Consider the following 199,735-nt stretch of genomic DNA (forward strand, 5'->3'; position numbering starts at 1 on the left):
GATGGACTAAACATAGTCTGTTGGCGCTTAGCGCAATCTCAATCACTTGTGCTCCATTAAGTTTTGCGGCAGAGGATGATGAGCCTCTTGATGGTGACGAAGTTCAGGAAGAGCCGGCAAAACCGAAAGGGCCACCTAAGCCTTACGTTGTGCCTAATGCGGAGCAAACACGTTTTTCTGTGATTGCGGATCAAGCCGATCCACGGGAAGTGCTGGAGCTTAAGGCCAATAACGAATCTGTATTGGCGCTATACCGTCCAGAGCATTCGCCTAAAGCGCGTGGTGCTTTGGTGATTTTACATGAGGAAGAAGGGCATCCTGATTGGCCTATGGTGGTGAATCCGGTGAGGACTCAAATGCCTGATTTTGGTTGGGCGACGCTTTCTGTTGCGATCCCCGGCCCAGGCTCTATTGATCTGCCTGAGCGAACCATGCCCGCGGTAGAGGTTTTAACCCGTCTGCATGAAAATGATGAAGAAGAGGCTGCCGCTGAAGAAGGTGTCGAGGGGGACGGTATTGAGGGAGAGGAAGGCGATCTTGCAGAAGAGGCTGCCCAAGAATCTATTGCCCAAGATGAAGAAGGTGATGAGCTTGGCGATGAAGATGAGGACGACAGTAATTCTAAAGCTGAATGGCCTCCTGTTAAGCCAACCTTTGTAGAAACGGAAGACTTTGGCCCTTTATCTGATCGCATTGATGCACGCATTGATGCTGCGGTTGCCCATCTTTTAGCGCAAGGGTATGAGCAAATTATTTTTGTAGGTCATGGCGTGGGCGCTGTGTGGCTGATGGATTATTTAAAAGATCATCCAGCGCCACCAGAACAAGCGGTTGTGATGATACAAACACGGTTGCCTAACCATGATATTGGGGTGGACCTAATGGGGTTGATTCTTGAGCAGCAGCGACCTATTTTAGATCTGTACTATGATGATAATCGCTTTGATAAGGCCTTTGCCGTAGAGCGGTCAAATGCTGCCCGTCGTTCAGGTAACCCGCATTATCGACAAACCCGCTTGGGTGGATTAGGGATGCAAACAGGGCAGTCAGAGGCGAAAGGCCGTCGAATTGTTCAGTCTTTGCGGGGGTGGCTTGATTACCTTTATCAGTTTGAAGGTGGCCAGAAAGACCCTGCCGATTCTTATATTAAAGGCCCGATTAGATCTCTGTATGAAGAGCGTATGGAGCGTTCTCGGTACTAGTTCTGCGGCCCTAGCTTAAACGGGCTATCTAGATAGCCCTTGCCTGCTTTTCTTGATGAGTTGGTAGGCGGCTTGTATCTCCTGCGAGCGTTCTTTTGCTTCAGCATACGTGCTTGGGCTAGGATTTTGACCTGCGAGTTTATCGGGGTGAACCTTCGATATTTTTTGTCGGTACGCTTTTTTTAGTGTGCGAGCATCACAATTTGGGGACACTCCCAGTTGTTGATAGGCCGCACTCAATGCTAGCCATTGGCTAGGCGCTGTTTCCGTGTGTGCTTTTTTCTGCTTTGAGTGGTTTTGACTTTTATTGTTCTGCCACGCGTTATGGTATTGCTGATGTGTGGTTTTAAAGAGATCAGGGCTAACACCGGCATAAAAGGCACTCATCCCTAGGGCTTCTATAACATTGTCGCTAGGGTTACCTTCAGCGTAAATTAGCTGGAACTGATAGTGCAACCATTCCATTTTTTTACCGCTGCGCTGCCTAAACCGTTGCTTAAAGGCTTTGATTAGTTGCTGTGGTGGCTCTTTTTGTTCTTTTCCGATATTAAATGCTTGGATCGCCACAAGGCGCTCATCTGTCGTTAAAGCCATAGACGACATAATATACTCAACGGTATGAATCTCCTGATCAGAAACCTGCCCGTCGGCTTTAGCTAAATAACCGAGCATTTGATACGTTAACTGAAAGAAGAGCTGTTCATCTTTTTTACTATGCTTCTTCGCGTACCTCTTTGCATGTTCCTCTGTGTATTGTTTATTGGGTTCGGCTGAGCCTTCTTCTGGAATATTGCGCTTGCGAAGCCATTGATCAAGCTGTTTATCGAGTAAGTAGCCCAATAAAAAGCCGATCAACATCCCTCGCCAACCCCAGCTGACAAGTCCGGTGAGCAATCCTGTTATTTTGAATGAGATCAGAAAGGGACTCTTCATGATGGGTTATGTTTTCTGCTGTTCGTTAATAATATAACGCTCAAGCTGAGCAAGGCGTTCAGGCGTACCCACATCTAGCCAATAGCCGGAGAAATACTCACCGGTAACGCGACCCTGATCCGCTGCTGATTTTAGCAACGGCCCAAGGGCTAATGGCGGTGGTTGATCGCTGCTAAGTGGAATAAGGCTTGGATGAATAAGGCTAATACCGCTAAAAGTAAGAGAGGTGCTTTTTTGTTTCTTCGTCCTGTCCGTTGATTTACCGCTTGAAACCTGTTGGTCAGAACCAAGTATAAAATCACCGCTAGGGTTGTGGTTCGGGTTATCAACAAGGACTAAGTGCGCCAGTACGGCTTTGTTTAGTACGGCTTTGTTTAGTGATGGCAGGGTTAGGTTGAAGTCACACCAAATATCACCATTGACCAACAGAATCGGCTCATCGGAATTAAGGTTTCCTTCCTCAAGGGCTTTTTGAATGCCGCCAGCGGTTTCCAAGGGACTGGTTTCTTTTGATAAGCGTATCGGGATCAGCCAATTTCGGGCGGCAATAAACGCTTCTATTTGATCCGCAAGATAGCTGACATTGATCAGAATACTGGTAGCTCCCGCCAGAATTAAACGCTCAATTTGATACTCAAGTAGAGGCTTGCCTGCCACTTTTAATAAAGGCTTAGGCGTATGATCTGTGAGCGGACGCATCCGCTTGCCCAGGCCCGCCGCTAAGATCATCGCTTGCATTTAGATGCTTTCCTTAGCGGACTGTTTTTTATTAAGGGCAGGTACCACACGATCCAGTAGCCATTGATGGAAAGGGCTAAGATTTTGATATTTCTCTGTGGCTTCCAGTAGATGCTGTAATGTGCGCGGAATGTCATCGAGGTAGTTGGCTTTGCCGTCCCGTAGCCACAAACGGGCGAAAATACCGATCGCTTTAAGATGGCGCTGGGCTCCCATAAGATCAAATTCTTGATGAAATTTCTCTCTTGGATAATTCTCCGGCAAAACCCCAGCTAATCGAGCCTCGGCTTGATAGTCGTCACACCAATGGGATACGGCCTCAGGGGGCCAGTGGATATAGCAATCCTTCAGTAGAGAGACAAGATCGTAGGTAATCGGGCCTTGAACCGCATCTTGGAAGTCGATAATGCCAATATCATCATCTTCCGTCAGCATTAGATTACGGGAGTGATAGTCTCTGTGTACCGGTACTTGTTGCTGTTGCAGGGCGCTATGGGATAGACACTCAAAAGTGCGATCTAAAAGGCTGATGTCTTGATCGTTTAGTTCTAATTCTAGCCATTGGCAGCAAAACCAGTCTCGAAACAACGCCATTTCTCGCAATAATAATTCACGATTATAGGGCGGGAGTTCTAATCCTGTTCCTGTTGTTCGTTGGATTTTTATTAAGCTTTTTTGTGCTTTACGATAGAGACGACCCGCATTGGCTAAATCATTATGGCCAGTAGTTGACGGTGACAATAGAGTGGATAGCAGTTGATCGTCGCCAAAGTCTTGCAGTAATAAAAAGCCCTGATCAAGATCTTGAGCGATCACTTCTGGAACATGAACACCTTGCTGGAACCAATGGCGTGCAATGCGGACAAAAGGAGCGCAGTCTTCTTCAGGCGGTGGCGCATCCATAACAATATAAGATGTATCACGCCATAGAAGACGGTAGTAGCGGCGGAAACTGGCATCACCGGCAACCATTTTTAGCTCTGGTTGTAAGATGTTGGTTGCTTGCGTCAGCCATTGGCAAAGCTGTGTGTATCGTGAATTCATGATCTCTCCTTGCGATAACTGCATTATGGCAAAAGCCGATGACGCTGCCCACTGTTGCGGTTTTTAAGTCTTGCGTTTACTCGTGGCTTTAAGCTCTGGCTGGCCTTGCTTAATCGCCGTTTTAGCACCGCTTTAGAGTCTCGATTTTGTCAGGCTGTGTTTTTGTAGGCTGTTATAATTTAAAATCGCTATAATAATGTTTTTTTAGTGTTTTATCGTGGTTAACCTGAATTAAGGATCTTGCTTGAAATTGCCTTCTTTCCTCTTAGATCTTGTGACTAAGCGACCTGTGCTAGCAGGGACGATTAGGGCAATTGGTGTGACCAGTTTCTGTGTGACAGCGGTGATCCCTATGGACGCTGTTGCAGTAGATGTTGCATCAAATAAAATTGCACCGAATCAAGCAAAATCTTACTCATTAGATTGGGTGCCTTATTCTGATTTGACCGTCAAAGAGAAAGAACAGGTTCCGAGTTTTTGTGCAGGTATGTATCGTCCTCAATCGAATATCACCTCAAAAGATGGCTCGACACAGGTAACAGCAGATACGGCGGATTATCTTGAAGACGGTAGTATTAGCCTTACAGGTAACGTACAGATTATTAGTAAGGATATGACGCTACAGGCTGAAGAAGCCTTTGTCTCTGCTGATCGGAGTGAAGTTAAGGCCTATCGCTACGTCACAATTCGACAAAATGGTGTGGTGGTACATGGCGACGAAGGGACGTTTAATCTTAAAAGTGATCAGTTTAATATTACAAACCCTGTTTATGCGATGCCTTTTGATGGTACGCGGGGCGCGGCCACCCATATTGAGCAAGGCGATTCAGGGGATATTGTTATTGCAGGGGGAAGCTACACGTCTTGCGCCCCTGGCGATAATAGCTGGCAGTTAGTCGGGAGTAATATCGATCTAGATCAAGACAGCGGTTTTGGAACGGCCATACATGCTCGGCTGGAGCTTGCTGATATCCCTGTTTTTTATTGGCCTTACTTAAAGTTTCCTATTGATGACCGTCGACATACAGGGTTGCTTACGCCATCGATATCCGTAGGGGGGGGCGGTATTGAAGAATATGAACAACCTCTCTATTTGAATATCGCCCCGAATGCTGATGCAACGTTAAGCCCGCACTGGTATAAAAGCCGAGGTGTGTTATTAAATTCAGAATTCCGGTGGCTTGTCGCAGAAAATCATTATGTCGAAGTTGCCAGTTCATATTTTGACAATGATCCCGAATTTGATGATGACCGACAGTTATCCCAACTCGTCATGAAAGGCCAGATGACGGGCCAATGGCGATATAATGTGGATTACTCCGAAGCCTCAGATGATTATTTCCTGACGGATTTTGAAACCGGTTTTACCGCTGCTAATATTAGCGAGCTATTACAGACCGCAGAAATTGAAGGGCGCTATGATCATTGGCAACTGATCGGTCGTTTGCAGGGGTATCAACAGCTTGATCCTGACCTTGCTGATGCTGACAAGGTGTATTATAAGCTACCGGAGTTACAGGCCAATGGCCGTTGGCTGGTGGGCGGTTTGGCCTATGGGGTGAAGACTCAATTGGTTGAGTTCCGTCGAGAGATCACCACACCAATAGCCGGAAGTGTTTATGATGGTACGATTGATTGGGGTAATACAGTGGAAGCCCAGCGCTATCATTTAGAGCCTTATGTCGAGTATCGAGAAGACACACTTTGGGGCTACTGGCAGCTTAAGGGGCGCTTACAGCATACAGGCTATAAGCTGGACGGACAGCCTGACGGCGTTGATGAACAACCTCAGCGACTTACGCCTGTTGTTTCTGCGGACGGTGGTTTGTATTTTGATCGGGATACTCGCTTCTTTGACCAGCCTTATACCCAAACCTTAGAGCCCCGCTTGTTTTTTGCGGCTTCTCCAACGGAGGAGCAAGTGGATAACCCGATTTTTGATACCGATGAATACGCTTTTGATGTGAACCAACTTTACCGGGATACGCGTTTTTCCGGGGTTGACCGTGCGGGGGATCTGATTAAAACAACGTTGGGTGTCACCAGTCGCTTTATTCAGAATTCATCGGGCCGAGAACAGCTAGTGTTAAATGCAGGGCAATCGTTTTACGCAAAGGATCGTACTGTTTCTACCAGTTCTGATGCGAATGAAGCCCTAAGTTATGACCAAACCCGTGATGCTTCTCCCTTAGTGGTAGAGGCGATTTGGCAACCGACTGAACGAATAACGGCCCGTGTAAGTCGTCAGTGGGATTACAATAATGATCGTATTGAACGTGAAGAAGAGCAGCTTACGGTAGGGTTTGCTAATGGTGCCAGCGCTATGCTGCGCCATTACCGCTCGTTATCGAATTGTACGTTATTAAATAACTGTACAACGGATGATGAGGTTTCCTCCGATGTGGCTGATTTAGGTTTGTTCTATCCGATTAATGATCAATGGCGTACATTTTATGCGCACAAGCAAGACTTAAAAAATGATACTCAGCTTGAGAGAATAGCCGGTGTTGAATATGAAAGTTGCTGTTGGCTGGTTCGTTTTGCCCGCCATCAATGGCAAACCAGCAGTACAACAGCCACTTCCGATGACTCCATTGGCGTACAACTTGTTCTCAAAGGTTTTGGTGGTATTGGACAGAAAGGCTCATTTGCTCGGACGGAAGATTATATTCCGAGCTATACACCCATTTCAAAGTAAGTAAATCAGATGATTAAAAAGTCAATAAACTGGATTTTTATATCCTGTACTGTTTTTAGTGCGCTTTCTTTTAGCGCTCTTTCCGCCCAAGCGGCTCGACAGCCTCTGGATCACGTCGTGGCGGTGGTTAATGAAGAGGCGTTAATGGAATCTGAACTGGATTCTAAACTGGGTTCGGTTTACCAGAATTTGCGTCAACGTAATATCACCCCTCCTACCCGTGAAGTACTGCGTAAGCAGGTTCTTGACCGTTTAATATTGGATACCATCCAGATGCAAAAAGCGGAAGAGTCGGGTATGCGGGTCTCTGATACAGAGTTGAATAAAGCGCTTAGCAATGTTGCCCAGCAGAATAAAATGACTGTTCAGCAGTTTCAGCAGGTGTTAGAACGTCAAGGTATTCCTTTTTCCAGTGTGCGAGATCAGATCAGTCGCGAACTGCTCATAAGCCAATTGCGTCAACGGCGAGTCGGCGAGCGTATTCGTATTTCTGAGCAAGAAGTGGACAGCTTCCTCGCCCAAGAAAAAACGGAATTAAGTAGTACGGATTATAAATTGCAGCAAATTACCGTTGCGATTCCTGAGAAAGCAACACCAGAGCAAGTAGCGTTAGCGGATAAAAGCGCGCAGGACATTTACCAACAGCTGATACAAGGTGAGGATTTTAGCCAGCTGGCCATTCGTTTGTCTGATGATGAATATGCGCTGCAAGGTGGTGAAACCGATTGGCGACGGGGGAGTGAATTGCCGATTCTTTTTGCTGATCAATTACCGGCTATGGATATTAATGAAATCTCGTTACCCTTAAGAAGCCCGTCAGGTTTTCATATTATTCGCTTATTAGAAAAACGGGGTGGGCCAAGTAAGCTGGTCACTGAGACGCTAGCCCGTCATATCCTGATTGCACCAACGGCTTTGCGTACCGAAGCCCAGGCGCGAACACTGGTTAACAAACTGCGTCAGCGAATTCAAAAAGGTGAAGATTTTGCCGAGCTGGCGCTCACCTATTCTGATGATAAAGCATCGGCCAGTGATGGTGGCAATCTAGGTTGGGCTAAGCCTGGTAAATACGTACCTCAGTTTGAGGCCGCGATCAAAAATACTCGAGTTGATAGTATGAGCCCTGCGTTTCGTTCGCAATTTGGCTGGCATATTCTGCGAGTAGAAGGCCGAAGAAGCCAAGATATTGGCGATCAGGTTTTAAAAGAGCAAGCCCGCCAGCAGCTGTTTAAGCGTAAGTTCGATACAGAGCTAGACAACTGGCTGCGAGAGCAGAAAGCCGCTGCTTATATCGAAATTCGCTAAATCGAGCTTTATTCAGAAAGAGGTTCTAGGTTTGAGTCAATCGCTGGTTATTACCGCAGGTGAACCATCGGGCATTGGCCCCGATGTTGTTTTAAAAGTTGCAGCGGACTGGGGCCATGCTAAAGAATATTTAGCTTGGAGTCAGGTTGATTGTCGTGAGCTTCGCTTAGTGGTTATTGCGGATCCTGACTTACTGCAACGGCGTGCGGAACAACTTGGCCTAAATGTAACGTTAACACAGGTTCTGCCTAATGAACCTTTACCTGTTATGCAGGCGGGTCAGCTAGCAGTTATTCCCGTGGCTTTAGAAGAGGCTGAAATAGCCGGACAGTTAAATGCAGCTAATGCGGCCTATGTATTAAAGACTTTAGAGATTGCCACGGACGGTTGTTTGGCTGGCCAATGGCAAGGTATGGTGACAGCTCCGGTTCATAAAGGCGTTATCAACGAGGCAGGGGTTCCTTTCACCGGCCATACTGAATTTTTGCAAGCCCGAACACAGACTGAACAAGTGGTTATGATGTTGGCGACAGAAGGGCTGAGAGTTGCCTTGGTGACAACCCATCTGCCATTAAAAGAAGTGGCTGATGCGATTACCCCTGAACGTATTACCCGAGTCAGTCGAGTCTTATACCGTGCATTAGAGCGTGATTTTGGTTTACGTCAGCCTAAAATCTTAGTCTGTGGATTAAACCCTCATGCCGGTGAAGATGGGCATTTAGGCCGGGAAGAGCTTGATGTAATCATCCCAACGTTAAAGGCTTTAGCTCAAGAGGGAATCCCATTAATAGGCCCCTTACCGGCTGATACACTATTTGCGCAGCACCATTTAAAAAATGCCGATGCAGTATTAGCGATGTATCACGACCAAGGTTTACCGGTTTTAAAACATGCTGGTTTTGGTCGTGCGGCGAATATTACGCTGGGAATGCCGATTGTGCGTACTTCGGTGGATCATGGCACCGCTTTAGATCTGGCTGGCACAGGCAACGCCCATGAAGGTAGCCTATGGACGGCATTAGGTTATGCTGCCTTAATGGCAGATGCTAGAACTCGATAACACCTGAAGAACTGAGAGGAATTAATGGCTAAGAAGCCTCAGCAACACCGCGCCCGTAAGCGCTTCGGACAAAACTTTCTTCAGGATGAAGGTATTATTCGACGTATTGTGCGCAGTATCGCCCCACAAAAAGGCCAACATTTGGTTGAAATTGGCCCTGGTATGGGGGCGCTGACCGAGATTATTTTAGAATCGGCAGAACGTCTTGATGTCATCGAATTAGATCGTGATTTAATTCCGGGACTTAAGGTGAAGTTTTTTAACGCCCCCGGCTTTAATATCCATCAAGCGGATGCGTTGAAGTTTGATTTTGCGGAACTGATTGATGATGGTCAGCCTCTACGGGTTGCCGGTAATCTACCTTACAATATTTCGACTCCCCTGATTTTTCACCTGTTAGAACAGCGGCAAAATATTCAGGATATGCATTTTATGCTGCAAAAAGAGGTCGTTGAACGTTTGGCTGCTGCTCCTGCGACGAACGACTGGGGACGTTTAGGTATCATGGCGCAATATTTGTGCGATGTTGAAGCGCTGTTTATTGTGCCGCCAGAAGCCTTTGACCCCATGCCTAAGGTTGATTCTGCCATCGTGCGTTTGACGCCCCATAAGGTGCTACCTTGTCCGGCAAAATCAGCGGAATGTTTGGATCAATTGGTCAGAACCGCCTTCGGTCAGCGCCGCAAGACCCTGCGTAACAATTTAAAAGGCTTACTTGATGTCACTGAGATCGAGTCTTTAGATATTGACCCAGGTCGTCGGCCTGAAACTTTGACGCTGCAAGAAGTTGTCGCGTTAAGTGATTGTTTGGCGGATAGGTTGGGCAAACATGACGAATAGCCATAATGATCAACCGGCGGTTGCAGATGCCTTAATGTTGAGTGTTGAGCCTAAGTTTATTAAGCAGGCCCGCGCTGAAGAGCGTGATCAGTTTGTCTTTAGCTATAAAGTCACCATCACCAATAATAACCGTACCAGTGTTAAGTTATTAAATCGTGTTTGGGTTATTACGGACGGCAATGGCAAAGTGAATGAAGTTAAAGGCAAGGGTGTTGTGGGCCAGCAACCGATTATTGGTCCTGGAGAGGAGTACAGTTATACCTCTGGAGCTATTTTTCCGACACCGCTTGGCTTTATGCAGGGTTATTTTGAAATGCAGGATATAGAATTTGACTGCCCGTTGCAGTTGGATATTCCAGCTTTTCGCTTAGCTAAAGCGGATGTCCTTCATTGATAGTTTGCATTACTTTTCGATGCTAATGGTCTGTTAATATTCTGTATTAAATAGGACTGATTTTTCATTGTGTTTTGTTATTGGATGAGCGAACCACTATGACGACTTACGCTGTTGGCGATTTACAGGGCTGCTTTAGCGAGCTAGAGCAACTTCTGGATAAGTTAAATTTTGATCCCGAGACCGATCAGCTTTGGTTAGCGGGGGATCTGGTTAATCGTGGGCCGGAGTCGCTTCAAGTCCTGAGATTTGCTTCGGGCTTAGGGGATCGTGTGCGTTGCGTGCTGGGTAATCATGATCTGCATTTGTTAGCGGTTGCTTACTCTGGGGCACGCCTTAAGCGCTCCGATACCTTGCAGGCAATTCTAGATGCACCGGACTGTGATGACTTGCTCGACTGGCTTCGCCATCAACCGCTCTGTCATTTTGACGCAAAGCTAGGCTATGTTATGACCCATGCGGGAATTCCGCCAATATGGGATCTTGAGCAGACACTGGCTTACGCCAAAGAGGTTGAACATGCTCTGCGCGGTAATAAGTGTAAGCGTTACTTCGAGCATATGTATGGCAACAAGCCTGCTAAATGGTCGGATGATCTTAAGGGTTTCGATCGCTTGAGAGTAATAACTAACTATTTTACTCGAATGCGTTTTTGTACGCCTAAAGGGAAGCTCGACTTTGATAGTAAAGAGGGCTTGGATCAGTGCCCTGAAGGATATGCCCCTTGGTTTAGTTATCCTCGACAAGTTAAAGCTCAAATTATTTTTGGCCATTGGGCGGCACTAGAAGGGCGGATTGATATAGCTAATAGAAATATTCAAGGGATACATGCCTTGGATACTGGCTGTGTTTGGGGAGCGACACTAACGGCGCTTAACCTAAATACCGGTGAGAAAACCAGTGTTGCAAGTTTGCAAAAAGCTAAATATTAGTGATACCTTAATTTAAAGGTTGATCGCAAAGCTATGCTGGTTTGAGCTTGAGTTACCCCTCATCCAGCGATTTAATAAAGGTATTTTTTTATGCAATTTAAGTTTATGAATCCAGATGAATTAAAAACCAAGTTTGAAGCGGGTGAGCAAGCGGTGGTGGTTGATATTCGTGATACGGGCAGTTTTTCTGCCGGCGCTATAAAGGGTTCTCAGCCGCTCACCAATGACAATGTACAGACCTTTGTAGAGCAAACAGATAAGCAGCTACCGGTTGTTGTTTGCTGCTACCACGGTAACAGCAGTCAATCAGCGGCACAGTTTCTAGTTGAACAGGGTTTTAGTGATGTTTATAGCTTGCAAGGGGGGTATGAACTTTGGAAAACCGTTTGTCCTGAGCACTGTCAGTAAGATTTTATCTTTTATGTGAGCGGCTAAAGATAAAACCAAAAAAGGAGCTAATCAGCTCCTTTTTTAGTTTTATCTTGTTTATTTTTTCTGCAGTTTGCCTGTTACCAAGTAACGTCTACCAAGCAATAACAACGTCGCCTTGCTGTATACCGAGTTTATCCGGCTCTGTGGCAATTGCCCCCCGAGAGAAAAATGGTTGAACACGTTTTAGTGTGATTACCATTTTTACATTTTCTAGTTCGGTATAAGGGTTTTGATTAGCGTCATAGAAGGTGCTTGAACGGTAGAGGTTCAATGTATCCCCAGGACGTAAGCCTGCATCTGCGCCTGCATCAATGTAGATATTGTTGCCATCGGTACGAGTAACCCGCGCCATAAAGGGTTGGCAGCCTAACGTGCTGTGTAGGTCATCGACAATGTTATCAAAGACTTTGTTTACCTGCTGGCCGTAGTCACTTCTCCAAAAAGCCGCCGAGCCAAAGCCCGTCTTTTCTTCCAATGGAACCGTCCAGTTGCCTAAGGTTTCATAACGTTGGCTATAAACAAGCGCACCACTAAAACCGTCGTGTACATAAATATCAATTTGGAATCGGCGTTCGAAACGGCTATCACCGTATTCCATTTTGTCTTTTACTTGCCCGAAATAAGATTTTGTTCTGACCAAGTCAGGGCGAGTCATTGAGATATCACGAATAACACCACTGATAACATACTGCACCCCCAGTTGATTGGATGCAGTAATAGCAGTTGTTAAAGAACCTTCCTCGGTCACTGATGTTGGAATAGTTTGAGGCGAGGTATAAACCTGAAAACCAGACGCATCTAGTACTTTAACTTTTTGAGCACTACCAAGGCGACGGGATAAATCCGCAGGTAAGGTTTGGCCTATGTTATAAAGACCACCAAAAGCTGCTGCCTGAGGGTCTTCTAAGTAGAAGGACGTCATGGCGGCGCTGCGCAAATAACCGTTGCTGGTGTTGCTGCGACACGACTTATCTTCAATCAATACATCAGCCTGAATAGTCAGAAAGAGTAAGTTACCCTTTACCTCTTCTTTCAGAATATTGATATCTTGAACGGTACCGTTAGAGCTGACTCTAAGATTGTCCGCGCTAATCGCACCGTCTGTCATCTGCTGAAAGCTACTAACGTCAGCGCCCGCTTGCAGACTTAGCTGCTGCACAGCATCTCTAATAGCCGCTCTGCGCGCACTAACGAGGTCTTGATGGACGACGTTGGCTTGGCCGGTTGCTTCAAGCCATTTGGCCTCTGCCTGTGTGGAATCCAGACCAATCAACAGGCAAAGAATCCACAACACCTTGTGACGGAATATGGTGTTTAACAACCGACCACTCCTTTTTATTTATAAACAACAGCGTTATCTGTAGAGAAAATCAAAACTGCCAAATGGCCGTTTTGCTCATTAGTTCAGATAATACTGGCTTGGCTGGCTTTTAACCAGTGGACGCGCGATTGCACGGGTTTCTGGAGACTCGCCATGTACCGTTGGAGCGGTACAGCTTGGAGACTGGAAGCCACCTGTTGAACCTAGGCAATCATAGAACGTCGGTTCAAGTACAAGTTCCATCGTGGTCTCGTAATTGTTATGAGCCAACTCGTAAGTTGAGATAACTTTAGCGCCACGAATAACCGTATCAACGTAAGTGCGGAAGCGGTCATCGCGTAGTACCAGCGCTTCTACAGTCGATCCACCGCTAACACGAGTACCATAAACACGTTCAGCAATAGCACGGTAAGCATCTAGTTTAGAGGCACGCATTGCCATCAGTTGGTTTTGACCTTTAGACATCCGAGGATTTTCTAAGTAAGCGCCGTAACCCGTAACCCGAACAATAATCGGATCAACTTTAGGGCTATAGGTATGCTCAACCTGCTGATAAACCACGTAATCACTATTACTTTGGGTATTCATTGTTTGCTGATTGGCTGGTACGCAGCCTGACGTTATTACTGCGCCTGCAATTGCCAAAGAAGCCAGTTTAAGTTTCATCATCATCACTCCTGGTGTCCGTCACATTAGGGTCGAAATATTGTGAACTAAGGTCGAAAATACGGTTAGTTAAAGTCGAAAGTAGGGTTAGTAAATTCGCTGTTGTCGGTCATTCTGTTATGGGTAATGCTGTTCTTGGTCGTCATATAGATGATAGTCATACCTTGGATGGTTATATCGTTGATACTCGTATCGCTGATAATACCGTCGTGGGAAAATCACATCAGGCTGCATCTTGCAACAAGGCTCCATGATGATCTTTGGCGTCAAAACACGATGACTTTCTGTACGAACAACCACTTTGCGAGGTTGCGGCTTAGCAGGTGGAATTCTAACGTAGCGACCCTGGGCCTGATTATTAGAATATGAATAACCATGATAGGGCGTTGCACAGGCCGTTAAGAGCGAGAGTGCAGCGCAGATCGTTATGTACTTTACAGTTTTAAGCATCGGTTTTCCCTGACATTCTGATAGCGAATTTAACCAACCATAAATTCAAGTAGTCGAGTCAAAAATTATACCGAGTATTATCGGCATCGCTTCCATAAAGTTTAGTGCTGACTGAGACTAAGGCCCAGAACACTAAAATTCTATTCATCTAGTATTGAGAGGTTTGCAAAAAATGAGCCAGTTCCCATCAAAAGCAGTTACAGATACTAACTTGTTGGGTGAAGTCTACCTTGTGGGCGGGCCTGTAAGAGATCAACTGCTTGATTTAAAAGCTCATGACAGAGATTGGCTTGTCGTAGGGGCGACACCTGAGCGGATGAAAGCGGCAGGGTTTGTTCAAGTCGGCAAAGACTTTCCTGTATTTCTTCATCCCATTTCTAAAGAAGAGTACGCCTTAGCGCGTACCGAGCGAAAATCTGGCAAGGGTTATCAGGGCTTTGTGTGTCATACCTCGCCGGATGTTTCTCTTGAGGAAGATTTAATGCGGCGTGATTTTACTATCAATGCCATGGCGTTGGATCAAGAGGGCGTGTTACATGACCCTTATAATGGATTAAAGGATCTTGAGGCCCGTGTTTTACGTCATGTTTCGCCTGCTTTTGCCGAAGATCCTTTAAGAGTGTTGCGCGGCGCTCGTTTTTTAGCTCGTTTGCATTATTTAGGCTTTAGTTTTGCGGATGAAACCCTGTCGCTAATGCGTCATTTGGTTGAAACCGGTGAACTTGAGCACCTTTCAGCGGAGCGGGTGTGGTCTGAAACAGAGCGCGCTATTGGGGAGAAAAGTCCTGAGCAGTATTTTTTAACCCTAAAGCGGGTTCAGGGTCTGGCTTACTGGTTTGCTGAGTTTGCTGGAGTTACAGAAGTGTCACTATTTGAATTACCGTGTTTTTTAAAGGAATCTTCTTTAGCAACCAGCCTCCACCGTTGGGCGTGGATGTTACACCATTTAAACACCTGTGATATTGAATCTCTTTGTTCGCGATTAAAAGCCCCTAGGCGTTATTTGGATTTAGCCCGCCTTGTACAAACATTTTGGTCGTTACTCAACATGCCCCCAGCGAAGGATTCAGCGCTTTGCTTAAGGCTGTTAGAGCGAGCCGGTGCTTTTAAGCAAGGAGGGTTATTCGAGGACTGGCTGATGCTCTGGTCGCCAAAGCATCAAGAGATAAAAGCGTGGTGGCAAGACCTGGCTAAGGCGTTAGGCGATGTAACCGCCGCAAGCTTTGTTGCACAAGGGTTGAAAGGGCCTGCGATTGGCGCTGGGATTAAAGTGCAGCGCCTTGGGATTATCGAAGAAGCCCTTCATGGTCTAGGTAGAGATTGAGGTTCGTTCAAGCAACGCTAGATTGCGCTTGGTAACTCCGTTAGCCACAGTTTTTGCTCAGGAAAGGGAAAACTGTCCCAAAGCTCTTGAGTGGTTTTATGCTGTCCCGGAGGAACCAGTGCGGGCTCCATAAGAGATAGAGGGTAGAGCATGTAACCGTGCTCAAAGAGGTCTTTTCGAGGTAGGGTTAGACCAAAATGCACACCGTGTAGTTGGTCGACTAAAACGATGTCGATATCTAGCGTGCGCCCGCTAAACTTGGGCGCATTATGCTCACGGCCAAAGTCATATTCTATTTGACGTAGCTGCTTGCTTAGTTCAGGAAGGGGGCGCTCTGTCTCTAAAATGGCGATCAGGTTAATAAAGTGATCCCCGATAAAACCAACTGGCTCACTTTCGACAACAGGGGATAGCTGTAGGGTGCCAAACTGCTGATTTAAAACCTGAATACCTGCTTGAATATTGTGCTTTGCATCGATATTGCTACCAAGGCTTAAATAGACACGGCTCATTGTTGTGGTCCTTGGCTTAACGTGCCGCGCTGAATCTGAACCGCAACATTACGAGCATTTGGTACTGCGCCAGGCTTGCTTACTTTGACCTGAACCCAGCAGACGTGAAACTGATGACGAATCAGCTCGCTAACGGCCTCAGCAAGGCTTTCGATCAACTTAAAAGATGACCCCTTGACCAGTTCCGTAATCGCTTGGCTGATGGCAAAATAATCCAGTGTCAGCTCAAGATTATCACCGGCGGCAGCGGGTTGGATATTGGTTGCCATCTCAATATCAAATTCCAGCGGCTGCAGAATCTCGCGCTCCCAATCATAAACGCCAATGAGAGCGTCCACTTTTAAGCCTTCAATAAAAACCCGGTCCAAACCATCACCTATTTGCTCAGTTGAAAAGTCTATCTGTTGTGTTAAACGTCTATTTTGTTTTGTGCGTGACCGGGATTAGCGACGGTAACTCTGTTAATGGCCAGCGTGGCTGAACCTTTATCTGGTTATCATTGCTTTGCCCAGCCATTAAACGTTGGCAACCGGCGTAAGCGATCATGGCACCGTTGTCTGTACAGAATTCATTGCGGGGATAGTAAACCTGACCGCCCATACCTTTAAGTGTTTTTTCTAACTGGGCGCGAAGATCTTCGTTAGCGCTCACGCCGCCTGCAATGACTAGTTTTTTACGACCAGTTTGCTGTAGGGCACGCTTACATTTAATGAGTAAGGTATCCACGACGGCATCTTGGAAGGCAAGGGCAATGTCGGCACGAGCCTGATCCGTTAACGTATCATTATTGGCTTCTTTAAAGGCTGCAACGGTATTTAGCGTGAATGTTTTAAGGCCGCTGAAGCTGAAGTCTAATCCTGGTCGATTGGTCATCGGGCGTGGGAAGCGGTAAACACCAGGAGTACCTTGTAACGCTGCCCGTGCGATATGGGGGCCACCGGGATAAGGTAAATCCATCATTTTAGCCGCTTTATCAAAGGCTTCACCGGCAGCATCATCAATGCTTTCACCGAGTAGCTCATATTGGCCAATGCCTTGCACATCAATAAGTTGCGTATGACCACCGGAAACGAGAAGCGCGACAAAAGGAAACTCTGGCGGGGTTTCTTCCAGCATGGGTGCCAAGAGATGGCCTTCCATATGATGCACACCCAAGCATGGCTTACCCCATGCTAGCGCTAGCGCTTGTGCTGTAGACGCACCTACCATTAATGCACCGATTAGGCCTGGGCCTGCGGTGTAGCAGATCGCATCAATGTCATCGGCTTGGCAGTTGGCTTCAGCCATAACCTGTTGAGTCAAAGGGAGTAATTTGCGCACATGGTCGCGGGAGGCGAGTTCAGGGACAACGCCGCCATAGGGAATGTGCATATCAATCTGGCTATAAAGTGCATGGGCTAATAGCCCTTGCTCTGAGTCATAAATAGCCAGGCCGGTTTCATCGCAGGATGTTTCTATTCCGAGTACACGCATGAGGTTCACTAACTGCTTGAAAGAATAGGTGCAATTCTACCTTTCTAAGTGGGAAATGACACGAAAAGCCGCAGATCTAATATAAAAAAGCAGAACGAAAGTGAGTAAAGCTATTTGCATGGGGTAGCCAAAGCCTATAGAATCATGCGTCCCCTAAGGCATGTCGCTGATTTTGGCGACATCTCTATTTAATTTCAATCCTATTACTTTTAAGGTGGTGAGTCTTTAATGCCTGCTGTTAAAGTTAAAGACAATGAACCGTTTGACGTTGCACTGCGTCGTTTCAAACGTTCTTGTGAGAAAGCTGGAATCCTAGCCGAAGTTCGTCGTCGTGAATTTTACGAAAAGCCAACTTGGGTTCGTAAGCGTAAAGCAGCTGCTGCTGTTAAACGTCACGCTAAAAAGGTACAGCGCGAACAGAAACGTTTCGAGCGCCTGTACTAAGCAACGTCAGTTGTAGGCTTCGGCTTACACGGTTGTCTTTTTAGGGGTAAAAACGGCTGCCTTAACCGGCGGCCGTTTTTCATTTGTAGTTGTAGTTTGTAGTCGTTTTTTTGATAAATCTTCATTTATAGGTTTTTTAGGCACCCTAATAGCTGTTGTCTTATGGCTAGGTGCTTACTTGTTGGTGTTTGTATAGGTGTAATACCCTCTTATGGCTGGTCGGATTCCTCAGTACTTTATTGATGACCTTGTCGCTCGTGCCGACATTGTTGATGTTGTAGGAAGTGCGGTTAAGCTAAAAAAAAGTGGCCGTAACTGGCAGGGTTTATGCCCGTTTCATAGTGAAAAATCCCCCTCTTTTACCGTAAGCCAAGACAAACAGTTCTATCACTGTTTTGGTTGTGGTGCCCATGGCAACGCTATTGGTTTCTTGATGGAACATGACGGTCTTGGTTATGTCGAAGCCATTGAGGATCTTGCCAAACAGCTCGGAATGGATGTGCCTAGGGATGAAAATCCTCTTGAGGCTCAGAAGCGTCAAGTGGCTAAAAAGTCTGCAGAAACCCTTGAACTGGCCGCTCAGTTTTATCGTAATTCTCTACAGGTGGCAGAAGGTGCTCAGCGAGCGCAGGCTTATTTACAACATCGAGGCTTACAGCCTGAAACGATTGATCGTTTTGGTATTGGCTTTGCCCCAGAAGGTTGGGAATTGCTTAAAAAGTACCTATCTGGCCAAAATATCAGCGAAAAAGAGCAAATCACTTTTGGATTACTTGTCCAAAAAGAGGAAACAGGACGTACTTACGATCGCTTTCGTAATCGTATTATGTTTCCAATTAGAGATTGGCGAGGCAAGGTCATTGCTTTTGGTGGGCGGGTATTGGGTGATGAAAAACCTAAATATTTAAACTCACCTGAAACGCCTGTCTTTCAGAAAGGGCGTGAGTTATACGGCCTTTATGAGGCTAAAACAGCCCCTGGACAGCTTGAACGCTTGCTGGTGGTTGAAGGTTATATGGATGTGGTGGCCTTAGCTGAAGCCGGTATTCACTATGCTGTTGCTACGCTGGGTACTTCGGCTACAACCGAACATATGGATCGGTTGTTTAAAGTTGTGCCAGAAGTGGTGTTTTGCTTTGATGGTGATAAAGCGGGGAAGCGAGCCGCAGAAAGAGCATTAGAGAATGTTCTGCCGCATATGATTGATGGTCGTCAGGCGCGCTTTATGTTTCTGCCGGATGGTCAAGATCCTGATTCCTTAGTGCGAGCCAACGGTAAGAGCTTATTTGAGCAACGTATTGTACGGGCAGAATCGCTATCTGAGCGTTTATTTGGCTTTCTTCAAGAGGGACTCAATCCTCAGGAGCCAGAAGGTAAGGCGCTACTGACGCAGAAAGCTGGGCCTTTCTTTCAGAAAATTCCAGCGGGCATCTTACGCACGCTTTTGGTTAAAAAGCTGGCAGAAATTGTCGGTGTTGACACTGCTCAGTTGCAAACACAGCTAGATCGTCAATCGTTACCGGTTAAAAAAGAAGCGATACAGAGTAAGCCTGCTGATATTATTCCTGAATATGCTGTAGAAAGTATATCTCATGCCGATAATGCCCCTGAAGTTCAGTTATCAACGAGCTATGCTTATAAATTGCTACTATGGTTGGTACGTTGCCCTCGGATTATTCAAAAGTTGACCGAGGAAGAGTTGCAGCAATTAAAAGAGATTATCGACGAAAATAAAGGGTTTTTCTGGGGAAAAGTCTTTAAGGAAGTCATGGAATACTTGAAATGTATGCCTACTGCCACCACTTTATCACTTCAGGCGCATTGGTACGGCACAGAAATTGGCCGATTACTTGATCAGATAGCATTAGAAGACGTGCTCGCCGAAGAATTTATTATTTCAGAATTTAAAGAATGGCTCCGGTCACTGGAGCTTAAGCGACAACAGTATCAGCGCAATCAACGTATTGACGAACTGATGAATAAGAGTCGCTCAGGTCAACGCTTGACCAAAAATGAGAATGAAGAGCTGGTGATGTTGCTTAACGTGTTGGCTAATAAGAAAAGTCGACCGGAAGGTGATACTGCTGAAGTTAAGTAATAATTTAGAGCTAGGTGGAAGTCAAGAATAATTTATGCTATATTTGAACGCTTAGCATTTTTTTCCACCTCGTTCTTTGCACTACATTTGAGATAGGGTATCTATGGCTGGAAATGAGCAGCAACAGTCGCGCTTGAAGGAATTGATCGCCCGCGGAAAGGAACAGGGCTACCTCACTTACGCAGAAGTAAATGACCACCTCCCGGAAGATATTTCAGACCCAGATCAGGTTGAAGATATCATTCGCATGATCAACGATATGGGTATCAGTGTTTCCGAGGAAGCACCTGATGCAGAAACCCTATTGATGACTGATGGTGATTCTTCAACGGATGATGTTGGGGCAGAAGAAGCTGTAGCAGCCCTCGCTGCGGTTGAGTCCGATGTAGGTCGTACAACCGATCCTGTGCGCATGTATATGCGAGAAATGGGCACCGTAGAGCTATTGACCCGTGAAGGCGAGATAGTGATCGCCAAGCGTATCGAAGAAGGCCTGCGCGAGGTGATGCACTCTGTCTCCTATTTGCCGGGTACTATTCAGCGAATTCTGGATATTTATGACCAGACTCAAACTGAAGAAGGTCGCCTAAGTGATCTACTGATTGGTTATATCGATCCAGATGATGGCGAAGTACCTGCAGGCCCTGTCGCTAGTGCGAAAACAGATGATGACCTGGATGACGAGGAAGAAACGGAAAGTGGCCCTGATCCTGAAGAAGCCCGCATTCGTTTTACTCGTCTAAAAGAGCTTAATGATGCGGTATTAGCTGCAGGTGAGAAAAAAGGTATTGGTAGTGCTGAGTACCAAGCGGCTCAAGTCGCTTTGGCTGATTACTTTGCACCCATCAAACTAACACCGAAGAATTTTGATGCTATGGTTGCGCGCGTGCGTAACAGTATGGATGAAATTCGTCGGCAAGAGCGCCGTGTCATGCAGCTTTGTGTGCGTAAAGCTAAAATGACCCGTAAAGAGTTTATTGCTACTTTCCCTGGTAATGAAACCAACCCTAAATGGCTGGATAGCATTCTGGCAGATAAGCCTAAGAATGCCGCTGTATTAGAAGGTTTGCGCATCGAAATTTTGCGATGCCAGCGTAAAATCTCTACCGTAGAGCAGGATGTGCACCTTAATCTTATTGAGATTAAAGAGATCAACCGTCGCATGTCGATTGGTGAAGCTAAAGCCCGTCGTGCCAAGAAAGAAATGGTGGAAGCTAACCTGCGTCTGGTTATCTCTATCGCGAAGAAGTACACCAACCGTGGCCTGCAGTTCTTGGATCTTATCCAAGAAGGTAATATCGGTTTGATGAAAGCGGTTGATAAGTTTGAATACCGTCGCGGTTATAAATTTTCGACTTATGCGACTTGGTGGATTCGTCAGGCGATTACTCGATCTATTGCTGACCAAGCCCGTACGATTCGTATTCCGGTACACATGATTGAAACGATCAATAAGTTGAACCGTGTTTCTCGTCAGATGCTTCAGGAGATGGGCCGTGAGCCAACTCCAGAAGAGCTTGGCGAGCGTATGGAAATGCCAGAAGATAAAGTGCGTAAAGTACTTAAGATCGCTAAAGAGCCGATCTCTATGGAAACGCCTATTGGTGATGATGAAGATTCTCATCTGGGTGATTTTATTGAAGATGTTGGCACAGATTCACCGATTGATACCGCAACGGGTGAAGGCCTGATTGAAGCGACTCGCTCTGTTCTGGGTGGGTTAACAGGACGTGAAGCCAAAGTGCTTCGTATGCGTTTTGGTATTGATATGAATACCGACCATACCCTAGAGGAAGTGGGCAAGCAGTTTGATGTAACCCGTGAACGTATTCGTCAGATTGAGGCGAAAGCGTTACGTAAGTTGCGTCACCCTACTCGTTCAGAGCATCTACGTAGCTTTATTGACGAGTAATTTTTTTATGCTCAGCGGTAAAGTTGCCTATACTTAACGGTAATATTATTTGTATATCTGTATTTAGCGTTATTAAACACTTAGTATTTTTAAGGTTATAAGCCTTAAAAGATTAAAGCCTCGCTTCTAGCGAGGCTTTTTTTTGCTAGAAGTATCTGCCATAAATAAGTATCGAAATACTTTTAATATCAGGTAGTTATGAAGCGTGATTCAATATGCTTCTTTTGGGAGCAGCTTATCTATTCTTATTTGTTATAAATCTGCATGAAACGAACGTAAAAATTAGCCATAATAACGAATCAATTATTTAATTGATCGTTTCTGATTATTTAAAATATAGGCTTGTTATGGAAAATCCTTCTGCCAACGATGCATCGCGGCATAACCGCTTAATGCAGGAATATCGCCAGAAAGAGCGTTCGGCAGAATCTGCTGAAGATCTTGATGATGCTGAAGACCAAACAATATCTACACCTGATAATCAAGACGTTGCTCAAGAATTCCAGAGAGAAGATGATTCTTCTGGATCGGAAATAACCATGGCGGCAGATGGTAGCGTAGAGAATAGTGATATAGATACGGCTTCTACTCTTGTACCCAGGACTGCTCAGCCTGTTTATGATCAAGATCTTAGTGCAGCCTTAGAGGCTTTTTCTGCAGAAGCTACAGAGAAAATTGATACCCCAAAACCCGTAGAGTCATTGGTAGAGCAGTCCGTAGATTCACTGCACAGAGCTCCTGTTTCTAGTCTCCATCAAAAGCCTAAAACGTTTTCTTTTGGTTTATATTTTCCTCAAACGTTTGTTGGAGCCGAACCAGAATGGATGGAAGGCCAATCCAGAGCCTTACAGTTGAAGGGTGTCTTTGATACTTTGGGTTTAAGCTTTCCTCCTGAGCCATCGGGCCAGCAGTTTGCTGCAAGAGTTTGATTTTTATCACTTATTTTTGATTTTTCTGTCGATTTTACGATTTATTTTTTCCTAGAAAATCCTTATCTTCTTATTTTTTATCGAAATACCTCTTGACCCTGCCTCTTGTCTGACTTAAGTTTCAAACATACGTTTGAATTAAGTTTTGAAGAAACTTTGACTGTTGCTCGACATGACGGGTACAGCAAAACAAAACAAGAACAGCTAAGTCGAGGTCGATATGCCAACATATAAAGCCCCCCTACGTGATATCCGTTTTGTGATGGACGAGATGCTGGACTTTCCAGCCCATTATGCCCAACTGCCTAATGGGGATGATGCATCACCAGAAATTGTGAATGCTATTCTGGAAGAGGGTGCTAAGTTCTCTGAAGAAGTGCTGACGCCTTTAAATCAAACCGGTGATAGCGAAGGCTGCCAGTTTAATAATGGTGACGTGACAACGCCTACCGGCTTTAAGGAAGCTTATCAGCAGTTTGTGGAAGGTGGTTGGCCGTCTATGACTCAGGATACCCGCTATGGTGGACAGGGTTTGCCTCAGTCCTTAGGGATGGTACTGAATGAGATGGTTTGTTCATCTAACTTGTCATGGGGTATGTACCCAGGTCTTTCCCATGGTGCGATGGATGCTTTACTACACCACGGTACAGAAGAGCAGAAAGAAACTTTCTTGACGAAAATGATCGACGGCAGTTGGACTGGCACCATGTGTTTGACCGAGCCTCATTGTGGTACAGATCTTGGCTTAATTCGTACTAAGGCTGAACCTCTTGGGGATGATAGTTATGCGGTTAGTGGCACCAAGATCTTTATCTCTGCGGGCGAACACGATATGTCCGAGAATATTGTTCATCTTGTTTTGGCTAAGCTGCCGGGTGCCCCTGAAGGCTCTAAAGGCATCTCACTGTTTATCGTGCCGAAATTTACCCCAGACGCTAACGGTGAAGCCGGTGAGCGTAATGGTGTTCAGTGTGGTTCTATCGAGCACAAAATGGGTATCCATGGTAATAGCACCTGCGTGATGAACTTTGATAATGCCAAGGGTTACCTAATAGGTGAGCCGAATAAAGGCTTGTCTTATATGTTCGTGATGATGAATGCGGCCCGTATTGGTGTTGGTATTCAAGGCTTAGGGCTTACGGAAGTCTCTTTTCAGAATGCACTGACTTATGCCCGTGATCGTTTACAGATGCGCTCTCTGAGTGGGCCTAAAGCACCAGAGAAAGCCGCTGACCCAATTATTGTTCACCCAGATGTGCGTCGTATGCTGTTGACGCAAAAAGCCTTTGCAGAGGGTGGTCGGGCACTGGTTTATTATACCGCGCAGTTAATTGATCAAGTTTCTGCCGGTGGTGATGCCGGTAAAGAAGCCGATGAGCTGTTAGGCTTATTGACTCCTATTGTAAAAGCCTTCTTAACCGAAGCAGGCTTTGAAGCGACCAACGAAGGTATTCAGATCTTTGGTGGTCACGGTTTTATCCATGAGTGGGGTATGGAGCAGTTTGTTCGTGATGCGCGTATCACTCGTCTGTATGAAGGTACAACCGGTATTCAGGCGCTTGATCTACTGGGTCGTAAGATTCTGATGAATCAAGGTGAAACACTACGTACCTTTACCAAGCAGATTCATAAGTTCTGCCAGGGTGAAGAAGGTAATGCTGAGATGGCTAAATTTGTCACACCTTTGTTGGCGCTGAACAAAGAGTGGGGTGACGTTACCATGCAGATCGGTATGAAAGCGATGCAGGATCGTGATGAAGTAGGTGCAGCCTCTGTTGATTATCTAATGTACTCTGGTTACGTTACGCTGGCTTATTTCTGGGCTCAAGCGGCAAAAGTGGCGCAGCAGGCACTGGCGAACGGCACCACAGAAACGGATTTCTATAAAGCGAAACTGGCAACGGCACAGTTCTACTTCAGCAAGCTGTTACCGCGGACCAAGTCTTTGGTTGCTTCAATCAATGAAGGCGGTGAGTCGCTTATGGAGATGAGCGCGGATCAATTTGGTTCTGGCTTTGAAATCTAAACTGTAAAGAAAGACGGATCGCCTAAAGAAAGAAAATTTACTGCTTTAAAAATTCAGGCGGGCCAGGGAAGGCTCGCTTTTTTAGCTTTATTCTCAGCAATATTTTAGACTTAAGCATGAGCTGTTTCAGCTTGACATTTTTGCAGTAAACGCGCCTTTTATACTAAACCCTGCTGTCGCTCAAGCCCCCATAAAACCTGAACTCACAAGTCACGCATTAAACTAGCGGCCTAGGGTTTCATTCAGTAATATGACTGAAAAATAGAATCCAGTCGAAATTTTATATACTGATTCACCAACTTTTTAGTGCTTTTTATAGCGCTAAAAAGTAAGCATCTATCAATAGGAAGTACGCACCATGGCAAAGTATAAAGCTCCTTTACGCGATATGCGTTTTGTTTTAAATGAAGTGTTTGAGGCTGAAAAGCTTTGGGCCTCTATGCCAGCAACACAGGAAGTGACCCCTGATTTGGTTGATGCGATCTTGGAAGAAGGTGCCAAGGTTAATGAAAACGAACTATTTCCTTTAAACCGCACTGGTGATGAAGAAGGTTGTACGTTTAACGATGGAACCGTTACCACGCCAAAAGGCTTTAAAGAAGCCTATAAGCTGATGTCTGAAAGTGGCTGGTTGGGTCTTGGCGGTAATATTGACTTTGGCGGCCAAGGCATGCCGAAGATGCTAACGGTATTATTTGAAGAGATGCTTTACTCTTCCAACGCGTCTTTTGCGTTGTACCCTGCGCTTAACTCTGGCGCGACGCTGTGTTTGGATAATCACGCCAGCGACGCGATGAAAGAGCAGCTTCTGCCAGCGATGTATGAAGGTCGTTGGTTGGGTACTATGTGTTTGACTGAGCCGCACTCCGGTACTGATCTGGGTTTGATCCGCACGAAGGCAGAACCGAATGCCGATGGTTCTTTTAATATTACTGGCACTAAGATCTTTATTACCGGTGGTGAGCATGATCTATCGGAAAATATTATTCATCTTGTGCTGGCTAAGCTGCCGGATGCGCCTGCTGGTTCCCGTGGCATCTCGCTATTTATGGTGCCTAAATTCCTGATCAATGATGATGGTTCTTTGGGTGAGCGTAACCCAGCATTCTGTGGCTCTATTGAGCACAAAATGGGGATTAAAGGATCTGCAACCTGCGTCATGAACTTTGATGGCGCTCAGGGTTGGATGATCGGTGAGCCGAATAAAGGCTTGGCTTGCATGTTTACCATGATGAACTACGAGCGTCTATCGATTGGTATTCAAGGTTTAGGTCTTGGTGAAGTAGCTTATCAGAGTGCAATGGATTTTGCTCAAGAGCGTACTCAATCCCGTGCTCCAGGCGGTGCTAAGTACCCTGAAAAATCAGCGGATAACATTTTGGTGCACCCAGATGTACGCCGGATGGCATTGAATGTACGTGCCTTTAATGAAGCGGGTCGTGCTTTTGCTTCTTATGTGGGTATGCAGTTGGATATGTCTAAATTCCATGAGGATGCAGACGTTCGTCAAAAAGCAGCGGCCTTAGTTGCTCTGATGACGCCGGTGGCTAAGTCTTATCTAACAGACCGTGGTTTGGATTGTACTATTTCCGCGCAGCAGATTTATGGTGGCCAAGGCTATATCCGTGAATGGGGTGCAGAGCAATATGTGCGTGATGCCCGTATCGCGCAGATTTATGAAGGCACCAATGGTATTCAGGCGCTTGACCTGATGGGTCGCAAAGTGGTGTCCAACAAAGGTGAATATGTAAAAATATTCGAACAAGATATTCGCAGCTTTATTGCCGCGAATGCTGATAATACTTTTGTACAGCCATACCTAGAGAAGCTATCGGCGGCGGTTGATACTCTGGTTCAAGTTACCGAGGGCGTTATCGAGAAAGCTCAGGCTAACCCAGAAGAGATTGGAGCGGCTTCTCAAGACTATTTGGATCTGTTTGGTCTAGTGACTTACTCTTACATGTGGGCGCGTATGGTTGCTGTTGCTGCACCAAAAGCAGGGAGTGATACCAGCGGCTTCTATGGGGCTAAAGTTAAAGTGGCAAGCTTCTTCTTTGCTCGAGTGCTACCGAAGGCGGCATCACTGGCTGCACAGGTTAATGCTGGTGCAGAGACGTTGATGGATCTTGATGAAGAGCTGTTCTACGGTGAGTAATCACCTGAAATAAAGCGTAGACATTGATGGTCTAAATCAATCATAGAACCGGCTAAGGTGAAAATCTTAGTCGGTTTTTTATGTCTTATGGGATAGCTGTGTGATCGTTTTGTTGTAGCTGTACGGTATATAAAGAATATAAAGGATATTTAATAGAGATATAGGAATACAGAAAGGTATAGAATGAAAAGTAATAAAGGATCTTAGAGAGAGTTAAAGCATAGAAAGTATTGGTACGTAGAAGGGGGCTTAGAATAAAAAGCTGCAATATAACAAATGGTGCGGAAGGAGAGACTCGAACTCTCACACCTTACGGCACCAGAACCTAAATCTGGCGTGTCTACCAATTTCACCACTCCCGCATTTGTATATTGCTATACACTATATGCCGTATTGCTAATCCGAAGGGTGACCTCGTTATGATTAGCGGCAATTGTGTGGCTTTAATAATATTCAATGATAAAAAAATAATTGAATAGTCAAAGCGCTGTACTGCGCCATCTTCAAACAAGTCTAGCTTGTTAGGGAGAAGATGGTGCGGAAGGAGAGACTCGAACTCTCACACCTTACGGCACCAGAACCTAAATCTGGCGTGTCTACCAATTTCACCACTCCCGCAGTACGAGGCGTATTATAGTTAAGCCAAAGAATACGTCAACCCCTGATTGCAAAATAAATAAAATTATTTGTTATCAACAAGATAGCGCAAGGCGGGTTCGGGAATGCTCTTGGCGGCTTCAGCCCAGCTATGGTCTTGGATGTAGGGAATTTCTGCCAATAAAGGGGCCGTGATTAATTGGGCTAATGTTGCTAGATTTTCTTTATAGTGGCTCATCTCTGGGTCAATCTGATTCGCAACCCAGCCCGCAATAGTTAGGCCGTCGGCCTTAATGGCCTCAACGGTTAGCAAGGCATGGTTGATACATCCAAGCTTTATACCAACCACAAGAATGACAGGTTGCTTTAGATTCTTAGCTAGGTCGGCTAAGGTTTCTCGACGGTTAAGTGGCACACGCCAGCCGCCAGCACCTTCGATCAATAGAAGGTCTGCTCTGGCCATCATAATACCTCGAGCAAATCCCGCAGACCGAGCAACACTTAACGATGAGCCACTTTCTTGGGCGGCAATATGGGGAGCTATAGCAGGTTCAAGAGCGATAGGGTTTACCATCTCATACTCTTCATATTCTGTCATCGCGGCCATTAAATGTGTGGCATCGCTGTTTCTTAAGCCCTGCTCTGTTCGCTCACATCCTGCGGCAACGGGTTTATGGGCTAAGGTTTTATAACCAAGCAGGCCTGCAGCATAAAGTAGGGCGCAGCTAACAAACGTTTTTCCCGCATCGGTGTCGGTACCGGTAACAAAATAGGTTTTCATGATAAAAGGCCCATATTATTTGGTTTGCTAATCGTTAATATCAAGACTTGGTAGCTTACAGGAAGACCCTGTTCTGATCTAAAAGACTCATAAGCTTTTTTAAAATGAATAATGCTTTGCCTGCCTGTTAGTCCTAGCTCACCCTCCTGATAATGCGCTCCAATGCCTTTGATCGAATCGATAACCTGTCTTAGGTCTGGGTAATATACCTGCTCACAATAATGCTCTGCCTGCTCTACTTTAAAGCCTGTTTGGCGAGCGGATTCAAGTAAGGCTTCTTGGCAGGTGAAGTCGTTAATATGTTTTTTATCATCTGCCTGAGCCCAGCTGTGCTCAAGTTCTGCTAATGTTCCGGGCAAGAGGGTGGCGATATAAGCCTTGCCGCCAGCTTTAAGGGCGTTAAATAGTGATTGAAATAGGGCATGGTGATTGTGGCACCACTGTATTGCTAAGCTGGAGAAAATCAGATCTAAGCCTTTGATCGTATCGGGAAGCTGCTCTGCATCGGCACAGAGCCAGTGGATATTGTCGTTATCCGCCTGTTGATCGGCAAAAGCCAACATGCCCTCCGAGAGGTCTAAGCCTATTGCTGATTGGGCATGACAATGATCCCGTAAGCGGCGCGTCCAATAACCTGTCCCACAGCCAATATCAAGAATATGGTTGGCAGAGGTTGGGCAGAGGTTTAAAAGTTTCTGTGCGATACGCTTTTGGGCTTTGGCCTGTTGATCATAATGAGGGGCGGCCTTGCTAAACGCATTAGCGACCTTCTGCTTATTTCTGTCTTTAGCTTCTATATTGGTCTTTATTTTATCTATGTTGGCTTTTATTTCACCTTGGGCACTTGTTTCTAGCGTTAGCATATTTTCGATATGGCAAAGCCGTTGAAGAATCTTATCCGCTAGATACTTTGGCTGGCTCAGCATAGGAAGGTGGCCTGCGTTCGATAGTACTTCGCTGGGGGCTGCTAAGTGTTGGCTAATATCAACGGGCACTAAAGGGTCGTGTTCAGCAAATAGCCAGAGTGTTGGGCATTGCAGTTGGCAGTAAGCACGCTGGTCTAATGTGCTTAAGGCGGTTAAGCCGTTAGCGAGGGCTTGTACGTCCGAGAGGGCTAGCACGTTAGCCGATCGCTCGCTTGGGTTGGCTCTATTGCGCATAAGATGATTGAGCAGCCTTCTTGTTTCGCGAATATCAGGCTCCCCTTGCATCTGCAATCCTTGAAAACGCTTAAGTGTTTTCTCTGGCTCTTGGCTAAAAGCAGTTTGAAAATGGCTCAACACATCCACAGGCATCCCGTAGCGCCAATCAGTGCGCTGTTGAAAGCTGGGGTTGCTGGCTAATAATGTTAGGCTGCTAGGGGCTTGTATCGTGCTTTTTATTATTGTGGTGCTTTCTATTACTGTGGCGCTTTTTGGTAGATTTTGCAGATAATAGGTTATCTCTAACATTAAATTGCCGCCGAGTGACCAGCCTAACCAGTGGGCATCAAGGGGAAGGTCTAAATCCGCAATCAATTTAGGAATAAACGAGGTTTCTTGGGGGTCGTAGCAAGTAAGTGTCGGCGTGATAATCAGGCGTTCAGGTTGTCTCTGTTTTATGGCAGCAATTAACGGCTGCCAAATCGCCGGTGTTGCTCCCCAGCCGTGCAGAAGTACAAGTGGCTTTATGTTTATTGTTGATTTCATCGGGTCATCTTCGGCAGGCCGCGCTGCTTTATAATATGGGCTAGGGCTGACAGCAGTTGTTCAATCTGTTCCAAGCTATGACTGGCACTTAGGGTAATGCGTAAGCGGGCGCTACCCTTAGGAACTGTGGGTGGGCGAATGGCAATGACGAGAATACCGACCTGTTCAAGCTGTTGACTCCATTCCATCGCTTCTGCGTCGTCGCCAATCATAATCGGCTGAATAGGTGTGAGAGAGTCCATTAAGGTTAATCCTAGTTGATTCGCCCCGGTTCTAAAGCTGTGTATCAGTTGATTCAGATGGATACGCCGCTCCGGTTCTTGCTGTATTAACATTAAACTGGTGCGTGTTGCTGCAGCGACGGCAGGCGGTATCGCCGTGGTGTAAATATAGGGGCGGGCAAATTGAATTAATGTTTCTATCAAGGCTTGGCTACCGGCCACAAAAGCACCGCTAGTACCAACGGCCTTACCTAAAGTTCCCATTAAAATAGGCACCTGATTTTGAGTAAAACCTGCACCTATGCCTTGCCCGTGCTCACCCAGGCATCCAAACCCGTGAGCATCGTCCACCATCAACCAAGCATGATGTCGTTGACTCGTATCGACAAGGGCTTGTAGTGGTGCGCAATCACCATCCATGCTAAATACACCATCCGTGACGATCAGTTTGCGCTGACTCTCTGGACTGGCTTTCTCTAAAAGATGGTTAAGGTGTACGTTGTCATTATGCCGATAACGCTTAAATCCTGCGCCAGAATGCAAGCCGCCATCTAATAACGAGGCGTGATTTAACCGATCCTGAAAGACCGTATCCCCTTTGCCCACTAATGCCTGAATTGTGCCGAGGTTGGCCATGTAGCCCGTGGAAAAAAGTAGCGCTCGATCTCGTCCAGTAAAAGCCGCTAAAGCCTCTTCTAACTGTTGATGCTCTGTGCTGTGACCATTAACCAAATGTGAAGCGCCGCTACCGACACCATAGGTTTTGGCTGCTTGGCAAAAGGTTTCGATGACTCTAGGGTCATTGGCAAGACCTAAATAGTCGTTACTACAAAAGGCAAGAACCTGACGGCCATTGATCTGTGTCTCTGGCTGCTGAGGGCCCTCTAACGTACGGCGGCACCGGTAGAGGTGCGCCTTATGGCGCGCCTCCAAACCAGGTTCTAATAGCGGGGATAAAAGATCGACAGTGCTTTCTAGTGATTGTTTGATCCGGTCTTTCATACAGGCTTTCATTCCAGTGCTGTTGGACTTAAACCACAAGGCCGCAGGGTTTGCGTTCGCGCTCGGCGCCGTCGCTAAGAGATGACGCTTGGCTTGCATCATAAAATAACTTGCTGTTCTTTTGTTCGGTGATAGCTTCTTGCAGGGCAGCCTGATGGGTAGCGTCATCAACGGGAACATCACGGCGTTCAGGGTGAATACCTAGGCGCTGAAACAGTTGACGATCTTTATCTGCCTGAGGGTTTGCTGTCGTCAATAAACGCTCGCCATAAAAAATAGAGTTGGCACCGGCAAAGAACGTCATAGCTTGCATCTCATCACTCATTTCTTCACGGCCTGCGGATAGCCGAACGTGGGATTCAGGCATAAGAATACGGGCGACAGCGATGGTGCGAATAAAGTCGATAGGGTCTAAATCTTCAACCTGATCTAAAGGAGTACCTTCAACTTTAACCAGCATATTGATCGGTACGCTTTCAGGATGAGGCGCTAAATTGGAAAGCTGAATCAGCATTTTAGCGCGATCGGTTTCTTCTTCGCCCATACCTAAGATGCCGCCTGAGCAGATTTTCATACCGGCTTCACGCACATGGGATAAGGTGTCTAGGCGGTCTTGATAGCTACGGGTGGTGATGATTTGGTCATAGTATTCCGGTGAGGTATCCAGGTTGTGGTTGTAGTAATCAAGACCGGCCTGAGACAGTTCTTTTGCTTGATCGACATCCAGCATACCCAATGTCATACAGGTTTCTAAGCCTAGGGATTTAACGCCTTTGACTATCTCTAGCACAACAGGGAAATCTTTTTTGCTGGGGGACTTCCACGCCGCACCCATGCAGAAACGACTAGCTCCGGTTTCTAGTGCGGCCTTCGCTTGCTGTAACACCTTTTGTACTTCCATTAACTGCTCTTTGGCAAGCCCTGTATTATAGTGGCCAGATTGAGGGCAGTATTTACAATCTTCAGGGCAGGCACCGGTTTTAATGGATAGCAAAGTACTGACTTGAACGGCGTTCGGGTCAAAGTGCTCACGATGAATACTGTGGGCTTTAAACAGTAGATCGTTTAAAGGCAGAGCAAATAGCGCTTCAACTTCTTTTAAAGACCAGTCATGGCGGGGCGCGGTTAGTGCAGTCATGGAAATTCCTGTGCTAAATTCAAAACGTGATGAGACTGTGATCATAACGGTGAGGGTTATTCTGTCAACTTTGTTTTTGTTTTTTGGTTTACATGGAGGTGGTTATGGTTGCTAAAGGTTTTGTCTTAACGCTAGTCGAGGCACTTTTTCCTCGGCGCTGTTTTTTGTGTCAGGGGCGGGCGGCCGAAGGTCTTATTTGCCGCGGTTGCCGGGGGGATTTAGTTCTTAATAAAAATCCTTGTATTATTTGTGCTGAGCCGATGACAGCAGGTTCTGCCAGTAGTCATCACACGGCGCTAATCTGTAGCGCTTGCCAAAAAAATCCGCCTGCGTTTGATCATGTCTTTGCGCCTTTTCTTTATACCTACCCGTTAAAAGAGATTATTCATCGTTTTAAAGAGCAGCATCACCTTTTGCGGAGTCGAATGCTGTCCGATCTAGTGTTGAGGGAGGCTTTCAATGCATTCGACACGCCTAAATTTAAGCCTGATTTGATTGTGCCTGTACCAACCCATTGGCGCACTCGCTTGCAGCGAGGGTTTAATCCTGCTGCGGTATTGGCTGATGCTATCGGCAGAGGTATCAATGTACCTGTCGCCATGACAATGTTGCATAAGCAAACGTTTACACCATCGCAACATCTGCTGAACCGTCGTCAACGTCTTAAGAATTTAGAGCAGAGTTTTCAGGTGCGTACTCCGAAAGATATCAAGGGTAAGCATATTCTTTTGATAGATGATGTCGTCACAACGGGTAGTACTGTAGGTGTTATTGCTGCGCTATTAAGGGATAATGGCGCAGAATCAGTGCAGGTTTGGGCACTGGCTCGAACACCGCCAAAATGGCAGCAGTAATACAGAGCAGGCTTGGGTATTGGCCTCCGACATCGACACCGCCAAAATGGCAGCGGTCATATAAACTTGGGTTTTCACTGCTTTCACTGTCTATCTCTATAAGGTTATTAAGATGATACGCTCCCTTTCTTCAGCCGTCGATCCGGCCGGTAATGCCGGTATTGATTCTGGTGTTGACGCTACACCTTATTATCAGTTAAACCCTGATCGAGTGATGGATGCGGTTGAGTCCTTAGGTTTTTATTGTGATGGTCGAGTCATGGCGTTGAACAGTTACGAAAACCGTGTCTTTCAAGTGGGCCTTGATGATGCTCAGCCACTTATTGCCAAATTTTATCGGCCGAGCCGCTGGAGTGATGCGCAGATTCTAGAGGAGCATCAGTTTACTCTGGAGCTTGCTGATAGAGGGGTTAACGCTATCGCCCCGATTCAGCATAATGGTGAGAGTTTATTTCGATTTTCAGACTTTAGGTTTTCACTCTTTCCTCGTAAAGGTGGTCACGCCCCTGAGCTGGATAATGAAGACCATCTGTTTGAGTTAGGCCGTTTTTTAGGCAAGATGCACAGTATTGGTGAGATAAAGCCCTTTCAATATAGACCGGAACTTAATGTTACGGACTATGCTCGGGTCGGCCAGCAGCATGTGTTAAATAGCGGTCTATTGGGGGGCTATCGTCAGCGCTATGAGCGATTGACCGAGGAGCTACTGAAGATATGCGAACAGCGCTTAAAGCAGGTATCTGCGCCTTTAATTCGCGTACAGGGTGATTGTCATGGCGGTAATATGCTGTGGCGTGATGATGAGCTTATGCTGCTTGATTTTGATGATTGCCGTATGGCTCCTGCCATGCAGGATATCTGGATGCTGTTGTCAGGGGATAAGCTTCAGCAGCAACAGTGGCTTTCAGAGGTGCTTGAAGGTTACGAAGAGTACCGAACCTTTCCACGGCAGGAGTTAGTTTTAATCGAACCGTTGCGAACCCTTCGCATGATCTATTACAGCGGTTGGCTAGCCCAGCGTCGAAAAGATCCTGCCTTTATTATGGCATTTCCGCATTTTGGTGGTGAGCATTGGTGGTTAGAGCACGTTAATGCTTTAACGCAACAAAAGATATTATTGAGTCAGCCGCCATTAGCTCTAAACCCTTATGCTTGATGTTTAGCAATTGATAGACAAGACTGCCACGATGGTAAAACTAGTTCGTCATTGATTTAAAGTAAGAGGCAGGGATGGTTAGAAATTTTGATAGTACTGATACGATGAACAACATAGACAATATTGATAATACGAATGCAATAATGGATAGAGATACAATGACATCTAAGGCGGTGGGTTCAGTGGGGCATATTCGTAGTGTATTGATACATTGGCGGCCCTTAGGCGTCATTTGCAGTGCGTTACTGCTTGCGGCCTGTGCGAGTACAGAAAGCTATTCTTCTCGTCAGGAAAGTTTAACACCACCTAAAAGCTTAGTGCCCCAGCCACCTCCGGGTGGTTTTAATTCGTTGTTCAAGTCTGAACCTGATCCTGTTAGCCAAACGGCCTCTGCACCGAGTCAGGCTGCACCCTCTAATCCAAAGCCGTATCAACCTGTTCCTCAGGCTATGCCCCAGGCCGTGGCTCAACCTATTGCTCAGCCTGAACCTGAACCGATAGTGGCTCAGCCACTGCCTCAGACAACACCTGAGGCGGTTTATCAGGCGCCAACACTGACACCAGCTCAACCTCAACCGATATCTGAACCTGTTTTAACGCCTCCGGTTGTTGCCCACTCAGAGAGCCAGGAGACATCAGAGCCATCTTCATGGATCTCCCGTTACCCTGCTTTGGCAAAAGAGTACGAGGGCTATAAAGAAACCATGGCGAAGCTTGAAAAAGAGTATCGTCAATATGAGCAGAAGGTTCAGGAATTACAGCAGAAAGCGAGCCGTTACTGGGGGGATGATAATGTCGTCGAGTCAAACTCTGATACTTATGTTAAATACGGAACAGGCTACACCAGTCGTGGTGAAGTTGATTTTGCCAAGGGTAATATTATTGTTGAGACGGTGGATGAGCGTAATCATAAAGAGCGTCTTCAGGAAGCTATCGTTACAACGCTGTTAACACCGGATAATGCCCGAGATATAAGTTTGTTCTCTGATCAAGGGGTTACTTATACCGGCCCCTCGGTATTGGAAGGACAGGTTAAAGATAACGAAGGTATTATTGTTCAGTGGGAATGGCGAGCGAACCGCTATGCGGATTGGCTAGTGGAAAATAAGCTACAGAAAATCAACTCAGGTAATAAAGTGATCTACCGCGTTGAGATTCCAATGGAGGCTAACCATGAGCAAGTCCGAGGGCAAAAATATGAGTCAATTGTTCGTCAAGCAGCTCTACGCTACGAGGTTCCAGAGTCACTGATTTATAGCATTATGGAAACTGAAAGCCATTTTAACCCTTATGCCACCAGTCATATTCCTGCTTATGGCTTGATGCAGGTTGTTCCAAGTACGGCGGGCCGAGATGTATTTGAGCGTATTAAAAAGCGTAGTGACCAGCCTGACCGAAACTATCTTTTCAATCCAACAAATAATATTGATACGGGAACTGCCTATTTAGGTATTCTGGATGATATTTATCTAAAAGGTGTGACGCATCCGTTGGCCCGTGAATACTGTGTTATCTCAGCGTATAACGGTGGAGCGGGTAATGTGCTAAGAACATTTTCTACGGATCGTAAAAAAGCCGTTCAAATTATTAATAGCTTATCGCCACAGCAGGTTTACGTGAAACTGAATCGCAGCCACCCAAGTGCCGAATCTCGTAAATATATTGAGAAAGTTGTTAAAGCAAAACAGAAATATGATGGTATTGCTGTTGCTCAAAATCCTTAAGCATTCTCGAATATATAAAAAAGGGTTAAAGAGTATATAAAAAAGCTCCGTACTAGCATGTAGACATGGCGAGTACGGAGCTTTTTTTTTGAATCTTGATTTGAATCTTTGTTTTTACACCGGTAATCAACGAAGAGTTATTCGCTTGTCGTTGGCTCATGGCTGCGGCGTTGGATATTAATCTGCTCTGCTTGGTTGATAACCAGAGCGATATTGGCCGACTTATTTAGTTTTAAGCGATAGTCTACGCCAGTTTGAAGCGTGGCTTTATTACAGCTAGAACCTGAACAGGCTTCATTTATGCCTTGATCTCCAGCAGCGTTGATCGCTATTGCATCCATAACACCATCATAGATATGGCCATTGGGTTCAACACATAGTGCGCGGGTTACATTGACGGAAAGCTTGCCGTTGTTGAGCGTTGCGTCTGCAGACATTAAGCAACGTTCAGGCAAGGTGGCGCCAGTTTCAGAGCCGGTCGATTTTAGCAATAGGTGTGAAATTTCTTCGCCTTGGGTAATACTTTTATCAATCAGAACCTGTACTTTTAGAACGGTATCCGTGGGTAGTTTATAACCCTCTGCTGAATTAGTTTCCGCAAAAGCGGGCAGGCAGGCACCTAGCAGGGCAACAGATGTCAGTAATCGTTTCATAGCTCACCGTCTCTTTAGTACAGGTCTCGTACTGACTTATGCAGTACAGAAATAGCCAAACACCGAAGCAGGGCATGATTTCGCTCTACGCTTACAGGTCTGGCGAATTAGGATATTAACTATCGTTAGATATAGTGCCATTAGCTTTGGAATGTCTCAAAACATGGCCACTGGAACGTCTTAAAACATAACCGTAGGGCTGTGCATAATCCCGTAAACAGCGCGCGCAGTATAACAGATCTATTTAATTTATCTGTTCGCCTTATGAGTAAAAAAGTTTCAACCCAAACAACATTGAGGCATGACGAAAGTGAATAATAGATTTTGCGCGCAAAGATTATGCTTGACTAGGATGGTCAGGTAAAATGGACAAATTGTCGCACCCAGCTAGCCATGAAAATACGTTAGTATTGTCACTTTTTTACTGAGACGGCCTGTAATCCCTGATACCGTGCCCGTCCTTATTCGTATCAAGATACGAAGCCAGGCCTTGATGTGCGCTCTAACTAGTAAAGCTCTTCTATCTATGGTTTACCTATGGTCTGTGGATATTTCTATACGAGTTAGAATGCTTATCTCGGATTCTATATTAGAAAACCAACATAAAATTTGATTTTGATTAATCCTAAGGCATTTCGATGACAGAAAAATTGACCGGTCTTTATGAAACAATTCTAACGGAATTGGGTGAGAACCCTCAGCGGGAAGGATTGATGGATACGCCTAAGCGCGCGGCTAAAGCGATGCAGTATTTAACAAAAGGGTATCATGAGACATTAGAAACAGTGACCAATGGCGCTGTATTTGGCTCTGAAACCGATGAAATGGTCATCATTAAAGACATCGAACTATATTCTCTTTGTGAACACCATATCTTGCCTTTTATTGGTAAGTGTCATATTGCCTATTTACCGTCGGGTAAGGTCTTAGGTTTGTCGAAGTTTGCTCGTATTGTTGATATGTATGCTCGACGTTTGCAGATTCAAGAAAACTTGACCAAGCAAATTGCCGATGCGGTGATGGAAGTGACTCAAGCCCGTGGTGTTGCGGTAACGATTGAAGCTCGTCATATGTGTATGATGATGCGAGGGGTTGAAAAGCAAAACTCAGTGATGAAATCTTCTGTGATGCTAGGTGCTTTCCGTGAATCCCAGGCCACACGCATGGAATACTTGCAGCTGATCTCCAATTAAAATAGTTGCCGTGATTAAAGTAGTTGCCGTGATTAAAATAGTTACCTTGTTTCAATTCTTGTCTCAATAAGGATGTGGTATGCCATTACATGCGGTTAGTAATGCTCATAGAGGTCACAATTTAGCGACGATCCAAATCAAAAATTTGCGTCTGCGTACTTATATTGGCATCAATGATGATGAAATTCTGAATAAGCAGGATGTGATCATCAATATCACCATTCAATATGCGGCTGACCGGGCGGTAAGTTTTAATCATATTGATGAAGCTTTGAACTATCGCACCATTACTAAAGCGGTTATTAACCACGTTGAAGGCAATCGCTTTACGCTACTTGAGCGTCTGACTCGAGAAATTTTAGATATCATTATGTCCCTCGAACAGGTTCAGGTCGCTCAGGTCGAAGTGGACAAGCCTCATGCACTACGCTTTTCTGATTCGGTATCCATTACTTTATCGGATTACCGAGATACCTTGGTGTGAATAAATACATTGAAGCCAATAGCCTCGATGAGATGAATACTTCATCTGGGTTGGCTTTTCTGCTGTTCTCAACGCCTAATTGCGGTGTTTGTGACGCTTTAAAGCTTAAGTTACCACGTTGGTCTAAAGCACAAGGTTATAATGCGCGGTTCTTATGGCTGGATCTATCGCGTTTCCCTGAAGCTTGTAGTCTTTTTCAAGTGCTGTCAGTACCTACATTAATCGTTAAGCTTGATAGGCAAGAATTGTCACGTCAGGTAAGACATATAAACCTTCATTTATTACAGGAGCAGGTCTCTCGGTCAATCGCTATTTGGTCTCAAGCCGATTGATCGACAGGTTTGTTCCCTTTCAAGATTATTTTATTTCTTATTTTTATCCTGAATAAAAGGTGGTTTAAGCGATGCAAGGTCAGATTATCTCTTTTGATACCTCTACTCAGCAGGGTATTATTCTGTCTGAGTCCGGTGAGAGCTTCAGTTTTGACTTGGCAGGCTGGCGTGGTCGAGGACTGCCAGATAGTGATGTTTTAGTAAGCTTTGAAGCAGAAAATGGCATTGCTCGACAGGTTTTTAATTTACCAATGGGGCAGTTAAAGGCTCAAGGCACCAAAAAAGTCGGTAGTGATAGTATCTCTCAGCCTTGGTATAAAAAGCTGGGACGGTTCTAAAAGATATCGATAAAAGTGGGCATTGGATTAATACCCTATAGAATAGCCTGAAATAAGCACGGAAAGAGGTTGTAAAAAAACATGCTGAAGAAAATTGCTCCCCTAGGGTTAATGTTTGCAGCGCTGAATGCTCAAGCGGATTTTGTCGGTATCTATGCGGGTGCAAGCCTATGGCAGCCGGATATTAGCGGTAGCTTTGAGTCGGATAGTTCCAGTGCCAGTTCAATTGATGTTGAAGATGATCTAGGTTATAGCGATAGCTCTACGGGTAGTTACTACCTTGCTATTGAGCATCCACTGCCATTGCTGCCTAACTTACGCGTTGAGCGTACCAATCTATCAGAGAGTAGCAATAGCACTCTGAGCCGCTCTATTGAATTTGAAGGCCAAACATATAATGCCAGCTCCAAAATCAACAGTCGTCTTAACCTAAGCCATACCGATTGGACGGGTTATTATGAGATTCTTGATGGTTTAGGCTGGTTAACTGCTGATATTGGTCTGACGATTCGTCAATTTGATGGTGAGATTCAGATTAAAGACGAGAGTGGCAGTGCGGATGAGTCATTGTCGTTAGATGTGCCTGTGCCTCTGCTATACGGTAAGGGTGAATTTGAGATTCCAGTGGTGTCCTTCCCGTTAGCCGTTGGTGGTATCATCAATTACTTGAGTGTAGGCGGCGCAACTATTGCCGATCGCCGTTTCTATGTGGCTGCCGCTGCACCTTTGCCGATAGAGTTAGGCGGTGAGGTTGGTTATCGTAGCTTTAGCATGGATTTTGATGATGTTGATAATTTGAATGCAGATATAACGGCTAGCGGCTGGTACGCTAGTGCAACACTGCACTTCTAGCTCTTCAAATCTAATATTCAGAAACGGGCTTTATTTTGATTAAGCCCGTTTTTTGGCTCTGTCGTCATTAATTCTGTGCAGGCGTTGGCCGACGGCCTACTTCGACCTCAAGTTGAAGTATTTTTCCTGCTCGAAATACCGATAATTTAATCTTTTCACCTGGCTCTGTTTCGGTGATCTGGTTCATGGTATCCCGGCCACTCACAACCAGTTCCCCGTCAACCTTGGTAATGATATCTCCTGGCTGCATTCCGGCTTGATGTGCAGGGCCATTTCGTAAAAGGCCAGCAATTAGAATACCCTGATCACTGTTGTAACCAAAAGAAAGGGCTAATGCTTGCGTTAATTCTTGAACTTCTACGCCCAGCCAACCCCGTACTACACTGCCTTCCCGAATAATATCAATCATAATTTGACGGCTTAGATTGGAAGGAATAGCAAAACCGATGCCTTGAGAGCCGCCGGACTTACTAAATATCGCCGTATTGATGCCTAAGAATTCACCCCGTGGGTTGACCAGTGCGCCACCGGAGTTACCTGGATTAATTGCGGCATCTGTTTGAATAAAATCTTCAAAAGTATTAATACCCAGCTGGTCTCGGCCTGTTGCACTAACGATCCCCATCGTCACTGTTTGACCTACGCCAAATGGATTGCCAATGGCTAATACGACATCACCAACTTCAATATCATCCGATGGTGCTATTGTGATGACGGGTAGATCTGGCAGCTTAATTTTTAGAACCGCAAGATCCGTTTCGGGGTCAGTACCAACAACCTGAGCAATGGTTTCTCGACCATCCTTTAAGGCAACTTTAATTTCGTCCGCCCCAGCTATGACATGGTTGTTGGTTAAGATATAACCGTCAGCACTAACAAGAACCCCAGAGCCTAAGCTGGATTGTAATCTTTGCTGGCGCGGTTTGCCGTTGAAGTCAAAAAACTGCCTAAAAGCAGGGTCTTGTAACAGGGGGTGGTCACTTTGTTCGATGATTTTGCTGGTGTAAATATTAACAACGGCGGGCGCTGCTTGTTTAACTGCGCCAGAATAGCTGTAGGGCGCCTGTTGCTGAGATGTGTTTTTAGGTTTATGGGCGGCTTCAATAAAAACAGGCTGAGTTTTTTGATTGCTGGTAAAAAGGGCTGTTGATTGCTGGTTGATCAACAATCCAATGATGACACCAATCATTACGGGCAATGAGAAGTAGCGAAATAGCTTTTTCATGCAAAAAATCTCAGTCCAAGTAAATACAGCATTATTAGGTTCAGTTCAGATTGCGGTTAAGCACAAAATGGCAACTAACTAGAATAAGCAGTGTGTCGCCACTAGCCGTGACTACTATATGGTGTCTTATTGTATTAATTCAATCAAATAGAGCTGTGAAGCACTGGTTTTAAGGGATATTTTAGCGTATTTAAACGATGTATCGTGTGATTTATTGCTATTTTAGTACAGGAGAAAATATGAGTTTAACGTTGCCTGAGTTAGTCGCTGGGTTGGATCGGTTGCTTGAGCCAAAGGCATTTAAAGACTATTGCCCTAATGGTTTGCAGGTTGAAGGTAAGTCGACAGTAAAACGTATCGCTACCGCTGTTACGGCTAGTCAAAATATTGTTGATCAAGCGATAGCCAAAGATGTTGATGTTCTTTTGGTTCATCATGGCTACTTTTGGAAAAATGAGCCGACTGAAATAACGGGCATGAAATATCGGCGACTGGCTGCGTTGATTAAAAATGATATTAGTTTAATCGCCTATCATCTGCCGTTAGATGCCCATTCAAAGCTTGGCAATAATGTTGAATTGGCTAAAAAATTGGATTGGAGTATTAGTCATGGTTTGGATGAAGGAGATCCTAGAAGTATTGGTTTGGTTGGTGGGCCTAAAACGGATCGTACTGTAAAAGATGTCGTGAGCCGTATTAAGGAAGTGCTGCAGCGCGAGCCTTTGGTGATTGGCGATTTATCAAGCCCTGTTACAAAAATTGCTTGGTGTACAGGCGCGGCTCAAGGTTTTATTGAACAAGCTGCAACCGCAGGCTGTGACTTATATGTCAGTGGTGAAATTTCAGAAAATACAGTCCATGCCGCCCGTGAATTAGGTATTACCTATATTGCTGCCGGGCATCATGCAACAGAGCGTTATGGCGTGTTGGCACTGGGGGAATGGTTGCAAAGTGAATATGGGCTGGAACATATAGCCCTAGATGAAAATAACCCGGTTTAAACCGGGTTATTTAAGCTCTCTTTTTAAAAGTTTTCTATTACAGGTCTATCCACTAAAGGCCTTTAGGTGGTTCTGGTACTTTTTCGCGCTCCAACCCAAAGTCTTCCGATAATGTCCCTGAGCTTTCTGGGGCATAATCCATCGGGGCTTGGTAAGACTCATTACTGGCAGCGTCTTCCACTTGATCTTTACGGTTTTTACGGCTGTTTTTACTGATACGTTTGTATAGCACCGCATCATCACAAAAACTCTCTGCACCACTTTGTAGATGGCTGACAAGGTTCTGGTAGTGCTTTTCCATACCGCCTAAAAGCTCATCGGTACGGGCAAAATGTTCGCTAACATTTTCGTTAAGACGAGCCAGTTCCATCTCTTTCTGATTCATACGCTGTTTTAGATCTGAGCCTCCACCTGTATTCGTGTTGAACAGATGGTAAATCAGCGCACCAACACCACAGCCCACAACGAAGGTCAGGATAATAAGGGTCCAGTCGATATTGGCTTCCATAAAATGACTCCTTAAATATTTGAATGGCACAGTGGCTTATTACGGTGCCGTAACGTGCTGATTATTATACAGGGTAATCGGTGACGATGACCAACCGGTTGTGTAAGACATCACTTAGTTTTATTAGAATTGCGAGCGCCTCGTTCTTTTATGACGGGTTATCGTCTGGTTTAACGGCTTATTAAAGCGCTTTTTATTCAAAATTTAATTAAGTCTAAGGTCGATATTTGGGGGTTTGTCTTCAAAACGGTATAATACCGCCCACATTTTTTCAGGTAAACCGCGTCACTTTGTCCACAACTGGGCTCGGTGATCTCTTTCTGTAAAACTCTCGGAATCAGGCTTATGACACCCTTAGAGCGCTATAAACAAGATCTTGAACGTGATGATTTTAGCTATGATCCGGCACAAGAGATGGCGGTAAAGCATCTACAGCGCCTTTATGATGATCTCGTTAGATATCAGCCGCCTAAGAAATCTTTTATCAAAAGTCTGCTAGGTAAACCCGATGTTAAAGAACCTGCCCACGGTTTGTATTTTTGGGGTGGTGTGGGTCGCGGTAAAACCTATTTAGTCGATACGTTCTACGATAGCTTGCCGTTCGATGACAAGATGCGGGTTCACTTTCATCGGTTTATGCAGCGTGTGCACGATGATCTGCGTAAGTTTGACGGTGAAAAAAATCCACTAACGCTAGTTGCTGAGCAATTAGGTAAAGAGATCCGAGTACTTTGCTTAGATGAGTTTTTTGTCAAAGATATTACCGATGCAATGATTCTTGCTGGTCTTTTAGGTGAGCTATTTAAGAATGGCGTGGCCCTTGTAACGACCTCTAATATCGTGCCGGATGGGTTGTATGAAAACGGGTTACAACGCGCTCGCTTTATCCCCGCCATTGAGCTTTTGAAGAAATATACTGAAGTGGTCAATGTTGATAGCGGTGTTGATTATCGGTTGCGAGCACTTGAGCAAGCGGAAATCTTTCATTATCCCCTTGATGCATCTGCCAATGAAAGTCTGATGAAAAGCTTTAAAAGCATTGCCTTGGCTGAGGGGCGTGAGGCGCAATCAATAGAGATTAATCACCGGCAAATGAAATCCTTGCGACTGCATGACGGTGTGGTGTGGTTTGATTTTGAGGAGTTGTGCGACGGCCCACGCAGCCAGAATGACTATATTGAGCTTGCCAAACAGTACCATACTGTTTTGTTAAGCGAAGTCCCTCAAATGAAGCGTGATACCGATGATCAGGCGCGACGTTTTATCAACTTGGTCGATGAGTTTTATGACCGTAACGTGAAGCTTATTATTTCAGCGGAAGCCGCGATCTCTGATCTATATTTAGGCGGTAATCTAAGCTTTGAATTTGACCGCACGGTTTCTCGATTACTTGAAATGCAATCCCATGAATATCTTGCCCGAGAGCATCTTCTATAAGGTCTCTGTCAATGCCTCCATCTTTTTTATCGAGCTGTCGTTGCTACGGGTTCGATAAAAATAAGGTTTACAAGGCATTTTATGTAAACAGGGCTTAACTTTGCGGTGCTAAGTCGCTATACTTCGCGCTCCTTTTTTAAGGTACTGAACGTTGCAATGGAACTGCAACCAATAAAAATAGGCAACTGGTCCATCGGGAAGGGAATGACTCTCTGATCGTAAGACCGATATAGGCTATTAAGAATCATGAAAACTTTTAGTGCAAAACCAGAGACAGTCAAGCGCGACTGGTTCGTAGTCGACGCAAATGGTCTGACACTGGGTCGTTTAGCTACTGAGCTGGCTCGTCGCCTGCGCGGTAAACATAAACCTGAGTATACGCCTCACGTTGACACCGGTGACTACATCGTTGTTGTTAATGCTGAAAAAATTCAGGTTACAGGCAATAAAGGCAAAGGCAAGATGTACTACCGTCACACCGGTTACATCGGCGGTATTAAGTCTATGTCTTTCAATCAGATGATTGATCATGCTCCTGAGCGTGTTCTTCAACTGGCCGTTAAAGGCATGCTTCCAAAAGGTCCTCTGGGCCGTGCAATGCAGGCGAAGCTGAAAGTGTATGCGGGCGAAAATCACCCACATGCTGCACAACAGCCGCAAGAACTGAAACTTTAATAGGAAGATAAACATGTCTGCAACTCAGTATTACGGTACCGGTCGTCGTAAAACCTCTACAGCTCGCGTATTTCTACGCGCAGGCTCTGGCAATATCGTTGTAAACGGTAAGCCTCTTGAAGAATACTTCGGTCGTATGACTGCACGTATCATTGTTCGTCAACCTCTTGAGTTGACCGAAAACAATGAAAAGTTCGATTTAAACATCACTGTTAAAGGCGGTGGTGACTTCGGTCAAGCTGGCGCGATTCGTCACGGTGTAACTCGTGCTCTTATGGAGTATGATGAGACTCTACGTCAGATCCTGCGTGCGGCAGGTTACGTGACTCGTGATGCGCGTAAAGTTGAGCGTAAGAAAGTGGGTCTACGTAAAGCACGTAAACGTCCACAGTTCTCCAAGCGTTAATTCGCTTACAGACCTTATTGGTTTGTATACAAAAAACGCTCAGGCCAATTGTGTGTCTGGGCGTTTTTTTTGGTTAAGATGGCGATAAATATACTTATTATTGATTTGGCTCAATGCACTGTCGATGCCTTTGTTCTCCTAGGCCGAAAACTCTAGGTATGCAACTAAGGCATTATTTTTACAGGGGTATATTCTCTTGTGTTGCGGTGCTGATTTTTTTACTATTTGTGCCATTTATTTTCCGTGAAAAATGGCAACGGGTTAAGTTGCTTAATTAAAGTTGCATAACCCCTTGAAATTTAACGGGTTGGTTGATGGGAGAGACCTTACGATGAGTAATGACGGCGTAAACAAAGGGCGTCGCCGTTTCCTTCTTGGCGCGACATCTGCATTAGGTGCAGTGGGCGTTGTGGGGGTAGCGGTACCCTTTGTAGCATCCTGGAATCCTAGTGCGAAAGCACGGGCGGCGGGTGCTCCGGTTAGAGCTGATATATCTAAGCTGCAACCGGGTCAGCAAATGACCATTGAATGGCGTGGTAAACCTGTATGGGTTATCTACCGTACGCCTGAGATGATCGCGAATCTGGATAAGCTGAATGATCAGGTCGCAGACCCTCAATCAGCAGTTCCTCAGCAGCCAGGGTACATTAGTGGTGTTCTACGCTCCATTAAGCCGGAGTATGCGGTGATGATCGGGATCTGCACTCACTTAGGTTGTTCTCCTACCTATCGTCCAGAAATAGCACCTGCTGATCTGGGTGATGACTGGTTGGGTGGCTTCTTCTGTCCGTGTCACGGTTCTCGTTTTGACCTTTCCGGTCGTGTTTACAAGGGTGTTCCTGCTCCTGTAAACCTGGAAATTCCTCCCTATAAATACGAGGCTGATGGCACTATTGTCATCGGTGTAGATCAGGAGAATGCATAATGGCTGGTAACCGTAACAAGGGTAATCCAGGCCTAATGGGTTGGATTGATGATCGTTTCCCGGCTACGGCGATGTGGGAAGATCACCTGAGCAAATACTATGCTCCTAAAAACTTTAACTTTTGGTACTTCTTTGGTTCTCTTGCCCTTTTAGTACTGGTTAACCAGATTCTAACTGGTATCTGGCTAACGATGAGCTTTAACCCAAGTGCTGAAGGTGCTTTTGCTTCCGTTGAGTACATCATGCGTGATGTCGAATTCGGCTGGCTATTGCGTTATATGCACTCTACGGGTGCTTCTGCATTCTTTATCGTCGTATATATGCATATGTTCCGCGGCATGATGTATGGCTCGTACAAGGCTCCTCGGGAGCTTATTTGGATCTTCGGCATGGCGATTTACTTAGCGCTGATGGCTGAAGCATTCATGGGTTACTTATTGCCATGGGGACAGATGTCCTATTGGGGTGCGCAGGTTATTATCTCCCTGTTCACTGCTATTCCTGGCATTGGTGCTGATTTGGCACAGTGGATCCGGGGTGATTACCTGATCTCTGGCGTTACGCTGAACCGTTTCTTTGCACTGCATGTTATTGCCCTGCCTATCGTACTGTTGGCCTTAGTTGTACTGCACATTCTTGCATTGCATGAAGTGGGTTCTAACAACCCTGACGGCAACGATATTAAAAAGCATAAAGATGAGAATGGTATTCCGCTGGATGGTATTCCTTTCCACCCGTACTACACCGTAAAAGATATTGTAGGCGTGGCGGTATTCTTGTTTGTGTTCTGTGCGATTATTTTCTACGCACCGGCGATGGGTGGCTACTTTATTGAAGCGCCAAACTTTGAACCGGCTAACGCGTTGAAAACTCCTGCCCACATTGCTCCTGTTTGGTACTTTACGCCATTCTACGCAATGCTACGTGCGATCACCTTCCCAATGTTTGGCCTAGACGCTAAGTTCTGGGGTGTAGTTGTGATGGGTGGAGCTATTGCCATTCTGTTTGTTCTGCCGTGGTTGGATAAGAGTCCTGTTCGCTCTATGCGCTACAAAGGCTGGATCAGCAAGGTCTTCCTACTGCTATTTGCAGTTAGCTTTGTCATTCTAGGTGTTTTGGGTGCTATTCCATCGACTCCTGGTCGTACTTTGTTGGCTCAGGCTTGTACAGCGATTTACTTCTTGTACTTTATCCTAATGCCTTGGTACACCAAGTTCGAATCCACTAAACCAGTGCCAGAGAGGGTGACAGGCTAATGAAAAAGCAACTGATTGCACTGATTTTAGCGCTGGTACCGTTTACGGCGCTTGCAGCAGGTGGCAGTGTCCACCTGGATAAAATGGAACCAGACCTGTACGACAAAGCGTCGTTGCAGAATGGTGCTAAATTATTCGTGAACTATTGCATGGGTTGTCACTCAGCAGAGTTCCAGCGTTATTCGCGCACTGCAGAAGATTTGGGTGTTCCTCAGGATGTTATTGAAGAAAATCTAATCTTTAACAGTTCTCTGAAGTACAACGATCAGATGCGCATTGGCATGCAAAAAGAAGATGCTAGTGTTTGGTTTGGTGCAGCGCCACCGGATCTAAGCCTAGAAGCTCGTTTGCGTGGCCCTGACTGGGTTTACACTTACCTGCGTAGTTTCTACACAGATCCAAGTCGTCCTTGGGGTGTGAACAACACTGTATTCCCTGATGTAGGTATGCCGAACGTGTTAGCATCTCTACAGGGTATTCAGGATAAAGTGTGTGATCCTAACCATCATGTCGCACAAATAGATCCTCTGACAGGTAACCAAGTTGGTGAAAGCTGCTTGAAAATTACCCAGCAGGGTTCTATGAGCAAAGCTGAGTTCGATAAAGTGGCTTATGATTTAACTAACTTCCTCGTCTATGTTGGTGAGCCTTCCAAATTGGAAAGTAACAGCATTGCACCTTGGGTGTTAGGTTTTATCTTGCTGCTGATCATCGTTGCTTACTTGCTGAAGAAAGAGTACTGGCGCGATATTCACTAATCGATTGCCAACGATGTGAAGAGCGTGCAACCCTTTGCGGGTTGCGCGCTTTTTTTGCTCTATGAGCAAAGATATGCTTTTATATTGGCCTTGAAAATTTGATAGGGGTTATACAATGGGTGTAGCAGCCAAGCGTTCCTCAATGACGTTTTATTCTAACGGTGAAGATCATTACAGTCATCGTGTTCGTATTGTGCTAGCAGAGAAGGGAGTCGCTGTTGATATTCTAGATTGCCTTGATGCTAACAAGCCTGCTGAGCTGGCTGATATCAATCCTTACAACAGCCTGCCTACGCTGGTTGACCGGGATTTGGTTTTGTTCCAGTCGGATATAATGATGGAATATCTGGATGAGCGTTTTCCTCACCCTCCACTATTGCCTGTTTATCCAGTAGCCCGCGCGCAAAGCCGTCAGTTTATGTACCGCATCCAGCGTGATTGGTGCCCTAACGTTGATATCATCACGGCAAATAAAGATGCAAAAGCCGTTGAACAAGCTCGTAAAGAGCTGCGTGAGAGCCTTATCTCTACCAGCCCTATTTTTGAAGAGCTGCCTTACTTTATGAGTGAGGAATTTACACTGGTTGATTGCTGTGCAGCATCAATCCTTTGGCGTCTACCTGCCTTGGGTATTGAACTGCCGGAAAATCAGGTTCAGCCATTGTTGTCTTATATGAATAACCGATTGTTTAATCGTGAGGCTTTTCAGGCAAGTTTGTCTGAAGCTGAACGTGAAATGCGTCTGTAATTGGATTTACTATGTCTTCCAGTCGTCCCTATCTAATTCGCGCCTTATACGAATGGCTTGCTGATAATGATCTAACGCCTTATTTGGCGGTTGATGCCACTCTTGAAGATGTCATGGTTCCTTCCCAGCATATTCAAGATGGTCAGATTGTTCTCAACATTACGATGAGTGCTGTGCGTAATTTAGATATTTCAAATGAAGCCGTCACCTTTTCTGCTCGTTTTGGCGGTGTGCCGCAGCAGGTTTATGTACCTGTAACTGCGATACTTGCTATTTATGCCAAAGAAAATGGGCAGGGGATGGCGTTTGGCCATGAGCCTGAACTACCGGAACCAGAGCCTAAAGGCCCTGTTGTGGTAAAAAGGGAATCAGAGCCGACCAAGGAAGCAACTGAATCAGCCTCTACTAATAAGCGTCCGTCTCTTCGGGTAGTTAAGTAAGCTGATCGGTTATGCGTTACGTTAGAATGAAAAAGGCATCCTTCGGGATGCCTTTTTTTCGTCTAATCTTCCATTCCGCCGAATAGCTGCACGTCGATTAGATCGCATAGGCAGTGCATGGCCAATAACTGAACTTCCTGGATTCGACTTGTTTGTTCGGCGGGTGCGCGTATCTCAAAGTCATCGCTGCTGAGCAGTGAGGCAACATCTCCACCGTCACCACCTGTGAGTGCAATAACGGTCATGCCTCTGTTATGAGCAGCCTGCACGGCCTGCACCACATTGTTGGATTTACAGCTAGAGGTGATGACAAGCAGGATGTCACCGGGCTGACCTAGGGCGCGCACTTGCTTGGAAAAAACTTCGTTAAAGCTCGCGCTATTGGAGATCGCCGTGAGGGTAGAGCTATCGGTTGATAGCGCCATTGCTGGTAAGCTAGGGCGATCTTTCTCATGACGGTTCAGCATCTCTGATGCGAAATGCTGTGCAAGTGCCGCAGAGCCACCATTGCCACAGGTAAGAATTTTATTATCATTGATCAAGCAGTTTACAATCAGGCTGCTAGCATGTTCTATCAGCGGAGGCAGCATCTCACTTGCGGTGGCCTGTGAGTCAATACTGCTGTGGAAATTGGCAATGATTCTGTCTTGTAAATCCATGATCTAGTTACTCGTAACGCCATCAAGAGGTTATAGCTGATGGAATCCAGTTGATATCCAATGGCTGATCAAGGGATGCAGGTGTAATCGCAACCACATCAATACGCCATGGCGACTGTATCTTATGTTTTTGGCAGTAAAGCAAGGCGCTTCTTATAAGCTTTTTTTGCTTGCTGATGGTAATGCTTTCAACCGCGCTGCCATAATGTTTGTTTTGCCTATAACGAACTTCAATAAAGACTAAGCAATGCTTGTCTTGCATAACAAGGTCTATTTCGCCGGTCTTGAAATGAACATTACGGCGGATATAAATTAACCCTTGTTCCTGTAAAAAATGTTGAGCCAGAAGCTCGGCATCTTGTCCTGTTTCTTGGGTTGTCTTTTTCATTGCTTCGCATCCTTGCGGTTTTTATATGTTTTATTTTTATATAGATACTGGTCGTTAGTTTGTGGGGGACTCTATATATTGACGCATAACAGGTCGTCCGCGAACAAAAGTAGCCCACTGGAGTTGGCGCTGAATACTGAGATCTTTTTTCAATGACAGTGCCCCAGTAGCACCAAACACTTTGCTGTCTGGTAGTGCTTCAAGCATACGCAGCCGGCCTGCTAGCTGAAGGGCATCCGTACCCATCGCAAAAAGTCGGCCATATCGATTGGTTTCATCAGGCCATGCCTCTTCGATTTGGCGTTTAAGTCCTGAGCTATTTTCTAAAAACCAAGGGATGTCGCAAAAATGGATGCCGTTAAGGTCTTGATCTCGACTTGTGGATTCTTTGCCGTTGTATAGGTGTGATGTGGCGTAAACAGGTAGATTGCTCGCATAGTAAAAGGCTAGCACGGGTTTGACTTGCCGTGCAGTAGCCGGTGTGGCGACTAAGAACATCATATCAATATCTTGACGGCGGCGAGGCTCAAACTCTACTTTCTGATCTAATAGTTGACTGATGCGACGCCAGCGTTTTTCGCTTTTATCCACTTCAAGCATTTTTTCAACGCTAAGACCTAAATTAGTTTTACTAGAGTACATGCCCGTCTCTGCAATGCTTCCACCCTGCTCTTGCCATGTTTTTTCAAAGGCTGATAAGGCGCGGCCACCCCAATCACTGGATGGTGTGAGTGTTAAGGCTCGTTTTTTACCATCTTGCCATGCCATTTTAGCCGCTTGAGAGGCTTCATCCTCTGCCGATATCGCGTATTGAAAGAGGTCTGTGTTCTCGGTGCTTAGGCGGGTGCCATAGTTTAAGGCCAAGGTTCTTAAGGGAAGAGAGCTACGCGCTTGAAGCTCTGTTACCTTGCTTTTGGACAGTGGGCCGATAACCACTTCTGCACCCGCCGTCATGGCGGAGCGGTACAGTGCATCTAGTGAGAGGCTATTGCTATCAAAGAAGCTAAGTTTAGGGGTTGAAGCGCCTTGAGTTGTTGCATTAATTGATGCGGCTATAATGCCATCGCGAATCGCATTGCCTGCTTTTGAAAGCGCACCGGATTGCGGTAGGAATACCGCAATATGCTTAATAGGATTGCGGCTAATGTCGGCTAAGAATGCCATATCTTTGGGGAGTGATAAGGCCGCAGGATGACCATGCCAGTATTGCTGCCAACGGTTAAGTTCATCGGTAAACTGATCTAGGTTGTTAGCGGCTTCTTTTCGAACCCTTGCAAGATCAAGCCAGCCTTGAAGTTCTTGATCTACTTCGGTTTCCATTAGTGTGCGGATATCATCTAGCGTGATATTCAGTAGAGCTTGCCAAAGCTGATTGTAGGATTGTTGTGCTGGTAAGCCTGTTTGTTGTCGAGCTAAGGCGAGATACTCCCGCGCACTTGCTTCGTGATAGCCTAAAATGCTGTAAGCATGTGCGCGATAGGAGGCAAGGGTCATCTGTTCGTCGGGTGTTAAGCGATCATAAATAAGGTTGCCGGTGTTATTTAAGGCAACAAGAGCCTGCCAACCTTCTCCGCTACCTAAACTGAGCTCTGCTGATAGAAATACAAAGCGTTTTTGTAGCGAGAAAGGCAATCTATAGGCATGAATATTAGCGAGCAAGCGCAGGGCCGCATCAACGTCTCCGTCCTGTGCTAGAATCTCTGCCGCACGAAGCCGGTATACTTGAGCCTGATCAAAGCTGGATTGCTGCGCGAGTAACAAGAGATCTTCTGCTGATAAGCCGACAGGCTGACTAATAACGCTTGACTCAGACTCCTGACCAGGTTTTTCAGAAGGGCCACTACAGGCGGCTAACAGCGCTATTGTTGGGATTGCAATCCAACGGCTTAAAGTGCGTTGTAGGTTATGGCGCTTGTTATATTGTCGCTGATTACTAGCAGGCATAGTCAAACTCTTAGTGGCTGTTAGTGCATAATTTTTAATAATCGTTAACACAGGGTTATAGGATGTCCGAATCCGTATTGTACGTGGTTGCTACCCCGATTGGTAATCTTGCTGATATTTCAGAGCGGGCGTTAAAGGTGTTGCGTTCAGTAGACCTGATCGCGGCAGAAGATACCCGTCATACTCGTCAGCTGCTGATGCATTTTACTATTAATAAGCCTCTGTTCTCGGTTCATGATCATAACGAGCAGCAGCGCGTAGAAAAAGTAATTTCAGAATTAAAATCAGGTTTAAATATCGCTTTAGTCTCTGATGCAGGGACCCCTTTAATTTCTGACCCAGGTTTTCATGTGGTTCAGGCGGTTCGACAGGCCGGCTTTCAGGTGATTCCAATCCCTGGCCCCTGTGCATTAGTTACAGCGTTATCTGCAGCGGGTATGCCAACGGATCGTTTCTGCTTTGAAGGCTTTTTACCGGCTAAAAGTAGTGGCCGTAAAAAGCAGCTGCATCAAGTCGAAGAGGAAACGCGAACTTTGGTGTTTTACGAGTCACCGCACCGAATCGTCGATTCTTTGACGGATATGGCAGAGGTGCTGGGTGGTGATCGCTTGATCACGGTTGCCCGTGAAATTACTAAGACCTTTGAGACCTTTTACACGGGTACGTTAGAAGAAACCTTGGTCTGGATTCAGTCGGATGCTAATCAGCAGCGGGGAGAGTTTGTCTTGGTTGTTGCTGGAGCACCCGCTAAAGAAGATGAAGAAGCGGCGGCTGTTTCCGCAGAGAAAGTGCTTAAGGTCTTGCTAGAAGAGCTACCGGTTAAGCAGGCGGCAGCTCTTTGTGCCAAGATTACGGGTCAGAAAAAGAACGCCCTTTATCAGCAAGCTCTTGCGTTACAAAAATGAGTGCAGCCTGTTTGAATTGCAGTGCGTGTTGATTTAGCACAAAAATTGGTTGTCTGGGAGCGACGATCCTTATATCCTAGCTCGCTTGGAGTTGGCCAGGCAGTCGCCGCTTTTGCAGTTCGCTGCAAAGGGGGAGGAAAGTCCGGGCTCCAAAGGGCAGAGTGCCAGGTAACGCCTGGGAGGCGCGAGTCTACGGAAAGTGCAGCAGAGAGCAGACCGCCGATGGCTTCTCACGAAGCACAGGTAAGGGTGAAAGGGTGCGGTAAGAGCGCACCGCGCAACTGGCAACAGCTTGTGGCATGGTAAACCCCACTCGGAGCAAGACCAAATAGGAACCCTATGGTGCGGCCCGCATTGGGTTCGGGTAGGTTGCTTGAGGCTTGTGGTAACGCAAGCCCTAGATGAATGACTGTCTACGACAGAACCCGGCTTATCGGCCGACTCCACATCATTTGCAGCAGTGCACCTTGTTTTTGCCAAGATGAATGCTTAGAAAGCTTTTTCAGAGTTTCTAACCAAGCTTGGTGAGACAGGGTGCACTGCTGAATCCGGTTTAATCGTACATCAAGAATCAGATCTCACCATGACTCAAGCTTTTCAGCACCTGACCGTTTTGTTGAATGAAGCCGTAGAGGCTTTAGTTCATTCGCCATCCGGCACCTATGTAGATGGCACCTTTGGTCGGGGTGGTCACTCTCGTCTTGTTCTGGATAAATTAAGTCCAGAGGGCCGGCTTTATGGTGTCGATAAAGATCCGCTCGCCCTTGCTGAAGCCCATCGCCTTGAAACGGATGACCCTCGCTTTAAAGTCTTTCAAGGTTCTTTTGCTGAGCTTGATCGTTTTGCCGCTGAAGAAGGTGTGTCCGGTCAACTTGATGGTATTTTGCTAGATCTTGGCGTTTCTTCACCTCAATTGGATGATCCTGAGCGCGGCTTTAGTTTTATGAATGATGGTCCTTTGGATATGCGTATGAATCCTGATGCGGGGCAGTCGGCGGCAGACTGGGTTAATTCGGCTCCAGAGGCAGAGTTAGTTCGTGTGATGAAAGATTATGGCGAAGAGCGTTTTGCTCGACGTATGGCTCGGGCCATTATTGCTGAGCGTAAACTTGAGCCGATTACTCGTACTGGTCGTTTGGCGAGCATTGTTAAAGAAGCTAATCCTGCCTGGGAAAAAGGCAAGCACCCTGCAACACGTGCATTCCAAGGGATTCGTATTCATATTAACCGTGAGCTAGAAGATCTTGAAATCTGTTTAAAGCAATCGTTAGATCTACTAAAAGTTGGTGGGCGCTTGGTGGTTATTAGCTTTCACTCCCTTGAAGACCGTCTAGTGAAACGCTTTATGCGTGATATGGCTAAGGGTGATACGCACCTTCCGCCTGGAGTGCCTTTTACTCAAGATCAGCTTAATATTCGTTTGAAATTATTAAGCAAGGCAACAAAGCCCTCTAAACAAGAAGTTCAAGCGAACCCTCGTTCACGTAGTGCGGTTATGCGTGTTGCTGAGCGTGTTGCTTAAAAACATCAGGTTTGTTCCGCCATGAGTTCCAATCAAGTCGCATCACGTAACGAAGCCAAAACTAAAAATGCTAAACATACAGCCTTACAAAGGCTGCCGGTTTTGCAGCGGATTCGTGTGGAACTCTTGGCGCTGTTGCCTGAATCACTCTCTTACTCTGCTCGGTTGTTTATCGGGTTTAGTTTACTAACCTTGATCTCTTCTTTGCTGGTGATTTATGCGGCCTATGAGAACCGGCTGGCTTATGCTTCGCTACAAAACCTAGATCGCCAGCAGAGGCTGTATGATGTGGAGTGGGGGCAACTGCTGCTTGAGCGGAGCACACTGGCATCACCGAGTCGAATTGAAGCCATTGCCCGCAACTCATTGCAGATGCAATTGATTTCCTCTGATAAAGTCCAGATTGTTATCCCTGAATCACTGGAATCTTCTCCTTCTTCCTTGGCACCGGCAAAGGCTGACTAATGAGAAAGAAACCTATTCTGGCCATTATTGGTCTTCGTTATCCTATTGCATTATGCGTCTTGCTTCTTGCTGGTTTATTACTGGCGGGGCGGATGGTGCACCTACATATTGCCGATAGAGATTTTTTACAAGAACAGGGTGATGCTCGAAGCGTGCGGATTGACAGTATTCCCGGTTATCGTGGAATGATTCAAGACCGTAACGGTGAACCTCTTGCACTGAGTACACCAGTGACAACGTTATGGGCCAATCCCAAGCACTTCCAGGCCAGTGATGAGAAGCTTGCCGCATTGGCTAAAGCGATTGATATGCCTGTGGTTCGGTTGAAAAGACGTTTAGCTGCCGCTGAAGGTAAAGGTTTTATTTATCTGCGCCGGCATATGATTCCTGAAGAAGCTAAGATTGCCCTTGACCTTAATATCGCAGGTGTTTATGGCCAGCCAGAATATAAACGATATTATCCAGCCCATGAGATGGCTGCACATTTGGTTGGTTTTACCAATATTGATGATAAGGGGCAGGAAGGATTGGAACTGGCCTTTGATGCGGCTTTGAAAGGTAAACCTGGTCAGAAAAAAGTGCTTAAAGATCGCCGAGGCCATGTTTTTCGTGACCTTCAAGTTTTAGAACGCCCCCAACCAGGCCAAGATATACAGTTGACCATTGATCTTAATTTACAGTTTATGGCTTACCGTGAGCTAAAAGCTGCGGTGGATCAGCATGGTGCCAAAGCTGGTGCCGTTGTTTTGTTGGACGCAGAAAGTGGTGAAGTATTGGCCATGGTTAGCCAGCCATCCTACAACCCGAATGACCGAAGTTCTCTGGATTTGGCCGCATTGCGCAACCGTCCTCTTATCGATCTGTTTGAACCGGGTTCAACTATTAAACCTTTAACCATCGCATCCGCTATCGCCAGTGGGCATTACAAAGCTGATGATATAGTCGACACTTCACCGGGCTATCTTCGCTTAGGGGGCCATAGTATTCGGGATTTTCGCAATTACGGCCCTTTAAGCCTGACCAATATAATTACTAAATCGAGTAACGTAGGGGTGGCTAAAATGGCTCTCTCGATGCCGATTGATACAGTTTGGTCTTATTTGCAGCAGATGGGATTGGGGCAAACCACGGGTATCGGTTTTCCGGGTGAAGGTGTTGGTTCTTTAGTCGCGCCACGCTTAGGCCAGAAAGCTAAAATTGCCACGATGGCCTATGGCTACGGGCTTGCCGTGACGTCATTGCAATTGGCGCAGGCCTATCAGGTATTGGCGAATCATGGCGTGAAAAAATATGTGTCTTTGCTTAAGCGTGCAGATAAATTACCCGATGAGCGCATTATACCGGAGAGCACCGCTAATCGTGTGGTAGAGATGATGGAAACAGTAACAACGCGAGGTGGTACGGGTACTCGGGCGGCTATCCCAGGTTATCGTATTGGCGGCAAAACAGGTACGGTCCATAAAGTTGGGTCAACCGGTTATGAGTATGAGTATATGGCTATTTTTGCCGGTATTGCTCCTGTTTCTGATCCTAAGGTTGTGGCTATCGTTTGGGTTGATAGCCCATCGGGTCGTGAGTATCACGGTGGCGAGGTTGCTGCACCAATCTTTGGACGTATTATGGGCAATGCGCTACGTTACTTAAATGTTGCTCCCGATAAGGAGATTCAGGAGACCACTGATGCTCGCTAATAATTTTATACCCACTGATAACCGTTTTGTCCCCTATCTGCAGCAAAAACTTGTCGTACTTTTTCCCGAGCTCTTGCCTGAATTCTTTTCTGATCGATCCACTACTCCAGCCTTGACGGGGCTATTGCGTATCGACTCCCGGCAAATTGAGCGCCACGATATTTTTGTCGCTCTTAATGGTACTCAGCATAAAGGCCGTGATTTTATTCCCTCCGCCATAGAGAAGGGCGCGGGTTTGGTCTTGCTGGAGTCTGATGTTGATACGCTCTATTGGGTTGAATCCATACCGATTGTGGCGCTTAAAGACTTACGTCATCGCTTAGGCGCTTGGTTGGCAGCAGCCGGCGAGCTAAATACAGGTTCACCGCACTTGATTGGCATTACGGGAACCAATGGTAAAACATCGGTTAGCCATTACCTTGCTCAACTATTAGAGATGCTCGGTGAGAAAGCCGCGGTTATTGGGACGGTTGGAATCGGTGCATTAAATGATCTTAAAACAGCAACCCATACTACGCCGGATCTGATTCAACTACATCAGGTGTTAGCCACGCTAAAAAGGCAAGATTTTAACTATCAGGTGATGGAGGTTTCCTCTCACGCTCTTGATCAAAAACGTACCGCTGGCGTGCCTTTTGAAGTGGGTATTTTTACCAATTTAAGCCGAGACCATCTTGATTACCATGGCACTATGGCGGCTTATGGTGCTGCGAAATCAGCCTTATTTACTCAATACCCTTTGTCGGTTGCTCTATTAAATGCCGATGATGCTTATTACCCTGAGTTGAAGGCGACGATTGCATCGAATAATACTGATGTTCGTTTGCTAAGTTACAGTCTTGATAAAACCGATGCGGACCTTTATTGCGAGACGCTATTAGCTCATCCTCAAGGATTTCAGCTGACCTTAAATGGTCGTTGGGGTTCGTTTGATGTGTCGTTACCGCTATTGGGTGATTTTAATGTGGCGAATGCTTTAGCGGCCACTGCTGTGCTTTTTGCTCTTGGCTTTAAGCCTGATCAGGTTGTTGCTCAACTGCGACAGATTAAGCCCGTGGCGGGGCGTATGCAGTTAGTCTCTATCAATGAAGCGTTAAGCGGCGATAACTGCAAGGATTCTAACGTTAACAGGCTGCCTAAGGTTGTTGTCGATTATGCTCATACACCGGATGCCTTAGAAAATGCTTTGCTTGCCGTGGGCGGGCATATTCAAGGATGTCTGTGGTGTGTTTTTGGTTGCGGTGGTGATCGAGATGCGGGGAAACGACCTCTAATGGCTGAAGTGGCCTCTCGTTTGTCCGATAACGTTATTGTGACTAGCGATAATCCTAGAAGTGAAAATCCCGCTGATATTGTATTTCAAGTGGAAGCTGGATTAATAAAGCCTGCCACCTTGGTTGATGTTGATCGCCAGCGAGCGATCGAACAGGCGATACTGCGGGCTGATACTGATGACGTTATTCTAATTGCCGGCAAAGGCCACGAGACCTACCAAGAGATTCAAGGTGTGCGTCATTACTTCGATGATGTTGATGTTGCACAGGCAGCTTTGCGGTTAAGGGGGCATCAGGCTTTGGTGTCTCAAACCACAGCGTCGTCTCTAACCCCTGCAGAAGGAACGTCTTTATGATCCGCGCACTTTTATTGAGTGAATTACAGCAGTATTTTGGTGGCGAGCGGCTTAAGGGCGATGTGGCATTTACGGGGATAGAAACGGATTCTCGGGCAAATCTATCGGGTAACGTTTTTTTAGCATTAAAAGGTGAGCGTTTTGACGGTCATCTTTTTTGCCAACAGGCGCAAAATCAAGGGGCTGTTGGTTTGGTTGTGAGTGATTATCAACCTGATATCGACCTGCCTCAATGGCTTGTGCCTGATACTCGTATCGCTTTAGGCCAGATTGCCACTTACAATCGTGGGTTATTTACTGGGCCGGTTATTGCGATTACGGGTAATAGTGGCAAAACAACGGTTAAAGAGATGCTGGGCGCTATTTTGACCGAGGCAGTTGGTCAGAATAAGGTGTTGATTACTGCGGGCAATTTCAATAACGATATTGGCGTACCTTTGACATTGATGCGTTTAAGCGAGCAGCATCAATATGCGGTGATTGAACTGGGTGCAAATCATCTAGGTGAAATCGACTACTGCGGGAGGATTGCACGGCCCGATATCGGCGTGGTACTGAATGTTACAGGTGCCCATTTAGGTGAATTTGGCTCGATTCAACAAATAGCGCAGGCTAAGGGTGAGTTGATACAGGTCTTGGGTTCTGAAGGCAAAATTGTGGTTAACTACGATGATGCTTTTGTCGATTACTGGATTAGTCTTGCGGGTGAGCGATTATTAACCGGCTATTCAATGCTGAAGTTTGATTCTGATCAGGCTGTTATTGCAGAAGAATCTGAAGGAAATTCTGTAGAGCGCTCTGTAGGAAGTTCTGTAGAGAAAATTGATCTATACGCTACCGATCTACAGGTGACGGAATGCGGTTATCGTTTTAATCTCTGTGTCTCGGATCGTTTAGCAGATGCTAGGCATTTATCGGAAAGACGTATTCCTGTTCAATTACAAGTCCCAGCTCGCCATAATGTGAGCAATGCTTTGGCGGCTGCTTCAGCAGCACTGCAGTTGGGACTTGATTTGACGTGCATCGCTCAAGGGTTGAATCACTTTTCTGGAGTGAGTGGTCGCTTGCAAACGGTTACAGGGCTTCAACAGTCTCGTATCATCAATGACAGTTACAATGCTAACCCAGGATCTGTTAGAGCCGCGATTGATACATTAATGGATTACTCCGGTGAGCATATTCTGGTACTAGGCGATATTGGTGAGTTAGGCGCTGCTACAGAGCAAGCCCATCAAGAATTGGGAATCTATGCGAAAGCCAAGGGCGTGGGACGTCTATTGACTATCGGGCAGTTCACAGCATTGACCTGCCAAGCGTTTGGTTCGGGGGCGGAACACTTTGCTGATAAGGCATCTCTGATTGCTGCCATAAAACCGCATTTAAAAAGTGATACGACGCTTCTTGTTAAAGGTTCTCGTAGTTCAAAGATGGAATTAGTTGTTACGGGGCTTACGCTGTAATACTAATAACATATCTAGCATTTGCCCAAGATTGCCCCTTTTAATATTATAATGAAAATGCCCCAAAGAGGGCTAAAACAAGGAAATAACCTACAAATGCTTCTGATTTTTGCCGATTGGCTCGCCGATTACTACAGCCCTTTTACTGTCTTTAATTACCTAACCCTGCGGGCTATTCTTGGTGTGTTAACGGCTCTGGCGTTGTCATTGTTCCTAGGGCCTTGGATGATTCGTAAGTTAGTGTCTGCTCAGATTGGGCAATCGGTTCGTAATGACGGGCCCCAAAGCCACCTGAGCAAAAATGGTACGCCAACTATGGGTGGTGCCTTAATTATTTGCTCTATTGGGGTCAGTACGCTGCTATGGGCGGACTTAAATAATCGTTATGTATGGGTTGTATTGCTGGTTACGCTACTGTTTGGTGCCGTAGGTTGGGTTGATGATTATCGAAAAGTGGTTGAAAAGAATTCTCGCGGATTGCCCGGTAAATGGAAATATTTTTGGCAATCAATAGCAGGCTTTGGTGCTGCAATTTTTCTATTCCAAACCGCGCCGTCACCAGCCGAAACCTCTTTGATATTGCCTTTTATCAAAGATTTTAGTTGGGAAATGGGGGGCTTTTTTGTTGTGCTTACCTACTTTGTGATTGTCGGGACGAGTAATGCCGTTAATTTAACGGATGGCCTTGATGGTTTAGCTATCTTGCCGACGGTTATGGTGGCCTCGGCTTTGGGTGTTTTTGCCTATGTATCCGGTAATACTGAGTTTTCTACGTATCTGAATATTCCTTATATTGCAGGCTCTGGCGAGCTGTTGGTCTTTTGCGCCACCATCGCGGGAGCGGGCTTAGGTTTTCTCTGGTTTAACACCTACCCTGCGCAAGTATTTATGGGGGATGTGGGGGCTTTGGCTCTTGGGGCGGCTTTAGGTGTGGTTGCGGTTATTGTGCGCCAAGAAGTTGTACTCTTTATTATGGGTGGTGTTTTCGTGATGGAGACGGTGTCTGTTATTTTACAGGTCGCCTCTTTTAAACTGACAGGACGACGTATTTTTAGAATGGCGCCGATTCATCACCACTTTGAACTTAAGGGGTGGCCTGAACCACGGGTGATTGTTCGTTTTTGGATTATTACGGTTGTTCTGGTATTAATTGGTCTAGCAACATTAAAACTGCGTTAAAACAAAAAACGGGCTAAAACAAACTGAAACTCTTTATATCGTATAGACCGGCAGAGTTATCGTTTTAGCAGTCTTTAAAACGCGTATAAACCAGGATGGTGGGTACGCAACGTTATTTCGCGGCAACCGTGCCGCTTAACCGAGGATGTCACTGTGTCCCATAGCGTTATTATAGGTTTAGGTCAGACGGGGCTATCATGCGCTCGTTTTCTGGCAAGCAAGGGAGAGCACTTCGCTATCGCGGATACTCGTTTTAACCCACCGGGTTTGACCGAGTTTGAACTAGAGTTTCCCCATATTGAACTTTGGTTAGGCCCTTTAGACGCAGGGCCATTGTGTGATGCTTCTCAGCTTATTGTTAGCCCCGGTATCTCTATTAGCGAACCTGCTATTGCTAGGGCACTTGATGCTGGCGTTCCTGTTATCGGAGATGTTGAACTTTTTATTCGTGAAGTTTCCACACCGATTGTCGCTATTACTGGCTCGAATGCAAAAAGCACGGTGACCAGTCTAGTGGCACATATGGCTGTCAAGGCGGGCATTGACGTTGGAGCTGGCGGCAATATTGGTTTACCTGTATTAGATTTACTTTCTGAGGGCGAGAAAGAGCTTTATGTGTTGGAGTTGTCATCGTTCCAATTAGAAACAACCCATAGCTTACGGGCTAAAGTGGCAACTATCTTAAACTTGAGCGCCGATCATCTTGATAGGTACCCTGATATGCTGGAGTATGGCTTAGCTAAACAGCGTATTTATACGGGCTGTGAAACAGCGGTTATTAACCGTGATGATGATGCAACTCAGCCGGTTCATGAGTTCAAAAGTAATCTCGTGAGTTTTGGCTTAAATCGACCTGAAGCAGGGCAGTTTGGCTTGCTGACTTGGGGTGGTGGTGTTTGGTTAGCTGAAGGTGATAAGGCTCTGATTTCTGTAGATGAGATCGCTTTAACCGGCCGTCACGGCCAGATTAATGCACTATCTGCTTTGGCTCTGGGTCAAGGTGCAGGGCTTCCTATGGACGCTATGTTGGCAGCATTGAAGGACTTCAAAGGTTTAGACCACCGTTGTCAGTTAATTCAAACTCACAACGGTGTTCGTTTTATTGATGATTCTAAAGGCACTAATGTTGGCGCAACCGTTGCGGCTTTAAATGGTTTGGCTGGTGAAGGGAAAATAGTTCTTATCGCTGGCGGTGATGGTAAAGCTGCTGTCTTTGATGAGCTGGCAGCGCCGATTGCTAAGCATTGCCGTGGAGTGGTGCTTATTGGGCGGGATGCTAATTTGATTGCGGATGTGCTGAGCGCTGATATACCCGTTTACAAAGTCGGATCAATGGATGAGGCTGTTCATAAAGCGGTAGCATTAGCTCAAAACGGTGATCAGGTGCTTTTATCCCCTGCCTGTGCCAGTTGGGATATGTTTAAAAGCTATATTGCTCGAGGTCAGGCATTTGTCTCTGCCGTTAAGGGTATTTGTAGTGCTAGCTGATCAAAAACAGCAACTGATAAAACGTGTTACCCGTGGGCGTGAAAGTGTTGAGCGCCTAGCGGCGTCTTGTTATCAACAGATGCGCCCATTGCTTGAGTTATTAAACGTGGTGCATGTCAATCGAGAAATGACCCGCCGTTTAGACGGTTGGTTGTTGTTCTCTGCTTTGTTTCTACTATTCCTTGGTTGGTTGATGGTGACATCTGCCTCCATGGAAGTGGCGGGTAGTCGCTACGGTAATCCCTTCTTTTTTAGCTTACGCCACGGTATTTATCTATTGATGGGGTTAGGGCTTGGCTTGTTTATTGTTCTTGTACCGATGCGTTGGTGGTACGACAACAGTTTTGCTCTGCTTCTTTTAGCTTTTATTCTCCTAATAGCCGTATTGATACCGGGTATCGGGCGGGAGGTAAACGGTAGTTCGCGCTGGATATCTCTAGGCTTAGTCAATTTACAGGCATCTGAATTAGCTAAGTTATTTATGGTGGTTTATTTGGCTGGCTATTTAGTCCGCCGTTTGGATGAGGTTCGTGAACAGTGGTCAGGTTTTATTAAGCCATTAGGCGTTATGGTCTTTATGGGGCTATTACTGATTATGGAGCCTGATTACGGCGCTACCGTTGTTATTCTGGGCAGTATGCTAGGGATGTTGTTTCTTTCTGGCGTAGGTATGAAACGCTTTTTGCTGCTGCTTGTTAGCACCGTTTGTATGGCGGGCTTTATCGCTTTATTGCAGCCTTATCGGATGAAACGTCTGACAACCTATTTTGATCCTTGGGCCGCTCAATTTGATTCAGGTTATCAGTTGACCCAGGCATTGATTGCTTTTGGTCGAGGTGGTTGGTCCGGTTTAGGGCTGGGTAATAGTGTGCAGAAACTTTTTTACTTACCTGAAGCTCACACTGACTTTGTTTTTGCGATTTTGGCTGAAGAGCTTGGGCTAATTGGTGCGCTTGTGGCGCTCATTATTTATGGGCTTTTGATTTATCGTATGATTTCAATTGCTCAGAAAGCCGGCAAGGTTGGTTTGCTTTTCCACTGTTACACCGGTTTTGGTTTGGCGTTAGTGATAGCCGCTCAGACGTTTATTAATATTGGCGTGAATACAGGTTTGTTGCCGACCAAGGGATTAACGCTGCCCTTTATGAGTTATGGCGGTAGTAGTCTGTTGATTAGTTGTGTCATGGTAGCCATTTGCCTGAGAATTGATCAAGAAATTCGCCATAAACTAGATGACGATGAAAATAGAAGAGCTGAATATGCCCGTCGACGCGCAAGAAAGTAAACCCTTAGGGGCTAATGACCGCTCTGGTGGTCCTCCAGTCTTGACCGGGCGCTATAGGGGAAAGAAGGTGATGTTAATGGCCGGAGGTACTGGTGGTCACGTGATTCCTGCGCTTTCTCTAGCGGATCAATTTCGGGCAGAAGGCTTAGACGTTGAATGGTTGGGTAGTCCTCAAGGTATTGAAAATCGTTTGGTACCTGCCGCCGGTATTCCTTTAAATTGTATTGAGGTTGTTGGTCTACGGGGTAAAGGCTTGCTACGAAAACTGGTTGCCCCGCTCCTTATATTGAGAGCGGTGCAGCAGGCGATGACTATTTTGCGTCGTTTTAAGCCTGACTTTGTTGTGGGGTTGGGCGGCTTTGCCAGTGGCCCAGGTGGGATTGCTGCTCGCGTACTTGGTATTCCTGTTTATATCCATGAACAAAATGCAGTCGCTGGCATGACAAACCGTTGGCTCTCTAAGATTGCACGGCAAACCTATGCTGCTTTTCCTGGGGCCTTTTCTGCAACAGTTGGTGCTGAGGTTGTGGGTAATCCTGTGCGAGAAAGTTTATTGTCGATACCGGATAAAACATATTTTGATGAAAAATATGATGCCAAGCTAAGAGTACTCGTTATTGGTGGTAGCTTAGGTGCACAGGTGTTTAATGAGCGTATGCCTGATGCATTGGCTTTGATGACGCAAGATCAACGACCAGATGTTTGGCACCAAACAGGTAAAGGTAAATTAGAGGCGACACAGGCACGTTATAAAAGCTTAGATGTTTCTGTCAAAAGCCAAGAGTTTATTGATGATATGACAGGGGCTTTTGACTGGGCTGATTTAGTTGTTTGCCGAGCAGGGGCCTTAACGGTCTCTGAACTTGCGGCGGCGGGTAGAGCTTCAGTCTTAGTTCCCCTTCCTATTGCTGTTGATGATCACCAAACGGCAAATGCCCGCTTTTTAGTTGAAGCGGATGCAGGTATTCTGCTGCCACAAAAAGAGATGGATACGCAGGTGTTAGCAGATCTTTTGCAACAGTTGGCGAGTGATCCTAAAAAAGTTTTAGCGATGGGCAAAAATGCTCGTCGTGTTGCACGGCCGTTGGCAACAGAGGCGGTGGTACAAGGGTGTTTGGAGAAGAGTTTTGGCTGAAGATAAAGTGGGTTATCAAGTACCAGAGATGCGCCGTATTCGTCGAGTTCATTTTGTTGGCATTGGTGGTGTTGGTATGTGCGGCATCGCAGAAGTGTTATTGAATCAGGGCTACTCTATCTCAGGCTCGGATCTTAAGAAATCCGCCAGTGTGCAGCGTTTGCTAGATTTAGGTGCTGAAGTATTTATCGGTCATGATGAATCTAATGTTTTTGGTGCAGATGTTATCGTAGTTTCAACGGCGATCAATACAGATAACCCTGAAATAGCCTGTGCGGTACAGCGCCGGATTCCTATTGTGCGTCGCGCTGAAATGTTAGCGGAGCTTATGCGCTTTCGTCACGGTATTGCCGTTGCAGGTACTCATGGTAAAACCACAACGACCAGCTTGATGGCGACGGTTTTAGCGGAAGGTAAGCTTGATCCTACCTTTGTGATTGGTGGGCGTCTCAATAGTGCTGGTAGCAATGCTCGACTGGGTGAGAGTCGCTATTTGGTTGCAGAAGCGGATGAAAGTGATGCTTCTTTTTTACACTTACAACCAATGGTTGCCATTGTCACAAATATAGATGCTGATCATATGTCGACCTATGGCGGTGATTTTAACAAGCTTAAACAGACGTTTATCGATTTTTTACATAACCTGCCCTTCTATGGATTGGCAGTGATCTGTGTTGACGATCCTGTTGTTCGCGAGTTAATGCCAAAGATCAGTCGGCCTATTTTAACCTATGGCTTTAGTGATGATGCGGACTACCGTGTTGAAAATTTGATACAGAAAGGGCAAGTGATTCAGTTTACGGCTTGTCGTCCAGATGGCTATAAAGATCTTGACATAACGCTGAATATGCCTGGGCGACATAATGCCTTAAATGCGCTTGCGACCATTGCGGTTGCAACGGATGAAAATGTTAGCGATGAAGCGATTGTTGCTGGCTTAGCTCGATTTGACGGTGTTGGTCGTCGTTTCCAAGTATTGGGTCAACTTGAGCATGAACGTGGACAAGCAATGTTGGTTGATGATTACGGTCATCACCCAACAGAGGTTGAAGCAACTATTAAAGCCGTTCGTGGCGGATGGCCTGAAAAGCGTCTTGTAATGGTGTACCAACCCCATCGCTATAGTCGTACTCGTGACTTGTATGAAGATTTTGTGCAGGTTTTGTCAGGGGTAGATAAATTGCTCTTGATGGATGTTTATGCCGCAGGAGAAGAACCGATACCAGGGGCTGAAGGTCGAGCCCTAAGTCGTAGTATCCGTGAAAGAGGGCAGGTCGAGCCAATCTTTATTCCTGAAAAATCAGAGCTTAAGGCGATCCTAAAGTCTGTTCTACAGGATGGCGATATTCTCTTGCTACAGGGGGCAGGTGATATTGGTGGTTTGGCCGTGGATCTAGGTAATGACGGTCTTAAGGAGGTTGATGATGAATAAGTTACTAAAAGAGCCTTCTGCTGATATGCGTGTTGCAGTTTTGTATGGCGGCATGTCTGCTGAGAGAGACGTATCGCTGAAAAGTGGTAGCGCTGTCATTGACGCGTTAAAAAGTGTGAATGTTGACGTTATCGGCATTGATATTCGAGTCGATAGTGATTGGCTGCAACAGTTGCAGCAGGCTCAGTTTGATATTGCCTTTTTGGCACTTCATGGTCGTGGTGGTGAAGACGGTACGATTCAAGGCTTACTGGATTGCTTAGGGATTCCTTACACCGGTAGTGGTGTTTTAGGCTCAGCTCTAGCGATGGATAAACTAAAAACCAAACAAATTTGGCAAACATTAGGCTTGCCAACGCCACGTTACTCTTGGGTTGATGCAGAGACAAATCTTAATGATGTTTGGGATCAGCTAGGCGGCATGCCGCTTATGGTAAAGCCAGTCCATGAAGGTTCTAGCATTGGCATGTCTAAGGTTGATCATCTTGATCAGCTGAAAAGTGCCGTTGCTAAAGCCGCAGACCTAGATAGCTGTATTTTAGTTGAGCAGTGGGTTCAGGGGCGGGAGTTTACTGTTGCGATTCTAAATGGTGAGGCTTTACCTGTTATAGGATTGGAAACCCATCATCAATTCTATGATTACGAAGCTAAATATCTGGTTAACGATACACGTTACCTCTTGCCTTGTGGCTTGAGCGAAGAGCAAGAAAAATCCATTCAAGCGTTATCACTTAATGCTTTTAATGTGGTGGGGTGTCAAGATTGGGGGCGAGTTGATCTGATGCTTGATGCTGACGGTCAGCCCCAGCTATTAGAAGTGAATACATTGCCGGGAATGACCGATCATAGCTTAGTGCCCATGGCGGCAAAGGCAAGAGGCTATAGTTTTGCTGAACTCGTTTTGGCTATTATTCAAGCGGCTAAGCAGCGTTATGGACTGTAAGTCTTAATATCACTGAAAATATAAATAGATTGGAGTCTGTGTGTTTAATCTGCCTTGGCGTATCCACTGGCTTAACCCTTTGGTTCTAACTGCTGTCTTTGTTTTGTGTGTTGCCGCAGCTAAGGGGGTGCAACCTCTATTTTATTGGCCTGTTGAAGGGGTTAAGGTGATCGGGGCAATGGAGCGTTTAGAGCAAAAAAAACTGCAGTATGCTTTGGCGGATTCGTTGGCAGAAGGTTTTTTGGCCTCAGACTTAGATAATGTTAAAGATTCCGTTGAATCTTTACCCTGGGTTGGCAGCGCTAAAGTACGGCGTTTATGGCCTGAACAGATTGAAGTTGTGCTGTCTGAAAAAAAGCCCGTCGCAAATTGGTTGCAAAATGGCTTCCTTGACTCTAATCTAGTTGCCTTTTTCCCAGCGGATTACTCGGGCTTTGAAAGTTTACCTAAATTAGCTGGGCCTGTAGGGTCGGAGCGAAAAGTATGGGAGTTTTATCAAGCTGTTTCTCAGCAAATGGATGTGTTAGAGGTGCAAGTTGATGTGGTTTCTATGGCAAAACATGGGGCTTGGTCGCTGCACTTAAAAAATGGACCATGGATACTTTTAGGTAAAGATCAAACACGTGAGCGTCTAAAACGTTTAAACTCAGTTTATACCAGCTTAAATAACCGTTGGGAGGAGGTTCGTTTGATTGATATGCGATACCCTAACGGTTTTTCTGTTGAATGGACGCAATAGAATTTATAATCTACGGCACTATTTAAATTATCCTAAATTATCTTAAGTTGTACTTTAATATTATCTTAAGTTTTATTTCGGTTTACGTTAAGCGTTGAGGAGATTGCCCGGCTTATGGCTGCAAACATGACAAATAACAATATGGTTGTCGGGCTTGATATCGGAACATCAAAAATTGTTGCTATTGTCGGCCATCGAACTGAAGACGGTGAAGTTGAAATAGTGGGTATCGGTTCTCATCCCTCCCGTGGGCTGAAAAAAGGCGTCGTCATTAATATTGAGTCTACGGTGCTTTCGATTCAGCGAGCGATTGAAGAAGCAGAATTAATGGCTGGCTGTAATATACATTCTGTGAATGTTGGTATAGCAGGCAGTCATATTCGTAGTATGAACTCTGATGGTGTTGCCTCTACATCAAACCGTGAGGTGACAGAGGATGATATTGACCGTGTGGTGAGCTCTGCCCGCGAAAAGGCAACATCACGCATAACGACTGATCAAGATATCATTCATGTTATTCCTCAGGAATACACGATTGACCAGCATGAAGGCATTAAAGAGCCGCTAGGTATGTCGGGCCGTGAGATTAAGGTTCAGGTTCATTTAGTGACCGCCGCGGTTAATGCTATCCAGAATATCGTTAAGTGCGTCGGACGATGCGGGCTAGAGGTTGATGGCATTATTTTGGAGCAACTTGCCTCCAGTTATGCCGTACTTAACCAAGATGAGCAGGAATTAGGTGTCTGCCTTATTGATGTTGGTGGTGGAACTACTGATATTGCCATTTTCACTGAAGGTGCTATTAAGCACACTTCGGTTATCCCTATTGCGGGCGACCAAGTGACGAATGATATTGCGATGGCCCTACGTACGCCAACGCAAAATGCTGAAGAGATTAAAATAAAATATGCATGTGCACTAACGCAGCTTGCGAGTGAAGATCACGTTTTTCAGGTGCCTAGTGTTGGAGAGCGGCCCCCACAGGAATTATCACGTCAGCGATTAGCTGAAGTGGTAGAGCCTCGCTATGAAGAACTTTTTACTCTAGTACTCGATGAAATTCGTCGAAGTGGCTACGAAGAGCTTATTCCTGCAGGAATAGTGCTCACAGGTGGAACCTCTAAGATGGAAGGCGTTGTTCAGCTTGCAGAAGAAATTTTCCATATGCAAGTTAGGGTGGCGTCCCCTAGTAATATTAAGGGATTATCGGATGTTGTTGGAAATCCGATATACTCTACAGGTGTAGGACTTCTGATATACGGTCTGGAAAATACCAGTGCGACATCTTCTCGCACACCCTATGTCGAAGAGCATTCATCCTCTATTGAAGGCGATGATGCAAGCATCGTTGACAAAATTAGAGGTTGGTTCAAGGGAAACTTCTAATTTAAGCTGCGTTTAGTGCGTTTGAGGAGACTGAAATATGTTTGAAATTTTAGATAATGCAGCAAACGCCAATGCTGTCATCAAAGTCGTTGGTGTTGGTGGTGGTGGTGGTAATGCGGTTACCCATATGCTTCGTCATAATGTTGAAGGTGTCGATTTTATTGTTGCAAACACGGATGCTCAAGCGCTGAAGAAAGTTGAAGCGAAGAGTATTCTGCAACTAGGAAGCGAGCTAACAAAAGGTCTTGGCGCTGGTGCGAATCCAGAAGTTGGCCGTCAGGCGGCTTTAGAGGATCGTGAGCGAATTGCAGAGCTGCTTAATGGTTCTGATATGGTTTTTATTGCTGCGGGCATGGGTGGTGGTACCGGTACCGGTGGCGCGCCAGTGATTGCAGAAGTTGCCCGTGAACTTGGTATTTTAACCGTTGCGGTTGTTACAAAGCCGTTTCCGTTTGAAGGCCGTAAGCGTATGGCTATTGCGGATGAAGGGATTCGGGCGTTATCTGAGCATGTCGATTCTCTAATCACTATTCCTAATGAGAAATTGCTGACCGCTCTTGGTAAAAATACCAGTCTGTTGCAGGCATTTGGCGAAGCGAATAATGTGTTATTAGGCGCTGTGCAAGGTATTGCTGACTTGATTACACGCCCAGGCATGATTAACGTCGATTTCGCCGATGTGCGTACGGTTATGTCTGAAAAGGGCATGGCAATGATGGGCACAGGTACTGCAAGTGGTGAAAATCGTGCAATTGAGGCAACAGAGAAAGCGATCCGTAGTCCTCTGTTAGAAGATATTGATCTACGGGATGCTCGGGGTATTTTGGTTAATATTTCAGCAGGCTCTGATTTCTCTATTGGTGAATTTACTGCGGTGGGTGACTTGCTGGATGAGTTCTCATCTGAGCACTCAACTGTTGTGATTGGTACTTCAATTGATCCTGAAATGGATAGTAATGATGAAGTGAAAGTGACAGTTGTTGCTGCTGGGTTAGAGCAAGATCGTGTTCGAGCCGAAGTGCCTACCAAACCTGTTGCACCTGTTAAGCCTCCTGTATCTACCGCTCCTGTGGATTACACAAAGCTTGATCGTCAGCCAGCAATGACCCGTAAAGGTCAGGATGCTAATGCCTCTGCGGTTAAGAAGCAGGCTGAAGGTAAGACTGATATGGATTATTTGGATATTCCAGCATTTTTGCGTCGCCAAGCGGATTAGAATTATTCGCTATAGGCTGTTTAAATTAATTTAATTATTAATTTATGACATAATATGCACAAAAATGAAACAAACCTAATGGTTGTTTTCTTATGGTATCTGTTACCATACGAAGACCTCCTCTACGATGAAAAGAAATTGGCATGATTAAACAGCGGACTTTAAAGAATACAATTCGGGCAACAGGTGTTGGGCTTCACTCAGGCGAGAAAGTTTATCTGACCTTGCGTCCTGCCGCTGTAGATACCGGTATTGTTTTTCGTCGTACTGACTTGGATCCTGTTGTTGAAATTAAAGCAACAGCCACCAATGTTAGTGAAACAACACTGTCGACAACGATCTCTCAAGGGGATGTTAAAGTTGGCACGGTTGAGCATTTGCTTTCAGCGCTTGCTGGCTTAGGGATTGATAACCTGTATGTTGAAGTTAGCGCGCCTGAAGTACCCATTATGGATGGCAGCTCTGGCCCTTTTGTCTTTCTCGTGCAATCGGCAGGTATTAATGAGCAGGATGCGGCTAAAAGATTTATTCGTATCAAGCAACCGATAACAGTTGAGGATGGTGATAAGAAGGCTTCTTTTCTTCCCTATAACGGATTTAAAGTTTCTTTTGCAATAGATTTTGACCATCCTGTTTTTGCTTCACAACGGCAAGAAATATCGATCGATTTTTCTAGCACTTCATTTGTTAAAGAAGTAAGTCGTGCGCGTACTTTTGGCTTTATGCAAGATATAGAATTTTTGCGCTCTAAGAATCTAGCGCTTGGCGGTAGCATGGATAATGCGATCGTTGTTGATGAATACAGCATCTTGAATGAAGATGGCTTGCGTTATGAAGATGAGTTTGTACGTCATAAAGTGCTTGATGCCATTGGTGACCTTTATTTGCTAGGTTATGGCCTAGTTGGAGAGTTCCAGGGTGTGAAGTCCGGACATGGCCTGAATAACAGACTATTGCGTGAACTGTTAGCCGATGAGAATTCATACGAAGTTATTACGTTTGAAGAATCTGAAGAGTCGCCTATTTCTTATATGAAGCCTGCAGCAGCGGTCTAATGTGATCGTTGATTGGATATAAAAAAATTGAATTGACATAAAATAGCCTCCGCAAGGAGGCTTTTTTATATATTTAATGATTACCTGACCAAGCTCTTCTTGCTAGTGCTTTTGCCGAGATCAGTTTGGATGGCGCATATGGTAGGCGAGTTTGGTAAGGCTATCTTTTAATTTCTGATCTGAGCATTGCTCAACGGCCAAATCAATCTCTTTTGCAATGCGCTCGGAGCGGTGAGGATGTTCGATTTCGGCTTTAACTGGGCTATGCTTTGCGGGTCGAACCTTAATCGTCACTTTTTCAATCCGTGCCCAGCTATACATTTGATTTATTTTTTGTATTACTTGGCGTTGTTGAAGTCTAAGCCTTGTTAACAGGGCGGCAGAAGTGATGTGAATGACAACTTCAGAGCGACTAATGTTGGCGACTTTAGCCCTTGATGCCATAGCTGAAGGTAATAAAAAGGATATTTCTGTATCTAATTGTTTCAGAACATCCGCTTTGTGCCACAGCTTTGCCAGTAAGGTATTTTCTTTGTTAATAATCTCATTCAGGCGTTTTGTCGAACGATGTGATCGCATATACTGTGTCTGCTAATGGGTCAAGTAAAAAAGTATTTTGTATACGGAAATAAAAAAAGGTTGGTTTGATGAATATCGTAATTTTAAATGATAACCACTCAGCGTCAAAAAACCTATGCATCTCAGGCTGGATGATGGGCTTTTTATTGACGGTATTCATTATCGCCCCTCTTTCTATTGGTGGTGCTGGTCTTTACTTTACACTGAATAATGAAGCACCTCTACTGACAGAGGAGTCTGCACAGGAGTGGTTGGATGATATCCGTCAGCAAAAAACAGATATTGATCTTTTGCGCCGTAACTCCCAAGAGCAACTTGATGCTCTGACGGTTCGCATTGCTGAACTGCAGGCTCGCCTTGTTCGACTTGATGCTTTAGGCAAGCGCTTGACTCATATTGCAGATCTTGAAGAGGGTGAGTTTGACTTTGATCGCACTCCTCCTGTGGGTGGGCCTGAAACCCTTGAAATGGGTGTTAGCGTGGATGTCGATGATTTTGTTTCAACTATTGATGATTTAGCTCGTACAATTGATGATCGTGAACAACAACTCCAAGTGATTGAGTCGCTGCTTGGTAGCCGTAAAATCCAAGATGATGTGTTTATTGCGGGTCGACCTATAAAGAAAGGCTGGCTATCGTCTAAATACGGTAAGCGGACAGACCCTTTTACTGGGCGTATTGCTTGGCATGATGGTGTTGATTTTGCTGGTAAAGATGGATCTGATGTTATTGCTGTAGCGGCCGGTGTTATAACTTGGGCCGCACCTCGTTACGGTTATGGCATTCTTGTTGAAATAGATCATGGTGGAGGCTATACCACTCGCTACGCTCATAGTAAAAAAGCGTTAGTTAAAGCAGGGGATATTGTAAGCAAGGGACAGGTAATCGCATTACTGGGAAGTAGTGGCCGTTCAACTGGCCCACACGTTCATTATGAAGTAAGACATCGCGGTCGATCTGTCGATCCTGCCAAATTTATTTATCGCGCGAGTCGATAAACCCCTTCAGAATCATTTCTGCCCGCATAAGTACGTGTTACTATGCGGGCAGAATTTATATATTTTCCCACGCCTTAACGTCCTAGCGCGTTCTCATTGCTGAAGAAAAAACATGGTTGCATCTCTTTTAAAAAAAATTATTGGTACTAAAAACGACCGTGAACTGAAGCGGTTGGGTAAGATTGTTAACAAAATCAATAGCCTTGAAGATCAGACTAAAACGCTATCTGATGATGAGCTTAGAAATAAAACGACTGAGTTTAGGGATCGCCTTGCAAAGGGCGAGAGCATAGATAGCCTGCTTCCTGAGGCTTTTGCTGTATGTCGTGAAGCTAGCTCCCGAGTGATGGGTATGCGCCACTTTGATGTACAGCTTATCGGTGGTATGGCCTTAAACGCCGGTAAAATAGCGGAGATGCGTACGGGTGAGGGGAAAACCTTGGTCGCAACGCTGGCTGTTTATCTTAATGCCATCCCCGCGAAAGGCGTTCACGTTGTTACGGTGAACGACTATTTAGCACGCCGTGATGCAGAGTGGATGCGTCCACTGTATGAGTTTTTAGGCTTAACCGTTGGTGTTTCGGTTCCAGGTATGAACCCTGAACAAAAACGCGCCTCATATGCCTGCGATATTACCTACGGTACCAACAACGAATTTGGTTTCGATTACCTTCGCGATAATATGGCTTTCAGCTTAGATGACAGAGTACAGCGCGAGCTTTACTTTGCCGTTATTGATGAAGTCGACTCTATCTTGATTGATGAAGCTCGTACGCCTTTGATTATTTCTGGTGCTGCTGAAGATAGCTCAGAAATGTATCGTATGATCAATCTTCTGATACCCAAGCTGCAAGAGTGCGTTGAAGAAGGTGGTGAGGGGCACTTCACAAAAGATGAAAAACATCGTTCTGTTGAATTAACAGAAGATGGCCATCAGTTTATTGAAGAGCTGCTAACAGAACAGGGTCTTTTGCCAGAAGGTGAGAGTCTTTATGCCCCTGCGAATTTAGGCTTGTTACATCATATTAACGCCGGTTTGCGCGCGCATAATTTGTTCCAGCGAGATGTTCACTACATTGTTCAAGATAATGAAATTGTTATTGTTGATGAGCATACGGGTCGTACTATGCCCGGACGTCGTTGGTCTGAAGGGTTGCATCAGGCGGTAGAAGCTCGTGAAGGTGTTTCTATCCAAAATGAAAGCCAGACAATGGCTTCAACGACATTTCAAAACTACTTCCGGTTGTATGAGAAGTTATCCGGTATGACTGGTACGGCGGATACTGAAGCCTTTGAGTTCCGTCAGATCTACAGCTTAGATGTTATTGTCATCCCCCCGAATAAAACCGTTCAGCGTAAAGACCATAACGATTTAATTTTCTTGACGATGGAAGAGAAATTTAACGCCATCATTAAAGACGTTAAATTTGAGGTTGAGCGTCAGCGCCCTGTTTTAGTTGGTACAGCGTCGATCGAAGCATCAGAATATTTGAGCCGCTTACTGGTTGAAGCCGGTGTTGAACATAACGTGCTTAATGCCAAGCAACATGACCGTGAAGCTCATATTATTGCTCAAGCGGGCCGTCCTGGTGCGGTAACGATCGCAACCAATATGGCCGGTCGTGGTACGGATATTGTGCTTGGTGGCAGCTGGGAAGAAGAGGTTGAGCAGTTAGACTCACCTTCCCAAGAGCAGATAGATGCGATTAAGTCACAGTGGAATGAGCATCATCAAGCTGTGCTAGATGCCGGTGGTTTGCATGTGATCGGCTCAGAGCGCCATGAGTCTCGCCGTATTGATAACCAGTTACGAGGTCGCTCAGGTCGACAGGGTGATCCAGGTTCAACACGTTTCTTCCTTTCTTTGGAAGATGACCTGATGCGATTGTTTGCTTCAGAGCGGGTCAGGGGTTTTATGCAAGCCCTTGGTATGGAAAATGGCGAAGCCATTGAACACCGCATGGTAAGCAATGCGATCGAAAAAGCTCAGCGTAAAGTTGAGGGACGCAATTTTGATATTCGTAAGCAGCTGCTTGAATACGATGATGTAGCCAATGATCAGCGTACGGTCGTCTACCAGCAGCGTAATGAAGTATTGAATAGTGAGTCGATTGCTGAGGTTATTGATTCGATTCGCAGTGACGTACTTTATGATGCGATTAGTACCTTTATTCCACCACAGAGCATGCCGGAGCAGTGGGATGTTAAAGGGCTTGAGTTGCATCTTGAAGCCGAATTTGCTTTGCGTTTACCGCTTCAGGAGTGGCTGGATGATGATCAGCAGCTGTTTGAAGATAGCTTGCGTGAAAAAATACTGGCTGAGTTAACACAGCTTTATCGTGAGAAAGAAGTTCATGTCGGTGAAAATACCATTCGCCAGTTTGAGAAACAGGTTTTACTGCAGGTTCTAGATACTCGTTGGAAAGAACATCTGGCGGCGATGGATCATCTTCGCCAAGGTATTCACCTTCGTGGTTATGCGCAAAAGAACCCTAAACAAGAATACAAGCGTGAGTCTTTTGAGTTATTTCAAGAGATGCTGGGCAACATTAAGCATGATGCGATTCGTATTTTAAGTCATGTCCAAGTGCAGCAAGAAGCCGATGTTGAAGAAATGGAGCGTCGTCGTCGAGAAACTGAAGCAGAGCAAGCCTATCAGTACCAGCATGCAGGTAGTTCTGCGATGGCAAGTGAGACTGACTCTGAAAATACTCCACCCGATGATGCGACCCAACCCTTTGTGCGTGATGGCCGTAAAGTAGGGCGTAATGAGCCTTGTCCTTGTGGTTCCGGTAAGAAATTTAAACAATGTCATGGAAAATTAAGTTAAACGAGGAGTGATGTAATGGCTGTTGGCCCTTCGGACCTACCGGTTTTTAAGACTATTTCAGGCATACGTTTAGGCGTTGCTAGTGCCGGAATAAAAAAACCGGGCCGAAAAGATGTTGTTGTTATTGAGTGTTCTGCGGGTGCAAGTGTCGCTAGTGTTTTTACCAAAAATGCATTTTGTGCAGCGCCTGTTCAAATTGCTAAAAAACACATTGAGCAAGCCACGCCTCGTTATTTCTTAGTGAATACAGGTAATGCTAATGCCGGAACAGGCCCAACAGGGGTTGAAGCTGCCGCTCGTTGCTGCGCCTCCTTGGCAAGCGTTACCGGTGTTGCTGACTACGAAGTACTGCCTTTTTCTACAGGTGTTATTGGTGAGCCGCTGCCGGTTGAAAAAATTGAAGCCGCTCTAGCCGATGCCGTCGATAATCTGGCGGAAGATAACTGGGTTGCAGCCGCAGAAGGCATTCTGACCACGGATACCCGTGCTAAAGGTGCTGTTGCTAGCGCCTACATCAATGGCCAAACAGTTAATATCAACGGTATATCGAAAGGCTCTGGCATGATTAAGCCGAATATGGCGACTATGCTGGGCTATATCGCGACAGATGCTAAGATCGACCAGGGTTTGTTACAGCAGATGTTGACGACGACGACCAATCGCTCGTTCAACCGTATTACCGTTGATAGCGACACCTCAACCAATGATGCTTGTATGTTAGTAGCAACAGGTGTGTCTGCTGAGATTTCAGCAGAAGATACCGCTGCTGTTGAAGCTTTTCAGAAAGCATTAGATAGCGTGGCTATGCCGCTTGCACATGCCATTGTGAAAGATGGTGAGGGTGCGACTAAGTTTGTTGAAATTAGTGTGACTCATGCGGGAACGGACGAAGAAGCCTTAGAAGTTGCCTTCACGGTTGCCCATTCACCTTTGGTTAAGACCGCTCTATTTGCAAGTGATGCAAACTGGGGACGTATCTTAGCGGCTGTAGGTCGTGCTAATGTGGATCAGCTTGATGTTGATTGCATTAATATTTGGCTAGGTGATGTTCAGATTGTTGAAAATGGTGGCCGTAGCGCAAGTTATACAGAGGAAGCGGGTGCTGCAGTGATGGCGAATGAAAATATCACCATTCGTATTGATCTCGCTCGAGGAGATGAGCAGGAAACCGTTTGGACGACGGATCTGTCCCACGATTATGTAACGATTAATGCTGACTATCGTAGTTAGAATAACCGGTTTTTATTCAGTTTAGTTCGTGTGTTTATATAAATGGTAGAGGGGTGGGATACGATTAGTATGGCTAATAGGTATCCCATCCCTTTTTTTATGTCTGAGTATTAATAATACAGGTGCCCCATGCCCAAGCATCTTCATGTTGCCGCTGCTGTTGTACGCAATGATCAAGGTGAAATTCTTATTGCCCGCCGTCCAGCCACTGTTGATCAAGGAGGATTATGGGAGTTTCCTGGTGGTAAATTGGCTCCCTATGAAACAGGGAAACAAGCCCTAGGCCGTGAGCTTAATGAAGAAGTAGGAATTAGTATTGAGAAAGCGTCACCGTTAATTCGTGTGCATCATAGCTATCCCGATCGCGCCGTATTACTGGATGTTTGGCAGGTTGATGCTTTTTCTGGTGAAGCTTATGGCCGAGAAGGACAAGCGGTACGTTGGGTTAAAGAGAAAAATCTCAGTCAATACACCTTCCCTGAAGCAAATAAGCCTATTCTTAAAGCTCTCAAGTTACCGGATCACTATATGATTACCGGTGAAGCCGTAGATGATGCGGATTGGTTGAGTAAGTTACAAAATACACTCGATATGGGTGTCGAGCTAATCCAAATGCGGGCCCACGGTTTATCTGAGAAAGCATTTATTCAGCGTGCGACAGCGGCTCTTAAATTAACCCGAGCAGCAGGTGCACGTTTGATTCTTAATGCTGAGCCTTCTATTTTAGAGCGTGTTGATGCTGATGGTATTCATTTGACGACAGAGCGTTTATCTCATTTTTCGAGTCGTCCAATCCCAACCGGTAAATTTTTGTCCTGTGCTTGCCATAATACTTCCCAGCTAAAAACGGCACTTACTTTACAAGCGGATATGGCAACCTATAGCCCTGTTCAAGAAACCGAGAGCCATCCGGGTATTGAGGCGATTGGTTGGCAGGCTTTCCATGATGCCATCGAATATATTCCTATGCCTGTATATGCCTTGGGAGGCTTAGGGCGATCAGATATTCGTCGTGCCCGTGGATTAGGTGGACAAGGTGTTGCGGGCATTCGTGCTTTTTGGCCTCAAACTTAAATAACCCTGTATATAAATAGTCCTGTCTAAATAGAGGCTAGCCGTCAGTATAAAAAAACACCTGCAATGAGACGCCATATTTTAAGCGAGTGAGTGGTGAAGTCGTGGGCAGGTGTTTTTTATCTCAGAATATTCGATTTGAGTGACGTTTTAGCTGCTAATCCCTAGGATAAGCATCCATTAGATCACTGCTTGCCTCATCAAATGCTGTCTCTCCTGCTATTTTATGGCTTTCACTTGCCCATTCACCTAGATCAATAAGACGGCATCGGTCACTGCAAAATGGGCGATGGGGGCTTTCTTCGCCCCAGGTAACCGGTGTTTGGCACGTTGGGCACTTAACGGTTAGTGGTTTGTTAGTCATTGTCATTCCTGATCGTTGGCTGATTTTAAATAATATTGATGGTACTCAAGACATTTTTGTTGGAGCTGTTCAAGGGTGGTGTCATTAAGAATAATGTCGTCGGCTCGCTGTTGGCGTTCACGCCTAGGCATTTGCGCTTTAATAATAGCGTCCACCTGCTCTGTACTGTTATTGTCTCTTTTAGCGGTACGCTCAAGCTGAACGGATTCTGGCACATCAATTAACAGGGTTCGATCGGTTAGCTCATCTTGGCCACTTTCAAATAATAGCGGCGAAACAAGTATGCTATAGGGTGATGATGCCTGTTCTAATAAGCTAACAATACGTGCGCGTATTGCTGGGTGCGTCACCGATTCTAGCCAGTGTCTTTCTTCGGGATTTTCAAAGATTTTTTGGCGTAACCAAGCTCTATTGAGGGAGCCATCATCTAAAATCACTGAGGGCCCAAAGTGCTGCTCAATATTTAGAAGCGTTTCTGAGCCTGTTTCAACAACATCACGGGCAACAATGTCAGCATCAACAATGCAGATGCCTAATGTTTTGAAATAGTCTGATGCGGCTGTTTTCCCTGAACCAATACCGCCCGTTAGACCAACAATAAGTGTTTTCTTGCTCATTTTATGGGGTTTAATCTCTTTGCTGTAAAGGCTTACCGGCCATGTTGGCGCTCAATAAAAAAGATACGCCATAACAGAGCGCACGGTATCAGGAAATGATAGGCAGAGCCAGCCAGAGAGCGCTAGTGCAGGGCCAAAGGGCGTGCCTCCTTGATGTTCTTTGTATTTTAGCTTATAGAGTAACGCGATCAGTAGCCCGCTTAAGGCGCTAATCAGCAGCAATGATGGTAATTGAAGTGCCCCTAACCAAGCCCCTAATGCTGCTAGCAGTTTAAAGTCCCCGTAGCCCATGCCTTCCTTGCCCGTGATCAACTTAAACAGCCAGTAAATCGACCACAGTATCAGATAGCCGATGGCGGCTCCCCAAACAGCTTCCGTCAAAAAACTAGGGTGGTAAAGGCTTTGGTAAAGTAGACCCGACCAAAGCAAGGGAAGCGTTAGGCGGTCTGGCAGTAAGAAGGTATTTAGATCGATAACGGCTAATGCCAACAGGGTAAGGCTCACGAAAAATAACACCAAACCTTGTATCGATAAACCAAAATTAAGCACACTGACTATGGCCAGAAAAGCAGAAATAATTTCGACAATAGGGTACTGCTTTGAGATTGTAGTATGGCAGTGATGGCAGTGTCCCTTTAACAAGAGATAGCTAACAACGGGGATATTTTGCCAAGCCTTAATAGGGGCGTTACAAGCTGGGCAGTGAGAGTTCGGCCAGGCCAAGTTAAAGTGGGGCTTGATTGTTTCGTGGGTTGGGTTCTGAGCTATATCCGCTAGAGGGGAACCATCGGCTGAAAAGGTATCCAGCGAGTATTGCTGTAGCAGCTCTTGCTGCAGCATTAAGGGTATGCGGTAGATAACTACATTGAGAAAGCTACCAAGCAGTAATCCAAATAATCCTGCGATAACCAATGTAAGTTCTAAAGATTGTTCCAGTAAGATTAATAGTGACTGCATTAAAAGAGGCTGCCCATTTTAAAGATTGGTAGATACATGGCCAACACAAGTCCGCCAACCAAGAAACCTAGCACTGCGACAACAATGGGTTCAAGTAGGGTTGTCATCGCTTCCACGGCATCATCAACTTCTTCCTCATAGAATCCTGCCACTTTGTCTAGCATGCGATCTAAGGAACCTGATTCTTCACCGATGGATACCATTAGTGTCACCATTGTAGGAAAAATACGGGTGGTTTTAAGTGCAAAATGAAGTTGCTGCCCCGTGGCAATACTGTCTCTTGCGGTGAAGATTGCACGAGTATACACCCGATTCCCAGAGGCACCTGCAGAGGATGTCATGGACTCAACAAGAGGCATACCGGCAGTAAAAGAGGTTGAGAGCGTTCGTGCAAAACGGGCAATGGATGATTTTTTTATGATGAGACCAATAATAGGCATGCGTAACGTAAGTGCATCGATTCGGTAGGCGACTTGTTCAGAGTTTTTATAACTTTTTTTCAGCAGAAAAGGGATGAGTATCAACAGCCCTAGAATACTCCACCACCAGTATTGAATGAATTCTGATATGCCGATCACAATTTGCGTCATTATCGGTAGTTCGGCATTAAAGCTATTAAATAATGCCTCAAATTGAGGAACAACTTTTAGCAGTAGAATAAGCATAACGGCAAAGCCGATGGATAGTACAGCGATAGGGTAATACAGCGCTTTTTTGACTTTAGCTTTGATCCGGTCTGTTTTCTCTTTATAGAGCGCCACTCGGTTCAGCATGGCTTCTAAAGCACCTGATTTTTCTCCCGCCTCAACCAGATTGCAGAATAGTTGATCGAAATACTCCGGGTGTCTGCGTAAGCCCGCGCTCAGCATGTTTCCATCAGCAACTTCGTTACGAATACTGATAATTATTTTCTGCAGTGCCGCATTTTCTGTACCTTCTGCAACCACATTAAGTGATTGAACGAGGGGGATGCCGGCTTGTATCATCGTAGATAACAGACGGGCAAAAAGGGCTATCTCACGGGTTGTTATTTTCTTTTCACCAAGGCCAAAGAGTGCGGGCTTTTTTTTGCGTATTTTACCAGGGGTAATGCCTTGCTTACGCAGTTGAGCTTTCACAAAGTTAATATTAAGCGCCTGCAGCTCACCTTCTTGCTCTAAGCCTTGGCTATCCATTCCTTGCCAATAAAACATAGGGTACTGCTGTTTATTGGGAGCATCCTTTTTTCTGGCCATTTTAGCGTGTCCTTATGGCTAGCGAGCTAAAAAATAGGTCAATGTGATTTTCGATTATCCTTATTCGGGATTATAGGCCATCAGGTTAGGCCGTTGAGTCGTTAGTCAATGGTGACTCGATTGACCTCTGCAAGGCTGGTTAATCCTGCTCTAGCTTTATTAAGTCCCGATGTCCTCAGTGTGTTGAAGCCTTCTTTGCGGCTTTGTTGAGCAATATCAATTGAGTTAGCATTGGCCATAATGAGTCGTGATATTTCAGGCGATACGGGTAGTAACTCATAAATACCAATACGCCCTTTGTAACCATTATTACAACGCTCACAACCTTCTGGTTCGTAGAGTATGATGTGCTCAATATCCTCTGGTTTAAATCCTGCATCAATTAATATACAGGGAGGCGGTGTCGCTGGTTTTTTGCAATGGTTGCAGAGTTTTCTAGCCAGGCGTTGGGCGATGATCAGGCTAACCGATGTAGCAATATTGAAAGCAGGAATCCCCATGTTTCCTAGGCGAGAAAGAGTTTCTGCAGCACTATTTGTATGTAGCGTGGATAAAACCAAATGACCTGTTTGGGCTGCTTTAATAGCAATCTCAGCGGTTTCTAAGTCACGAATTTCACCTACCATGATGATATCGGGGTCTTGTCTTAAAAATGCCCGTAGAGCCGAAGAAAAATCTAAGCCGACCTTTGTGTTAATACTAACTTGATTGATGCCTTCTAGATTGATCTCCACGGGATCTTCCGCAGTGGATATATTGCGTTCGGGCGTGTTGAGGATATTGATGCCGGTATAAAGCGTTACTGTTTTACCGCTACCGGTTGGCCCTGTCACCAGAATCATACCCTGAGGTTTGGCTAGAGCTTTTTCAAATGCCCTTTTTTGCTCTGGTGCGAAGCCGAGTTCATCAATACCTATTCGTGCCGCGCTGGAGTCAAGTACGCGCAAGACTACTTTTTCACCCCATATTGTTGGCAAGGTATTAACACGAAAATCGATAGTACGAGTTTTGGATACGTTTAACTTAATGCTGCCATCTTGAGGGATTCTACGTTCAGATATATCCAAGTGAGCCATGACTTTTAGGCGGCTTATAATGCGATTACGCAGAGAGAAAGGCGGTTTGATCACTTCATGGAGTATGCCGTCGGTGCGGTAGCGAACCCGAAAGCTGCGTTCGTAAGGTTCAAGGTGGATATCTGAAGCCCCAGTTTTAATGGCATCTAGCAATATTTTATTTACAAATTTCACGATGGGTGCATCATCGGTACTCGATAAATGCTCGGCTCTTTGATGTTCATCTGTATCTAAACTATTAGCCTCTTCATCCTCTAATCGAGCAAGGGCTGCTTCGTCACCCTCAATATAGGCATCCACGGTGCGAGTAAGTTGATCATAAGCAACCAGTATGACTTCAGTTTTAAGCCCCGTTTGGAACTGAATATCATCTTCTGCGGCTAGATTTGTGGGGTCGAACATCGCTAAAAATAATGTGTTACCTCGTTGAAATAAAGGTAATGCCATATGGTGACGAATAAGTTTTTCACTGACTAAGTCTTTAGGCAAGTGTTCACAATCAAAGGCGCTGAGATCTAAAAAGGGGATGCCGAACTCATGGGCAATAGTTAGGGCAAGGGCGTTAGAGTCTACTTTTTGATAAGTAGCTGCATATTGTAAAAAGGATATATCTTGTACCCGTGCCTTTTCGGCAATAACAAGAGCTGCGTCCTTGCTGATAACACCTTCAGTGATTAATCGTTGTGTAATGCTGCTTAATGTCACAGAACTCTCCTCAGGTAAGTGCTATTCCGTTTAGCATCCTAGGTTTGTTACGCCGTGAGAGATGTCTTTATTATCTGATCTGGTTTTATACCTTAAATTTTTACTTTTAAGAGTGATAATTCAACTGTTAAGTTAACTCAACTAGACTATCACTTATAAGGGACGTTTCACTAATTTAAGGATGAATATGATGAAAACACAACAAGGTTTTACCCTCGTTGAATTGCTTATTGTTGTTGCAATTATTGGGATCTTGGCTGCGGTCGCAACACCTATGTACAGCGATTATGTAGAGAAAGCTCGGATATCTGAGATTCACTCCCTCGCCGCGGGATATAAAGTGCGTATTGGTGTGTGTCATATGATGACCGGCGGTCTTAACGGATGCAAAACCAACGGTTCAAATGATTTTGATGTGGGGCGAGCTATTGTCTCAGGGGATGACTTTAAAAATGTTAAAACCTTGAGTGTTAAAAACGGCGATATATCAATTAAGACCAGGAGTACGGCTGGTGGAAAAAGTTACTGCTACAAACCAGAAGAGATAGAAAGTGTGATCAAATGGGATTTTAGTGAGGGTGTATGTAGCCCATAAAGGTCGTAATACAATAGCAATAAGAAAGATTATTGCGACAAGCAAAAATCCCTCAAACACTGATCAAATCAGCGATTGAGGGATTTTTAATGTTAGCCGCTTTTAGGCCGCTAGCATGTTGATACCATTATCTATTTTTGCGAGCAACTTATTTGTCTGCGTTAAACGCTGCAATAGATTTAACAATAGCATCACGGGCTGCTTCTGCATCGCCCCAACCTTCAACTTTAACCCACTTGCCTTCTTCTAGATCTTTGTAGTTCTCGAAGAAGTGAGTGATCTGCTCACGCAGCAAAGTAGGGATATCATCAACATCCTGAATTTCTTTGTAAACAGTTGTCAGTTTATCGTGGGGAACAGCAACCAGCTTAGCATCAGGGCCAGCTTCGTCAGACATGTTCAGAACGCCAACAGGACGGCAGCGGATAACAGACCCCGGTAGTACTGGGTAAGGTGTGATCACTAACACGTCCAGAGCATCACCATCTTCAGATAGCGTGTTCGGGATAAAGCCGTAGTTGGCTGGGTAGAACATAGGGGTTGCCATGAAACGGTCAACCATAATGGCACTGAACTCTTTCTCAATCTCATATTTGATTGGAGAGCTATGCGCCGGAATTTCAATGGCTACATAGATGTCATTTGGTGCGTCTTTGCCCGGTGGAATTTTATCGAAATCCATAGTTCTGACCCCAGATATAGAGAAATGTGAATGGAAAAGTAGGGTTTCTACCCTCATAAAAGCTGGCAGGATTATATAGTCAGAGCCTTTTGATTGCCATTGCCCAGAGTCCGATTCCTACTAAAGAACACAAGGGTTTAGCTTACGGCTGCTGTAATATTGCTTACTGGCCTCCGTTGTTTTGAATTTATGTCGATTCTTGTGAGTCTTTACGACCTGGTTACGGGTTACTTACATTTCTCTCCATAGGTCTCTATAGGCATAAGGCTTGCCACTATTGCATAATATTTGCAAGCTTATAGATTCAAAGCCGAAACAAGGCTGTAGGGCTTTAATTGGGCCTTCAAAGTTCGTACTGCCGTACGGTAAGCAGGCGACAATCGATAATCACGACCCGAGTTGGTGCAATGACCCGAGATAGTCAACTAAAAGTCAGTTATGGGCAGGCGTTTATTGCGCCGGACAGAAACTCAATTCGTTCTACCATGTCGGTGAAAATACCCGAAGGCTCAGGTTTAGCGGTGAAAGGTGTCGCAGCGGTTGTCGCGGACTCAACGTGGCGCAATGTGATTGCTAAACAGGCGGCTGAAACCTGTGTACGGGGCTTTCTTGCTGATTACTATGCAACGCCTGATAATTGGGATGTTAAAACATCGGCAACCAAGGTGCTTAGTGCTTTAAATGGCTGGCTGTTTAGCCAAGGCAAAAATGTATCCAATGGTAACTATATCAGCTCTTTTAGTGCCGCAGTGCTTAAAGGGCGTCAGGGCCATCTATTCCACATGGGCGATACACTGGTTTATCGTTTACGAGGTGGTGAGTTTGAGCAACTAAACCGAGAGCATACTAACTTTATTGGTGGTTATCGGTATCCCTCGCGAGCCCTTGGCTTGGATCCTAGTGTTGATATTGATTATCACCAGTTTTCTATTAAGCAGGGTGATATTCTACTGTTTACCACGCAGGCGAGTAAGGGCACTTTAGTTGCTTCAGATTATGTACAACAGATTCGGCATAATGCTTCAGATTTGAATGAAGCCTGTGATCGTTTGCTTGATGTGGCAATGGATAAGGCAAGCGCCCGAGGTTATAGCAGTACGCACTTTTGTTTTCAATTAGTCCGTATTGATATGCTACCGGATGAAGCGGGGGACACCATTGGAGAGGTTTTTGGTACGCTCCCTGTTCCCCGTGAGTTAAATGTAGGTGAAGACTTAGATGGTTATCGCGTCTTAGAAGTGCTCAACAAAAGCAATATGAGCTGTATCTACCGCGTTGAAGATAAGCATACGGGCCGTGAAATGGTCTTAAAAGCACCTTCGCCACAGTTGTCCAGTCGTAAAGGTTTTTTACGCCAGTTTATTATGCAGCAGTGGGTCGTTGAGCGTGTTAATTCTCCTTATGTGGCTAAAATTGTCGATGCTTCTCGGCCAAGAAATTACCTGTATTATCTACGGGAATTTGTTGATGGTAAGACCCTGAGCGAATGGATGATTCAAAATCCTCATGCGGAACTGCGCCGCTTAATCGATTTAATCGAACAGATGGTTAAAGCGGTTCGGGCGCTACACCGTCGTGATATTCTCTGCCAAGGCTTGCATCCTGATAATATCTTGGTCGATCAGCAGGGGATGATTAAGCTGATTGATTTTGCCTCCTGTGCTGTACCGGGAACGGATGATTTACCTTCACCGTTATCCATTGCCCGTATGGTTGGCTTAAGCCATTACAGCGCACCGGAATATCGATTAAATCGAGAGCCTGGGCCAAGTGCAGATCAGTTTTCACTGGCAGTTATTGCCTACTGGATGATCACAGGTCATCAGCCTTATGCGGGACAGATGGATAATTTCCATAGCCGAGCAGATTTCTCCCGTTTGGAATATTTACCAAGCTTTCAGTTTAATCCTATGATACCTGTTTGGTTAGATGGGACATTACGTCGTGCATTGCAGCCTAATCCAGAGTTGCGTTACCGTCGGTTATCAGAGTTTATATATGATTTGAAAAAGCCAAACCCACATTATATTAAAGAAGGAAATTTACCCTTAGCAGAACGCAATCCTTTGGTGTTTTGGAAGGGCTTATCAGGCATCTTACTGTTATTATTGATAGCCAGTATGCTGTACTAAAGAAGAGATTTTTTCTCGGCAATTTATTGATGAAAGGAGTCTTGATGACTCCTTTTTATTTTGAACGTCACATAGGCTTAAAAAAGTATGACCACTGATGAACGCCCTGTTACTGCTGTACGCAAAACTGACCCGCTACATGGCATTAAACTTGAGCAGATACTGAATGAACTGGTCGCAGAATATCAGTGGGAAGGGCTGGCAGAGCGTATCTCTGCAAACTGCTTCAAAACGAACCCTAGCGTTAAATCAAGTCTAAAATTCTTGCGTAGAACCCCGTGGGCGCGGCAAAAAGTTGAGAGTCTTTATCTTCAAATGAAAGGGCATTCTGCGAAAAAAAGAGCCACTAAAACAGAGGCTGTTTTAGTGGCAGAAGTGAAGAGGTCCATTGCGGATAATGCTAAGCGCTCCCTCGATACAACGCCAGATACCAGTCCTTGGTCGAAGGCAAAGCGTAAATAGCCTTAGACCTTAAATAGCTTCTAACGACCTTAAACCGCTTTAAACTCTGCCGCTGCAAACCGTTTCGGTGTTAACGGTAAATGTACTAAAGCGGCGAGTAAGCCCAGCCCCGCACTTAAGCTCAAGGCGATGCTGTAATCTCCATACCAGTCGAAGAGTAAGCCGCCCCACCAGCTGCCAAAAAAAGCCCCAATTTGATGACTAAACATCACTATGCCAAATAACGATGCTAGGTTTTTGGTGCCAAAAAGATGAGCAACACAGCCACTGGTTAAAGGTACGGTAGAAAGCCAGAGCATTCCCATCACAATAGAGAACGCGTAAAAAACTTCATAAGTTGGGGGTAGTACCATCAACATAATAATCAGCAGGGTTCTCAGGCCGTAAATTAGCGTTAATAGATAAGGTTTATGCCAACGATCTCCTGCCCAGCCTACGGAGATAGCACCAACAACATTAATCAAGCCGATTAAAGCGATTGAGTTTGATGCAACGGTTACTGGTAAGCCACAGAAACTGACCAAGCCCGCCATATGAACACTGATAAAAGCGATGTGGAAGCCACAAACAAAAAAGCCGAAATTTAATAGCTGATACTCGGGCACTTTTATCGCTTGGCCAATGGCCTTCCAGTCAAAAAGCTTGGTAGGGGCATCAATTCGTGCCTGCTGGCGCTCCGCTTTTAACTGTTTCTCCTCCGCAAGCAGCCACGCTAAGGCAAATACCACAAGAGTGGAGCCAGCAAACCACATAAAAGTATCTGACCAGCCAATAACTGGGCTAATTTTGCCAAGAATAATAGCGTAGAGAAATTGACCCAGCGAGCCACCGGCGCTGGCGACCCCTAATGCTAAGGTTCGTTTATGGGCTGGAAATTTCTGACCTACAGCGGCCAGTACAATAGGAAAGGTCGTTGCCCCAACTCCGACGCCAACCAAGAGAGCATTGCCGATAAAGAATAGGGTGTTGTCCTGAGCCATCGCAGCCAACATCATACCTAAACCATAAAGAACAGCCCCAGCCAATAGCACGCGAACGGTACCAAACCGCTCCGCCAGTAAACCCGCTATCGGAGATACGGCCCCCCAAACAAGGTTCTGCACAGCAAAGCCAAAGGCCAAATCTGCTAGAGATATCCCAAGTTCTTGATTGATATTAGGGATTAATAGGCCAGTGGATAATCGAACACCCATGTTATAAGACAAAATAATTCCGGCAGCAATAACAACCAGCCAAGGATTAAAGCGAGTGGTGTTCATAGGCATCCTTTTGAAATAATGCTCTTTTAAATACAAGGGCTTATATACGGAAATCGCATATGTTCCTGCATAAGAGATCTAAAGGGAAATGAGTTTTGTGAATAAGCATGATGCGTAAAACGTTACCTGCAGGTTTTTGTACATAAAAAAACCTGCATTCTTTTGATAAAAGAATGCAGGTTCTGTTGTGCTTGCTGGTTTTAAAGCATTAACCTTGGCTAAAAGAATGTTTTAACCTTAGTTCTCGGGCTAGGTTACGCTTTAAATTCCGGCAGTTTTTTCTCAGCTAGCTGATGGGTTAGACGTACGTACGTTGGCAGACCTGTTTTTTCATCATAAGGTAGCTCTGCTTCGCCGCGGATGAGGGGTTCTAGGTACTCGCGGCAAGCTTCAGTGATACTGAAGCCATCTTCGGAGATAAAGTCCCGTGGCATAAATTTCTCTACGTTAGCCACTTGATCCAGGGGTGCTTCTTCAATCACCCATTTGAACGGTGTGTTGCTCTTGCGAATAATGGCAGGCATTACCGCATTTTTACCGGCAACGGCCATTTCAACTGCTGCTTGGCCGACGGCGTAAGCCTGTTCAACGTCTGTTTTAGAAGAAATATGACGGGCAGCACGTTGTAGGTAATCCGCAACAGCCCAGTGGTATTTATAACCCAGTTCTTCGCGAACCATATTCGCCAGCGTTGGTGCTACGCCACCTAATTGAGTATGGCCGAAGGCATCTTTCGTACCGGCATCCGCTAAGAAAGTACCGTCTTCATAATGAGCACCTTCCGACACAACGATAACGCAGTAGCCGTTGTCTTTCACACTTTGATCAACCTTCTTCATAAAGGCTTCACGGTCAAAGGCGATTTCAGGGAAGATAATGATATGTGGTGGCTGGCCTTCAGCTTGCTGTGCCAAACCACCCGCTGCGGCGATCCAACCAGCATGGCGACCCATTACTTCAAGGATAAATACCTTGGTAGAGGTTTCGCACATGGATTGAATATCCAAACCTGCTTCCATAGTTGATAACGCAATATATTTAGCCACGGAACCAAAACCTGGGCAGGTGTCGGTGATTGGCAGGTCGTTATCAACGGTTTTAGGTACGTGGATTGCTTGGATTGGATAACCCAGTTTTTCAGAGATTTGAGAGACTTTCAGGCACGTATCGGCAGAATCGTTGCCGCCGTTGTAAAAGAAGTAGCCGATGTCATGGGCTTTAAATACTTCGATGAGACGCTCGTACTGCTCGCGGTGTGTCTCCATGTCTTTCAATTTGTAGCGGCAAGAACCGAATGCGCCACCAGGGGTGTGGCGCAGCGCAGCAACGTCTTGCTCAGAGATAGCATTGGTATCGATCAGCTCTTCAACCAAGGCACCAATAATACCGTTTTGACCGGCATAAACAGTACCAATTTTGTCGCTGTGTTTACGTGCAGTTTCGATGACACCACAGGCACTGGCATTAATAACAGAAGTAACACCACCTGACTGGGCATAAAACGCGTTTTGCTTGCTCATCTCTGAACTGGCTCCTGGGAGTCGTTGAGGTCTAAAATAAGTGACCAACCAAGGGGGAAAGGGTAAAAAACCAAGAATACCATTAAGCCTTGCTAGCCTTGAAAAATGCGGGCAATGTTACTTGAATTTACCTACTTTTGCATGGTCTGAGATAAGGTTTTTTCTTGCTGAATTTCTAATAATTGCCTGAGAGTGGTCTAAGCATCTGTTTTTATGATGGTATTAGTATGCTGATTATGCATTTTGCGGAGGCTTTGTTTGGGCCGGTAAGATTCTCGTGCTAACCTTCTGGCAACTTTTTGAATATACCGTCTGCTTGGGCAGTGGTTTTTTGATGTCGGCTGAGGGAGCTTGTATGCACCTGCATATTTTGGGTATCTGTGGAACCTTTATGGGAAGTCTAGCCTTGTTGGCTCGGGAGCTTGGGCACCAAGTGACAGGCTCTGATGCTAATGTCTATCCCCCTATGAGCACGCAGCTTGAAGAGCAAGGCATTGAGATCACTCAAGGGTATGACCCTCAACAGCTAGACCCTGTCCCTGATTTAGTGATTATCGGCAATGCTATGAGCCGAGGTAATCCGGCGGTCGAGTTTGTGCTGAATAAAGGTATCCCTTATACCTCCGGCCCTCAGTGGTTATCGGAGCATGTACTGCAAGATAAATGGGTGCTTGCTGTATCCGGTACTCATGGTAAAACCACGACCACGAGTATGCTGGCGCAGATTTTAGACTATGCCAAAATGGCCCCAGGTTTTTTAGTGGGAGGTGTGCCGGAAAATTTTGGTATCTCTGCCCGCTTAGGTGATACGCCCTTCTTTGTTATTGAAGCGGATGAATATGACTCAGCTTTCTTTGATAAGCGTTCCAAGTTTGTGCATTACCGCCCACGTACTCTTATTATGAATAACTTGGAATTTGACCACGCGGATATTTTCCCAGATCTGGCGGCGATTCAGCGTCAGTTCCATCACCTTGTGCGCACTGTACCCTCTGATGGCCTTATTGTTTATAACGATTGTCAATCATTAAACGGTGTGCTGGAGCAAGGTTGCTGGAGTGCTACTCAGGCGATAGTCTCAGCCGATCAACCAAAGGGCTGGAGCGCCACGTTACTTCGAGAAGATGGTAGTCGTTTTAACGTGCTGTTAGATGGTCAATCCGTCGCGGAGGTGTCTTGGTCGTTATCCGGCCAACATAATGTGGCTAATGCTGTGGCCGCAATAGCGGCAGCGCGCCATGTTGGGGTTACGCCTCAGATTGCGGCTGAAGCGTTGGGTGCCTTTCAAAATGTAAAGCGACGTATGGAGCTACGGGGTGAAGTCAACGGCGTTAAGGTGTATGACGATTTTGCCCACCATCCAACGGCGATCAATACGACCTTGGAAGGCGCTAAGGCTCAGCTAGCGCTGGACCCTTCTTTGTCCAGTAATGAAGAGGGGCGTATTCTCGCCGTTATTGAGCCGCGCTCTAACACCATGCGGCTTGGCACACTTCAAGAGCAGTTAATCAACTGCACACAACATGCGGATGAAGCTTTCTGGTATCAGCCCGAAGGCCTGGATTGGAACCTTGGATCGGTGATAGCTAATGCCTCTATACCGTCTGAACTAGTTGCTGATCTTGATCATCTTATTGTGCGCTTGGTTGAGGTTAGCCAGCCTGGGGATCGTATCGTGGTCATGAGTAACGGCAGCTTTGGCGGTATTCATCAAAAACTGCTGACGGCTTTAGCGGAATGTTGAACACTAGAATGGCATCAACATAGGTTTAAATAAAAAAGAATGACAGCACCGACCCCCTCTTTTCCCTCTTTTGGGCAACAGATCATATCTTCTGAACAACGTGTTACGGTGGCTTTAACAGGCGCTTCAGGTGTTCAGTACGGTATCCGATTAATTGATTGCTTGGTGGCCTTGGGTTGCGAAGTTTCGGTCATGGTATCGAAAGCGGCTCAAGTGGTGATCGCGACAGAGACTCAAGAAACCTTTCCTTCTGCCAGCGATAAGCTGCAGGCCTATCTGATTGATCGGTTTAATGCTAAGCCGTGGCAGATTAAGGTTTATGGTCGAGAGAACTGGATGGCACCTGTGGCCTCTGGCTCTGGTGCGCCCCATAAGATGGTGGTATGTCCCTGTTCTACCGGTACATTGTCCGCTATTGCCACCGCCGCGAGTAACAACTTGATTGAACGGGCTGCTGATGTTGCGTTAAAAGAGCGCCGCCAGCTTATCCTCGTTCACCGAGAAGCGCCTTATCATGAAGTACATCTACAGCATATGCTAACCCTGACCCGGATGGGCGCGCTGGTGATGCCCGCAAGCCCCGGTTTCTATCACAACCCCAAAACAATCGAAGATATGGTGGACTTTATCGTCGCCCGTATCCTCGATCAGCTCGGCTTTGAACAGAATCTGATGCCGAAGTGGGGAGAGTAAATATAGTCAGGCTTTTTTTCGGAGTGTTTCATTGACGGCTGCGGCGATAATGAGGCTACCTCCGATTAGGGTCATTAGCTCAATCTGTTCCCCTAGAATAAGAAAAGCTAGCGCGGCACCATAAACAGGCTGTAGGCAGGAAATTAAACTGACACTCGCTGCTTTTAGATACCTTAGGCTATTGGCTAATAATGTATGAGGAGCTGCAGTAAAGAAGGTGCCCAGTAACAGTAGTTGTAGCCATTGATCGCTTTCAAGGGCCTGTAGTTCATTGGTCACAAAGGGCAATAACATAATGGTCACTAAGACTGATTGCCAGCCCATAGTAAGCAACGGACTGTATTGCCTGTAATATTTCTTCATCAACAGGTTGCGTAAAGTGAACAGTAAGGCCGATAACACTCCCCAGAAAATACCGACAGCAATAGGGTCTTCGGGGTTTAGTGATGGAGTCATTAAACTGACACCACCAACAACAAGCACGGCTGCAATAAGGTCGCGTGCTTTGATACGTGCTCGATCAAAAATAGGTTCAAGCAGTACAGTCATTACCGGATAGGTGAATAACGCTAAGATTCCCACCGTAACACCGGCAACCTGCATCGCATGAAAGTAGGTAATCCAGTGCAATCCGACTAAAACCGCCAAGCCGATAATGCCAAAATAATGATGCTTATGTTCGAATATTAGGGGTTGCTGCTTTAGCTTTAGCCAGGCGAATAAAAATAAGCCTGCAATTAGACAGCGCCATGCGGTGAGGTCTATGGCATTAAGTTGAATAGTTTGCGAAAAAAGAGCAGTGCCTCCAAAGAGCAAGCTGGCGGTATGGAGGCTGAGCAATCCTTTAAATTGATCGCTTTTCATGATCTAAAGCACCTGGGCATTGAGACGAATATTGTCGCTTAAGGTGCGCTTCAAAAACTGCATCGCATCCTCGCTGACCTGAAGTGTTATAGGGTTTAGCGTTAAATCTTGCAGTATTGAGTCAATCTCAACTTGATCGGCAATGCGCTGAACCAGACGTTCCTTTAAAACAATGCAACCATTGATCGAGGTGTTTGGAAGCAGCAGTAGAAAACTATTGTCGGTCATTCGATAAATTTCGTCGCCTATACGACTGACTTCCTGCATGGTCATGCTGATTCTCTTGAGCAGTTTTCGAGCCTTGTTATCACCGTTTTGGCTATGGTAGTCATCGAAGTCATTAAGAGTAAACAGTAATGCCGATAGTGGTCTGCGGGTTGCTTTTGCTCGAGCCACCTCAGCGGTAAGGCGTTTGTTAAGCTGATTGGCTGAAAATGCACCTGTTGAGCTGTCTTTACCGCTTAAGCTTTCTAGTGTGCGTGTTTGGCTTTCTTGGGTATAAGCAAAAATAAAACTGATTCCAGAAAATAGACTTAAATTAATGGCTAAATCACTTAGGATCAGAGGGTTGATTTGCTCAACGACGAATAGCACAAAAATTGTAAAGAATAGCAGAAGGCTTATAGATGCTTGGCGAACCGGTAAAATGAAATAGGTAAGTACCGGTATCATATAGAGCCATTGACGATATAGAGGATCTAAAATAGAGCCGCTGTTAAGCACTACTAAGCTGATAATAATCAGCACGGGGTAGGGGGTGATATCTTTGCTGTCTGCTTTCTGAAAAAGACGCACCAGTGCGAGAGCGAAAATAAAGGGACTCGATAATGCAGGCCAAAGAATTTGGCTATAGTGCCCTAGCAGATTATGGTACCAAGCAATAATAGCGAGCACGATGGCTAAAGAAATATAAAGCCCTGCGATTATTTTATCCCGCAATTTATAAATATTGTTACCAAGCTCAATCATAGTGTTCGTGCTCATTTTGGATATCAATAAAATCACTTCTTAGATAGAGCGGTGAATCCATTTCTTGCTGCTCAGCAAAAGCAATAACCTCAGACGTTTTTTGTAGTAGCTCTTGCTCAGTTTCATGCTCCCCTGGTACTACAGCGGCTAGGTGCATATCCTTATGAAAGTTATTGTAGTGTTGATAGCAGATACTTAAGCTATCGTGAAATGAGCCGGTTGGCATTAGTGCTATCAGGTGATCATCCACGCGGTAGAGGCGATCGAAGGGGCGTAACCGTTCGTTAAAGGCTTCTGATGCTATTCTTAAAGAGTGTTCATCTTGATTACGATGCTTGATGCATAATAGGGCTAAGCTGGTATTTTCTCGATCTGCACGTGCAAGCTCCCTAGGAAGATCATCTTGGAATTGTTGACGGTTATAGGCTGCACAATCTGCATCAAGGCTAACCAGTTGTTGTAAATGCCGTTGCTTTTCGCGGTTGATGAAGATAAAAATACAGGCAATTGAGGTTGCCGACCAAAATAAATAAAGCACCTGTAGCCGCTCTATACCACCCAGTTGAACTGTCGTTGATAAGTTGAATATAAGGGCATAGCCAAGGGTTAGAATTAAGGCTGCTTTGAAAGGTAATAAGCTAAATAGGTACAAGGGTAAAATATAAGCCCATTGCGCGGTAAGAATAACAGGAACCCAGTCCCCTAAAATGGTCAGTGCGCCAAGAAACAACAGTACGATTAAGGGTAAAATCTGGGATGGCTTTTGAGTAAAAATAACGTTATAGCTGCCTGTAGCAAGTAGTGTCAGGCTAATAAGAAGCAGGGCCTGGCCGGCATCAGGCTGTCGATTTAAAAATTGCGTCCAGCTTAATAGCAGCGTCGCGACACCCGCAAGAATAAAGTAAACGGCATTGAGGCGTGCTTTGTACTTGATGTCCATTCGCGTATAGTTGCCTGTTATGAAAAATGCAAATACGCGGATTATAACGATTACACGCCTTAAAGGTAGAGCTTAACGGATATATTTACCGCACATTGACTATAAGGCCAGTACCGATTTCTGTTCAGAATACTGTTGATAAAAAGTTGTTTTAAGTCATAAAAAATTATTAACAGCCATCCATGAATAGAATGCTACGGTGGATAGAGCGCTACGCTACTGGTATGACTTCGGCATATTTAAGAAAACACCAAGGTTTAATTTCATGAATATTAATGAATATATGCAGACGCTAGGGCAGAACGCCCGCCTTGCTTCCCGCGCCATTGCAAAAGCAGATACCCGTTTAAAAAACCAAGCATTACTGGCTACAGCCGATGCTCTGGATGCTGCTCGCCCCGCTTTAGCTATGGCTAATGAGAAAGATCTTGATCAAGGCAGGATCAATGGTCTTGATAGCGCCTTGCTGGATCGCTTAGCACTGACGCCTAAGGTGATCGACACTATGATCGAAGGGCTTCGCCAAGTGGCAGCGCTGCCTGATCCTGTCGGTGAGATTACAGATATGAATTTCCGTCCAAGCGGTATTCAGTTAGGGAAAATGCGAGTCCCTCTTGGTGTTGTGGGTATTATTTATGAATCGCGTCCCAATGTAACCGTTGAAGCGGCAAGCCTGTGTTTAAAATCAGGTAATGCCGTGATTCTACGAGGTGGCTCTGAGGCGATTCACTCTAATCAGGCGATTGCTAAATGTTTAGCTGCAGCTTTAGAGGGCTCTGGTTTACCTGTTGGGGCTGTTCAAGTTGTTGAAACGACCGATCGTGCAGCGGTTGGTGAGTTGATTACGATGTCTAATTTTGTTGATGTGATTGTTCCGCGCGGCGGCAAAGGCTTGATTGAGCGTGTTAGCAAAGATGCCACCGTGCCTGTTATTAAGCACCTTGATGGTATCTGCCATGTGTATATTGATGATCACGCTGACCTAGAAAAAGCGATTAAGATTGCGGTGAACTCTAAAACGCATCGCTATGGCACCTGTAATACCATGGAAACACTTTTGGTGGCTGAATCTGTGGCAGATAAAGTGCTCCCTTTATTGGCAAAAGAATATGCTGAAAAAGAAGTTGAGCTTCGCGGTTGTGCTAAAACCTGTGCTATTTTGACCGATGCCATCTCTGCAACGGAAGATGACTGGAGCACAGAGTATCTTGCTCCGGTTTTGGCGATCAAGATAGTCGCGGGTATAGATGAAGCGATTGATCATATCAATAACTACGGCTCTCATCATACCGATGCGATTGTGACGGAAAACTACACCTTGGCCCGTCGTTTTCTGGCAGAGGTTGATTCCAGCTCCGTTATGGTTAATGCTTCGACCCGCTTTGCGGATGGCTTTGAGTATGGTTTGGGTGCAGAAATTGGTATCTCTACCGATAAAATTCATGCCCGTGGCCCTGTCGGGTTAGAAGGTTTAACGTCTCAGAAATATGTGGTCTTTGGTGATGGGCATATTCGTCAGTAATGCTGAGGTGAATAAGACCCGTCTGCATCGGCCCAATGTGATCGCGGTTATGGGTGGGACTTTTGACCCTGTTCATAACGGCCATTTGCGCTCTGCTTTGGAGTTGAAACAGTTGCTCGCGCTTGATGCCGTGCATCTGGTTCCTTGCCATCAAACGCCCCATCGGGCGCAGCCTGGTAGAAGCAGTCAACAGCGGTTAGATATGCTGCACTGTGCCGTAGGTGATGAAGCGGGCCTATGCATTGATGACCGTGAACTGCGACTGGATCAGCGCTCCTATTCTGTTGTGACTCTTGAGGATTTGCGACTAGAGTTAGGCGATGATGCGGTTATTTGCTGGGTGATGGGGGTTGATGCTTTTGCACATTTTACTCGCTGGCATCAGTGGGCCCGTATTTTAGAGTTGGCCAACTTGGTGGTCATGACACGGCCTGGCTTTGACTTGGCCTCTACTTCCAAGGAAGCCTGTCTTTGGCGTGAGCGAGCATTAGCAGCATCGGTATTAACAGAGTCTTTGAGTCAATGTTCCCAAGAATATAATGCGGGGCACATTATTCCGGTGCGATTGCCGTCTCAGCTTGAGATATCGGCAACCTATATTCGAGACCAGCTTGCTAAAGGAAACTCTGTACGTTATCTGTTGCCTGATAATGTGATTGACTATATTCACACCTATTCGCTCTACCAAGACACATCTTCTTCCGGTCAAAATTCATCGAATCAGGGGTAAGGCTCTTTATTTTTACCTTATTTGGGTTTGATTTCCTCTGAACTGGAGGAGAAAATGGTTTTTTATCGCCTCATTGTCGAGTTTTTACAGTGAAATGAACATTAAGGCTACAAAGCTGCCTTAACTTGTAAGACAATTACGCCCTTATTCGATTAATCCTGAAAAAATCTGGTTAATCCTGGAAATCTGAGGTCCTATGCAAACAGAACAACTCAAGCAGCTAGTTATTAACTCGCTGGAAGAGATGAAAGGTAACGACATCGTTGTGCTTGATGTACAAGGCAATACGAGTGTTACTGATTTTATGATAATCGCCAGCGGTACATCTAGCCGCCATGTTGCATCCCTTGCCAATAATGTTGTGGTAACGGCTAAAGAAAATGGCGTTCGTCCTTTGGGTGTTGAAGGTCAATCCGGTAGTGAGTGGGTTCTCGTAGATTTAGGTGATGTTGTGGTGCATGTTATGCAACCTACAACACGCCAGTTCTATGATCTTGAGCGCCTTTGGGGTGATCTGCCCGACGATTCTGTACAGGAGTCGGCGGAGAGCCTTTCTTGAAGATCAAGCTTATTGCAGTAGGTACTAAAATGCCTAAGTGGGTAGAGCAGGGTTATGAAGAATATGCCAAGCGTCTGCCTCGGGAGTTTTCTTTAGAGTTGATTGAGATTGCTCCCGGCAATCGCGGAAAAAATGCGGATATCGAACGTGCTATCCGCAAAGAAGGAGAGCTGATGATGTCTAAAATCAGCGCTTCTGATCATGTGGTTGCCTTAGAAGTTCTCGGTAAGCCTTGGTCAACTGAGCAACTAGCCTCTGAAGCTGAAGGATGGCTAATGCTCGGTCAAGATATCTGTTTGTTAGTAGGCGGCCCTGAAGGTTTAGCTCAAGAATGCAAACAGCGGGCGAACCAGCAATGGTCGTTGTCCCCTTTGACGCTGCCACACCCTATGGTGAGAATTTTGCTCGCAGAACAAGTCTATCGGGTTTGGAGCGTTATTCAGGGTCATCCTTATCATCGCTAAACTTCTCTTCTTATTAAAAGAACGGTGACATCCAGATGTCAGAAAAACGCACATTTAAAAATCTAGACCTTGAATTTCGCCTTTTCAAGGAACGGATGTTTGTCGCTTTTGCCATCGTTATCGTTCTTATTTTTGTACTTATTTCGCGTATGGTTTACCTACAGGTATACCAACATGATATCTATACGACCAAATCCGATAAAAACCGTATGCACGTACGGGCTATCCCCCCAACCCGAGGCCTTATTCTTGACCGCAAGGGCCGTATGCTGGCGGAAAACCTTCCTAGCTATAACTTAATGTTTGTTCGCGAACAGGCTAAAGATATTCAAGGTGTTCTGGATGTGTTGGCGGAAATTCTAGAGCTGGATAAAAAACAGAAAACTGATATGGCTGAGCAGGCTTATAGCCAGCGTCGACCATTTCACTCAGCGCTATTACTGAGCCAGCTGAATGAAAAACAAATTGCTAAAATTTCGGTTAACCGCTATCGGCTATCAGGCGTTGAAATTGAAGCGCAGCTAATTCGACACTACCCCTACGGCCCCATGACGGCCCATGTTTTAGGTTATGTTTCCCGTATTAGTGAAAAAGATCTGACAAATGTTGATCGCTCACAATATGCTGGTACTTATTATATTGGCAAGAGTGGTATTGAGCGTCAATATGAAGAAACATTACATGGCCGAGTGGGCGTGCAAACGGTAGAGACTAATGCTCGGGGGCGGATTCTGAGTGTTTTAGATGAGACGTTACCTCAGCCTGGTGAATCCCTAACACTACACTTAGATGCCGATTTACAATACGCCGCTATACGTGCTCTATCAGGCTTTAGGGGAGCTATTGTTGCTATTGAACCAAGCACAGGTGGTATTCTTGCCATGGTGAGTACGCCTAGCTTTGATCCCAACCTTTTTGTCTCTGGTATCGATAGTAAAACTTACCGACAACTGATTACCTCCCGTGATTTACCGATGTTTAATCGCAGCATTCGAGGTAATTACCCTCCTGCATCGACCATTAAAGCTTTTATGGCACTAGCTGGGTTAGAGGCTGGTGTTATTAACCGTAATACAAGTATAGAAGACCCAGGCTGGTTTCAGCTACCCAATGACAAACGCTTTTACCGCAACTGGAAGCGCGGAGGTCACGGCACGGTTAATCTGAATCGGGCGATTGTGGTGTCTAACGATACCTACTTTTACCATTTGGCCTTTAACTTAGGTATTGATCGGATTCATCCTTTTATGGAGCGCTTTGGCTTTGGTGTGAATACGTCATTAGATTTGCCTCAGGCATCGGCTGGATTAATGCCTAGTCGAGAGTGGAAAAAAGGCGCTCGTAAATCTCCTTGGTTTCCAGGTGAAACATTAAGTGTTGGGATTGGGCAGGGTTACTGGCAGGCAACGCCACTGCAAATAGCCACCTCGATGGCATTATTGGCAAATCGTGGCAAATGGGTACAGCCTAGGATTGTGAAGCAAGTTGGTGACGAGGATATTCCTTTAAAGCAGGATGGTACTCCTGACGATATCGTGCTGTCGGATCCAACCCACTGGGATCAGGTGATTCAAGCGATGGTTGATGTGGTTCATAGTCGTCACGGTACAGCGCGTAAGATGAGTCGAGGGGTGGATTATATTATTGCAGGTAAGACCGGTACGGCTCAGGTTAAAAGCATTAAACAGGGCGAAGTGTACGATGAAAATAAAATTGCTGAACGCTATCGTGATCATGCCTTGTTTGCAGGCTTTGCTCCAAGGGATAATCCTAAAATTGCACTAGCTGTTGTTGTTGAAAATTCTGGTGGTGGTAGCTCCACTGCAGCACCGATTGCGCGGATGGTTTTTGATGCCTATCTTAAAAAAACTGATGAAAAGTCATCCTCAGAAAAAGCGGTTAAAGGCAGTCAATGAATACCAATGATTTTTTACATCGCTTGCCCGGTGCAACACATGCTTTTCAGCGTCCTGTAGGCTGGTTTGAGCGGGTGTATCTTGATTTTTGGATGTTGATGATTCTTTTTATCATCATGGGTTCTGGTTTGTTTGTACTTTATAGCGCTGCCGGTGAAAGTTTGCAGGATGTTCAGCGGCAAGGTATGCGTTTTCTTTTTGCTTTGGCAGTCATGTTTGGTATTGCTCAGGTAGAGCCAAGAAATTTACGGCGATGGTCGCCACTTTTCTATATTGGCGGAACGATACTGCTTCTCTGTGTACTTCTGTTTGGGGTTGGAGCAAAAGGTGCTCAGCGCTGGATTCAGATTCCAGTGGTTGGTGTGCGTTTTCAGCCGTCAGAAATTATGAAATTAGCGATGCCTATGATGGTCGCTTGGTTTTTATCCAGCCAAACCTTACCGCCTAAATGGAAACATTTATTTGTTTCTGCGGTCATTATTACGGTACCGGTACTTTTAATTGCTCGCCAGCCTGATTTAGGTACATCTTTATTGGTTGCAGCAGCGGCTATCTTTGTTGTTTTACTGGCAGGATTAAGCTGGAAATTGATCGGTAGTTTTATCGCTTTAGGTATCGCAGCATTACCTGCGCTTTGGTATGTCATGCATGACTATCAACGACAGCGCGTTTTGACATTCTTAAACCCTGAAAGCGATCCTCTCGGGTCTGGCTGGAATATTATTCAGTCTAAAACGGCTATTGGGTCGGGTGGTATTTATGGAAAAGGCTGGCTTGAGGGTACGCAATCTCAGTTGGAGTTTCTGCCTGAACGGCATACTGATTTTATTATTGCTGTTTTAGCTGAAGAATTTGGGTTTGTCGGTGTCTGTGTTGTGCTAACACTTTATATGGCGGTGATTGGCAGAGGGTTATTCATTGCTCTAAATGCTCAAGATACTTACGGTAGGTTAGTTGCCGGTAGTATTACCTTAACTTTCTTTGTTTACGTGTTCGTAAATATTGGAATGGTGAGCGGTTTGCTTCCCGTTGTTGGTGTACCTCTACCGCTGGTTAGCTTTGGGGGAACCTCAAGTGTAACCTTGCTGGCAGGCTTTGGTATTTTAATGTCGATACACACACATCGTAGCTTGGTAAGGAATTAGTATTTCCTTAAGTGAAGCTGCTGCGATTAATAATGTTTTTTATTTGCTTGTTTGTTAAGGTTTAGACAATAGTGTTATTCAAGCAAGTTGAGTTATCTGGAAACGTGACAACATGAGATATCTAATGAGTATAAAGGCCGCGCTGCGCCAATGGGCTAGAAAAAGTTCTATTCTAGCATTAGCGATGGTGCCTATGGGGTGTGCTACAGCCGATACACCGGAGCAACCTGTCCAAACAGAATATGAGCGCCAAGTACTGATTAAAGATTTTATTGCGGAAATGGTGAATGACCATAATTTCACCCCCAGTTCCTTGGAATCGGTGCTAAGCCAAGCTGAGATGAAACAGAGTATTCTTGATGCGATCTCTCGTCCGGCAGAAAGAACGCTTGAGTGGAAGGACTATCGAAAAATCTTCGTCACACAAAAGCGCATTAATGGTGGTGTAAGCTTTATGCGTAAGCACCGCGTGGCACTAGAGCGTGCAGAGATGATCTACGGGGTGCCGAAAGAGGTTATCACTGCGATTATTGGCGTTGAAACATACTATGGTCGTATGGCTGGGAATTATCGTGTTGTTGATGCTTTAAGTACTCTAGCGTTTGATTATCCGCCACGGGCTGAGTTTTTCCGTAGCGAACTGAAAGAGTACTTTATTCTTGCCCAAGAAGAAGGGATTGATCCTCTATCCATAAAAGGCTCCTATGCTGGTGCTATGGGTTATGGGCAGTTTATCCCGAGTAGCTATCGTAACTTTGCAGTTGATTTTGATGGCGATAAGAAGCGTGATATTTGGACGAACCCTAAAGATGCTATTGGTAGTGTTGCCAACTACTTTAAAAAGCATGGCTGGCAAACTGGTGAGCCGGTTGTCGTTCCTGCAGTGACTGTTGGTGAGGGTTATTCCGATATGGTGAATGGTAGTCTGAAACCTAAGTTATCTGTTGAAGCATTGGCCGCTAAAGGGTTCAGTGCTAAAGATCGTCGACGTTACCAAGGGCTTGCAACCGCGATGGAGCTACAAGGGGAAAAAGGGGTCGAGCACTGGTTGGGGTTGAAGAATTTTTATGTGATTACGCGTTATAACCATAGTAAGCTTTATGCGATGGCTGTTCATCAGTTAAGCCAAAAGATTAAAGAGGCTGATCAAAAGGGATGACCGTAACAACCTTGATCGAAGGATCTAAAGCTAGCCGTTACTATGGCTTATTATTTATTTTCTGTACCTTGATCGTGGGCTGTTCATCTCAGCCCGAGTCTCGTTACGAGCTCCATCAAGATGTTGCGCCTGATGACGCCTTTGATATGAGCAAGATCAAAGAGTTAAAACCTGTATACGAAGCGCCTAGTGCATCGGGGAATAAATCACCCTATACCGTTTGGGGTAAAAGTTATCGTGTGCTCGGTACGAGCAAAGGGTACAAGGCAACAGGCACGGCCTCTTGGTATGGTAAAAAGTTTCATGGCTATCACACCTCAAATGGTGAGATTTATGATATGTACCAACTTTCAGCCGCCCATAAAAGCTTACCGCTACCATCATATGTGCTTGTGACACATGTGGGGAATGGCAAACAGGTTTTGGTAAGGGTTAATGATCGAGGGCCATTTCATGATGATCGGGTTATCGACCTTTCTTATGCCGCCGCCGCTCGCTTGGGTATGTTAGGAGCAGGAACGGCTCCTGTTAGGATTGAGGCGATTGACCCTGTTACTTGGAAAGGTGGTATGAGCCTTGCCGTTAACGAACTCCAGCCATCAGTATTTGTTCAGGTGGCGGCGATGAGTAAAAAAGATTCAGCGAAAGCTCTCGGTAGTCATCTTGAAAAAGAGACAGGTCAGAAAATGAGAGTGGTACCTGTGACGATTAATAATCGTATTTTATATAAAGTTCAGCTTGGCCCTGTTCCGTCACGCTCAGAGCTTCAACAATTGATTGATCAATTAGCCGTTGATGGCTTTTTGAACCCTATCGTTATACCTGTTACAGCGATACCTAGTAAGCCGTAGCTCTAACGAGAAGTTGGAAGAAGTGCATCTTAAATAAGTTGTTAGAATTGATAGCTATTATTAGGCTGTTTTTTAAGGTTTATAGCTATCTGATGCGCTTTTAATGCGGCATGTTATAATTATTGTTTTGAATACTGATTCCGCATTTTATGCGACGTCAGAAATACACGCAGTATCCTGCATTTATAAAGGTTAAGAGTTAGTCATCATGAGGATTTTTCGACAAATTCGTGCAAAAGCAGTGGTTGTCATCTCGGTATTGGGTCTTTTGGTATCTCTCACGGCCCAAGCATCCTTGATACCTGCACCGCCGAAGTTAGCAGCTAAATCCTATATCCTGATCGACGCTGATAGTGGTCGGGTATTGGTTGAGAATGACGCCGATAAGCGCTTACCCCCTGCAAGTTTGACTAAAATGATGACGGCTTATTTGGTTGAGTCTGAAATCGCTAAGGGTAATATCAGTCCGGAAGATAAAGTTCGCATTAGCGTTAAAGCTTGGAAAGCACCGGGTTCTCGTATGTTTATCAAAGAAGGTGATTTTGTCACCATTTCTGATTTACTGAAGGGGATTATTATTCAATCGGGTAATGATGCGAGTATTGCCGTTGCTGAACATATTGGTGGTAGTGAGGCTGCTTTTGCAGACCTAATGACCCAGCATGCCGAAGCGATGGGTATGAAGGATACTCAATATATGAATGCGACAGGGTTGCCAATGGATGGGCATTATTCAACTGCCCGTGATCTTTCTATCTTAGCAAACCGCATTATTAAAGATTATCCAGAACAGTATAATATCTACTCTCAGCAATACTTTACTTATAACAATATTCGTCAGCCTAACCGTAACCGTTTATTGTGGCGGGATAAGTCTGTTGATGGGCTAAAAACAGGCCATACAGATGAAGCCGGCTATTGCTTGGTGGCTTCTGCTAAGCGTGGCGGCATGCGCTTGATTTCTGTTGTTATGGGCACGAATAGTGAAGAGTCTCGGGCACGGGAAAGTCAGAAATTACTGGCTTATGGCTTCCGTTATTTTGAAACACTAAAACCTTACTCTGCGGGCGATATTTTGAATGAGCCTCGCGTATGGGGCGGACAAAAGCCCGATGTGAAGTTAGGTATTCGCCATGATATGAATATCACTATTCCGCGGGGTCAGGCTAAGCGCCTAACAGCTAAGCTTAATGTGAGCAAAGTGATTCAGGCTCCTGTGTCAGAAGGACAGGCAATGGGTGTGCTACAAATTAGCTTGGATGATGAAATTTTGGCCGAACGTCCACTGGTTGCTTTAGAATCTGTTGAAGAGGGTGGTTTCTTCAAACGCCTTTGGGATTCTATTGTACTTTTCTTTAAGGGCTTGCTGGGCTAGAAAAAAATAATTTTGCCCATATATTCTGATATTAAGGTTGATATGAGGTTTGACGATAAAGACCAACTGGATTAGTTGGTTAAAACTGAAAGCAATAACAAGGTTTCGGTTTTGCACAGTGTCAGTCAAAAACAGTATCAGTCAAAAAGCTGATATAAGGGACGGGGCTTTGTGCCCCGTTTCTGTTATTAGGCATTTCATACATTATTAGAGTTCGTTGACCGGTAACGGTACGATAGGTTTGTGGAAAATGAGTAATCAAGACGCACCAAAAATTGAATTTCCTTGCGACTATCCCTTAAAAATTCTTGGTCATGCAGGAGAAGACTTTCAGCAGACAGTCTTAGATGTTATCGAAGTGCATGCCCCTGGCTTTGATCAGGCTTCAGTGACACTGGTTGATAGCAGTAAGGGCCGTTTTCAGTCGGTTCGTGTCATTATTACTGCCACGGGAGAGCCGCAATTAAAGTCAATTTTTGAAGACCTAAAGGCCACTGGTCGCGTTAAAATGGTGATCTAAGGGGTTCCCTTGACAAAGCAGAATGCAATGCCACCCATAAAGGTTTGTTATCTTGGTCAGGTGCCTTACGAAGATACTTGGCAGAGAATGCAGGAGTATACTAATACTCGAGGGCCTGATGATGCGGATCAAATCTGGATTTTAGAGCATCCTCCTGTTTTTACTCAGGGCTTAGCAGGTAAAGATGAACACCTTCTCGCACCTGGGGATATTCCTGTTGTGAAGGTTGATCGTGGAGGCCAGGTGACATATCACGGCCCTGGTCAATTGGTGGTTTATCTGCTGTTGGATGTGAAGCGTCTTGGTAGTGGTGTTCGTCATTTAGTCACCTTAATGGAAACCTCTGTTGTTGAAGCGCTTAAACAGGCTGGTGTTGAGGCTTACCCTAAGCCTGACGCTCCCGGTGTTTACGTTAAGATTGATCATGAAGAGTGTAAAATTGCGTCTTTGGGTTTGCGTATTCGCCGAGGTTGCTCCTTTCATGGTTTGGCTTTTAACTTAGATATGAATGCTTCGCCGTTCTTAAGAATTAATCCTTGTGGCTATCAGGGATTGCGTATGACGCAGCTGGCAGAAGTTGCTCCTAAGGTAACCCCTGAGGAGGCAACGCATTGGGTGCTGAACCACCTTATCGAGGGGTTAGGCAACCCTACTATTACAGAACAAAAAGGGCTGGATTAGTTTATGAGTGATACACACTCTCAAATTGTTGATGCTGCGGCAACAACCCAAAAAGTAGTTAAAAAAACGGGTAAGGTTGAGCAGGGTGTTAAGCTGCGTGGTGCTGATAAGACTGACCGTATTCCGGTGAAGATTATTCCGACAGAAGAGATTCCCCGTAAGCCAGAATGGCTTCGCGTTCGTATGTACGCCACACCGGAGGTTCGCCGGATTAAAGAAACTCTGCGCAGCCGTAAGTTGCATACCGTATGTGAAGAAGCCGCTTGTCCGAACCTTGGCGAATGCTTTAATGGCGGTACAGCGACCTTTATGATTATGGGTGATATCTGTACCCGTCGCTGTCCATTTTGTGATGTCGCCCATGGCCGTCCAAATAACCTGAATCAAGATGAGCCCCGTGAGCTGGCGGAAGCGATTGCAGATATGCGCCTAAAGTATGTTGTGATCACCTCGGTGGATCGTGACGACCTGCGCGACGGTGGTGCTCAGCATTTTGCGGATTGTATTTCAGAAACCCGTAAGCGTATGGACAGTATCGAGATTGAAGTGCTGGTGCCGGACTTCCGTGGTCGTATGGATGTTGCGTTGGATATTCTTCAGCAAACGCCGCCAGATGTGTTTAATCACAACCTAGAAACCGTGCCTTCACTGTATCGTAAAGTACGTCCTGGAGCGGATTATCAATGGTCACTGGATCTGCTGAAAAAGTATAAAGAGCGTTGCCCAGAGGTATTAACCAAGTCAGGCTTGATGCTCGGCGTGGGTGAGACCAAAGAACAGGTTGTTGAGGTATTAAAAGATCTACGAGCTCATAATGTAGATATGCTAACCCTAGGGCAGTATATGCAGCCGTCTAAAAACCATTTGGCTATTGATCGCTGGGTACATCCTGATGAGTTTGATGAGCTACGGGTTATTGCCGAAGGTCTAGGCTTTAAACATGTTGCTTCTGGCCCGCTTGTACGCTCGAGCTACCATGCGGACAAACAAGCCCATGGTGAAGAAGTTAAATAGACCCTTCTGACTGTCAGACCGCAACAAAAAAGCGCCTTTTCCCCGATGGGTAACGGGCGCTTTTTTGTGCGCAGACAAAGGTGGGGTAGAGTCTTCAGTCGGTAAAACGCTCATCCATCGCTTCGCAAAGCCAATGTCCAATCACCATGTGAGCTTCCTGAATACGGGCCGTTTCTGTTGTTGGTATTTTTAGCAGAGCATCTGCGATATCTAACAGTTTTCCTCCGCTTTCACCTGTCCATGCATAGGTAAAGCACCCGATCTCTTTAGCGACCTTAATAGCATCAATAATATTGGCACTATTCCCTGATGTAGACAAACCGATCACAATATCTTCAGGGCGCGCTAAGGCCTCAATCTGACGGCTAAATACCGTATCAAAGCTATAATCATTAGAGTGTGCGGTTAGAATTGAGGTGTCCGTTGTTAGGGCAATAGCGGCAAGGGTTGGGCGCTCTTTTTTGTAACGAACAACAAACTCAGCGGCAAGGTGCTGGCTGTCTGCGGCGCTGCCACCGTTACCCATAAAAAATACCTTACCGCCTTGCTTGATTGCGTGTTCGACTCGGTCGGCCAAGGTGTTAATGCCAGGCTCTAACCTTTCCAGTTGTTGCACGGTGTCCATGTGACGCTGTAATGCAGCTAAGAAGCTCATAACTCATACCCAATAAAGTAAGTTGTAGTGTTTGAATTGTACAATAGACGGTAAAGAACAAAAGGCAGAGACTGCCTTAAGGGTGAAAGAAAATGTATCTCGGGATCGATTTAGGCGGTACTAAAATTGAAGCGGTAGTTCTTGACCCTCTGGGCGTGATCGTTTTTCGTCAACGGATGCCTACACCAAAAAATAACTACACGGCAACTTTAGCGGTTATTGCGGCATTAGTCTCGATGGCAGAGCAGAAATTTGGTTCATTTTCTAGCGTTGGTTTGGGCACGCCTGGGGCCGTATCTCAAGTTAATGGTGCTATGAAAAACTGTAACTCAACCTGCCTTAATGGTCGTTTTTTGAGAGAAGATTTAGCCAAGTTACTGGGCAAAGAGATAAAGATTTCTAATGATGCGAACTGTTTTGCGCTATCAGAAGCCGTAGATGGTGTGGGAAAAAATGCTCAAGTCGTCTTTGGCATTATTTTAGGAACAGGTGTCGGCGGTGGGATTGTCGTGGAACAGAATGTCTTGCTTGGTGTCAATGGAATAGCCGGAGAGTGGGGCCATAATTCAATGCCTAGTGAGGGTGTTAAAGGGATGGCTGATCGGCTGTGTTACTGTGGTAGGGCTAATTGTGTTGAAACTTTTTTATCGGGCCCTGGGTTTGCTAAAACCTATTGTGAGCATCTTGAGGCCGCTTCTGAACATAGAAATACGGATCAAAATTTAACGGCAAAACAGATTGCTGACCTTGCCTGCCAAGGAGATCAGATTGCTTTGAGGGCGGTTGATTGTTATGCCAATCAGTTGGCCGCAGCTTTAGCCAGTGTCATTAATCTTCTTGACCCAGATTTGATTGTGCTCGGCGGTGGAATGAGCAATCTAACGTTACTTTATAACAAGGTTGAAGCGTATTTGCTTCGTTATGTCTTTTCTGATGGGGTAAAGACCCAGATAGCACCACCTCAGTATGGTGATTCTAGTGGCGTTCGCGGGGCAGCATGGTTGACGTTATCAGGTGGCTGACGTTGCGGACTGATATTGTCAGGCTGACATGATCGTACGAATAGCGGTTTTTTATATGACCTTTGTCTAGTTAGTGACCAGAATGTAGGGGCTTAGACACTCTAATTTTTGTCTTTAATTTTTTTTTGTAGTATTTTTACAAGACTCGACGGATTACATTTATAATAAGTACCGTCAAACAAAAGTCAGGCCGATAAATCTCAGGTCTGCAAATATTGAATCATTTCGCGCTTGCGATATGGGGTGGTTGCAGTGTTTCGGTAAAAAAAACGGAAATATTGCTACAGATTAAAAAGTCCGAAATGTTCTGGGTGTAAATAAACTACAAGTACCTTACAAGGTGCAAACACCCGAATGGTCACATGATCTGTGACTCGGCTGAATCGGAAAAAATGCGGAGAGTTGATAATATGAGTCTGGATACACGAGCAGATCTTGATCCGATAGAAACCCAGGAATGGTTAGATTCACTGGATTCTGTACTGGATCGCGAAGGGGAAGATCGTGCTCAGTTTCTGCTAAGCGAACTGGGTAACCGTTTACGCCGTGATGGCGCTCAACCGCCGTTCTCAATCACCACACCACACCGTAATACTATTCCGGTTCACCGTGAAGCACGTATGCCTGGTGATTTGTTCATGGAGCGTCGTATTCGATCTGTGATTCGTTGGAATGCGATTGCGATGGTCATGCGGGCTAATAAAAAGAACCCAGGCATTGGCGGTCATATCTCAAGCTTTATGTCCAGTGCTACGCTATATGACGTAGGCTTTAACTATTTCTTCCGTGCGCCGAAAGACGATTTCGAAGGCGACTTGGTTTATATCCAAGGTCATACGGCACCGGGTATCTATTCTCGTTCTTTCCTTGAAGGCCGTTTAAGCGAAGAGCAGCTGGATAAATTCCGTCAGGAAGTTGACGGCGGTGGTCTATCTTCTTATCCACACCCTTGGCTGATGCCAGATTACTGGCAGTTCCCGACCGTTTCGATGGGACTTGGCCCGTTGGGCGCTATTTACCAAGCCCATGTGATGAAGTATTTGGACAGCCGCGGCAAGAAGCCGATGGATGACCGTAAAATTTGGGCTTTCCTTGGTGATGGTGAATGTGATGAGCCAGAAACTCTGGGGGCAATCTCGCTAGCTGGTCGTGAAAAACTAGATAACTTGATCTTCGTGATTAACTGTAACCTGCAGCGCCTTGACGGCCCTGTTCGTGGTAACGGCAGCGTGATTACTGAGCTTGAAGGTGTCTTCCGTGGCGCTGGTTGGAACGTAATCAAGGTAGTATGGGGGCGTTTCTGGGACCCTCTGTTTGAGCGCGACAACAAAGACATCATGCAGAAACGCATGGATGAAGTGGTTGATGGTGAATACCAGAACTACAAGCAAAAAGGTGGCGCGTACACCCGCGAACACTTCTTTGGCAAATATCCTGAGTTGGCTGACATGGTTAAAGATATGTCAGACGAAGATATCTATCGTCTGAACCGTGGTGGTCACGACCCGTATAAAGTTTATGCCGCATACCATGAGGCCGTTAATACCACAGGTAAACCAACGGTTATTCTAGCTCATACCGTTAAAGGTTACGGTATCGGTGAAGATGGTGAAGCGACTAACGACACTCATTCGGTTAAATCCCTGCAGATGGCGGGACTGAAGAAGTTCCGTGATCGCTTTGGTATTCCTCTGACGGATGCTCAGTTAGAAGACGTGCCTTACTACAAACCCGCTGATGACAGCCCTGAAATGCAGTATATGCAAGCTCAGCGCAAGCGTTTAGGCGGTTATCTACCGGCTCGTCGTAAGAGCTTTGAACCGTTGGAAATTCCGGGTCTGGACAACAAGATATTTGAAGCCCAGCTGAAAGGTTCTAATGGTCGTGAAGTATCCACCACGATGGCTTTTGTTCGTATTCTGTCGGGTTTGGTTAAAGATAAAGCGATTGGCGAACGTGTTGTGCCTATCGTGCCAGATGAGGCGCGTACTTTCGGCATGGAAGGTATGTTCCGTCAACTAGGTATCTACACCTCTGAAGGTCAGAAATATAAGCCGGAAGATGCTGACCAGATTATGTTCTATAAAGAAGATAAGAAAGGTCAGATCCTTGAAGAAGGTATCTCTGAAGCCGGTGCTATGTCTGCTTGGGTTGCCGCAGGTTCTAGCTACAGCAATCACAACTATGCATTGATTCCTTTCTACATCTACTACTCCATGTTTGGCTTCCAGCGTATCGGTGATATCGCTTGGTTGGCCGGTGATATTCAGGCTAAAGGCTTCCTAGTAGGCGGTACTGCAGGTCGTACAACGCTGAACGGTGAAGGTCTGCAGCACCAGGATGGTCACAGCCATATTCTGGCAGGTACTATCCCTAACTGTGTCACCTATGACCCTGCTTATGCTTACGAGATGGCGGTTATTGTTCAAGATGGTTTACGTCGTATGTATCAGGAGCAAGAAAACTGCTTCTACTACCTGACTGCTATGAACGAAAACTATGAACAGCCTGCTATGCCTGAAGGTGCTGCAGAGGGTATCTTGAAAGGTATGTACCTGCTGAAAGAAGGCGGTGATAGCACGCTGAAAGTACAGCTAATGGGTTCTGGTACGATTCTGCGTGAAGTGATTGCTGGTGCTGAACTGCTGAAAGCAGACTTTGGTGTTGAGGCTGATATTTGGAGTGTGACCAGCTTTAACGAGCTGCGTCGTGATGGCTTGGCTGCCGATCGACAAAACTTCTTGCATCCTGAATCGGATGAGAAAGAAGCGTACATTACTTCTTGCTTGAAAGAGCGTCAGGGGCCTGTGATTGCTTCGACTGATTACATGAAACTGCATGCTGATCAGGTACGCAGCTTTATCCCGACAGACTATCGGGTACTGGGTACCGATGGCTTTGGTCGTTCAGATACCCGTCAGAAACTGCGTCACTTCTTTGAAGTGGATCGCTATTTCGTCGCTGTTGCTGCGTTGAAAGCCCTAGCCGATCGCGGTGAAGTTGAGCGTAAAGTTGTGGCTGAAGCGATTAAGAAATACAACATCAATCCAGAAAAATGTGACCCACTGACCTGTTAATTATTGCTAAAAATCGGCGTGTGCGGGGCAGCCTAAATCTGCTGCCCTGACTTTTATATCAAAATAATACGCCATTATTGAACAACTAACAGGTAACAGCTTTGACTCGGTTTAAACCATAAATACCGAGTCAAACCAATCGAATAGGAGCGAGAGCTTTGAGTACTGAAATCATCAAAGTGCCGGATATCGGCGGAGATTCTGATGTAGAAGTCATCGAGGTCTGTGTTGCAGTGGGTGACCGCGTTGAGGCCGAAGATTCTCTGGTTGTTTTAGAATCAGATAAAGCATCGATGGATATACCTAGCCCGAAATCAGGCATAGTAAAAGCGATTAAAATTAATGTAGGTGATCAGGTTTCTGAGGGTCACGACATTCTAGAATTAGAACTTGAAGGTACTGACGCAGCGGCTCAAGAGACTCCTGTTGCTGCGACTCAAGCGGCAGCGGTACCGGTTCAACAAGAAGCGACAGCGGTTCAACAAGAAGTGACACAGTCTCAAGAACCACAAAAAGCAGCGCCATCTGTTGCCGCAGCCCCAAGTGTGCAGACCGTTTGTGTGCCAGATATTGGTGATGACGGTGAAGTTGAAGTCATTGAGATTAGTGTATCTGTTGGTGACGAGATTGCAGAGGAAGATTCCATTGTTGTGCTGGAGTCAGATAAAGCCTCTATGGAAGTACCCTCTCCTGTTGCCGGTAAAGTGATTGAAATTCTGATCAGTACCGGTGCTAAGGTTTCAGAAGGTAGCGAAATTCTGCGCGTTGAAACGGCGGGCGGTGTGGTTGAAGCGGTAGGTGTTGATGCTGCTCCTGCTCCTGTTGCTGAGCAAGCTCCTGCGGCTAGCCCTGCCCCAGTATCGGCCCCGGCACCTGCTGCAGGCCCTGTGCGTAAAGAAATTTACGTTCCAGACTTGAGCGGTAACTCTGACGTACCTGTCATTGAGGTTTCGGTTGCTGTTGGTGCGGATCTGCAAGAAGAAGATGGCTTGATCGTTCTGGAAACCGATAAAGCGACCATGGATATTCCAGCGCCTTACGCTGGTAAGTTGGTCGAGTTCTTTATCACAGAAGGTCAAACTGTAAACCAAGGTGACCTACTGGGTGTGATGGAAGTTATGGAAGAAGCTCCAGCACAGACTGCTGCTGCTTCAACGATCACTCCAGCAGCATCTGTATCTTCAGCGGTTCCAGCGGCAACACCTGTATCTCCAGCGGTAACACCAAGTGCGGATACTGGCCGACGTTCAGGTAAAGTACACGCCGGCCCATCGGTTCGTATGGTTGCCCGTGAGTTTGGTATTGATCTACTTGATGTAACACCTAGCGGCCCTCGGGGCCGTATCCTGAAAGAAGATGTTCAGGTTTATGTGAAACAGGTGATGCAGCAAGCTAAATCTGCGCCAAAATCAGCCCCTACGGCTGCAAGTAGTGGTGCAGGTATTCCGGCAATTCCTACGATTGATTTTAGCCAATTTGGTGAGATCGAAGAGAAGCCGATGGGGCGTCTATTAAAAGCTGGTGCGGTTAACCTGCATCGCTCTTGGTTGAATGTACCTCATGTCACTCAGTTCGATGAAGCGGATATCACAGAACTTGAGAAATTTCGTAAATCGATGAAAGCGGAAGCAGAAAAGCGTGGCTCTAAATTGACGCCAATGCCGTTTATTCTGAAAGCTTGCGCTTATGCACTACAGAAATACCCTCAGTTTAATGTATCGTTGCATCCAGACGGTGATAAGCTGATCCATAAGAAATATATCAATATCGGTTTTGCTGTTGATACGCCAGACGGACTACTTGTGCCAGTCGTTCGTAATGTTGACCAGATGTCTCTCTGGGAACTGGCTGATGCAACGGCAGATCTGGCCTCGCGCGCTCAGAAGAAACAGCTGAAAGGCGATGATATGAAAGGTGGTTGCTTTACTATTTCGAGCTTAGGTTCGATTGGTGGCACAGCATTTACCCCGATTGTTAACGCACCGGAAGTGGCTATTCTTGGCGTATCGAAAGCCAGTATTAAGCCTGTGTGGAATGGAAGTGACTTTGTGCCACGGCAAATGCTGCCGTTGTCGCTTTCTTATGATCACCGGGCGATCAACGGAGCTGATGCAGCGCGCTTCACGGCGTTTATTGCAGCAGTTCTCGCTGATATTCGTCAGATGCTGATGTAAGCCTGTGCCGGCTTAGTAGCTGACGGAAGCTCCATTGTTACCCGAAAGGGGTGTTGTGCCTGTGGCGGTATTCTTCGGAATACCGCCTTTTTATGGTCTATTTCTGCGATTTTCTTCATCATTTTCAGGCGGTTCTTCCTGCTGCTAGTACTGTTTTATGATCATGTTGGGTATGATTAGCCGCTTACTTTCCCTCTTGAATAATAGAGCTCTGTGATGAATGACTTTCTTGCTGTGTTACTTTCTTTTTTTGATCAACAGTTCTGGACTTTCTTAATCGCTATTACACTGCTAACGATGTCGCCAGGTGTAGATACGATTGTTGTTATTCGAAATACGTTACGAGGCGGTGTTTGGGATGGTCTTGTCACGAGTGTGGCGCTTTGTTTAGGGTTGTTTGTCCATGCGATTATTTCGGCAGGTGGTATTTCTCTCATACTTCTCCAGTCGGCAGCGTTGTTCACCGCTTTAAAATTGGTTGGGGCACTGTATCTTATTTGGCTGGGGATAAAGAGCTTTCGATCAGCATTTAGAGGGAACGCTGGGGTTATACTGGATCGAACGATTGTCAGCACAGAAAAAGCAAGTGATCCTGACTATTGGCGCTCATTTCGTGAGGGCTTTTTAAGCAATGTGCTCAATCCAAAAACTATTGTTTTTTATATGGCTTTTTTACCTCAATTTATTCAACCAGAAGAGCCTGCCATGCTAAAGTCGCTCTTTTTAGCCGGTGTGCATTTTGGTATAGCTAATATCTGGCAGCTCGTTTTAATCTTAATGGTCGGCAAAGCGGCACATTGGTTATCTAAGGGTTCCGTGATGCGTGTTATTGATGGTTTGATTGGCTCTGTTATGGTTGCTTTTGGCTTACGTTTAGCACTCGATCGCTAATATTAAAGGTGCTACGTTTAGCTAGAAATTAAACAAACGATCGTTTGCCGGTTACAACGAACGTATCCTTGTTTTTGATCTGCGGTACAGGTATTGTCGTTTTCCTATTTGTACCGGATTTGACTGATCAGACTTGTTAAGTCCTTGCTGTCAGGTGCGACTCTTCAGGCGATCACTAACAATAAGCGCCACACCTGAATAGATAAAGAATTCGAGTAAGATACACCGAGGTTGTATCTCACTTAAAAAGAATAAACGATTAAATAATTACATTAAGGAGCATTACTCCATGCGTTTAATTTTGTTGGGCGCTCCAGGCGCTGGTAAAGGTACTCAAGCTCAGTTTATTTGTGAGAAGTTTGGTATCCCTCAAATCTCTACAGGCGATATGCTTCGTGCTGCCGTTAAAGAAGGGTCTGAGCTAGGCCTGAAAGTTAAAGAGATTATGGAAACCGGTGGCTTGGTATCAGATGAGCTGATTATCTCTCTGGTAAAAGAGCGTATTACCCAGGATGATTGCAAAGCAGGCTTCCTATTTGATGGTTTCCCTCGCACGATTCCTCAAGCCGATGCTATGAAGGATGCGGGTGTAGAGCTCGATCACGTTGTAGAGATCGCAGTTGAGGACGAAGAGATCATTAAGCGTATGAGTGGTCGTCGTGTACACCCTGCTTCAGGTCGTACCTATCATGTCATCTTCAACCAGCCTAAGGTTGAAGGTAAAGATGATGCAACAGGTGAAGACCTTATTCAGCGTGAAGATGATAAAGAAGAAACCGTTCGTCATCGCCTAAGTGTTTATCATGAGCAAACAGCACCGTTAGTTGATTACTATAAATCATGGCAAGCGACAGGCGCAGCAGAAGCACCTAAATACACCCATGTTGCCGGTGTAGGTAGCGTTGATGATATCCGTGAAAAAGTATTTGCGGCGTTAGTGTAAGCGTTAAATATAAGAACGAAGCCAGAAAGGGGATTCCCTAAATTAGGCGCTGTTCGCTAGAAAAAAATCCGGTATGCTCCTTGAGCGCCGGATTTTTTTATCGCTAATCCATTGGTTTACCGAGCTATTCAGGGAGTTTGTACTATGAATAACACGATTGAAACGATTTTAGCACACCGCTCGATTCGTAAATTCACCGAGCAGAATATTAGCTCAGAAACTTTGACTACCCTGATCGATTGTGCTCGGGCCGCCTCATCTTCCAGTAATATTCAATGTGTCAGCATTATACGTGTTACTGATCCATCTCTGCGTGAGTCGTTAGTTGAGTGTGCCGGTGGTCAGGCTTATGTGGCTTCTGCGGCGGAATTCTTAGTATTTTGTGCGGACTTTAATCGTCACCAACAGATCAAACCTGATGCTAAGCTAGGTTTTACAGAGCAGATGTTGATAGGAGCGGTTGATAGTGCCTTGATGGGGCAGAACTGTTTGTTAGCGGCTGAATCTCTTGGTTTGGGTGGTGTGTATATTGGTGGTTTGCGTAATAACCCTGATAAGGTTTGTGAACTTCTAAAGCTGCCAGAACATGTTTTCCCAATGTTTGGTATGTGTCTCGGATACCCTGATCAGGAGCCGGGTAAAAAGCCTCGTCTACCGGAAGAACTGGTATTGCATACTAATGAATATCAAGCGCTAGATACACAGGTGTTAAGTGATTACGACCAAACAATGCGTGATTATTATGATATGCGCACCGGTGGTAAAGTGGATCAATCTTGGTCGGATCAAATCAGTACCATTCTGAGTAAAGAAGCTCGTCCTTTTATGAAGGACCGTCTTAATCAGCAAGGTTTCTGCAAGAAATAACGGCTTTAAATAGGCCGCAGGTTAACGATGCCTCGGTTTTTCCGAGGTATCGCTTTTATTTTTAGGAAAGATGATATTCACGCTAAGACCGCCGCCCTGGGTATTGGCCAGTTCAATTTTTCCCGAGTGCCGCTCGGTGATTCTTTGTACAATAGAAAGCCCTAAGCCTGCACCTGTTTCATTGCCTTCGCGGTAAAAGCGTTCTGTTAGCCGTGAAAAGCGTTCTGGGGATACTCCGTAGCCGTGGTCTTGAACAGTGAGGATGAATTCGTGTTCATTTTGCGCCCATAACACCTCAACCGTACTTTCCTCTGAAGAGAATTTAACCGCATTGGTAATCAAATTCTGCAGCACGATTTCTAACGCGCCATCTTCCATAATGTAAGCCCAAGAACCTTCTTTGTTTGCCCCGTGATTTACCGTTTCTAAACTGACATCAACCTTAGCCTGCCAAGCAATAGGCATTAGATCAGCGAGATAGTGGCGCGATGCTTGTAAAAGATTCAAACTACTGCGGCGAGCCTTGTTAATATCAGGATCTAAGCGCGCTAACGTTAGCAGCTGCCCTACAATGCGGGTTGAACGGTCAACTCCCCGTGTTAATTGCTCAAGGGCTTGATGCCTATCTGTGGCCGTTTTTGCATGAACAGCATTATCCGCATGAATTCTTAATACCGTTAAAGGGGTTCTCAGTTCATGGGCGGCATCAGCGATTAATCGTTGTTCACGGTCCAGCACCGTTTGGACTGCATCTAACAGTGTGTTTAACGCCTGTTGGATAGGTATTAATTCGCTAGGTGATTTTGATAATTGAATAGGATTTAGGTTATCTGGTGTGCGTTCTTTTATAAGACTGGTAAGCTCTTTTAAAGGTGAAAGCCCCCAGCCTACAGCCCACCAAAGAAGAGCCGCAAGAATAGGAATACCAATCACATCCGGGATCAGGGTTTGTAGCATTACCTTGCCAACTAGTTCACCGCGAACATCTTCTCGTTCAGCAACAACAACGGTAAAAGGGTAGCGTTCAGAGTGGGTTTTTAGTGTAAAAGTGATCCAAGTATCTTGGTACTGCAGAGTATTAAAGCCAATATGACCATTAGTCATAGGCGTTATAGGGCTGTTGATTGATCGCATTAAAAGCCGATCACCGTGCCATACCTGATAGGCTATTTTACCTTCATATTTATGCCCAACAGTACTCGCTCCAGCCTCAAGCAAGAGGGCATCCTCAAACGCTTGTTGTAGATGTTGTTCTTGATTGTTATCAAGGCCACTTTCGTGAATACCAATGACTAGCGCCTGAAGAATACGGGCATTTTGAGCCAAGCGAGCATCAAATATTTCTTCAATTTCATGGCTTGCATCTTTAAAGCTGGCAATGCCAATAAGTATGCTCATACCTGTCAATAGCAAGAGCACAATGGAGAGTATGCGCCGGCGAATCGAGGTGGAGCGAAAAGACGGCACGTTACATTTCCTCTTTGTCGATAACATAGCCAATGCCTCTTAAGGTACGAATAAGCTTAGGGAATAGCTTCTTGCGCAGATGATGAATATGAACTTCCATTGCGTTACTTTCGACCTCGCCATCCCAGCCATATAGCATTTGTTGGAGTGTATCTCGAGTGAAGACATGTCCTGGTTGGCAGAGCATTTCATGAAGAAGAGTGTACTCTCTACGGGTGAGCTCTACGGGAATACCGTCATAACACGTTTTTTGGCTGGAAGGGTCTAGTTCGATCCCGCGATACTTAATAATTGGCTGAGCTCGACCAGAGCTTCGACGCAGTAAAGCGCGTATGCGGGCTTTGAGTTCGGTCATCTCAAAGGGCTTAATTAAGTAGTCATCGGCTCCTGAGTCTAAACCATCAATTCTGTCTTGTACTGCATCTCTGGCCGTAAGAATTAGGATTGGGGTATTTTTCCCCTGGGCGCGTACTTGACGTAAAATAGATAGTCCATCAAGACGTGGTAAGCCTAAATCAAGAATAACCAGGTCAAAACAATCGGTTTCAAGAGCCTGTAGTGCTTGCAGGCCATCCGTAAGCCAGTCAACAGTATAACCTTCAGGCTTTAGGGCAACTTGCAGGCCTGAGCCTAAGCCTGAATCATCTTCAACAAGAAGTACGCGCATTATTCGAGTGCCTATTTAATGACTAAAAAATGAAGGTATTTCAGCCAATGTATATCGGGTGATATCTTAACGGGAACGCACGGCCTTAACGTGACGGATAAACTGCTCAAGATTAATTTCCCCCTGAACACGAACGACGGTTTCATCGCTCTGCGTACTATTTTCTTTGTTGCGATTTATGAGCTTTTGGTTAGTCTCAGCGGGGTAAAAAAGTAAGCTAGGCGGCCCAAAAAGTCCATGTTGCTGTAAAAAAGCCATCTGTTTTGGTGTGCTGTCTGTGATATCCAATTGAAAAAAAGCAGCCTCTTGAGCCAACGCTTGGGCTTCAGGCTGACGAAACACATCACGTTCCATCACTTTGCAGCTGGCACACCAGTCTGCATATAGGTCAACGACAACGGGCTGTTTTTTATGACGGGCTTGTTTTATGGCTTGGTGTATTGCCGTAACTGAATTATAACGAGTGAATAGTGGCTTTACTTCAAATGGTATTGATTGTCCCTGAATTCGTGCAGATGCATGAGAAAAATCTAATGGTTTTAATGGATCATCCTGCCCTGCAAGCCCCGCTAGCATAAGACAGATGCCGTAGACCATTAATGCAATGGATAATCCTCTTCGAGTTTTACCCCAAGGGCTTAAGGGTTCAAGCTGACCAAAATTGCCCAGATGAACGGCGTAGGTCATCGCAAGAAGAGACCAGAGTAAAAGAGTGCTATTTCCCGGTATTAAACGGCTGAGCAGGCTGATAGCAACACCTAACAGCAAAACACCAAAAAAGGCCTTAACATCTAACATCCAGTTGCCTGCACGAGGTAGCCATTGACCACCACCAACCCCGACTAGAATGAGTGGTGCTCCCATGCCTAGGCTTAGAGCAAACAGCGATGCACCGCCAAAAAATGCATCGCCTGTAGTGCTGATATAAACTAATGCACCAGCTAAAGGGGCAGAAACACAGGGTGAAACAACTAATGCAGATATCAGCCCCATAAGGGCAACACTGATATATTTACCCCCTCTATGATTCTTTCCCATAAGATTTAAGCGATCGCGAAGAAATGCGGGAAGTTGCAGTTCATAAAAACCAAACATAGCCAGTGCTAGCGCAACAAAAAGAATAGAAAAAATAACCAGAGCGGCAGGACTTTGTAACGAAGCCTGTAGATTCATTTGGGCACCAAAATATCCGACCAAAACCCCTGTCAGAGTATAAGCCACTGCCATACCTAGCACATAAGCCGTAGATAAACCTATCCCTCTGCGTAGCGTTATATTCTCCCTTTGACCTGCGATAATCCCCGCAAGTATCGGAATCATAGGGAGTACGCAGGGGGTTAATGCTAAGCCAAGGCCTAGTATGAAAAAGGTGAGCACTACCCAATAACCATCAGCCCCGATTAACATGGTGGTAATGGCTCCAGCGTCATCCTCTAGCGTAGGATTGACGGTGGGTGTTAGTTCCGCTGCAAGGGCTAGTTTAGCAGGGTTAACTTTGAGCATTTTTCGTTGAGGCGGATAGCACAACCCGTTTTCAGAACAACCTTGATAGTTCAACCAAATTTGATCGGATAACGGCAACACCTTAATCGTTAATTGATGATGAAAGACTTGAACAAGACCAAAATTAGGATCGTCTTTCTCTTCTGGTGTACTCAAAAAAACTACGTTGTTAATGGTTTCTTTTTGCTTATTGGTTACGTTAACTCTGTGCTGATAGAGATAATATCCCGGCGCAATCTTCCAATTTATCGTTAACGAACCATCGTGGGTCTGTTTGGACTCAAGGCGAAATGCCTGTTCCGGTGATAAAAACGAAGTATCTACCTCACTTTGTCTGTCTAGCTCTGAGCGAGCATGGCTTGTAGTTGATAATAAGACGAGGACACAGATCAAAAACAGTCGTATTGCCTGCCTTATAGCTTGATTGAACACATGGTTTAGTGGGCGGCTGAAAGTAAGAAACGTCATTAGATCCTCTTAATATCCCTGAGACAGATCAAGCATAAAAACAGATGATTCATACATAAAAAACGAGATAACCCTCGTCGAGCCGAAGGTGGGCTTACATATGTTTGTATGAGGCATTTGTCACTGAATTTAGTGTTATCTTCTGCCTGTAATCTTAAGAATTTCTTAATTAATAATTTACAACTCTTAAGAAATTCTTAAGTTTTCTACGGGACAATTCAGCTAAAACCAAGATGACAAAATTAATCATCGGTTATTGCTATGACAGGGAGTTCCTATATGTCTTCTTTACTCAAAAAATCACTGATCAGTGTTGGCCTTGTGCTAACACTTTCTGGTGCCCCGTTAATAACTTATGCCGTGGATATAGAGCCGGCAGATCAAGCTATTTATGCGCCAATGGCACAGGTGTCGCTACCGGATATAAACGGTGGCTCTGCTACCTTAGCTGATTACAGAGGTCAGGTAGTCTTAGTGGATTTTTGGGCCTCTTGGTGTGGGCCGTGTCGCCAATCTTTTCCTTGGATGAATCAGTTACAACAGCGATACGGCGCTGAAAGTTCGTACGGGGATAAAGGCTTAAAAGTGGTGGCTATTAATTTAGATCAAGATGCAGAACTGGCTCGGGAGTTCTTACAGGATATTCCTGCACAGTTCACGGTACTGCTGGATACTGAGGCTCAATTACCTGAGGCCTATGGCGTTATAGGAATGCCGTCCAGCTACTTAATTGATCGCAACGGTAAGGTTCGTGCTCAACATATCGGTTTCCACCAAGATCGTTTGGATGGCTATGAAGAAACTCTCAAAACCTTGTTAGCTGAGTAGGAGTACTAATCATGCAACGAACCATTATTTTATCAACGCTGCTGTTCAGCATGTTACTGGCCGGATGCTCAAATCTAGGGGTGAAACCTTGGGAGCGGGATATTTTGGCAAAACAGGAGATGCAGCTAATTTCTGATCCAGTGGAAGCCGGTTTAGACGATCACATTTATTTTAGTAAAGAAGCCACCAGTGGTGGACGAGGATTTGGAGGTGGTGGCTGTGGCTGTAATTAAAAAAAATAATCGACTAACAGGAATGCTTGCCTCTGCCGGTTGTGCGCTGCTGTCAGGACTCCCTACCCAAGCTCAGGCCGCAGAGTTAGATCTCTGGGATTTTGATACGGCCACTTTAATTTATGCGGAAGGTGATGGGCGGGTCAGCGCCTTAGAGCCGGTTATCAGTGCCACTCGTAATTTTGATAGCGAAACGAAGCTAAACCTAAAGCTTGCTATTGATACCTTAACCGGCGCATCACCTAATGGCGCAACGCCTTCCGATCAGGCTCAGACCTTTGCTCGACCTTCAGGAAAGGGTCGTTACACCATATCCGAGGGCGAGCAGCCACTGGATGATACCTTCAAAGATGGTCGTGGTGCTTTTTCTGCAACCTGGTCTGCGCCGATTAATCGAGACTGGGCTTACACTGCCGGTGGCTACCTTTCTTCTGAGCATGACTATCAATCGCTAGGCGCAAACGGTAGCGTTTCTCGATATTTGAATCAGAAGAATACGACCTTAACGTTTGGTATGAATCTTTCCTCAGATACCCTGAACCCAGAAGGTGGCTTGCCTGTCGGTCTAAACCGTGTGCCTACGTTTGGTAGTACAGCATTCAGCACCGACTTTGATAACAGCCGTGATGGATCATCGGATAATAAACAGGTGGTTGATATTATTCTGGGACTGACTCAGGTCATTGACCGTAAAACCCTAGTGCAATTTAACTACTCCTTAAGCGCCAGCTCTGGTTATCTGAATGACCCTTACAAGATAGTCTCTGTGATTGATGATGCCAGCGGAGCAAATTATGGTGGTCATTATCAGCTTGCCGGTAATAATCTGTATCTGTACGAGAAACGACCTGACTCACGCTTGAAGCAAGCATTGTTTTGGCAAGGTAAGCGCCAGCTAAACAACGGTGATATTCTCGACTTGAGCTACCGCTTTATGTTTGATGATTGGGGGATAAACTCTCATACACTAGACCTGCGTTATCGTTGGAATCTGGGTCAGCATTATTTGGAACCGCAGCTACGCTGGTATAGTCAAAGTGCAGCGGATTTCTATCAGCGATATGTTACGGCTAGTGAGTATCCCGCATTAGACGACGTGAGTGCTGATTACCGTTTAGGTGATCTAGATACCTATACCATTGGCTTAAGGTACGGCTATCATTTAAGGGAAGGTAAAGAACTGTACACTCGTGTGTCTTTCTACCAGGAAACGAATACAGGCCAGTCAGGTATTGGTAAGTTAAGCCGTCAGGAGTTATATCCTGATAATACTGCCGTGATGATGACGGTTGGTTATCGCTTTTAAGGCGAGTGTTTAAGCATGCCTTTCCGCGTGTTTCTTGCCAAGTTGCCTCTCCGGTCTCATTTTGATGATGATTATAATGGTATAAATAAAAAAAGAAGGTTTCTTACACTTTGTTGACTGAAGGGTAGGAAACCTTTTTGATTGAATCTTGATTAATTTAGACTTGTCAGCCGAGAGCAATGGAATGAATGAAACCTCTGAGCTATTACCTATCCCACCGCTATCTCCCCAAACATTAGCTACCAAGCTGTCCGCTAGCCAGCCATCCGCCAAAAAGTCCAAACTAGTGATAAAGCATGGTAAGCATCCTGAGCCTGAAATAGGCTATCAGCAGAATTTTTTTCAAGTCTCGTTTTATGCCATGGCAAGTGATTGTGAATTACTGATAGACCTGCCGGAATCCCGTATTGGATTAGCAAAACATCTAGCAGATATTGCCATTAGAGAAGTTTGGCGAATAGAACAGAAATATAGCCGTTATCTCACTGACAATGTTTTTGCGCAGATGCACAAGTACCCTGGTAGCTGGCAAAAAATTGATGATGAAACCTATCGGTTATTGGAATTTGCTGATCAAGGTTGGCAGATATCCGATGGTTTATTTGATTTAACGTCGGGTATTTTACGAAGGGCTTGGACTTTTAATGGTGGCGATCAGTTACCAGAGTCTAAGGATATTGAGGCACTGTTACCGAGTATTGGTTGGTCTAAATTGGATTTTAGACGACACGGTCATCAGGCTCAATTATTACTCCCAAAAGGTATGGAGCTTGATTTTGGTGGTATCGCTAAAGAGTATGCCGTCGATAGAGCACTGGGCTTGATGCTTTCGCATGTTCAGGAAGAAAAAATTGAAACGTCACTGCTGGTTAATTTAGGTGGAGATATGGCCTGCAGCGGCCCAAGAATAAATGGTGATAGTTGGAAAGTTGCTATTGAGTGCCCTGATATCACTGAAGGGTGTGATAAAAGCTCTCTTGCCTTACTCAGCTTATCCGGTGGTGGTTTGGCTACCTCCGGCGATAGTCAACGCTATCTATTAAAAGACGGTATACGCTACAGTCATGTTTTAAACCCTCAAACGGGTTGGCCCATTCAAAATACCCCACGCTCCATCACTGTTGCCGCACCTAGTTGCGCACAAAGTGGCTTAGTTGCCACGCTAGCCTTATTACATGGTAAGGAGGCAGACGTGTTCCTGAAGCAAACGGGCTTAAAATATTGGTTGGTGGAGTAATGCTCACAGTGAATCATTTAAGTTAAGCACTATTTTTTATAAATTCGATATCCGTGCTGTCATTGGGTTGTAATGTGCTAGCCATAAATTAGAAAACATTGTATTAATATGTAACCAAGTTGGGTTTTCTGCTGGGCTATCGCTTTGATGCGTTTTAATGGAAGGTCTATGAAGGGTGCTGTGGAAAAATAATACCTAAGTAAATGTCTTCATGGATGAAGCCTAAATATTAGGTTTATAAATACTGAATTTATAAATATTAGGTTGGTGAGTCTTATGAAAAGCTGGTCATTGAAAAGCAAGCTGTTACTTTTTTCTATAGGTATTTTAGTTTTGGCGCTTGGGGGGATGACCTGGGTTGGTACGAGCGCCATGAATCATACGTCAAAAGAGGTTGTGCATCAGATATCGGTTTCAAGTCAGGATCGGGTTTTTGCTATTCTTGAGCAAGCGTCACAGCGCGTTGCAAGTGACGCAACGAGTTATATGAACCGTGCGTTTGATACGCCTGTTGCCATGAATAAAATTGTTAGTGGTACTTTGGATGATGAGAACCTTAAGTTCTCCCGTGAGCAAATACAGCTACTGGCAGGCCAAGCTTTAATTGCGAATACATTAGTTAGCTCAAGTTATATTCAATTTGAGAAGAATGGCTACGATGGCCGCGATCTTGAAATGATGGGTAGTGGTGGCCATACGACATCCATTGGTACATTAGAGACCTATTGGGTTCGTGAGGGTTCTAAGATTGTTCACTATGGTACGAGTAATCCCCAAGGAAAGTATTCTAAGGCTCTTAATGAATTAGGTGATCGGGAATCCGAATGGTATTTATGCAGTTATGAGAGCAGTAAGACCTGTATTGTTGAGCCTTACCTTTACGAGATTGAGCCGGGCAAAAAAGTTTTAATGACCAGCTTAGTGACGCCATTATTAAAGAACGGACAGTTTGTCGGGGTTGCTGGCTCGGATATTAACTTGCCTGAGTTGCAAACGTTAATGGAAACGATGGCTGGTGAACTGTTTGATGGTGAAGCTGAACTTCATCTGATTACCGGAAAAGGGCGGATTGTTGCTAGTAGTCAGTTTAAAAGCCGCCTATCACACCCACTTTCTGATGCGGATCAGGCATTTTCTCAGAATCTGCAAGGCAAGTTTGATACGACGCTTAAGTATCAAGGGCTTCTGGTCTCAAGTCGTAAAGTGCATATTGATGCGGCCAATACCGATTGGCAGCTTATTATGACCGTACCGGAAAGCGTCGCTTTTGCGGGGGTTAATAAACTAAAAGAAGGCTTACAAGCAGATGTTCGTAAAACACTGGGCACTCAGCTAACGTTCTCATTAGTTGCGATTGGTATTGGCGCTGCGGTTATTATCCTTTTTGTCGGCACGATTACACGACCACTGAATCAGATGCGAGATCGAGTCTTTAATTTAAGTAGTGCTGACGGGGATCTAACTCAAACGCTGGATATTGAAAATCATAAAGAGCTGATTGCAATCAGCCAAGGGATTAACCAGTTTATTGCTAATCTCCGTGAGATGATTTTAGAGTTGCAGAACCAAAGCTTACAGGTTCAAAAGCAAACCAATTTATTGAGTGAAGCGACAACCATTACCAGTGAGACCATTGCACGGCAAACATCAGAAACAGACAGTGTTGCCACCGCAATGGAAGAGATGGCCTCGACCAGTGCTGAAGTGGCTCGATTAGCCGCAACCAGCGCCGAAGGTACTCAGCTTTCAGAAACGATCCTTAGTGGTACACAAGAAAGCTTTGATCACAGTGTTTCTCAAGTAAGAAATATTGCTGAAGCTTTAGAGAATAACAGTAGACGTATCATGGGTATTTCTGACCGCAGTAATGATATTAACCAAATTGTTGGGGCGATCTCTGATATTGCAGATCAAACGAATTTGTTGGCCTTAAACGCAGCCATTGAAGCGGCTCGGGCTGGTGAGCACGGTCGAGGCTTTGCGGTTGTTGCCGATGAAGTCCGCAACCTTGCGGCGAACACCCAGAAATCGACAGAAGAGATTAACGAGCTGGTTAAAAGCTTGCAGAACAACGTGCAGGAAGCGGTGGATGAAGTTAACAACAACCGTGAGCGCACCGAGAAAACAACTGAGAGTATTGCTGAAAGTGTCGAAAGTTTGAAAGAGCTGGCCACTCAAGTCAACCTGATTGGCGATAACACGGTGCAGGTTGCTTCTGCTGCAGAAGAGCAAAGCCAAGTGAATAGTGAGATTAGTCGTAGTATTGTCGGGATTGGTGATACCGCTAAAGAGCTGAATGATCAAGCGCAAACTATTGACGGTGTACGCCAAGAGCTGACTAAAGTCGTTGGCTTATTGGATGATCAACTCAGTCGCTTAAAGGTGTAGCAAGAAGCTAAAACCGGTAAACATGCCAACCGGCCCTGTGGGCGGTTGGCATTATTTATGCGCGATAATGACCTGAACACGGTCTATTTATCAGCCCAGATATATCAAGATGAACAACTTAAACTGATTCCCGAAGCCCATTGAGGGGCCGGGCCTACATACTGTTCCAGCACCTTGTGTTTGTTAAAAGGATCACGGAGTAAAATCAGTAGCTCGTTCACTCGTCCCATATCCCCTTGATAAGCCCGTTCAATCGCTTCCTGTGCCATATAGTTACGCAATAAGTATATTGGATTGACCTTTTGCATGGCGGTTAAGCGTAGGGCGGTGTCAGAGTTCTCAACCAGTAAACGTTGATGATAGCGATCAAGCCAAATCTCAAACGCCTTTGCTTGCGTTGTTATTCCCGCCAGCTTGTGCCGTTGTTCCTTCTCCGGTGTTTCACTCAATAAGCGAAAGAACAGTGTGATATCCGTTTGTTGTGCTTCTAATAAGCGCCAAAGCTCATCAATGAGTTGTTGATCCCCTTGATCCTGTTTGGGGTCTACCGAAAGGCCTAAGCGTTGACGCATTAAGTTGAGATAACAGGCCTTGTAATAACCTGAAAACTCAGCCAGTTCATACTCCAACAAACCCTGTGCCGTCTTGGCCTCTTCTGCGCCGTCACCGGTCACTAAGGGCATAAAACACTGGGCTAAACAGAATAGGTTCCAGAGCATGATGTCGGGCTGGCGCTTAAAAGCATATCGGCTTTGATGGTCTGAATGGTTGCTCACCTGATCCGCTTTATAGCTATCCATAAATTGAAACGGGCCAAAGTCGAAGGTTTCGCCAATAATCGACATGTTATCGGTATTCATCACGCCATGAACAAAACCGTAGGCCTGCCATTGAGCCACTAAACTGGCGCTGCGTTGAATGATCTGCCGAATCAGCAGTAGTGGTGGGTTATCACTTTTAGCACAGTCGGGGTAATAGCGGTCTATAACATACTGGCTAAGCTGCTGTAACTCGTTAAAACGATGGCTATGGTACAGGTGTTCAAAATGACCAAAACGGATATGGCAAGGTGTCACCCTTAATACTGTGGCACAAGGTTCAGGGAAACCATCCCGAATAACGGTATCCGATGATCCCACAAGACAAAGGGCCTCCGTGGTTGGAATACCTAAGCCCGCCATAGCCGCACCGGCTAAATACTCACGAATACTCGAACGTAAGACTGCGCGTCCATCTCCAAAGCGTGAATAGGCGGTTTTACCGGCGCCCTTAAGATGAAAATCCCTAAGAAGACCATCAGGGCCAAGGTGTTCGCCCAGTAATAAGCCACGACCATCTCCCAGCTGAGGGTTATAAGCACCAAACTGATGGCCCGTGTATTTCATCGCAATCGGCTGGCTGCTATTAAACAGGCGACTTCCTGAACCAAATTCAGCCAGTTCATCAGGATGAAGCGTACAGAGGTCTAGGCCGAGTTTATGGGCCACATCACTGTTCACACTCACCAAGTATGGATTACGCAGTGGCGAGGGTTGAACCTGTTGATAGTGATGGTCAGGTAGCTGCTGGAAGTGGCTTTGCAGGCTTAAATCACTAAGAGGTGTAGGTGTACGTTGACCGGTCATATAAAAGGCTCTAGCGGTGAAGAAAGTAATGACAATAAAGTAATGGCAATAAAGCGAGCAGCATCATCACAACGTGTTTAATGACTTATATCATAGTGTTTTACTCGGAATTGTCTGTTCACCTAGAGCTATTGGTCTAGGATTATGGGTTGCTATCAGCCTAATTTAGGCCTGACAAGCTGTTGAGTTAGCAGTATAGGTCGCTTGATTAAAAGAAATACCTCGGAAGACCTATACCGAATTGAACCGCTTTGACCTTATAATCTCGGCACTAAAAAATTGCCGCGCTGCATCAAATGGCTTTGCAGCAAAAAATAAGACTAAAAATCTAAGAAGGCCCCCATGACTGAGCTACTGCACACATGCCTTATAGCGCTCGCTTTTCTAGCGTTGTTAGGCGTGGTTTTTGAAGAAGTAATCCATATCAATAAAGCCAAAGTGACCCTGTTTCTAGGAACAGTATCTTGGCTGCTGATGTTTATCTTTCCTGAAAATGATGCCGCTTTATTGCGTATTGAGGAAGGCTTATCGGAAAGTATCTCTGAGATCGCCGAACTTTGGCTGTTCTTAGTGGCTGCAATGACCTTTGTTGCTTACTTGAACAAGAAAGGATTGATTCAGAATCTTATCTACCTGTTCCTACCTGCCCGAATCTCTGAGCGTATGTTGCTGGTGCTGACAGGTTTATTCTGTTTTATCTTTTCCTCCATCGCCGACAACATAACCGCAACACTGGTCTCCGCTGCTTTGATTTTGTCTCTTAATTTAGAAGCAAAGAAGACGCTGCGTTTTGCTGCCCTTGTGGTTTTTTCGGTTAACTCTGGCGGTGTCGCCTTAATTACCGGTGATGTCACCACCTTGATGATCTTTCTGTCTGGCCATGTCGGTGTTTTGCAGTTGCTCTATCTATCACTGCCTGCTCTGTTAGGGGTTATTACGCTGACGTTGATGCTCTCCTATGGTTTAAAAGGCGAGGTGTTGATTGAGAAAAAGATGACGCCAATTCGTCGAGTGGATTTAGTGATTGGTATGATTTTCCTCAGCACCATTTTATTGACGATTGTATTCAATGCTCTGTTCCATGTGCCACCGATGTTAACGTTCCTTGCGGGTATGTCGCTGATGTTTTTGGTGGCTCGCTCTTATGATGATGACGATAACGAAGATCCTATTATGGATTACATTCGAGTCATCGAATTTGAGACCCTGCTCTTCTTCCTTGGTATTTTGTTGTTAGTGGGTATGTTGAAAGAGATTGGCGTGCTGGAATCACTGGTTAATCTGTATGAGATGATGCCGCCGGTAATGGCTAATTATCTGATGGGCGTGCTATCTGCTGGTATTGATAACGTACCACTGACGGCAGCAGTATTAAAATCCGGTATCAATATGAGCACCCAGGATTGGATGGGCTTAACTTATGCTGTTGGTGTGGGTGGGTCGTTACTGATCATCGGCTCTGCGGCGGGTATTGTGATGATGAGCAAAATTGGCGCCTTAACTTTTGGTCGTTATGTCCGCTTTATTTTACCGCTGTTGATCGCCTATACCGTTGGCTATGCGGGTTCTTGGGTTCTGGGTCACTGGATGTTCTAACGGGTCAACCTAGGAAAGACTTAACCGTGTCTTTCCTAGGCTAAAAACAGCCAGCCCGTTATAATAAGAATATTAGACCAAACGATCTCAATACTCGGTCTTATAAGACTTATCGAGGATATTATGGAACCCCTTTTTGTACCTGATAGCGATCAGGTCAGACGCTGGTTAAACGAAGGTTCAACCACTAATTATATCTGTGAGCACTGCGATGGCTTACATTTGACCGACCTACAACAGTTAGATGGTGTGCTTGATAGCCGTATTTTTGTTGAATCGGATCATCTGGTGCTGACCACAGAGGTGGAGTTAAGACCTACGGCACTGTTACCTCTAACCATAGAAATGGGTCGTATCAATATTGCATTTCCTCATCTTAAGGTGTTTGTCGAAATTACCGATGAAGCACTGCCAAAGTTGGTGATGATGGATACACTGCATACCCGCGCGGGTGTTTCTTTTAGCCAGTTCCGTCATTTTTTACTTAATGTGATGGAATACACACGTCAGCTTGTGGATGACTGCCAAAATATGGGGGTGATTACCTACCCTAGTGGCCCAAGCGGTGATGACGATGAGGATGAAGGCGAATATCTGCACTAATATCTATATCATCTATATCGACAGATTTGATATTCGATCTCCCCATAGGCTTAAAACACCTATGGGGGATATTATAGATTCTAGCCGAATTTAAGAGATAATAGGTGCTAGATCCGGTTGCTGTGGCGGCTCCATTGGGGTATCGGGTTCTAGCTCACCGGTAAAGGCTTCAACCTGATCGACGATATCACTGGCATCTTCTTTGAAGCGTGCAATATGAAACAAGGCTTCACCTTCATGCACCAGCGGCAGGTTTACCCGCCCAATAACAATGCCCTCGCAAGGCGCGGTCACTTCTACCTCAAACTCTCCCATTGGGTCAGCCACTAAAGCAATAACACTGCCTTTTGTCGTGCGGGCACCCAAGGGTAGTAATGTCCGTAAAATACCGCTACTAGGTGAGCGAATCCAAAGCGAGTTCAACGCCACGGTAGGTTCTTGAGGTTCTGTTTTACGCCGTGTTTTACGAATCATACCTAGCTGGCGCATCACATTGACGATGCCGTTCATTCCAGCTCGAATACAAACCTCATCAAAGCGCAGGGCTTCACCTGCTTCGTATAAGACTATCGGGATACCTCTGTCTTCCGCCGCTTTACGAAATGTGCCTTCTTTGCTCTCGGAGTGCAAAATAACAGGCAAGCCAAAGGCTCTAGCCATCATCGTGCAGTCAGGATTTTTTTGGATCAAAGCGGATTTGTGGCAGATTTGCTCTGTGCCGTGCCCCAGTATGTAAATCAATACCGTGAGTGGCGTGGCAAACAATTTTGTTCATAAAACTGTGGGCTAAACGACCGGCTAATGAACCTTTGGCAGACCCTGGGAAGCTGCGGTTAAGGTCCCGACCATCGGGCAAATAACGGCTGTGGGCTAAAAAGCCATGAACGTTAACAATGGGGACAACTAAAAGCGTGCCGGATAAACTGTTAAGTTGGCGCAGCTTTAATAGGCGACGAATGATCTCAACACCGTTGAGTTCATCACCATGAATGGCAGCAGACACCAGTAAAACAGGGCCGGGCTTTTTACCATGAATGATCTGTACGGTAAGGTCGACGTCTGAGTTCGTGACGAGTGCCGCAACAGGGATATTGAGTGTGCGACGTTCACCGGGAAGGATAACCTCTCCGTTGATTTCCAGAGGGTTTGCTTTCATGCATTTAGGCTCCAAATGAGCGATTTTCTGGCAGGCTTAAAACCTGATTCTTCTTCTCTTCTTTTTTAAAGACTATTTTTTCTTGGTGGTGCTATAAATTGGTCGTGCTATAAAACCGCCTCTTTATTCTTTGATAAAAAGAGAAATAAATAAGGCGGGTTTTGAGGACTCTTAAGCGAGAGGCTTAACCTTTACCTCGGGTCTTCGTATTATTTGGGCGAGCATTTAGCTCAATAAACTCAATAATCATATTGGCAATATCTTTGTTGGTTGAGTTCTCAATACCTTCAAGACCCGGTGATGAGTTAACCTCCATGACCAAGGGGCCACGGTTAGAACGTAAAAGGTCAACGCCTGCAATATTTAAACCCATACACTGTGCCGCTTTAACTGCAGTTGCCCGCTCGTCTGGAGTTAGTTTTGTTAGCTGTGCGGTGCCTCCACGGTGCAGGTTAGAGCGGAACTCGCCTTCGGCTGCCGTACGTTCCATTGCCGCAACAACTTTTTTACCAATCACAAGACAGCGCACATCAGAGCCACCGGCTTCTTTGATAAATTCCTGTACAAGGATATCGGCTTCAAGTTCACGGAAAGCATCAATCACACTTTCAGCGGCCTTACGTGTTTCTGCTAGAACAACGCCTTTACCTTGTGTTCCCTCTGTCAGTTTGATCACTAGCGGTGCGCCACCGACTAAATCAATTAGCTCTTTGGTGTTATCAACGCTATGGGCAAAACCGGTTTTTGGCATGCCAACACTTTTTCGGGACAGTAGTTGCAAAGAACGTAACTTGTCACGGGAGCGCCCTAGTGCAATAGATTCTGTCAGGGTGTAAGCGCCCATCATCTCGAATTGGCGAATCACCGCTAAGCCGTACTGTGTTACTGATGCACCAATACGTGGAATGATGGCATCAAAACCCTCTAGTTTCTCACCTTGGTACCATACTGCCGGTGATGAGGAGGTAATATCCATATAGCACTTTAGAGTGTCGATAACCTGAACCTCATGGCCTCTGTTCTTGCAGGCTTCCACTAAACGGCGAGTGGAGTAAAGTCTTGGGTTGCGTGACAATATGCCAATTTTCATAAGGCTTCCTTTTAAATGAGGTATCACAAGGGAAAAAGATTTAGCAGTTTATTCTTAATCATTATGATGAGATTGATAATGTACTGTATTGATTAGGGCGTTAATCTTTCCGGTGCCGCTTAGACTAGAGGGGCTTAGGTTAGGGATCGATAGGGGTCGAACAAGCATAGGATAGATCAGAATCAACTAAAAAATGCCCACGTAATGCCGTGCGACCCAATAACATGCGATAAGCCATACTTTCGCGGTCTGTCAGAGTAATCTCAGCTAATACTCGCTCATCACCAATATGCAGCTCTGTTTCTATCACATAGCGCTCTTCTGTATGTCCACCGGAGTCACTAACCGGACGACGGTCTTTTATGGGGGCTTCAACAATAAGCTCTGGCTGTTGCTCTTTTCGTACTGGGTGCAGACCAAAGCGTACCCAATCCTTGCCATCCTTACCGATGAAAGGTTCTACAAAAAAGGCGTGAATGGCAGAAGTCCTAGCACCGGTATCTACTTTTGCAATCACTTCTTCTACGCCTAAAGCAGGAATAGAGATCGCTTCACGCCAACCAACCACTCGTTTTTTTGTTGAATATTCGGTCATATTTTTTCCTTACTGCCGAGTGCCATCTTTTATGAGTTTAGATGACCTTCGAGAAAAATGCGCTCAAGATTAACGTTAAGTGTACTAAGGATTTGTTACAAGGTGAGACGCAAAAAAGATGCGGCATTCTATGACGGTTAAACCTGCCGTCAATAAAAAAATGCTAGAAAGGATAAAATATATTATTCACGGGTTGATTCCCCTGAAAATTGAGCGCGTTGAAGCTTATTATTGATGTTTATGTTGAGACTTATTATTGAAGCCTGCGGATGTGTTGCCAATGCCCTTAACAGTCTGGTGCAATGCAAACCGTTAAACCAGGGTTCTTATCATGAAGTGTTATTGTTAGGCCGTGCAAGGCTGCAATCTGGCTGCAAATTGATAGCCCAAGTCCAAGGCCTTCACTACGTTGATCTTGACGAGTAAAAGGCTTCATCATTTGTTGTCTCTGGTGCTGTGGAATACCTGGGCCGTTATCTTCTACCCTTAGCTGCCAGCTTTTATCAGTTGATGTCAGGGTTAGGGTCACCTGGTCTGTCCCTGTTGCATGGCGCAAGGTGTTTAATAGCAGATTTTCAACCAGAAGCGTTAACAGGGTCGGATCACCTTGCAGTTGGGTATCTTCCAAATGGCTGTTAAAGGTGATGCTTGCTGCTGTAAATTTTGAACTAAGACGATGGCTTAAATGTTGTAGCGGTTCTTTCAGGTTAAAGCTTTCACAATGTTGCTGCCAGCTTGAAGCCTCCAGTCTGGCTAGGGTTAAAAGTTGTTCTACCACACGAATTAAACGATCGACTTCTTGTCGCATGGCCTGTGTATCTAAATCAGGTAAAGAAAGCTCAAGTTTAAGCGTGGTCAGGGGCGTACGCAGTTCATGGGCAACATCACTGGCAAAACGTTTTTCCCGGTTTAAGGTTTGTCCAATCCCCTTAATCAGGTGGTTCAGGCTATTGGTGATCTCCTGTAGTTCCACCACAGGGCTGACCTGAGGCATAGCGCTCAGGTCTTCTGCATCACGTTGGCGAAGCTGCCCGGCCAGGCGACTCAGGGGGCGTACAACTAAAGCCAGCAACACGATCAGTATGAGAAGACTTAAAATATTGCCGATCAAAATGGGCATGATGACATCTTCTGTCACATCTGATTTGATATCCTCTGCCAGATCATCACGGCGCAGCAGCTTAATCAGCAGATCACCTTCCCGCAGTTGGTAACCTTTCCAGATATGATCCTGATATTTTATTTGAGTCAGCCCTGTTTGTGTGCTGCCAAAGCTTTTGGGAAAGCCAAAATTACTGGTATACCAGCCTTCTTTCATGTGTTCGACGGAGATTAAAAACGTGTCTTCGTCATCATCAATAAACGACTCACCAAGAAATTCTTTTAATTCATCCGGCTCTATGTGGCCTTGGTTGATTAAGCGGGCCAGCAGTTGTGTTTGTTGGTGAATGTCTTCATAGAGTAACTCACTTAACTCGTCATCCACCGCCAACCAGGTGACAAGAACACCGGCAAAACCCGTGAGCAGAATGCTAAGGCCCAGAACAAGAGCCAATTGGCTGAGTTTAAAATGCCGTTTAAGGTTGAGTTTCATAGATTGACCAGCCTGAAGCCCCGACCACGTAGCGTCTCAATCCGGTTTTTACCCAGTAAACGACGCAGGGCATGGATGTAAACATCAAGAGTATTGGATTCTGCCTCACTGCCAACACTGTAGAGCTGCTGAATTAAGCGATCACGGGATACTGGCTTATCGCCAGCGTGCATTAACACCGTGAGCAGCTCGTATTCCTTTCGGGGCAGGGACAGGGGTTGGCCACTAAGATAAAAAGTTTCTTTGGATGGATCAAAGGATAACTCACCACAGGTAAGAATAGGGCTTGCCTGCCCAGCCGCCCGACGCAGCAGAACACGGATTCGAGCTAATAATTCTTCTGGTTCAAAAGGCTTCACCAAATAATCATCGGCACCGGTATCCAGGCCTTTGACTCTTTCATCTAAGGCATCCCTTGCGGAGATAATTAATACAGGAAGCGAGCATTCTTCTTTCCTGAGTTGAGTCAGGTAATCCATACCATCACCATCGGGCAGGCCTAAATCCAGCAGTAATAAAGAATACTCAGAGGCTTGTAAATGAGCCTTGGCCTGCTCTAAGGAGCGCACCCAATCAACACGATAATGGGGTTTGAGCAATCGCAGCAAAACATTGCCCAGCGGCAGGTCGTCCTCGACCAATAACAGATACATGAAGGCGTCCTTAAGGTGTTGTCCTTAGAAGGCTGGCTGTTTGTTGAGCTAGCCTTATTTTCTCGATCACATTTGAATGCATGTAAAAAAACAGAAGGTATTTTACTAAAATGCAGACAAAAATACGCTATTTTATCGATACTCTATTGTTATCAGTGGTTGAATCTTGTTATCGGCGGCTGCTTCATTTTGTCCTGTTTGGTTTCTACAGTGGTTATTATTGGCTTTTTGTATGGATGTTTTTGTTATTTGACGTTATTTATTTGGTCTTTTTAGGATTATTTTTATTATTTATCAATTGTGTGTTTTTAATTATTTTTCACTTTTAAATATATTTTTTTATTTATAATAAAAAAACTGTTTTGAGTTAAAAAAACATTAAGGTATCAGTGCTTATTAAATAATAGACTTATAATCTGTAGGCTGATAATAATGCTCATTATGGGGTGTAAAAGCTTGGGTTCTTTATACAAGGGCGTTCTAAATAATGCTGAACTACTTTCAGAATAAATCGCTAGCGGCACAGTTGTCTTTAGTTATTGCGGGTCTTTTGATCATCGCTAATTTGATTATGACAACAGTGCTAACTCGATCAGCAAAGCAGGAGTTAGAGCTAGAAGCTCAGGATACACTGCGGCATCAAAGTCAGATGGTTTCAGGGTTGCTTGAGTTTTATTACCAAGATAGCTTCAATAATGCTAAGCGCTTGTCTGATATCTTCTTCAAAATGTTTCCTGACGGGCTTAGCCAGACCTCTCAGATGGTACAGGTTGCAGATTATCATACACAGGCACTTGTTGATGAAGAGGGTGTTATTAATGGCAACTTTAGTAAACCGGATCAATTTACTCGGATGACCGGTGGTAATGCGACTGTTTTTGCTCGCCATGGTGATGATTTTTTACGCATTAGCACTTCCCTTAAAAAGCAAACAGGCGAACGGGCCTTTGGTACCTTATTGGGTACAGGGCATCCCGGCTATCAAGATTTAATGGCTGGAAAAACCTACTCAGGTGTTGCCCATCTCTTTGGTCGAGATTATATGACTATCTATCGCCCTATTCAGAAAAAAGGCCAGACGATTGCGGTGTTATATATTGGCTTTGATTTAACCCATGGCTTAGTTGAGTTGCGAAAAACTCTAGCGAAGATGAGAGTTGGCTCAACAGGTTATGCAACGATAGTTGCTGGCGCAGGAAGTAAAGAACCCGGGCGAATTCTAATGCACCCAACCCTTGAAGGGCGTAATGTTTTAAGTGTTAAGTTAGAAGATGGTACAAGCGCTTTACAGGAAATAATACAACAATCCGCCGGTGTTTTAAGCTATGAATACCTCGTTGACAATGAGCCTGCACGGGAAAAAATAGCCGCCTATCACGGTATCAAAGGTTGGGGCTGGGTAGTATTGTTGGGCAGCTACACCGATGAGTTTGCCAAGGCCAGTATTATGCTTCGTAATATGATGATGTGGCTTATGGGTCTTAGCACCCTGATTATTATTAGTATTTGCGGCATGTTGTTATACCGCCGTCTAGCCCCTTTAAATAAAGTAACTCAAGACCTTATCTTCATTGGTAAAGGGCGTTTAGATATTATCCCCAGTGATATTGAAATTGCTGTAGGCTGTAATAATGAAACACGTCTTTTGCGTAAAGCCACTAAAGAGATGCATACGGGACTGAAAGATCTTGTGGTGCAGCTTGGAGATGCTTCAAAAGCATTGAAAGATAGCGTGGTTAAGGTGCAAACAGCCAGCGGTAATACCGAGGACGCGGTTGATGAACAATCTATGGAGATCCAGCAAGTCGTTACGGCTATGGAAGAGATGACCGCGACGACCTCTGATGTTGCTAATAACGCTCGAAACTCAGCTGATATGACGGCTCAAGGGCAAGATATTGCAGGTAAAGGGTGTAATGCTTCGGATCTTATTCACGCCAGTATTGAATCTCTTGTGACAGAAATGCAGCAAGCGTCAGACTTGATACAGAGCGTGTCAGAGGAGAGTAATAATATTAGTGCCTTTATGGCCACTATTAGCGAAGTAGCGGATCAAACTAACTTATTGGCTTTGAATGCGGCGATTGAAGCGGCTAGGGCTGGTGAATCAGGTCGAGGTTTTGCCGTGGTTGCTGATGAAGTACGTACTTTAGCTGGGCGTACGCAAAGTGCTACCTCTGAGATTACTCTACTTGTTGGTCGGCTACAGAGTAAAATTGATCAAGCTGTACACGCTATTGCATCAAGTCATAACGCCTCTCAAGAGAGCCGTGACCGTACCGGTGATGCTCGGGCATCTTTGGCTGAAATTAGTGATTACATGTCCAATATTGCTGATATGGGGCGTAATATTGCATCTGCCGCAGCCCAGCAAGCGGCAGTGGCTGAGAGTGTTTCCCAAAGCCTGCACAATATTCACTGCCTGTCCGATCATACTCGTACTCAAAGTGACGATAGTGTTAGTGCCAGTGAGGACTTAGAACGGGTGGCTAATGATATTGAGCAGAAGTTAGCGCGTTTCCAGCTTTAACATGAGAAGGCTGATTATAAACAAACCGTGTATATCGCTACCGTAAATTCAGCTTAAAGCAGCGCTCTAGCAGCCATTGGCCTCCTTTGCCTAAGGGTTTGTGTTTGGTCCAAACCACATCAATACCCTGCAAGGAGGCATTCTGTTGATAGATACGCTTTAGGGCGATTAATGAACCTTGGGCCAATTGCTCCTTTACCACTGATTCATGCAGTGATGCCCAGCCAAGCCCTGCGCTTAACAGCTCTGCAATAACAAAAGGACTTTCGGCATACCATACTTTCGGGCTTAGGATCTGCTCTTCATGGCTGGTATCTTCTAAATCAAGGCTGCGGGGCACGAGTTGGCGATAGCTTCTTAGATCGCTGTGGCTGACCTGCTTCAGTTTTGCTAGCGGATGATTTTTGCTACATACCGGTAGCTTACGAGAATGGCCTATACCTCGAAACATAAAGCCTTTTGGATAATGCTCCTGTTCCATCATAAGACCTAAATCCGCACGGCCATTTCTGAGTAGCGTTGCCACATCACTGGTGCCAGGATCGAGTAGCTCTAGCTCAATATAGGGAAAAATCTGTTCAAACTCGACCAGTAATTCGACTACAGGCAAGGCGGATACGTTTTGCTCAATCGCGATACATAAATGGCTTTCCTCCCCTGCATTCATGGCCATCGCCTTAGCGATAAAATCAGCATGGCTTTCTATAATCGCATAGGCCGATTTTAACAAGGTGTGGCCCTCCTCTGTGAGCACGGGGCTGCGCTTGCTTCGATCAAATAGCTCAACCCCAGCCTCAATTTCTAGGTTGATAACGGCGTTACTAATCGCAGATTGAGCTTTTTTTAGACGTCTGGCGGCGGCAGAAAAAGAACCTGTTTCTGCGGCGGCAATAAATGCATTCAATTGGTCTGGTTGAGGCATGGCGTTGGCTCTTGGATGATTTGGTCTTATCTATCTTTTTAAATCTATCTGTTTTTAAGATAGATTCTAACTTTGTTTTATCATAAATAGCCATAGAATACCTATCCATAGAGTATCTGTTTATTTCAAGCTGAGTCTTTTTTTAAGCAGATCATCCTGTATTTTTTAAGTTATACGGTAAAAAACAATATAGTTTTGCAGTGTGCCAAGTTATTTACTTGGTTAATCAGTACTTAAGAATAGGCTTGGGGATAGGAGAGTCAAAATGGCTGACAAAGAAATTGTAATTCGCTCTGGCTTAGATCGTGTTCGCTATGTGCTGGGCTTTGAAATATTTTTATTACTGTTTCTGGCTCCCGCTATCGCGTTTGTTTTTGATAAAGACCCTTTGGACACCGGTGCGTTAACACTCATTCTTGCGGCTAAAGCGATGGTTATTAATATCATCTATAACTATTTCTATGACCAGTTTGATGTAAAACGTGGCGTAGTACCCACGGAGCGTACGGGCCGTCAACGGGTGGGGCATGCGGTTGGATTGGAAATTGTCCTGACGATCACTTCGCTGCCTATTGTGGTTTGGTGGCTTGATATTGCTATCTGGCAGGCATTGGTGATGGACTCTGCGGTTATGGCCTTTATCGTCTTTTACACCATGGGCTTTACTTGGATTTATGATCGTGTTTTCCCCGTGCATCAGCCAAAGTCTGTATCTGATTTTGTGGCAGGCTAGTTCGTATTAGGAATTTTTCATATAATTGCTTTTGTTAAAGTTTACACCCGTGTATTAATGACCCTAGATAATTAAATTATCTGGGGTTTTTTTGTACTTAAAACAGGTCAAAAAAGAATAAAATCTTCAGTTGAGCTATTCAGGCAGAACACTTGAAGAGTGGAGAGCACACCCTAATAGTCTTACTGACAGTCGCTTGATTTTAGGCTACCAGTATTTGATATAAATCAATACACTGGCGCTTAAGAGGCGTAATCTGAAGCTATAAACATGGTTTAGATTCTGACTGGGAAACAGTCAGTCAATTACTGCTAACACCTTGTTATCATTGAGTTATTTTATAAAAATAAGGAGTATACAATGCCAGTTGAACATCATGATCTTTTAAGTGAACTGCCAGAATTTAAAGAACAGATTCATGAGCTTAAAGTGAACAATGCTCATTTTCGGAAACTGTTTGATGAATATCATGGGCTAACCAAAGATATTGAAAATATGGAAACAGAGCAAAGTCCTGCTCCGACAGAGGTAGAAGAAAAGGCTAAGTTACATCGTTTAAGTTTGAAGGACGAAATGTTTGCTATGCTCAAGCAAGCCTGATTGCAAATAGGTTAAGGCCGTTACCTCTGCTTAGCCGGAGTTAACGGCTTTTTTGTTTCCTAAGCATTGCATTGTTTTATACGGATGCCAAAAGGTAGGTTATGGATATTCAAGCGATCAAAGACAAATTGACTCATGAGTTAGATGTACTTAATGCACGTTTAAAGCATGTCGAAAAAGATGTGGCGCAAGCTCACTCCAGTGACTTTCAGGAGCAGGCTCAAGAGCGTGAGAATGATGAAGTACTCGATGAAATTGGCAATGAAACGCTGCACAGTATTGAGCAAATAAAATTTGCATTAATGCGCATTGATACTGGTGAGTATGGTGTCTGTGCAAATTGTGGCGATGATATTGCCAAAGAGCGTCTGCTTATTTTGCCAGAAAGCACACTCTGCGTGAAATGTGCAGATTGAACGGATTTTATTTGATAGTGGCTTTTTAATTCAATAGGCGGGCATCGCTCAATGATCATGCCCGCCAGTCAAAAGACTTAAAGTGGATTATAATACCAGAGTGATAAACTAGAAATTACCCACATGATGACACCGTAATGAAGGTTATTTTTTAGTGTTTGTTTAGCCGTGATAAAATACCGCCCCCTCAACGACAAGTTCATTCCTGACATAGGGCCGCAAGCGGTGCCTATACCCCAGCAAGCCAAAAATACCATCGCCAGTAGATCCATCGGCGGCTGAGTGGGTAGCAATAAGCCGCTTACCGTTGCAATACTGATCACCGGGTGAACCCCCAATAAAGACAGCAAAAGCATCACCAGCAGCAATAAAGAGGTTACAAGGGGTGTTAATTCAGGAATCGGTAGCTGATCTGCGTACAGTGTAAATAGTGTATTTAGTCCTGCCGCCATGGTGCCTGCGGCAAGAAAAAGCGCTAGCTCATTACCCATCTTAGCCAGTCGGTTGTGGGTATGCTGGCGTAGCGTTTTAATCACAGGCTTACGCTTCAGATATAAAGCGCCTATGGCCGTTAAAGGCGATAAAATACTAATAATTTGCAGTACCGATAGGGCTGGGAAAAAATGGTGGGCAGCAATAACCGCTAAAGCCAGAAATGCCGGTAAAGCTAGACTGCTAATCCGCATCGGATAGCCTGTAAAACTAGCCGCCTTGGGGCGCAGTTCAAAATAGGTGATTAAAATACCAATCACTGCCATAGGAATACCTGCCTGCATAATATTCAGCAATTGGGCGCCGGGAGCGTAGGTTAATGCCACGGCCACGGCGGCAAAAAAAGGTGACCAAAATGCACCGGCACAAAATGCACGGGAAAGCACCTGATGTTGCGTATTTTTAAGTGTATTACCGTCACTACTGGCAGCGGCAAAACGGTCGGCCATAATAAACACAATCGACATATTGATCACCGCACCAAACAGATGAACCCCGATTAAGGTTTGTTTTAACGCGGATCGACCTTTTGGTAATACTTCTGGCGTATCGCCTGACTCTTTTGTGGCCACCATAGATAAAAAACTGACTGCCATGAGCATCGATAAAAGATTGCCATTTGAACTTAGGGCATTTTGCCACGGCAGCACAGCGCCTTGATACCAACCCCAGCCCATACCCGACACACCAACGAGCATTAATGCCCCCGCCTGTTGGCGAGTTGCCTTAGGAAGCTGGCTCCAGCTCATCAGCAACGCCAGCCATAGTAGCAAAGCCGGCCAAATTAATGGGAGTCCTGTGAAAGGCATGGATGCCGTCAGTAATAATGCACCCGCCATACAGCGACCAATAAGGCGATAGCGTAAGCTCGTTTCTAACGGGCCTATAGCAGGAGAAGGGCTTTGGGATGGTAGATCTTGGGATTGAGGCACAGTAACCTACTTTAGCGTTTTAACATCAGAAGCGCGTTTTAATATTAGAAGTGCATTACTATATCAGAAATAATAGTGCGTTAATCCCGATATTAGATCAATCAAAACTGACCAAATGGTAGATAAAATAACGCAGCCGAAGCCAGAATCATACCGCTCCAATAAGCGGTCAATTTTTGGGACAGGGATTTATTCCTTTCATTTTATCCGACAAAATAATTGACCAGACCTTGCTTTCTTTGGGCTTGAGCTATGATGATTTCCTGTTATGCTCTGCGCTCTTTTTTTACCACCATTCTGTTGAGGTTATTCCGTGGCCCTACCTGTTGTTGAACCTGAAAACTATACAACTCTGCTTGAAGAGAAAGCCAACCGGATTCGTGCTCAGTTCACGGCTTTTAACCCACCAGAATTAGAAGTGTTTGGGTCTCCCGCTAGCCACTATCGTATGCGTGCTGAGTTTCGTCTTTGGCACGAAGGTGATGACCTTTTTTATGTTATGTTTGATGTGGGCGAAGATCCAAAAACAGATCGTAAAACTGTGCGTATGGATCAGTACCCAGTGGCGAATGAACGTATTAATGAATTGATGCCCACACTATTGGATGCCATTCGCGATATACCGGAACTGCGCCGTCGTTTATTCCAAGTTGAGTTTCTAACCAGCCAATCCGGTGAAGCCCTAATCACCTTAATCTACCATCGTCCATTAGGTGATGAATGGGACGTGCTGGCCCGTGATCTGCAAGCCAAGCTGGGTGTCTCTATTATTGGCCGAAGCCGCAAGCAGCGTGTGGTGCTGGATGTGGACTATGTGATTGAAACCATGCAGGTGGGTGAGCGAACTTTAGAATATCAGCAGGTTGAAAGCAGTTTTACCCAGCCAAATGCAGCCCTATGTGAAAAGATGTTGAACTGGGCGGTGGATGTCAGCAAAGACATTGGCGGTGATCTGGTTGAGCTTTACTGCGGCAACGGTAACTTTACTTTGGCACTGGCAGAAAACTTTGATTATGTTGTCGCAACCGAAATATCGAAAACATCGGTACGCTCGGCTCACTTTAATATCGAACGTAATCGTATCGACAATGTACAGGTTGCCCGTGTTTCCAGTGAAGAGTTTAGCGAGGCACTTGCCGGTAAAACAGAGATGCGCCGCTTAGAGGGATTTGATCTGGCGAATCGAAACTTCACTACGGTATTGGTTGATCCACCACGGGCGGGTTTAGATGAGAATACGGTAAAACAGATCGCCCTGTATGATCATATTATCTATGTCTCTTGTAATCCCGATACGCTCTACGACAACCTGCTTGAATTAAACAAAACGCACAAAGTTGTGCGCTTTGCATTATTTGACCAATTTCCCTATACCCACCATATCGAAAGCGGCGTTTTCCTCGTTCGTCGTTAAGTTATCCTAAGGGTAGAGCTTGGGCAATGCCTGTCCAGGCTCACCTTTCGCTAAGTGAACAGACTTACTCGCTTTGGCCATGACTCGGCCATCCCATAGCTCTGGTTGGGCGACAGGGCCAAACAAGCTGTACTGCAACTGACTTAAAGCTTGGTCAAAATCTGGCGTGGTTTGTGGTGCTTCATGTTGATGCCATTTTTGCCATGCATCCCATGCTGCCCGAGCTTGGTTCTGTTGGCAGGCATTCATCAATGCTTGTCTGAAAATAGGGTTCTCCTGTTTGGTTACGCTTGGTGTCTGGCCTGGAGTGGGCTTGGGGGTGCTATGCCAAAGCTGCAAATTAACACGCTGGAGCTGTTGGCGAGTTTGCCGCCAAAATAGCGCTAACAAGAGACTAATAACAACCAAGGCTAAACTTAATAATTGCCATAACAGGACTGAATGTCCATCGACAGGGGGCGTTTGTACGGTGTTGTTGGGCTCTTGGTTGGCAGGTTCCAAAACAGGCTCTGCTACTCGATTAGGATCAGGGCTGATGGATAAGCTGAGAGCATCAACAGAGGCGTACTCTAGTTGGTCTGTTTGTGTATTCCACCAGGGGATACTGATTTTAGGCAGTAATAAATGCTCTGCTTGAGTTGGAATAAGGGCTATATTTAGATTTTTTGTGCCGGTAATACTAGCATCCGCCGCGTTGAGGTTTAGCGGAAGGTCTTCCAGTTGTGGTTGCTCTGGGTATTGGCGTAGCAGAGGTTGCTGTGCCATAACGATAGGCGGTAGCTGTGCGGCGGTTAAACCTTCTGCATTTAGCGTAAGGGTGCGAGTTAGCGGTGTTCCTTCCTGCCATTGGGCAAAATTACCACTCCATTTCTCACTTAGGGTTAAGGCTTTTGCCGGTAGCCACTGAGCATTCTGAGGGAAGGCATCCGGCACAGGCTTAACGGTTATTTTGTGCTCTGGACTTTGGATGCGAATATGTTTTAAACCACCCAATGAATAGCGGTTTTGAAGGCGCACACGACCACTAAATGTTTGTGGTGGAATGACCAGTTCACCGCTGCTCTGAGGGTAAAGAGCAAACTGCCACTCTGCCACGTTGTAGAGTCGGCCATCAATTTTGGCCTCAAAGTCCTTACGATTACCCAGCTGTACTGTTAGCACATTATCAAGCTCTAGATCCGTTAAGCCATGGTCGGATATGCTGGTGGCGTAATACAGTCGCAGAGTGTAAATCAGCTGTTGTTGCACATAGATACTGTCTTCTTGATCAATTTCACTGTGTAGAAAGATATCGGCGGTGGCATTGGTATTTTGTGGTGGTGGCTGTACTTCTAAGGTAATGGGTTGGCTTTTAAGGTTGCCTAGGGAGATCTCTGGAATAATTAATGTGCCTGAACGTTTGGGTAACAAGGATATTTCCCATAGACGCTCAGACTGATTTTCACCATTGATGATTTGAATATTGGTTCTGACCTGTTGAGCCAATACCTCAAAATCTTGATATAGCTCACTTAGGTCTGGCTCACCAGTAAGCTGTAGGCCGGGGGTGCGAAGAGACAGTGTTACGGTTTCATTTTGCGTTAAACGATTACGGTCGACACTAGCCTTTAAGTCATTGGCAATTGCATACTGGCTAACGAGTAATAGGCCGGTCAATAGACTGAAAAATAAACTCAGGTATCGGTTTACCATGGTGATCGTCCTTCTGGTAACGCCTGTTGGCGCTGTATGGCTTCAAACTCAAATTTACGGCGGAGCAGGCCAGCAGGGTCATCGGGGACACGGCGTAACCACTGCTCTAGAGATAATTCTTCTTCACTCATCGGTTGCTGAGTGCTCGGTGCTTGGTTTTTTAGGGCTTGATTTTGAGCCGGACCCTGACTCGGGCTTTGGGGTTCCGCACTGTCTGGTGCTTTATTCTCAGGATTATCTGGCTCTGAACGTGCGTCTTCTACCGATGGACTTGGTTTATTAGTACCAAACTCAGATTCTTGGCCCAGTGATTGACTGGGCTGCGACTCTGCGGATTGACCTGATTGTTGGCTTTTATCGCCCTGTTGATTGTTATTACTGTGTTGATTGTTATTACTGTGTTGCTTGTTCTCGCCCTGTTGGGCTTCTTGGTTCTTTTCTTGATCTGCCGCTTTTTCTTTCTGAGATGATTGGGACTGTTGCTGTTTCTTTAGCAATTTTTCGACAATTTCTCGGTTGATTTCAGCATCTTTCAGTTGTGGTTCCTTCTCAAGGGCTGAGCTGTAAGCCGCAATAGCTTCATCAAAACGCCCTAGCTTAGCCAGCGCATTACCACGGTTGTAATGGGCTTGGGGGCTATCGTTTTTAGCAAATTCAGATACAGCAGCGTCATAATCTTTCTGACGATAGTGGGCGCTACCCAGCCAGAGCGGATCTTGTAGTAGCTGTTCTGCTTCCTGGTATTTACCCTGCTCAAAGGCCTGTTCGCCTTGGGTTTGTGGTGCGTCTTCCCATAGAGCGTAAGCAGGTTTTGGTAAGGGAAGTAATAACAGTAAAGGAATAAGCATCAACCAGTTACGCCGAAATGCTAGGGCCGCTAAAGGCAGTACCGGCAGTAGAAACCAGTGGCCTTGCTCCACCCAAAGAGGAACCTGAGCTTTTTCCTCTTTGATCTGCTGTTGATCCAGTTCTTTCGGTAGCAGTTGCTCTAAATCTTGATTGTTAAGTGTAATCGGGTGGATTAAAGCCCCTACAGATTGAGCGAACTGATTGAGCGCCGTGAAATTCACTTGGCTGATAATGACATTGCCTTGTTGGTCTTTAACAAAGCCTTTATCGCTTAGCGGGATCGGCGCGCCCTCTTGAGTACCCACCACCATTAGGCTTAGTTTGACACCCTTTGGTAACTGTTTACGAATGGCTTTCTGAGCGGATTCATCAAGGCCATCGGTAATCAGCAATAGCCGCGCTTTTTGGAAGCCAGACTGCTTGACTAACGTTAGTGCTTTTTCAACGCCATGTTCCGCAGCACTGCCTAGCTGAGGCATCATGAGTGGATCAAGGGCGGGCAGTAAATTACGAATGGTCGCGGTATCTTGGGTTAGCGGTGTTACGGTGTAAGCATTGCCGCTGTAAACCACAAGAGCTGACATGCCCTCTTTTCGCTGTTTGAGTAGGTCATGTAGCTTTTGCTTGCTGCGCGTTATACGGTTGGGTTGGCTATCTTCTGCCAGCATCGACAGCGATAGATCAAGTACGATAACCAAGTTATCTTGCTTGCTTAGTACGGGGCGAGATTGTTGGCTCCAGCTTGGCCCAGCCACGGCAAAGCCGGTCAGAATGAGTGCGATCAGTGTCCAGAGTAAATAGCTGGGCTGTTTTTTAGGCTTAGCCAGTAATTGCTGTTGTAGATCGGGGCGCATACGGTCTTGCCACGGATTACTGGCGTGACGAAACCGTAGATACCAAAGTACCTGCAAAATAACGATGGGAATAAACAGTAATGCCCAAGGGCGTGCAAAGTGAAAGCTATCCAGTAGTTCCAACGTTACTTCCTACCTTGATCGCTATTGAATCGAATATGGCGGATATTATCCATCGTTTGAGACCTGCTCTCGCCAATAAACAATAAGCCAGCGTATTGTAAACGCGACGATTAAAGAGGCAAATATTAGCAGTAAAGGCCAGTGCATCAAGCTGTGTTGTGGTCGAAAGACTTGAGCTTGTTGTTCGATTGGCTCTAGGCGATCAAGTTCCCGATAAATAGCATCAAGCTCTTCTGTGCTGCGCGCTCGAAAATAGCTACCACCGGTATTACGGGCGATACTGCGTAGAGTTGTCTCATCAAGATCTTGAGATGGGTTAATACGGCGGGTTAGGCCAAATAGCGTTTGGACCTCCAATTCGTCCGCGCCAATACCAATCGTATAAATTTTAAGTTTTTGCCCTGCTGCTAATTGGGCGGCCTGTATTGGATCTATTGCCCCTGCTGTATTCGCCCCGTCAGTGAGCAAAATAACCACGCGGCCATCTTCTGGCTGCTCTTTGAGCCGTTTAATCCCCAGCCCGATAGCATCACCAATAGCGGTTTGATCTCCGGCCATACGCAGCTGAATCTCTTTTAATTGTGCCGAAACAGTGTTGCGGTCATGGGTCATAGGAACATGAAGATAGGCTTGAGTACCAAAAACGATAAGACCAAGACGATCACCTTCACGGCGCAAGACAAAGTCTGAGACGATTTTTTTAACGGCAGTTAACCGATCCGTGCGTTCGCCGTTAAGTAGCATGTCATCCATTTGCATACTGCCGGATATATCAACCGCGAGCATTAAGTCATGGCCTTTATTGGGCAGAGGAATGGGGTCTCCAACCCATTGAGGATGAGCGCCAGCCATTAGTAATAGCAGCCAAAGCCAGCAACCGATGATTAAACGGCGTAGCTTACGTTGGCTGCGAAGCGTACCGCTTTTTATATTTTGCTGAGCGCTTAACCACGCAACGCGTAATCGGTAATGACGGGGAGGCGCTGGCGGAAGAAAGCGATACACTAGCCAAGGCAGGGGCAGCAAAATAAAGATCCACGGCCAGACAAAATGAATCTGGGTTAGAAATGCCAATGGGCCAGAAAAAAGCTCCAGTTGGGCTAGCCCGTTTAAAGCTGTCGTTTGATCCACTGTTTTACCACCTCAATCAAGGCGTGTTCATCAAAATCATCAGGTGATGGCTGATAGGCCTGTATCAGAACTTGGCCAATGCCTTGGCTGAAATCTTTGGTTCGGCCACTGCGGTCAAGAAATTCAAGCCAATATTTACCGGTTAATGGCGATATTTTTTCACGATCGTAATTGATCATTGCCATGCGTCGCAACAGGGTGTTGAGTTCATTTAAAAGCTGCTGGCGTTGACCGTGACTTTCAAATCGAGCCTGCATTTGAACCAATTCATTCAGCGCGTAACGGCGGGTTCTTGTTCTCAAGTAATAACGGCGAATAGCGATAATAAAGATTAATGTGGTAACGAGACTGAAAACCGAAACCCACCAAACATTTAAGCTGGGCGTCCAGCCACCGGTGGGGGCCGGAATATGTATATCTTTTAGCTGATCCAATAGTTTGGCAGCTTCTTGTGTGACGTGTTCGGTGCTCATTCAGCGGGGCTCCTGCCGAGCTTTAAGTATTTGTTGCTGTTGCAGTTTTTGATTATGGCACTTTGAGGTTCCGCATTATAGCGGGTAACGATGGATTTTACCGAATCGCCTTAGAAAAAAACTGTTTCAGCTTGTCAGCCGGAAGCTCCTGTGTCGACAGGGGAATAAAGTGGCCTCGGGCTTTCTGAATGCTTTGCTTTAATGCTTCTTGGTGCAGATTAAACTCATTACGATAACGTTTCTGTTCATCTGTTCTGGTGCCGTCGTAATAGAAATCCTGTTCTCCATCAGTAAGAAAGCAGGATGTACCTGGCAGCTCTTTTTCTAGCGGGTCAGTGACATGGATGGCAACAAGGTTATGGTTGCGACTGATTTGGCTTAATGCGGCATGATCGCTAAGATCCAAAGACCAAAAGTCACTGATTAAAATAACAAGACTGCCATGTCCTTTCTGTGCGGCCATTTGTCGCAGTATTTGATTCATACGACCGGATGGAGAGCGACTACTGGCCTTGGTGATTGTTTGTCCAAGATCACAGCTGCTTTTTAATAGAGGCAGTAGGCCCTTATGTCGCGCCTTAGGTTTGATTAAACGGTTTTCTTGTCCATTAAATACCATACCGCCGCAGCGATCCCCTTGATCACTAAATGCCCAGCCTAAGGTTGCTGCTATATTAGCCGCTTGCTCTGCTTTACTACGAAGGCTGCCAAATAACATGGATGCGGACAGATCAACAATCAAATGAACAGGGCGCTCACGTTCTTCTAGGAAAACCTTAGTGTGTGGGCGGCGCGTGCGAGCGGTGACTTTCCAATCCATCAGGCGGATATCATCACCGGGCTGGTAGTTACGGATTTCGCTTAACTCCATCCCTCGGCCCTGTTGGCGTGAGCGATGCTGTCCTGCCAGCGTCGAACCTGTAGGGGAGCGTAAATTCGGCCCGATAAGCCCTTTGTGCTCCTGCAGGCGGGACAAGTGCTCTAAGTTGAGCTCTGGCAAAAAGGGTGCGCTGGTATCCAGTGATAAGGTTGGTTGGATACTCTTACGAATCTGTTGCCAAGCGGATTGAAACATTAGCTTACCGGTACTTGCTGAAGTAGATGAGAGATGACCTGATCGGCAGTAAAGCCTGCGGCTTCGGCTTCATAGCGTAACAACAGGCGGTGACGGAAGACATCAGGCACCATTACTTGAACATCTTCGGGGGTCACAAAGTCTCTTCCGGCCAGCCATGCATGGGCGCGGGCGCAACGATCTAACGCCAGAGTCGCGCGAGGACTAACTCCGTATTCAACCCACTGAGCCAAATCTTTGCTGTACTGATCTGGGCGTCGAGTGGCGTCAACCAGATGCACTATATAATGCTCGATACTTTCCGCCATATAAATCTCTAAAACATTCTGACGGGCGGCGATGATCTGTGCTTGAGTCACGGTTGGCGGCGTGTTTTCAGTTTTTTGAGTGCTTAACTCATCCGTTTGAGTGTGCAGTAAGTTTTTCTGCTCATCTCGAATTAAGCGCAGAATTTCTAGCTCTGCTTCGGCGCTAGGGTAGTTCAGGCTCGTGTGCAACAAAAAGCGATCAAGTTGTGCTTCTGGCAGAGGGTAGGTGCCCTCTTGCTCGATGGGGTTCTGTGTCGCCATCACCAGAAATGTAGGTGGAAGTGGATAGCTGGTATTACCGACGGTAACTTGGCGTTCTGCCATGGCTTCCAATAGTGCGGCCTGTACCTTGGCGGGGGCTCGGTTGATCTCGTCTGCCAGAATAAAGTGATTGAAGACTGGCCCGTGCTGGAAGCTAAAGCTGTTGTGTTCTGGGCGGTAAATATCGGTGCCGGTAATATCCGCCGGTAATAGATCTGGGGTGAATTGAATACGTTGAAAATCCCCCTCTAGGCAATCGGCTAAGGATTTAATCGCCTTGGTTTTTGCTAGACCTGGCGGGCCCTCAACCAAGAGGTGGCCGTCCGCTAAAAGCGCGATCAGCAAACGGCTGAGTAGCGTCTCTTGCCCAATAATCTGGCTTTTTAGGTAGTTATTCAGGGACTGAAAAGCGTCTCGAACACTCATGGTATTCCTTTCTTATCCGTGTTGACTGTTGCCATTAGCAATGAATAGTTTGATCAAACAGTGTGTCTGATCAACGGCTTGTTCACCTAAACTGTTCGCGAGTATAGCGATAATGCTTTCTAGCTGGCTAGCGTTGCGATACGGAAGTGACAACTAAAGCCGATAAAAGTAATGCTACGATTTTAGAACTAAACCTTGGTCTTCCTAAAACAATAGGGCATTTATTGGCCTGAATAGCGCATTTTTCCGCTGCAGGTGCGTTCTATTATGTTGTTCGCTTCTTCACCTATGCTTTTTTGTAATAGATGATCGGCGTAACGGTTGATTTGTACTATGTTTTCATCAAAGCTATTCCTTATGTTCTCATCGAAGCTGCTCCTGTAGCTTCCATTGGTAGAAAGGTAGGAAGAAAACGCCAATAGAAACAAAAAGTGTTTTTCTGCCGGATCTATTCTGTGGGATCTATTTTATTGGAATCGTAATCACATAACGTTATTTCGGTATCATCTCTGAGGTCAATTGACGATGTATCAAACCAGTGAAGGTCATAAAAAGTTTTTAGGTCTCTTAGAAGACCAGCTCACGTTAAAGTTCTCTGAAAAACAGGCAAAAGAGATTATTAACTTTGCCAATATATATTACGCATCGGCTTCTCTTGAAGAGTTAGCTGACCGTCGTTCCGATGACCTCTACGGGGCAACTGTCTCAGCATGGAACTTTGTGCAGCAACATAAAGTCGCTGAGCCTAAAATTCGCGTATACAATCCAGATTTTGAGCAGCATGGTTGGCAATCGACACATACCGTTATTGAACTGCTGCAACGTGATATGGCTTTCTTGGTTGATTCTGCACGTATTGAATTGAATCGACGGGGCTTAACCGTTCACTCTATTCACAACGCTGTGCTTAACTTTTTGCGTGATGACAACGGTGACATGCTCGAACTTAAAGGCCGCAGTGATCATTATGCTGAAGCTAACGGTAGCGCCGAGTCACTAATCTATATTGAGGTTGATCGTCATACCGATCAGGCTGAACTAGATGAATTGCGTGATAGCTTGGTTGAAGTGTTATCTGAAGTTTCAACGGCAGTTGATGACTTTGATCAGATGGAGCAAAAGTGCTTTGAGATACGGGAAGCTCTTGCCGCTAGCCGTCCTGCGCATCTATCAGAAGAAGATGTCAATGAAGCCGTTGATTTCTTAAACTGGCTGAACGATGAGCACTTTACCTTTCTTGGCTACGATGAATATATTGTGGCTGATGAAGACGGTAAAAAAATATTAAAGCTGGTTCCTGATTCTGAACTCGGTGTTCTTAAATTAGATGAGCCTCGCTATAATGCAAAAGACCGCCATGATATGGCATTGGATGGTCGTCAGTTTGTTTTAATCCCTGAGCTACTGGCGTTTGCTAAAGCACCAGAACATGCCCGCGTTCACCGTCCAGCCTACCCTGATTACATTACGGTTAAGCGCTTTGATGACAAGGGTAATCTTGTTGGTGAAAGCCGCTTCCTAGGCCTGTATACCGCGGCGGTTTATAACGAAACTCCTCGTAATGTGCCTGTTTTACGCAAAAAAATTCAGGCGGTATTGCGGGCCTCGGGACTTGACCCTTACGGGCATAATGGCAAGCAGCTGATACAAATTCTGGAAGTTTACCCTCGCGATGACCTATTCCAGATCAGTCTACCTGAACTGACCGAAACTGCCGTTGCGATTATGAACATCCGTGAGCGCCGCAAGGTACGTTTGTTTATCCGTGAAGATCATTGTGGCAAGTTATATTCCTGCTTAGTTTACGTACCTCGTGATATTTTTAGTACGGACCTGCGCCATAAGTTACGGGATTTACTGTGTGAAGAATTGGATGCCCACGGCAATGAATTCCACACCTATTTCTCTGAATCTGTTCTAGCACGCTCTCAGTTAATTCTGCGTTTTAATGGCGATACACCACCTAAGTACGATATTCGTGCGATTGAGAAAAAAGTGATTCAGGTGATTCGTTCTTGGAGTGATGACCTGCATGAAGCTTTGATTGAAGGCCATGGTGAAGAGAAAGCCAACGATTACCTTCGTCTGTACCGAGATGCTTTCCCTGCGAGCTACCGTGAAGACTTTAGTCCGCGCACCGCTGTATTCGATATTGGCTATATTAATGAGCTTGACCAACAGCGCTCGGTGACGATGTCGTTTTACCGTCAGTTGGAAGCAGATAATAACCACCTGCATTTCAAACTGTTCCATGCTGATGAGCAACTGCCGCTGTCTGATGTTATCCCTGTACTGGAAAATCTTGGTATGCGGGTTGTGGGTGAGCATCCCTATGAGATTGCCCGGGGCGATGGCAAGACCATCTGGATTCACGATTTCTCTCTAGTGCCTTCTTCCGGTCAAATGACGGTGCCGCTAGCTGATGTGCGTGATGTATTCCAAGAAGCCTTTGAACGTATTTGGCAAGGGGCTGCGGAGAACGATAGCTTTAACCGCTTAGTGCTAACATCTCGTTTAAACTGGCGTCAGGTTACGGTTCTGCGGGCTTATGCCAAATACATGAAACAGATTCGTTTCAGCTTTGGGCAAAGTTATATTGCATCAACATTGGGCAATCATGCCGGCATCACGTCTATGCTGCTTGAGCTGTTTACCTTACGTTTCGATCCAAGTGCTCATTTTACTGAGGCGAGCCAAGAAGCGCTTGTTAATCGCATTAAAGAAGCACTGGATCAGGTTCAGAGCCTGACAGAAGATAAGATTTTGCGTCGCTATATGCAGCTTATGCTGGCAACGTTGCGTACCAACTTTTATCAGTTGGATAATGATGGCAGCATCAAATCTTATGTCTCTTTCAAACTGGACACTAAGAGCATCCCTGATGTGCCATTACCTCGTCCGATGTTTGAGATTTTTGTTTATTCTCCGCGGGTTGAAGGTGTACACCTTCGTGGCGGTAAAGTGGCTCGTGGTGGTCTGCGTTGGTCAGACCGACATGAAGATTTCCGCACAGAAGTTCTGGGCTTGGTTAAGGCTCAGCAGGTTAAAAATGCGGTTATCGTACCGGTAGGTGCAAAAGGTGGTTTTGTTAGTAAGTGCCCACCGGCTAGCGGTGATCGAGACGATATCCTGCAAGAAGGTATCGCCTGTTACAAAATCTTTATCAACGCTTTGCTGGATGTTACTGACAACTTGGTTGAAGCCGATGTTGTTCCGCCTAAGCAGGTGGTACGTCACGATGAAGACGACCCCTATTTGGTGGTTGCCGCCGATAAAGGCACCGCAACCTTCTCTGATATTGCAAATAGCATTTCATTGGAGCATGGCTTCTGGCTGAAAGATGCTTTCGCTTCTGGTGGCGCAAACGGTTACGACCACAAGAAAATGGGTATTACAGCCCGTGGTGCTTGGGTTTCTGTACAACGTCACTTCCGTGAACTGGGTCATAACGTACAAACGGATGACTTTACCGTTGTCGGTATCGGCGATATGAGCGGTGATGTTTTCGGTAACGGCATGCTGCTTTCTGAACATATTCAGTTGGTTTGCGCCTTTAACCACTTGCACATTTTTGTTGATCCAAACCCTGATGCGCTTTCTAGCTTCCGCGAGCGTCAGCGTTTGTTTAATCTGCCTCGTTCAAACTGGGCAGATTACAACGCTAAACTGATCTCTGACGGCGGCGGTATTTTCTCTCGCTCTGCTAAATCTGTTGTGATTACAGCGCAGATGAAAGCACGTTTTGATATTCAGGAAGATCATCTCTCACCGAATGACCTGATTACAGCGGTACTAAAAGCACCGGTCGATCTTGTTTGGAATGGCGGTATTGGAACGTATGTAAAAGCCTCTACTGAATCCCATGCGGATGCCGGTGATAAAGCCAATGACAGCCTGCGTATTGATGGTCGTCAGATGCGTGCCCGCGTATTGGGTGAAGGCGGTAACTTAGGTGTTACTCAACGGGCTCGTATTGAGTACGGGCTACATGGTGGCGCATCTAATACTGACTTTATTGATAATGCCGGTGGCGTAGATTGCTCGGATCATGAGGTTAACATCAAGATTCTTCTGGATGAGATCGTTAGCCAAGGTGATATGACTGCTAAGCAGCGTAATGAGCTATTAGAAGCCATGACTGAAGAAGTCTCTGAGTTAGTTCTTAAAAATAACTACAGTCAGTCTCAAGCGTTAAGCTTGGCTAAAGTGATGGCTAAAGATGGTATTGGCCAGTTCCGTCGCTTTATTAATGCCCTTGAAAGTGAAGGCAAGTTAAACCGTGAGCTAGAATTTATTCCTGCTGATGATGTGCTGCTTGAGCGTTATAACCAAGGTGAAGGCCTAACGCGTCCTGAGCTGTCGGTTCTGATCTCTTACGCGAAATCAGATCTAAAACAAGCGCTGATGGCAACAGAAGTACCTGATGATAGCTTTATCGAATGCGAAGTTGAGCGAGCCTTCCCAAGCGCTCTGGTTGAGAAGTATAAGCCTGCGATGTACAACCACCGCCTGAAGCGTGAAATCGTTTCAACTCAACTGGCTAATGATCTGGTTGATTACGGCGGTATCGCCTTTATCCACCGCTTGATCGACTCATCCGGTGCGGATGCGGCAGAGATTGCTCGGGCTTATATTGTTACTCGGGAAGTCTTTGGTATTCACAATCTCTGGCGTCAAATTGAGATGCTAGATAACCAAGTTGAAAGCTCGGTTCAGTACGACATGATGCTAGAGCTGATGCGTTTGATTCGTCGGGCAACACGCTGGTTCCTGCGTCCTCATCTGGCGAATATGGCTGTGCGTGATGTGATTGAATTGTACGCACCAAAAGTACGTATGCTGAGTGAAGGTATTGGTGAACGTCTACGGGGCGCTCAACTAGAAAGCTGGGCAAAACGTCGAGAAGAGCTGGTTGACAAAGGTGTGCCTGAAGCATTAGCCGATCAGGTAGCCGCAAACTCAGGTTTGTATTCTCTACTGGGTATTGTTGAAGCTGAACGTGCCACTGGTGAGAAACTACAGCGTGTTGCTGAGGTTTACTTCGAGCTAGGTCATCAACTGGATCTGCAGTGGATCAGCCAGAAAATCACCGAACTGGATGTTCATGATAACTGGGAAGCGCTAGCCCGCGAAACCTTCCGTGATGATCTTGATTGGCAGAGCCGTGCTCTAGCGATCAGTGTGATCCAAATGGAAGATGGTGCGCTGGATGTTGAGGGCCGTGTTACCCAGTGGATGAAACGCCATCAGCATCAAGTTAATCGCTGGCAGACTATTTTGTCAGAGATTGATTCAGGCAATAAAGCAGACTTCCCAATCTACTCTGTTGCAATGCGTGAGCTTTTTGACTTGGCACAGATGCAAATGGAAGCATAAAATACCCTCTATGGCAGAGGTTATTGTTTCTTTAAGCTTAAGTGCTGACAAATATCTGGAGTATTACCGTGGCAGTGTTTCACGGGTCATTACCTACGATACCTTAGGCAGGCGGGTGCAACTACCCGCCTCCGTTTTTCGCCCGTTTGTTACCCCTCAGGGGATACAAGGGGTGTTTCGGGTTAGGTTTGGTCCCGGTAATAAATTCCAGAATATAGAAAGGGTGGCCTGAAAAGGCTGCCTTTTTTTATCTCTCTGCGAAGTGTTTGCCCGCTATATTTTTGCTCGACTCTTTGCTAGACCTTTTACCCGTTAATGCTTTTACGGCGCTGTCAGCGTATAATCCTGCCGTTTTCCCTCTGCTTTGATCTATCGCCTTCAGGAGTCCTATCATGTACGGTTTTGCGCGCAATATTCTGTTCCGTTTTTCCGGTGAAACGGCCCATGAACTGGCTTTGGATGGCCTGAATGCAGCCAATCGCTTAGGTCTGCTGTCTCCATTTGTGGCGAAGCCGGTTGATGCACCGGTAAACGTGATGGGAATTACATTTCCAAATGCGGTGGGTATGGCTGCTGGGCTTGATAAGAATGCTGACTATCTTGATGCGTTAGGTACGCTGGGTTTTGGTTTTGTAGAGGTGGGCACGGTTACGCCGAAGCCTCAACCGGGTAATGCTAAGCCCCGCTTATTTCGTATTCCTGAAAAAGACGCCATCATCAATCGTATGGGGTTTAATAATAAAGGTGTACACCATCTAGTCGAGCAGGTAAAACAGCGTCATTTTCAGGGTATTGTTGGGATCAATATCGGTAAGAATCTGACGACATCGGTAGAAGATGCTGAGAAAGATTACCTGTACTGCCTGAAGGAAGTGTATGCCCATGCAGATTACATCACGGTGAATATTTCTTCGCCTAATACACCAGGGCTACGATCTTTGCAGTTTGGTGAAAGTCTTGAGGCTTTACTGCGCGCCTTAAAAGAAGAGCAGTCGCGCCTTGCCGAGCAGTATCAGCGTTATGTGCCGATTGCCGTTAAGATTGCGCCAGATATGACCGATGATGAAATTCGTTTGGTGGCGAATAATATTCGCAACCAAAAGATGGATGGGGTTATTGCTACGAATACCACCTTGGATCGTGATGTGGTATTAGGCTTAGATAACGCCGATGAAGCCGGTGGCTTAAGCGGTCGTCCGGTACGGGATAAGTCAACTCATGTGATTCGCGTGTTGGCGGAAACCTTAGAGGGTGAGCTGCCGATTATTGGTGTTGGTGGTATCGATTGTGCTGAAGCGGCCTGTGAGAAAATTGAAGCTGGCGCTAGTTTGGTACAGGTTTATACCGGTTTTATCTATCAAGGGCCAAAATTGGTGAAAGAAGCGGCAGAAGCTGTAGCAGCTTTACAGGCCTTGAAAAAATAGTGGTTTATGTAAAGGATGTAAAAAGGCTCGCAATAGCGAGCCTTAGTTTAAAATCGTATCACAAGGTGATTTGTTCTGTTGGATCCAGCTGAATACAGCCGCGACACTCTAAGGCAGAACGGTCGGATTCTTATGGATTCCGGAGACACCTGTCATACCCGACCAAGAATCAGCGCGGCCTTCTCGCCATCCGCTCATCCAGTACTGACGGGTATCAATGTTATTGTTGGGGCATAAATCACGAGATTTTCCAGATACGCCCGCTTGGTAACCACGTAAAAAAGCTCGTTGACCAGGGTCTCTTTTTTGTCTTTTCATAATGAGTAACGCCTCGTAGCTATCTGTGGAGTTTGTTATATCATTAAGTGGATGCCTCTTGGCTTATGCCGCTTAATGTACCGTATCGCAATCGGTGAATAACAAACGCTCCCTGAATGTAAAAGTCCTATGGCAATCAATAATTGCCGGTTGTTAGGTCTTCTTAGCTAGACCTTGGATGATCTGAGACATCAAGTTTCTTTAACCTCCGGTCTGATGTTGGAAAAGCAAGCAGCCTTTAAAGCTAAATTAATAAAGCTAATTAAAATGTTGCCTACTCTTTTGGTTATTTTCCGTTATCGTACTCTAAGTGACCTCGGTTGAGCATCAGAGTTCCGTTGTTAAATATCACTACTTTTTAGTTAAGCTTTACCGTTTTTTGAAACTTTACTGAGTTGTGCTTTAAACTTTACTAACAATGTTTGGCTTAACCGCTAGAATTCAACATAACAGGCCTAAGGGCTGTGTTCAATGATGTTTATGTTCGTTCAAGTTAAGCGGCAGCAATTCATTTGTAGTGGAATTGTCACACTTTGTCGAACACCTTTTTTTCATAATCCTGCCTCTGTTTAGACGGGACAGGAATAACCAAACACGCTAATACCGTTAGCCTGTTGATTTGGCTGGGAAATAATGGCTTTACTAGATCTTTTTTTAACCTGTCCGAAAAGCCTTGAAGGCCTGTTAGCACAAGAATGTGCTGATCTGGGTGCAGAGAACGTAAGGGAAAGAGTGGCTGGCGTTGAATGCCAAGCCACACTGGAAGGTGCTTATCGCTTGTGCCTATGGTCCCGTCTTGCTAACCGTGTTTTGCTACGCCTGTATACTGGCCCTGCTGAAACTGCGGAAGAAATGTATGATACGGTGCAGTGGGTTAATTGGCAGGAACATATGCTGGACAGGGGGACGCTATCGGTTGATTTTACCGGTACAAACCGCGAAATTCGCAATACGCACTTTGCGGCACAAAAGGTAAAAGATGCGATTGTTGATCAGCTTAAAGACAAGACCGATTTTCGTCACTCTGTGGATAAAGAGCGGCCATCTATGCGGGTTAATGCGCGTCTTAACCGTGGTGAAGTGGTTCTTAGTTTGGATCTTTCTGGTAGTAGCTTACACCAGCGTGGCTATCGTCTAGATGGCGGTTTAGCGCCCTTGAAAGAGAACCTTGCTGCGGCTATTTTAATTCGCAGTGGCTGGCCTGAATTGGCAAAAGAGGGTAAACCGCTTATTGATCCTATGTGTGGTTCCGGCACCTTGCTGATTGAAGGTGCTTTAATGGCAATGGATCAAGCGCCAGGTTTAAACCGTAGCCACTTTGGTTTCTTTACTTGGAAGCAGCATGATTTTGATCTTTGGCGTGAGGTTGAACATGAAGCGGAAGCTCGTGCATCGCTAGGACGTAATCGTTGGAAAGGTCTGATTTATGGCTATGATGTTAGCAATAAAGCCTTAGATGCGGCCCAGAAAAATATCCGTCGTGCAGGCTTAGACAATACCGTACACGTGGGTAAAAAAGAGCTGGCTTACTTTGTACAGCCGACCCATGCCGGTAATCTAGAGCCGGGGCTTGTGGCGACTAACCCGCCCTATGGTGAGCGCATTAGTGATATGCCATCACTGATTCATCTCTATCGTCAGCTAGGGGATCGTCTAAAAGAATCCTTCCCTGGATGGCAGGTATCGGTCTTTACTGGCAATAGTGATCTGTGCCATAAGCTAGGGCTTCGTAGCCATAAGCAGTACAACATGTTTAATGGTGCCTTGCCGTGTAAGCTGCTTTTATTTGGCATCGCTGATGCGGCAACGCAACAGGCTCGCCCTGATAAACCAACGCAAACCACTCAAGAGCTGATTTTAGATGAATCAGGTTGGAGTGAAGGCGCAACGATGTTCGCCAATCGCGTGCGTAAAAACCTTAAACAGCTGAAAAAATGGCTGAAAAAGGGCGGTGTTCAATGCTATCGTGCCTATGATTCTGATATTCCTGAATATGCTGTAGCCGTGGATGTTTATGGTGACCATCTGCATGTACAGGAATACGCGCCACCTAAAACCATTGAAACGGCGAAAGCTGAGCGTCGTTTGATGGATGTTATTCAGGTTTTGCCTGCGGTTTTTGGTATCAGTCCATCTCATATTCACCTGAAGCAGCGTAAGCGTCAGACAGGGCGTGATCAGTATGAAAAGATGGATAAAAAACGCGAGATGATGACCGTAACCGAAGGGCCGTGTAAGTTGTTGGTTAACTTAGACGATTATCTTGATACGGGGCTGTTCTTGGATCATCGACCTATACGTACTTATCTGGGCGAGCAGGCAAAGGATCTGCGCATCTTAAACCTGTTCTGCTATACCGCCACCGCAACGGTACATGCCGCCGTAGGCGGTGCCCGTAGCACGGTGAGTATAGACCTATCAAACACTTACCTTGAATGGGGTAAGAAAAATATGCGCTTGAACGGGTTTTATGGCGAAGAGCATGAGTTTATTCAGGCAGACTGTAAGCAATGGCTGCAGGAGAATATGCGCCTGTTTGATCTGATTTTTCTGGACCCACCAACGTTCTCTAATTCTAAACGAATGAAAGATGTCTTGGATGTACAGCAGGATCATGCCCGTATGATTCGCAATGCGATGCGCGTTTTGGCTCCGGGTGGTGCTTTGATTTTCTCGAATAATCTACGCAGCTTTAAAATGGATGAGTCGATCCTTGAGCAGTTTGATGTGCAGAATATCTCGAAAGACACCATCCCTGTGGACTTCGTTCGTAATCCTAAGATTCACCATTGTTTTGAGATTCGTTATTTCGACTAATCATCGACGGTTTTGAATAACAATTCTAAAATAAAATCTGAAGTGCCCCGACTGGTTCGGGGCCTTTTTTTATTCCAATTTTTTATTCTGATGTTTTTCTAAAAGGAACGCTTGTATGAGTAAGACGCTCTATCTTTATACGACTTTAGGTTGTCACCTGTGTGAGCAGGCTTTAGCGATAGTGCAGCCGATATTGACGGAAGTAGCGTTTATTAAGGATGAGGCGGGTATTACATTAGAACTGGTCGAAATTAGCGAGCAGGAAGCCTTGGTGGCAAAGTACGGTATTCGTATTCCTGTGATCCGGCTGTCTGGTAAAGATGAGGATCTAGGATGGCCATTTGATGCAGGCGCAGTGAAGCACTATCTAATGCTTGAGCCAAGTATTTAAGGCTATCAATAAATAGGACGCAGTAAAATAGACGGTAATAAAAGATAGCGGCGGGCTAGCTTGTGGGCAGCTCGCCTGCTTTCATTAAGTCAGAGAAGAGGTCGGCGGCTTCTTCGGTATCATTTAGCTGTAAGACGCGCTTCATGCCTCGGCTTTCTTGAACCGTACCGATGCTTTCCATCAGCGTGACCGCTTCATCGTAAGACTCCATTAAGGAATGGGTTAACCCGCCAAATTGAGTACCTATCTGTCCCCAGGCTTTTGTAAGCAGCCAGTCGCCGAACATATCCTGATGGATATGAACCAGACAGTAATCATGTTCGTTTTGCCAGCGAACAATCACTTGTGCAACTCCTACGGACTGATATGATTCTCAACCACTGTGATTGGTTTTTTTAATTTGCACAGTAGTCCCTGTAAAGCGAAAACCTGCCTCTTTAAATGGCAGGATAATAGCGGTTAGGAATATTAACAGATAACACGAATACGAGATTACTAACGGCGCATAAATACCTGTTGCAGGGAATTGAGCCTGAATCACTCGCATTTGTAAAGTGTTGATATCAAAAGTGCTTTAGGCTGATATAACAATGCCTTAGGTTCGTTATAAGTGGGTTAATAGTTGAGGAAAACAGATGCACATTATTGCCGATGAGAATATTCCCCTTGTTCAGGAGTTTTTCTCCGAGTTGGGCACGATTGAAACATTGCCCGGACGCTCTATGACCCGAGAGCAGATTCAAAAGGCTGATGTGCTGCTGGTGCGCTCTATCACGCAAGTTAATAAGAAATTATTGGCTGGGACGCGCGTTCGTTTTGTGGCCACGGCCACCATCGGTTGTGATCATATTGATCAGGGTTACCTTGAAGCTAACAAGATCGGCTTTGCTAATGCACCGGGCTGTAATGCCAACTCTGTTGTTGAATATGTGCTGAGCGTACTGTCACTTCTGTCAGATCAAGAAGACTTTATTCTGAAAGAGAAAACCGTTGGTATTATTGGTGCGGGTAATGTCGGCAGACGTTTGCAGATGCGACTGGAAGAGATTGGTATTCGTGTGCTGATTAATGACCCCCCTAGAGCTATCGCTGAAGGTGATAAAGGGTTTATTGATCTTGATGAACTGCTAGCACAATCTGATATTGTTAGTATGCATACGCCTTTAATTACAGAGGGTGACTGGCCAACGTTGCACCTGCTGAACGAGCGCCGCATTAAGGCTCTTAAGCCTGATACCGTATTGATTAACAGTGGTCGTGGTGCTGCGATTGATACAGAGGCTTTAAAGTGCCGTTTACAGGAAAAAAATGATCTGGTTACTGTGCTCGATGTTTGGGAATCTGAGCCCAATATCGACTATGAGCTATTAGAACTTGTTGATATCGGTACACCCCATATTGCGGGCTACAGCTTAGACGGCAAATTAGGCGGTACTGAGATGGTTTACTTAGCCGTATGTCAGTATTTTGGTTTACCTGCACGTAAGAAGCTAGGTCAGTTAATTCCTGAGCCTCCGTTGCGCAAGCTGTCGTTCTCTAGCCGAGCACATCGATGGCTATCAACATTAACTGCGATTCGAGCTTGCTATGATGTCCGTAATGACGATATGGCCATGCGCAGAGCATTTGCTAAAGTGAATAAGAAAAGTGTATCAAAGAAAGGCTCATCTTTCGGCGAAGCATTTGATGAGTTGCGCCGGACTTATCCAGTGCGACGTGAGTTTAATACCCTAAAAGTACAGCTTAAAACCAGTCAGAAGAAACTTGGCGATCAGCTCGAAAAGTTTGGATTTTCCGTTAGATTAGGCAAGTGATTAATTATTGTTCTAACTAATTTTCCTTCTCTATAGCACATAATTAGCCCGTTGTTACAGCGGGCTAATCGTCCGTATAAATCAGCACTATATCCGCTTATATCCCGCCACTGCTCTGGCCTTTGGCCTAATGGATTTACACGAACCTCTTCTGTTTACTTTCAGTATTTTGCCTATAAATCGCAGATATTCTATTTTTTGACCGAAAAATGTCACCTTGACGCTTTGTTTGTTCTTTAGCTAAGTTAAAAAAAGGATTGTCTATAATCTCGTTTAAATCAAGGTAAGGCATTCGGTTCTTGCCTGCAGGTTTTACCTGTTCAGTCTGCTGAATACGAATAATATCGTTAGAACTCGATTCGTGTTTAGGTCAATTTTACTGCCCTGTTTAGGCAGTGTCGGAAGATGGAGTGACATGATGTCAGTAACCAGTCAATTAAAGAAAATCGCAGGTATTTCTTGCGTAGCCGCCACGCTTGCAACGGCAGCAGGTATGGTTCAAGCCGATACATGGCGCTATGCCCATGAAGAGTACAAAGGCGATGTACAAGATGTCTACGCCTATAAGTTCAAAGAATATATTGAAGAGAACTCAGAACATACACTGAAGATCTATCGCTTTGGTGAGTTGGGCGAGTCTGACGATATTATGGAGCAAACTCAGGCTGGTATTTTGCAGTTTGTTAACCAGTCTCCGGGTTTTACCGGATCTTTGATTCCTGAAGCACAGATTTTCTTTATTCCTTACCTATTGCCAACGGATATGAAAACCGTGGTGCAATTTTTCCGTGAAAGTAAGGCGATCAACGAAGACTTTACCAAGCTGTATGCCGATAAAGGCCTAGAGCTACTAAAAATGTACCCTGAAGGCGAAATGGTTGTGACCGCTGATGAGCCGGTGACTAATCCTCAGGATTTTAAAGGTAAAAAAATTCGTGTGATGACGAACCCATTATTGTCTTCTACTTATGAAGCCTTTGGAGCAACGCCAACGCCTTTACCTTGGGGTGAAGTTTACGGTGCGCTGCAAACAAATATGATTCAAGGCCAAGAAAACCCTATTTTCTGGATCGAATCTGGCGGTTTGTACGAAGTATCCCCTAACCTGATTTTTACAGGACATGGTTGGTTTACAACCGCATCAATGGCAAATAAAGAGTTCTTTGATGGCCTATCCGTCAAAGATCAAAATATGGTGCGTAAAGCATCTGAGTATGCCTTCAATCAAACTGTTGAGCATATTGATGGTTTGGCAGAGCGTGCGCTGGATAAAATTGTGAAAAGTAGCGACAAGGTTACGGTGACTCGCCTTAATGAGCGTCAGATTGAGAAGTTTAAAGCTCGAGCGCCCCAGGTTGAAGAAACCTTTTATGAACTAGCCGGTGATAGCGGTAAAGCGTTGCTACAGCAGTTTAAAGCAGACCTTAACGCGATTGCCCCTTAAGTTTAAATAGATCTTAACGCAACCGTTAGTGATTGGCGCAAAGCCTACGGTAGGGTGGCTTGGCGGGTTTTAATTGACCTGTACAAGCCATCTTGCTTCAGATTAACGGCACGTATTAGCCGACGATGAACTCAAAACCATGACCGACTCTGAAGACCTATCCTACCAATCAGAGCTGCCCGGAATTCTTGGTCAGTTTGATATGCTTATCAGTAAAATTGAAGCCTTTATGCTGGCGGCAGGCGTACTGCTTATGGCGCTTAACACCTGTGTAAATGTTATTGCTCGTTTTGGTTTTGGGCAGGGCTTGTTTTTTTCCGGTGAGATCAATCGTATCCTTATTATCTTAATCACCTTTGCCGGTATTGGCTTTGCCGCACGGCAAGGGCGGCATATTCGCATGTCTGCGATCTATGATGCTCTGCCCCATAAAATACGTAAATGGGTGATGATTTTTATTGCTCTGTTCACCTCTGGCATTATGTTTTTTCTTACTTGGCTTTCCTGCGAGTATGTCATAGACGTCTATTCCCGGGGGCGTATTTTGCCGGCGCTGGGCTTTCCTATCTGGAGTATCTATGTCTGGGTTCCCTTGGGTTTTGCGGTGACAGGGGTACAGTATTTTCTAACCGTTATTAGAAATCTAACCAGCAACGATATCTATCTTTCAGCGGGTATACTGGACGGCTACGTTGATGATAAGCCCGATGACAAGGTTGACGTTTAATCGCCATGGCAGATAAAGACTAAACCCTCTTATGCTCTAATATTTAACCTAACACTCTAATACTTAACAGGTAATGCTTAAGGATTGACCATGGCTACCACCTTAATGCTAATCATGATCGTGCTGCTGTTGCTCGGTTTTCCGATGATGATTCCGTTGATTACCGCCGCCCTAGCGGGCTTTTACATGATGTTTGGCGGTATTGGGCAAATGGATACGTTTATTCAGCAGGTACTGGGCGGTATTCGTCCTGCATCTTTGATTGCTGTGCCGATGTTTATTTTAGCGGCGGATATTATGACCCGTGGCCAGTCGGCTAATCGCTTAATTAATATGGTGATGACTTTTATTGGCCATATTCGCGGGGGATTGGCCATTAGTACGGCCACTTCCTGTACGTTATTTGGTGCGGTATCAGGGTCCACTCAAGCAACGGTTGTCGCTGTTGGCTCTGCATTACGTCCTAAGCTACTAAAAGCAGGCTACTCGGATTCTTTTTCTCTGGCCTTGATTATCAATGCTAGTGATATCGCCTTTTTGATTCCACCGAGTATCGGCATGATTATTTATGGCGTGATCTCGGAAACCTCTATTGCAGAACTGTTTATCGCAGGTATTGGGCCGGGGTTTTTAATTCTGTTCTTGTTCTCTATTTACTGTTTAATTTATGCCACTGTGAATAACGTGCCCACAGAGGAAAAAGCCTCGTGGGGTGAGCGCTTAACCGCCACCCGTAAAGCTATTTGGCCTTTGATGTTCCCTGTGATCATTGTTGGCGGTATTTATGGCGGTGTTTTTAGCCCAACGGAAGCTGCGGCAATCTGTGTGCTATATGCGGTTATTCTGGAGTTTGGTGTATTCGGCTCTCTTAGCAGTCGAGATATTTATATTATTGCTAAGTCTACAGGCTTGATTACGGCGGTGGTGTTTATCTTAGTGGGCGTTGGGAATGGATTTTCGTGGATTATCTCTTTTGCTCAAATACCACAGGCTATTCTTGAGGTTGTCGGTATTAATGATATGGGGCCAATGGGTGTGCTGGTTGCGATCTCCGTTGCCTTTTTTATTGCCTGTATGTTTGTTGATCCTATCGTGGTTATCTTGGTTCTAACCCCTATTTTTGCCCCTGCAATTGAGGCGACAGGTTTAGATCCGGTTCACGTTGGTATTATTATTACTTTGCAGGTGGCGATTGGCTCCGCTACGCCGCCCTTTGGTTGTGATATTTTTACTGCTATTGCGATTTTCAAAAAACCTTATTGGGAAGTGGTGCGAGGTACAGGGCCTTTTATTATCATGCTGTTATTCGCTGCGGCTTTATTGGTTATGTTCCCCCAGATTGCGCTTTTTCTTCGGGATATCGCATTTGCTGATTAAATAAAAGATATCAAGCCTTATCATCTCTGGTGTGTAAGCAGTGCTCGCATAGACCATGCAGTTCAAGCTGTTTACGCACTAGAGTGAAGCCCGCCTCTTCAATACCTCTGTTTAGTTCGTTTAAGGTGTCCTGGCTGATACTGAGTTCTTTTACCGCATTGCAATGGTCACAAATTAGAAACTGTGGTGGCTGATGGGGATGACTACAGCACATATGGTGACAGGTTAGAAACTGATTGGTTGTTTCCAGTTTGTGTACAAAACCATTGTCCAGTAAGAAGGTTAAAATACGGTAAGCGCTCATCGCAGGAAGATTTTCCGTATATTTTTGGCGAAACTGTTCCACCACATCGTAAGCTGATAATGGGTTCTCTGCTTCTAATAATACGCGTAAAACCTTTTCTCGTTTTGGTGTTAAGCGAACACCTGATTCTTGGCACGTTTTTAATGCATAGTCGATCGCATACTGAATATCTTTTTTCATGGTTTACCATTCTTTATGATCTAGGTTAAAGCGACCTATATGTTATTTAGCCTGTGTCGCTGAGCTGGTTTGCTTGCTTATCTTTTCGCTGGTTTAATCATTTGGCCTGATGGGAGGGCTGGGCTGATTGATCCGTTTGACTGTGCCAGCTTGAAAAGTGACGTAATAGCCAAAGCCCCGGTAATGCAATTAAGGTGCAAAGAATAAAGAACTCTGTCCAGCCCATTATTTCAGCCAAATAACCACTCGGCGCTGATATTAATGTGCGTGGTACGCCCATTAAGCTGGTCAGTAACGCATATTGAGTGGCGGTGAACCTTTTATCGGTCAGTGCAGCCATAAACGCCATATAAGCAGCGGTTCCCATGCCTGCGGTTAGGTTCTCAAAACCGATTACTGCGGCGAGCAGGTTCATGTTGTAACCTGTTTGTGCTAATACGGCAAAGCCTGCCGTGCTTGCCATTTGTAATAGGCCGAATAACCATAATGCTCGATAGATGCCGAGCTTGATGATGAGTGCGCCGCCTAAGAAAGCCCCGATCAATGTCGCCCAAAACCCAAAGAATTTTACCGTGACACCAATTTCAGTGCTACTAAAGCCGAGATCAACATAGAAAGGGCTGGTCATGGCGCTGGCAAGGGTGTCACCTAGTTTGTAGAGCAGAATAAACAACAGGATTGTCCAAGCGCTATCCCGTGTAAAATATTCTTTGAAAGGCTCAACAACCGCGGCCTTTAAACTGGAGGGCGGCTTGGCGGTAACCGTGGGTTCAGGGGACATCAGTGTGGTGATAATACCGATGCTCATGCAGAGCCCCATAAGCATATACACTGTGGCGAAACCTAAGCTGTCGGCCAGTATTAGACCGCCACCAGAGGCAAGTAGCATCCCTGTGCGGTAGCCGTAAACATAAAGACTGGAACCCATGCCAAGTTCATTTTCGGACAGATGCTCTCGCCGATAAGCATCAATAACAATATCTTGGCTGGCGCTGAAGAAAGTTACTAATAAAGCCAAAAATGCGATGGTCCACGGTGATTCTACGGGATTAGATAAGCCAAGACTGGCGATAGCTAAGGCCAATAAAAGCTGTATAAGAACCAGCCAGCCTCGTCTTCTACCTAAAAATGGCAAGGTGAAGCGATCAAGAATAGGTGCCCAGATAAATTTTAGGGTATAGGGTAGACCCACTAAGGCCATTAAACCGATGGTGGATAGATCGACACCCTCTTCACGCATCCAAATTTGTAATACCGAGATGGTGAGTAGTAACGGCATTCCGCTTGAAAAACCCATCACAAACGTTGTCAACATACGCCGGTTAAAACAGATAGAGAGGCTGTTCTTAATGTTTTGCTTGATCAAGGTGTTGTCCACATCTATCGAAGTACCGTTTTTTAAGATCAGCCGTTGGAATGCGGTTGCCCTGTGATTGCCCAATTATCTGTAAGGCAAAGCGTTAAGAAGCCCTTATTGTACGCAAGTTACTCTTCTGTGCCGAGGGGCAATGCCGTTGTTATACTGCAACTTATTTGGAAGGGTGGTTATTTGTTTGAATGGCTACATGAAGTGAACGGCTGAACGGCGGCAGGATGTTTCGCTCTTAACCGTTCGGTACGATTTAATGACGGATGTCATGATTAACGTTTAATAACAGGTGAAGAAGATGCTGGTAGATTTTAAAGTTGCAGCGGTGCAAATGGTTTCAGGTGAAGATACCGAGCAAAACCTGAAAAGAGCCACTTACTGGGTTGAGCAGGCGGCAGGTCAAGGTGCTCAGCTTGTTGCGCTACCGGAGTATTTTCCCTTACTGCATCATGATGAAACGGTTAAGTTTAGTATCGCTGAAGATTATGGTCATGGCCCTATTCAACAGCATTTATCGGCTCTTGCTAAACGTTTGAATATTTGGCTTGTGGCGGGATCTATTCCGCTAAAGAGTAAGCAGGTTGATCATGTGACAAACACCACGCTGGTATTTGATCCTGCCGGAGAGTGCATGGCTCGTTATGATAAGATTCACCTGTTTAGCTTTCAACAGGGTGAAGAATCCTACAATGAATCTTCCAGTATTGAAGCGGGCCTACAGCCGGTTTGCTTTGATACCCCGTGGGGGCGTGTAGGGTTGGCTATCTGCTATGACCTGCGTTTTCCTGAGTTATTTCGTGCATTAGATAATGTGGATCTGTTGATTGTACCCTCGGCTTTTACGGTGCCAACGGGGCGTGCTCATTGGGAGTTGCTGCTTAAAGCCCGAGCCGTAGAAAACCAGTGTTATCTATTAGCTCCGGCTCAAGGTGGTGAGCACGAAAGTGGCCGGCAGACGTGGGGGCATACCATGGCTGTTGATCCTTGGGGGGAGGTTTTGGCTGTACAGGAACAGGGTGAAGGTGTTATTAGCGCAACGCTTAATGTCCATCGTATTGAGGAAGTGCGTCGGCAGCTACCGGCTTGGCTGCACCGCCGTCTTTGATACCGTTAGCGAGAGAAGTAAACGTAAAGTTTTATCCTCCTATGCGTTATTCGCAAGCTCTGGGGCTGTTGGTCTGACAGCCTCTGGACTATAATCGCGGTTAATAACACTTCTCTCATTCATCATCACAGGATTGAACGGAATACCATGACTGTTCGCACCCGTATTGCACCTTCACCAACTGGTGACCCCCACGTTGGTACCGCTTATATTGCATTGTTTAATCTGGCATTTGCCCGTAAGCATGGCGGTAAGTTTATTCTGCGTATCGAAGATACCGACCAGACCCGTAGCAGTGCTGAATCAGAGCAGATGATTTTTGACTCCCTGCGATGGTTAGGTCTGAACTGGGATGAGGGGCCAGATGTTGGTGGCGAGTATGGCCCGTATCGTCAAAGTGAGCGCAAAGATATCTATGCGGATTACGCTTATCAGCTAGAAAAAGAGGGTAAGGCGTTCCGTTGCTATCGCACCAGTGAAGAGCTGAATGATCTGCGTGAAAGTCGTAAGGCGGAAGGCAAGCACACAGCTTTAAAGCAAAGTGATTTAGCGCTGCCGGCGGAAGAAGTCTCTACTCGCGAAGCTGCAGGTGCGCCGTATGTGATCCGTATGTGTGTTCCAGAGGAAGGTGTCTGCCAAGTTGAAGATATGCTACGTGGCACCATCGAGATTGACTGGGGGCAGATCGACTGTCAGATTCTGCTAAAAGCAGATGGTATGCCAACCTATCACCTTGCCAATATCGTGGATGATCATCTCATGAAGATCACCCATGTGTTGCGTGGGGAAGAGTGGATTAACTCTGCGCCTAAGCACAAGCTACTGTACGAATATTTCGGTTGGGAAATGCCGACACTATGCCATTTTCCGTTGCTGCGTAATGCGGATAAATCTAAGCTGTCTAAGCGTAAAAACCCAACGTCGATCAATTTCTATCGCCGCATGGGCTTCTTACCTGAAGCGGTAGTGAATTATCTGGGGCGTATGGGCTGGTCGATGCCGGATGAGCGTGAACGCTTTAGTCTGGATGAGATGATCGAAAACTTTGATATTCAGCGCGTGTCTCTGGGCGGGCCTGTTTTTGATGTTGAAAAACTATCTTGGTTGAACGGTTTGTATATCCGCGAAACGTTAGATGATCAGCAGTTTATGCAGGAAGTGATGAAATGGGCGTTTAATCCTGAATATGTCAGTCAGATTATTCCTCAAATCAAAGGCCGCGTAGAAACCTTTAGTGATATTGCGCCATTGGCAGGCTTCTTCTTCTCGGGTATGCCTGAGATTAGTGAAGACAGTTTTGCGCACATCAAGACAGAGAAAGAGTCCGTTGTAAAACAACTGCAATTTACACTTTGGCAGATGGAAGCGCTACGTGAGTGGAATAAAGATAATATCTTTGCTGATGTGAAGATGTTATCAGAGTACTTTGAAGTGAAGATCAAAGAGTTCCTTCAGCCTATTTTTGTGGCTATTGCTGGCTCTGCAACTTCCTCTTCTGTTTTGGACTCTATGGCTATTATCGGGCCTGATATGACCCGTGCTCGTTTACGCCATGCGGTTGAGGTTTTAGGTGGTGTTTCTAAGAAACAAACTAAAAAGTTAGAAAAAGAATTTGCAGCATTGAATAACGGTTAGTCATAATGTAGGGCTAACCAGTTGATTTCACTTGAATTGTTTTTTCTATTAAAAATAATTTTTTTGAAAAAAATGTTGACCTGTACGGGGTGAAACTATATTATTTCTCCCGTACTTGAGAGGGGCCTTAGCTCAGCTGGGAGAGCGCAACACTGGCAGTGTTGAGGTCAGCGGTTCGATCCCGCTAGGCTCCACCAATTTCAAGTATTGTTTTTAATCTATTTTAACTCTTAGGTTGAAAACACCGTGTGTCCCATTCGTCTAGTGGCCTAGGACACCGCCCTTTCACGGCGGTAACAGGGGTTCGAACCCCCTATGGGACGCCATATTTCTTTTTAGCTTAAATTGAAATATATAAAATATACCGCTTAATTGCGGTTTTTTTATGCCTGAAATTTGAATTCTTCCCGCTCTATGCTTCTTTCTTTTATTCCTATTCGGTTTTCTTGTCTGCTAACAAGCAGGCTTGTCAGACCTGCTTCGCTCGATTAATCCATCATCAATAAACGGTTTACAAAGTATTTGCTAGGGTCTTCTGGGCGAATAATCGTGCCGATGCTAGCGCTAGAGGCAGGGTCGGCCATATCATAATCGACAGGGGTGATTAGCTGTTTCTTTTCGGCATCGTAGATAATGCGGATCAAGCCAGGCTTTGATGTTTTAGGGTCAAGGGTGAGAACAAAAGCAAGCTTGTTGCTGGATAGGCGAACAAAAGAACCCACAGGCATTAAGCCGATGCACTTAATAAAGCGCTGTACCATAATGCGATCGAACTGCTTATCGCTATTCATTAATGTCTTAAACGCTAAGGCTGGCAACATGCCTTTGGCGTAGTTGCGATCCGTTGTCATCGCATCGTAGGCGTCAACAATAGCGGCCATACGGGCCAGTCCTGAAATTTTATCGGACTTTAATTGTCTTGGGTAACCCGAGCCATCAAGGCGCTCGGTGTTACCGAGTACAATGGCCAGTACTTCCTTGGGTAGGGTGTTTGATGCCCCTGTGAGTGCCTTATGGGTAGCAAGAACATGGCGCTGCATGGTGCTAAGTTCTTGTTTGTTAAGCCTATCAGGCTTAAACATAATCATGCTTGGCAAGGTTGTTTTGCCAATATCGTGTAGTAAGCCAGCATAAATGAGATCGGCAATATTACCTGTGTACCCCATGCTCTTAGCAAAATGTGCTAAGTGAATGCCAAAGCTGACAGAATGTTGGGGTATATAGTCTTGGGCGTCCCTTAGCGTTGTTAGGGCTAGTAATACATCGGCATTTTGTTCTAGAGCACTGGCAAGTTGTTGAGATATATCGTAGGCCGGTTCAAGTTTTAGTGTCTGCTTTTGCTTAAGCTGAGCCAGTAACCCCTTAACGCTAGCAATAGCATTGGAGTGGTAGATGCGGAACTCTTTGAAGAGCTCTTGCAGCTTGGCTTTCTCTTTTTGTTGCTTGAACTCGTTAATGCTGGATTGCATTGAGTCGCTTTCTACTTCAGGGGTTTGATCGGCATCGCTGGTTTGAGCGTCTTTCCCTTTACTGGCTTCTTTTCCTGTCCCGCTTTCTTTGTCGGATCGAATGCTCGTTTTTTTCTTGCGAGGGGCATCAGTTTCGCTTGTGGCGACGTTGGTGCTGCCTTCGACTTCATCCAAAGGTTTTTCTTCGTACAGAGGAGAGGTGTAGCGTGAGCTACCATCGCTGGATCGTCTAGCAACTTCACGCTGGATTTCAGCAACAGCGTAAGAAACCTTGCGCTCCTCCATTGGGGGAAGTTCAATAAAGAGACAGCCGCAACTGGATCGATTCTTTTTTTCATCGTAGCCCACATGCCGAACTTGTATCGGGGTGCTTATGGACAGTTGATTAGGGAAAGTGATTGAGCAGCTATCAAGAACGACCTGATTCCCTAAGGTTTCTCTATAGTCACCATCCAGCTCAATTTGACAGCCTTGGGCTGAAATATCTTTGAGCTCGCTCACAATAGGTTTTTGGAAATCTTTTGATTCTAAAATGGCGTCAATAATAACGCCGCGTCTAATCTGGGCGCGATAGAATTGGCGGCGTTGAAAATAATCCAGCTCATCGGGAAAGGGGATTTTATAAATCGCCAAGCCTCTCTGCCGACCTTTGCCTATTGCCCTGAGTGTTGATGAGGTAATGCGGCAGCCGTCGTAGAAGGCCTCGAACATAAACGGACCGCTTTTTTCCATAATGCGATCACCCTTGTCAGGGGTGACTTGGTCAATAATGAAATTGCGACCCTTCAGGTCCACTTTCAAGATAATGGACGAATAAGCGCCTTCAACGGTATTGAAGTGCAATTTAAGAGGAGTGTGGTGATCCTTTAGGCGGTTGAGAAGCCCGTAGATGCTTTCAGGTTTGGTCAATAACTGGCCTTGTGGCTCAGATTGATTGTCCTGTTGTTCTGTAGGGTTCTCGGCTGCCAAGGTACCAAATCCTCTTTGTTTTTGTGGTGGCGCGGTATCTATCTCTGCTAAGCCTCACGCTCTAAGTCAATAGTCAACTTACGCGTTACCTTATCTGGAATTGAGATGTGCTTAATATTTCCTGCGGCAACTTATATTTTTTTTACAAAATAGCCCTGTTGTCGCGGTGCTTTTGCTTAAAGAGATTTTGAGTATTAAAAGCGAAAACATCTTATAAAATCAAATGCCTGAATTGTAAACTTCAAATTGTAACTCAGGAGATTTTAAAAGGTATTTAATCCGTTGCTTTAAGTCTTTTTAGCAGGCTTGAGGTGTCCCAGCGGTTGCCGCCCATTGCTTGGACTTCACCGTAAAATTGGTCAACTAAGGCCGTGACCGGTAGTTTAGCCTTAATTTTACGTCCTTGGCTTAGACAGATGTCAAGGTCTTTGCGCATCCAGTCGACAGCAAAGCCATGATTGTACTCATCTTCGACCATTGTCTTATGACGATTGACCATTTGCCAAGAACCAGCAGCGCCTTTTGAAATAACCTCAATGACTTTCTTTTGATCTAGGCCAGCTTTTTCGGCGAAATAAAGCCCTTCAGATAAGCCTTGTACTAGGCCTGCGATACAGATTTGGTTGACCATTTTGGTTAATTGACCGGCTCCTGCGTCTCCCATAAGGGTTACTGCTTGAGCATATGTTTCCATAATGGGTTGGCATTGATTAAATATTTCTTCTTCTCCGCCACACATAATTGTGAGCTTGCCGTTTTCTGCGCCCTGTTGTCCGCCGGATACCGGTGCGTCGATAAAGTGTAGACCTGCTGCGCGACAGGCTGTGTCTAATTCTGTTGCTAATTCTGCGGAGGCGGTGGTGTGATCAACTAAGATGCTGCCAGCTTTCATGGCGCTAATAACGCCGTTTTCACCGGTTGTGACGCTACGCACATCATCATCATTACCGACACAGCAAAACACGATATCGGCATTTTTGGCGGCCTCTGCAGGGGTTTCGCCGATAAGTCCGCCGTGGCTGGCTGCCCATTGTTTTGCTTTTTCTGTGGTTCGGTTGAAAACAGTAACGCTATAGCCCGCCTTGGCAAGATGGCCTGCCATAGGGGAGCCCATAACGCCGAGGCCGATGAATGCGAGATTTAGTGCCATGTTTTTGCTCTCCTAGAGATAAAAAGGACTGCTCTAACATAAAAAAAGGGCTGCAATGCAGCCCTTTTTTTGATGCCGTATTGAGATTACTTTGTTGGATAATCGCGCATATCGGAACCTTTGTACAGTTGGCGAGGGCGACCAATTTTATTGTCACCACTAACCATTTCTTTCCAATGAGAGATCCAGCCAACCGTTCGAGATAGTGCAAAGATCACTGTGAACATATTGGTTGGGATGCCTAGGGCTTTCAGGATAATACCTGAATAGAAGTCTACATTCGGATAAAGTTTGCGTTCGATAAAGTACTCATCTTCCAATGCAATCTCTTCTAGACGCTTAGCAATGTGTAGCTGAGGGTCGTTTTCTAGGCCTAGCTCTTTCAGAACTTCATCGCAGGTTTCTTTCATAACTTTAGCGCGAGGGTCAAAGTTACGGTAGACGCGGTGACCAAAGCCCATTAGACGGAATGGGTCATCTTTATCTTTTGCTTTGGAGATGAAGTGCTGAATGTTTTCTTCGGAGTCTTCACCGATTTCGTCCAGCATTTCCAATACGGCTTCATTTGCACCGCCGTGGGATGGCCCCCATAGCGCTGCAATACCTGCTGCGATACAGGCAAAAGGGTTGGCGCCAGTAGAACCTGTTAGACGGACAGTGGAGGTTGAAGCGTTTTGTTCATGATCCGCATGTAGCATGAAAATGCGATCCATAGCTTTAGCAAGAACAGGGTTGGGTACGTACTCTTCGCAAGGCGTGCTAAACATCATATACAGGAAATTTTCTGCATAGTTTAGATCGTTGCGAGGGTAAACAAAGGGTTGACCCGTTGAGTATTTGTAGCACATTGCTGAAATCGTCGGCATTTTTGCAATCAAGCGGAATGCTGATACTTCACGGTCACGGGGGTTACTGATATCCAGTGAGTCATGGTAGAACGCTGATAGCGCACCAACAACACCGCATAAAATCGCCATAGGGTGTGCGTCACGGCGGAAGCCTTTGAAAAAATGAATCAGCTGTTCATGTACCATGGTGTGGTAGGTGATGGTTGATTCAAATTTAGCTTTCTCTTCCTGGCTTGGTAGCTCGCCGTTTAGTAGCAGGTAGCACAGTTCTATAAAGTCAGACTGCTTTGCTAGCTGGTCGATCGGGTAGCCACGGTGTAGCAATACGCCTTGTGCGCCATCGATGTAAGTAATAGATGATTCGCAAGATGCGGTGGAGACAAAGCCGGGGTCGTAAGTGAACATTCCCTTGGAGGTCAAGCCGCGTACGTCGATAACGTCAGGGCCAACGGTTCCGCTGTAAATCGGCAGTTCAATTGGTTCGTCAAGCCCTGGTACCGTCAGGATCGCTTTCTTGTCAGCCATTGAGGCCTCCTTTTTTAATTGTTAATTCATACTTGCCATGCCCAAAATCGCGGACTGCACAAATATAGAAGGATAAACCAGATTGTCAATTACCTAAAAAGGTAGCAGTAATGCAGATAAGGCTTGTTAAAATCGAGCCAAATCACGTGTATGGGCAATATAGGGAATTATACCTCAGCTATGCCTTTGGTTTTATTGTAATCATAATAGCGAGTCACTATAATTCTTGCCGCACGATTGGCGGTGGTGCAGCCTCATATAGATACGTAATAAAGGCAAGTTTTACTTGCACCTTACTTCTATATAAGGATGCAGCCACTAGAAACCATAAGCCCTATGAAAGGGCATTGAGAGTGTGTAAGAGCCGTGAATAGCAAAAGACCTGTAAACTTAGATCTAGCAACTATTAAGCTCCCGCTCCCTGCTTATACTTCGATTTTGCATCGTATCACAGGCGTTATTCTGTTTGTTGGTCTAGCGTTTCTGTTTTGGGCTTTCGATTCTTCACTAGAATCTGAAGCTAGTTTCAATGCAGTTAAAGTAACTTTGCAGGAGGGTGCATTCGCCAAGTTTGTACTCTGGGGACTTCTTTCCGCACTGGCATACCATGTTGTCGCAGGTGTTAAACATCTACTTATGGATGTAGGCATTGGTGAGACACTGGAAGGTGGCCGTCAAGGCGCTCAACTGACGCTGGTGATTTCTGTAATTCTTATTGTACTGGCAGGGGTGTGGGTATGGTAACCAACGTAACGAATTTCGGTCGTAGCGGTCTTTCTGACTGGGTGTTGCAGCGTTTTAGCGCGGTTGTTCTCGCTCTGTATAGCGCTTTTATGGTTGGTTACTTTCTAACAACTTCTGACCTTGATTATGCTCAATGGTCTGCTTTCTTTGATCAAACCTGGGTGCGTATCTTTACGTTCCTGAGCATCCTTTCAATTGCTGCCCATGCCTGGATCGGTCTGTGGACAATTTCTACTGACTATATCAAGCCAACGGGGATCCGTTTTGTCTTCCAGGCAGTATGTAACCTAGCCCTCTTTACCTATGTGGTATGGGGTGTTCAAGTTCTTTGGGGAGCGTAAGGAATGACTGCAAATCTACGTACTTTGAGTTTTGATGCCATCATCGTTGGTGGTGGTGGTGCCGGTATGCGTGCAGCACTTCAGCTGTCACAGTCTGGCAAAAAAACGGCACTGATCACAAAAGTTTTTCCAACGCGTTCTCATACGGTATCTGCTCAGGGTGGTATTACCTGTGCTATCGCAAGTGCGGATCCAAATGATGATTGGCGCTGGCACATGTACGATACGGTTAAAGGCTCTGATTATATCGGTGACCAAGACGCTATCGAATACATGTGTATGGAAGGCCCAAAAGCGGTATTCGAACTAGAGCATATGGGTTTACCTTTTTCTCGGTTTGAGAATGGCCGTATCTACCAACGTCCTTTTGGTGGTCAGTCTAAGAACTTTGGTGAAGGTGGTCAGGCTGCGCGTACCTGTGCTGCTGCTGACCGTACAGGTCATGCACTGCTACACACTTTGTATCAGGCTAACCTAAAAAATAACACTGTATTCTTAAACGAATGGTATGCAGTGGACTTAGTTCGTAATGACTCCGGTGACATCTGTGGTGTTATCGCGCTTTGTATCGAAACAGGCGAAACCGTATTTGTTAAAGCCGCTGCAACGGTTTTGGCTACCGGTGGCGCAGGTCGCATCTATGCTTCAACCACGAATGCTTTGATCAATACTGGTGACGGTATCGGTATGGCGCTTCGTGCCGGTATTCCTGTACAGGATATCGAAATGTGGCAGTTCCACCCCACAGGCATTGCCGGTGCAGGTGTACTGGTTACAGAAGGTTGTCGTGGTGAAGGTGGCTATCTGGTCAATAAAGATGGCGAACGCTTCATGGAGCGCTATGCGCCTAACGCGAAAGACCTTGCAGGCCGTGACGTTGTGGCTCGTTCTATGGTTATGGAGATCCTTGAAGGCCGCGGTTGTGGCGAAAAAGGTGATCACGTATTCCTGAAACTGGATCACCTAGGTGAAGATGTTCTTAACAAACGTCTACCGGGTATTTGTGAGCTAGCAAAAACATTTGCTCATACCGATCCTGTTAAAGAGCTTGTTCCGGTTGTTCCAACCTGTCACTACATGATGGGTGGTGTGCCGACAAATGTTCATGGTCAAGCGCTGACTTTGGATAAAGAAGGTAACGATCACATCATCAATGGTTTGTACGCGGTTGGTGAAGTAGCCTGCGTATCCGTTCACGGTGCAAACCGCTTGGGTGGCAACTCGCTACTTGATTTGGTTGTATTCGGTCGTGCGGCAGGTATTCATATCGAGAAAGCATTAAGCGAAGGTTTAACTGACTCGGATGTGAATGAAGCAGATATCGAACGTGCTATGGCGCGTCTGAATCGTTGGAATAACTCATCTGATGGTGAAAGCGTTGCTGATCTGCGCGCTGAGTTACAGCAGACGATGCAGAACTACTTCGGTGTATTCCGTACAGAAGAGTTTATGCAGAAGGGCATCCAAGAACTAGCTTCTCTTCGTAAACGTATAGAGAATGCTAAGCTGGACGATAAGTCTCAAACGTTCAATACCGCACGTATTGAAGCTCTTGAACTGGATAACTTGCTAGAAGTAGCTGAAGCTACTGCTATTACAGCAGAATTCCGTAAAGAGAGTCGTGGTGCTCACGCTCGTGACGATTATCGTGATCGTGATGACGAGAACTGGCTGAAGCATTCAATGTACTTCCCGGCAGACAAACAAGTAGGTAAGCGTGACGTAAACTTTGCGCCTAAGACTGTACCTACGTTTGAACCTAAAGTACGTACTTACTAATTTACGGGAGTTAGCCTAATGCTGGTTGTTAGTGTATATCGCTATAATCCGGAAAAAGATTCTGCTCCGTATATGCAGGACTTTAACGTCGATACTAAAGGCGCTGACCTGATGGTATTGGATGTGATGCATCTGGTAAAAGAGCAGGACAATACTTTTGCTTACCGTCGTTCTTGCCGTGAGGGTGTTTGCGGTTCCGACGGTATGAACATGAACGGTAAAAATGGCCTTGCCTGTGTTACCCCTCTGTCAGAAGTTGTGACAAGTGGTAAGCTAGTCGTTCGTCCTCTACCGGGTCTACCTGTTATTCGCGATCTTGTAGTTGATATGTCTTTGTTCTACAAGCAATATGAGCGTATCAAACCTTATTTGTTGAATGACACTCCGGCTCCGGCTATTGAGCGTCTGCAAGCACCTGAGGATCGTGATAAGCTTGATGGCCTGTACGAATGTATCCTTTGTGCATGCTGTTCAACGGCTTGTCCGTCGTTCTGGTGGAACCCTGATAAATTTGTTGGCCCATCTGGCCTTTTACAAGCTTATCGTTTCCTGATCGACAGCCGTGATACACAAACTCGTGAGCGATTAGCAGAACTGGACGATCCGTTCAGCGTTTTCCGCTGCCGAGGTATTATGAACTGCGTTAGCGTATGTCCAAAAGGCTTGAACCCAACAAAAGCCATTGGTCATATTCGTGATATGTTGTTGCGTGAAGCAACCTAGTCAAACCGCAGCTCATTAATACAATAATAAAGCTATTGTGTCTGCCATGAGGTAGACACCTGTGGCGCTAAGCCGGTGCTCAAAAGGCACCGGTTTTAGCAAATGTAAAACGACTTGGGGAATGGGGCTCGACCCTAATCTACAGAAAGGTAAGGCACACTACCTTTTTTTGACCTAAAACAGACTCAGTGGTCATTGTAGATTTCAAGTTCCTCGTGCAGGGTGACTAAGAATGCAAGAAGGCATAATGGACTTGATGTGGAGCTCTTCCCACGTCTACGGGGGCAATGTGTCCTACGTTGAAGGGCTTTATGAGCAATATTTGCTTGATCCGAATGCAATTCCTGAAGAGTGGAGGAACTACTTCGACAAGCTTCCAAGAACCGAAGGGAATGGTTCTCATGATATCCCCCTTACGCCCATCCGCGAACACTTTGATCTGCTTGCTAAGAACAAGCATAAAGCTGCTCCCGCCAGTGCTGGCTCCGTAAGCACTGACCACGAAAAGAAACAAGTTCGTGTTTTACAGCTAATCAATGCTTATCGTTTTCGTGGCCATCAAAAGGCAAATATTGACCCGCTGAATCTCCTTCAGCGAGAGCCTATTGCAGATATGGAACTGGCGTACCATCAGTTATCTGCTGCTGATCTTGATACCGTATTCCAAACCGGTTCACTATTTATCGGTAAAGATGAAGCACCTCTGCGTGACATCATCGAAGCGCTAGAAAAAACCTATTGCTCCACCACCGGCGCTGAGTTCATGCATATCGTGAACACAGAAGAGAAGCGTTGGTTACAACAGCGTTTTGAAAGCGTGCGTTCTGCTCCTGCATTCGGAGTTGAAGCGAAAAAGCATATCCATGAGCGGTTAACCGCTGCGGAAGGAATGGAGAGCTACCTTGCCTCTCGCTACCCAGGTACCAAGCGTTTTGGTCTGGAAGGCGGTGAATCCTTTATCCCTATGGTTGATGAACTGATTCAGCGTTCCGGTTCTTTTGGGGTTAAAGAAGTTGTTATCGGCATGGCTCACCGAGGTCGATTAAACCTTCTGATTAATATTTTGGGTAAAAACCCGGCAGAACTGTTTGAAGAGTTTGAAGGCAAAAAACTCATGCATGATGGTTCTGGTGATGTGAAATACCACCAAGGTTTCTCATCTAACGTTATGACTCCTGGCGGCGAAGTTCACTTAGCCTTAGCATTTAACCCTTCCCACTTAGAAATTGTATCCCCTGTGGTTGAAGGCTCTGTACGTGCTCGCCAAGATCGTCGTAAAGATGACTCTGGCAATTCCGTTATGCCAATGGTTGTTCATGGTGATTCGGCATTTGCGGGTCAAGGCGTTGTGATGGAGACATTCCAGATGTCTCAAACTCGCGCTTATAAAACCGGCGGCACGATCCACCTTGTGATCAATAACCAAGTTGGTTTTACTACTAGTAAGCCGGAAGATACTCGTTCTACTGAATACTGTACTGATATTGCTAAAATGGTACAGGCTCCGATTATTCACGTTAATGGTGATGATCCTGAAGCGGTTATTCATGCGGCTCAAGTTGCTGCAGATTATCGCCAACAGTTTAAACGTGACGTGGTTATTGATCTGGTTTGTTATCGCCGTCGTGGTCACAACGAAGCCGATGAGCCATCCGGTACTCAGCCTTTGATGTATCAGAAGATTACTGCGCAACCAACAACACGCACGATTTACGCGAAAAAGTTGATTGCAGAAGGTATTCTGACTGAAGCTGAAGACAAAGATTTAATGGAAGAGTACCGCTCAGCTTTAGTTGACGGTCGTCACGTTGCTAAGAGTTTAGTTAAAGAGCCTAACAAAGAGCTATTTGTTGATTGGACTCCTTACCTAGGTCATGAGTGGACTTCTGAAGCAGATACTACGGTCGAATTAACACACCTGCAATCTTTGGCCAGCAAGCTGGGTGATATTCCAGACGGCATTAAGATTCAGCGACAGGTTAACAAGATTTACGAAGACCGTCGTAAAATGGCTGCAGGCGCGATGCCTGTAAACTGGGGTTTTGCAGAAGTATTGGCTTATGCCACTATTCTGGATCAAGATCATCCTGTGCGTATCACAGGGCAAGATGTTGGTCGTGGTACTTTCTCTCACCGCCATGCTGTGATCCACAGTCAGACAGACGGAGCGGTTTATGTGCCGCTTCAGAACTTGTCTGAGACACAGCCAACCATGACCATTCGTGATTCTTATCTGTCAGAAGAAGCTGTTCTAGCGTTTGAGTATGGTTACGCCACAACAAAACCCGATGCTCTCGTTATTTGGGAAGCACAGTTTGGTGATTTCGCTAACGGTGCACAGGTTGTTATTGATCAGTTTATCACCAGTGGTGAGCATAAATGGGGACGTCTGTGTGGTTTGACGATGTTGCTACCACACGGCTACGAGGGCCAAGGCCCTGAACACTCCTCTGCGCGTCTTGAGCGTTATTTGCAGTCTTGTGCTGAGCAAAATATTCAAGTGGTTGTTCCAACGACCCCTGCTCAGGTGTATCACATGTTACGCCGCCAAGTCATTCGTCCGCTGCGTAAGCCCTTGATTGTGATGACACCTAAGAGTTTGCTGCGCCACAAAGATGCAACATCTTCTTTGGAAGAGTTAGCTAATGGTAGCTTCCAGACCATTATTAACGAAGTTGATAGCAGCATCGATAAGAGTCAGGTGAAACGTCTGATTCTGACCAGTGGTAAGGTTTACTACGATCTGGCGAATTATCGCCGTGAAAATGAGCGTAGTGACACAGCGATTATTCGTATTGAGCAGTTGTATCCATTCCCACAGGAAGCCTTGGCTGAGATTGCTGCGGAGTATCCTGCTTTGGAAACGGTTGTTTGGTGTCAGGATGAGCCAATGAACCAAGGCGCTTGGTACAGCAGTCAGCATCATATGCGTGGTGTATTTAATAACTACCGTAAAGGCTTTGGCTATGAGCTGCAATTTGCAGGTCGTGCGGCTTCTGCGGCACCTGCTTGTGGTTATACCTCGGTACACGCTGAACAGCAGAATCAGCTTGTCTCTGATGCTTTTAACGCTTAATTGATCAATGAAGTGCCTCTTCTCAAGTGAAGGGGCGCTAACTGTTTTTGTTTGTGCAAACACAGAACAATCCAGAAAGGACCGAACATGGCTACTGAAATTAAAGCTCCCGTCTTCCCTGAGTCTGTTGCAGACGGCACGATTATCAACTGGAATAAACAACCCGGTGAAGCCGTTGAGCGTGACGAACTATTGGTTGAAATTGAAACCGATAAAGTTGTTCTTGAAGTTGTTGCTCCTGCCGCTGGTGCATTGAAAGAGATTGTCAAAGACGTTGATTCAACCGTACTAAGTGACGAGCTGATTGCGATCTTTGAAGAAGGTGCCGTTGGTACGGCTACAGCTCCAGCCGCTGCTGATGAAGCATCTGCTCCAGCGGCTGCTGAAGAAGAAACGGTACAAGTTGGTGACAAGATTCTTAGCCCTGCTGCACGCAAAATGGCTCAAGAAAACAATCTTGATGTTGCCAAGCTAAGCGGTACAGGTAAAGGTGGCCGCGTTACGAAAGAAGACGTACAGAAAGCAGTACAGTCTGGTGTAGCTAAAGCAGCTCCTGCGTCAGTACCGGCTGTTGCAGTTAGTGTTGCACCGGGTGAGCGTGTAGAAAAACGCGTGCCTATGAGTCGTATGCGTCAAACGATTGCTAAGCGTTTAGTCGAAGCTCAGCAGACAGCCGCCATGTTGACCACTTATAATGAAGTGGACATGAAGCCTGTTATGGAACTGCGTAAAAAATACAAAGATATGTTCGAGAAAAAGCACAATGGTACACGCCTAGGCTTTATGTCGTTCTTTGTTAAAGCAGCTTCTGAAGCGCTTAAACGCTTCCCGGATGTTAATGCTTCCATTGACGGTACTGATATCGTTTACCACGGCTACTATGATATTGGTGTTGCGGTTTCTACCGAACGTGGTTTGGTTGTGCCTATCTTACGTGATACTGACACCATGAGCCTTGCCGATGTAGAATCAGGTATTGGTGAGTATGCTAAGCGTGGCCGTGATGGCAAGCTAGGTATTGCGGATATGACCGGCGGTACGTTCACCATTACTAATGGTGGCGTATTCGGTTCTTTGATGTCTACTCCGATTCTTAATGCGCCTCAGACGGCTATTCTAGGTATGCATAAGATTCAAGAACGACCTATGGCTGTTAACGGACAGGTAGAGATTCGTCCTATGATGTATCTTGCCTTGTCTTATGACCACCGTATGATAGATGGTAAAGATGCTGTACAGTTCCTTGTTACAATCAAAGAACTTCTTGAAGATCCAGCGCGTATCCTGCTGGAAGTTTAAATACAGTTTGATCACTCATGACACGAGAGACAGGAAAAGATAATGTCTGAAAAATTTGATGTAGTTGTCATCGGTGCAGGTCCTGGCGGTTATGTTGCAGCTATCCGTGCGGCACAACTTGGCCTGAAAACAGCTTGCGTTGAAAAATGGCTGAACAAAGAAGGCAAGCCTATTTATGGTGGTACTTGCTTGAATGTGGGTTGTATCCCATCAAAAGCATTGCTAGAAGCTTCCCATAAGTATGCTGAAACTCAGCACGACTTTGCTGATCTGGGTATTGAAGTTTCTGACGTTAAAATGAACGTTAAGAAAATGATCGCCCGTAAGAACAAAATCGTTGGTAACTTGACTCAAGGTATCGCGGGTTTGTTTAAAGCAAACGGCGTTACTGGCTTGCACGGTACGGGTAAAGTACTGAGCGGTAAGAAAGTAGAAGTTACTGCTCATGATGGTTCTGTTCAGATTGTTGAAGCGGAAAATATCATTATCGCTTCAGGGTCTGTTCCGGTAGAAATCCCACCAACACCTCTGACTGAAGGTCTGATTGTTGACTCAACTGGTGCACTGGACTTTGAAGAAGTTCCAGGCCGTTTGGGTGTGATCGGTGGTGGTGTGATCGGTTTGGAATTAGGCTCTGTATGGCAGCGTCTAGGTTCTGAAGTGACCGTACTGGAAGCACAAGACTCTTTCTTAGCCTCTACCGATCAACAGATCGCTAAAGAAGCTAAGAAAATTCTGACCAAACAGGGCATGGATATCAAGATTGGTGCTCGTGTTACTGGGTCGGAAATTAACGGCAGTGAAGTCGTTGTTACTTATGCCGACTCTAAAGGTGAACAGCAGCAGACGTTTGATAAGTTGATCGTTTGCGTGGGTCGTCGTCCATACACTGAAGCTTTGCTGTCTAATGATTGCGGTGTTTCTCTGGATGAGCGTGGCTTTATCTTCGTTGATGACAGCTGCCGTACTTCTGTACCGGGTGTTTTTGCGATTGGTGATGTGGTTCGTGGCCCTATGCTGGCACACAAAGCATCTGAAGAAGGTGTTGTAGTTGCTGATATCATTGCCGGCCATAAAGCTGAAATGAATTACGACGCTATTCCTGGTGTTATTTATACCTTCCCTGAAATCGCTTCTGTGGGTAAAACCGAAGAAGACGTGAAAGCAGAAGGTACTGAATATGAAACGGGTGTTTTCCCGTTCACCGCTATAGGTCGTGCCATGACCAATGGTTGTACCGACGGTATGGTGAAGATTATTACTCAGAAAGATACTGATCGTATCTTGGGTATGCATATTATCGGCCAGAATGCTGGTGAAATGATCCATCAGGGTGTGATCGCTATGGAGTTTGGTTCCAGCGCTGAAGATCTAGCACTAATGTGTTTTGCTCACCCGACATTGTCTGAGGCTGTTCACGAAGCAGCATTGGCTGTTGATGGCCATGCGATTCACATGCCGAACCGTAAAAAGCGTAAGTAAGATTGTTAAATACGTAAGACCGTTAAAACGTAAGAAATAACAAAAATTACGGGCAACCGTAGCAGGGGGCGACACCTACCCCAAGGTGTCGCCAATAGTGTTAGTGCACAAAAAAATGGCTTAGCAGTATGAATCTTCATGAATATCAAGGCAAAGAGCTTTTTGCCGCATACGGACTGCCTGTCTCCAAAGGTTTTGCTGTAGACACCCCAGAAGAAGCCGCGCAAGCGTGTGAGAAAATTGGTGGTGACAAGTGGGTAGTTAAAGCACAGGTTCACGCCGGTGGCCGTGGTAAAGCTGGCGGTGTGAAGCTTATTGACACTCCGGCACAAGCCGCTGAGTTTACTCAGAATTGGTTAGGTAAAAACCTAGTTACATACCAAACGGATGAAAATGGTCAGCCTGTTTCTAAAATTTTGGTAGAAACCTGCACCGACATCGCTGACGAGCTATATCTGGGCGCGGTTGTTGACCGTGCAAGCCGTCGCATCGTTTTCATGGCATCCACCGAAGGTGGTGTTGAGATCGAGAAAGTTGCTGAAGAAACTCCTGAGAAGATTCTTAAAGCAGTTATCGATCCTCTAGTTGGTGCTCAGCCTTATCAAGGTCGTGAATTAGGCTTCAAACTGGGTCTGAACAAGACTCAAGTTGGCCAGTTCACCAAGATCTTCATGGGTCTGGCGAAACTGTTTGTTGAAAAAGATCTAGCGTTGATCGAAATCAACCCTCTAGTGATCAAAGAAGACGGTGATCTACACTGTCTAGATGCGAAGCTAGGTGTTGATGGTAACTCTGTTTACCGTCACAAAGATCTACAGGCGATGAATGATCCTTCACAAGAAGATGCTCGTGAAGCTGAAGCGGCTGAATGGGATCTTAACTACGTAGCACTGGATGGCAACATCGGCTGCATGGTTAACGGTGCGGGCCTAGCGATGGGTACGATGGATATCGTTGCTCTGCACGGTGGCTTCCCTGCTAACTTCCTTGACGTAGGTGGCGGTGCGACTAAAGAGCGTGTTGCTCATGCATTCAAACTGATCCTGTCTGATGACAAAGTGAAAGCAGTTCTGGTGAACATTTTTGGCGGTATTGTACGTTGCGATATGATTGCTGAAGGTATCATCGGTGCGGTGAAAGAAGTGGGCGTTAACGTACCTGTTATTGTTCGTCTTGAAGGTACAAATGCCGACCTAGGTAAGAAGGTTCTTAGCGAATCTGGCCTAGATATCATCGCAGCTGAAAGCTTAACTGACGCTGCTGAACAAGCGGTTAAAGCGGCGGGGAACTAATACAATGTCTATCTTAATTAACAAAGACACTAAAGTAATCTGCCAAGGCTTCACTGGCGGTCAGGGCACTTTCCACTCTGAGCAAGCGATTGAATACGGCACACAACTGGTTGGCGGTGTAACACCAGGTAAAGGTGGTACAACTCACCTTGATCGTCCTGTGTTTAACACGGTTGCTGAAGCGGTTGAAGCAACAGGTGCTGATGCATCTGTTATCTACGTTCCAGCCCCTTTCTGTAAGGATTCTATCCTTGAAGCGGCTAACGCAGGTATTAAGCTGATCGTTTGTATCACTGAGCACATTCCTGTTCTTGATATGCTGGATTGTAAAGTTAAGTGCGACGAGCTGGGTGTTCAGCTGGTTGGCCCTAACTGCCCAGGTGTTATCACGCCAGGGGAATGTAAAATCGGTATTATGCCGGGTCACATTCACCTGCCAGGTAAAGTAGGTATTGTATCGCGTTCAGGTACTCTAACTTATGAAGCGGTTAAGCAAACGACTGATGCAGGCTTCGGTCAGTCTACTTGCGTTGGTATCGGTGGTGATCCGATCCCTGGTTCTAACTTCATCGATATTCTTGAGTTATTCGAGAAAGATCCACAGACTGAAGCGATCGTTATGATTGGCGAAATCGGTGGTACTGCTGAAGAAGAAGCGGCTGCTTATATCAAAGCTAACGTGACTAAACCTGTTGTGTCTTACATTGCTGGTGTTACTGCACCTAAAGGTAAGCGTATGGGTCACGCTGGTGCGATCATCTCTGGTGGTAAAGGTACTGCAGATGATAAATTTGCGGCTCTAGAAGATGCAGGCGTTAAAACCGTTCGTTCTCTAGCAGGCATTGCAGATGGTCTTCGCGAAGTAACGGGTTGGAAATAATTCAACCGTTCTCGTAAGACTGAGTGTACGCTAAGTACACCAAAAGGCGGCCCTAGGGTCGCCTTTTTTATGGCAATTTTATATCAGCTTTAATGATAGGTATTGTTACAGGTACTGTGCTTTAAATTTGGCAATCAAAGCATCTGGGCGTTTTTTCTTGTTACTACCGTTTAAGACATAAACAACGGTTTCACCGTTAGGGCCTTCACCAATCTGAGTGAAACGATAAGGTGCTTCCCCTGTCGTACGTACGTCATTCATATCCTCTAGCGTTGAGAACACATAGATACGGCCTTCAACACGCATTTCTCCATAAAATGCTTCCGGCATAAGCTCACCGTCATACATCTCTACGCTTGGTACGCCAGACAGCTTGCTTTTGTCTTTACTGGTTAAGCCAAACACCAAGGTTTCGCCATGGGGGCCAGAGGCGATACGCTTAAATGCGTAAGGTGTTTCACCATGTTCTAGAAAGTGGGCATAGGTTGATTGATCATAGAAGAAATAAATACGGCCATCATCATGATGAACTTCATATAAAGCCTTAGTTTGTTGCATCTGTTCTTGCACGCTTTTTTGAGCGGTATCCATCTGCGCGCAAGCGGTCATTCCTGCTACGGCGCCTGTGATTAATAGTGCTTTTGCCAGTGCCTTAATTTTCATATCTACTTCCTTAACGTCGAGGAGATGGTTGTGATTGAATTCGTTATTTTTAGTCGAAATGAGATGGCCGTAATAAAGTGGCTGTTGTTAGAGCCATCTATTTAGAACAGCATGTAGAACTACATAGTTATAAGCAGGCTATAAAAAAAATATTGCAGGAAGGTTACGGTTTTATGGCTTAACCATTACTAAATCTATGGGGATAAAACTGTTGTCGTTTTGGGACTGTGGTAGAATCGCCAACTTTCGATTTTACGTGTGCAGTGCGCGTTTTCTTCACAGGGTGGATCTGGCCTGCAACCAGACACTGAAGAGGTTGATATGTTTAAACCTGAGCTTCTATCCCCAGCGGGAACTTTTAAAAATATGCGTTACGCATTTGCCTATGGTGCAGATGCCGTTTATGCCGGACAACCCCGCTACAGTCTTCGTGTACGTAATAATGACTTTAAACTGGCAAACCTTGAACAGGGTATTCAGTACGCCCATGAGCGTGGTAAGCAGTTTTATGTCGCCAGTAACATTGCACCTCACAATGCTAAAGTTCGTACCTATATGAACGATATGGCTCCGATTGTTGAGATGAAGCCTGATGCATTAATCATGTCGGACCCAGGCTTAATCATGATGGTTCGTGAGCGCTGGCCTGATCAAGTTATTCATTTGTCTGTACAGGCTAATGTGGTGAATTTTGCGGCGGCAAAATTCTGGCATCAACAAGGTGTTAAGCGCATTATTTTATCCCGTGAACTATCACTGGAAGAAATTGAAGAGATTCGTAACGAGTGCCCTGGTTTAGAGCTAGAAACCTTTGTCCACGGTGCGCTCTGTATCGCCTACTCTGGTCGCTGTCTATTGTCGGGTTATTTTAATCACCGTGATCCGAACCAAGGCACCTGTACTAACGCCTGTCGCTGGAACTACAACACGATTCAAACGCAAACGGATGCCACAGGTGATCTGATTCCATTATCTGAAGTGGATCAGTCTGCGGGCGTATGGGACCCGTCTATGGATCGTGGAGCCTCTGAATCTAAAACCTCTGAACTTACAGGCAGTGCGGGGAATGCATCACCGGGGGCTATGCATCATGAAGCTGGTAGCGAAGGTTTATCAGCCTTGATTGAAGAGGCTTCCCGCCCCGGTGAGTTAATGCCTATTCATGAAGATGAGCACGGCACCTATATCATGAACTCAAAAGACCTGCGTGCTGTTCAGCATGTTGAACGCCTGACCAAAATGGGTATTCACTCTCTGAAAATCGAAGGTCGTACCAAATCGCATTATTATGTTGCTCGTACCGCTCAAGTGTATCGTAAAGCAATTGATGACGCGGTTGCCGGTCGTCCGTTTGATATGAGCTTAATGGATACGCTAGAGAATATGGCGCACCGTGGTTACACCGAAGGCTTCTATCGTCGTCATGTGCATGATGAGTACCAAAATTACGAAACGGGTAACTCTATTGGCGTAAACCAGCAGTTTGTGGGCGAAGTGATGAGCTTTGACGCTCAGCGTAATATGCTGGAAATTGATGTTAAAAACCGTTTTGAAGCAGGCGATACACTGGAATTGATGCTACCTGGCGGCAACCGTCGCTTTGTACTGCCTCAAATGGAAAACCGTAAAGGTGAAGATATGAAAGTGGCTCCAGGTAATGGCCATATTATTCGTATGCCGCTTGATGGAACAGGTTTAAACGAAGCAGATCTTGAATACGCTCTTTTGATGCGTGATCTAAAATAACCTGAACTTTATCAATGCATTAAGGAATAAGGATGACAGCAACAGCACTTAATGGCTCCCAGAGTTATGGTGAGAAATACCGATTGTTAAAAGCGACACGCCCTTTCTCACTTGTTGTTGCTGTACTCTCTTGTTTACAAGGCATTATTCTAGGCTGGCAGGAGAGTAGCGCACCGATATTCTTTGCTGTTGCTCTTCTTCTTGGTGGTATTTTGCTGCAATTTGCGGTGAATCTGATTAATGATCACTCAGACCTAAAAGAGCTCGATCAGCGTTTTCCTCATTGTAATGATCAGCAGAAGCAGGTGATTGCACAGGCGATTAAACGCAACTTTCAGCTAGGGTTAGCCTGCTTTCTTGCGGCGACAGTCATTGCCTTATATCTAATGAGCTTACGAGGGCTTGATCTCTTATGGCTCTGTTTGATTGGTTTTTCTGGTGCTTATTTTTATACCCAAGAACCGATTAATTATAAGAACCGTGGACTAGGGGTTCCCATCGTTTTTTTTATGATGGGGGTTCTAATGATCACAGGGTCAGCCTATGTGATGACCGGTCATTTTACTTTTAGTGTATTAATCCAGTCGATCCCATTAAGTATTTTGACAGCCTTGATGCTACTGAGTAATGAGCTGCGGGATTTTGAAAGTGATGCTGCTGTTGGGCAAAGAACCATGACGGTACGAATAGGTTATCAGCTAGCGGTGATGATCTATAAAGTGATGGTAGTGGCCGCTTATATTTCGGTCTTGTTACTGTGGTTGCTGGGTTATATGCCGTTTACAGGCTGGGTGTTGCTTAGCATTTTTGCACTGAAGGCGCCTTGGCAGTTACTTAATGTACCGGCAGCGCAGCGTGTGAGTATTACACCGCTAACAGGACGCTTTCACGCGATATTCGGTAGCCTGTTATTGTTAAGTTATGCCATGGCCGCAGTGCTTTATTAATCAGTAGTACTTTAACCCGCAGTACTTAATCTAAAATCTGCAGTACTTAATCTAAACCTGTTTGTCCGCATATCATTTTCTCTTGCTTTGGAGTGTCTATGACAAATTTAAAGACTTTGTTACCTCAATGGCTGCCTAAAATTGCTGAACTATCCCGCCAAGCCGGTGATGCCATTATGGCGGTCTATCAGGAAACCGATTTAGGGGTGAGCTATAAGTCTGATGCGAGCCCATTGACAAAAGCAGATCTAGCGGCCCATCACTGTATTGTTGAAGGGCTGGAACAGCTAACACCGGATATTCCCGTGCTATCAGAGGAGAGTACAAATATTCCTTGGGCAGAGCGCCAAACATGGCAGCGCTATTGGCTGGTTGATCCGTTAGATGGCACTAAAGAGTTTGTTAAGCGCAATGGTGAATTTACCGTTAATATCGCGTTAATCGAAGATGGCAAACCCGTGCTAGGTGTCGTTTACGCCCCAGTGAAAGATTGGCTGTATACAGCCGCTGTTGGGGTGGGGGCTCATGCACAGTACGCAAAGGCAGCGCCTGTTGTGCTTAAGTTAGATCCCACCTTTGAACCAACATCTTGGCGAGTGGTTGGTAGTCGCTCCCACGGGGCTGAACGCTTGGCCGCCTTTAGTGATCATTTACCCGCGTTCAGCAATGTCCCTATGGGGAGTTCATTAAAACTGTGCTTAATTGCCGCCGGTGAAAGTGATCTTTATGTTCGCTTTGGCCCTACCAGCGAGTGGGATACGGCCGCGGCTCAGGCGGTGGTAGAGCAAGCGGGAGGGGCTGTTTTAGACGATGAGCTGAAACCGTTACGCTATAACCAAGAAGATAACCTTCTCAATCCAGAATTTGTGGTTTGCCAAAAAGTTAGCTCGGTATGGGCCGATTGTTTTAAATCCCTTGCTAAGCCAACCCACTAATCATGGGGTGATTGATTTTTCTGCTAAGCGGTAGCGTCAGTTGCTGAGATATAAACCGTTTGATCTCTTCCAGAGTCTTTTGCTTTATATAGTGCTTTGTCCGCTCGGTTCAGAGTATCTTCGATAGTTTCTCCGTAGCGATGCAGGGTAATACCAATGGAAACGCTGAAGGTTAAACCTTCTTCTATTGTGTCAAAGGTGTACTGTGAAAACGTATGCCTAATCCGCTCCGCAATCTGCATACCGCTTTCCTGATTCGTTTGAGGCAATAGCAGAATAAACTCTTCTCCACCATAGCGACCAAAAAGGTCGCTGCCCCTAAGGCACTCTCGGGTGATTTGACAAAAACGTTCTAAAACGGAATCCCCGACCTGATGACCAAAACGGTCATTCACTTGCTTAAAGTGATCTAGGTCGATAATGCAAAGCACTGAGGGCTGATATTGTTTTGCATTTTCTAGCCGTAAGCGACTCTCTTCAAAAAAGCGTCGACGATTTAAAATACCTGTGAGTTCATCAGTGCCTGCAATTTCATCCAGTTGTTCCATTGCTTGTTCTAATTCTTCATTGGCGAGTCGCATCTTGCGGTTGCTGTGCTGTAAGACATGGCGTTGCTTCTTCAAACGTACACTTAACCGTCGTACATAGTTGGCAAACAGAGCTATCCACGTTTGTGCCGAGGCTAGAATAACCCACTGCATTAGGCCAAACCTTAGGTCAACCTCCTCTGGCCGTAGGTGGAAGTCCGCAATAATAATACCGCCGAAACAGACGAGACTGAATAAGCCAGCACAGGCAAATTCCAGCGTTGATAACTGAAAAATACCAAACAGCATGACCATAATATAGAGAATGGTTAAGCTCCCTCGTATTTCTGGTAGTAGGCTAATTAACAGGCTAAACCAAGCGATGGTTGTTGTGATTTGAAGCAAGGTAAGGGACGGGTCGTGAAGTTTCAAATTAATACGATAATGGAATAGTAACCAGAAGGTTACTTGGCTAACCATTGCAGACAGAGTGAAGAAAAAGAAATTAGCAATGCTAAAATTGTTCAATAAATCAAGCAGTAAGGCCAGTGCCAGAATAATCAGCAACATACCGTGAGACAGTGCTGAAATACTAAGGCGTTTGATACGTAGGCGCTGTTCATGGCGTTCTCTCGCCATCGGACATTTTATTATTTTCATTCCAATTGACCGGATAAAGTGAGCGGTGCAGCGTTTCAGCCTAGGAGGTATTAGGTCGCTAATTTAGATAACCAACTTAGATGAGCAATATGGTCGGTATGTTAAACGCGAATAAAATATATACCTTTATTGCTTTAGTTTGGTTGAAAAGCCCTTAATATTCCGTGACTCATCGGTAACGGGCTGTGTGTTTTTGTTGCTGTTTCTGTTATTTGAGTATAGTCGTCTTTGTCTAAAGTTGATCTTTCGGTAAAGCCGTATCGAGATAAAATCGTGTATAATCTTGCGTATTTAGATGACCGATGACGTAGCAGAACGCTGGATCTTTCTGGCCTGCGATAATAAAAGAACTCTGGCGTGCCGGAGTTAAGCACAGATCGTGCACAGACCGTGATAGGAGATACTCTGAAGATGACGACTGTAATCCGTCAAGACGATATGATCGATAGCGTTGCGGACGCGCTGCAATATATTTCCTACTACCATCCGGTAGATTTCATTCAGGCGGTACACGAGGCCTATCTGAGAGAGGAAAACCCAGCAGCTAAAGACGCAATGGCGCAAATTCTGATCAACTCACGTATGTGTGCTGAAGGTAAGCGTCCTATCTGCCAGGATACAGGTATTGTAACGGTATTCGTAAAAGTAGGTATGCAGATACAGTGGGAAGGCGATATGAGCCTTGAAGACATGATTAACGAAGGTGTTCGTCGTGCTTATACCAACCCTGATAACGTACTGCGTGCCTCTATTTTGGCTGATCCAGCCGGAGCGCGTACCAACACTAAAGACAACACTCCTGCCGTTATCCACTATGAGATTGTACCGGGTAACAAGGTCGATGTTCAGGTTGCAGCGAAAGGCGGCGGCTCTGAAAATAAATCTAAAATGGCCATGCTAAACCCATCCGATTCCATTGTTGAATGGATTAAAAAAACCGTACCAACGATGGGTGCAGGCTGGTGTCCACCGGGTATGCTGGGTATTGGTATTGGTGGTACCGCAGAGAAAGCCGCTGTTATGGCAAAAGAATCTCTGATGGATCCTATCGACATCCATGAACTGCGTGAGCGTGGCCCTAAAAATCGTGTTGAGGAACTGCGTCTAGAAATCATGGAAGCGGTTAATGATTTGGGAATTGGTGCTCAAGGTCTTGGCGGTTTAACAACGGTTCTGGACGTTAAAATTAAAGACTACCCAACCCATGCGGCTTCTTTGCCTGTTTGTATGATTCCAAACTGTGCAGCAACTCGTCACGCTCATTTTGAGCTGGATGGCTCTGGCGCAGCGTTACAAACACCACCAAACTTGGATGACTGGCCTGAAGTCACCTTCGAAGTTGGTGAAAGCACCCGTCGTGTGAATCTGGATGAAGTGACTCCCGAAGACGTACAAAGCTGGAAACCGGGTGAAACTGTTCTACTGAACGGCAAAATGCTGACCGGTCGTGATGCCGCTCATAAGCGAATGGTTGAGATGCTGAATGCTGGCGAAGAGCTGCCCGTTGACCTGAAGGGCCGCTTTATCTACTACGTCGGCCCCGTTGATCCGGTACGTGATGAAGTCGTTGGCCCTGCTGGCCCAACAACGGCAACCCGTATGGATAAGTTCACCCGCCAGATTATTGAAAGTACCGGTCTGCTGGGTATGATCGGTAAATCTGAGCGTGGCCCTGTTGCTATTGAAGCGATCAAAGACAACAAAGCTGTTTATTTAATGGCGGTTGGTGGTGCTGCTTACTTGGTATCTAAAGCTATTGTTAGTGCCAAAGTATTGGCTTTCCCTGAAATGGGTATGGAAGCTATTTACGAGTTTGAAGTAAAAGATATGCCTGTCACCGTTGCGGTGGACACTAAGGGTGAATCCGTACACACCACAGGCCCTGCCAAGTGGAAAGAGATTATCGCTGCGAAAAACGTAAGCGCTTAATTTTATTGTGAAAAATAAAACTCGGCTTTTACAGCCGAGTTTTTGATGCTGAATATCACCTGATAATAAATGAATAGCAGTTTTAAACATGATCATCATTCACGGATTGATGGAATACGCTGTTTGGAGATAGCATCATGGCTTTTTGGAATGCATTATCAATGCGGGCACGTTTGTTCGCGGCCTCTTCAATTGTACTAACTATCGTTTTATGTCTGATTGTATTCTTGCAATCAGGTCTTAATAGCAACGACCGACTGAACCGTCTAGAGCTTGAGGAGCTACCTGCTGCTATCACGGGGATATCTGCCCGTATTGAAGCGGCTTTAAGCCCTGCCATTGCAGGATCGCAATCGCTCTCGAACAACACCTTTATTCAACGCTGGGTTCGCGATGGTGCCGATGAATCCCGCTTACCTGAAATAGCAGAAGCCCTAGCCCAAACGTTTAAGTCTCTTGATGCTGAAGTGGCCTTTATGGCGATTAGACTCCCTTCCGGTGATTATTTCTATCATTATGCCGGTAAGCTCAGTGTGCAAAAGATGTCGACTAGCAATCCTGATAATGCTTGGTATTACCGCTATATTAAGTCAGGTCAAGAATATGAGTTGAATTTGGATACGAATGAACTCAGCGGCGGCAAGATGATGATGTTCGTAAATTACAGTAGCGATATGACCCGGGCCAACGGTGAGCCGATAGTCGTCGCTGGGGCCGCGCTTAATATGAGCCAGATGGCGAATATGATACAAAATTATCGTATTGGTGAATCAGGTATTGTGATGCTGTCGGATAAAAAAGGTTTAATTAATATCCATCCAGACTCCTCTATTGCGGGTAAGAAAAATCTTAGCCAATCCCCAGATTTTGCTCCTTTAGTGAATACGCAATGGCAGGGAGTTTCTGCGGACACTTCTCGTATCTATCGGGTTGAGCGTGCAGGAAACCCTGTTTTTATTGGTGCTATCTATATTTCTGCTTTACAGCGCTATTTAGTGGCCGAGGTTCCTGTGGTAGAAATTATGGCCCAGATTCAAGGGAATCAACGCTATACCCTGATGGTTGCTGGGCTTTTACTTTTGGCTAGTTTGGCTGTTTTATACCCACTGGCAGGTATTTTGATAAGGCCGATCACTCGCCTGCGTCAACAATTGGGTAGCGTGACGGATGAGATGAATTTAAAGGCTCAGTTCTCTACAACAGACAGGGCTGAGGTAGGGGAGTTATGCCTACAGCTCAATAAGCTGTTTGATCGTCTACGGGATACCCTTTTAGATGTACAGCATTCCGCCAAAGAAGCAGAGGCTATTGGCTCTAATGTTCAGCAGGCAGCCTCCCAGACTCAAGAAGCATCCTTTCAACAGCAGCAGGCTATTAATGGTATCTCGAACCATATGGATCAGTTAGCTGAACAGGTCTCAATTATTGCGGATCAGGCAGAGGAAGCGGCGGGGCTTTCAGATAAAGGTGGCACAGTACTCGCGAGAGCCTTAACTCAACTAGGGCAGAGCCATGAAGCGATTAGCAATCTGACAAAAGATATGACCCAGAGCCTGGGAGAGCTAGATAAGCTGTTATCCCATAGTGAAAATATTATGCAGGTTCTTGAGGTTATTCGCGGTATTTCAGATCAAACTAACTTATTGGCGCTCAATGCAGCAATTGAAGCCGCTAGAGCTGGGGAGCATGGTCGAGGTTTTGCCGTTGTGGCCGATGAAGTTCGCCAATTAGCCAGCCGTACTCAGTCCTCCACGACAGAAATCCATGAGATGCTGGAGAACTTGAAACACTCAAGTGAATGCATGGCAAGCCAACTGAAATACAGTTCTGAAAGCAGTGAAAAAGGGATGCAAAGCCTTGATGAAACACAGGAAGAGCTAACGATACTCTCTGATGAGATGAAGGCTATTTTCAGTAAAAATAGGCTGATGGCGGATCAGACTCATCATCAACATGATGCGGTTAATAAAGTGCATATTGCCCTAGAGCGATTGTCTGATGATGCGGCAGTTACTGCATCATTAGCTGATAACTCCAGCGAGGCCAGCGAGAGTATTAACCGGTTGATGCAACAACTACACGATAAGAGCCAACGTTTTCAGTGTTAATCTAACGTCGTCAACAGGGCTGAATATTCTTCAGCCCTTTTTTTCAGCCTCTTTTATCTTTTGACCTTTTAGAGACTAGGCTGCTACTGCGGATTTTCTACGTCTCAATCCTTTTGGTGTTAAGTTATTCGGGCCATCCGGCTGGTCGTCGTCGTTTAAGGCGGATGCCAGATACGCTAAAATCATCGGCGTGGTATCGCCAATAAGCTTATTTATGCCTTGGGTGCCAAACATCCGGTTGAACTCCAGCACAAAGGGGTAATGATCAACCATCGCAATATCAAAGCCTGCGTGATCAATACCAAGTGTTCTTGCTAGCTTGAGCACTAACCTGATAGCGGCTTCCGGTATCGGGCCTTCCAATACGACACCACCTCGGGCGATATTGTTATGGAAACCATTATCCGATTGAATTCGCCAGTAACCACCAACAACCTTATCGCCGATCACAACAATTCTTAAGTCACGGTCAATGGGCAGATATTCCTGGGCATACAGAGTATCGGTTTGTAGGCAGTACAGATGCCAGTCTGCCAGAGACTCTATAAGAAAGACACCTTCACCCATAGAGCTTTTTGGGATTTTAGCCACAAAGGGCAAGGGCATTTTTTGCCAGATTTCATCGGCTTTCTCAGGGCTATTACCGTGAATCAATGTATAGGGAACATGCGCTGGCGCTACAGCCATAAAAGCGCGAGTCATTTCTACTTTGTTATACCCAAATGCATAGCTTGCCGGTGAAGGGAATATGCGCTTTTTAAAGGCATAGCGCATAACGTTGAGCTGCCAATACTCAGGAAATAACAACCAGTCTGCAGCGTTAATTTCCGTTTCATGGGATAGATAGTGATCGGGTTTTATATAAGGCGTTGCTGGGAAATTTAACGTACGTAAAGCATCAAACGAGATCAGTTTCATACAGGTTTACACGCACAAGTTGAAGGTGAGTGATCATACAAAGCTTCTGTGATCCTGCCAATCAGAATAACCGGAATAACGTCATCATGAACTCAGTTAAAAGCGAAATTTAGGTGAACAGCGACAGATTGCGCGGGATTAGATGCAGTGTAGAAATTACGGGTGTCCCTTTATCTATGTTTTCTCCATTTCCATGCTGTAGCCACGCAAACGAATCTCTGATCTGATGCTTTCCAAAAATGGACTTTTAGCCATAAACCGCCCTCCATGTGATATTTGCTCTTACATGGTTAAATATACAGTTTATTTTTGGTTTTGCAGAAAAACGTGCTCGTTTTGTCCGACTTAATGCTCGGTTTACCGGTGCGGCGAAATTGGATAAGCTGTAAAATCAATGAATTATAGGAACGGGCGCGGGAATAACAGGTGCACGGTTGCGGTATATATGCGCATGCGCGTTTAGCAGGGAAGCAGTCAGATCAGAAAACGGAATTTTCCTTTCTAATCAAACTCTTTCCTCAATTTTTGACAGTATATTGAAATCGGCTAAACGCGCATGCCTATGATTAAAATGTTACACATCGCAGGAGGTATTGTGATAGTCATCTATGGAATCAAGGAACACCTTAATCCGGTCAAGGCTCAGCTTTCTGAGGTCATTCACGGATGTATGCAGTCAGTTTTGGGCATGCCAGAAGACAAGCGGGCTCATCGCTTTATCCCTATGGAATCCGAGGATTTTTATTACCCCGGTGGCAGGACGCCCGCCTACACTGCCATCGAGATCAATATGATGCAGGGCAGAACTCCCGAGACCCAAAAAGCCTTGATCAAGGAGCTCTTCAACAAGATTGAGTCCGTGGTTGGCATATCGCCCGTGGATATTGAGGTCACGATCAAGGAACAACCACCCCACTGTTGGGGCTTTCGTGGCATGACTGGAGATGAGGCGCGCGACCTCAAGTACTCGGTCAATGTGTAATCGGGTAGCCGGAGGTATCTAGCCTCCAGCCCCCACAACACCCTGCATGCGGATCCGCACAGGGCGTTTCACTTAGAATGGTGAAGCTTAATCCATCCATCGCGTAACGAATATAATCCTTCGGTTTTTAAATAAGCATTTGATAATGCCTGATTAATCCCCGGAGTTTTGGAGCTACGCCATGGGCCTTTACTCGTAATACCACAAGCTACCGCAGCTTGAACGCGAACACCTAGCCTCATTAAATTTCTTACTTTAGTGCGTGGCTTTCGCCACTGTCGCCAATAAGCCATTCTAACTCTGCGACGAATCCAATGATCTAGATCCATG

General features: G+C 45.6%; 174 protein-coding genes, 4 tRNA genes and 1 other RNA gene (1 of these 179 cut by a window edge). 117 read left to right on the forward strand and 62 right to left on the reverse strand.

The window, feature by feature from the left end:
• Positions 1–1,202: the 3' portion of a DUF3530 family protein gene (locus tag G517_RS0113580; RefSeq protein ID WP_028304858.1), read on the forward strand. Its footprint begins 46 nt before the window's first position; the window shows 1,202 of its 1,248 coding nt (coding positions 47–1,248); its start codon lies off the left edge, out of view; the stop codon is at positions 1,200–1,202.
• 24 nt (positions 1,203–1,226) lie between these two features.
• Here G517_RS0113580 and djlA read toward each other — a convergent pair whose 3' ends face one another.
• From djlA to G517_RS0113595, 3 genes are read right to left on the reverse strand one after another with little or no spacing between them, the layout of a single operon-like run.
• Positions 1,227–2,135, reverse strand: a complete 909-nt coding sequence (djlA, locus tag G517_RS0113585) for a co-chaperone DjlA (protein WP_084632241.1) — start codon at positions 2,133–2,135, stop codon at positions 1,227–1,229.
• Positions 2,136–2,141: 6 nt separating this feature from the next.
• Positions 2,142–2,873, reverse strand: a complete 732-nt coding sequence (locus G517_RS0113590; protein ID WP_028304860.1) for a nucleotidyltransferase family protein — start codon at positions 2,871–2,873, stop codon at positions 2,142–2,144.
• Complete coding sequence (locus tag G517_RS0113595; protein WP_028304861.1) at positions 2,874–3,917, reverse strand: aminoglycoside phosphotransferase family protein; 1,044 nt, start codon at positions 3,915–3,917, stop codon at positions 2,874–2,876.
• A gap of 244 nt (positions 3,918–4,161) precedes the next feature.
• Between G517_RS0113595 and G517_RS0113600 the strand changes: the two genes are divergently transcribed.
• From G517_RS0113600 to glpE, 7 genes are all read left to right on the forward strand, one after another.
• The gene (locus G517_RS0113600) at positions 4,162–6,615 is read left to right on the forward strand and encodes an LPS-assembly protein LptD (protein ID WP_028304862.1); all 2,454 of its coding nucleotides are present in this window, start codon (positions 4,162–4,164) and stop codon (positions 6,613–6,615) included.
• A 9-nt stretch (positions 6,616–6,624) separates the two neighbouring features.
• Complete coding sequence (locus G517_RS0113605; RefSeq protein ID WP_028304863.1) at positions 6,625–7,920, forward strand: peptidylprolyl isomerase; 1,296 nt, start codon at positions 6,625–6,627, stop codon at positions 7,918–7,920.
• Positions 7,921–7,951: 31 nt separating this feature from the next.
• On the forward strand, positions 7,952–8,980 hold the full coding sequence (gene pdxA / locus G517_RS0113610; protein ID WP_028304864.1) for a 4-hydroxythreonine-4-phosphate dehydrogenase PdxA: 1,029 nt from the start codon (positions 7,952–7,954) through the stop codon (positions 8,978–8,980).
• A gap of 24 nt (positions 8,981–9,004) precedes the next feature.
• On the forward strand, positions 9,005–9,820 hold the full coding sequence (gene rsmA / locus G517_RS0113615) for a 16S rRNA (adenine(1518)-N(6)/adenine(1519)-N(6))-dimethyltransferase RsmA (RefSeq protein WP_028304865.1): 816 nt from the start codon (positions 9,005–9,007) through the stop codon (positions 9,818–9,820).
• Positions 9,810–10,214, forward strand: coding sequence for a Co2+/Mg2+ efflux protein ApaG (gene apaG / locus G517_RS0113620; protein WP_028304866.1), 405 nt, complete (start codon positions 9,810–9,812; stop codon positions 10,212–10,214). The genes rsmA and apaG overlap by 11 nt, the downstream gene beginning before the upstream one ends.
• A 98-nt stretch (positions 10,215–10,312) precedes the next feature.
• Positions 10,313–11,146 (forward strand): symmetrical bis(5'-nucleosyl)-tetraphosphatase, encoded by an 834-nt coding sequence (locus G517_RS0113625; protein WP_028304867.1) that lies wholly within the window; start codon positions 10,313–10,315, stop codon positions 11,144–11,146.
• A gap of 90 nt (positions 11,147–11,236) precedes the next feature.
• A complete protein-coding gene (gene glpE / locus G517_RS0113630) occupies positions 11,237–11,554 on the forward strand; it encodes a thiosulfate sulfurtransferase GlpE (RefSeq protein ID WP_028304868.1) in 318 nt (105 codons plus the stop codon).
• A 115-nt stretch (positions 11,555–11,669) separates the two neighbouring features.
• Here the strand turns inward: glpE and G517_RS0113635 are convergent, their stop codons facing one another.
• On the reverse strand, positions 11,670–12,899 hold the full coding sequence (locus G517_RS0113635) for a flagella assembly protein FlgT (protein WP_084632243.1): 1,230 nt from the start codon (positions 12,897–12,899) through the stop codon (positions 11,670–11,672).
• Between the two features lie 78 nt (positions 12,900–12,977).
• Positions 12,978–13,568, reverse strand: a complete 591-nt coding sequence (locus tag G517_RS19270) for an LPP20 family lipoprotein (protein ID WP_051206405.1) — start codon at positions 13,566–13,568, stop codon at positions 12,978–12,980.
• Positions 13,569–13,684: 116 nt separating this feature from the next.
• Between G517_RS19270 and G517_RS21255 the strand changes: the two genes are divergently transcribed.
• Positions 13,685–13,819 carry a hypothetical protein gene (locus tag G517_RS21255; protein ID WP_281167525.1) on the forward strand — a complete coding sequence of 45 codons (135 nt, stop codon included), beginning with the start codon at positions 13,685–13,687 and terminating at the stop codon, positions 13,817–13,819.
• Between the two features lie 368 nt (positions 13,820–14,187).
• On the forward strand, positions 14,188–15,339 hold the full coding sequence (locus G517_RS21260; RefSeq protein WP_036591519.1) for a tRNA nucleotidyltransferase/poly(A) polymerase-related protein: 1,152 nt from the start codon (positions 14,188–14,190) through the stop codon (positions 15,337–15,339).
• 17 nt (positions 15,340–15,356) lie between these two features.
• Here the strand turns inward: G517_RS21260 and folK are convergent, their stop codons facing one another.
• The 3 genes from folK to tsaD are packed head-to-tail and all read right to left on the reverse strand — an operon-like array spanning position 15,357 to position 17,324.
• Positions 15,357–15,851 carry a 2-amino-4-hydroxy-6-hydroxymethyldihydropteridine diphosphokinase gene (folK, locus tag G517_RS0113655; protein ID WP_028304870.1) on the reverse strand — a complete coding sequence of 165 codons (495 nt, stop codon included), beginning with the start codon at positions 15,849–15,851 and terminating at the stop codon, positions 15,357–15,359.
• Entirely contained in the window at positions 15,848–16,219 is a 372-nt protein-coding gene (gene folB / locus G517_RS0113660) for a dihydroneopterin aldolase (protein ID WP_028304871.1), read from the reverse strand. The genes folK and folB overlap by 4 nt, the downstream gene beginning before the upstream one ends.
• Positions 16,220–16,268: 49 nt before the next feature.
• Entirely contained in the window at positions 16,269–17,324 is a 1,056-nt protein-coding gene (tsaD, locus tag G517_RS0113665; protein WP_028304872.1) for a tRNA (adenosine(37)-N6)-threonylcarbamoyltransferase complex transferase subunit TsaD, read from the reverse strand.
• A gap of 228 nt (positions 17,325–17,552) precedes the next feature.
• Here tsaD and rpsU point away from each other — a divergent pair, with 228 nt between their 5' ends.
• From rpsU to G517_RS0113695, 6 genes are all read left to right on the forward strand, one after another.
• On the forward strand, positions 17,553–17,768 hold the full coding sequence (gene rpsU / locus G517_RS0113670; protein ID WP_028304873.1) for a 30S ribosomal protein S21: 216 nt from the start codon (positions 17,553–17,555) through the stop codon (positions 17,766–17,768).
• Positions 17,769–17,979: 211 nt separating this feature from the next.
• A complete protein-coding gene (gene dnaG / locus G517_RS19280; protein WP_051206406.1) occupies positions 17,980–19,866 on the forward strand; it encodes a DNA primase in 1,887 nt (628 codons plus the stop codon).
• Positions 19,867–19,969: 103 nt separating this feature from the next.
• Positions 19,970–21,778, forward strand: coding sequence for an RNA polymerase sigma factor RpoD (rpoD, locus tag G517_RS0113680; RefSeq protein WP_028304874.1), 1,809 nt, complete (start codon positions 19,970–19,972; stop codon positions 21,776–21,778).
• A gap of 347 nt (positions 21,779–22,125) precedes the next feature.
• Positions 22,126–22,707: a hypothetical protein gene (locus G517_RS0113685; RefSeq protein ID WP_028304875.1), complete on the forward strand. Its 582-nt coding sequence runs from the start codon at positions 22,126–22,128 to the stop codon at positions 22,705–22,707.
• A gap of 220 nt (positions 22,708–22,927) precedes the next feature.
• Positions 22,928–24,733, forward strand: a complete 1,806-nt coding sequence (locus G517_RS0113690) for an acyl-CoA dehydrogenase C-terminal domain-containing protein (RefSeq protein WP_028304876.1) — start codon at positions 22,928–22,930, stop codon at positions 24,731–24,733.
• Positions 24,734–25,091: 358 nt separating this feature from the next.
• Entirely contained in the window at positions 25,092–26,888 is a 1,797-nt protein-coding gene (locus G517_RS0113695; RefSeq protein WP_028304877.1) for an acyl-CoA dehydrogenase C-terminal domain-containing protein, read from the forward strand.
• Between the two features lie 277 nt (positions 26,889–27,165).
• Here G517_RS0113695 and G517_RS0113700 read toward each other — a convergent pair.
• The 6 genes from G517_RS0113700 to bioB all read right to left on the reverse strand — a co-directional run bounded on the left by G517_RS0113700 (position 27,166) and on the right by bioB (position 32,315).
• Positions 27,166–27,250, reverse strand: a tRNA-Leu gene (locus G517_RS0113700).
• Between the two features lie 171 nt (positions 27,251–27,421).
• Positions 27,422–27,506 (reverse strand) — tRNA-Leu (locus G517_RS0113705).
• Positions 27,507–27,570: 64 nt separating this feature from the next.
• Positions 27,571–28,266, reverse strand: a complete 696-nt coding sequence (gene bioD / locus G517_RS0113710; protein ID WP_036591522.1) for a dethiobiotin synthase — start codon at positions 28,264–28,266, stop codon at positions 27,571–27,573.
• Positions 28,263–29,954, reverse strand: coding sequence for a malonyl-ACP O-methyltransferase BioC (bioC, locus tag G517_RS20270; protein ID WP_051206407.1), 1,692 nt, complete (start codon positions 29,952–29,954; stop codon positions 28,263–28,265). The genes bioD and bioC overlap by 4 nt, the downstream gene beginning before the upstream one ends.
• On the reverse strand, positions 29,951–31,177 hold the full coding sequence (gene bioF, locus G517_RS0113720) for an 8-amino-7-oxononanoate synthase (protein WP_084632247.1): 1,227 nt from the start codon (positions 31,175–31,177) through the stop codon (positions 29,951–29,953). The genes bioC and bioF overlap by 4 nt, the downstream gene beginning before the upstream one ends.
• 28 nt (positions 31,178–31,205) lie before the next feature.
• Positions 31,206–32,315 (reverse strand): biotin synthase BioB, encoded by a 1,110-nt coding sequence (bioB, locus tag G517_RS19285; RefSeq protein WP_051206408.1) that lies wholly within the window; start codon positions 32,313–32,315, stop codon positions 31,206–31,208.
• A 104-nt stretch (positions 32,316–32,419) separates the two neighbouring features.
• Between bioB and G517_RS19290 the strand changes: the two genes are divergently transcribed.
• The 3 genes from G517_RS19290 (at position 32,420) to G517_RS20275 (ending at position 36,049) form a co-directional block, all read left to right on the forward strand.
• A complete protein-coding gene (locus tag G517_RS19290) occupies positions 32,420–33,169 on the forward strand; it encodes a ComF family protein (RefSeq protein WP_051206409.1) in 750 nt (249 codons plus the stop codon).
• Between the two features lie 112 nt (positions 33,170–33,281).
• A complete protein-coding gene (locus G517_RS0113735) occupies positions 33,282–34,325 on the forward strand; it encodes a serine/threonine protein kinase (RefSeq protein ID WP_084632251.1) in 1,044 nt (347 codons plus the stop codon).
• Between the two features lie 74 nt (positions 34,326–34,399).
• Positions 34,400–36,049: a murein transglycosylase domain-containing protein gene (locus G517_RS20275; RefSeq protein WP_084632253.1), complete on the forward strand. Its 1,650-nt coding sequence runs from the start codon at positions 34,400–34,402 to the stop codon at positions 36,047–36,049.
• A gap of 137 nt (positions 36,050–36,186) precedes the next feature.
• On the opposite strand, the gene G517_RS0113745 is transcribed toward G517_RS20275, so the two are convergent.
• A complete protein-coding gene (locus G517_RS0113745; RefSeq protein ID WP_028304882.1) occupies positions 36,187–36,702 on the reverse strand; it encodes a hypothetical protein in 516 nt (171 codons plus the stop codon).
• A gap of 638 nt (positions 36,703–37,340) precedes the next feature.
• Between G517_RS0113745 and folE the strand changes: the two genes are divergently transcribed.
• The 5 genes from folE (at position 37,341) to G517_RS0113770 (ending at position 39,901) form a co-directional block, all read left to right on the forward strand.
• Positions 37,341–37,895, forward strand: coding sequence for a GTP cyclohydrolase I FolE (gene folE, locus G517_RS0113750; RefSeq protein ID WP_028304883.1), 555 nt, complete (start codon positions 37,341–37,343; stop codon positions 37,893–37,895).
• A gap of 79 nt (positions 37,896–37,974) precedes the next feature.
• Positions 37,975–38,379: a dihydroneopterin triphosphate 2'-epimerase gene (gene folX / locus G517_RS0113755; protein ID WP_051206411.1), complete on the forward strand. Its 405-nt coding sequence runs from the start codon at positions 37,975–37,977 to the stop codon at positions 38,377–38,379.
• Positions 38,376–38,711, forward strand: a complete 336-nt coding sequence (locus tag G517_RS19300) for a thioredoxin family protein (protein ID WP_051206412.1) — start codon at positions 38,376–38,378, stop codon at positions 38,709–38,711. Before folX ends, G517_RS19300 begins: the two co-directional genes overlap by 4 nt.
• 71 nt (positions 38,712–38,782) lie before the next feature.
• Positions 38,783–39,049 (forward strand): hypothetical protein, encoded by a 267-nt coding sequence (locus tag G517_RS0113765; protein WP_028304885.1) that lies wholly within the window; start codon positions 38,783–38,785, stop codon positions 39,047–39,049.
• Between the two features lie 81 nt (positions 39,050–39,130).
• Entirely contained in the window at positions 39,131–39,901 is a 771-nt protein-coding gene (locus tag G517_RS0113770) for a TIGR04219 family outer membrane beta-barrel protein (protein ID WP_051206413.1), read from the forward strand.
• Between the two features lie 67 nt (positions 39,902–39,968).
• Here the strand turns inward: G517_RS0113770 and G517_RS0113775 are convergent, their stop codons facing one another.
• Positions 39,969–41,126, reverse strand: coding sequence for a Do family serine endopeptidase (locus G517_RS0113775; protein ID WP_028304887.1), 1,158 nt, complete (start codon positions 41,124–41,126; stop codon positions 39,969–39,971).
• Between the two features lie 239 nt (positions 41,127–41,365).
• Here G517_RS0113775 and G517_RS0113780 point away from each other — a divergent pair, with 239 nt between their 5' ends.
• The gene (locus G517_RS0113780; RefSeq protein ID WP_028304888.1) at positions 41,366–42,127 is read left to right on the forward strand and encodes a Nif3-like dinuclear metal center hexameric protein; all 762 of its coding nucleotides are present in this window, start codon (positions 41,366–41,368) and stop codon (positions 42,125–42,127) included.
• 52 nt (positions 42,128–42,179) lie between these two features.
• Here the strand turns inward: G517_RS0113780 and G517_RS0113785 are convergent, their stop codons facing one another.
• On the reverse strand, positions 42,180–42,635 hold the full coding sequence (locus G517_RS0113785) for a Z-ring associated ZapG family protein (protein ID WP_028304889.1): 456 nt from the start codon (positions 42,633–42,635) through the stop codon (positions 42,180–42,182).
• Positions 42,636–42,980: 345 nt separating this feature from the next.
• Here G517_RS0113785 and zapE point away from each other — a divergent pair, with 345 nt between their 5' ends.
• The 8 genes from zapE (at position 42,981) to G517_RS0113825 (ending at position 49,280) form a co-directional block, all read left to right on the forward strand.
• Positions 42,981–44,072 carry a cell division protein ZapE gene (gene zapE / locus G517_RS0113790; RefSeq protein WP_028304890.1) on the forward strand — a complete coding sequence of 364 codons (1,092 nt, stop codon included), beginning with the start codon at positions 42,981–42,983 and terminating at the stop codon, positions 44,070–44,072.
• 246 nt (positions 44,073–44,318) lie between these two features.
• Positions 44,319–44,747, forward strand: a complete 429-nt coding sequence (rplM, locus tag G517_RS0113795) for a 50S ribosomal protein L13 (RefSeq protein ID WP_028304891.1) — start codon at positions 44,319–44,321, stop codon at positions 44,745–44,747.
• Between the two features lie 13 nt (positions 44,748–44,760).
• Positions 44,761–45,153 (forward strand): 30S ribosomal protein S9, encoded by a 393-nt coding sequence (rpsI, locus tag G517_RS0113800; RefSeq protein WP_028304892.1) that lies wholly within the window; start codon positions 44,761–44,763, stop codon positions 45,151–45,153.
• A 331-nt stretch (positions 45,154–45,484) separates the two neighbouring features.
• Positions 45,485–46,078, forward strand: a complete 594-nt coding sequence (gene petA / locus G517_RS0113805) for a ubiquinol-cytochrome c reductase iron-sulfur subunit (protein WP_028304893.1) — start codon at positions 45,485–45,487, stop codon at positions 46,076–46,078.
• Entirely contained in the window at positions 46,078–47,334 is a 1,257-nt protein-coding gene (locus G517_RS0113810) for a cytochrome b (RefSeq protein WP_036591525.1), read from the forward strand. Before petA ends, G517_RS0113810 begins: the two co-directional genes overlap by 1 nt.
• The gene (locus tag G517_RS0113815; RefSeq protein ID WP_028304895.1) at positions 47,334–48,092 is read left to right on the forward strand and encodes a cytochrome c1; all 759 of its coding nucleotides are present in this window, start codon (positions 47,334–47,336) and stop codon (positions 48,090–48,092) included. Before G517_RS0113810 ends, G517_RS0113815 begins: the two co-directional genes overlap by 1 nt.
• Before the next feature lie 115 nt (positions 48,093–48,207).
• Complete coding sequence (locus tag G517_RS0113820) at positions 48,208–48,840, forward strand: glutathione S-transferase N-terminal domain-containing protein (protein WP_028304896.1); 633 nt, start codon at positions 48,208–48,210, stop codon at positions 48,838–48,840.
• 11 nt (positions 48,841–48,851) lie between these two features.
• Positions 48,852–49,280: a ClpXP protease specificity-enhancing factor gene (locus tag G517_RS0113825; protein WP_028304897.1), complete on the forward strand. Its 429-nt coding sequence runs from the start codon at positions 48,852–48,854 to the stop codon at positions 49,278–49,280.
• A gap of 62 nt (positions 49,281–49,342) precedes the next feature.
• Here G517_RS0113825 and G517_RS0113830 read toward each other — a convergent pair whose 3' ends face one another.
• From G517_RS0113830 to G517_RS0113840, 3 genes are read right to left on the reverse strand one after another with little or no spacing between them, the layout of a single operon-like run.
• Complete coding sequence (locus G517_RS0113830) at positions 49,343–49,939, reverse strand: phosphoheptose isomerase (RefSeq protein ID WP_028304898.1); 597 nt, start codon at positions 49,937–49,939, stop codon at positions 49,343–49,345.
• Positions 49,940–49,961: 22 nt separating this feature from the next.
• Complete coding sequence (locus tag G517_RS0113835; RefSeq protein WP_028304899.1) at positions 49,962–50,327, reverse strand: YraN family protein; 366 nt, start codon at positions 50,325–50,327, stop codon at positions 49,962–49,964.
• A 54-nt stretch (positions 50,328–50,381) separates the two neighbouring features.
• Positions 50,382–52,271 (reverse strand): penicillin-binding protein activator, encoded by a 1,890-nt coding sequence (locus tag G517_RS0113840; protein WP_028304900.1) that lies wholly within the window; start codon positions 52,269–52,271, stop codon positions 50,382–50,384.
• Between the two features lie 62 nt (positions 52,272–52,333).
• Here G517_RS0113840 and rsmI point away from each other — a divergent pair, with 62 nt between their 5' ends.
• From rsmI to lpxC, 17 genes are all read left to right on the forward strand, one after another.
• Positions 52,334–53,176: a 16S rRNA (cytidine(1402)-2'-O)-methyltransferase gene (rsmI, locus tag G517_RS0113845; RefSeq protein WP_028304901.1), complete on the forward strand. Its 843-nt coding sequence runs from the start codon at positions 52,334–52,336 to the stop codon at positions 53,174–53,176.
• 87 nt (positions 53,177–53,263) lie between these two features.
• An RNA gene (gene rnpB, locus G517_RS20285) (RNase P RNA component class A) lies at positions 53,264–53,625 on the forward strand.
• A 134-nt stretch (positions 53,626–53,759) separates the two neighbouring features.
• Positions 53,760–54,698 (forward strand): 16S rRNA (cytosine(1402)-N(4))-methyltransferase RsmH, encoded by a 939-nt coding sequence (gene rsmH, locus G517_RS0113850; protein ID WP_028304902.1) that lies wholly within the window; start codon positions 53,760–53,762, stop codon positions 54,696–54,698.
• Between the two features lie 21 nt (positions 54,699–54,719).
• On the forward strand, positions 54,720–55,163 hold the full coding sequence (gene ftsL / locus G517_RS20280; RefSeq protein WP_051206414.1) for a cell division protein FtsL: 444 nt from the start codon (positions 54,720–54,722) through the stop codon (positions 55,161–55,163).
• Entirely contained in the window at positions 55,163–56,854 is a 1,692-nt protein-coding gene (locus tag G517_RS0113860) for a peptidoglycan D,D-transpeptidase FtsI family protein (RefSeq protein WP_028304903.1), read from the forward strand. Before ftsL ends, G517_RS0113860 begins: the two co-directional genes overlap by 1 nt.
• Positions 56,844–58,484 carry a UDP-N-acetylmuramoyl-L-alanyl-D-glutamate--2,6-diaminopimelate ligase gene (locus G517_RS19310; protein ID WP_051206415.1) on the forward strand — a complete coding sequence of 547 codons (1,641 nt, stop codon included), beginning with the start codon at positions 56,844–56,846 and terminating at the stop codon, positions 58,482–58,484. Before G517_RS0113860 ends, G517_RS19310 begins: the two co-directional genes overlap by 11 nt.
• Entirely contained in the window at positions 58,481–59,944 is a 1,464-nt protein-coding gene (locus tag G517_RS0113870; protein WP_028304904.1) for a UDP-N-acetylmuramoyl-tripeptide--D-alanyl-D-alanine ligase, read from the forward strand. The genes G517_RS19310 and G517_RS0113870 overlap by 4 nt, the downstream gene beginning before the upstream one ends.
• A gap of 96 nt (positions 59,945–60,040) precedes the next feature.
• A complete protein-coding gene (gene mraY, locus G517_RS0113875; RefSeq protein WP_028304905.1) occupies positions 60,041–61,123 on the forward strand; it encodes a phospho-N-acetylmuramoyl-pentapeptide-transferase in 1,083 nt (360 codons plus the stop codon).
• 153 nt (positions 61,124–61,276) lie between these two features.
• The gene (gene murD, locus G517_RS0113880) at positions 61,277–62,611 is read left to right on the forward strand and encodes a UDP-N-acetylmuramoyl-L-alanine--D-glutamate ligase (protein WP_028304906.1); all 1,335 of its coding nucleotides are present in this window, start codon (positions 61,277–61,279) and stop codon (positions 62,609–62,611) included.
• Positions 62,601–63,896: a putative lipid II flippase FtsW gene (ftsW, locus tag G517_RS0113885; protein WP_342662512.1), complete on the forward strand. Its 1,296-nt coding sequence runs from the start codon at positions 62,601–62,603 to the stop codon at positions 63,894–63,896. The genes murD and ftsW overlap by 11 nt, the downstream gene beginning before the upstream one ends.
• Complete coding sequence (gene murG, locus G517_RS0113890) at positions 63,871–65,031, forward strand: undecaprenyldiphospho-muramoylpentapeptide beta-N-acetylglucosaminyltransferase (RefSeq protein WP_084632257.1); 1,161 nt, start codon at positions 63,871–63,873, stop codon at positions 65,029–65,031. The genes ftsW and murG overlap by 26 nt, the downstream gene beginning before the upstream one ends.
• A 28-nt stretch (positions 65,032–65,059) precedes the next feature.
• Entirely contained in the window at positions 65,060–66,463 is a 1,404-nt protein-coding gene (gene murC / locus G517_RS0113895) for a UDP-N-acetylmuramate--L-alanine ligase (RefSeq protein WP_245543263.1), read from the forward strand.
• Positions 66,456–67,406: a D-alanine--D-alanine ligase gene (locus G517_RS0113900; protein ID WP_036591529.1), complete on the forward strand. Its 951-nt coding sequence runs from the start codon at positions 66,456–66,458 to the stop codon at positions 67,404–67,406. The genes murC and G517_RS0113900 overlap by 8 nt, the downstream gene beginning before the upstream one ends.
• A gap of 40 nt (positions 67,407–67,446) precedes the next feature.
• The gene (locus tag G517_RS0113905) at positions 67,447–68,145 is read left to right on the forward strand and encodes a cell division protein FtsQ/DivIB (protein ID WP_028304911.1); all 699 of its coding nucleotides are present in this window, start codon (positions 67,447–67,449) and stop codon (positions 68,143–68,145) included.
• A gap of 126 nt (positions 68,146–68,271) precedes the next feature.
• Positions 68,272–69,531, forward strand: a complete 1,260-nt coding sequence (ftsA, locus tag G517_RS0113910; RefSeq protein WP_245543256.1) for a cell division protein FtsA — start codon at positions 68,272–68,274, stop codon at positions 69,529–69,531.
• A gap of 37 nt (positions 69,532–69,568) precedes the next feature.
• The gene (gene ftsZ / locus G517_RS0113915; RefSeq protein WP_028304913.1) at positions 69,569–70,747 is read left to right on the forward strand and encodes a cell division protein FtsZ; all 1,179 of its coding nucleotides are present in this window, start codon (positions 69,569–69,571) and stop codon (positions 70,745–70,747) included.
• A 143-nt stretch (positions 70,748–70,890) separates the two neighbouring features.
• Positions 70,891–71,802, forward strand: coding sequence for a UDP-3-O-acyl-N-acetylglucosamine deacetylase (gene lpxC / locus G517_RS0113920; RefSeq protein ID WP_028304914.1), 912 nt, complete (start codon positions 70,891–70,893; stop codon positions 71,800–71,802).
• Positions 71,803–71,922: 120 nt separating this feature from the next.
• Here the strand turns inward: lpxC and G517_RS0113925 are convergent, their stop codons facing one another.
• On the reverse strand, positions 71,923–72,381 hold the full coding sequence (locus G517_RS0113925) for a DciA family protein (RefSeq protein ID WP_028304915.1): 459 nt from the start codon (positions 72,379–72,381) through the stop codon (positions 71,923–71,925).
• A gap of 68 nt (positions 72,382–72,449) precedes the next feature.
• Here G517_RS0113925 and G517_RS21265 point away from each other — a divergent pair, with 68 nt between their 5' ends.
• The 4 genes from G517_RS21265 (at position 72,450) to G517_RS0113945 (ending at position 78,513) form a co-directional block, all read left to right on the forward strand.
• Positions 72,450–73,379: a M23 family metallopeptidase gene (locus G517_RS21265; protein ID WP_028304916.1), complete on the forward strand. Its 930-nt coding sequence runs from the start codon at positions 72,450–72,452 to the stop codon at positions 73,377–73,379.
• A gap of 112 nt (positions 73,380–73,491) precedes the next feature.
• Positions 73,492–76,209 carry a preprotein translocase subunit SecA gene (gene secA / locus G517_RS0113935; RefSeq protein ID WP_028304917.1) on the forward strand — a complete coding sequence of 906 codons (2,718 nt, stop codon included), beginning with the start codon at positions 73,492–73,494 and terminating at the stop codon, positions 76,207–76,209.
• Positions 76,210–76,224: 15 nt separating this feature from the next.
• The gene (gene argJ / locus G517_RS0113940; protein ID WP_028304918.1) at positions 76,225–77,439 is read left to right on the forward strand and encodes a bifunctional glutamate N-acetyltransferase/amino-acid acetyltransferase ArgJ; all 1,215 of its coding nucleotides are present in this window, start codon (positions 76,225–76,227) and stop codon (positions 77,437–77,439) included.
• 129 nt (positions 77,440–77,568) lie between these two features.
• Positions 77,569–78,513, forward strand: a complete 945-nt coding sequence (locus G517_RS0113945; RefSeq protein WP_028304919.1) for a Nudix family hydrolase — start codon at positions 77,569–77,571, stop codon at positions 78,511–78,513.
• Positions 78,514–78,670: 157 nt separating this feature from the next.
• On the opposite strand, the gene yacG is transcribed toward G517_RS0113945, so the two are convergent.
• The 5 genes from yacG to pilB all read right to left on the reverse strand — a co-directional run bounded on the left by yacG (position 78,671) and on the right by pilB (position 83,467).
• Entirely contained in the window at positions 78,671–78,877 is a 207-nt protein-coding gene (gene yacG / locus G517_RS0113950; protein ID WP_425413776.1) for a DNA gyrase inhibitor YacG, read from the reverse strand.
• A gap of 2 nt (positions 78,878–78,879) precedes the next feature.
• On the reverse strand, positions 78,880–79,494 hold the full coding sequence (coaE, locus tag G517_RS0113955; protein WP_028304921.1) for a dephospho-CoA kinase: 615 nt from the start codon (positions 79,492–79,494) through the stop codon (positions 78,880–78,882).
• A 51-nt stretch (positions 79,495–79,545) separates the two neighbouring features.
• Entirely contained in the window at positions 79,546–80,451 is a 906-nt protein-coding gene (locus G517_RS0113960) for a prepilin peptidase (protein ID WP_028304922.1), read from the reverse strand.
• Complete coding sequence (locus G517_RS0113965; RefSeq protein WP_051206417.1) at positions 80,451–81,686, reverse strand: type II secretion system F family protein; 1,236 nt, start codon at positions 81,684–81,686, stop codon at positions 80,451–80,453. The genes G517_RS0113960 and G517_RS0113965 overlap by 1 nt, the downstream gene beginning before the upstream one ends.
• A 101-nt stretch (positions 81,687–81,787) precedes the next feature.
• A complete protein-coding gene (gene pilB / locus G517_RS0113970) occupies positions 81,788–83,467 on the reverse strand; it encodes a type IV-A pilus assembly ATPase PilB (RefSeq protein ID WP_028304924.1) in 1,680 nt (559 codons plus the stop codon).
• Positions 83,468–83,657: 190 nt separating this feature from the next.
• Between pilB and G517_RS21270 the strand changes: the two genes are divergently transcribed.
• Positions 83,658–84,062 (forward strand): pilin, encoded by a 405-nt coding sequence (locus G517_RS21270; protein ID WP_051206418.1) that lies wholly within the window; start codon positions 83,658–83,660, stop codon positions 84,060–84,062.
• A gap of 148 nt (positions 84,063–84,210) precedes the next feature.
• On the opposite strand, the gene ppa is transcribed toward G517_RS21270, so the two are convergent.
• Complete coding sequence (ppa, locus tag G517_RS0113980) at positions 84,211–84,744, reverse strand: inorganic diphosphatase (protein WP_028304925.1); 534 nt, start codon at positions 84,742–84,744, stop codon at positions 84,211–84,213.
• A gap of 407 nt (positions 84,745–85,151) precedes the next feature.
• On the opposite strand from ppa, the gene G517_RS0113985 reads away from it, so the two are divergent.
• Both G517_RS0113985 and G517_RS21400 read left to right on the forward strand, forming a co-directional pair.
• Complete coding sequence (locus G517_RS0113985; protein ID WP_028304926.1) at positions 85,152–86,876, forward strand: bifunctional protein-serine/threonine kinase/phosphatase; 1,725 nt, start codon at positions 85,152–85,154, stop codon at positions 86,874–86,876.
• Between the two features lie 87 nt (positions 86,877–86,963).
• Positions 86,964–87,338, forward strand: a complete 375-nt coding sequence (locus tag G517_RS21400; protein WP_084632260.1) for a VF530 family protein — start codon at positions 86,964–86,966, stop codon at positions 87,336–87,338.
• Positions 87,339–87,367: 29 nt separating this feature from the next.
• On the opposite strand, the gene G517_RS19325 is transcribed toward G517_RS21400, so the two are convergent.
• Positions 87,368–88,597 carry an MFS transporter gene (locus G517_RS19325; RefSeq protein WP_051206419.1) on the reverse strand — a complete coding sequence of 410 codons (1,230 nt, stop codon included), beginning with the start codon at positions 88,595–88,597 and terminating at the stop codon, positions 87,368–87,370.
• A 254-nt stretch (positions 88,598–88,851) separates the two neighbouring features.
• Complete coding sequence (locus G517_RS0114000; protein WP_028304927.1) at positions 88,852–90,117, reverse strand: 6-phosphofructokinase; 1,266 nt, start codon at positions 90,115–90,117, stop codon at positions 88,852–88,854.
• Positions 90,118–90,472: 355 nt separating this feature from the next.
• On the opposite strand from G517_RS0114000, the gene mpl reads away from it, so the two are divergent.
• Both mpl and G517_RS0114010 read left to right on the forward strand, forming a co-directional pair.
• Positions 90,473–91,861, forward strand: coding sequence for a UDP-N-acetylmuramate:L-alanyl-gamma-D-glutamyl-meso-diaminopimelate ligase (gene mpl, locus G517_RS0114005; protein ID WP_028304928.1), 1,389 nt, complete (start codon positions 90,473–90,475; stop codon positions 91,859–91,861).
• Between the two features lie 39 nt (positions 91,862–91,900).
• Complete coding sequence (locus tag G517_RS0114010) at positions 91,901–92,554, forward strand: flavin prenyltransferase UbiX (RefSeq protein WP_051206420.1); 654 nt, start codon at positions 91,901–91,903, stop codon at positions 92,552–92,554.
• A 6-nt stretch (positions 92,555–92,560) separates the two neighbouring features.
• Here G517_RS0114010 and G517_RS0114015 read toward each other — a convergent pair whose 3' ends face one another.
• Genes G517_RS0114015 through G517_RS0114025 form a run of 3 tightly spaced genes read right to left on the reverse strand, consistent with a single transcriptional unit; the run spans position 92,561 to position 95,327 of the window.
• The gene (locus G517_RS0114015) at positions 92,561–93,418 is read right to left on the reverse strand and encodes a DMT family transporter (RefSeq protein WP_028304930.1); all 858 of its coding nucleotides are present in this window, start codon (positions 93,416–93,418) and stop codon (positions 92,561–92,563) included.
• 3 nt (positions 93,419–93,421) lie between these two features.
• Complete coding sequence (locus tag G517_RS0114020) at positions 93,422–94,402, reverse strand: GGDEF domain-containing protein (RefSeq protein ID WP_084632264.1); 981 nt, start codon at positions 94,400–94,402, stop codon at positions 93,422–93,424.
• Complete coding sequence (locus G517_RS0114025; protein ID WP_028304932.1) at positions 94,380–95,327, reverse strand: nucleotidyl cyclase domain-containing protein; 948 nt, start codon at positions 95,325–95,327, stop codon at positions 94,380–94,382. The genes G517_RS0114020 and G517_RS0114025 overlap by 23 nt, the downstream gene beginning before the upstream one ends.
• Positions 95,328–95,592: 265 nt before the next feature.
• On the opposite strand from G517_RS0114025, the gene G517_RS0114030 reads away from it, so the two are divergent.
• From G517_RS0114030 to lipA, 12 genes are all read left to right on the forward strand, one after another.
• A complete protein-coding gene (locus tag G517_RS0114030; RefSeq protein WP_028304933.1) occupies positions 95,593–96,849 on the forward strand; it encodes a glutamate-5-semialdehyde dehydrogenase in 1,257 nt (418 codons plus the stop codon).
• Positions 96,830–97,579 carry a nicotinate-nucleotide adenylyltransferase gene (nadD, locus tag G517_RS19330; protein ID WP_051206421.1) on the forward strand — a complete coding sequence of 250 codons (750 nt, stop codon included), beginning with the start codon at positions 96,830–96,832 and terminating at the stop codon, positions 97,577–97,579. The genes G517_RS0114030 and nadD overlap by 20 nt, the downstream gene beginning before the upstream one ends.
• Before the next feature lie 196 nt (positions 97,580–97,775).
• On the forward strand, positions 97,776–98,138 hold the full coding sequence (gene rsfS, locus G517_RS0114040; protein WP_028304934.1) for a ribosome silencing factor: 363 nt from the start codon (positions 97,776–97,778) through the stop codon (positions 98,136–98,138).
• Entirely contained in the window at positions 98,135–98,602 is a 468-nt protein-coding gene (gene rlmH, locus G517_RS0114045; RefSeq protein ID WP_028304935.1) for a 23S rRNA (pseudouridine(1915)-N(3))-methyltransferase RlmH, read from the forward strand. The genes rsfS and rlmH overlap by 4 nt, the downstream gene beginning before the upstream one ends.
• 35 nt (positions 98,603–98,637) lie before the next feature.
• Entirely contained in the window at positions 98,638–100,518 is a 1,881-nt protein-coding gene (mrdA, locus tag G517_RS0114050; protein ID WP_028304936.1) for a penicillin-binding protein 2, read from the forward strand.
• Entirely contained in the window at positions 100,515–101,663 is a 1,149-nt protein-coding gene (gene rodA / locus G517_RS0114055; RefSeq protein WP_028304937.1) for a rod shape-determining protein RodA, read from the forward strand. Before mrdA ends, rodA begins: the two co-directional genes overlap by 4 nt.
• 124 nt (positions 101,664–101,787) lie before the next feature.
• The gene (gene mltB, locus G517_RS0114060) at positions 101,788–102,822 is read left to right on the forward strand and encodes a lytic murein transglycosylase B (RefSeq protein ID WP_036591531.1); all 1,035 of its coding nucleotides are present in this window, start codon (positions 101,788–101,790) and stop codon (positions 102,820–102,822) included.
• A complete protein-coding gene (locus G517_RS19335; RefSeq protein WP_084632266.1) occupies positions 102,819–103,673 on the forward strand; it encodes a septal ring lytic transglycosylase RlpA family protein in 855 nt (284 codons plus the stop codon). The genes mltB and G517_RS19335 overlap by 4 nt, the downstream gene beginning before the upstream one ends.
• Before the next feature lie 208 nt (positions 103,674–103,881).
• Positions 103,882–105,048: a D-alanyl-D-alanine carboxypeptidase family protein gene (locus tag G517_RS0114070; RefSeq protein WP_028304939.1), complete on the forward strand. Its 1,167-nt coding sequence runs from the start codon at positions 103,882–103,884 to the stop codon at positions 105,046–105,048.
• A gap of 250 nt (positions 105,049–105,298) precedes the next feature.
• Positions 105,299–105,568, forward strand: a complete 270-nt coding sequence (locus G517_RS0114075; RefSeq protein WP_028304940.1) for an HP0495 family protein — start codon at positions 105,299–105,301, stop codon at positions 105,566–105,568.
• 27 nt (positions 105,569–105,595) lie between these two features.
• Positions 105,596–106,249 (forward strand): lipoyl(octanoyl) transferase LipB, encoded by a 654-nt coding sequence (lipB, locus tag G517_RS0114080; protein WP_028304941.1) that lies wholly within the window; start codon positions 105,596–105,598, stop codon positions 106,247–106,249.
• A gap of 3 nt (positions 106,250–106,252) precedes the next feature.
• Positions 106,253–107,263 carry a lipoyl synthase gene (gene lipA, locus G517_RS0114085; protein WP_028304942.1) on the forward strand — a complete coding sequence of 337 codons (1,011 nt, stop codon included), beginning with the start codon at positions 106,253–106,255 and terminating at the stop codon, positions 107,261–107,263.
• Between the two features lie 94 nt (positions 107,264–107,357).
• Here lipA and G517_RS0114090 read toward each other — a convergent pair whose 3' ends face one another.
• A complete protein-coding gene (locus tag G517_RS0114090; RefSeq protein ID WP_028304943.1) occupies positions 107,358–107,918 on the reverse strand; it encodes a D-sedoheptulose-7-phosphate isomerase in 561 nt (186 codons plus the stop codon).
• Between the two features lie 92 nt (positions 107,919–108,010).
• On the opposite strand from G517_RS0114090, the gene G517_RS0114095 reads away from it, so the two are divergent.
• From G517_RS0114095 to nfsA, 6 genes are all read left to right on the forward strand, one after another.
• Positions 108,011–108,940: an ROK family protein gene (locus tag G517_RS0114095; protein WP_028304944.1), complete on the forward strand. Its 930-nt coding sequence runs from the start codon at positions 108,011–108,013 to the stop codon at positions 108,938–108,940.
• A gap of 410 nt (positions 108,941–109,350) precedes the next feature.
• A complete protein-coding gene (gene aceE, locus G517_RS0114100; protein WP_028304945.1) occupies positions 109,351–112,017 on the forward strand; it encodes a pyruvate dehydrogenase (acetyl-transferring), homodimeric type in 2,667 nt (888 codons plus the stop codon).
• Between the two features lie 158 nt (positions 112,018–112,175).
• A complete protein-coding gene (gene aceF / locus G517_RS0114105) occupies positions 112,176–114,191 on the forward strand; it encodes a pyruvate dehydrogenase complex dihydrolipoyllysine-residue acetyltransferase (RefSeq protein ID WP_028304946.1) in 2,016 nt (671 codons plus the stop codon).
• A gap of 216 nt (positions 114,192–114,407) precedes the next feature.
• Positions 114,408–115,082 carry a LysE family translocator gene (locus G517_RS0114115; RefSeq protein ID WP_036591533.1) on the forward strand — a complete coding sequence of 225 codons (675 nt, stop codon included), beginning with the start codon at positions 114,408–114,410 and terminating at the stop codon, positions 115,080–115,082.
• 289 nt (positions 115,083–115,371) lie between these two features.
• The gene (adk, locus tag G517_RS0114120) at positions 115,372–116,025 is read left to right on the forward strand and encodes an adenylate kinase (protein ID WP_028304948.1); all 654 of its coding nucleotides are present in this window, start codon (positions 115,372–115,374) and stop codon (positions 116,023–116,025) included.
• A gap of 144 nt (positions 116,026–116,169) precedes the next feature.
• Positions 116,170–116,892: an oxygen-insensitive NADPH nitroreductase gene (nfsA, locus tag G517_RS0114125; protein WP_028304949.1), complete on the forward strand. Its 723-nt coding sequence runs from the start codon at positions 116,170–116,172 to the stop codon at positions 116,890–116,892.
• Positions 116,893–116,913: 21 nt separating this feature from the next.
• On the opposite strand, the gene G517_RS0114130 is transcribed toward nfsA, so the two are convergent.
• The 3 genes from G517_RS0114130 to dsbD all read right to left on the reverse strand — a co-directional run bounded on the left by G517_RS0114130 (position 116,914) and on the right by dsbD (position 120,997).
• The gene (locus G517_RS0114130) at positions 116,914–118,359 is read right to left on the reverse strand and encodes an ATP-binding protein (protein ID WP_028304950.1); all 1,446 of its coding nucleotides are present in this window, start codon (positions 118,357–118,359) and stop codon (positions 116,914–116,916) included.
• A 1-nt stretch (position 118,360) separates the two neighbouring features.
• A complete protein-coding gene (locus G517_RS0114135; protein ID WP_028304951.1) occupies positions 118,361–119,026 on the reverse strand; it encodes a response regulator in 666 nt (221 codons plus the stop codon).
• A gap of 66 nt (positions 119,027–119,092) precedes the next feature.
• Positions 119,093–120,997 (reverse strand): protein-disulfide reductase DsbD, encoded by a 1,905-nt coding sequence (dsbD, locus tag G517_RS0114140; protein WP_084632269.1) that lies wholly within the window; start codon positions 120,995–120,997, stop codon positions 119,093–119,095.
• 279 nt (positions 120,998–121,276) lie between these two features.
• Here dsbD and G517_RS0114145 point away from each other — a divergent pair, with 279 nt between their 5' ends.
• From G517_RS0114145 to G517_RS0114165, 5 genes are all read left to right on the forward strand, one after another.
• Complete coding sequence (locus G517_RS0114145) at positions 121,277–121,825, forward strand: TlpA family protein disulfide reductase (protein ID WP_051206422.1); 549 nt, start codon at positions 121,277–121,279, stop codon at positions 121,823–121,825.
• An 11-nt stretch (positions 121,826–121,836) separates the two neighbouring features.
• On the forward strand, positions 121,837–122,058 hold the full coding sequence (locus G517_RS0114150) for a DUF4266 domain-containing protein (RefSeq protein ID WP_211224298.1): 222 nt from the start codon (positions 121,837–121,839) through the stop codon (positions 122,056–122,058).
• Positions 122,045–123,364 carry a DUF3570 domain-containing protein gene (locus tag G517_RS0114155; protein ID WP_028304955.1) on the forward strand — a complete coding sequence of 440 codons (1,320 nt, stop codon included), beginning with the start codon at positions 122,045–122,047 and terminating at the stop codon, positions 123,362–123,364. Before G517_RS0114150 ends, G517_RS0114155 begins: the two co-directional genes overlap by 14 nt.
• A 184-nt stretch (positions 123,365–123,548) precedes the next feature.
• Entirely contained in the window at positions 123,549–124,601 is a 1,053-nt protein-coding gene (locus tag G517_RS0114160; protein ID WP_245543257.1) for an FAD:protein FMN transferase, read from the forward strand.
• A 276-nt stretch (positions 124,602–124,877) separates the two neighbouring features.
• Entirely contained in the window at positions 124,878–126,989 is a 2,112-nt protein-coding gene (locus tag G517_RS0114165; RefSeq protein WP_028304957.1) for a methyl-accepting chemotaxis protein, read from the forward strand.
• A gap of 104 nt (positions 126,990–127,093) precedes the next feature.
• On the opposite strand, the gene G517_RS0114170 is transcribed toward G517_RS0114165, so the two are convergent.
• On the reverse strand, positions 127,094–128,614 hold the full coding sequence (locus G517_RS0114170) for a protein adenylyltransferase SelO (RefSeq protein ID WP_028304958.1): 1,521 nt from the start codon (positions 128,612–128,614) through the stop codon (positions 127,094–127,096).
• A 342-nt stretch (positions 128,615–128,956) separates the two neighbouring features.
• Between G517_RS0114170 and nhaD the strand changes: the two genes are divergently transcribed.
• Positions 128,957–130,210: a sodium:proton antiporter NhaD gene (gene nhaD / locus G517_RS0114175; protein WP_028304959.1), complete on the forward strand. Its 1,254-nt coding sequence runs from the start codon at positions 128,957–128,959 to the stop codon at positions 130,208–130,210.
• Positions 130,211–130,333: 123 nt separating this feature from the next.
• On the forward strand, positions 130,334–130,813 hold the full coding sequence (locus tag G517_RS19340; protein ID WP_051206423.1) for a YbjN domain-containing protein: 480 nt from the start codon (positions 130,334–130,336) through the stop codon (positions 130,811–130,813).
• A 90-nt stretch (positions 130,814–130,903) separates the two neighbouring features.
• Here the strand turns inward: G517_RS19340 and G517_RS21305 are convergent, their stop codons facing one another.
• The 6 genes from G517_RS21305 to G517_RS0114210 form a co-directional block, all read right to left on the reverse strand.
• Entirely contained in the window at positions 130,904–131,476 is a 573-nt protein-coding gene (locus G517_RS21305; protein ID WP_342662513.1) for a succinylglutamate desuccinylase/aspartoacylase family protein, read from the reverse strand.
• Between the two features lie 7 nt (positions 131,477–131,483).
• Positions 131,484–131,969 (reverse strand): succinylglutamate desuccinylase/aspartoacylase family protein, encoded by a 486-nt coding sequence (locus G517_RS21310; RefSeq protein WP_342662514.1) that lies wholly within the window; start codon positions 131,967–131,969, stop codon positions 131,484–131,486.
• 184 nt (positions 131,970–132,153) lie between these two features.
• Entirely contained in the window at positions 132,154–133,059 is a 906-nt protein-coding gene (rimK, locus tag G517_RS0114190) for a 30S ribosomal protein S6--L-glutamate ligase (protein WP_028304960.1), read from the reverse strand.
• Positions 133,060–133,198: 139 nt separating this feature from the next.
• The gene (locus tag G517_RS0114195) at positions 133,199–133,654 is read right to left on the reverse strand and encodes an ATP-dependent zinc protease family protein (protein WP_028304961.1); all 456 of its coding nucleotides are present in this window, start codon (positions 133,652–133,654) and stop codon (positions 133,199–133,201) included.
• 286 nt (positions 133,655–133,940) lie between these two features.
• Complete coding sequence (locus G517_RS0114205; RefSeq protein ID WP_028304962.1) at positions 133,941–135,248, reverse strand: ATP-binding protein; 1,308 nt, start codon at positions 135,246–135,248, stop codon at positions 133,941–133,943.
• Positions 135,245–135,901: a response regulator gene (locus G517_RS0114210; RefSeq protein WP_028304963.1), complete on the reverse strand. Its 657-nt coding sequence runs from the start codon at positions 135,899–135,901 to the stop codon at positions 135,245–135,247. Before G517_RS0114210 ends, G517_RS0114205 begins: the two co-directional genes overlap by 4 nt.
• A gap of 487 nt (positions 135,902–136,388) precedes the next feature.
• On the opposite strand from G517_RS0114210, the gene G517_RS0114220 reads away from it, so the two are divergent.
• Complete coding sequence (locus G517_RS0114220; RefSeq protein ID WP_028304965.1) at positions 136,389–138,431, forward strand: methyl-accepting chemotaxis protein; 2,043 nt, start codon at positions 136,389–136,391, stop codon at positions 138,429–138,431.
• 37 nt (positions 138,432–138,468) lie between these two features.
• On the opposite strand, the gene G517_RS0114225 is transcribed toward G517_RS0114220, so the two are convergent.
• Positions 138,469–139,353, reverse strand: a complete 885-nt coding sequence (locus tag G517_RS0114225; RefSeq protein ID WP_028304966.1) for a LysR family transcriptional regulator — start codon at positions 139,351–139,353, stop codon at positions 138,469–138,471.
• Between the two features lie 265 nt (positions 139,354–139,618).
• Between G517_RS0114225 and G517_RS0114230 the strand changes: the two genes are divergently transcribed.
• The 3 genes from G517_RS0114230 (at position 139,619) to G517_RS0114240 (ending at position 141,102) form a co-directional block, all read left to right on the forward strand.
• Complete coding sequence (locus G517_RS0114230; protein ID WP_051206424.1) at positions 139,619–140,086, forward strand: PACE efflux transporter; 468 nt, start codon at positions 139,619–139,621, stop codon at positions 140,084–140,086.
• Positions 140,087–140,446: 360 nt separating this feature from the next.
• A complete protein-coding gene (locus G517_RS0114235) occupies positions 140,447–140,686 on the forward strand; it encodes an HP1242/YdcH family protein (protein ID WP_028304968.1) in 240 nt (79 codons plus the stop codon).
• 101 nt (positions 140,687–140,787) lie between these two features.
• Complete coding sequence (locus G517_RS0114240) at positions 140,788–141,102, forward strand: TraR/DksA family transcriptional regulator (protein WP_028304969.1); 315 nt, start codon at positions 140,788–140,790, stop codon at positions 141,100–141,102.
• Between the two features lie 77 nt (positions 141,103–141,179).
• Here the strand turns inward: G517_RS0114240 and G517_RS0114245 are convergent, their stop codons facing one another.
• Positions 141,180–142,526, reverse strand: coding sequence for a hypothetical protein (locus tag G517_RS0114245; RefSeq protein WP_084632271.1), 1,347 nt, complete (start codon positions 142,524–142,526; stop codon positions 141,180–141,182).
• Between the two features lie 313 nt (positions 142,527–142,839).
• Between G517_RS0114245 and trmA the strand changes: the two genes are divergently transcribed.
• Positions 142,840–143,940 (forward strand): tRNA (uridine(54)-C5)-methyltransferase TrmA, encoded by a 1,101-nt coding sequence (trmA, locus tag G517_RS0114250; RefSeq protein ID WP_028304971.1) that lies wholly within the window; start codon positions 142,840–142,842, stop codon positions 143,938–143,940.
• A gap of 6 nt (positions 143,941–143,946) precedes the next feature.
• Here trmA and G517_RS19350 read toward each other — a convergent pair whose 3' ends face one another.
• From G517_RS19350 to G517_RS0114280, 6 genes are all read right to left on the reverse strand, one after another.
• Positions 143,947–145,632, reverse strand: a complete 1,686-nt coding sequence (locus G517_RS19350) for a BatD family protein (RefSeq protein ID WP_051206425.1) — start codon at positions 145,630–145,632, stop codon at positions 143,947–143,949.
• A complete protein-coding gene (locus G517_RS0114260; protein WP_028304972.1) occupies positions 145,626–147,458 on the reverse strand; it encodes a vWA domain-containing protein in 1,833 nt (610 codons plus the stop codon). The genes G517_RS19350 and G517_RS0114260 overlap by 7 nt, the downstream gene beginning before the upstream one ends.
• 45 nt (positions 147,459–147,503) lie before the next feature.
• A complete protein-coding gene (locus G517_RS19355) occupies positions 147,504–148,589 on the reverse strand; it encodes a vWA domain-containing protein (RefSeq protein ID WP_211224299.1) in 1,086 nt (361 codons plus the stop codon).
• Positions 148,568–149,062, reverse strand: coding sequence for a DUF4381 domain-containing protein (locus tag G517_RS0114270; protein ID WP_051206426.1), 495 nt, complete (start codon positions 149,060–149,062; stop codon positions 148,568–148,570). Before G517_RS0114270 ends, G517_RS19355 begins: the two co-directional genes overlap by 22 nt.
• 97 nt (positions 149,063–149,159) lie before the next feature.
• The gene (locus G517_RS19360) at positions 149,160–150,137 is read right to left on the reverse strand and encodes a DUF58 domain-containing protein (RefSeq protein ID WP_051206427.1); all 978 of its coding nucleotides are present in this window, start codon (positions 150,135–150,137) and stop codon (positions 149,160–149,162) included.
• Positions 150,137–151,132, reverse strand: a complete 996-nt coding sequence (locus G517_RS0114280) for an AAA family ATPase (protein WP_028304974.1) — start codon at positions 151,130–151,132, stop codon at positions 150,137–150,139. The genes G517_RS19360 and G517_RS0114280 overlap by 1 nt, the downstream gene beginning before the upstream one ends.
• A 525-nt stretch (positions 151,133–151,657) precedes the next feature.
• Here G517_RS0114280 and G517_RS0114285 point away from each other — a divergent pair.
• The 3 genes from G517_RS0114285 (at position 151,658) to G517_RS0114295 (ending at position 157,932) form a co-directional block, all read left to right on the forward strand.
• Positions 151,658–156,508 (forward strand): NAD-glutamate dehydrogenase, encoded by a 4,851-nt coding sequence (locus G517_RS0114285; RefSeq protein WP_028304975.1) that lies wholly within the window; start codon positions 151,658–151,660, stop codon positions 156,506–156,508.
• A 10-nt stretch (positions 156,509–156,518) separates the two neighbouring features.
• Entirely contained in the window at positions 156,519–156,740 is a 222-nt protein-coding gene (locus G517_RS21405) for a DUF2835 domain-containing protein (RefSeq protein WP_084632273.1), read from the forward strand.
• Between the two features lie 160 nt (positions 156,741–156,900).
• Entirely contained in the window at positions 156,901–157,932 is a 1,032-nt protein-coding gene (locus tag G517_RS0114295) for a quinone-dependent dihydroorotate dehydrogenase (protein ID WP_028304976.1), read from the forward strand.
• 108 nt (positions 157,933–158,040) lie between these two features.
• Here G517_RS0114295 and rmf read toward each other — a convergent pair whose 3' ends face one another.
• On the reverse strand, positions 158,041–158,250 hold the full coding sequence (gene rmf / locus G517_RS0114300; RefSeq protein ID WP_028304977.1) for a ribosome modulation factor: 210 nt from the start codon (positions 158,248–158,250) through the stop codon (positions 158,041–158,043).
• A 633-nt stretch (positions 158,251–158,883) separates the two neighbouring features.
• On the opposite strand from rmf, the gene rlmKL reads away from it, so the two are divergent.
• Both rlmKL and G517_RS0114310 read left to right on the forward strand, forming a co-directional pair.
• On the forward strand, positions 158,884–161,067 hold the full coding sequence (gene rlmKL / locus G517_RS0114305; RefSeq protein ID WP_028304978.1) for a bifunctional 23S rRNA (guanine(2069)-N(7))-methyltransferase RlmK/23S rRNA (guanine(2445)-N(2))-methyltransferase RlmL: 2,184 nt from the start codon (positions 158,884–158,886) through the stop codon (positions 161,065–161,067).
• A gap of 115 nt (positions 161,068–161,182) precedes the next feature.
• Positions 161,183–161,458 (forward strand): glutaredoxin family protein, encoded by a 276-nt coding sequence (locus G517_RS0114310; RefSeq protein WP_028304979.1) that lies wholly within the window; start codon positions 161,183–161,185, stop codon positions 161,456–161,458.
• Between the two features lie 55 nt (positions 161,459–161,513).
• On the opposite strand, the gene G517_RS19365 is transcribed toward G517_RS0114310, so the two are convergent.
• The gene (locus G517_RS19365; RefSeq protein ID WP_051206428.1) at positions 161,514–161,801 is read right to left on the reverse strand and encodes a WGR domain-containing protein; all 288 of its coding nucleotides are present in this window, start codon (positions 161,799–161,801) and stop codon (positions 161,514–161,516) included.
• Positions 161,802–162,093: 292 nt separating this feature from the next.
• On the opposite strand from G517_RS19365, the gene pdxB reads away from it, so the two are divergent.
• The 4 genes from pdxB to G517_RS0114340 all read left to right on the forward strand — a co-directional run bounded on the left by pdxB (position 162,094) and on the right by G517_RS0114340 (position 166,820).
• The gene (gene pdxB, locus G517_RS0114320; RefSeq protein ID WP_028304980.1) at positions 162,094–163,272 is read left to right on the forward strand and encodes a 4-phosphoerythronate dehydrogenase PdxB; all 1,179 of its coding nucleotides are present in this window, start codon (positions 162,094–162,096) and stop codon (positions 163,270–163,272) included.
• Positions 163,273–163,687: 415 nt separating this feature from the next.
• The gene (locus tag G517_RS0114330; protein ID WP_425413777.1) at positions 163,688–164,716 is read left to right on the forward strand and encodes a TRAP transporter substrate-binding protein; all 1,029 of its coding nucleotides are present in this window, start codon (positions 163,688–163,690) and stop codon (positions 164,714–164,716) included.
• 139 nt (positions 164,717–164,855) lie between these two features.
• Positions 164,856–165,443: a TRAP transporter small permease gene (locus G517_RS0114335; protein ID WP_028304982.1), complete on the forward strand. Its 588-nt coding sequence runs from the start codon at positions 164,856–164,858 to the stop codon at positions 165,441–165,443.
• A 90-nt stretch (positions 165,444–165,533) separates the two neighbouring features.
• Entirely contained in the window at positions 165,534–166,820 is a 1,287-nt protein-coding gene (locus G517_RS0114340; protein WP_028304983.1) for a TRAP transporter large permease, read from the forward strand.
• 10 nt (positions 166,821–166,830) lie between these two features.
• Here G517_RS0114340 and G517_RS0114345 read toward each other — a convergent pair whose 3' ends face one another.
• Positions 166,831–167,304: a Fur family transcriptional regulator gene (locus G517_RS0114345; protein WP_028304984.1), complete on the reverse strand. Its 474-nt coding sequence runs from the start codon at positions 167,302–167,304 to the stop codon at positions 166,831–166,833.
• A 97-nt stretch (positions 167,305–167,401) separates the two neighbouring features.
• Positions 167,402–168,670: an AmpG family muropeptide MFS transporter gene (locus G517_RS19370; RefSeq protein WP_051206450.1), complete on the reverse strand. Its 1,269-nt coding sequence runs from the start codon at positions 168,668–168,670 to the stop codon at positions 167,402–167,404.
• A gap of 301 nt (positions 168,671–168,971) precedes the next feature.
• Here G517_RS19370 and G517_RS0114355 point away from each other — a divergent pair, with 301 nt between their 5' ends.
• The 4 genes from G517_RS0114355 to G517_RS0114370 all read left to right on the forward strand — a co-directional run bounded on the left by G517_RS0114355 (position 168,972) and on the right by G517_RS0114370 (position 171,739).
• A complete protein-coding gene (locus G517_RS0114355; protein WP_036591536.1) occupies positions 168,972–169,778 on the forward strand; it encodes a carbon-nitrogen hydrolase family protein in 807 nt (268 codons plus the stop codon).
• Positions 169,779–169,925: 147 nt separating this feature from the next.
• Positions 169,926–171,413 carry a glutamate--tRNA ligase gene (gene gltX / locus G517_RS0114360; protein WP_028304986.1) on the forward strand — a complete coding sequence of 496 codons (1,488 nt, stop codon included), beginning with the start codon at positions 169,926–169,928 and terminating at the stop codon, positions 171,411–171,413.
• A gap of 121 nt (positions 171,414–171,534) precedes the next feature.
• Positions 171,535–171,610: transfer RNA gene (locus tag G517_RS0114365), tRNA-Ala, on the forward strand.
• Positions 171,611–171,663: 53 nt separating this feature from the next.
• Positions 171,664–171,739, forward strand: a tRNA-Glu gene (locus G517_RS0114370).
• 162 nt (positions 171,740–171,901) lie between these two features.
• Here G517_RS0114370 and G517_RS0114375 read toward each other — a convergent pair.
• The 3 genes from G517_RS0114375 to gltA all read right to left on the reverse strand — a co-directional run bounded on the left by G517_RS0114375 (position 171,902) and on the right by gltA (position 176,374).
• The gene (locus tag G517_RS0114375) at positions 171,902–173,851 is read right to left on the reverse strand and encodes an HD domain-containing phosphohydrolase (RefSeq protein ID WP_028304987.1); all 1,950 of its coding nucleotides are present in this window, start codon (positions 173,849–173,851) and stop codon (positions 171,902–171,904) included.
• 274 nt (positions 173,852–174,125) lie between these two features.
• A complete protein-coding gene (locus G517_RS0114380; protein WP_028304988.1) occupies positions 174,126–175,001 on the reverse strand; it encodes an NAD(P)-dependent oxidoreductase in 876 nt (291 codons plus the stop codon).
• 86 nt (positions 175,002–175,087) lie between these two features.
• Positions 175,088–176,374, reverse strand: coding sequence for a citrate synthase (gene gltA, locus G517_RS0114385; protein ID WP_028304989.1), 1,287 nt, complete (start codon positions 176,372–176,374; stop codon positions 175,088–175,090).
• A 366-nt stretch (positions 176,375–176,740) separates the two neighbouring features.
• Here gltA and sdhC point away from each other — a divergent pair, with 366 nt between their 5' ends.
• The 9 genes from sdhC to sucD all read left to right on the forward strand — a co-directional run bounded on the left by sdhC (position 176,741) and on the right by sucD (position 187,990).
• Complete coding sequence (gene sdhC, locus G517_RS0114395; RefSeq protein WP_028304991.1) at positions 176,741–177,118, forward strand: succinate dehydrogenase, cytochrome b556 subunit; 378 nt, start codon at positions 176,741–176,743, stop codon at positions 177,116–177,118.
• Entirely contained in the window at positions 177,112–177,459 is a 348-nt protein-coding gene (sdhD, locus tag G517_RS0114400) for a succinate dehydrogenase, hydrophobic membrane anchor protein (protein WP_028304992.1), read from the forward strand. Before sdhC ends, sdhD begins: the two co-directional genes overlap by 7 nt.
• Positions 177,460–177,462: 3 nt before the next feature.
• Positions 177,463–179,238 carry a succinate dehydrogenase flavoprotein subunit gene (gene sdhA / locus G517_RS0114405; RefSeq protein WP_028304993.1) on the forward strand — a complete coding sequence of 592 codons (1,776 nt, stop codon included), beginning with the start codon at positions 177,463–177,465 and terminating at the stop codon, positions 179,236–179,238.
• Between the two features lie 21 nt (positions 179,239–179,259).
• Positions 179,260–179,961, forward strand: coding sequence for a succinate dehydrogenase iron-sulfur subunit (locus tag G517_RS0114410; RefSeq protein WP_281167530.1), 702 nt, complete (start codon positions 179,260–179,262; stop codon positions 179,959–179,961).
• A gap of 232 nt (positions 179,962–180,193) precedes the next feature.
• Entirely contained in the window at positions 180,194–183,037 is a 2,844-nt protein-coding gene (locus tag G517_RS0114415) for a 2-oxoglutarate dehydrogenase E1 component (RefSeq protein WP_028304995.1), read from the forward strand.
• Between the two features lie 87 nt (positions 183,038–183,124).
• The gene (odhB, locus tag G517_RS0114420) at positions 183,125–184,336 is read left to right on the forward strand and encodes a 2-oxoglutarate dehydrogenase complex dihydrolipoyllysine-residue succinyltransferase (protein ID WP_028304996.1); all 1,212 of its coding nucleotides are present in this window, start codon (positions 183,125–183,127) and stop codon (positions 184,334–184,336) included.
• A 42-nt stretch (positions 184,337–184,378) separates the two neighbouring features.
• Positions 184,379–185,818 (forward strand): dihydrolipoyl dehydrogenase, encoded by a 1,440-nt coding sequence (gene lpdA / locus G517_RS0114425; RefSeq protein ID WP_028304997.1) that lies wholly within the window; start codon positions 184,379–184,381, stop codon positions 185,816–185,818.
• A 128-nt stretch (positions 185,819–185,946) separates the two neighbouring features.
• Positions 185,947–187,110 carry an ADP-forming succinate--CoA ligase subunit beta gene (gene sucC, locus G517_RS0114430; protein WP_028304998.1) on the forward strand — a complete coding sequence of 388 codons (1,164 nt, stop codon included), beginning with the start codon at positions 185,947–185,949 and terminating at the stop codon, positions 187,108–187,110.
• A gap of 4 nt (positions 187,111–187,114) precedes the next feature.
• Positions 187,115–187,990: a succinate--CoA ligase subunit alpha gene (gene sucD, locus G517_RS0114435; protein ID WP_028304999.1), complete on the forward strand. Its 876-nt coding sequence runs from the start codon at positions 187,115–187,117 to the stop codon at positions 187,988–187,990.
• Between the two features lie 105 nt (positions 187,991–188,095).
• Here the strand turns inward: sucD and G517_RS0114440 are convergent, their stop codons facing one another.
• Positions 188,096–188,653: a hypothetical protein gene (locus tag G517_RS0114440; protein ID WP_028305000.1), complete on the reverse strand. Its 558-nt coding sequence runs from the start codon at positions 188,651–188,653 to the stop codon at positions 188,096–188,098.
• 321 nt (positions 188,654–188,974) lie between these two features.
• Between G517_RS0114440 and trhP the strand changes: the two genes are divergently transcribed.
• From trhP to cysQ, 3 genes are all read left to right on the forward strand, one after another.
• The gene (gene trhP, locus G517_RS0114445) at positions 188,975–190,399 is read left to right on the forward strand and encodes a prephenate-dependent tRNA uridine(34) hydroxylase TrhP (RefSeq protein WP_028305001.1); all 1,425 of its coding nucleotides are present in this window, start codon (positions 188,975–188,977) and stop codon (positions 190,397–190,399) included.
• A gap of 32 nt (positions 190,400–190,431) precedes the next feature.
• Positions 190,432–191,346: a prenyltransferase gene (locus tag G517_RS19375; RefSeq protein WP_051206429.1), complete on the forward strand. Its 915-nt coding sequence runs from the start codon at positions 190,432–190,434 to the stop codon at positions 191,344–191,346.
• A 98-nt stretch (positions 191,347–191,444) separates the two neighbouring features.
• Positions 191,445–192,281: a 3'(2'),5'-bisphosphate nucleotidase CysQ gene (gene cysQ, locus G517_RS0114455; protein ID WP_051206430.1), complete on the forward strand. Its 837-nt coding sequence runs from the start codon at positions 191,445–191,447 to the stop codon at positions 192,279–192,281.
• Positions 192,282–192,304: 23 nt separating this feature from the next.
• On the opposite strand, the gene G517_RS0114460 is transcribed toward cysQ, so the two are convergent.
• The gene (locus tag G517_RS0114460; protein ID WP_084632275.1) at positions 192,305–193,468 is read right to left on the reverse strand and encodes a GGDEF domain-containing protein; all 1,164 of its coding nucleotides are present in this window, start codon (positions 193,466–193,468) and stop codon (positions 192,305–192,307) included.
• 411 nt (positions 193,469–193,879) lie between these two features.
• Between G517_RS0114460 and G517_RS0114465 the strand changes: the two genes are divergently transcribed.
• Together G517_RS0114465 and G517_RS0114470 are read left to right on the forward strand one after the other, a co-directional pair.
• The gene (locus G517_RS0114465; RefSeq protein WP_036591539.1) at positions 193,880–195,397 is read left to right on the forward strand and encodes a fumarate hydratase; all 1,518 of its coding nucleotides are present in this window, start codon (positions 193,880–193,882) and stop codon (positions 195,395–195,397) included.
• A 137-nt stretch (positions 195,398–195,534) separates the two neighbouring features.
• The gene (locus G517_RS0114470) at positions 195,535–197,505 is read left to right on the forward strand and encodes a methyl-accepting chemotaxis protein (RefSeq protein ID WP_028305005.1); all 1,971 of its coding nucleotides are present in this window, start codon (positions 195,535–195,537) and stop codon (positions 197,503–197,505) included.
• 75 nt (positions 197,506–197,580) lie between these two features.
• On the opposite strand, the gene G517_RS19380 is transcribed toward G517_RS0114470, so the two are convergent.
• Positions 197,581–198,423: an ATP-grasp domain-containing protein gene (locus G517_RS19380; protein ID WP_051206431.1), complete on the reverse strand. Its 843-nt coding sequence runs from the start codon at positions 198,421–198,423 to the stop codon at positions 197,581–197,583.
• A 595-nt stretch (positions 198,424–199,018) separates the two neighbouring features.
• Here G517_RS19380 and G517_RS0114480 point away from each other — a divergent pair.
• Complete coding sequence (locus G517_RS0114480; RefSeq protein ID WP_028305006.1) at positions 199,019–199,405, forward strand: tautomerase family protein; 387 nt, start codon at positions 199,019–199,021, stop codon at positions 199,403–199,405.
• 68 nt (positions 199,406–199,473) lie between these two features.
• Here the strand turns inward: G517_RS0114480 and G517_RS21410 are convergent.
• Positions 199,474–199,735 (reverse strand): hypothetical protein (locus G517_RS21410; RefSeq protein ID WP_425413778.1); only part of this gene is annotated, 262 nt, incomplete at its 5' end.

This window comes from Oceanospirillum maris DSM 6286 (assembly GCF_000422865.1).
GTDB classification, from domain to species: Bacteria; Pseudomonadota; Gammaproteobacteria; order Pseudomonadales; family Halomonadaceae; genus Oceanospirillum; species Oceanospirillum maris.

What these genes read in the sequence shown, in the direction of transcription:
- G517_RS0114465 (WP_036591539.1), top strand. Translation starts at nt 193,880, where the DNA reads ATGACGACTGTAATCCGTCAAGACGATATGATCGATAGCGTTGCGGAC.
- G517_RS0114415 (WP_028304995.1), top strand. Translation starts at nt 180,194, where the DNA reads ATGCAAGAAGGCATAATGGACTTGATGTGGAGCTCTTCCCACGTCTAC.
- G517_RS0114270 (WP_051206426.1), bottom strand. Translation starts at nt 149,062, where the DNA reads ATGAGCACCGAACACGTCACACAAGAAGCTGCCAAACTATTGGATCAG.
- G517_RS0113965 (WP_051206417.1), bottom strand. Translation starts at nt 81,686, where the DNA reads ATGGCCAGAAAAAAGGATGCTCCCAATAAACAGCAGTACCCTATGTTT.
- G517_RS19340 (WP_051206423.1), top strand. Translation starts at nt 130,334, where the DNA reads ATGGAACCCCTTTTTGTACCTGATAGCGATCAGGTCAGACGCTGGTTA.
- nhaD (WP_028304959.1), top strand. Translation starts at nt 128,957, where the DNA reads ATGACTGAGCTACTGCACACATGCCTTATAGCGCTCGCTTTTCTAGCG.
- G517_RS0114225 (WP_028304966.1), bottom strand. Translation starts at nt 139,353, where the DNA reads ATGCCTCAACCAGACCAATTGAATGCATTTATTGCCGCCGCAGAAACA.
- G517_RS0114235 (WP_028304968.1), top strand. Translation starts at nt 140,447, where the DNA reads ATGCCAGTTGAACATCATGATCTTTTAAGTGAACTGCCAGAATTTAAA.
- G517_RS0114220 (WP_028304965.1), top strand. Translation starts at nt 136,389, where the DNA reads ATGCTGAACTACTTTCAGAATAAATCGCTAGCGGCACAGTTGTCTTTA.
- G517_RS0113785 (WP_028304889.1), bottom strand. Translation starts at nt 42,635, where the DNA reads ATGGAAGCCAATATCGACTGGACCCTTATTATCCTGACCTTCGTTGTG.
- rsmA (WP_028304865.1), top strand. Translation starts at nt 9,005, where the DNA reads ATGGCTAAGAAGCCTCAGCAACACCGCGCCCGTAAGCGCTTCGGACAA.
- G517_RS0114310 (WP_028304979.1), top strand. Translation starts at nt 161,183, where the DNA reads ATGAGTAAGACGCTCTATCTTTATACGACTTTAGGTTGTCACCTGTGT.
- G517_RS0114355 (WP_036591536.1), top strand. Translation starts at nt 168,972, where the DNA reads ATGCTGGTAGATTTTAAAGTTGCAGCGGTGCAAATGGTTTCAGGTGAA.
- G517_RS0114015 (WP_028304930.1), bottom strand. Translation starts at nt 93,418, where the DNA reads ATGAAAAGCGATCAATTTAAAGGATTGCTCAGCCTCCATACCGCCAGC.
- G517_RS0113835 (WP_028304899.1), bottom strand. Translation starts at nt 50,327, where the DNA reads ATGAAAAAGACAACCCAAGAAACAGGACAAGATGCCGAGCTTCTGGCT.
- G517_RS0113810 (WP_036591525.1), top strand. Translation starts at nt 46,078, where the DNA reads ATGGCTGGTAACCGTAACAAGGGTAATCCAGGCCTAATGGGTTGGATT.
- lipA (WP_028304942.1), top strand. Translation starts at nt 106,253, where the DNA reads ATGAGTGATACACACTCTCAAATTGTTGATGCTGCGGCAACAACCCAA.
- trhP (WP_028305001.1), top strand. Translation starts at nt 188,975, where the DNA reads ATGTTTAAACCTGAGCTTCTATCCCCAGCGGGAACTTTTAAAAATATG.
- sucC (WP_028304998.1), top strand. Translation starts at nt 185,947, where the DNA reads ATGAATCTTCATGAATATCAAGGCAAAGAGCTTTTTGCCGCATACGGA.
- G517_RS19325 (WP_051206419.1), bottom strand. Translation starts at nt 88,597, where the DNA reads ATGAACACCACTCGCTTTAATCCTTGGCTGGTTGTTATTGCTGCCGGA.
- bioD (WP_036591522.1), bottom strand. Translation starts at nt 28,266, where the DNA reads ATGAAAACCTATTTTGTTACCGGTACCGACACCGATGCGGGAAAAACG.
- G517_RS0114440 (WP_028305000.1), bottom strand. Translation starts at nt 188,653, where the DNA reads ATGAAAATTAAGGCACTGGCAAAAGCACTATTAATCACAGGCGCCGTA.
- G517_RS0113945 (WP_028304919.1), top strand. Translation starts at nt 77,569, where the DNA reads ATGCCCAAGCATCTTCATGTTGCCGCTGCTGTTGTACGCAATGATCAA.
- rlmKL (WP_028304978.1), top strand. Translation starts at nt 158,884, where the DNA reads ATGGCTTTACTAGATCTTTTTTTAACCTGTCCGAAAAGCCTTGAAGGC.
- G517_RS21265 (WP_028304916.1), top strand. Translation starts at nt 72,450, where the DNA reads ATGAATATCGTAATTTTAAATGATAACCACTCAGCGTCAAAAAACCTA.
- G517_RS0114025 (WP_028304932.1), bottom strand. Translation starts at nt 95,327, where the DNA reads ATGGACATCAAGTACAAAGCACGCCTCAATGCCGTTTACTTTATTCTT.
- G517_RS0114380 (WP_028304988.1), bottom strand. Translation starts at nt 175,001, where the DNA reads ATGGCACTAAATCTCGCATTCATCGGCCTCGGCGTTATGGGCTCCCCT.
- mpl (WP_028304928.1), top strand. Translation starts at nt 90,473, where the DNA reads ATGCACCTGCATATTTTGGGTATCTGTGGAACCTTTATGGGAAGTCTA.
- sdhD (WP_028304992.1), top strand. Translation starts at nt 177,112, where the DNA reads ATGGTAACCAACGTAACGAATTTCGGTCGTAGCGGTCTTTCTGACTGG.
- G517_RS0114205 (WP_028304962.1), bottom strand. Translation starts at nt 135,248, where the DNA reads ATGAAACTCAACCTTAAACGGCATTTTAAACTCAGCCAATTGGCTCTT.
- G517_RS21405 (WP_084632273.1), top strand. Translation starts at nt 156,519, where the DNA reads ATGGCAGAGGTTATTGTTTCTTTAAGCTTAAGTGCTGACAAATATCTG.
- G517_RS0114020 (WP_084632264.1), bottom strand. Translation starts at nt 94,402, where the DNA reads ATGAGCACGAACACTATGATTGAGCTTGGTAACAATATTTATAAATTG.
- G517_RS0113870 (WP_028304904.1), top strand. Translation starts at nt 58,481, where the DNA reads ATGATCCGCGCACTTTTATTGAGTGAATTACAGCAGTATTTTGGTGGC.
- folK (WP_028304870.1), bottom strand. Translation starts at nt 15,851, where the DNA reads ATGAGCCGTGTCTATTTAAGCCTTGGTAGCAATATCGATGCAAAGCAC.
- G517_RS0114150 (WP_211224298.1), top strand. Translation starts at nt 121,837, where the DNA reads ATGCAACGAACCATTATTTTATCAACGCTGCTGTTCAGCATGTTACTG.
- G517_RS0114010 (WP_051206420.1), top strand. Translation starts at nt 91,901, where the DNA reads ATGACAGCACCGACCCCCTCTTTTCCCTCTTTTGGGCAACAGATCATA.
- G517_RS19290 (WP_051206409.1), top strand. Translation starts at nt 32,420, where the DNA reads ATGGTTGCTAAAGGTTTTGTCTTAACGCTAGTCGAGGCACTTTTTCCT.
- cysQ (WP_051206430.1), top strand. Translation starts at nt 191,445, where the DNA reads ATGACAAATTTAAAGACTTTGTTACCTCAATGGCTGCCTAAAATTGCT.
- dsbD (WP_084632269.1), bottom strand. Translation starts at nt 120,997, where the DNA reads ATGACGTTTCTTACTTTCAGCCGCCCACTAAACCATGTGTTCAATCAA.
- G517_RS0113690 (WP_028304876.1), top strand. Translation starts at nt 22,928, where the DNA reads ATGCCAACATATAAAGCCCCCCTACGTGATATCCGTTTTGTGATGGAC.
- ppa (WP_028304925.1), bottom strand. Translation starts at nt 84,744, where the DNA reads ATGGATTTCGATAAAATTCCACCGGGCAAAGACGCACCAAATGACATC.
- G517_RS0114295 (WP_028304976.1), top strand. Translation starts at nt 156,901, where the DNA reads ATGTACGGTTTTGCGCGCAATATTCTGTTCCGTTTTTCCGGTGAAACG.
- apaG (WP_028304866.1), top strand. Translation starts at nt 9,810, where the DNA reads ATGACGAATAGCCATAATGATCAACCGGCGGTTGCAGATGCCTTAATG.
- lpxC (WP_028304914.1), top strand. Translation starts at nt 70,891, where the DNA reads ATGATTAAACAGCGGACTTTAAAGAATACAATTCGGGCAACAGGTGTT.
- G517_RS0114030 (WP_028304933.1), top strand. Translation starts at nt 95,593, where the DNA reads ATGAATATTAATGAATATATGCAGACGCTAGGGCAGAACGCCCGCCTT.
- rsfS (WP_028304934.1), top strand. Translation starts at nt 97,776, where the DNA reads ATGCAAACAGAACAACTCAAGCAGCTAGTTATTAACTCGCTGGAAGAG.
- adk (WP_028304948.1), top strand. Translation starts at nt 115,372, where the DNA reads ATGCGTTTAATTTTGTTGGGCGCTCCAGGCGCTGGTAAAGGTACTCAA.
- G517_RS0114095 (WP_028304944.1), top strand. Translation starts at nt 108,011, where the DNA reads ATGTATCTCGGGATCGATTTAGGCGGTACTAAAATTGAAGCGGTAGTT.
- G517_RS0114170 (WP_028304958.1), bottom strand. Translation starts at nt 128,614, where the DNA reads ATGACCGGTCAACGTACACCTACACCTCTTAGTGATTTAAGCCTGCAA.
- murC (WP_245543263.1), top strand. Translation starts at nt 65,060, where the DNA reads ATGCGCCGTATTCGTCGAGTTCATTTTGTTGGCATTGGTGGTGTTGGT.
- G517_RS0114335 (WP_028304982.1), top strand. Translation starts at nt 164,856, where the DNA reads ATGACCGACTCTGAAGACCTATCCTACCAATCAGAGCTGCCCGGAATT.
- G517_RS19375 (WP_051206429.1), top strand. Translation starts at nt 190,432, where the DNA reads ATGACAGCAACAGCACTTAATGGCTCCCAGAGTTATGGTGAGAAATAC.
- G517_RS0113780 (WP_028304888.1), top strand. Translation starts at nt 41,366, where the DNA reads ATGAGTTTAACGTTGCCTGAGTTAGTCGCTGGGTTGGATCGGTTGCTT.
- G517_RS0114000 (WP_028304927.1), bottom strand. Translation starts at nt 90,117, where the DNA reads ATGAGCAAGCAAAACGCGTTTTATGCCCAGTCAGGTGGTGTTACTTCT.
- dnaG (WP_051206406.1), top strand. Translation starts at nt 17,980, where the DNA reads ATGGCTGGTCGGATTCCTCAGTACTTTATTGATGACCTTGTCGCTCGT.
- rodA (WP_028304937.1), top strand. Translation starts at nt 100,515, where the DNA reads ATGAATACCAATGATTTTTTACATCGCTTGCCCGGTGCAACACATGCT.
- bioF (WP_084632247.1), bottom strand. Translation starts at nt 31,177, where the DNA reads ATGAAAGACCGGATCAAACAATCACTAGAAAGCACTGTCGATCTTTTA.
- G517_RS19270 (WP_051206405.1), bottom strand. Translation starts at nt 13,568, where the DNA reads ATGATGAAACTTAAACTGGCTTCTTTGGCAATTGCAGGCGCAGTAATA.
- G517_RS0113860 (WP_028304903.1), top strand. Translation starts at nt 55,163, where the DNA reads ATGAGAAAGAAACCTATTCTGGCCATTATTGGTCTTCGTTATCCTATT.
- murG (WP_084632257.1), top strand. Translation starts at nt 63,871, where the DNA reads ATGCCCGTCGACGCGCAAGAAAGTAAACCCTTAGGGGCTAATGACCGC.
- G517_RS19380 (WP_051206431.1), bottom strand. Translation starts at nt 198,423, where the DNA reads ATGAAACTGATCTCGTTTGATGCTTTACGTACGTTAAATTTCCCAGCA.
- folE (WP_028304883.1), top strand. Translation starts at nt 37,341, where the DNA reads ATGACAGAAAAATTGACCGGTCTTTATGAAACAATTCTAACGGAATTG.
- mrdA (WP_028304936.1), top strand. Translation starts at nt 98,638, where the DNA reads ATGTCAGAAAAACGCACATTTAAAAATCTAGACCTTGAATTTCGCCTT.
- bioC (WP_051206407.1), bottom strand. Translation starts at nt 29,954, where the DNA reads ATGAAATCAACAATAAACATAAAGCCACTTGTACTTCTGCACGGCTGG.
- folX (WP_051206411.1), top strand. Translation starts at nt 37,975, where the DNA reads ATGCCATTACATGCGGTTAGTAATGCTCATAGAGGTCACAATTTAGCG.
- G517_RS0113840 (WP_028304900.1), bottom strand. Translation starts at nt 52,271, where the DNA reads ATGCCTGCTAGTAATCAGCGACAATATAACAAGCGCCATAACCTACAA.
- G517_RS19310 (WP_051206415.1), top strand. Translation starts at nt 56,844, where the DNA reads ATGCTCGCTAATAATTTTATACCCACTGATAACCGTTTTGTCCCCTAT.
- zapE (WP_028304890.1), top strand. Translation starts at nt 42,981, where the DNA reads ATGACACCCTTAGAGCGCTATAAACAAGATCTTGAACGTGATGATTTT.
- mltB (WP_036591531.1), top strand. Translation starts at nt 101,788, where the DNA reads ATGAGTATAAAGGCCGCGCTGCGCCAATGGGCTAGAAAAAGTTCTATT.
- G517_RS0114230 (WP_051206424.1), top strand. Translation starts at nt 139,619, where the DNA reads ATGGCTGACAAAGAAATTGTAATTCGCTCTGGCTTAGATCGTGTTCGC.
- ftsA (WP_245543256.1), top strand. Translation starts at nt 68,272, where the DNA reads ATGACAAATAACAATATGGTTGTCGGGCTTGATATCGGAACATCAAAA.
- ftsZ (WP_028304913.1), top strand. Translation starts at nt 69,569, where the DNA reads ATGTTTGAAATTTTAGATAATGCAGCAAACGCCAATGCTGTCATCAAA.
- rpsI (WP_028304892.1), top strand. Translation starts at nt 44,761, where the DNA reads ATGTCTGCAACTCAGTATTACGGTACCGGTCGTCGTAAAACCTCTACA.
- sdhA (WP_028304993.1), top strand. Translation starts at nt 177,463, where the DNA reads ATGACTGCAAATCTACGTACTTTGAGTTTTGATGCCATCATCGTTGGT.
- G517_RS21270 (WP_051206418.1), top strand. Translation starts at nt 83,658, where the DNA reads ATGAAAACACAACAAGGTTTTACCCTCGTTGAATTGCTTATTGTTGTT.
- G517_RS0114345 (WP_028304984.1), bottom strand. Translation starts at nt 167,304, where the DNA reads ATGAAAAAAGATATTCAGTATGCGATCGACTATGCATTAAAAACGTGC.
- G517_RS0113765 (WP_028304885.1), top strand. Translation starts at nt 38,783, where the DNA reads ATGCAAGGTCAGATTATCTCTTTTGATACCTCTACTCAGCAGGGTATT.
- G517_RS21400 (WP_084632260.1), top strand. Translation starts at nt 86,964, where the DNA reads ATGACCACTGATGAACGCCCTGTTACTGCTGTACGCAAAACTGACCCG.
- lipB (WP_028304941.1), top strand. Translation starts at nt 105,596, where the DNA reads ATGCCACCCATAAAGGTTTGTTATCTTGGTCAGGTGCCTTACGAAGAT.
- mraY (WP_028304905.1), top strand. Translation starts at nt 60,041, where the DNA reads ATGCTTCTGATTTTTGCCGATTGGCTCGCCGATTACTACAGCCCTTTT.
- G517_RS0113770 (WP_051206413.1), top strand. Translation starts at nt 39,131, where the DNA reads ATGCTGAAGAAAATTGCTCCCCTAGGGTTAATGTTTGCAGCGCTGAAT.
- G517_RS0113695 (WP_028304877.1), top strand. Translation starts at nt 25,092, where the DNA reads ATGGCAAAGTATAAAGCTCCTTTACGCGATATGCGTTTTGTTTTAAAT.
- G517_RS0114195 (WP_028304961.1), bottom strand. Translation starts at nt 133,654, where the DNA reads ATGACCGAATATTCAACAAAAAAACGAGTGGTTGGTTGGCGTGAAGCG.
- G517_RS0113985 (WP_028304926.1), top strand. Translation starts at nt 85,152, where the DNA reads ATGACCCGAGATAGTCAACTAAAAGTCAGTTATGGGCAGGCGTTTATT.
- G517_RS0114330 (WP_425413777.1), top strand. Translation starts at nt 163,688, where the DNA reads ATGATGTCAGTAACCAGTCAATTAAAGAAAATCGCAGGTATTTCTTGC.
- secA (WP_028304917.1), top strand. Translation starts at nt 73,492, where the DNA reads ATGGTTGCATCTCTTTTAAAAAAAATTATTGGTACTAAAAACGACCGT.
- rpsU (WP_028304873.1), top strand. Translation starts at nt 17,553, where the DNA reads ATGCCTGCTGTTAAAGTTAAAGACAATGAACCGTTTGACGTTGCACTG.
- G517_RS19350 (WP_051206425.1), bottom strand. Translation starts at nt 145,632, where the DNA reads ATGGTAAACCGATACCTGAGTTTATTTTTCAGTCTATTGACCGGCCTA.
- rimK (WP_028304960.1), bottom strand. Translation starts at nt 133,059, where the DNA reads ATGAAAATTGGCATATTGTCACGCAACCCAAGACTTTACTCCACTCGC.
- G517_RS0113745 (WP_028304882.1), bottom strand. Translation starts at nt 36,702, where the DNA reads ATGAAACGATTACTGACATCTGTTGCCCTGCTAGGTGCCTGCCTGCCC.
- G517_RS0114210 (WP_028304963.1), bottom strand. Translation starts at nt 135,901, where the DNA reads ATGTATCTGTTATTGGTCGAGGACGACCTGCCGCTGGGCAATGTTTTG.
- G517_RS0114470 (WP_028305005.1), top strand. Translation starts at nt 195,535, where the DNA reads ATGGCTTTTTGGAATGCATTATCAATGCGGGCACGTTTGTTCGCGGCC.
- gltA (WP_028304989.1), bottom strand. Translation starts at nt 176,374, where the DNA reads ATGGCTGACAAGAAAGCGATCCTGACGGTACCAGGGCTTGACGAACCA.
- yacG (WP_425413776.1), bottom strand. Translation starts at nt 78,877, where the DNA reads ATGACTAACAAACCACTAACCGTTAAGTGCCCAACGTGCCAAACACCG.
- G517_RS0113775 (WP_028304887.1), bottom strand. Translation starts at nt 41,126, where the DNA reads ATGAAAAAGCTATTTCGCTACTTCTCATTGCCCGTAATGATTGGTGTC.
- lpdA (WP_028304997.1), top strand. Translation starts at nt 184,379, where the DNA reads ATGTCTGAAAAATTTGATGTAGTTGTCATCGGTGCAGGTCCTGGCGGT.
- G517_RS21305 (WP_342662513.1), bottom strand. Translation starts at nt 131,476, where the DNA reads ATGATGGCTAGAGCCTTTGGCTTGCCTGTTATTTTGCACTCCGAGAGC.
- nfsA (WP_028304949.1), top strand. Translation starts at nt 116,170, where the DNA reads ATGAATAACACGATTGAAACGATTTTAGCACACCGCTCGATTCGTAAA.
- G517_RS0113820 (WP_028304896.1), top strand. Translation starts at nt 48,208, where the DNA reads ATGGGTGTAGCAGCCAAGCGTTCCTCAATGACGTTTTATTCTAACGGT.
- G517_RS0114145 (WP_051206422.1), top strand. Translation starts at nt 121,277, where the DNA reads ATGTCTTCTTTACTCAAAAAATCACTGATCAGTGTTGGCCTTGTGCTA.
- G517_RS0114340 (WP_028304983.1), top strand. Translation starts at nt 165,534, where the DNA reads ATGGCTACCACCTTAATGCTAATCATGATCGTGCTGCTGTTGCTCGGT.
- G517_RS0114115 (WP_036591533.1), top strand. Translation starts at nt 114,408, where the DNA reads ATGAATGACTTTCTTGCTGTGTTACTTTCTTTTTTTGATCAACAGTTC.
- G517_RS0113815 (WP_028304895.1), top strand. Translation starts at nt 47,334, where the DNA reads ATGAAAAAGCAACTGATTGCACTGATTTTAGCGCTGGTACCGTTTACG.
- pdxB (WP_028304980.1), top strand. Translation starts at nt 162,094, where the DNA reads ATGCACATTATTGCCGATGAGAATATTCCCCTTGTTCAGGAGTTTTTC.
- rmf (WP_028304977.1), bottom strand. Translation starts at nt 158,250, where the DNA reads ATGAAAAGACAAAAAAGAGACCCTGGTCAACGAGCTTTTTTACGTGGT.
- G517_RS19335 (WP_084632266.1), top strand. Translation starts at nt 102,819, where the DNA reads ATGACCGTAACAACCTTGATCGAAGGATCTAAAGCTAGCCGTTACTAT.
- djlA (WP_084632241.1), bottom strand. Translation starts at nt 2,135, where the DNA reads ATGAAGAGTCCCTTTCTGATCTCATTCAAAATAACAGGATTGCTCACC.
- G517_RS0113925 (WP_028304915.1), bottom strand. Translation starts at nt 72,381, where the DNA reads ATGCGATCACATCGTTCGACAAAACGCCTGAATGAGATTATTAACAAA.
- G517_RS0113735 (WP_084632251.1), top strand. Translation starts at nt 33,282, where the DNA reads ATGATACGCTCCCTTTCTTCAGCCGTCGATCCGGCCGGTAATGCCGGT.
- G517_RS0114070 (WP_028304939.1), top strand. Translation starts at nt 103,882, where the DNA reads ATGAGGATTTTTCGACAAATTCGTGCAAAAGCAGTGGTTGTCATCTCG.
- G517_RS0114075 (WP_028304940.1), top strand. Translation starts at nt 105,299, where the DNA reads ATGAGTAATCAAGACGCACCAAAAATTGAATTTCCTTGCGACTATCCC.
- G517_RS0114285 (WP_028304975.1), top strand. Translation starts at nt 151,658, where the DNA reads ATGTATCAAACCAGTGAAGGTCATAAAAAGTTTTTAGGTCTCTTAGAA.
- G517_RS0114135 (WP_028304951.1), bottom strand. Translation starts at nt 119,026, where the DNA reads ATGCGCGTACTTCTTGTTGAAGATGATTCAGGCTTAGGCTCAGGCCTG.
- G517_RS0114460 (WP_084632275.1), bottom strand. Translation starts at nt 193,468, where the DNA reads ATGAAAATAATAAAATGTCCGATGGCGAGAGAACGCCATGAACAGCGC.
- G517_RS0114240 (WP_028304969.1), top strand. Translation starts at nt 140,788, where the DNA reads ATGGATATTCAAGCGATCAAAGACAAATTGACTCATGAGTTAGATGTA.
- rsmH (WP_028304902.1), top strand. Translation starts at nt 53,760, where the DNA reads ATGACTCAAGCTTTTCAGCACCTGACCGTTTTGTTGAATGAAGCCGTA.
- G517_RS0113605 (WP_028304863.1), top strand. Translation starts at nt 6,625, where the DNA reads ATGATTAAAAAGTCAATAAACTGGATTTTTATATCCTGTACTGTTTTT.
- odhB (WP_028304996.1), top strand. Translation starts at nt 183,125, where the DNA reads ATGGCTACTGAAATTAAAGCTCCCGTCTTCCCTGAGTCTGTTGCAGAC.
- rsmI (WP_028304901.1), top strand. Translation starts at nt 52,334, where the DNA reads ATGTCCGAATCCGTATTGTACGTGGTTGCTACCCCGATTGGTAATCTT.
- G517_RS0114090 (WP_028304943.1), bottom strand. Translation starts at nt 107,918, where the DNA reads ATGAGCTTCTTAGCTGCATTACAGCGTCACATGGACACCGTGCAACAA.
- G517_RS20275 (WP_084632253.1), top strand. Translation starts at nt 34,400, where the DNA reads ATGGTTAGAAATTTTGATAGTACTGATACGATGAACAACATAGACAAT.
- G517_RS0113625 (WP_028304867.1), top strand. Translation starts at nt 10,313, where the DNA reads ATGACGACTTACGCTGTTGGCGATTTACAGGGCTGCTTTAGCGAGCTA.
- G517_RS0113830 (WP_028304898.1), bottom strand. Translation starts at nt 49,939, where the DNA reads ATGGATTTACAAGACAGAATCATTGCCAATTTCCACAGCAGTATTGAC.
- G517_RS0113960 (WP_028304922.1), bottom strand. Translation starts at nt 80,451, where the DNA reads ATGCAGTCACTATTAATCTTACTGGAACAATCTTTAGAACTTACATTG.
- G517_RS0113825 (WP_028304897.1), top strand. Translation starts at nt 48,852, where the DNA reads ATGTCTTCCAGTCGTCCCTATCTAATTCGCGCCTTATACGAATGGCTT.
- G517_RS21310 (WP_342662514.1), bottom strand. Translation starts at nt 131,969, where the DNA reads ATGAAAGCAAACCCTCTGGAAATCAACGGAGAGGTTATCCTTCCCGGT.
- G517_RS0114280 (WP_028304974.1), bottom strand. Translation starts at nt 151,132, where the DNA reads ATGAGTGTTCGAGACGCTTTTCAGTCCCTGAATAACTACCTAAAAAGC.
- G517_RS0113595 (WP_028304861.1), bottom strand. Translation starts at nt 3,917, where the DNA reads ATGAATTCACGATACACACAGCTTTGCCAATGGCTGACGCAAGCAACC.
- petA (WP_028304893.1), top strand. Translation starts at nt 45,485, where the DNA reads ATGAGTAATGACGGCGTAAACAAAGGGCGTCGCCGTTTCCTTCTTGGC.
- sucD (WP_028304999.1), top strand. Translation starts at nt 187,115, where the DNA reads ATGTCTATCTTAATTAACAAAGACACTAAAGTAATCTGCCAAGGCTTC.
- G517_RS0114160 (WP_245543257.1), top strand. Translation starts at nt 123,549, where the DNA reads ATGAATGAAACCTCTGAGCTATTACCTATCCCACCGCTATCTCCCCAA.
- aceE (WP_028304945.1), top strand. Translation starts at nt 109,351, where the DNA reads ATGAGTCTGGATACACGAGCAGATCTTGATCCGATAGAAACCCAGGAA.
- gltX (WP_028304986.1), top strand. Translation starts at nt 169,926, where the DNA reads ATGACTGTTCGCACCCGTATTGCACCTTCACCAACTGGTGACCCCCAC.
- bioB (WP_051206408.1), bottom strand. Translation starts at nt 32,315, where the DNA reads ATGACTGCACTAACCGCGCCCCGCCATGACTGGTCTTTAAAAGAAGTT.
- G517_RS0113900 (WP_036591529.1), top strand. Translation starts at nt 66,456, where the DNA reads ATGAATAAGTTACTAAAAGAGCCTTCTGCTGATATGCGTGTTGCAGTT.
- nadD (WP_051206421.1), top strand. Translation starts at nt 96,830, where the DNA reads ATGGGCATATTCGTCAGTAATGCTGAGGTGAATAAGACCCGTCTGCAT.
- G517_RS0113685 (WP_028304875.1), top strand. Translation starts at nt 22,126, where the DNA reads ATGGAAAATCCTTCTGCCAACGATGCATCGCGGCATAACCGCTTAATG.
- coaE (WP_028304921.1), bottom strand. Translation starts at nt 79,494, where the DNA reads ATGAGCAAGAAAACACTTATTGTTGGTCTAACGGGCGGTATTGGTTCA.
- G517_RS19360 (WP_051206427.1), bottom strand. Translation starts at nt 150,137, where the DNA reads ATGTTTCAATCCGCTTGGCAACAGATTCGTAAGAGTATCCAACCAACC.
- G517_RS0113590 (WP_028304860.1), bottom strand. Translation starts at nt 2,873, where the DNA reads ATGCAAGCGATGATCTTAGCGGCGGGCCTGGGCAAGCGGATGCGTCCG.
- tsaD (WP_028304872.1), bottom strand. Translation starts at nt 17,324, where the DNA reads ATGCGTGTACTCGGAATAGAAACATCCTGCGATGAAACCGGCCTGGCT.
- G517_RS21260 (WP_036591519.1), top strand. Translation starts at nt 14,188, where the DNA reads ATGAGCCAGTTCCCATCAAAAGCAGTTACAGATACTAACTTGTTGGGT.
- glpE (WP_028304868.1), top strand. Translation starts at nt 11,237, where the DNA reads ATGCAATTTAAGTTTATGAATCCAGATGAATTAAAAACCAAGTTTGAA.
- rpoD (WP_028304874.1), top strand. Translation starts at nt 19,970, where the DNA reads ATGGCTGGAAATGAGCAGCAACAGTCGCGCTTGAAGGAATTGATCGCC.
- ftsL (WP_051206414.1), top strand. Translation starts at nt 54,720, where the DNA reads ATGAGTTCCAATCAAGTCGCATCACGTAACGAAGCCAAAACTAAAAAT.
- rplM (WP_028304891.1), top strand. Translation starts at nt 44,319, where the DNA reads ATGAAAACTTTTAGTGCAAAACCAGAGACAGTCAAGCGCGACTGGTTC.
- G517_RS0114165 (WP_028304957.1), top strand. Translation starts at nt 124,878, where the DNA reads ATGAAAAGCTGGTCATTGAAAAGCAAGCTGTTACTTTTTTCTATAGGT.
- G517_RS21255 (WP_281167525.1), top strand. Translation starts at nt 13,685, where the DNA reads ATGGGTAATGCTGTTCTTGGTCGTCATATAGATGATAGTCATACCTTG.
- argJ (WP_028304918.1), top strand. Translation starts at nt 76,225, where the DNA reads ATGGCTGTTGGCCCTTCGGACCTACCGGTTTTTAAGACTATTTCAGGC.